Source organism: Enterobacter cloacae complex sp. HYC080_NIDB, assembly GCF_056673325.1.
Genome location: NZ_CP114212.1, coordinates 115,343 through 346,028, shown reverse-complemented (window position 1 = coordinate 346,028; position 230,686 = coordinate 115,343). Strand labels below are relative to the sequence as shown.

Here is a 230,686-nt window from a genome sequence, read left to right as displayed (position 1 = left end):
ACGCTGGCGCGACGCCGCTCAATCACGTCCAGGCTCCCGCCTAATCCTTCTATACCATGATTAAAGCTATGGTTATTGTTAGTCCCATCGCGATTCTCTTCGCCGTTCGCTTCATTGTGTTTCTGATTGAAACAAACGCAGTCGCGCAGCGTAAAACCGTCGTGCGCCGTCACCAGATTAATGGTGGCCGACGGCCGTTTGCCGTCGCGCCTGAAGAGATCGCTGGAGGCGGCAAAGCGCCCGGCGAACTCCCCCAGTGACAGATCGCGCGCCAGCCAGAAGCGGCGCATGGCATCGCGATAATGGTCGTTCCACTCGGCAAACAGCGGCGGGAAATTCCCCACCTGATAGCCGCCCTCACCGATGTCCCACGGCTCGGCGATCAGTTTCACCTGCGAGAGCACCGGGCAATTTTTGATGGCCTCAAACAGAGGAGCCTGCTGGCTGAATACCGGCGTGCGTCCCATGACGGGCGCCAGGTCGAAACGAAAACCGTCGACGTGGAACGTCTCAACCCAGTATTTCAGGCATTCATAAGCAAAATGCGTGACCGCCGGATGGCTGAGGTTGAGGGTGTTACCGCAGCCGGTCCAGTTCTCGTAATCGCCATCCTCTCTGATCCAATAATAGCTACGGTTATCAATTCCGCGCATGGAGAGCGTCGGGCCGTCGAGATCGCTTTCAGCGCTGTGGTTCAGCACCACGTCCAGAATGACCTCAATGCCCGCCGCGTGCAGCGCCTTCACCGCATCACGAAACTCGTCCCGCGCCGTCTCCGGATGGGCGGCGTAGCGGGGTTCAAGGGCAAACATCGCCAGAGGGTTGTAGCCCCAGTAGTTGCTCAGCCCCAGCCGCTGCAGGCGGGGTTCATTGGCGAAATGGGCGACGGGGAGCAGTTCCAGCGCGGTGATACCGAGGTGTTTCAGATAGGCAATCATCGTCGGATGGCCGAGTGCCTGATAGGTGCCGCGCATCGCGTTGGGGATCGACGGGTGCAGCCAGGTCAGCCCTTTGACATGCGCTTCATAAATCACGGTGTTGCCCCACGGCGTGCGCGGCGGAGCATCGTCTTCCCAGTCGTAGAGGTCGTTCACCACCACGCTTTTGGGCACGACCGCCGCGCTGTCGCGGTGGTCGGGCTCACCGTAGCCGACGTGAAACAGCGGGTCGTCTTTAAACTCGCCATCGACGCGGTGCGCGCACGGGTCAATCAACAGCTTCGCCGGGTTAAACCAGTGCCCCTGAGCCGGTTGCCACGGACCGTGTACGCGAAAACCGTAATGCATCCCCGGACGCCCGCCGGACAGGTACCCGTGCCAGATATCCCCTGTGCGAGACGGTAAATCGTAACGGTGCTCGTTACCTTCCCCGTCAAATACACAAAGTTCCACCCGCTCCGCGTGAGCGGAAAAGAGCGTGAAGTTCACGCCCTTACCGTCAAAACGCGCGCCGAGCGGTTCGGGATGACCTGCCGTAAGCTGCGTCATTCACCCTCCCGCATCAGCCAGATGGTGCCAAGCGGCGGCAGCGTCAGGCTCAGGGAGTTTGGCCGCCCGTGGCTTTCGATGGCGTCGCTCTGCACCAGCCCGCCGTTACCGGCGTTGCTGCCGTGGTAGTGCATGGAATCGGTATTCAGAATTTCGCGCCATTTCCCCGGCTGGTTAATGCCAAAGCGGTAGTGTTCGCGCGGTACCGGCGTGAAGTTACTGGCGACGATGATTTCGTTGCCGGCTTTATCACGACGCACAAAGACAAATACCGAACGCTCATGGTCGTCCACTACCAGCCACTCGAAGCCGTAGGGGTCGAAATCCAGCTCGTGGAGGGCTTTGTGATGGCGATAGGTCAGGTTCAGGTCACGCACCAGACGCTGCACGCCGTGGTGCCAGTTGTCGCCGCCTTCCAGCAAATGCCAGTCGAGACTGGAGTCGTGGTTCCACTCGCGCCCCTGGGCAAATTCATTGCCCATAAACAGCAGTTTTTTACCCGGGAAGGCAAACATCCAGCCGTAGTAGGCGCGCAGGTTGGCAAACTTCTGCCACGCATCGCCCGGCATACGGTCGAGAATGGATTTTTTGCCGTGCACCACTTCATCGTGCGACAGCGGCAGCATGAAGTTTTCGGTGTAGTTATAGAGCAAGCCGAAGGTGAGCTTGTCGTGATGGTACTGACGGTACACCGGGTCGAGCTTCATGTAGTCGAGCGTGTCGTGCATCCATCCCAGGTTCCACTTATACCAGAACCCCAGACCGCCTGATGACGGCGGTCGGGAGACGCCTGCAAAGTCCGTCGACTCCTCCGCCATGGTAACCGCACCCTCGACCTGCTCACCAATAATACGGTTAGTGCTGCGCAGGAATTCAATCGCTTCCAGGTTTTCGCGGCCGCCATACTCGTTCGGGATCCACTCGCCCTCTTTGCGGCTGTAGTCGCGGTAGATCATTGACGCCACCGCATCCACGCGCAGGGCATCAATGCCGAAGCGCTCAATCCAGTACAGGGCATTGCCGACCAGATAGTTCGCGACTTCACGGCGACCATAGTTGTAGATCAGCGTGTTCCAGTCCTGGTGATAGCCTTCGCGCGGGTCGCTGTGCTCGTACAGTTTTGTGCCGTCAAACTCTGCCAGCGCAAAGTCATCAGAAGGGAAATGGCCAGGCACCCAGTCGAGGATCACGTTCAGCCCGGCGGCGTGCGCGGCATTAATGAAATAGCGGAAGTCATCGCGCGTGCCGAAGCGGCGTGTTGGGGCATACAGCCCGGTTGGCTGGTAGCCCCAGCTGCCGTCGAACGGGTGCTCGTTAACCGGCAGCAGTTCGAGGTGGGTAAAGCCCATCCATTTAGCGTACGGCACCAGCTGGTCGGCGAGTTCCCGGTAGCTCAGCCAGAAGTTGTTATCGGTGTGGCGGCGCCAGGAGCCGAGATGCACTTCATAGACGGAAATCGGCGCATCAAAGCGGTTGGCCTGTTTACGCTCTTCCGTCTGGACCACCTTCTCCGGCAGGCCGCAAATCAGCGACGCCGTGTCCGGACGCATCTGCGCCTCGAAGGCATACGGGTCGGCTTTAATTCGCAGCTTGCCGTGAGCATCGATCATTTCGAATTTGTAGAGCTGGCCGTTATGCGCCCCCGGGATAAACAGCTCCCAGATGCCCGTCTCCCGGCGCAGGCGCATCGGATGGCGACGACCGTCCCAGTAGTTAAACTGCCCGACAACGGAGACGCGCTGGGCGTTAGGCGCCCACACCGCAAAACGCGTGCCGGTGATGCCGTCCATGGTATCCGCATGAGCACCCAGCGTTTCATAAGGGCGCAGATGCGTACCTTCAGACAGCAGCCAGGCGTCCATCTCTTTTAAGAGCGGACCGAAGCTGTAAGGATCATCAATCAGGTTTTGCTGGCCGTGCCAGATAACGGCGAGTTGATAACGAAAGGGGTTTTTACGACGGGGCATGATGCCCGAGAAGAAGCCACGCGAGTCGAGGCATTCAAGATTGGCCACCTTGCGGCCGGTTTTGGGCTCGATGACCCACACTTCGGTCGCATCCGGTAACAACGCCCGAACTTCCAGCCCGGCCTCTGTACGGTGCATCCCCAGCACGGAAAAGGGGTCTGCAAAATGACCCGCAATAAGCGCATTAATCACGTCTCTATCCACACGATCGGACATGGTATTCATCCTGTTTTTTATGTCGTCCTTTTTTAGCGCCTGGGACGACTTTAATGTGACCTGACGGGCATCCACTCAGTCCCGTCCTAACCTCAGGTAAGAAATGACTCTTCCTTAAAGCATAGCCAACGCTCTACATGACTCCTGATAAAAAATAAGACATACGCGTGTTACTCCATGTAGTACGCAAAAAAAGGGGGTGAAAATCACCCCCGGTCATTAACAAATTATTACGCCAGCTGGCGTAGCATGCGGCGCAGCGGTTCGGCGGCGCCCCACAGGAGCTGGTCACCGACGGTGAACGCGGAGAGGTACTCCGGCCCCATGTTTAGCTTACGCAGACGGCCAACCGGCGTGGTCAGCGTGCCGGTGACGGCAGCCGGGGTCAGCTCACGCATGGTGATATCGCGATCGTTTGGTACCACTTTCGCCCACGGGTTGTGCGCGGCCAGCAGCTCTTCCACGGTCGGAATAGACACATCTTTTTTCAGTTTAATGGTGAAGGCCTGGCTGTGGCAGCGCAGTGCGCCGATACGCACGCACAGACCGTCAACCGGAATGGTGTTCGCGGTATTGAGGATTTTGTTGGTCTCAGCCTGACCTTTCCACTCTTCGCGAGTCTGGCCGTTATCCAGCTGTTTGTCGATCCACGGGATCAGGCCACCGGCCAGCGGTACGCCAAAGTTATCCACCGGCAGCGCGCCGCTGCGGGTTAGATCGGTGACTTTACGCTCGATATCGAGGATCGCGGATGCCGGGTTTGCCAGCTCGGTTGCGACACTGTGGTGCAGCTGGCCCATCTGGGTCAGCAGCTCGCGCATATGACGCGCGCCGCCGCCGGACGCGGCCTGGTAGGTCGCCACGGAAACCCATTCAACCAGATCCTGCGCAAACAGGCCGCCAAGGGACATCAGCATCAGGCTGACGGTGCAGTTACCACCGACAAAGGTTTTCACACCGTTGTTCAGGCCATCGGTGATCACGCCCTGGTTAACCGGGTCGAGAATAATGATGGCATCGTCTTTCATGCGCAGCGAAGAGGCCGCGTCAATCCAGTAGCCCTGCCAGCCGCTTTCACGCAGCTTTGGATAGATTTCGTTGGTATAATCGCCGCCCTGGCAGGTCACAATAATATCAAGTGCCTTCAACGCTTCCAGATCGTAAGCATCCTGCAACGTGCCTGTGGTACCACCAAAGGACGGTGCAGCCTGGCCGAGCTGGGAAGTGGAGAAGAAGACCGGGCGGATAGCGTCGAAATCGCGCTCTTCAACCATGCGTTGCATGAGTACAGAGCCGACCATACCGCGCCAGCCGATGAAACCAACGTTTTTCATAGCATTTTTTTCCTGCTGAGGGTGTGTGCTGATTGTGCAAGCCAGTATTGAACTGGGATATGCTTCACATTACAAAATGCTGCCAAAGTCGCAAGCGAAATTAATCGATGATTGCCCGGCAATCAGAAATACAGCTAATTATCATAATAACCATAGAGATGTTCAGGGATAATTTACATGAGTGAAATCATTTCCGCAGCGGTTTTATTGATCCTGATAATGGATCCACTGGGCAACCTGCCTATCTTCATGTCGGTGCTGAAGCACACTGAGCCGAAGCGCCGCCGGGCGATCATGATCCGCGAGTTGCTCATCGCCCTGCTGGTGATGTTTATCTTCCTGTTTGCGGGAGAAAAGATCCTCGCCTTCCTGAACCTGCGCGCAGAAACGGTCTCCATTTCCGGCGGGATTATTCTGTTCCTGATTGCCATTAAGATGATTTTCCCGAGCGCCGAAGGGAGCAGCAGCGGCCTGCCCGCGGGCGAAGAGCCGTTTATCGTACCGCTGGCGATTCCCCTCGTCGCCGGGCCGACCATTCTGGCCACCCTGATGCTGCTGTCGCATCAGTATCCGAATCAAATGAGCCACCTGGTGATTGCCCTGCTTATCGCCTGGGGCGGGACATTTATCATCCTGCTGCAATCGTCGCTGTTCTTGCGCCTGCTGGGGGAGAAAGGGGTTAACGCGCTGGAGCGCCTGATGGGGCTGATTCTGGTGATGATGGCGACGCAGATGTTCCTGGACGGGATCCGCGCGTGGATGAAAGGCTAGGTAAAAGCAAAATGGCCACTGCGTGGCCATTTTTAGTGTTTGCCCCCTCTCCCCGTGGGAGAGGGCCGGGGTGAGGGCATCAGACCGCAGCGGCGGACCACCTACCCCTTACGAATCAAATACCGGTACGGCAGCGCTTCTGTCTGCTGCGCCACCAGCTCATGCTCCATAAAGGTACAAAACCCGGGAATATCGCGGGTCGTGGCCGGGTCGTCGGCAATAATCAGCAGCGTTTCACCGGGCTGCATGTTACGCACGGTCTTGCGTACCATCATTACCGGCTCCGGGCAGCGAAGGCCCTGAGCATCAAGGGTATGGTCTGGGCTGGAAAACAGGTCGGTCATGGTCTTCTCGGTCTGGTAAAAACGGCTGTAGTTTACGCCCGGTGGCGGACAATGCAAACCAGGTTAACGATTGCGCAAAAATCAACCATTGCAATGTCCAGCCAAAGCAGTATCATGCTGCGGTTTTTATTGGGTTCCCTCACCCCAACGTATAAAAAGGTCACAATATGACGCAGTTCTCTGAATCACAGCGCGTTAAAGCGTTGTTCTGGCTTTCGCTTTTTCATTTACTGGTGATCACGTCCAGTAACTATCTGGTGCAGCTCCCCATCTCCATCTTTGGTTTTCATACCACCTGGGGCGCGTTCAGTTTTCCGTTTATTTTCCTCGCCACGGATTTGACCGTGCGTATTTTTGGCGCACCGCTGGCCCGCCGCATTATTTTTGCGGTCATGCTTCCGGCGCTGTTCATCTCATACGTGGTGTCGTCCCTGTTTTATATGGGAAGCTGGCAGGGCGTTGAGGCGCTGACGCACTTCAACCTGTTTGTCGCCCGTATCGCCGCGGCAAGCTTTATGGCCTACGCGCTGGGGCAGATCCTTGACGTGCACGTGTTTAACCGTCTGCGCCAGAACCATCGCTGGTGGATGGCGCCTACCGCCTCCACGCTATTCGGTAACGTGAGCGATACGCTGGCCTTCTTCTTCATCGCTTTCTGGCGCAGCCCGGATGCCTTTATGGCCGAGCACTGGATGGAAATTGCGCTGGTGGACTACTGCTTCAAGGTCCTCATCAGCATTGTCTTCTTCCTGCCAATGTACGGCGTGCTGCTGAATATGCTGCTGAAAAGGCTGGCAGATAAATCTGAAATCACGGCATTGCAGGCTGGTTAAGGGTTCGCTTTATCAGTTGTGATAAGATGGACGAATGAGCCGTTATGGCCGTTTATCGAAAGGAAGAAGTCAATGCGCAATCTGGTTAAATATTTCGGGATTGGCCTGCTGGTTGTGGGTCTTGCAGCCTGTGATAACAGCGACACGAAAACGCCTGCTCAGGGCGCATCCGCAGAGAGCAACGCGACCGGCCAGCCGGTGAATCTGATGGATGGCAAACTAAGTTTCTCTCTGCCAGCCGATATGACTGACCAGAGCGGCAAGCTGGGTACCCAGGCGAACAACATGCACGTTTACTCCGACGCAACCGGTCAGAAAGCGGTCATTGTGATTGTGGGCGACGACACCAGCGAAGACCTGGCCGTCCTGTCTAAACGTCTGGAAGATCAGCAGCGCGGCCGCGATCCGCAGCTGCAGGTGGTGACCAATAAATCCATCGAGCTGAAAGGCCACACGCTGCAACAGCTGGACAGCATCATCTCTGCCAAAGGCCAGACCGCTTACTCTTCTGTGGTGCTGGGCAAGGTGGATAACAAACTGCTGACCCTGCAGATCACCCTGCCAGCGGAAGATCAGCAGAAAGCGCAGACGGCGGCTGAAAACATCATTAACACCATCGTGATCCAGTAACCTTCACGATGATGACGTGGCCTCCGGTGCTTGCACCGGGGGCCATTTTTTTAGCCGCCACGTCAGTAACAAGGCAATTATCACCAGACCCGCTGCGGCAAGATAAATCACCGGTACCCCTGCCCAGGCCATCACCAGCCCCGCCAGCGGCCCGGTAATGCCTAACGACATATCCATAAATACCGTATAGGTCGCCAGCGCCGCTCCCTGGTTCTGCTGCGGCACCGCTTTCACCGCCACCACGCCCAGCGCCGGGAAGACCAGCGAGAAACCGGCTCCCGCAAGGAAGACGCCCATTTTCGCCATCCAGGGTGCACTGGCGATGCCGGTCAACAACAGCCCGACTATCTCGACCGCAAAGCAGATCATCGCCACATTTAGCCCACCCAGACGGTTGATGCCGTTCGGGAAAAGCAGGCGCGCGCCAACAAACGCCACGCTAAAGAGGGTTAACGCAAAGGCCGCGCCCTCCCAGCCTTTGGCGTCATAGAACAGGGTAATGAAGGTCGCAATGACGCCGAAGCCGGTCGTCGCCAGGGCCAGTGCCATACCGTACGGCCATACGCGGCCCAGCACAGCCCGAAACGGCAGTGGCTTGCCCTTGCTGGCCTTTACTTTCGGGCGCGGCAGGGCAAACAGAATCGCCAGAAGCGCGACCACCATAATGGTGATGGCGAGTCCATAGAGCCCGCCAAAGGCATAACAGGCCACGCCGAGCGGTGCACCGAGCGCCATCGCGCCGTAGGTAACAATTCCGTTCCAGGAGATCACCCGGCCAATGTGTGATGCGCCGGCAACGCCCACGCCCCACAGCGTGGAGCCGGTTCCCGCCAGACTTTGCCCAATACCGAGGATGACGCGGCCCAGGCAGAGGAGCGTCAGACTGACCAGCGGCCAGGCGCTGGTTGTGGCCGCCAGCAGGTAGCTCAGGCCACTGAGGAAACAGCCGCACAACCCCACCACGACGATGCTTTTTGGTCCGAACATGTCCGCGTAGCGCCCGGCATGCGGCCGGCTTAACAGCGTGGCGAAATACTGCAGGCTAATCACCAGCCCCGCCCAGAATGCGCTAAACCCCATTACGTCATGGACATAGCCCGGCAAGACCGCCAGCGGCAGACCAATGGTCAGATAACTGGCAAAGTTGAAAATGACGACGGAAACAATACGCAGATTGAGGCGCAATCCGCTCAGCGCCGGTTCAGCGGCAGGTTCGGGCATGGAGTTAGACCTGAATTTTTTGCAACAGTGTTTCACTATTACCACGACGCCATCAGAAAATCAGCCCCGACTTTCAGATTATCGGTGCCAGACGAAGCGGAAGCCAGGCACTACACTTAATGCGTCATCTTACTAAGGAACGCGCATGATCTCCCCCCAGCCCGATAAAGCAGGACTCCACATTTTATTAAAACTCGCCTGTCTGGTGGTTATCCTCGCGGGTATTCATGCTGCCGCTGACATTATCGTCCAGCTTCTGCTGGCACTCTTTTTTGCCATTGTTCTCAATCCGCTGGTGACCTGGTTTTTACGCCGGGGCGTTAGCCGCCCGGTGGCCATCACTATTGTGGTGATTGTAATGCTGATTGGCCTGACGGCACTCTTCGGCGTACTGGCCGCATCGCTGAGCGAATTCTCCACCATGCTGCCGCAGTACAATAAAGAGCTGACGCGCAAAATCATCGCCCTGCAGGAGATGATGCCCTTTCTTAACCTGCATATCTCGCCAGAACGGATGCTGCGCAGGATGGATTCAGAGAAAGTCATGACCTACGCCACCACGCTGATGACCGGTCTTTCCGGCGCGATGGCCAGCATTTTGCTGCTGGTCATGACGGTGGTGTTCATGCTGTTCGAAGTCCGTCATGTGCCCTACAAGCTGCGTTTTGCATTAAATAACCCGCAAATCCATATTGCCGGTTTACACCGCGCGCTGAAGGGCGTGTCCAAATATCTGGCGCTGAAAACGCTGTTGAGCGTATGGACCGGGATCATTGTCTGGCTGGGGCTGATGCTGATGGGCGTCCAGTTCGCCCTGATGTGGGGGGTGCTGGCATTTCTGCTGAACTACGTTCCCAACATTGGCGCCGTGCTCTCCGCCGTGCCGCCGATGATTCAGGCGTTTCTGTTTAATGGATTTTATGAATGTATGCTGGTCGGCGCGCTGTTCCTCGTTGTGCATATGGTGCTGGGGAATATTCTCGAGCCGCGCATGATGGGGCACCGGCTGGGCATGTCGACGCTGGTGGTATTTTTATCCTTACTGATTTGGGGATGGCTGCTGGGCCCGGTTGGGATGCTGCTGTCGGTTCCGCTGACCAGCGTATGTAAAATCTGGATGGAGACCACCAAAGGGGGCAGCAAGCTGGCGATCCTGCTGGGGCCGGGACGACCCAAAAGCCGGTTGCCGGGCTAAGCCGCTGGTCGGGTTAGCCATTATCGGGGACAATAGATTATAGTAATGGTTTCGCCGCGCAACTTTGCGACTCTCTGTTTGACTGAAGGCCAGACGTTATATGTACCAGGTTTTTCTGGGAAAAATCTCCTCGCTGAGCACCAACCGCTGGGCTGAAGCGCTCTCCCGACACGCGCCCGAAGGCGCCCATCGCGCGCGCTGGCTCGCTGGACGCGGGTTGCTTTCGCGTCTGTTGGCGCCGACGCCACTCCCGGAGATTATCCACAACGAACAGGGGAAACCCCTTTTTGCCGGCGACTATCCGCTGTGGTTCAGCCTCAGCCACTCGGGAGATGAGATTGCGTTAATTATCAGTGACGAAGGTAACGTGGGCTGCTCCCTGGAACGTATTCGCCCGCAGGATAACTGGCGCACGCTCGCTAATGCCGTCTTCAGCGGCGCCGAGCATGAAGAGCTGGAAAAGGAAACGCCAGAGCGCCAGCTTACGGCATTCTGGCGTATCTGGACGCGAAAGGAAGCGATCGTTAAACAGTGCGGCGGTCACGCCTGGCAAATGGTTAGCATTGACAGTACCGCCAGCGCGTTTCATTCAGTCAGCCACTGCCGCATAGACTCGCTGAGTCTTGCGGTCTGTACCGCAACGCCCTTCGAACTCAGCGCCGGCCTGATCCATTCTGCTGACGACGTGCTGGCCTAAAAATCGTTAGTACACCCAGCATAATAAACCCGACGCCCACCAGCCCGTGCCAGGAGAAGTGTTCCCCCCAGCCGGGCAGGACGATTGCCGCGGCCCACACCAGAATATAACTGAGGCTCAGCAAGGCATATGCTTTGCTGAGCGCCATGCGATGCAGCGCCAGATACCAGCAGCCCATAGAGGCCACATACCCCATCAACCCCAGCAGCAGCGCGCCCGTGCCGGATGAGAAGTGCCACAGCGCGGAGATAAGCGCCAGAACATCGCTGACCGGCGGCAGTGCCTGCATGGCATCGCGCAGCAACAGCTGTGCGGCGCTGACTAACAGCACGCTGCATAACGCCCAGAACGCGCCTTTCACAGGCTTCCTCCCAGCACGATAATCCCAATGATGATAAACCCGACCCCCAGCCAGTGGTGCGCAGCAACGTGTTCGCGCCAGAATACTTTTGCCGCCAGCGTTACCCAGACAAAGTTGAGGCTCAGCATAGGATAGGCGACGCCAACGGGCAGGCGTTGCAGCACCACCAGCCAGACCAGCATTCCGCTACCCAGCGCCAGCCCTGCCAGACCCAGCCACAACATAATGTGCGCGCCGCGCCGCCCGGCTTTCGCCGGACGGGTGGCCTGTTTCTGGCATAACTGCCCCGCGCAGCTGAGCAAGCTTGCCAGTACCAGCCAGGTCCAGGTCATCACTTCGGCAGATACTCCAGCAAGGCAAACCGTCCCTGGATATAGAGATTGTCCGGCTGCGGTAAATTCGCCCGTGAGATATCGTCACGTTTTGAAAGCAGAACCACCAGCGACACACGCCCCTGCTGACGATGCGTCGCCAGCCACTGCGCGAAGTCATCTTTGTCGACGTAACGATCTTTCACATCGGGATAATCCAGCCCGTAACGCAGTTCGCCGCTCTGACCAAACAGCGTAATGTCATTACGCTTCAGCTCCCACGCCAGACCCGCGGCCACGCCAACGTTATTGGCCAGCACAAATCGGCTTTCCTGAAGCGGCTCGCGCACGGTATCGACCAGCGACTGCGGCTGTTTGGAATCCACCACCAGGTTAGGAATGGCAAAACCAATCAGCAACGCCAGGCCTGCAGGACACAAGGCTGCCAGCCACCAGCGCTGCTGACTCTGTCTGAACGTAAACCAGCCCACCGCGGCCCAGAGGAGGAACGCCACCACTGCACAGAACACTTTGTACAGTTCGACCGGCGTCCAGACCGGATGCTTAGCCAGCCCCCATGGCGAGACCACCAGCGCCGCAATCACGCCGATCACCCCAAACGCCAGGTTAATCCCACCGTTAATGCGCAACGCTCTCGCACCTTTTTCCGCCGCGAGGCAGGCATAGCGCGCCATCAGGATAGCCAGCGGGGCAAAACAGGGCAGGATGTAGGTCGGCAGTTTGCCTTTGGCGATGCTGAAGAACAGCAGCGGCATCACCACCCAGCCCAGCAGATAGAATCCTCCCCCCGCGCTTTGTCTGTCATTCCAGCCGAGACGAAACGCGCCCGGCAACAGTGCCAGCCACGGCAGACTGCCCGCGAGCAGGAACGGCAGGTAATACCAGAACGGGGCTTTATGCTGGGCGTCGCTCTGGGCAAAACGCTGAATATGTTCAACCCAGAAGAAGTAACGCCAGAAATCAGGCTCCCGATGCGCAATCGCCAGCGCCCACGGCAGGACAATCAGCACGCAGCTCAGGATCGCGAGCCAGCCAAAAATCAGCACCTCTTTCCAGCGCTTCTGGACGATCACCCACGGCAGCACGCCAATCACCGGAACGGCCAGCGCCAGGAAGCCTTTGGTCATCACCCCCATCCCGCAGGCCAGCCCAAGCAGCACATAGCCACCCGCTTTTCCGGCCACGGTTTGGGCCTGCGAGGCCAGCCAGAAGCTGCACAACGCCGCCACCAGCCACAGGGTGATGATAGGATCCAGCACCGCATACGTGCCGATACCGTACACCAGGAACAGGGTCAGGAAGATAAGGCCGGAGAAAATGGCTACTCGCTTATCCCGCCAGAGACGCCAGGCCATCCAGATCACCAGCAGCGCCGTTAACCCGGTGGAGAATATCGCCCCGGCGCGTACGGCAAAGTTGGTGTGCCCGAACAGCAACTGCCCGAGACTGTTGATCCAGTAGCCAGCAATCGGTTTTTCAAAGTAACGCAGCCCCAGAAAATGCGGGACGATCCAGTCACCCGATGCCAGCATTTCGCGGCTGATTTCCGCATAGCGCGTTTCGTCAGGCTGCCACAGCAGGCGGACATCGACAGGAATGAGGTAGTAAACGATAAACAGTGCGAGAAGCGCTAAGCCATAACGGGCTGTTTTCATGGGACCGGACTCACGGTGTGTTGATGGCCAAGCCAGCCTTCCCGGCCAGCCAGTTCATTACGGACAATTTTTCCCACAGGCAGGGTGCTGAGGTCGTCGGGCAGCAGCTCGCTCAACGGGCAGAATTCAATGCCCTCCTGAGCGGCCAGGGTCAGCAACGCATCGAAATCATGCTGATACGCAATCCCCTCTACTTCTGCATGAATGGTATACACCGGCGTACCCGTATCGCGATGCATACGGTCCAGAATATAACGATTAAATTCTTCCGCCTTCACCTCGCGTCCGACCACTTCATCCCAGGTGGGAAGCGTGACCGGAATTTGCACCGTACCGTAGTGATTTTCGCCTAACAGCGGCAAAAACGGCCCGGTTCCGCGGCAATCGCTGTTGTAGCGAAACGCAAAGGCTTCTTTGGCCTTTACGACCCGTTGATCCGCACGCCATCCTGCCACGGCGGAACAGCGCACGGGCTGACCGGTGATGGCCTCCAGCTCCAGCATTCCACGCTCAATTTCACGGGAGAGACGCGGGATATCCCAGACGCCTGCCCACGCCTGCCAGGCGTGGTGATCCCAGGCATGCAGGCCGACCTCATGCTGCTGCGCCGCCTCAAGGATAACCGCTTCGTTACCCGCGCCGATGCGTCTACCGGGCCAGGCGGTGCCGGCCAGCAGAATATCCCAGCCGTAGAGAGATGCTGCGCGTGAGCGCAGCATTTTGAACAGAAATGCCGGTTTAATCAGACGCCATAAATGGCGTCCCATGTTGTCAGGCCCCACGCTGAAGAAGATGCTGGCACGCACACCGTGCTTGCTCAGCAGTTCCAGCAGCCTGGGGACGCCGTCACGCGTTCCCCTGAAGGTGTCGACATCAATGCGTAAACCGACTTTTTTCATGAGACCTGTTCCGACAGCTCCACGGTGCGCAGGAAGAAATCGAGCGTCTCGTCAATGGTTTGCTCCATCTTCACCGTCGGTGTCCAGTTCAGGCAGCGCTTCGCATTGCGAATGCTCGGCTTACGATGCTCAACGTCCTGGTAGCCTTTACCGTAGTAGCTGCTGCTTTCCACTTCACGGAAACCGGCAAACGGTGGGAATTTATCGCGCAGCGGATGGCGCTCAAAGCTGGCCAGCAGCATCTCAGCCAGTTCGCGAATGCTCGCTTCGTTGTCAGGGTTCCCGATGTTGATGATTTGACCGTTGCAGCGGTTATCTTTGTTTTCGATGATGCGGAACAGCGCTTCGATACCGTCGCTGATATCCGTGAAGCAGCGTTTCTGTTTGCCGCCTTCGATAAGCTTAATCGGTGAGCCTTCTACCAGGTTTAGGATCAGCTGGGTGATCGCACGGGAGCTACCGATACGCGCCGCGTTCAGGTTATCCAGACGCGGGCCCATCCAGTTGAACGGACGGAACAGGGTAAAGCGCAGCCCCTCTTTCTCACCGTAGGCCCAAATCACGCGATCCAGCAGCTGTTTGGAGACAGAGTAGATCCAGCGCTGTTTGTTGATCGGCCCGACCACCAGGTTAGAGGTGTCTTCGTCGAAGTTTTTGTCGGTACACATGCCGTACACTTCAGAGGTGGACGGGAAGATGATGCGCTTGTCGTATTTCACGCAGTCGCGAATGATCTTCAGGTTCTCCTCGAAGTCCAGCTCGAACACGCGCAGCGGGTTACGGGTGTACTCGATAGGCGTGGCGATGGCGACCAGCGGCAGTACCACGTCACATTTTTTAATGTGGTATTCAATCCACTCGGAATGGATGCTGATATCCCCTTCCACGAAATGGAAGCGTGGGTTGTCGAGGAAACGACTGATCGCATCCGCGCCAATATCCAGGCCATAGATTTCGTAGTTATCGTCTTTGAGCAGGCGTTCAGTCAGGTGGTTCCCGATAAAGCCGTTCACGCCGAGGATCAGCACGCGGGTGCGGCGTTTAACGGCAACCACCGGGGCGCTTGTGATCAGCGCCCCGGCGACCAGCCCCAGAGACTGGGCCAGCTGCATGCCCTGCACGTAAAGACCGCTGTCGGTTTGCCCGGTAATAATCTCCAGCGCCTCCTCGCCGCAGCTCACAATCAGCGGGGAGACGGAGACAACGGTGCCCGGTTTTGCCGCCGGGATGTCGTCGCGCACGCGGGATTTCCAGACGATAAATTTGCTCACGCCCGCAAAGCTGTATGCCCCCGGCCACGGGTCGGTCACGGCGCGCACCAGGTTATGAAGCTGGCGAGCAGGTTGGTTCCAGTCCAGGCGGCCATCCTCCGGCGTGCGGCGACCGAAGGTACTGGCTTTGCTCTCATCCTGCGCGGTCTCGCTGAAGGTGCCGTTCAGGATAGCTGGCAGCGCGTCGCGCAGCAGGCTTTGTGCCACGGTGCAAAGTTTCTGGTGCAGCTGCAGCGCCGTTTCATCCGCATCGATTGCCACGCGGTGCTGGGCAACGATGGCCCCCGCATCCGCACGGTGGACCATCCGGTGCAGGGTCACGCCCGTTTCCGTTTCGCCGTTCACCAGCACCCAGTTCAGCGGCGCGCGCCCACGGTAGGCTGGCAGCAGTGAGCCGTGAAGGTTAAATGCTCCTTTTGCGGCCAGGCCGAGGATCTCGTCGCAGATCAGGTTGCGATAGTAAAACGAGAAGATGACATCAGGGGCAAGCGCGCGGATGCGCTCCACCCACAGCGGGTGGTTCACGTCGTCCGGGGCATAAACCGGAATCCCCCGCTCGGCGGCGATGCGCGCCACTGAGCTGAAAAAGTGATTTTCGCCCGCCGTGTCCGGATGGGTAAAGATTGCCGCAATGTCATAGCCCGCTTCCAGCAGGGCCAGCGTGCCCGCGCACCCCATATCGTGATAGGCAAATACAACAGCTTTCATGGGTGGATTTCCTCTTGAGATGCTTTGTGTTCCTGACGGACAACACGTTGAATAAAGTAGCGCGGACGTGCGCGGACATCGTTATAAATTCGGCCAATGTATTCACCGAGCAGGCCCATGCCGACAAACTGGGCACCGATGAACATAAACAGCACGGCAAAGAGCATGAAGACCCCTTCCGCCGCCCACTGCGGGCCAAAGACCAGCCGCAGCACCACCAGCAGGACGGAGAGCGCGAACCCCGCCAGCGCGATGATGCTGCCGAAAACGCTCAGCAGACGCAGCGGCGTGGTGGTCAGGCAGGTGATAAGGTCGTACATCAGGTTGATGAGACGCATAAAGCTGTACTTCGATTCCCCGTGCTCACGCTCGGCATGCAGGACCGGGATTTCCGTTGCCTTACGGGCGAACGTGTTAGCGAGGATCGGAATAAACGTGCTGCGCTCGTGGCAATGCAGCATGGCGTCGACAATATGACGGCGGTAGGCGCGCAGCATACAGCCGTAATCGCCCATCGCTTTACCGGTCGTACGCTGGATAAGACGGTTGATAGTGCGTGAGGCCAGCTTGCGGAACAGGCTGTCCTGACGGTTCTGACGCACCGTGCCGACCACGTCATAGCCTTCATCGGCTTTCGCCACCAGGCGTGGGATCTCCTCCGGCGGGTTTTGCAGATCCGCGTCCAGGGTGATGATCAGATCGCCCGTAACGTGGCTAAATCCGGCCATGATAGCCGAGTGCTGGCCGTAGTTACGGTTCAGCAGCACGGCAACAATATGGCTGCCTTTAGCCTGGGCAGCATCGGTCAGCATCATTGCGGAGTCATCGCTACTGCCATCGTCCACCAGCAGAATTTCATACGCTTTGCCCAGCGTCTCGCAGGCGGCCGTCGTGCGGCGAATCAGTTCAGGCAGGCTCTCCTGTTCGTTATAAACAGGAATGACGACGGAAACTTTTTGTACGGGTGGTGCACTGAACATATCAATGTCCTGCAAGCTGATGGAGCGCGGTAATGACGCGGGTTGTGTCGTCATGAGTCATGTCCGGGAAAAGAGGGAGAGAACAAATACGCGCGCTATTCCATTCCGAATTCGGGAGCGATACATCAGGAAAACGCTCGCGGTAGTATTTTTGAGTGTGCGCCGCGCGGAAGTGCAGGCCGGTACCAATGCCCTTCTCCTTCAGCGCCGCCATCAGGTTGTCGCGTGAAATACCGCAGCGGGCTTCATCAACGCGAATAATAAACAGGTGCCAGGCGTGAACGTGCGGCCATGCTGGAATGGTCAGCGGCTGGAACGGCGTATCGGCCAGCTCCCGCAGGTAGCGTTGCGCGATTTCCTCACGGCGTTTGTTGGCCTCTTTTAATTTGCCCAACTGCACCAGCGCCAGCGCGGCGTTAATATCCGCCAGGTTGTATTTATAGCCCGGCGAGATCACTTCAGCCTGCGGTGCACGACCGTGCGTCTGGCGGTCATAGGCATCCACCCCCAGGCCGTGGAATTTCAGACTGCGGATCCGCGCAGCAAGCTGAGCGTTATCCGTGACAACTAAACCGCCTTCTGCACAGGTCATATTTTTAATGGCGTGGAAGGAAAAAATCGCCGTCCCTTTCCAGCCCACATGGCGGTTCTTGTAATAGGTTCCGGCGGCATGGGCAGCATCTTCAATAACGGGAATACCGTGACGTTCGCCAATAGCATGAATCGCGTCGATGTCACACGGTGCGCCAGCATAATGGACGGGGATAATGGCTTTAGTACGCGAGGTTATCGCTGCTTCAACGGCGTCAGGCGTCACCATCAACGTGTCGTTGTCCACATCAATCATCACCGGTGTGGCACCCAGCAACACGATCATATTTAGCGTGGAAACCCAGGTCTGGGAGGGGGTGATCACTTCATCGCCGGGGCCAATATTCAGCGCCATCAGCGTGACATGCATGCCCGCGGTAGCAGAACAGACGGCAATCGCATGCTGATTGCCCGTCAGGTGACAAAATGCCTCTTCAAGCTCCTGATTTTTAGGCCCCGTGGTGATCCAGCCCGACATCAAAACGTCCTGAACCGCCGCCATTTCTTCGGCACCCATTGAGGGTCGCGAAAAGGGCAGAAAATCACTCATTATTAATTTCCTTGCAATAAAAATGGCACGTTTTTGATATTAACCAAATGCCGGTCCGTTTATTTCAACGAACCATAAACTCATATCAAAATAGCTTTCATTTCTTAGGGGAAAATTAAGACAACGTTTATAACGTTATAGAACTACTAGCAGACACTTTAAAAACAACAAGTTAAATTAATATTAAATATTTTATATTGTGATCTTCACAACGTTTTGCCAGGAAATGATTTAAACCAAACATCAACAAACAAAAAAAATCCCGGCCATTTCAAAATAATATGAAATAGCCGGGAACTTTTCTTTTTAGTTAATTGTCGCGCTTATTTTAAGTTTTCTGGAAAGTTTTCAGGTAACTCGCTGGCCGCACAGGCAATCACGCTGTCATCATTTGGACCACAGTCGCGCACAAAGGTGATTGTCGCGAATTCATCAATCACTTCTGTGGGATATGCCGGACCGGCATCGCGATAGCTATTCATCAGCGGAATATGATCGTTCTGGAAACAGACGGTTTTTTCCGGATTGTTCATTACCCAGCGCGGGAAGAAGATGGTGCCGTGGAACAGGTTGTCGCCCAGGTTAACAATCAGGCTCACGTCAGTACCGGTTGGCTCTGTCCAGGAGATTTTATAGATGCTCTCCCCGACGCGAACGATATACGCCTGCTGATCTTTTACCCAACGGTTTCCGACCAGGCCGCTGTGAATACGGTAGTCGAGGGTGTTTTCATTTTTGACGTAAATCTCGTAGTTCCAGCCGTTATCGTAGGTATAAACCAGATGTTTGCCGACGAAGCCGCTTAAGTCATGTTTGTCGAAGTTGCTCATGATGTGTCTCCTTTGTTTTGATGAACGTATCGTACCCCTTCAAAAAATGAATGAATAACGCTATGTTTGAATCAAATTAATTCAAAAATTAGATATGTCATGCATAAAACAACTCTTGAACAGTGGTCACTCCTGGAAAAAGTGGTCGAGGCCGGGAGTTTTGCCAAAGCGGCAGAACAGACACACCGCAGCCAGTCTTCCGTCAGTTACAACCTCTCTTTACTCCAGGAGCGCCTGGGCATTGCGCTGCTGGTGGTGGAAGGGAGACGGGCAGTCCTCACGCCCGCAGGAGAATTATTGCTGAATCAGGTAAAACCGCTGCTGAAAGCGTTCTCTTATGTTGAGACGCGCGCCGCGACGCTGCATAGCGGCATGCGCACCCGAGTCGATCTGATCGTAGACAGTATTTTTCCCCGCCGCAGGCTGTTCGCGATTTTAAGACAATTCCAGCAACGGTATCCGCAAACCCAGGTGCGCCTTACCGAGGTGCTGGAAAATAGCCGCGCGGACACGATAAACGACGAAGCGGACGTAATGGTCCTGACCCGCCGCCAGGACATTACCGGGCTTGGCGAGTGGCTGATGAATATCGACTTTGTCGCCGTGGCGCATTACCAGCATCCGCTCTTTTGTCTTGATGCACCGCTTAATGATGAGATGCTGCGCCCGTGGCCGCTTATCCAGATTGCGGATAGCCAGAACGCCGCGCGGGCTGCCGGCGAGTCGTGGACGTTCTCCACCATTGATGCTGCCATAGAGGCGGTTGTCTCTCAGGTCGGCTACGGCTGGCTGCCAGAGGAACGCATCCAGCCCCTGCTGGAGCAAGGCTTACTGAAAATCCTTCCGCTGAACCACGGTGTCCGCCGGGCCACGCCGCTGCATTTGATCGTGAAACGTACCCTCGCCCCGCTGGATGAGCAGGTTGAAACCCTGCTGCGCCTTTTTAGCCAGGAACCGTCATCACCACCTGCTACGCTTTAAGGTCCGAACGCTAAAACGATAAGGAGCAGAAGATGAAAATCGACTTTGCGGGGAAAGTGGCGCTGGTGACTGCCTCAACCGGCGGTATCGGGTTCGCCATTGCCAGAGGCCTGGCGGAAAGCGGCGCGGAAGTGATCGTGAATGGCCGCAGCATCGACTCGGTGAACAAGGGTATTCAGCAGTTACAGCAGGTTGTACCCGGCGTACAGGTGCGTGCCGCCATTGCCGATCTCAGTACGGCAGAAGGGGTTGAGTCGCTGCTGAAGGTCGCAAGTGATGTCGATATTCTGGTGAACAACGCCGGAATTTACGGCCCGCAGGACTTCTATAGCACCGACGATGAAACCTGGGAGCGTTACTGGCAGACCAACGTGATGTCCGGCGTGCGTCTTTCCCGCGCCCTGCTGCCAGCCATGGTGAAAAAAGGCTGGGGACGGGTGGTGTTTATCTCTTCCGAATCGGCCTGCAATATTCCGGCGGATATGATCCACTACGGGGTGACTAAAACGGCACAGCTCTCGCTCGCTCGCGGGCTGGCGAAGTTCGTAGCAGGAAGCGGCGTGACGGTGAACAGCGTACTGCCGGGGCCCACCCTGTCGGACGGTTTCGCTGAAATGATGAAAGATGAAATCGAGAAAACCGGGAAATCGCTGGAGCAGCTGGCGAAAGAATTTGTCATGGCCAACCGCCCCAGCTCGGTTATCCAGCGTGCGGCCACGGTAGAAGAGGTGGCCAATATGGTGATTTATGTCTGTTCGCCTCAGGCCTCCGCCACCTCGGGCGCAGCGTTGCGCGTCGACGGTGGCGTGGTGGATGACATCATCTGATCCCGTTACGCCGCACTGCCCGTCACGCGGCGGGCCGTGATGTAATGTGCTTGCCAGTAGTCATCGGTCAGGGTTGACACCGTCACCCCCTGGCTGCTGGAGGCGTGAATAAACCGGTTGTCACCGATGTAGACACCGACATGCTTTCGGTTTGGCCCCGTCTGGAAGAAGACCAGGTCGCCGGCCTTAAGACGGTACTGCGCCACCTGCACGCCGCGATGGATTTGCTCGCTGGTCGTGCGCGGCAAATTAAGATTCGCCGCATCGCTGAACAGGTGCTGCATCAGTGCAGAGCAATCCACGCCGCGGTGGCTCGTGCCGCCCCACTGATACTGGGTTCCCTTCCACTTCTGGTATTGATCGAGAATGCGCGAGCGCAGCGGGCCCGTTTCCTGATGAAACAGCGCCGATTTCGCGGGTGATTCCGCAAACGCAGAATTCATCGAGATCATCGATGCGGGCAGTTGAAAACTCATTGCAGAAAACGAAGCAAAACTGAGTGTGAGGATTGAAATAAGCGATCTTAACGTCATATCAAAAATCGTGGCTTAGAGTGAATTTTTCCTTACGCGTGGGGGCCAATGTTCCCCCGAAATATCTTTCGATGTGGCGATAATATAGACAGTTCATTTTTTCACCAACGACTATCGAGGCCAAAAATGGACTCACTTTCAGATCGCAAGATCGTGAAAAAAAGGGTGGAGATGTAAGGACTGTTTAGATAAAGCAGGTAAACTGATCCGCAGAATGTGTATTTCAGCTAAGACGTATTTATGACCAATATGATTGCCGACGAGACGGTGGCTAAATCCAGCGTGCTCTCTGTCTTTGATTTTGATGGGACACTAACGCACCACGATAGCTTTATCCCTTTCCTGCGTTTTGCCTTTGGGAAACGCTACTTCGCAGGCCGCCTGGTGCGCATGGCGTTACCTACGCTGCACTGCGTTCGCCGCAAGCTGACCCGGGATGAGCTAAAGGAAGTGCTGATCAAAACATTCCTGACGGGAGTGGATGAGCACTGGCTGCGCCAGCAGGCGGAAGCATTTTGCGAAAAATACTGGAACAAGCTGATGCGCCCCGAAGGGGTTCTGGCCGTGGCGGCGGAGGTGAATTCCGGTGCGGAGGTGACGATCTGTTCTGCCTCTCCGGCCCTGGTGCTTCAGCCCTGGGCGGATAAGCTCGGTATTAAGCTGATTGGCACCCAGTTGGAAGTGAAAGACGGCAAGCTGACAGGACGCATCACCGGCAATAACTGCCGCTGTGCCCAGAAAGTCGCAAGACTGGAAAAAGTGTATGGCGATCTGAACGCCTATCACCTGCGCGCCTGGGGAGATACCCGCGGCGACCACGAGCTGCTGGCCGCGGCGCAGGATCCTCACTGGCGGCATTTCCACCACCCGCGCAAGCGCCGGAATTCGCCGATTAAGGGTTAGGTGCGGTCTGGTGCCCTCACCCCGGCCCTCTCCCACGGGGAGAGGGAGAAAGGCAAAGCATCAGGCCTCACGTTTCCCAGGGAACATCACGCTCGCAATAATCCCCAGCGCCAGCACGCCTAAAACCACAAACAGGCTCGCCGTCGCGCCAATGCTGTACCCGTGATGCCAGAAGTGATCGGTGGCATTTAACCCCAGCTTGAACGCCACGAAGAACAGCAGCAACACCACGGCTTTCTCAAGGTGGACCAGATACTGCTTCAGCGCTTCCAGCACAAAGTAGAGGGTACGCAGGCCGAGAATGGCGAACATCATGGCGCTATAGATAATCAGCGGCTCGCGGCTCACGGCAATAATGGCCGGTACGGAGTCAAAGGCGAACATCACGTCAGAAAGTTCCACCACCGCCACGCAAAGCAGCAGCGGTGTCGCGTAGCGTTTCGCCTTCTTCACGCGCCCGACCATGACGTCCTGGTTTTCCGGCTTTTCAAGCTCCGCATCCACCTCTTTCTGGGTCAGGATAAAGGCATTGCTGCTGATTTTCGGCCAGACCGGATAGAAGCGCTTCACCAGGCGGTACGCGAGATGGCCGGAGTAATCTTCCACTTCGTCACTCTCTTCATTGCGTTTGAGCATCATCACCGCCGTCCAGCCGACAACCAGCGCAAAAATGACCTCCACGTACGGCCCCAGGCTCAGCAGGCTGGTCCCGATCGCCACGAAAATACCGCGGAAAACAATCGCCCCCAGCACACCCCAGTAGAGCACACGGTGACGGTACTTATCCGGCACACCGAACCAGGCGAAAATCGCCATCATCACAAACAGGTTATCGACGGAAAGCACCTCTTCCAGCGCATAGCCGGTGAGGAACAGGCTCGCCATCTCTGCACCGTGGTGGACATACAGGAACCCGGCGAACGCCATCGCCATCATGACCCAGAAGATGGACCACATCGCCGCGCTGTTCAGCGAGACAGGTTTATCGTGACGGTGCATAAAGAGGTCGATAAACATCGCCCCAACGGCCATCACCACAAAGACAACAACGGTTTCCGTCGGGAAACCGAGATGAGCAGCTGACATACACAACCCTTTTTTGGATACAAAACACCATGCAGACAATAAAAAGCGCGAGCCCGTTAAGGGCACAGCACGCAAAAAAAATAAATATTAACTGTTCTTTTCGGCTGTGTAGAGACATTAAAGTTGTATCCTTTAACCTGAAAAAGACTTTAAAGTTGTAAAGTTTTAAAAAAACACATACAAAACATGATGCTAAGTGTGTATCACACGCTGTTCCAACATTATGCCTTGATGTTCTTGCAGGAACTGCAATTTACAGGAGGAAAAAGGTGTTTTTGTAGTTATCTGGCGTTACGTGACAGTGTTGGTCAGATACTTCCACCTCTTCAGAGTTAAAGTTTGATATATGGGAAAAAAAACGCTCCCGGACGGGAGCGTAAGCCAGTGACTTCGGCGTCAAATGAGGGTCTAACAAGTGGAGCTGCGGGTTAATTCTGGGTGATCTGACTGCGATGCTTATCAGCCTGCTGCTGGTGAACAACGGAAGACTGACCATTATTCGCCTTCTCATGTACAGCTGCGGCCTTCTCATGCTCGCTCATTTCAGAAAATGACTTTGCTGTTTCGTTGGTAGCTCCGGGTTTAGCTTTCATCATTTTTTTATGCATTTCAGCCATGTCCTGGTGGGCAGCAGAATTGCTGTTTTGCATCATGTCATGGGACATTGCGGCCTGATCGTGACTGCTCATATCCATCATTGTCATGCTGTCTCCCTGAATTGCACTTTTTTCAGCAGATGACTGCATCTGGTGGGCAGGTGCCTGTGCATTATTTACCTGGTCATGCATGTTCATTGTCTCTGCAGCCATGGCAGATGAAGCGGCAGCCATAATGGCAACAAATGATACGAGAATCTTTTTCATGGTTGGGTCTCCGGTGTTTACATACCCAAACAATCAATGGCTTATAACAGAGAAAGCAGTTGATCTCAGGGCGGGTTAATCATCACTCCAGGAACCAGGTGATTGTGTTATCACGCTGCTCCTGATTTATGAATAATTATAAAAAACCGCCTCTGTTTATCGCGTGACTGAATGATGACAATTTTGTCACCTTCCAGGTTTCTCCTGAACAACGGGATTAATCCATTAACAGGCGCACTTTGAACACAATTTCACGCCCCTGCTGTTCTGCTGACAGCTCGCCGCCGTGAGCATGAATGATCGACCTTGTAATTGATAATCCCAGCCCCGCGCCTTCCGTGTTGTAGAACCTTGATGAGTCTGCGCGATAGAACCGGTCAAACAAACGTTCCAGATTAGCGGGAACCTGGCCGGACATCGTATTCGTAATCATCACGTTCACACAGTCACTGTCACGCTCAAGGTGTATCGCTGTACAGGTGTTATCGGGAGAATACTTGATTGCATTGGAAAGCAGGTTACTGAAAGCACGTCGGAGCATATCGCTGTCTCCGGCAACAACGCCCTCTCCTTCAACCGTGATTGTCTTTCCTGTTTCGTCTGCCAGGGGCTCGAACAACTCACGTAATTCATTCAGTTCGGCTGCCAGATCCACATCATGTTTATCCAGCCGCAGCAGACCATGCTCTGAACGTGCCAGAAAAAGCATGTCACTGGTCATTCGTGACAACCTTTTCAGTTCTTCCAGGTTAGCGAATAAAATTTCGCGGTAATGCGAAACATCCCTTTCCTTAGCCAGTGCAAACTGCGTCTGCATCATCAGATTACTGACTGGTGTGCGCAGCTCATGCGCGATGTCAGACGAGAAATCTGACAGTTTCCGGAATGCCCCCTCCAGGCGATCAAACATATTATTGAACTCCTGCATGGTCTCAGAGATTTCCGGCGGAGCCAGATCGGGATTTAGACGCTGATCCAGGCTGTGTACGGTCATGGAGGAAGCCAGACTGGTCATTTCCCGTAGCGGTTTCAGACCAATACGTGTGGTCAGCCAGCCCAGAAAAACAGAAATAAAGACCAGACCGATATTGAACCAGAACAGCCAGGTACTGAGTTTGTCCATAAACAGGGTGTGATACCCAGTATCCGTGGCAACCGTAATGATGACATGTTTGCTTTTACCCTGTTCCGGCGTCACGGCAACCCGCCGCGAGATACTGCGGTACACGGTGTTATTTTCTTCCGTCTGGATCATATAGTCGAGAATATCACCCGACTTATTAAGCAAGATCGCTGGAACAACAGAATTTTTGGCATAGAGTTCAACAATTTTTTCATTTTCCATGTTTTTTATAGAAATGAATAAGCCATTGTGCCCCACCATCGCATCGTTTATTTTTTCTGATAATGACTTAATATCCGTTTTGTTCCTGAACGTCTCTGTTTTAAGAAACTCTTCGGTGAGCTGAAGTTTACCTGTCAGAAAATCGCGGTCCTGATTATCGAAATAGCCATTAAGGGTGCTAATCAGGATAAAACTTGATAACCACCATACCGTAAGCATCACCGCAGAAAAAATCAGGCTCAGGCGTGTGGTCAGGGAAATTTTGAACCTCACTCTTCTCTGATCTCCAGGACATATCCGGCACCGCGAACGGTATGGATCAGTTTTGGCTCAAAGTCATCATCAATTTTACTTCTCAGACGTCTCACGGCGACATCAATCACATTCGTATCACTGTCAAAATTCATGTTCCAGACCAGGGACGAGATAAGACTCCTGGGTAACACTTCTCCGGTGCGTTGCAGCAGCAACTCAAGCAGAACGTATTCTTTACCGGTGAGATGGATCTTCTTCCCCGAACGGATCACGGTCCGGCGCACCATATCAACGGTCATATCGGCGATGGTGCAGACTGTTGCGGCCTGCGAGCGTGCCCGGCGCAGTAGGGTTCTTACACGTGCAACCAGCTCCGTAAAATCAAAGGGCTTAATCAGGTAGTCATCTGCGCCAAGCTCCAGTCCTTTCACTTTGTCCAGCACGTTGTCCTTTGCGGTTAAAAACAGGACCGGTTCTTCGTGCCCGGACTCCCTCAGTGCGCTGATGATTTGCCACCCGTCGAGGAAAGGCAGCATCACGTCCAGTATTATCAAATCATACTGTCCCTTCGACGCGGCCCCGAGACCATCGCGGCCATTATTAAAGAGATCGGCCTGATAGCCTTCCTCAACCAGTCCCTGCTGCAGGTAACGACCTGTTTTTTGTTCGTCTTCAACGATTAAAATACGCTGCATGGTCAACTCGCTGATATGAAAGTAAAAATCTCACGCATGAGCTTTGGCTGTCCCCTAGCTGACCTGAGACGGAGCAAGCATTCCGAGCCACGCTACGGCGCCCAGAATGATAATCGCAACAACGAATTCTGTCAGGATGCTGTTTCGCATCAGGGCAACGCTGCGATCATAATTCCCTTCCCTGACCATAACTTCAAGCCGGGGACCCAGGTGAAACCGGTTTGCTGCAGCCAGAAGAAGCATCAGAACAAACAGAGCCGTCTTGGCAAGCAATATCCTCCCCCAGGAACTGTTGAATAAGGGAGTTAAGTTACCCTCAGCAATATACAGATAGTTGACCAGCGCACTCAGGATCAGGGCTACAACAATCACCGTTCCTGCCGTGGCAAATTTTGCCAGGGAGTCAGATATCACAATGACGCTCTGTGCATTATGCTCGTTTCTGCGCATCAGCAGGATAGCAAATGCAACCAGAGCACCTGTCCAGGCACCTGCAGCGCCGAGATGGGTCAGATCGCTCAGTAAATGGAGATAGTAATGCAGACCGTCATGCATAACGGCGTGTCCTCCCCAGGCAAGTGTAGCCAGCGCCACGCCCCCACTCATCGTCATCAGCAGGCAGGACAATACTCTCTTATTAGTGTAAAGGAACAAAGCACCGAGTGTGGTAAACAGGGCACAGAGCCTGACAATCCAGCTAATACCCACATCAGTTTCTTCTATCACCATCTCGATAACATGGATGGATAATTCTCTGAGGTCAGTTACTCCACTCATGGCATTAGATACCAGGAGCATATTAATGCCAGTAAGAATGATGCCTGTAACAACAGCAAAAGTTATAAACGACCTGAAATTAGTCAGGTTATAGGTTTCATGTCTGACACCGCTTATTCCATATATCTGAAAAAATGGCAATCCAAATATTACCATCAAATCCAGATAAAGAAGAAAACGAATAACAATCATAATCAGGTCGTTCATAATATTACTTCACTGTAAAGGTGTAATTACCGGTAATAGGGTGCGTATCTGAAGAAACCGCGCGCCAGTCAACACGATAAGTGCCAGCGGGTAAAGGCTCTCGCGGAATAATGACCATCGATTTAGGGTCAGCGCCTGGCGCCACTTTTGCCGCGACCGGCATCGGAGAATGTGATGACATGCCTTTCATACCCGTCATCGTTAATTTTGCACCTGAGAATTTCACGGTCAGATTTTCCGAGAAATTAAGCTGAATCTTTTCCGGGGCCGCTACGGCTGAATCAGCCTGTGGCACAGAGCTTTTTAATTCCGGATGGGCCATAGCAGAGAAAGCAACGCCCATAACGAGGCCACCTGTAAGAATGGCTTTATTTAAAATCGACATTTTATTTACCTGTTTAGTTGAGTGTTTTATATCAGTGCGTTAAAACCAGATTCTGGCTCCCGCCAGGAATACTACCTGATGGTCTTTCTCACCTTCTCTTTTCGCCATATCGGATGTTTTCCCGTAAAGTTGATTCCAGGAAACGCCTATATAGGGTGCAAACTCACGGCGTATTTCATAGCGCAGCCGGAGCCCCAGCTCTGTGTCAGTCAGTCCCCTGCCGCGACCCCGCGATTCATCATCCTGACTGTAGAAATTCACCTCATAGGATGGCTGGAGTATGAGCCGGTTAGTCAGTAAAACGTCGTATTCTCCTCCCAGACGAAGGGCTGCTTTTCCGCCATTACTGACAAAACCCGTAATTTCAGACTCAAAATTATAGAGTGCCAGCCCCTGAAAACCGACAGCAGCCCAGGTCCGGGCAGAAGCAGGTCTGAAATCCTGCCTGACACCCGCAACCAAATCCCACCATGGGCCAACCGCATGTCCCCAGAGTAACTGCGCTTCAGCCGCCTCCGTTTCCCCATTGCTTCGTTCACCTTCACTCTTTAGCCAAATCCGATCTGTGTCGCCTCCAATCCAGCTGTTAACACTCCAGCTGAAATTGTTGGTGTTATCCGACCGTTGCCATTCCAGTTGATCCAGCAGAACCAGATAATTAATCGCACTGTCGTGAATCGCATGCCCCTGTAAATTGCCGAATGCAGCCTTCCGGTCGGCATCGGTAACAGGCGGAATTGGCGTTCTGCTCTCAGTTACAATGGGCTCCATTGACGTCATCTCAGTGAAATTCTCATCTGCTGGCATCTGCATGGCAGACATGTCGTGCCCGGCGTGGGGATCTGCAGAGACGGAGCCCGCCGCAATAGAAAGCTGTGAGGTAAACAAACCGGCGACCAGAACAGGTATGGCCTTCAAATTTCTCTTCATTCGCATCATTCCTCCACCCGGACTTCACGAAACATTCCCATTTCCATGTGATAGAGCAAATGGCAGTGATACGCCCAGCGGCCAAGCGCATCTGCTGTCACTCTGTAACTGCGTTTTGTACCAGGGGGAACATCTATTGTGTGTTTACGAACCATGAAATTACCGTTTTCATCTTCCAGATCGCTCCACATACCATGCAGGTGAATGGGGTGAGTCATCATGGTATCGTTGATCAGCGTGATCCTGAGCCGCTCACCGTATTTCAGCAGCACCGGTGCGGCATCTGAAAACTTGATTCCGTTAAATGACCAGGCAAACTTTTCCATGTGGCCGGTTAAATGCAGTTCTATGGTACGGCCAGGTTCACGTCCGTCAGGATCCTCAAAGCGGCTTTTCAAATCCGCGTACGTGAGAACCTTTCTTCCGTTATTTCGAAGACCAATACCCGGATCATTTAATTTCGGAGAGACGCTCATCGCCTGCATATCAACCAGTGGGTTATCCGTTTCTGACGCAGGATGACTTTGCATACCCGGCATTCCGGCCATCCGGGAATGATCCATACCGGCCATGCTGCTGTGATCCATGGGCGCGGAGGATGTCCCGCTATCCGGAAGGTCAGCACCGTCCATAGACATCATCTCTCCGCTGTTATCCATGCCTCCCATCTGGCTGTGGTCCATTCCTGCCATATCATGTCCCATTCCCCCCATACCCATATCTTCCATGGTCAACAGAGGACGGGGATCGAGGGGGGGAACGGCAGCACTTAACCCCTCTCTCGTGGCCAGTGTCCCTCGAGCGTAACCGGTCCTGTCCATGGATTGTGCGAAGATGGTATAGGCCTCACCCTGAGGCTCCACAATGACATCATAGGTTTCGGCAACGGCAATCCTGAATTCGTCAACGGTAACCGGGTTTACATACTGGCCATCTGCAGCCACGACCGTCATTTTCAGCCCGGGGATACGGATATCGAAATAGGTCATTGCCGAGCCGTTGATAAACCGTAAGCGTATCTTTTCACCGGGACGGAACAGTCCGGTCCAGTTTTTCAGCGGGGCCTGCCCGTTCATGAGATAGGTGTAGGTGTAGCCACTGACATCCGCGAGGTCAGTCGGATTCATTTTCATTTCAGCCCACATTTTCCGATCGGCAATGGTGGCTGACAGCCCCCTGGTATTCACGTCGCGGAAAAAAGAGCCAACGGTTGGTTTATTGAAATTGTAGTAATCCGACTGTTTTTTTAATTTTTTCAGCAGGCTGTGAGGATTTTCATCGGTCCAGTCAGACAACATGACCACATGCTCACGATCGTAAGTAAACGGTTCTGGCTCCCCGGCATCGATGATAATGGCACCGTATACCCCCTCCTGTTCCTGCAGACCGGAATGGCTGTGGTACCAGTAAGTCCCGTTCTGCTTAACCTTAAAGGTGTAAACGTAGGTATCATCAGGCTCTATGCCCATAAAACTCAGCCCCGGAACACCATCCATATTGGCCGGAAGAATAATGCCGTGCCAGTGAATGGACGTCTGTTCATTAAGACGGTTTTTGACCTTCAGGGTAATGGTGTCACCTTCTTTCCAGCGAAGAACGGGCCCCGGCAGGCCTCCATTGATTGTTTTGGCCTGACGCTCACTGCCCGTGATATTGACGGCCGTTTCACCAATGGTCAGGTCAAACTGAGTACCCTGCAGGGATGCGGCAACTGGCAGGCTCAGACTGGAACGCGCATTGAAACTCCATACGCCAAGACTTCCGGCTACGCCAGAGAGGGTTAACCCCTTCAGGAAAGTTCGTCGAGACGTTTTCAACAGCATGCGCATTCCCTTATTTAAAGTATGGTTACTGACAGAATTCGAGAACCGATTTAAATTAAATTACTGGTTCATCCACTTACAATGAAATGAATCTAGCACACCTTAAGAAACAAATTCATTACAATCGTGTAATGTACATAGCTGTATTACATTTACGTCATCTTCCCCACAGGTTGATTATTTTTATATATGATCATAAGGACATCTTTTATGTACCTCAGAAGGTAATTACACATGAATATATTAATCACGACCACTGCGTTTACAGCTTTATTTTGTGGGGCAGCTTTTGCTCAGTCCAGTGATATTGCCCATGAAGCACATCGATTTGTTAATAATGCCTCAGCCGTCAGTCATGTGAATTCCTCGACGCATGAAAACTTACCGGACAGGGTTAATAAAAACAACACGCCCTCATTCTCTGAAATGAATGAACATGAAAGGGCCATTGTTGCTCATTCATTTATGAACAACAGCGCGTCCTATGCGCATCAGAAAATGATTGAGGAACATAAAAAAATGCTGTCCGGCAGTGATGCAAATTCAAAGACCTCGTCTTCTTCTTTTAACGAACTGAATGCCGGAGAAAAAGCCGCTCTCGTGCATGAGCAGGTCAATAATGCCGGTGCGGAAGCACATCAGACGCAGGCAAGAAAGCTTCGCGGGCTGTATTCGACCAGGTAACTGCAGGCGGGTTAGTGCTTAGCGTCAGGTGCGCAGCAGGGCTTTACTGACGGGTTACGTAGCAGGACATGAGCCCCATATTGCTCTGCCGTAACCTGTTTCAGTCCCGTTAATCATCACCGTCGGGCTGTTCATACAGTTCCCAGAGCTTCAGGAGCAAACGGGAAACAAGATATGTTACAAAAATGACGACCATCAACGGTGCTCCCGATTAACTGACAGATGACACGCCTCCTGAAAACCCCTAGCATACGCCGCAGTGTTCATGCTAACGGCGAATTCCAGTAAATGTATTCTACCGATGTCGTAAAAGAAAATGCCTACCTTTCAGCCACCCGCTCGGGGCTGGAATCGAACGAGATCGCTACTCTTCAGCGCTCCTTGCCTTCCCGGTTTAATCTGCGGCATTTGAAAAAAAATGAATCATTAAAACTCGTACTGCAAAAGAAAGCGGGAAAATCACGTGTCGTGGCCTATAAATTTACGTCCGGTTCATTTAATTACACGGCGTATCGTATATCAGATAAAAAGTTCTATAACCTTTCCGATACTTCCGGGAAAGGCAGTCTCGATTATCCGTTACCGGCCACAGCAAGACTCAGTTCGCCTTTCAATCCTGCAAGACTTAACCCGGTATCGGGAAAAGTGAGTCCCCATAATGGCATTGATTATTCCATGCCCATGAACACGAAAATAGTCAGCGTCATCGACGGAAAAATCACCCGGGCCGAATACAACAGTACCATGGGATATTTTGTTGAAGTAACGGGAAAAGCCGGTGTTAAAACTCGCTATCTCCACCTCAATAAAATACTCGTTACTAAAGGGGCCAGGGTTACACGGGGAGGTGCTATTGCGTTATCCGGTAACAGCGGACGTTCATCCGGTCCTCATCTGCATTACGAGCTGGTCATCAATAACAACCCTGTTAACTCTCTGGCGTTCCGGGCAGCGGCACCCGCTGATAACAAACTCGAACAGCATGCCTTTGCGCATGCCAGAGACTACGAACGATACCTGGACTGATAACGGGACCGCGACGCGGCCCCGTCTGCCGGATTAATTTTTTTTATCGTTTTCACTTCCGTGATGTTGATGATCTCCATGCCCTCCGTGGCCGTGGAAAAGATGCATTAGCGGGCAGACCAGCAATAACAGATATGGCCAGTAACCTGCCACATGTGACCAGTGTTCGCGCAGGAGGGCAAATGCCGCGATCGCGGCGACAGCAATAAGCGCATAGGTGGTACTTTTCATACTGGACTCCTTCTGTTCGTAACTGACCCTTCACTCAGTGTTATTTCCCGAGCCTGACACTTTTCAGACGCAACGCATTCACAATGACGCTGACGGAGGAAAGAGCCATGGCCGCCGCCGCAATAACTGGCGACAGCAGTATTCCATACACAGGATAAAGCAGACCTGCAGCCACAGGCACGCCAAGTGCGTTGTAGATAAATGCAAAAAACAGATTCTGACGGATATTTTTCATGGTGATCTCTGACAGATGACGGGCCCTGTTCAGTATCATCAAGTCGCCTTTGAGAAGGGTGACTCCGGCACTTTCAATTGCCACATCTGTACCCGTTCCCATGGCTATACCCACGTCAGCCGCTGCCAGCGCCGGGGCATCATTCACACCGTCTCCGGCCATCGCAACCACATGGCCAGACTCTTTCAGTCGGGTTATCACTGCTTTTTTGCCATCCGGCAGAATTCCGGCTTCAACCTCATCTATTCCCAGTTTCCGTGCGACTGCTTCAGCAGTAAGCTGGTTATCCCCGGTGAGCATAACGATGCGGATCCCCGCCTGACGCAAAGCTTTAAGCGCATCCGGCGTGGTTGTTTTCACGGGATCCGAGATAGCTATCAGGCCTGCAAGGTCCCCGTCTGTGGCCACATAGATAACGGTAGCGCCTTCCATCCGCAACGTATCCGCAACGGCCTTTTGATTATCAATAACTATACTGTTTTCCTGCATAGCCAGTTCATTACCAATAACAACCCGTTGACCTTCGACATCGCCTGAGACACCTTTACCCGACGGTGCATCGAAATGAGTGACTGCGGGTATTGCGATCCCCTTTTCCTGTGCTGCTTTAACTACTGCCATACCCAGCGGATGCTGCGAGCCTTTTTCCACTGCGGCTGTTACACGCAAAAGAGATGTTTCCCCACCCGGATTGAGACTGATAATCCCTGTCACCGTAGGCGAACCTTCCGTGAGCGTGCCTGTTTTGTCGACAACCAGCGTGTCCACTTTTTCAAGACGCTCAAGGGCTTCGGCATTCCTGATTAACACCCCGGCCTGGGCTCCTTTGCCCACCCCCACCATTATCGACATCGGCGTGGCCAGCCCCAGCGCGCAGGGACAGGCAATAATCAGGACCGACACAGCCGCAATGAGACCGTGCGCCATCCTGGGCTCGGGCCCCCAGACAGACCAGATCACGAAAGCAACAACCGCGATAAGTATCACCAGAGGAACAAACCAGCCTGAAACGCTGTCAGCCATTCTCTGGATGGGGGCACGCGAACGCTGTGCATCAGCGACCATCTGAACAATTCGTGAGAGCATTGTTTCATCACCGACTTTCTCTGCACGGATGATGAGACTCCCTGTCTGATTAATGGTCCCCCCGATGACAGGGTCACCCTCCGTTTTGGTAACCGGCATAGATTCCCCGGTCACCATCGATTCATCAACGGTTGTTTTGCCTTCGATCACGATACCGTCGACCGGAATACTCTCTCCAGGTCTGATGCGGAGCTTATCGCCAGGCAGGACATCTTCCGCATTAATATCCGTTTCATGACCGTCATGATCCAGCCGTCTGGCGGTTTTGGGGGCAAGGTTCAGAAGCGCAGTAATGGCGCCTGAGGTTTGTTCCCGTGCCCGCAGCTCAAGAACCTGTCCCAGCAGAACAAGCACCGTAATAACTGCTGCGGCTTCAAAATAAACGGCCACCAGGCCATCCATGTTTCTGAACGATGCAGGAAACCAGGAGGGGAAGACGGTTGCAATGACGCTGTAAACCCAGGCTACGCCGGTCCCCATTGCAACAAGGGTAAACATATTCATGGAGCGGTTACGTAACGACATTCCGGCCCGGGCGAAGAATGGCCAGCCACACCACAACACGACAGGGGAGGCCAGAAGCAGCTGCAGCCATGTGTTGTACTGTGGCGGTACTGTATTCCTCAACTCGGGAAACAGATGAGATCCCATTTCGAGTACCAGAACCGGAAACGCCAGCAACAACCCCAGCCAGAAGCGTCTTGTCATGTCGTGAAGTTCATCACTCGGCCCCGTGGATGCCGTAGCTACGAGCGGCTCCAGTGCCATTCCACAGACAGGACAGCTTCCGGGACCACTGCGGCGTATCTCCGGGTGCATCGGACATGTCCACACACCTTCAGAATTCTCTTTTTCCGCCTGGTGGTGAGGCTGTTTTATCTGATCAGGGCTGACTTCGTGATGATCGTGGTGATGGTGATGGGAATGTTCACTGGCATCTTCGGTAAGATAACGATCGGGATGGGCTTTAAATTTACTCTCACAGCTGGCGGAGCAGAAATAAAGTTGATGGTCCTGGTATCGAATGCTGCTGTGCGCCCTGTCGGGCAGGATGGCCATCCCGCACACGGGATCTCTCACCTTATGCAATACGTGGCCCTCGTCCGGGGATAATGTCTGCTCAGAAGCAGTCTGGTTGTTGTGTTGCACTGCATTGTCATTTTTCACAGTAACTCTCCTTATGCATACCGAAGCATCTTCTGTCTTCAGGGTATGTCATGGATGCGATTACCACGAATATCGCCGGCACAGGAGTGCCTGCTACCGGCGTCCCGTTATCAGCCGTTCCGCTGACTATTCGATTCGCTGGAAGACTTTTTTACTTCCATCCGGTGAGAATGCGATAACATCGTAAGCCTCTTTTCGGGCTCCCATCTCCATTCCAGGACTTCCTGCTGGCATACCGGGGGTGGCGAGACCGTATATACCTGAACCAGACTGCATTGCCTTATGTATCGTTGTCGCAGGCACATGGCCTTCAATGATCAAATTACCGGCAACCGCGGTATGACAACTTCGCAGTCCTGCAGGAATAGCATGCTTTTCTTTCAGGGCTGACAGCGCCTGATCATTCATGACGTGAGTTCGTACTTCAAACCCGTCTTTTTCCATCGCCTTGCCCCACAGGGAACAACAGCCACAGTTTTCAGATTTGTACATATCAATCACTTTTTCACTCGCCATCGCGGGCAGTGAAAGGCCGAGAGCCAGCGCCATCAGAACCACTTTTTTCATACTCACCTCTGTATATTATCGATTTAAACCCTGACGTCAGGGTGAATCAGTAAAGAAGGACACCCACAGGGGGTGCCCTTTCAGGTTCAGGACACGCTTTTTTTATGTCTGCGCAGCCAGATTAATTTGTAGGCGGCAGGAATAATGAACAGGGACAGCAGCGGAGCCGTGATCATCCCACCAATCATGGGTGCCGCGATACGGCTCATGACTTCTGAACCTGCACCGGTTCCCCAGAGTATTGGCAGCAGACCCGCAATGATCACCGCCACGGTCATGGCTTTCGGCCGGACACGCAGTACGGCACCATGATAGAGGGCTTCATCAAGGCCTTCCGGTGTGAACGTCTCTTTACGGGACAATTCCGGGTGCGCTTCAATGGCATGACGCAGATACATCAGCATGACCACGCCAAACTCTGCTGCCACCCCGGCCAGAGCGATAAACCCCGTTCCGGTTGCGACAGACATATGGAAGCCCTGCCAGTACAGGAACCATATCCCGCCAACCAGGGCGAACGGCAGGCTCATCAGGATCAGCAGGGCTTCATCAACCCGGCGGAATGCCAGATACAACAGGATGAAGATGATCATCACCGTCATCGGCACCATCAGCTTCAGTTTCTTGTTGGCATGCTCAAGCAGTTCAAACTGTCCGGAGAATGACACGCTGGTACCCGGTCTCAGTTTCACTTTCTGACTGATCGCCGTTTTAATGTCATTAACCACCGACACCATATCCCTGCCGCGCGCGTCAATGTAAATCCAGCTGGCTGGACGGGCATTTTCCGTTTTCAGCATAGTCGGCCCGGAAACGACCTTAATATCCGCAACATCGCCCAGCGTGATCTGCTGCTTCATCGGGGTCAGGATCGGCATCTGTTTCAGGGCCTGCGGGCTGTTCCGGTAATCCTGCGGATAGCGGATATTAATCGGGTACCGGGCCACGCCTTCAACCGTTTCCCCTACCGTCGCGCCGCCGATGGCTGATGAGATGAACAGCTGCACATCGCCCACCGTCATTCCGTAGCGGGAGGCTTTTTCCCGGTTGATATCCACATCAATGTAGCGCCCGCCTTCCAGTCGCTCTGCGAGAGCAGACACTACGCCGGGTACGGTTTTGGCGACCGCTTCGATACTCTGCGCCGTTGCATCGATATCGGACAGAACCGTTCCGGACACCTTGATACCTATCGGGCTTTTGATCCCGGTTGAGAGCATATCAATACGGTTACGGATTGGCGGCACCCAGAGGTTTGCCAGCCCCGGTAAACGGACGGTCCTGTCGAGTTCTTCAATAATCTTGTCAATCGTCATGCCTGGACGCCACTGATCCTCAGGTTTGAGCTGGATCGTGGTTTCAACCATTTCGAGCGGTGCGGAATCCGTGGCGGTCTCTGCTTTACCGGTCTTGCCAAATACAGAGGCCACTTCAGGAACGCTTTTGATTAACTTGTCCGTCGTCTGCAGGAGCGCTGCAGCTTCAGCCGGAGAGACACCCGGCAGGGTCGACGGCATATACAACAGGTCGCCCTCGTTAATCTTCGGCAGAAACTCACCGCCCACCTGGCTCAGCGGCCAGATAACGGTGAAAATGGACAAGGCCGCAACCAGCAGGGTTGTTTTTGGCCAGTGGAGAACCCGCAACAGCAATGGATGATACGCTTTGATCAGTACCCGGTTCAGGGGGTTACTGGTCTCTGCAGGAATTTTCCCCCGGATCCAGAATCCCATCAGAATCGGAATGACGATGATGGCCAGCGCGGCCGCGCCCGCCATGGAGTACGTTTTCGTGAATGCCAGCGGGCCAAACAGACGTCCTTCCTGACCTTCCAGGGTAAAGATAGGAATAAAGGACAGGGTGATGATCAGCAGGCTGATAAACAGTGCGGGTCCCACTTCAACGGAGGCATCGGTAATCACCTTCCAGCGGGTGGCGTTGTCAATCTGCTCACCCGGATGCTGATGATCCCACTCCTCAAGCCGCTTATGCGCATTCTCAATCATCACAATGGCGGCATCCACCATCGCACCGACGGCAATCGCTATCCCTCCCAGCGACATGATATTGGCGTTCAGTCCCTGGAAGTGCATGACGATAAAGGCGATACACAGACCAAGCGGCAGAGAGATAATCGCCACCAGGGCAGAACGTACGTGCCACAGGAACAGGGCACAGACGATGGCCACCACGATAAACTCTTCCAGAAGTTTGGAACTGAGGTTATCAATCGCCCGGTCGATGAGCTGGCTGCGATCGTAGGTGGTCACGATTTCAACGCCTTCCGGCAGGCTGGCCTTCAGCGTCTCAAGTTTATCCCTCACTGCCGTGATAACGTCGCGTGCATTTTTACCCGACCGCAGGATCACCACGCCGCCAGCGACTTCGCCCTGGCCGTTCAGCTCGGCAATACCACGCCGCATTTCAGGCCCGGTCTGCACGCGGGCAACATCCCGCAGATAAACCGGCACGCCGTTCTCGCCTGTTTTCAGGACGATGTTATTAAAATCATCAATGCTCTGAAGATAACCGCTGGCACGGACCATATACTCAGCTTCGGCCATTTCAACGGATGAGCCACCGGCCTCCTGGTTAGACGATTCAAGGGCCTGTTTCACTTCGGGCAGGCTGATACCATACTGAGACAATTTTACCGGATTGACCTGAATCTGGTACTGTTTCACCACGCCGCCAACCGAAGCGACCTCAGCCACGTTCGGGATGGTTTTCAGCTCAAATTTCAGGAACCAGTCCTGCAGAGAACGCAGTTCTGAAAGGTCGTGTTTTCCGCTGCGATCGACAAGGGCATATTCAAATATCCAGCCCACCCCCGTGGCGTCCGGACCGATTTCAGAACTCACACCGGCGGGCAGTTTTCCCTGTACCTGGTTCAGGTACTCCAGCACGCGGGAACGGGCCCAGTACAGATCGGTGCCGTCTTCAAAAATGACATACACATACGAATCACCGAACTGTGAAAAACCACGCACGGTTTTTGCGCCAGGCACGGACAGCATGGTGGTGGTAAGTGGATAGGTGACCTGGTTTTCTACAATCTGCGGGGCCTGGCCGGGATAGCTGGTTTTGATAATGACCTGCACATCTGACAGGTCAGGCAAGGCATCGACAGGCGTGTTAATAATCGTCCATGTGCCCCAGATGCTGAGAAACAGGGCCCCCATCATGACCAGGAAACGGTTGGCGACAGAGCGCCGGATAATCCATTCAATCATCGTCGTCTCCTCAGTGCCCTGAATGCATATTTACAGGCTGGTCAGACATTGCTGGCATACTGCTTTCTGTTTTTTCAGGGTGGCGCATACGTTCCAGTGCGCCCGTAATATTGGCTTCAGAGTCAATGAGGAACAGGCCACTGACCACCACGGTATCGCCTTCATTCAGGCCGGAGCCGATGCCGGACTGTTGCTGTGACTCATGCAGAACGTGGATCTGTTTCGGCACAAACTTGCCTTCATCATCAACAGTAATCACGCGCTGTTCTTTGCCGGTATCGATAACGGCCTGGCTTGGTATCAGCAGCATCTCCTGGCTTCTGGTATTCAGTTTCAGATAGGCATTCATGCCCGGCTTGAGAAACTCATCCTTATTAGAAACCTGGAGACGGACCTGAAGCGTACGGGTTGTCTGATCCACGCTGGGAAGAATATTCCATTTTTCGACATGGAATGTTTTATCCGGATAAGCCGGTACCGAAATTTCAAACTGCGACGTATCTTTCAGCAGATAGGCGATAGATTCTGGCACTGCAGCGCTGATCCAGACCGGGTCCATTCCCTGAATCTGAGCCACCACCTTATCTTTCGAAATATTCATGCCGGTGCGCAGGTCAAATGCAGTAATGACACCATCAATAGGTGCTTTAATGGTAAAACGGGTCTGAATGCTCCGGGTAGAACGCAGTCTCTGAATATCCTCTTCCGGCATACCTGCCAGGCGAAGCCGTTCCAGAACGCCTTTAATTTGCGTGGAAGTACCACCGGTGCTGGATAACAGAAGGAATTCACTCTGTGCTTCCACCCAGTCCGGAATGGTAATATCGATAAGTGGCGTCCCCTTCTTCACATGATCGCCAATCGTCATGGGGTAGACTTTTTCGACAAACCCGTCAGAACGCGCCTGCACAATAACAAACTGATACTCGTTATAGCTGACATTAGCCGGGATTGTCTGAGAATAATTCAGCATTCCTCGCGTGACTTTTTGCGTTTTTAATCCCAGATTCTGAACCTGGGTTGGGTCGATACGGATCCCGCCACTGCTTTTATCGCCACTGTCATCAGCATATTTTGGCACCAGGTCCATATCCATAAAGGGCGATTTTCCGGGTTTATCAAATTTGGTATCCGGTTTCATTGGGTCATACCAGAAAAGCACCTTTCGTTCCGGTGCCTTTTGTTCTGTTTTTTCTGTCTTTTGTGCTGAGTTTACATACTGCCAGGCAGTAACCGATATCAGCCCCCCTGCTATGAGGCTGCTGATAATTATTGCAGCATATTTTATCTTTAAAGAAGCCATACAATTTTCCGCTAAAAAATCAAAACACCTGGCATATGCGCCTGACGGTTAACTCACACATATACCTATGTGAATGTACAGGCGCACAGGATGTAATCGCTCCGGACAGCCAATCAGGACTGCGTCACGTTAATGCTTTTGAGTAAGGAGATATTGCCCTGCTGAATAAACGAGAAATCGACATGGTTGCCTGTTTTCAGGGCATTAATAGCATCGTCTGCATTAACAAAAGTAAAGCGCATGGTCATTGCAGGCCAGCCCACCGCTGGAATTGCTTCATGCGAAATGGTGATTTTCTTAGTATTCATATCAATGTCTTTAACGACACCGGTGCCCTTGATAACTTGCTGTACCGAAGCATCACTGGCAGTATTCATATCGCCATGCTGATGTGTTTCAGCATGAAGACCGGCAGAAAACATGACAGAGAAGGCACCAAATAAAACGGCTTTAAGTGAATTACGCATTTTAATTTCCTGATTAATTAAATAAATTTACTCTACCCAACCGCCACCCAGCGCGGTAAACAGATTAATTTCGTTAACCTGCCGGGAATAGGTAAGATCGAGAATGGTTTGCTGGGTAGCGAAGAGGGAACGTTCTGCATCCAGCACTTCGATGTAACTGACAGCACCACTTGCATACAATCCTCTGGCACGCTGGAGAGTTATCTGAAGTGAATCAAGATAACGCTGCTGTGACTCAAGTTGCTGGCTAAGGCTGTCGCGCAGCGCAAGCGTGTCGGAAACATCCTTAAAGGCTGACTGAATTTTTTGTTCGTAATTAACCACCGACTGTTGCTGGCGAATTTCAGCCAGCTTCAGATTGGCTTTATTCCTGCCAGCATTAAATATAGGAATTTCAATTTTAGGGATAAAATTCCACATTCCACTTCCTGACGTAAACAGGCTGGACAGCTCCGTACTGCTTGCGGAAAGACCACTGGTCAGGGTAATTGAGGGGAAAAAGGCCGCTCGCGCTGCGCCAATATTGGCATCAGCCGCTTTCAGCTGATATTCCGCTTCCATAATATCCGGTCGCTGCAGCAAAATTTGTGAAGACAGATTTGGTGGCAATTTTACTGGGGCTATCTCCCCGCCTTTCATCCCTTTTTCTGACGGAAGTGCGCGGTACGTTCCCAGCACCAGTTGCAGGGCATTGTTTGCCTGAGCCAGATCGCCTTCTCGTTTGGCTATTTCGGCGCGGGTACTTTCGATTTGTCCTCGCGCCTGTTCAAGTGCCAGAACGTTCGTACTCCCGGTCACGAGCTGCTGCTCAACGAAAGCATAGGACTGTTGATAATTTTTCAGCGTTTCCCGCGCAATACGAAGTTGTTCGTACGCCAGTTGCTGGCTGAAATAGCTTTGTGAAACGTTGGATACCAGCAGGATGTGTACGGCCCGACGGGCTTCTTCGCTGGCAAAGTAGTTCTGGCGATCAGCATCACTCATGTTCTTAAGTTTGCCGAAAAAATCGAGCTCATAGCTGAGCTCCAGTCTCGCGTCGTACTCCTGTGTGGTCGGCTTGTCACCTTTCAGACCACCGCTGTATGTTATCCCGGATGAGGCATTCAGCTGGGGATAACGATCTGCATCCGTGACGTTGAACTGGGCTCGGGCCTCTTCAACCTTCAGGGCAGCCATTCTCAAATCACGGTTATTAGTCAGAGCTTCACCGATCAACCGGGTAACCTGGGGATCGACAAAAAAGTTACGCCAGCCCGTATCCTGATAGCCATTTACCGCTGGCGTCAGGCTGTTATGGGACAGTGAAAACTGCTGGGGTACCGGTGCTGCGGGCCGCTGATATTCAGGCGCAAGCGACACGCAGCCTGCCAGGATGAATATCGTGCTAATGCTGAGTAATTTTAATTTGAACATAACGCTTCTCGTCCAGGCAGACCTGGTAAATGGTTCAAATGAAGTCCAGAGTATTGATAGGGGTACTTTACCTAACGCTCTCTGTTTGCCGGGTGACAGGATAATGACAATGTTGTCATTTTTGCTGTAATCCGTTGATAACGATCGTGGGCGCAATAGAATGACATTAGCAGCCAGCCGGGGAGCAAGATGAAAATATTGATCGTCGAAGACGAAATTAAAACAGGTGAATATCTCAGCAAAGGGCTTACAGAGGCAGGGTTCGTAGTGGATCACGCTGATAATGGTCTTACCGGATATCATCTCGCCATGACAGCCGAGTATGATTTAGTCATTCTGGATATCATGCTACCTGATGTGAACGGCTGGGATATCATCCGCATGCTGCGCACTGCCGGAAAGGGTATGCCGGTCTTACTGCTGACAGCCCTCGGCACGATCGAACATAGGGTCAAAGGACTGGAACTGGGTGCGGACGATTATCTGGTTAAACCCTTTGCGTTTGCCGAACTGCTCGCCCGGGTGAGAACCCTTCTGAGGCGGGGAAACACGATGATCACGGAAAGCCAGTTTAAGGTGGCTGACCTCTCGATTGATCTCGTATCCAGAAAAGTCAGTCGCGCCGGAAACCGCATTGTGCTCACCAGTAAAGAGTTCAGCCTGCTGGAATTCTTCATTCGCCATCAGGGAGAGGTTCTTCCCCGCTCCCTGATTGCCTCTCAGGTCTGGGACATGAATTTTGACAGCGACACTAATGCGATCGATGTCGCAGTAAAGCGACTCCGCGCTAAAATAGACAACGATTACGAGACAAAGCTGATCCAGACAGTCCGGGGCGTGGGCTACATGCTGGAGGTCCCGGATGCATAGCAAACCTTCCAGACGCCCTTTCTCACTCGCTCTGCGGCTGACCTTTTTTATCAGCCTGTCCACGATACTGGCTTTTATCGCATTCACCTGGTTTATGCTGCATTCTGTTGAAAATCATTTTGCCGAGCAGGATGTCAGCGATCTTCAACAAATCAGCACCACACTGAACCGTATACTGCAGTCCCCGGTGGATCCGGATGATAAAAAAATAAGCAAAATAAAGGAATCAATTGCCAGCTACCGCAACGTTGCCCTTTTGCTCCTCAATCCCAGGGGGGAAGTGCTCTTTAGCTCAGCTCAGGGGGCGGCACTACGCCCGGCAGTGAATTCAGCAGATTTTAGCGAGCACAGCCGCGCACGGGATGTCTTTCTCTGGACGGTGGAGGATCCTGCGGGACCGATGGATACCGGGTCCGAAATGAAGATGGAAACATACAGGATTATCGCCTCCTCTGGTCAGGCGATATTTCAGGGCAAACAGCAGAACTATGTCATGCTGACTGGCCTATCCATTAATTTCCATCTCCATTACCTCGATGCGCTGAAAAAGAACCTGATTGCGATTGCCGTCGTGATAAGCCTGTTGATTGTTCTGATCATTCGAATCGCTGTCCGTCAGGGGCACCTGCCCCTTCGTAATGTCAGCAATGCCATTAAAAACATCACCTCCGAGAATCTTGATGCGCGACTGGAACCGACACGCGTTCCCATTGAGCTGGAGCAACTGGTTATCTCGTTCAATCATATGATTGGAAAGATTGAGGATGTCTTTACCCGCCAGGCCAATTTCTCTGCCGATATCGCGCATGAGATCAGAACGCCCATCACCAATCTGGTGACGCAGACTGAAATCGCACTGAGTCAGGATCGAACACAGAGGGAACTTGAGGATGTCCTCTATTCCAGTCTTGAAGAGTATAACCGGATGACCAAAATGGTCAGCGATATGCTGTTCCTGGCACAGGCAGATAATAATCAGCTGATACCTGACAGGGTCATGTTTGACCTCAGAGCGGAAGTCATGAAAGTCTTCGAGTTTTTCGAAGCCTGGGCCGAAGAACGCAATATCACGCTCAAATTTAACGGGATGCCCTGCCTGGTTGAGGGAGATCCACAAATGTTCAGAAGGGCGATCAATAATCTGTTATCCAATGCCCTGCGTTATACCCCGGAGGGACAGGCAATCACCGTCTCAATAAGAGAGCAGGAGAGCTTTTTTGACCTTGTGATTGAAAATCCGGGGAAACCAATCCCTGAAGAGCATTTATCAAGGTTGTTTGACCGTTTTTATCGGGTGGATCCGTCCAGACAACGAAAAGGAGAAGGCAGCGGCATCGGCCTTGCGATTGTGAAGTCAATCGTGGAAGCACATCACGGAAGAGTGCAGGTGGAATCGGACGTACACTCAACGCGTTTTATCTTATCCGTGCCCAGACTGGAGAAAATGATTCCGGACACCCAGTGCTGGGAATAAAGATTTAAATGACAAAGATGTCATTAGCCTGTCATGCAGCAAACAGAAGCCATTCGATATAATTAGTGCAACTTATCAGGAAGGCTGGATTGCTTTATCAATATCCGGCGTCAGTGGACGCCAGGAAATGAATATCCAGTCCCCTCCCGGAGAAATAAACACTTCCGAACCTGTTTCAGTTATGGAACTGAAAACACCGGTTGTACTCCCCCGGACATCACTAATTAAGAAATGGAGAGTTATCATGAAAAATATCGTATTAGCATCCTTGCTGGGCTTTGGCTTAATTTCTTCGGCCTGGGCCACTGAAACCGTGAATATCCATGAGCGGGTCAACAATGCACAGGCACCTGCTCACCAGATGCAGTCTGCTGCGGCTCCTGTCGGGATCCAGGGGACTGCACCTCGTATGGCCGGTATGGACCAGCATGAACAGGCCATTATTGCTCATGAAACCATGACGAACGGGTCGGCGGATGCGCACCAGAAAATGGTGGAAAGTCATCAGAGGATGATGGGAAGTCAGACCGTTTCCCCTACCGGGCCGTCGAAGTCATTAGCGGCAATGAATGAGCATGAAAGAGCTGCAGTTGCCCATGAATTTATGAATAACGGTCAGTCTGGCCCACATCAGGCCATGGCCGAAGCGCATCGTCGCATGCTCAGTGCAGGCTGACGGCGAGGGAAGTATCTGTGCTGTCCTTATTTCCTTGATAGATTTTTCCGTAACCGGATATATGGCAACATCTTTGCCCCCTACAGGGGGCATTTTTATCAGATTCTGCTACAGTTAACGGGCATCAACGCTAAAAGGATATTTTTTATGAAAGCCAGAAACACTTTATTTGCAGTATTAATGTTATCCCTGCCAGCGATTTCAGCAGAACATTCAGAAATGAAAATGACTGATATGTCTACCTCGGCTTCGTCACAGGAATATATGGCTGGCATGAAAGACATGCATGACAAAATGATGGCTGCCGTAAATGAGTCCGATCCCGACAAGGCTTTTGCGAAAGGCATGGTAGCGCACCATGAAGGGGCAATAGCAATGGCTGAGACCGAGCTCAAATACGGAAAAGATCCGAAAATGAGAAAGCTCGCGCAGGACATCATTAAAGCTCAAAAAGGTGAAATTGAGCAGATGAATAAATGGCTTGATAGTCAAAAGTAAACATTGTAGAAATGTCACGACAAGCGTGATTTTACATCGTTCCTGGGCGCGGGAGTCGGTTAATCTTTATATAATTCAAACCCGATTAATTTCGGGTTTTTACTACTCTGTACTCCGGTCCTTTGTTGAGGACCGGAATATATGCACCTGAGATGCTTATTTAATACATTATCTCGTCATGGATACAATGTCGCTCAGGATCTCAACCAGCTCGCTTCTCTCCTGCGTTCCGTCATGATAGGTTGATCTTGAGATGATTCTTTCTGATGTCATCTGAGGCCAGAATTTATCTAGTACATTATCGGGTTTCATTCCCACAGCCCGGCCGATTATTTTTTTAGCGTCACAGGTGTCCGTAAACGTGACGGCTACACCAGTAATTTCCTCGATAAGATCCGGGCACAGATAGTTTTCTATCTCACGTTTGCGCGTAGCGAAAAATACCTTACCGGCCTCCTCTACTTCTTTTTTACGCTTCTGGATGGACAGAACCTGTGCAGGGTCTCCCCCAATATCGGAGTCCAGAAATACGCACCAGGGAAGCCCCAGATCTTTGGCCAGATTCAATGTAACCCAGTGTTTGACGCTACCACACCCTCCTATGAGGACTGGCACTATTTTCACGTCCTCCAGAGAGGCTGGCAGCGCACCTGACTGTTTTAATGAACTGGCCGCATGCCTCAGGAAAGTAACATCCGACTTTCCCTCTACCAGAACAATCCCCTGCGCCCTTTCCATACCGGTCTCTGGCAGCACCCCCAGGCTTTCAGTGGCTTCCTTCAGCACTGCGTCATCCGGCATTTTTACTACGGGTTCACCCGCCTCATTTCGGGTAACATAACGTACGCCTTCGACAGGGATTAATCCGGCCAGCGCCGGGACATGGGTGGTGACGATAATCTGACGGTGCGGCTGGCCTGCCAGTGCCAGTAACGCTTTCATCAGCATCATCTGATAGTTCGGATGCTGTGACGTTTCAGGCTCCTCTATGGCATAAATCACATTTCTGGGCGTCCCCGCGACATTCTTTTCAGCCTCAGCCCGAAAAAAATTCAACAGGATAAGCCTCCTTATCCCGCTGCCGCGCTTATTGATGGGGATGCCATTTTCCCCGTCCAGGGTGAAATTGAAGGTCCACTTGGGTTTCTCCTTAAATCGTGGAGTCAGTTCACTGGCGAGTTCGGGGGCCATTTCACGTAATTTATCCAGCGTTCTCTGTGCGACATCCAGGACGCTGTCCTGAATCTCATTTTCCAGCGCTGTAATTTTGTCCTGCAGCGCAGCCTGAGCGTCTTTTACGGCCTGCTGTAAGGGGTTTTTAGCTTCGGAATCCCCGTCGCTGCTTTCCCTGTCGGCTTTGAAAATCGCATACGTGGGCAGCAAATCGAGGATCTTACCCCATAATGATTTTGTGTCGGTTCCGAACTCTTTATCGACATCCAGCATAATTTCCGAACAGGTATAGGGGGCTGCGGCTTCCCTGATGGCCTGACGCCATAACGATGCAGTGCGTTTATCCGCCACATTTTTTTCAACTTCTTTTCCCACCGCCTTGAGCTCAGAAATTTTCATGCCCAGTAAATTTCTCAGGGGCTCCTCATCCGGGTGGATGCAGCGGATGCAGGTCTGCTCCGGTTTTCCTGAGGTCGTTGCTTTAAACGTTTTGACGATTTCAAAATTGCCGTCCTCATTCAGCAGATGTTCTGAGGCGAGCGTGGTCTGCACCCTGTCGTCGATCATGATAAAATCGGGCAGGTCATCAAATTCACAGGCTATTTCAAAACGGCCGTCCCCTTCTCTTAGGCTGAAACAGTTCATGTCATTCTTGTCAGCCTTCATTCCTTCTGTTTCAAAAAAAATAGCCAGCGCTTCCAGAAGCGTTGATTTCCCAAAGTCATTACGACCGACAATACCCGTCATGCTTTCATCAATAATGATTTCAGTAGAGTTTCTGTAGCCTCTGAAGTTTTTCAGTTTTAATTTTCTGAGCCGCATATGAAGTCCTGTGTGTAAGAAAGCGTTTTGCTGCAACCTGAATACAAAATATATTTTCAAATGCCTGCCAACAAGCAGGGATAACCGTTATTCAGAATATCTTAACGACATTTCGGGATTATGATCTGGTCGCGCTTTCAGAACTTTACTGCCCCTCAAAACACCGGAAACTAACTTGTGGTTGGTTACATGGCAAAGTTAAAACTCCAGAATCACGGGTAATGATTTCAATGCTTATTATATTTTTTGGAATTGACTCATGAGCTTTATAATTTAAATGATAATAATAACCATTCTTTTATGCGTAATATTTGCTACTGACACTGATGAATTTAAAAGAAGATAGATTTTCATTTACGGATTATTTCCTAAATTCATCGATAATGTGATCGACATAAAATTTTCACTGAAGAATGAAGAGATAATTTAAGGCCGAGCGAAATAGCTCAAAATGGTGTATTTAACATAACAGAAGAAATGAAAGGCTCTATCGCAACCTGATACTTCAGGCCGCTAAGGGGTTAATCTTGTTGAAGAAAAATTAGACCGGGAAGCGCCAGGCGTCACCATTTCTCCCGCCTGGCTGGAAGTGAAGAATAATTGTGCATAGCTCCGTATTCGGGCTTTGCATCTGACAATGGTTCCCTGGATGAAAGTACGATCTCCACTCCAAGGACGCTGAACACCCTAAACAAACGCTCAAAACCCGCACTTGCAGGGTTGGCCTCTAGTCGGGCATAAGTTTGCTGTGTTATACCCAAACGTTCAGAAACATCTTTTTGCGTCAGTCCATTGGCTTTGCGAAAGCCGATTAAAACAGGACGTAACTGATTCAAAGTCTTCAAAGCGTATTGAGTGTTCATAAGTGACCTTCCGTATCGACGAGTTAACAAGCATAACGCAGGGATTTACAGCATATAGGCTGTAATGCTCATTAACAGACTATAGGCTGTAATACGAATCCTGCCAAGATGCGGCATCTTTCAAATACAAGGCCGTATTGGGTAAGCAGTACACCGTTATATAGCACCCCTTGCCCCTTTGCTGGAGAGGGACCCACGTGATCGCAGGTCTTTTAGACGTTGTTGCTAACCGGCATCATACACAGGTGGTATGACCTGCTCCCCGTTGATTAATACACCGTGATGTTAGTAATGTCTTCATAAGCCACATGAGGACATCCCCATGAAGAAGCGTTTTTCCGACGAACAGATCATATGTATTCTCCGCGAGGCCGAAGCCGGCGTTTCTGCCCGTGAGCTCTGCCGTAAGCACGCCATTTCCGACGCCACCTTTTACACATGGCGTAAGAAGTATGGCGGTATGGAGGTGCCTGAGGTTAAGCGCCTGAAGTCGCTTGAGGAAGAGAACGCCAGACTCAAGAAGCTGCTTGCTGAAGCCATGCTGGATAAGGAGGCGCTTCAGGTGGCTCTTGGGCGAAAGTACTGACGACAGACCAGAAGCGGGAAGCCGTGGAAGTCATGTGCGAGGCTAAGGGTCTGTCGCAACGTCGTGCCTGCGGGCTGGCAGGTCTGTCCCTGTCAACCTGCCGATATTCGGCTCAGCGTCCGGCTGCTGACGCGCAGCTGTCTCTACGCATCACAGAGCTGGCACTTGAACGCCGCCGTTTTGGTTACCGGCGTATCTGGCAGCTTCTGCGACGTGAAGGTCTTTGCGTTAACCACAAGCGGGTTTACCGCATCTATCAACTTAATGGCCTGAGTGTAAAACGCAGACGACGTCGTAAAGGGCTGGCAACAGAACGTCTGCCGCTGCTCCGCCCGATGGCGCCCAATCTGACCTGGTCAATGGATTTCGTCATGGACGCACTGGCCACAGGTCGCAGGATCAAGTGCCTGACCTGCGTGGATGATTTCACAAAGGAATGCCTGACGGTCACTGTTGCCTTCGGGATTTCAGGCGTGCAGGTCACGCGTATTCTGGACAGCATTGCGCTGTTTCGCGGCTATCCGGCTACGATAAGAACCGATCAGGGCCCGGAGTTTACCTGCCGCGCACTCGATCAGTGGGCTTTTGAGCATGGTGTGGAGCTGCGACTTATCCAGCCCGGCAAGCCAACGCAGAACGGATTTATTGAGAGTTTTAACGGACGCTTTCGTGATGAATGCCTGAATGAGCACTGGTTCAGCGATATTGTTCACGCCAGGAAGATCATTAATGACTGGCGACTGGATTATAACGAGTGTCGACCACATTCATCACTGAATTACCTGACGCCGGCTGAATTTGCAGCGGGCTGGCGAAACGGGAAATATGAAGAAAAACCAACCGACATTACTAACTGAAGGTTGTATCTAACTCTGGGGGCAGGTCATCGTGTTGAAATCCATAATTTCATTACGACTGATTGGTAGTGCCCAGGCAAAAAGAGGGAGTAAAGTCTGTTCATGCCAGAGCTGATCTGCACTTTCGGATGTATGAAGAGAAATAGCCTTTAATCCTGAATTGAGAATTGGATGGACGTTCATATCAGGTTTGTTGAAAATGATCGTTAACAGAGAAGATGGGGACATACCGTACACGGTAGTTGTCCGACAAAACCGGCTGAACAAGGATTCATCAGGCAAAACAGGCAACATTCTCATTTCCCACACCTCTCTTTGACCGTTACGAACTGTTACCTCATTACAATTTATTAAGTGGATCTATATTTATAAGCCCGCAACGCTGAAGAGCATCGTAGGTATTTTTCTTTTCAGCTGTTCTGTTGATAACAAGATCGTGGTCAAGAGACAGTATTTTCTCGTCGAAATTGCGCAAAACCTCGTCTATTTTTCCTACGAATTCCTTGTGCTGTGGCCTGTCTATATCCCCAGGGATCAAAGACTTTAGGGACTTCTCTGCCATGATTTTAGCCGAAGCATCACCCTCATTAGATGCAGAGAGCCATTTAGCTTCCTCATCTTCAGTCGCGGCCCCCGGGAGTGGAGTATCCTTATATTCCTCCGTATGACTCACGAGTACCGGTACAGAGGCCGACAAGACTGCGCCAGTGATGATTTCATTGCCGCTACCGATAACCTTTAATTGTGCCCCCCGATAAATCATCTGAGCCAATCCAATATTGCCTTTAGATAAAATGAATAATTTTTCGTTTAACTCATCATTTAATGGAGTTTCAACATTTGTCCATTGTAATGGCCATAAATAATGAATAAACGATTGCCAGTCTTGTGAATCGTATCTAACATTCTTAATTTTCATGTAACCACCAGACTCTGCCCGCCTGGCAATTCTCATTTTCTTTGTCAGCGTCTCGTCAAAAGGATGATTTCCACAAAAAACCATAGATACCCCCATGGAATCTACAATTTCATGTAAAAAATCAATCAACTTACTCTCACCCCCGGTTCTTGAAAATTTAAGCCTCTGCATTTCATCAATAACAAGGATACCCAAAAATGATGATTTAATTCTTTGTGCAATCTGGCGAGCCAGAGCACCATTTCTAATCTCAGGTGTAGTTCGTTCAATACCAATTGCATCATCTAATTTTTGTAAAATCTCTTCACAAAGGTCTCTCACACTTGAATTGTATGGACAATTAATCTTTACCCATACAATTTGCTTACTGAAGCCGGGAAAAACTCCTTTATAGCTGCTGTGTTCTATAATCTGAGGGAAATGATCCATGACTTGCTCAATCATGGTAGTTTTTCCAGAACCACTCATTCCAACTATCGTAATAGTTTCAGCCTGGGATTTAAAATATCCACTTTCTGGCTCAATATCAGGACGCTCATTTCCATAGTAATGAAGATATTGAATTGTTCCGCTTTTTAAAGGATTACGAGCTTCATAGCTTTCCCTAAGTGCCCGTAAGATCATCTTATAAGCCTGGATAAGATTGGTTTGAGGGCAACGGAATTTCTTTATACGTTCGACATACTGCTCTCTAACATTCGCCGGGGCAGTCCAGCGGATTTTTTCGTCAATTTCGGGGAAATAACTCATTTCCAGAAGTACTTCATCTTCCGTAAGCGCTTCAGGAAGTGCTTCAATTAAGGGATTGCCACGATACTCAGGTAACTCCTGTTCTTTATATATCGCTGAAACGCGCCGTATAAGATTCATTATTCTGCGTCCTCAGTCTTCTTCTTACCTTTTAACCATCTTTGTTTCTCCTCCTGGCCAGGCAAAAGCAGAACATTACTGGATGAAGGAAGTAGGGGTTCAGATCTTCCATTAGCAACATGAGTTCGCCCTAATGAATCAAGTTCATTTTTCCTGTTCTTTTTAATATCTTTACCATGTACCCGGCGAGATTCGTATATTTCATTTAATCTTTCGTTACCTTTCCTGTTAAATTCATCTTTATTATTGATATTGCTGAGCGAATCCAGAGTAAATAAATTAATTTCTTTTTGAGTATCTACCCAATCAGCCATTACATCTGTATCAAGATGAGCTTTCCCTTTAAATACATCTCTTTTCTTAAGTAGGTAATGTTTTTTGAAAATGCTATTTTTGTCAAATCTTACATATATATAATCTACGCAATTGTCATCTATTCTTGCTTCACAAGTGGTTCTTCCAAATACTCTGACACCAGATGCAATTTCAGGATCACATTCATAAAAAAGATTATTGTACTGAATCCCACCGGCGGTAATGTTAGCGTTCACAGGGATTAACAATCGTGCGATCACTTCGTCGGCCCCAACGGCTCTTGCGCTGAATCTCCCGTGCTTTAAGCTTATCATCCAACTATTTTTTGGTGATATTACGAGATCATTTTCAATCAGTAAGGGATTGATATAAGCCAGTTCCTCATACGTTCTCTGATTATGTGCAAGTATCTCCCGAATCAGTAAAGACGTGACCTCCTGAATCGTTAAACAAGCCCTGGATTGCGGTGTTGGCTCTCCTTTAACAATCTTTCCCCTTCGTGTTGTTCCAATAAGCCTATGAATAACCTCATCATTCAGAATGCCGAAACAGCGTTCAACAATGCTTTTTCTGTCGCCTCTACCGACTGGCGCAAACTCAAGTTTTGTCAGGGGGGTCATCTCTTCCTGAGGTTTAAGACCAATCATCTCCCCGTTGTCACACATCAATGTTAATGGAATGTGAGAACAAGGCCAATCATCATCAGTAATAGAGATTCCAAATAATCTACAATATTCTTTTTTTGGCATAAAGCAATTTGCTAACGCTTGTCGGGCGGCTCGCCATGAAGCATGGTATAAAGAAACATGAAGGCCAACAATCATTCTTGTTGCACGATCCACCACTGTATAAATAGTAGGACGCCCAATGACTTTTCGTCTGTTTAAACTCGAAATAAGATGTACATCAGCGACAGTTGAGTCTATTTCGAAAACATCACCCGGCAAAACAGTTGTATTAGCCACACTACCTAAAAGCGCCCGCATTTTGAGGTCTATTTCTTTTTTCGTGTTCTTCTTATTTATCGAGAAATCTTTAGTGAAGAGTTTTTTATTCCAGTATGAAAATTGTTTTAAAGAAGGAACATATGGAGCTCTATTTTCTAGGTTTGCTGTTTTAATTTCATCCCTAAAATACAAATCAATATGTCTCTCTAATGTTTTCTTTATCGTATCTCCGTTAACTTTATAATGATACGTAATGAGAGATTTTCTAATATTATTTATATCTCTTTCATTAAGAATGAAAACACGTGATCGTTCATTAGGTAATGCTCTGTTTTTTTTGGAATTCCCAAGTTTAATTTCATGTTTGATTCTACTTTTCCCAGCGGCGCCACAGTTCGAGAATGCGGGTAGCAATGCATAAATATCCTGCCCATGTCGCCAATACAACGCCAGAAGCGTTCTGATAGTATATTGTGATATTTTTTTATTTCTTGAGTAATCCATTAAAAGGTGCGACTTTTTATGTAATGCATAGTCGAACAGAAACATTCTGTCATCTACAAGATCTTTAATGATATTGTAATTTTCATCTCGCCTTCCTCTGTCTTTATCTGTTAATTCTTTCTCATCTACTAACATATATGAAGGATATATATAATCTTTACAAGTTATGCTATTTGATTCAATATAATATTTAAACATTGAAAATGAGAAAGGGATTGGCTTACCCGTTCTTTCTGATTTTATTTTAAACAAAATTAACAAATCGACCTTTCTGTCAAAATCCAAAACACGGTAAAGTCCCTCTGCAAGCAAATCAGTGCCTTGAGAGAGCCAGACTGAATTCCTAATAATATCCATTTGCGTTCAGTCCTATATAGTGGTCATTGGAAATTATCTTTATCAGACCGGTTTCGAGTATTGGATATGATAAATCAACATTTATCATTTTTAATCCAATCATTGCCTGCAATAACATCATCGCTTCTTGTGCATCTACCCCAAAGATTGATGAAATCATTGCACGTAGTCCTACTATGGGATAAACATCTGGTTTAAGCTTCCATAGGATTTTATCAAGAGGATATTTATCATAAAATTCAGAACCATCTCTTAATACAGAAGTAGCCCAGCAAATGTTTTTACCGACGACGTTATTGAGTTCCGAGCCAACATAAATTTGAAACTCAACATCAATCAACTGCCAAAACATCCTCTCTATTTCAAGTTTTTGGGCTTCGCGTTCAGGTATGCTCTCGTTATGTTTTACTGCTATAGCTTTGTATCGAAGTCCGCCTTCAGGAGTTCTCAAGGTCAGTAAAAAATCGGTTGTCATAACATTCAGAACTTCGACAGGTACTCCTCTTACTCCCCTCACCATAGGATGTTGAAAATGTAGATGATTTGCTATTTGTTGGGTAAGCCGGAGAGGAAAGAGTGGGAATTGTTCCCGGATATCAATCACCGAGTCATTAAACTCAGCCAGATAGAAAAAGTTACTTTCGACAGAAGAAAGGAGATGATGGTTTCGAAACGTCTTAAGGCCAAAGACTATCGAACGGTTTCCACGGGATTTAACGTCCTGAGCTCTAAGCCAGGGCTGATAACTTTGGCCATAGCCCACTCCTATGCCGTCACCTAGCGCATTTTCATAATCCAAATAGGATTTGAGACGCCTACCCCTAGCCATGATCGTACCCTAAAAACGACATTGATACGTACCTATATGTGCATTTTATAGTCTCCAACCCTATAACCACACATTCAGTAAGCATACAACATTAGCGTCGTTTTTTGAGAATGGTTACAACTTTAGTGCTTTGTGTACAACTTTATTGTCCTCGGACATCGGCCAGCGCCTGCGCACACGCCCAGGCACTTGCCCACGCCCACTGGAAGTTATACCCGCCGAGCCAGCCGGTGACGTCCATCACTTCGCCGATAAAGTAGAGCCCCGGCACGTTGCGGGCTTCCATGGTGCGCGAGGAGAGTTCATTTGTATCAACGCCGCCCAGCGTCACTTCCGCCGTGCGGTACCCCTCGGTGCCGTTTGGCTGAACGCGCCAGTTTGTCAGCGTCTCCACCAGCGTCTCTTGCTCGCGGCTGTTCAATTGCTTAAGCGATACGTCCGGGATCTGCCCCAGCACCTGAAGGCACTCCACCAGACGTTTTGGCAGCTGCATCGCCAGCGTGTTTTTCAGGCTCTGATTCGGGTGCGCCTCGCGCTGCTCGTTGAGGAACGCGTCCAGGTCGCAGTCCGGCACCAGATTCACCGTGACAAATTCACCCGGCTGCCAGTAGCTGGAGATTTGCAGTACCGCCGGGCCAGAGAGCCCCCGATGGGTAAAGAGCAGGTTTTCACGGAATACCGTCCCGTCTTCGGCAGTCATGACGGAAGGAACGGAGACGCCAGAAAGCGTCTGAAGCTGTTCAAGAAGGGGTTTGTGCAGCGTGAAGGGCACCAGACCCGCGCGCATGGGCAGTACCTTAAGACCAAACTGCTCGGCAATCTTATAGCCGAACGGGGACGCGCCCAGACCCGGCATAGAGAGGCCACCGCTGGCGATGACCAGATTATCAGCACTGACGGTTTCACCGTTCAGCTGCAGCGTGTACCCCTGTTCGTCGCGGGCGACCTCCAGCACTTCCGTGCGCAGACGCATCACCACGCCGCCCTTCTCGCACTCGGCGATCAGCATATCGACAATCTGCTGCGCGGAGTCGTCGCAGAACAGCTGTCCCAGCGTCTTTTCATGCCACGCGATGCCGTGCTTGCCCACCAGGTCGATAAAGTCCCACTGGGTGTAACGAGCCAGTGCAGATTTGCAAAAATGACGGTTTTGGCTCAAATACGCCGCGGGTTCGACATAAAGATTGGTGAAGTTACAACGCCCGCCGCCCGACATCAGGATCTTGCGGCCAGGCTTTTTTCCGTTGTCCAGTAACAGCACACGACGACCCGCCTGTCCGGCCATCGCCGCACAAAACATACCCGCCGCACCGGCGCCAATTACCACGGCATCAAACCTTTCCACGTCAAAATCCTCTTCGTTAACTGCCGCGGATTGTAAAGTTTCCTCTGTGGTCACACCAGCGTAAAAAGTTCTTACAAAGCCATTCCATTGAAATTTAACGATTATCCCTTCAAGCACTTTTCTCAAATCAGGTGGTATGTCAAAAAAAGTCTATATTTCACTTTGCCCGTTGCGCATTTGTCCTGGATAATGCGCCGCGTTCATGTCCTCAAAATGGCGTAACGTCCTATGCTACATTTGTTTGCCGGCCTGGATTTACATACCGGGCTTTTATTATTGCTTGCTCTGGTTTTTGTACTGTTTTACGAAGCGATCAACGGCTTCCACGACACTGCAAACGCAGTAGCAACGGTTATCTACACTCGCGCAATGCGATCGCAACTTGCGGTTGTTATGGCGGCGGTATTTAACTTTTTTGGTGTCCTTCTGGGCGGACTGAGCGTGGCGTATGCGATCGTGCATATGTTGCCAACGGATCTGCTGCTTAACGTGAGTTCCGGTCATGGCCTTGCCATGGTGTTCTCAATGCTGCTTGCTGCCATTATCTGGAACCTCGGTACCTGGTATTTTGGCCTGCCTGCATCCAGCTCTCACACTCTCATCGGCGCGATTATCGGTATCGGGTTAACGAACGCCCTGATGACCGGGACATCCGTCGTTGATGCGCTGAACCTGCCTAAAGTACTGGGCATTTTCGGTTCTCTGATCATCTCTCCAATTGTGGGTCTGGTGGTTGCGGGTGGACTGATTTTCATCCTGCGTCGCTACTGGAGCAACACCAAGAAACGTGCGCGCATCCACCTGACGCCAGCAGAGCGTGAGAAGAAAGACGGTAAGAAAAAACCGCCATTCTGGACGCGTATCGCGCTGATCATTTCCGCTATCGGCGTGGCCTTCTCTCATGGCGCGAACGATGGGCAGAAAGGCATTGGTCTGGTGATGCTGGTACTGATCGGTGTCGCACCGGCAGGTTTCGTGGTTAACATGAACGCCTCTGGTTACGAAATCACCCGTACCCGTGATGCCGTCAATAACGTTGAGACCTATTTCCAGCAGCATCCCGATCTGCTGAAAAAAGCGACCGGCGTTGATCAGCTGATCCCATCTCCGGAAGCCGGTGCAACTACCGCGCCGGGCGAATTCCACTGCCATCCGGCAAACGCGATTAACGCGCTGGAACGCGCCAAAGGCATGCTGGGCGATATCGAAAGCTATGACAAACTGGCCGTTGAACAGCGTGGTCAGCTGCGTCGTATCATGCTCTGCATCTCTGACGTGACCGATAAAGTCGCGAAACTGCCAGAGGTGAATGCCGACGACAAACGTCTTCTGAAGAAACTGAAAAGCGATATGCTCAACACCATTGAGTACGCGCCAATCTGGATCATCATGGCCGTCGCGCTGGCACTGGGTATCGGTACAATGATTGGCTGGCGTCGTGTGGCAACCACCATCGGCGAGAAGATCGGTAAGAAAGGCATGACCTATGCGCAGGGGATGTCCGCGCAGATGACGGCGGCGGTTTCTATCGGCCTGGCGAGCTACACCGGGATGCCGGTATCCACCACCCACGTACTCTCCTCGTCCGTGGCAGGTACCATGATTGTTGACGGTGGCGGTCTGCAGCGCAAAACCGTGACCAACATCCTGATGGCCTGGGTGTTCACCCTTCCGGCGTCCATCCTGCTGTCTGGTGGTCTGTACTGGATTTCGCTGAAGCTGATCTAATCAGCTGAAGGCGACAAAAAGCGGGTCAGGAAACTGACCCGCTTTTTTTATGGCTATCGGTTTACTGAAAATCTTACAACCCTAAGAAAAACCTGAACATTTTTTGTACATCACCGCCCGTGGCGAGCCACTATCATTCCGGTCAGGATAAATTCTGCATATCGGAGAGTGTATGGCTTCTGTTCCAACTCCTGGCCCTGGATCAATCGTTATCGCAAACAACATGCGTGAAGCGCGTGAACATGGAATGTCCCGTAATATGGCCACACCATCAACCTATTACTGGTTTTATCAAAAAGTCCGAAACGGTGGTCCTTGGGATTACAAAAAATTCGATCCCTATTTCGCTGCGTTTGGTAATTTCAACTTTGGAGCCGCCGGGACTGCCGCGGGTATCCCTGCAAATATCCTGTTAATGGGCGCAGGATGGGCTCAGGGAAGAGCAGGAACCTCAAAACCCGAATGGGGAAAATGGTATGAAAAACCACCTTACGGTGACGATCCGACAGACCAGCGCAATATCAGAGAAGGGATAAATTATGCCATTCAGAACGGTTATTAAATGGCTTCATCGGCTCACCACACTGGCGCTGCTCATTATGGTCATCGGCTTCGCGTGGCTAAACCATCAGCCCAACCCACGTGAAAGCGATAAACTTCTCCGGACTTACAAGATTTCGAATACCGTCTGGCTCTATATGACCGCGAACGACCAGGGTGGCGCGACCGTACCTACGATTTACCGATATTATTTGTCGCATGCGTTAAAAGGTATGGACGCTGACATTGTCCAGCAGCTTTCGACAAAATCGCCGGTTCTGGAGGGGACAGGCAGCATTTCTGAAGCACGGATAAACGAAAAGGGCGAAGTGGCCATTACCTACAGCGGTAAAGTATTCTCTCTGCATGAGAACGTTTCTAACCTTCGATTCACGATAAAACCGTAACCCCAGAAAAGGCGAGGGCAACCTCGCCTTTTCTGTGCTCAGTGCCAAATCATCAATGCAATCATACTGACCACAACCAGCCCGCACAGGGCGCTGGTCAGAATGAACTGCCGACGCAGACGCTCGCAGCGACGGATAAACTCTTCATCGTGATGATCGCGGTAACGCTGGTAGTAGATGTATCCCACCAGTCGCATCTGTTTGCTGGGCTGTCCATGCGAGGTGAAGAACCCCCCACCGTCCACATACTGATAAAGCAACGGATCGCAACCACGAAGTACCACTAACAGCGCACGTAACGATGAGAAGTAGCGCGCCATATTCACTATGCAAACTACGCATAACGCCCAAAACAATGCGACGGTGCTAATCATACATCCTCCCCGGCGTCCGCCCACGGAGCAAGGCTCCTGAGCTCCCGCACCCCAATGCCCTGACAGACAGTTCAGTGAAAGAATGACCAAAAGTCGATCCGGTTCGCGTTTTAATATCCGAACGGCTCATTAAATAGTGTAGGAGATCCGTTAATTTTTTTGCCACAAGGTTAATCGTTATCAACACCAAAGCTTGAAAAATATGTTTAACTGGGCCGTAATGAAAGTATCAGACGACGGCATTCTCATTTAGTCATCGATAACTTAAGGAAGGAGTAACACTATGGCTTACAAACACATTCTCATCGCGGTAGACCTCTCTCCGGAGAGCAAAGTGCTGGTTGATAAAGCGGTATCCATGGCACGCCCCTACAACGCGAAAGTTTCCCTGATTCACGTTGATGTGAATTACTCCGACCTCTATACCGGTCTGATCGACGTGAATCTCGGCGATATGCAGAAGCGCATCTCCGAAGAGACGCATCACGCCCTGAGCGAACTGTCCACCAACGCGGGCTACCCGATTACCGAGACCCTGAGCGGCAGCGGCGACCTGGGTCAGGTATTGGTTGATGCGATTAAGAAATATGACATGGACCTGGTCGTATGCGGTCACCACCAGGACTTCTGGAGCAAGCTGATGTCGTCCGCGCGCCAGCTGATCAACACCGTTCACGTGGATATGCTGATTGTTCCACTGCGTGACGAAGAAGACGAGTAAGTGTAAAAAGCCCGGTGGCGCTAACGCTTACCGGGCCTACAGGCGGCATTGAACGTAGGCCGGGTAAGGCGAAGCCGCCACCCGGCTTTTTTTATTCCGATGTACCTGAATAGATATCAAACCGGTGCCCTTTCGTGGTCACCGCGTTAGTCGTGGCCACGTCCGCCAGCGGCGGCGCGTAGTCAGGGCGCTTCACCACCACCCGCTTCGTCGCGAGCTGTCGGGCAGGCTCCAGCAGACCATCTGCATCTAAATCCGGCCCCACCAGCGACTGAAACACCCGCATCTCTTTCTTCACCAGCGCGCTTTTCTGCTTATGCGGGAACATCGGGTCGAGATAGACCACCTGCGGGCGCGGGGTGATATCGGTGAGCGCCGTCAGGCTGGAGGCGTGGATCAACTGCAACCGCTCCTGCAGCCACGGGCCGATTTCCGGGTCCGCGTAGCCACGCGTCAGCCCGTCGTCGAGCAATGCGGCGACCACCGGGTTACGCTCCAGCATTCGCACACGACAGCCAACAGACGCCAGCACAAACGCATCGCGACCCAGCCCCGCCGTGGCATCGACCACGTCCGGAAGATAGTTCCCTTTAACCCCCACCGCTTTGGCCACCGCCTCGCCGCGACCGCCGCCGAACTTGCGCCGGTGCGCCATCGCACCGCCGACAAAATCGACAAAAATCCCGCCGAGTTTCGGTTCGTCGCGCTTACGTAATTCAAGATGCTCCGGTGTCATCACCAGCGCCATCAGGTTATCTTCATCGTGCTCCAGCCCCCAGCGGGTCGCCAGAACAGATAAGGCGCCGTCTCCGGCGCCTGTTTCATCCACTAGGCAGATTTTCACGAACTATCAGCCTTTGATCCCGTAATGCTCAAGCATCGCATCCAGCTGCGGCTCGCGGCCACGGAAGCGTTTGAACAGTACCATTGGCTCCTCAGAACCGCCGCGGGTCAGGATGTTATCGAGGAACGACTGGCCGGTTTCACGGTTGAAGATCCCCTCTTCTTCGAAGCGGGAGAAAGCATCCGCTGCCAGCACGTCGGCCCACAGGTAGCTGTAGTAACCTGCCGCATAGCCGCCTGCGAAGATGTGACTGAACGCATGCGGGAAGCGGCCCCAGGTTGGCCCAGGGATCACAGCAACCTGCTTTTTAATCTCGGCCAGCGTTTCGAGGATTTTCGCCCCTTGTTCCGGGCTAAACTCGGCGTGCAGACGGAAATCAAACAGGCCGAACTCCAGTTGACGCAGGATGAACATCGCTGCCTGGTAGTTCTTGGCCGCCAGCATTTTATCCAGCAGCTCTTTCGGCAACGGTTCGCCGGTCTCATAGTGACCAGAGATAAACGCCAGCGCGTCCGGCTCCCAGCACCAGTTTTCCATAAACTGGCTTGGCAGCTCGACCGCATCCCACGGTACCCCGCTGATGCCAGCCACGCCTGCGGTTTCGATGCGGGTCAGCATGTGATGCAGACCGTGACCGAACTCGTGGAACAGGGTGATCACTTCGTCGTGAGTGAACAGCGCAGGTTTGCCATTCACCGGACGGTTAAAGTTACAGGTCAGGTAAGCGACCGGCTTTTGCAGAGAACCGTCGGCTTTACGCATCTGGCCGACGCAGTCATCCATCCACGCTCCGCCACGCTTATTCTCACGCGCGTAGAGATCAAGGTAGAAGCTGCCGCGCAGCTCATTCTTGTCGTCATACAATTCGAAGAAGCGCACGTCCGGATGCCAGACGTCGATATCGGTTCGCTCTTTGGCTGTGATGCCGTAGATGCGCTTCACCACTTCGAACAGGCCGTTAACGGCTTTGTTTTCCGGGAAGTACGGGCGCAGCTGCTCGTCGCTGATGCTGTAAAGATGCTGCTTCTGTTTTTCGCTGTAGTACGCAATATCCCACGGCTGCAGCTCGTCCACGCCGAACTCCGCTTTCGCAAAAGCACGCAGCTGAGCCAGCTCTTTCTCACCCTGAGGACGGGCGCGTTTTGCCAGATCGGTCAGGAAGTCGAGCACCTGCTGTGGGTTCTCCGCCATTTTGGTGGCGAGGGATTTGTCGGCGTAGTTTTCGAAGCCCAGCAGCTGTGCCAGCTCGTGACGCAGGGCGAGGATTTCCGCCATCACCGGGCTGTTGTCCCACTTACCGGCATTCGGCCCCTGATCGGAGGCGCGCGTGCTGTAGGCGCGGTACATCTCTTCACGCAGGGCCTGGTTGTCGCAGTAGGTCATTACCGGCAGGTAGCTTGGGATATCCAGCGTTAACAGATAGCCTTCCTGCTCTTTCGCTTCGGCCTGCGCTTTCGCTGCTGCCAGCGCGCTTTCCGGCATCCCGGCCAGCTCGGATTCATCGGTAATCAGCTTCGTCCAGCCCATGGTGGCGTCGAGGACGTTGTTGCTGTACTGGTTGCCCAGCTCGGACAGGCGCGCGGCGATTTCACCGTAGCGAACCTGCTTCTCTTTTGGCAGACCAATCCCGGACAGCTCGAAATCACGCAGGGCGTTATCGACCGATTTTTTCTGCGCCGTGTTCAGCTCGGCGTAATGGTCGCCGTCACGCAGATCGCGATACGCTTTGTACAGCCCTTCGTGTTGGCCGACCCAGGTGCTGTACTCCGAGAGCAGCGGCAGGGTCTGTTCATAGGCCTCGCGCAGTTCCGGGCTGTTTTTCACCGAGTTCAGGTGGCTTACCGGGGAGAAGATACGCCCCAGCACGTCGTCCACTTCGGCCAGCGGCTGACACAGATTTTCCCAGGTGTACGGTGCGCCCTGCGCCACCACGCTTTCTACCGCCGCGCGGCAGTTGTCCAGCGATTGCGTAACGGCTGGAACCACATGCTCAGGGAGGATTTTAGAAAACGGCGGCAACGAAAAAGGCGTCAGTAATGGATTGGTCATAAACGCTGTCCTGTTGAAATAGGTGAATGAAGCGCGCATCCGGCGCTGTGCATATCATTAATTAATGGGGTTAAGTGTAGAGGATTTCAATGCCGGACGTCGTGGAAAAGCGCCCGGTGGCGCTGCGCTTACCGGGCCTGCGGGTAATCTGTGCCGTTCTGCTGTAAACTGTGGCAAATCGTCAATTCAGCGGAAAATCATTACCCATGCTCAGTTATCGCCACAGCTTCCACGCTGGCAACCATGCCGACGTCCTCAAACACACCGTTCAGAGCCTGATCATTGAATCGCTCAAAGAGAAAGAGAAACCGTTTCTCTATCTGGACACCCACGCGGGCGCGGGCCGTTATCAGCTGAGCGGCGAGCATGCCGAGCGTACCGGTGAATATCTGGAAGGGATCGCCCGCATCTGGCAGCAGGACGACCTGCCAGCCGAACTGGAACCGTACATCGGCGTGGTGAACCACTTCAACCGCAACGGCCAGCTGCGCTACTACCCAGGCTCACCGCTGATTGCCCGCCAGCTGCTGCGCGAGCAGGACAGCATTCAGCTGACCGAACTGCATCCGAGCGATTTCCCGCTGTTGCGCTCTGAATTTCAGAAAGATAATCGCGCCCGCGTGGAGAAAGCCGACGGCTACCAGCAGCTGAAAGCCAAACTGCCGCCCGTTTCCCGCCGCGGCCTGGTGCTGATCGATCCGCCGTACGAAATCAAAACCGACTATCAGGCGGTGGTGACCGGCATCCACGAAGGCTACAAACGTTTTGCCACCGGCACTTACGCCCTGTGGTACCCGGTGGTGCTGCGCGCGCAAATCAAACGCATGATCAAAGATCTGGAAGCGACCGGGATCCGCAAAATCCTCCAGATTGAGCTGGCCGTGCGGCCGGACAGCGACCAGCGCGGCATGACCGCCTCCGGCATGATTGTGATTAACCCGCCGTGGAAGCTCGAAGCGCAGATGAACAACGTACTGCCGTGGCTGCACAAAACGCTGGTGCCAGCGGGTACAGGCCACGCCACCGTCAGTTGGATCGTGCCGGAGTAATCGCAGCCATCGGTGGAAACTATTGATTTCAGGTATACAATCGCGGCAATTCACGATTAAGGATAAAAGCTATGACTAAGCATTATGACTACATCGCAATCGGCGGCGGCAGCGGCGGCATCGCCTCCATCAACCGTGCGGCCATGTATGGCCAGAAATGTGCGCTGATCGAAGCTAAAGCGCTGGGCGGCACCTGCGTGAACGTGGGTTGTGTACCGAAGAAGGTGATGTGGCACGCAGCGCAAATCCGTGAAGCTATCCATATGTACGGCCCGGATTACGGCTTTGACACCACCCTCAATCACTTTGACTGGGACAAGCTAATCGCCAGCCGTACCGCCTACATCGACCGTATTCACACCTCCTACGACAACGTGCTGGGTAAGAACAACGTCGATGTGATCCACGGCTTTGCCCGCTTTGTGGATGCGAAAACGATCGAAGTGAACGGTGAGACGATCACCGCCGATCATATCCTGATCGCCACCGGCGGTCGTCCGAGCCACCCGGACATTCCGGGCGTGGAATACGGCATCGACTCAGACGGTTTCTTTGAACTGCCTGCGCTGCCTAAGCGCGTTGCCGTGGTTGGCGCGGGTTACATTGCGGTAGAGCTGGCGGGCGTGATCAACGGCCTTGGCGCGGAAGCGCACCTGTTTGTGCGTAAACACGCGCCGCTGCGCAGCTTTGACCCGCTGATTGTCGAGACGCTGGTTGAAGTCATGAACGCTGAAGGCCCAACACTCCACACCCACGCGGTGCCGAAAGCGGTAGTGAAAAATGCGGACGGCAGCCTGACGCTGGAGCTGGAAGATGGCCGCAGCCAGACCGTCGACTGCCTGATCTGGGCGATTGGTCGTGAACCGGCGAATGACAACTTTAACCTGGCCGTGACCGGCGTGAAAACCGACGAAAAAGGTTATATCGTCGTCGATAAGTTCCAGAACACCAGCGTACCGGGCATTTACGCAGTCGGCGATAACACCGGTGCCGTAGAGCTGACCCCGGTGGCCGTTGCGGCGGGACGTCGTCTCTCCGAACGTCTGTTTAACAACAAGCCTGACGAGCATCTTGATTACACCAACATCCCGACCGTGGTCTTCAGCCATCCGCCCATCGGCACCGTTGGCTTAACCGAGCCGCAGGCGCGCGAGCAGTATGGCGACGACCAGGTGAAAGTGTATAAATCCGCGTTCACCGCGATGTATACCGCCGTCACCTCTCACCGTCAGCCATGCCGCATGAAGCTGGTCTGCGTGGGCCCGGACGAGAAGATTGTGGGTATCCACGGCATTGGCTTCGGCATGGATGAGATCCTGCAGGGCTTCGCCGTGGCGCTGAAAATGGGCGCGACCAAGAAAGACTTCGACAACACCGTGGCAATCCATCCGACCGCCGCGGAAGAATTTGTTACCATGCGTTAAGGCAGAAGCCCCTCCCCGGAGGGGCTTTTTTTATTCACATTCATAAATCGTTGCAAAACGAATGCTCCGAAAATAGTGATCTACCGCACATTTCCCTCCCCATCTACCGAAGCGAATGTCTACGCTTATAAGACGCCCGGAAAAAAACTGTCTTTAAGTACACACAACCGGAGGTCCCTATCACCATGTTCAACCAGAAACTACAGGCTACCGAGAATATCGAATTCGAGATCGCAGAAGAGCTGCGCTACGAGACCGATCCCTGCGAGTTGAAACTGGATGAAATGATTGAGGCGGAGCCGGAACCCGAAATGATCGAGGGGCTACCCGCCTCCGATGCCCTGACGCCCGCCGATCGCTATCTGGAACTGTTCGAGCATGTTCAGTCAACACGCCTGTTCGCGGACAGCAAAACCTTCCCTGACTGCGCGCCGAAGATGGACCCGCTGGATATCCTGATCCGCTATCGTAAAGTGAAACGTCACCGGGATTTCGACCTGCGCCAGTTTGTAGAGAACCACTTCTGGCTACCGGCCACCTACGGCACGGAATATGTTTCTGACCCCGGTCTGTCGCTAAAAGAGCACATTGACAGCCTGTGGCCGGTGCTGACGCGCGAACCGCAGGACCATATCCCCTGGTCCTCTCTGCTGGTGTTACCGCAGGCCTATATTGTGCCCGGCGGGCGATTCAGTGAGACCTATTACTGGGACTCCTATTTCTCCATGCTGGGGCTGGCGGAGAGCGGACGTAACGACCTGCTGAAGTGTATGGCGGATAACTTCGCGTGGCTGATCGAACGCTACGGGCATATCCCAAACGGTAACCGTACCTATTACCTCAGCCGCTCTCAGCCGCCGGTCTTTGCCCTGATGGTCGAGTTGTTTGAAGAGGACGGGGTACGCGGCGCGAAGCGTTACCTTGAGCACCTCAAGATGGAGCACGCCTTCTGGATGGACGGTGCCGAGTCGCTGCTGCTTAATCAGGCCTATCGCAGCGCGGTACGTATGCCGGATGGATCATTGCTCAACCGCTACTGGGACGACCGCGACACGCCCCGGGACGAATCGTGGATTGAGGACGTAGAAACGGCCCGTCACTCCGGACGTCCGCCAAACGAAGTGTATCGTGACTTGCGCGCGGGTGCAGCCTCAGGCTGGGATTACTCCTCCCGCTGGCTGCGTGAGCCTGGCCGACTGGCCAGCATTCGCACCACGCAGTTTATCCCGATCGATTTGAATGCCTTCCTTTTCAAGCTGGAGAGTACTATCGCCAATATCTCGGCGTCGAAAGGGGATAAAGAGACCGCTGAACTGTTCCATCAGAAGGCCAGCGATCGCCGCGCCGCGATTAACCGCTACCTCTGGGATGAAGAAAGCGGCTGCTATCGCGACTATGACTGGCGCCGCGAAGTGATGGCGCTGTTCTCTGCGGCGAGCATTGTGCCGCTGTACGTCGGTATGGCCACGCATGAACAGGCCGATCGACTGTCGGATGCGGTGAAAACGCGACTGCTGACGCCGGGCGGGATTCTGGCAACCGAGTATGAAACCGGCGAGCAATGGGATAAACCCAACGGCTGGGCCCCGCTGCAGTGGATGGCCATTCAGGGGTTCAAGCAGTATGGCAATGACTCACTGGGCGATGAGATCGCCTGGAGCTGGCTGCAGACGGTGAATCATTTTTATAAGACCCACCACAAGCTGATTGAGAAGTATCATATCGCCAGCAGTACGCCACGCGAGGGTGGCGGGGGTGAGTATCCCCTTCAGGACGGCTTCGGCTGGACCAACGGCGTAGTGCGACGGCTGATAGGGTTGTATGGGGAGCCTTGAGTGGGGTGCGGTCTGGTGCCCTCACCCCGGCCCTTTCCCATAGGGTAAAGGGTTCAGCGAATCACCTCATAAATGGCAGTCTGAATGGACTGCCATTTTTTCGTGGTGGCATCCGGTTGCGACTGCGCACGCCGCGTAGCCATATCCAGATCGTGCTGCTGGCGCTTCACCACGGCGGGCACGGTGCAGAACGCTTTGAGATACGCTTTACGCACTGAGGTCAGGGATTCCCCGTTCGACATCGCGTGGCTGAGCGTGTTGATAAAGCGACGGCATGGCTTCTCTTCCGTCATGTTCCGTCGGTAGCGCAGCATGAGCTCCAGCACGTCGTCATGGCCTGCCGACATCGCCTCTTCGGTCCATGACAGCTTCCAGTCCATCCCGCCCTGCAAAAAGAGCTGCGCGACACGAGTATCGTTGCGGTTAATCGCTGAACGGAAATTATTGTCGTCCCAGGTCACCCCCATGCGGGTCAGCGTCTCGCGCGCAGAAGGGGTTTCGCGCATATCTTTCGGCGGAGCCGCTTGCGCAGTGTGTTCGGCCGACGACTGCGGTTTGCTGCTGGTCACCAGCCAGAAGCCGCCCACCAGGATGGCGATTACCATAACGCCAACCGCGCCCCATAACGCACCGGAGATAAGCTGCTCACGCTGTTCGGGCGTGCGCGGCGCGCGCTGGGTCGGCTTTTCAATCGTGTCACGAACCTCAAACAGATCGCCACCGGTAACACGATCCATTTTCTGCGCCTTTTCCCAGAAAGTGTGCAGTTCACTGGCGTCCACCGCCATCAATCCGGCCGGGTTGACGCGCGTTCTCCCCTCTTCGAATGCACGTTGAACCGGTCGGGATATCTGCATGTAGTAGTTATCCAGCAGCTGAATTTGCGCCGAACTTAACGTTTTCTGAACCGTGATGTTGTTGCGAATTTGCCGAATATCATCAAGGAAGGTTTGCAGCGTTTTACGCGGTTCTACCAGGAGCGTCAGCATGGCAGGATCGTTAAACAGCGAGGCGTAATACCGGCTGAACTCTTTTTTATCCACCAGCATCTGCGCCAGTTCACTGAACATCATCCCACTCAGGATATCGTTGATCTCCCCGAGCTTCAGCCAGCGTCTTACCCGGTCGGCATTAAATAAGGTCTTAAGATGATTATTGAGCCGCACCTGATCGGGCCAGGCCTGCTGAATAAGTCCTTTAATCATCAGCTCAATGGCGCGAACCTGCTTGTGCGCCTGCTGTTGCTGCAGTTCGCTACCCGTTGCCAGCTCCGTGCTGTAAGTCAGCAACGGTTGCTGCAAACGAAGATGTTCCAGCGTGGTCACAAAGCGCATCGCCGCAATCAGCTGGTTTTCGCTGACATCCTGCCCGCTTTCATACTGTGGAACGCGCTGCTGCAGCAGGCGCAGCTGCAGCGTAAATTCCGACATCTCGGCATCATTCAGATTGAGGGTCTTCGCAACGGCTGCCCATCCCCCGAGCGCTAAACGTGCGCTATCCAGTTGTTCCAGGAGCCAGCGTGGATCTTTTCCCTCAGAAACATGTACATTCAGGAGAAGCAAAATTTCAACCGACGCCTGGCGAATGACCGCCAGACAGTGTTCAAACTGTTCGCGAATATGATGTGATGTGCTGAGAGTCATTGTTTTCCTTAAGCGACAACGAAGACATCAGGAATGGGCACTTATGGCCATTTTTCTTTTATTTATACATGCTTAACCATACCTGACTTTCTGTTGAAATAAAGTGACAACCCTAAAATCATTAAAAATGTTTCAGGAGAATCTTAATGCCGGTTTTAATGACTTCACGCCTGAACTGCTCGCCTCTGCAGGAGCATGACTGGCCCTTTTTTCTGGCGTTGCAGCAACATCCTGACGTGATGCGCTTTGTGGCGGAAAACCGTCCCGTTGCCGCGATTCGTGAGGCGTTTGATTCTCGTCTGCCCCTCTGGACGCCGGGCAGCACGCACTGGCTGTGTCTCGTCGTCCGTGATGCCACCTCTCAGGCACCGCTGGGCGTGACCGGGTATATTCATCGTGAGGACGATTGCGCTGAAGTGGGCTTTCTTTTTGCACCCGAGGCGCAGGGGAAAGGTTACGGTTTCGAATCCCTGCAGGCGCTTTGCGATTACGCCTTTCGTGAGGGCGGACTACGTCGGCTCACCGCCACCGTCACGGCGGGAAATGTCGCCTCCAGACGTCTGCTGGAAAAAGCCCACTTTCGTCTGGAGGGGGAGCTTCGCGAGAGCTATTACCTTTCCGGACGCTGGCAAAATGACTGGTTATTGGGTTTATTGCGGCATGAATATCTGAACCATAACGCCTGATCAACAGCCATTTGGCGGATATTTTTCATTGTTCAATTCCTCTACAGTATCGCCATTACGAGGAAATGAATATGAAAGGTCATGCGCTGAATATCTCTTATGCCGCCATTGATTTAATAAAGAAGCATCAGGGGCTTTCACTGGAGAAATATCGTGATGAAAATGGTTTATGGGTGATCGGCTATGGACATGCGATCCATGAAGAGGACAATTTTCACGGAGGCATTACTCCGCTTCAGGCAGAATGTTTGCTTCAGGAAGATATTCAGTTATGTGAGAGGCTGCTGCGGGAAAATATAACACGCCCATTAACCCAACAGCAGCATGATGCATTGGTAGTATTGATATTCAGTTTCGCCGAGACGCCTTCACGTCTGAACGCGCTGTATCAGGCTATCGCCCGGGTATAGTACATGGCCGCCTGGGTCCGGTTTTTCACCTCCAGCCGCCGAAAAAGTGCTTCCAGATGCGCTTTTACCGTGGCCGCGCTGATGTTGAGATTGCGGCCAATCTCTTTATTTGACTCTCCCGCTGCCAGCAGTTTGAGTACCTCGCGCTGACGCTCGCTTAAACAGAGTAACGGCTGTGCTGATGATTGCTGGCTAACCCACTCCCCGGGAAAGCAGACCATCCCTCTCGACACGGAATCCAGCACGGCGGCAAACCGTTCGGGGTTAGCGTTACGGGGGATAATGGCCATCACGTTTCGCTGCATGAGCTGCTCAACCCATCTGGCCTCTTTTCTTGCCAGAACCATAATCACCCGTATCGCCGGGAAGGAATCCATAAGCTCTTCCAGGAAAGCACTCTCCTCTTCCTGGATCAAATTGCCGTCAATCATCACGATAGCAGACGGTGAAGCAGATATTTGCCCCCATAAATCGTCCGCCTGACAAGCGCCCGTTATATTTATTTCAGGAATTAACTCCTGCAGACCGTGTATCGCTCCATGAATAAATATCGACTGCCTGTCAAACATGATTACTCGCATCGTTTTTCTCCCTCTGAGAATAGCGAAGGGGGATTCTACAGAGGCAGTATTTAAGAAAAAACTCAATGAATGGAGAGGTTACAAATCCGCGAGTGGTTTTTATATTTGCCCGTATTTTGACACATCGGCATTAAGGATTTCCTTAAGGGGTTCCCTCCCCTTTACAGCAGGCCTCACAGGAACATACCGCCTGACACCTCAATACGTTGCGCGTTCATCCAGCCCAGCTTATCGCTGAGCAGTGCCGCGATGGCATCGCCGATATCGTCCGGCAACCCCACCCGCCCCAGCGCCGTCTGTGATGCCAGCATCTGATTAAGCTGCGCGTTGTCGCGAACGCGTCCACCGCCAAAGTCGGTTTCTATCGCGCCCGGCGCGATAATATTGACGGAGATACCACGCGCACCCAGCTCCTTCGCCTGATAGCGGGTCAACACCTCCATCGCCCCTTTCATCGCTGCATAGGTACCGGAGCCTGGCTGGGTAAAACGGGCCAGCCCGCTGGAGACGTTGAGGATCCGGCCTCCGTCATTCAGCAGAGGCAGCAGGCGCTGTGTCAGGAAGAAAGGCCCTTTGAAATGAATATTCATCGCCTCATCAAACTGGGCTTCCGTTGTGTCGGTATAGGGTGCATATAAACCCGTCCCGGCATTGTTCAATAAATAATCAAAGGTGTCGCGTTGCCAGACGGTCTTAAGGATTTCCTGAAGCTGCTGAGCAAACTTATCGAAGCTGGCAATATCACCGACGTTGAGCTGTAATGCTGCAGCATTCACGCCTTTTTCCTGAATTTCGCGAACAACCTCCAGCGCGTCCTGCTGATTGCTGTGGTACGTCAGAACAATTCCCGTTCCGTCTGCCGCCAGCTTCAACGCCGCGTTTTTACCCAAACCACGGCTACCACCCGTCACTAATGCGATACGTTCAGTCATCATAAACCTCGTTTTGGCTGTTATGGAGATTGAGAAAGAGCTTATTAGGTGATAGAAGATCAATAAAGATGGTTTAAAACGCTTCACTGTTTCAACAGCAACAACAATGAGCTTCATCTATGGATAAAATTCACGCAATGCAGCTGTTTGTTCGCGTCGCGGAACTGGAAAGTTTTTCCCGTGCTGCAGAAACCTTAACGTTGCCGAAAGGCAGCGTTTCGCGGCAAATTCAGGCCCTTGAAAACCGCCTTGGCACCCAGCTGTTGCACCGGACCACGCGTCGCGTCAGCCTGACGCAGGACGGCATGGTCTATTACGAACGGGCAAAAGATCTGCTGGCAAACCTTGATGAACTGGACGGACTGTTTCAGCACGATCCCTCCACCATAAGCGGAAGGCTGCGCGTGGATATGCCCGTCGGCGTTGCTCGAAATTTAGTCATCCCCAGACTGCCGACTTTTTTGCAGCAGTACCCGGGTATTGAACTGGAACTCAGCAGCAGCGATCGTCTGGTGGATGTGATTCGCGAAGGGTTTGATTGCGTGGTCCGCGTGGGCTCCCTGAAAGATTCAGGGTTAATTGCCCGGCCGCTGGGGAAACTGACGGTAATTAACTGTGCCAGTCCGGATTATCTGGCGCGTTTTGGCTACCCTGAAACGCTGGATGATTTGGGCTCACACGCGGTGATTCACTACGCCGCCATGCTGGGTACCCGTCCGCAGGGCTTTGAATTTTATAACGGCAGTGCAACGCAGTGGATAAAGACGGGCGGTGTATTAACCGTCAACAGCACGGAAACCTATCAGGCGGCCTGCCTTGCCGGGCTGGGCATCATTCAGGTTCCACGTGTTGGGGTACGTGATTTACTGCGGACGAAAAAACTGATTGAGATCCTCCCGCAATATCGCGCGGAACCGATGCCCGTGTCCCTGATTTATCCCCATCGCCGCAACCTCTCCCGTCGGGTACATCTGTTCATGGAGTGGCTGACCGAACTCACAAAAGCTTACGTGGATTAGTCGCAAGCTATAATTCAGTAACATCCAGCCTAACGAAAAGGAAAAGACGCGTGACGCCGGAAAATAACCCGCAACGACCCACCCAACATTTAGATTATGATCCCATCAAGAAGATGGAAACCGGTCCAGAAAAGGCTAAAACCCCAGGGGCGGCCAGCAAGACGCTGGGCACCGTCACCAGCCTGGCAGAAAGAATTCAGCAGTTTCCCATGGTTGCGCATTTGATACGTGCGACCGAGCGCTTTAATGACCGCATGGGGAACCAGTTTGGTGCTGCCATCACCTATTTCTCCTTCCTGTCGATGATCCCCATTCTGATGGTGTCGTTTGCAGCGGCCGGTTTTGTGCTCGCGTCGCACCCGACGCTGCTGCAGGATATTTTCACTAAAATCCTGAATAACGTCAGTGACCCGACCCTCGCCACCACGCTAAAAAGCACGATTAATACCGCTGTTCAGCAACGTACGACCGTTGGGATCGTTGGTTTGCTTATCGCCCTTTACTCCGGGGTAAATTGGATGGGCAACCTCCGCGAGGCCATTCGCGCCCAGTCGCGTGAGGTGTGGGAGCGTAAGCCGCAGGATCAGGAGAAAATATGGGTTAAGTATCTCCGCGACTTTGTTTCGCTGATTGGCCTGCTCATTGCGCTCATCGTTACGCTTTCGATTACCTCCGTGGCGGGCTCCGCACAGCAGATGATTATCTCTGCACTCTATCTGGATTACATCGAATGGCTGAAACCGGCCTGGCGCGGCATTGGGCTGGCGATTTCCATTTTCGCCAACTACCTGCTGTTCTTCTGGATTTTCTGGCGTTTGCCCCGTCATCGTCCGCGCAAGAAGGCCCTGCTCCGCGGAACGCTGATTGCGGCGATAGGCTTTGAAGTGATTAAAATCGTGATGACCTACACCCTGCCGTCGCTGGTGAAATCCCCGTCGGGCGCGGCGTTCGGCTCCGTGCTGGGGTTGATGGCCTTCTTCTACTTCTTCGCCCGCCTGACCCTGTTCTGCGCCGCGTGGATTGCCACCGCCGAGTACAAAGGCGACACACGCATGCCGGGAAAAACACACCGCTAACCCCTCTCTCGGGCTGAAATTTCAGCCCGACTCATCATTTCAGCATATAAATCCAGCCCGTAACTTTTATTTAACCAAAAACCAGTTTTATTCACCAATATTTAAAAACTGTGAAGCATTTCATGGAAGCATTTTCGCTGGCCTGAAAATTATCCGCTTTTTGTTGCTTTTATCACCAGAACGCGACTTTGTTACAGATTGAAATGTCGCTTTTGCTGTGCGTAATATGGCCTTTCGTTCGATAAAAAATAAGAAAATATTATGCAAGCAACAGCCACAACACTCGACTCTGGCGCGGAAAACGTCCCGGTCAACTCGCGCAATAAAGTTGTCGTCGCATCGCTGATTGGCACCGCCATTGAGTTCTTCGACTTTTACATTTACGCCACCGCTGCGGTCATCGTCTTCCCGCATATTTTCTTCCCTCAGGGAGACCCGACGGCGGCGACGCTGCAGTCTCTGGCAACCTTTGCTATCGCGTTTGTTGCACGTCCGATTGGCTCTGCGCTGTTTGGACACTTTGGCGACCGTATTGGTCGTAAGGTCACCCTGGTGGCCTCGCTGCTGACGATGGGGATCTCCACCGTGGCGATCGGCCTGCTGCCGACCTACGAAACCATTGGCATTCTGGCGCCGGTCCTGCTGGCGCTGGCGCGTTTTGGTCAGGGTCTGGGGTTGGGCGGTGAATGGGGTGGCGCGGCGCTGCTGGCGACCGAAAATGCCCCGCCGCGTAAACGCGCGCTGTACGGTTCATTCCCGCAGCTTGGCGCGCCGATTGGCTTCTTCTTTGCCAACGGGACCTTCCTGCTGCTTTCCTGGCTGCTGACGGATGAACAGTTCATGAACTGGGGCTGGCGTATTCCGTTTGTCTTCTCTGCCGTGCTGGTGCTGATTGGCCTGTATGTCCGCGTGTCCCTGCATGAGACGCCGGTGTTCGCTAAAGTGGCCGCGGCGAAAAAACAGGTGAAAGTCCCGCTGGGCACGCTGCTGACCAAACACGTCCGCGTCACCGTGCTGGGCACGTTCATCATGCTGGCAACCTATACGCTGTTCTACATCATGACGGTTTACTCCATGACCTACAGTACCGCCGCCGCGCCGGTTGGGCTGGGTCTGCCGCGTAACGAAGTACTGTGGATGTTGATGATGGCGGTCATCGGGTTTGGTGTGATGGTGCCGATTGCCGGCCTGCTGGCGGATAAATTCGGTCGTCGTGCGAGCATGATTACGATCACCACGCTGATCATTCTGTTTGCCCTGTTCGTCTTCCCGCCGCTGCTGGGTTCGGGTAGCCCGGCACTGGTGATGGCCTACCTGCTGATTGGCCTTAGCCTGATGGGGCTGACCTTCGGCCCAATGGGCGCGCTGCTGCCAGAGCTGTTCCCGACGGAAGTGCGTTATACCGGTGCGTCGTTCTCCTACAACGTCTCTTCCATTCTGGGGGCGTCCGTTGCGCCATACATCGCCACCTGGCTGCAGGCAAATTATGGTCTGTTCTACGTGGGCGTTTACCTGGCGGCCATGGCGGCGCTGACGCTGATTGCGCTGCTGCTGACGCATGAGACTAAGCATCAGGCACTGTAAGCTAATGCCGGGTGGCGGCTACGCCTTACCCGGCCTACGATTCAACATGTAGGCCGGGTAAGCGCAGCGCCACCCGGCAAAAACATCCCGCATCTTACTTCTTCATCTGCGACAAAATTGTCCGACACTGGTTCGCCTCACCTTCTGACGGCGAGATCAATGCCAGCAGCGCGGCGGCTGGGGTGACCAGCGTCGCGAGGGCTGCGGCCACCGCACCACGCGCGATCAGCGGCCCGGGCTTCACGCCTGCCTGCGGATTTTTAAAGGTGCCGCGGACATAAAGCGGCGAGCGCAGGGTAATAATACGGATCCCTTTACTTTCCGGGTCGATCGTCAAATCCAGCTGCTCTGAGGCCATGCTGGCGGTACCGGTCACGTTAATCACCGCGTTTTCCGTGTCGAAGGCAAAAATCTGCGGACGCGCCACGCCGTTAACCAGATCCAGATTGGCCGCGGCGCAGTTCACCCGCACCTCGTCATCCCCGAAAATTTGCCCGATGATAAAGTTGCCCACGTTCAGCCCCAGGATCTCCATCAGGTTGCGGCTGACCAGGCCGTCGTTCATCAGCAGTTTCAGGTTACCATTGCCGCTGCCCAGCAGCGCCGCCACGGAATTCCCTACCCCGCGAATGTCCGCGTCACCGTTCATTTCACCGAGGGTTTTCTGCATCAACTCCACGTTTGGCATCAGCTCTTTCAGCTTCAGCCTGCGGGCCTGAATTTCGGCGCGCCCCTGCATCGGCTTTTTATCGCCCTCGAGGTGAATGTTCGAGGAAATCGTTCCGCCCGCCATACCAAACTTCAGCGGCTGCAGGCGCAGATCGGCGTTTTTAAGAATGACATGCGTCGAGAGATCGCTCAGCGGCAACGTGCTGCCATGCTCAATTTTACGCCCTTTGAAGCGTACATCGGCATCCATCACGTCCCATTTATCAGTTTCGAAGCGATCGTAAGGCAGCACTTTCCCCGCAGGCTGAACGTCCTTTTTGACCTCTTTCGACTTCGTGCCTTTGCCCGAATCCACGCCAATCAACGGGCCCAGATCGGCCAGACGTAGCTGGCGGGACTCCACATCCCCTTCCAGTTTCGGGCGCGGTTTTCCGGTGGTATAGGTTAGCGATCCGTGGATATCGCTGTCACCGATGCGGCCGTTAAAATCCCGGTAATCAAAGACAGACGATTTTTCGGTGTCGATTTTGGCAACCAGATGCCCGTCCGTTTCGAACGGCGGCGTATCGGGCAGCAACACACCGGTCAGTTCATACAGTTCACCCAGCGAATCACCGGCAAATTTCAGCCGCAGATCCACGCCCCCCATGTTCATCGGGTCGTTGACCGTGCCCACGAATGCCACGCGCGTATTCCCTGAACGGAAATCCGCCTGCACCGGGAACGGCGTACCTTCGCTCCTGAGCGCCAGCATGCCGCCCATTTTTCCTTTCCCGCTCAGCGGCTGACCGTTGTAGCGCCCTTTGGCCGTCAGGCCAAACACATAATCTCCCGCTTTGGCGTTATCGCCTTTCGCCTGGTTGCCCGTCACTTCGCTAAACGGTAGCGGTTTACCCAACGGATCGACCAGGATCTCCACATCCGCCTTGCTGACCTTATCGTCGATGGCGATCCGCCCGCGATCGAAAAGAATATTGTCCAGACGGAATGACCATGAAGAGGGCCGGGCATTGGGATCTTTTTCGCCGTCGCTGGCAAGGTTAAACGTCCAGTTGTTGTTCTTTTCAGAAAGGCGGATCAGACGCGCATCGGGCTGCTGGAGTTTAATCCACGGCAGATAGACGGTTTTGGTCAGGAGCGCTAACGGCGCCAGCGTGGCTTCAACGCGTGGCAGATGGACCATGGTGACGTCCGGAATATCCGGCGGGTTGCCGAGAATAATGTCGTCGGCGTGGACGTGCGGCCAGGGGATCCAACTTCGCCAGCCGGTCTCCTGTTTCTGACGTTCCCATACCACGCCCAAATCGCCGCGGATGGCGAAGGGACGGTTCAGCTCAGCTGAGACTTTCTGGTTGATGGTCGGCTTAAGGCGATTCCAGTCAAACGTCGCAATAATGACGACGATAACCACGATCAACAACAAGAAAATCCCTGTAGTCCAGGAGATAACCCTGGTTGTCTTTGTCATTTTTGTCCCCTTTCCTGATGGCCTGTCCTGTAAAACTATAGTCCAGACAAGGGGAAACGGGCGGATCAGAGGTTAGTTATGACGGTATCGAGGGTATCCATAGGAACCGGACGAGAGAGGAAATAACCCTGTGCGGCAGCAGCGGGTGAGTGTTGCACATCGCGCCACTCTTCCAGCGTTTCCACACCTTCGACAATCACCCCTTTGCAATAGCGGTTCATCAACTGCAATAACAGCGTAAACAGGTTTCGCCCTTCCGGGGTCTGACGCAGCATAATAAACAGATCGCGGGCCACTTTGATGTAGTCATAACGCACTTCGCTCAGCGCAGAGAAGTTCGCCATGCCCGTACCAAAGTCATCCAGCCACAGCGGGCCAAATTCACACATCGAGGCAAACGAGGAGTCCTGCGGCAGCCGGACGTGCTCCACCAGTTCAAAACGCATCCACGGCAGAGTGGCGATCAGTTCCTGCAATTTTGCATTCTGACGCAGCGCCAGCAGTGTCGGGCCATCCACGTTAACCGAGGCGAGGATATGGTGCCGCTCGAAAAAGGCCTGTTTGGTCGCCAGCATACGAAGCTGCTCTTCCAGCACGTCAAGGCGCTGGCGAACGGCAACTTCGGCAAAATAGCGATCTGGCGCGATACGCTGTAAAGGGTTTGACGGGTGCGTAACAACGGTCAAAATTTCAATGGCCATCAGTCGACCGTCCGTTCGGTAGATCGGCTGATAGGTATACGCACGCTCACATTGCAGCCAGTAGCGATGCTCCTGCAAGTTCTCAATACTTGCCTCAGGCGTAGTGCTCAGCCGCTGGATAACCTGCTCTGACTTCATTTCAGATGTCCTGTTGTTGGATGGCCTTTCTGGACTCGTCACTGGGTTATCGGCGCGACAATTGAGAACTTTATGTTCAATTCACCGGGAAAATGAAATTAAGATGACAGAAATTTGCCGGAACACGTGCTGGCTCAAATTAAATAATGGAACGTCGTTTTAATATAGTTGACCATCTAATTCACTCAGCGCACACTGCTGATAAATTCTTCTGTTCAGGTTCACGACTATGTCCAAAAAAATTGCCGTGATTGGCGAATGCATGATTGAGCTGTCCCAAAAAGGCGCGGAAGTCAGCCGCGGATTTGGTGGCGACACGTTAAACACTTCCGTCTATATCGCCCGTCAGGTTGCGCCAGAAGCACTCTCCGTGGACTATGTTACCGCCCTCGGCACGGACAGCTTCAGCCAGCAGATGCTGGAAGCCTGGCAGAATGAACATGTGGGCACCGCGCTGATCCAGCGTATGGAAAACCGCCTTCCCGGGCTTTACTACATCGAAACCGACAGCACCGGCGAACGCACGTTTTATTACTGGCGTAACGAAGCCGCGGCGAAGTTCTGGCTGGAGAGCGATGCAGCCCCGGCCATTTGTGAAGCACTGGCAAGCTTTGACTATCTCTATCTGAGTGGGATCAGCCTGGCGATCCTCAGTCCAGTCAGCCGCGAAAAGCTGCTGTCGCTGCTGCATAAATGCCGCGCCAACGGCGGTAAGGTGATTTTTGATAACAATTACCGTCCACGCCTGTGGGCCAGCCGTGAAGAGACGCAGCAGGTTTATCAGCAGATGCTGCAGTGCACGGACATCGCGTTCCTGACGCTCGACGATGAAGACGCCCTGTGGGGTGAGAAGCCCGTAGATGACGTGATTGCACGCACGCAGGCGGCGGGCGTAAGCGAAGTCGTCATTAAACGCGGGGCGGAATCATGCCTGGTCGCGATGGCGGGTGAAGCGGTGGTTGAAGTCCCGGCGGTGAAGCTGGCCAAAGAGAACGTGATTGATACGACAGCGGCAGGGGACTCCTTCAGCGCGGGTTACCTGGCGGTACGTCTGACCGGGGGAACGCCGGAAGCCGCGGCACAGCGCGGACACCTGACGGCCAGCACCGTGATTCAGTATCGCGGGGCGATTATTCCGCGTGAGGCGATGCCTGTTTAACCAAAGTGAGGGCTGATGCCCTCACCCTGGCCCTCTCCCACAGGGAGAGGGCATGTCTACGCATTACTGTCCCTGAGGAATATCCGTCGCGTCCGGGTGTAAATCATCCGCTGCGGTCGCCGGCTGCGGCGCGGTAACCATAATAGAATCCCAGGTCTTCTGAAGTTCCTTCATGTCATATTCCGGCTCGCCTTTCGGCTGCATAAGGATCAATGCCATATCCTGCGACAGCTGCTGACGTAAATCCTGATTTAACATATCCACGGTCAAACCGTTCAGGAAATCCTGACGAAGCTTCTGGTACTGTTCAGGCGCAATGTCGACAACCTGATTCTGCAGGGAGCGGATGCGCTGGCTGATCAGAATATCGGTATCGGCACGCGCGTAGGTCGCAAACAGCTTCTGCAGCTCCAGTTTTTTCTGGGCCACCAGCGCATTGAACTCCTCTTCAGAGAGGCCCTCTTTACGCACTTTTGCCAGCTCTTTGGCGACCACACCCAGATTCGCATTCAGCTTATCGCCCGGCGATTCAACGTTAATGGCACATTGCGCACGCTGGAAAAGCACGCGACAGTCAAAGCCAAGACCAATATTCTTCACGTTATTCTTACTGAGCGTCTGCTGGACGTGCCAGAACAACGCTTCACGCGCCAGGTCGGCACGCCAGTAGCGCAGCAGCGCGGCGGATTCGCGGATAGGCTGCCAGGCGTTATCCCACATCATGGAGAGTCGGTCCTGACGCACGGTGTCCGTCATAATGCTGACAGGTTCGGCGCGCAGCGGAGAGAGTGTCGGAACCGGGGCAGGCGTTTCACGCTTGCCTTTCAAATCGCCAAACGCTTTGTTGATCTGTTCAACCACCGCGCGGCTATCGACATTGCCAACCACAATCAGCGTCATGGCGTCCGGGGTGTACCATTTCTGGTAGAACGATTTCACCTGTTCGGCATCGACCGGCTGCTTCAGCGGCTCCGCCGGATCGTGACCCAGCAACGTTGAACCTTTCAGACGGTAGCGCCACCAGCCCTCTTTGGTATCCGCAGGCCAGGTCGCCACCATGTCGCTGTTGCTCAGCGCATAGTTAACGGTATCCGGCGTAATCGCCAGGTTGCCTGAGGCATCAGCGAGATAGGTCAGCGCTTCTTTGAGCAGATCGTTACGGTTATTTGGCAGGCTCAGGTTAAACATGGTGTAGTCATAGGAGACCACAGCCGGAGGCAGCGGGCGTTTTGGATCGATGGCTTGTTGCCACAGCGAACGCACCTGAACCGCTTGCAGGCTGCCGCTCTGAGTGAGCGCCAGACGGGGAATAAAATGGCTAAAACCGGTTTGCTGAGTACTTTCCGTAAGGGAGCCGGTATTAACGGACAGACGGATTTCAACACGATCGCTCGGACGTTGCGGGGTGGATAAAACCTGCCACTGGAAACCGTTCGCTAACGTGGCTTGTTGCCAGGCCGGGTCTGGCTGGAGCGCATCTGCCTGCACATAACTGGCTGCTGCCATCATCAGCAAACCGCCGGTTAAGAGTCGAATTTTTGTGCCCTGCATGTGAACCCCTGATCAACATTCCTGGTTAAAAAGAGTGTCTCGCGACGCGCTGCACTCTAAAAGATGACGATGAAAACACGTCGATTAGACCGCGCGTTCGGCAAAACGTCACGGTCCGAAGTGAAATATACCCAAAAAAAATCTTGTCGAATTATGACAGGTATGAAGGGTTATTATGCGCAGGAGCCCGCATCCCGACAAGGGAATGCGGGCATTTGTAACAAGATTAGGAGGTTAAACCAGGAGTTTTGCTATCAGACACGCGATTATTCAGCGTATCGTCGAGTTTTTTGTGATCCAGCTCTTTCACCCATTTCGCGACAACGACCGTCGCCACACCGTTACCTACCAGGTTGGTTAATGCGCGCGCCTCGGACATAAAGCGGTCAATACCGAGAATCAGCGCCAGCCCCGCCACCGGCAGATGCCCCACCGCAGAAATGGTAGCCGCCAGCACGATAAAGCCACTGCCCGTTACGCCTGCCGCGCCTTTCGAGGAGAGCAGGAGCACCACCAACAGGGTGATCTGATGGAAAATATCCATATGGCTGTTGGTCGCCTGAGCGATGAACACCGCCGCCATCGTCAGGTATATCGACGTACCATCAAGGTTGAAGGAGTAGCCCGTCGGGATCACCAGCCCGACCACCGACTTACGGCACCCGAGTTTTTCCATCTTGTCGAGCATACGCGGCAACGCCGATTCTGAAGAAGAGGTCCCCAGCACAATCAGCAGCTCTTCACGAATGTAACGGATAAATTTGAAGATGTTGAAACCTGTCGCACGGGCAATGGAGCCCAGCACCACCACCACGAAAAGAATACAGGTGATATAGAAGCAGATAATCAGCTGGCCCAGCTGCACCAGCGTACCGACGCCATACTTACCGATGGTGAAGGCCATCGCACCGAAGGCACCGATTGGCGCCAGGCGCATGATCATATTGATGATGCCAAAGATGACCTGTGAGAAGCTCTCAATCACGTTAAAGATAAGCTGGCCTTTGCTGCCCAGACGGTGCAGGGCAAAGCCAAACATGACGGCAAACAGCAGTACCTGCAGAATGTTTCCGCTGGCAAACGCGCCAATGACGCTGCCGGGTATCACGTCCAGCAGGAAGGCCACCACGCCCTGATCCTTCGCCTGCTCGGCATAGACCGCGACCGCTTTGGCATCGAGCGTTGAGGGGTCAACGTTCATGCCCGCACCAGGCTGGACCACGTTAACGATAATCAGACCAATAATCAGCGCAAGGGTACTGACCACTTCGAAATAGAGCAGCGCCACAGCACCGGTACGGCCTACCGCTTTCATGCTTTCCATGCCAGCGATGCCCGTGACAACCGTACAGAAGATTACCGGGGCGATGACCATTTTGATGAGCTTCACGAACGCGTCGCCAAGCGGTTTCATTTGCGCGCCCAGCTCAGGGTAGTAATGCCCCAGCAAAATACCGATGGCGATGGCTGTCAGGACCTGGAAATAGAGACTTTTGAAGAGTGAGGTTTTCATAAGGTGTCCTTGGGAAGAAAAACCACAGGTTTTGTAAGGTTATGGTTAACCTGCGGCTCTAAAATAACACCCGTATAACAGGACAGAAATAAACTCAGTTCAAATTTGAAACACAAATGTTAAGAACTTTGAGCTGGCTCGCACAAGCCAGCAACAAAATTACACTTTTGCGTGATTGTCAGCACCGGGAAGGTAGCGTTGTTCAAAGACATCCGCAGGAACAGCAGCGGCAAAAAGGAAGCCCTGACCGCTCTCTACGCCCGCCTCTGCCAGCCAGATGCGCTGCGCGTCGGTTTCAATCCCCTCGGCAATCAGATGCAGATTGAGACTGCGCGCCATCTGAATAATGGCCTGCACCATGCTGCTGTCCTCTGGCAACCCTTCGACAAACGCTTTGTCGATTTTCAGCACATCCACCGGCAGGGTTTTCATATGCTGAAGCTGACGCAGCCCGGCGTAGCCCATACCAAAATCGTCCAGCGCGATGCGAATGCCGGCATTGCGCAGCGGCTTCAGAATGGCAACGGCTTCGTTAGGATCGTCAATGCGTCGGCTCTCCGTCACTTCCAGCGTCAGCGTATCAGGCTTGATCCGGTAGCGATTGATCAGCTCCAGCATTTCGGAAACCATCGTCGGATGCATGAGCTGCAATGCAGACAAATTGACCGACAGCGGCAGCGTCACGCCGCGCTCCTGCCAGGCGGCAAGCTGGCGGCAGGACTCCTCCAGCACCCAATAACCGACGGTGACCATCAGGCCACAGGATTCAATGCGTTCAATCAGCCCCTCCGGCAGCTCCCATGAGCCGTCCGGCTGCTGTACACGGAGCAGCGCCTCGGCGCTTTTTACTTCACCCGTCTGTAAATTCACCTGCGGCTGTAGCCAGAGAGCAAACTGACGGTTATCCAGCGCGGTCAGGATGTCGCTCTCTTCCGTCAGGCGCTGCTGCGCCTTTTCCATCTGTTCCGGGTCGAAGAACTGGATCTGATTTTTGCCTTTGCGCCGGGCGGTAAACGCCGCCGAGAACGCGCGGCGATACAGCTGCTCCGCCGTTAAATCACCGTAGTACATGGCGATACCGATACTGGCGCTTGGACGCAGCTGGATCCCCTGAACAGGCAGCCGCTCGTTAATAACAGTGAGCACTTGCTGACCTAATGTGATGGCATGCCACGGCTCTTTCACGCCGTTGGCTATCACCACCAGGTCGTAACCGCTGACCTGCGTCAGCACCATGCGCGGGGCCAGGACAGATTTCACCTTTTCCACCAGCGTCAGCAGCAGCATTTCACGCTGGCTCTCCTTGAGCACGCCCGCCGTATCCTGCAGGGTTTCACAGGCGATCACCATCAGCGCCGTGGTTTGCTGGCGCGCAACCGTCTGCTCCAGCATCGCCATCAGAAACGCCTTATTAGGAAGTTCTGACACCGGGAATCGCGTGGCGCTGTTATTTAACTCATCCTGCTGACGCTGGATGCGCTGCTGGTTGAGGTTATAGCTGCGTACCAGCATCCCGATCTCATCGTCATGATGAAGGCGCGGCAGTTCAAGCTGGTGGCCCATCTGATCCTGCGGCGCAAGCGCATTCAGCTCGCGGGCGATACGGCGCAACGGATGCACAATCAACCGGTTAATACACCAGGTTAACGCCACGCTGAGAATCAGGGTCATAAGTAAGCAAGTGGTCACTAACGTAACCACCCAACTCATGACGAACTTATACATGCGATACGAGTCTGCCTGCAGGACCAGGTAGGCCAGCGGCTGAGGATTGGCAGGACGTTCCAGCGAATAGAGAGGCAGAGAAATTTGCACCGGCAGTTCAAACAGGCGCATGACCATCATCGGGACGGGGCGTTCCGGGATAAAGCTCATCCGCAGCGCCTGGAACTGGTTGGGCAAGACGACATCCGCGCGGCTCACGATGCCAGCAGGCTGAATGCGTTTTAAAATGGTTTCCGCTTCGGGAATATCCCCTTTCAGGATCGAGGTGGAGAGTGGGCCGCGCACCGAGCGGGCGATACTTTCTAACTGCGAAGCCGTGTTATAGCGATTCTGCTGCACGGAATGAAACAGCAAAATGACGCAGAAAAGCAGGACAAACAGCATCGTGACGGCAGACACCATCGCCATCTGTTTGATCGTTAAGGAACGGCTGACACGCAAAATGACTCTCCACAAAACTCGAAGCGCAGGGCGCGCCAGGGTGTAAACCTGGCGCGCCTGAGTATACCCGATTGCTGTGCTATTAAGAGAGACTTACAAATGGATTAAGGAAAATCCGATTACCAGTCCGCGTAAGGAATGAGCGGCTGCGGCGGTAAGTCCATATCGCCCTGCCAGCCTGCGGCAGAGTAACGCACATAAATCAGCGCATGGCTTGGGGTATAGTCTTTCGCTTCCTGAATATCCACGCCCATGCCCACAAACCAGTTGGACGTAACCCGGCGTTCGATAATCGCCCGTGCGGTATAACCCGTGCCGGAGCTGCTGCTGCCGGTTTCCATCGCCCCCCGGTCAGTATAGCGGCCGGGTTCATCGGTCGGGATCAGACTCTGAATTGGGTAGCGCAGTTCATCTTTGGTTTTGGAGTGTGACCAGGAGACAGAGCCGCCCAGCTCCCAGGACCAGTTTTCCGTGCGTTTACGCCAGGTCACCGGCAGTGCGAAGGAGACATACTCCTGCGGGCTGTAATAGCCGCCCTGACCCAGGGTATATCCGCTCAGGTCTTTGTCGTAATGCCAGAGCATATTGGAGACGCCGACCGTCAGGCGCTCGTTGTTTTTATTAATGAGCTTGTAGTAGTAACCCGTCATCCAGCGGACGCGCCAGTTATCTTCCACATTTTTACCCGTCAGCGTTTCTGCGTTCAGGCTTGACCAGACGCCGTTCGCCTCACCTTTGTCATAGCTGATGCTTACGCCACCCCCGGTCGCACGTACGCCGCCCCAGGTGGTGCCGGTATTGGTATCTTTCTGCCCGGCGAAGGCCAGCAGTGAACTGGAGATTGGCCGACGATGGGCGTTGACGGTATAACCGATGGGGCCCAGATCGCTGCTGTAGCTCAGGCCGCCCACCACGTCGACGACGTCAAAGCCCATTGGGGTGGTACCAATATCCATCGACCAGGTTTTATTCTGCCAGCCGACGGCGACGCTGGCGCCATTGTCGGACTGATGGGTGTTGCCGCTACACGGCGTTTCGTAGCAGGTCCCCCATTTAGGATCGTAGGTCCCATTATTGTTATCAAATGAACCGGCGTCCATGTTGACCAGATCGCTTCTGAAGAACATGCGCCCGTCAGACAGCGGAGCATCCACCTGCAGCATGGTGGTGTGCGCTTTCAGGTCGGAATAGCCGCCCGTGCCGCTGGAGCCCCAGTAATCGTGCTGCAGCGTGACGTTAACATCCTGCTGACGGTACAAATCACCGGCGTCACTCCGTACGCCGCGCTTCAGCCAGTCATCTTTTTCATCGTTACGCGTCAGACGGGTGAAACTGTCGTTGTCCACCGGACGGGTCGTCGTGATGCCTGATGACACCATCGCGTCTTTATACGTCTCCAGCGCTTGCTGAGGCTGACCGTTCTGCGCCTGGAAGCGCGCGGCATCACGTAACACCAGCGCATTTTCCATTGAGGCAGGCTGCGATTTGGCCTGCGGAATGATGTTGTTGAAGGTCTGCTCTGCGGCGGCGGAATCGCCCAGCCCCGCCTGCGCCATCGCGATCCGGCGCTGCATATTGAGGGATAACGGTTCGCCATTTTGCGCGGCAGGCAGTTTCGCCAGCTCGGCACGCGCAGCGTCCTTGTTACCTTGCGCGCTATAAATCTCGGTCAGACCGAGGATCGCGTCCTCGTTCTGCGGCTCACGCTGCAGGACGGCGTTGTACGTCGTTTTCGCCGATTCCAAATCGCCACGCTGCTGCGCCCAGTCGGCCAGCGTTAAGTCGATACGGGTAGAGGTCGGCTGCTGACGCAGAAGGTTTTCCGCCTCCTGCTCTTTACCGCTGTCGCGCAGGCGGTTGGCGGTTTCCAGCACCTGGTTACTTTGCAGACGGTCGGCCAGTTCCTGAATGTTGCCATTCCACTGGCTACGCGGCAGCGTATCCAGATGCGCCAGCGCGGCCCGATCCTGATTGTTCCCGGAGAGATAGAGCCCGTTGGCATACACCTGATCCGGGTCAGACGGTTTCTGGCTGGCAAGCTGGCGCATCAGGGTGTCCGCCTGGCTGCGCTGGCCCGCGCTGTAGAGATCGCGCGAGAGACGATACGTTATCCAGACGTCGCCTGGCGAGAGCGCCAGACGGCGGCGCTGTATTTCTGCTGCCTGGGCGTATTTCCCCTGATTCTCCAGCTGTTCGGCCTGGGCAGACAGTTGCTCGTTAGTCAGGCTACGTTCAATATCATCAATGCTCCGGCGCTGGCTGGCAGAAAGCGACTGGATAAACTGCGAGGCTTTCTCCGGTGACTGTGCGCGGTAAATATTGGCCAGACCGCGAACCGCATTGCTGTTACCGCTGTCCATACGCAACGCCTGACGATAATAACGCTCCGCCGCATCGTTATCTTTACGTGCCGCCGCGGCATCACCCAGGCCCAGCACCGCGTAACTGTCGGTATTGTCGATGTTACGTGCCTGCTGATAGTAACGTTCCGCCTGTGACGGGTTATTCGCCTTGAGCGCCGCATCGCCCTGCTGGATCAGCAGCCAGTAGCGGTTGACCTTCAGCAAACTGTCCCATTTACCCCGGTTATCACTCTGCGGGTCGAGGGCTATGGCCTTTTCGAACTGCGCCACCGCGCGGGCACGATCGCCTTTCTGGGAATAAGCCTGTCCCAAAGCACCCACCGCTTCACTGTCAGCATGGTTGGCGCTGACGGCTTTTTGCAGCTCCGCAACCGCCTTACTCCCCTGCCCGGCATCCACTGCCGCCAGACCTTCCGCTTTCGCCCGGAAGGCCGGGTCTGCGAGCTGTTTTTGCTGCGCTTCAAGCTGGGCACGCGCCGCCGCGACGCTATCGCCGTCGCTGAAAACGCTCAGGTATTCTTGCAACGCGCTGACGCTGGCGCTGCTGGCAGGTTGGTCTTTGATCTGCTCATACCACATGTCAGACGCCTGGCTGCGGCCGCCGGTCGATTTAGCCATCTCCCGCAGGACCGCAAAGCCCTCATCGCGGCGCCCGCTCTGGAACAGGAGCAGGGAAAGCGTCGTCTGCAGCTGCGTATTACCGGGGCTGCTGCTGTTAATTTTTTTCAGCTGGTTAATGGCCGCATTGCGGCGGGCAGGATCTTTCGCCACCACATTCCAGTATTCCGTCGCCACGTCGCCACCCGGCGGGTTGCCGTCAAAGAGCTTGTCATAGGCGGCAATCGCCTCCTGAGTGTGCCCTGTCGTGGCGAGCAAGCGCGCCTGCTGTAACTGCTGTCGGCAATCCGGGGTGGAAAGCAGCATCGTATTGCGTGAGGACTGATACGCGCTGGAGCCCGGAGCGATCCCTTTCAGGCGATCCAGCTCTTTTTGCGCACCGCCGGTATCGCCCTGGCGCAGCAGGTAACGAAAACGGGCGGCGATAACATCAGGGTTGTTCGGATCAATCAGTTCAAGACGATAGAGCGACTGACGAACCAAATCCTCACGCTGTGTCGACTCGCCCAGCCGAACCTGCTCCAGCAGCTGTTTCTGCTGCGGAGAGTTAACGGCCTGCGCCAGCGGCATCAGTGCCAGCCCAAGCGATAAAGTGAGTAAATTTACTGTGAACTTGCGCATTCCTGGCCCCAATCCGGTATTAAGTCACCTTTAGCGGTGAAGCGAAAACGATGCTGATCCCATCCCTGACCAAAGAGAGTCAGTACATAGCTGTAATAGGCGTTGTTATCGGGAAAATGGTCTGCAACGCGCTGGCGCTGAACCGCCTGAGCATCGCGCTGTTGTAAAAACGGCAGCATGGCGGCAGAGAACCCGACCGGACCATTGCCGGTGCGTTTACCCGTCGCCACGTCCACTTTTTCCGGCGGCACGCCCTGTTTCATTGTTTTTGCCGCCATCGGCTGGAAGCGCGTCAGCAACCGGGCTTTCTGAGGGTCTTTATCACTCATCATGCCCACCCAAAGATAGACACGAATGGCGTCATAGCCCCCTACCAGCGCTTTATCCTGCTTTAACTGCCAGCCTCTGTTTTTCTGATACTGCACCCAGTCCGGCGAGAACCCCTTTGGCGCGCTTTCCAGCAGCAGTCGCAGGTTCGTTTCACGAAGCGTGGTCCACGGGGCACCAAAGCGGGTGAAATAGCTTGCTAACTGCGGAGGAAGATAGCTGGGGTTAAAGCGCCAGGCGTTTTCATCAGCAAAACCGACTTTACCCGGAAGCAGCATGGCGCCGAGCCCTGGTACTTTCACCAGTTCCTCACCGGCAATGCGTTTCAACAGCGCCTTACCCGTGCGGGTGTAGTCCGGATGTTTCCATAACCGGCCCGCTTCAAGCAGTGACCAGGCGATCCAGACATCGGCATCTGAGGCGGAGTTGGTATCAATCACCGCCCAGTTTTCTTTGTCTTTCTGCCCCCAGAGCCAGGCAGGGAGATGGTCGTTGAGATTGCCGCCGGCAAGGTTATCGCGCGTCCATGTCAGTATTTGCTCAAACGCGCGGCGATCGTTGGCGGCCAGGGCAAAGAACAACGCATAGCTTTGCCCTTCCGACGTCGTAATTTTGCGCGTGTCACTGGGATCAATGACGCGCCCGCCCTCGCTGATGTAATCCTTTTTGAACTGCTCCCAGGCAGGCCAGGTACAGGCGGCGCGAAGAGGAAGCGCCGCCAGCATCAACGCTGCTACTGCACACCAGCGAAAGGCTTTCATCACATCTTACTCATCCGGGTTGAGGCGACGACGGCTGATGATACGCAGCAGACGCCACAGCACCCATGCCAGCAAGACCACGCTGACCGCGGCCAGGATGGCGAGCAGAACCGGATGGTTAGACAGCGCATACCACAGGCGTTCGAACCACGGCAGATGGCCGACGTAGTACACATCACCCACGCGCAGGCTGTTGACGCCAGACTCACGGATCACCGACACAGAGCCAAACATCGCGGCACGTTTACCACTGTCGTTCATCGCCGTATTCAGCAGTTCATAGCCACGCGGGCTGTCCGCCAGAAGCGCCACCACGCTACGCTGATCGTTATAAGGTGACTGGAAGCCCACTACCGCAGCCATCGCCCCCTGAGAGGTGACGGCCGTCTGCGCGCTGGCCTGGCGATCGTTCGCATCCGGCATGATGCTCGGGAAATCGGTCTGGCGCAGCGGGGTGTTAACCCAGGACTCCGTGGCTTTCACCAGCAGATCGATACGCTTATCATCCTTCAGCTTATCCGGAATCGTACCGATGACCATGATGTCAGCGTCTTTGTTCTGGATCTGGCTGCCATCGTCCGTCAACGTGACGTTAATTGCCGGCAATCCCGTCTGGGCCCCAACGGTTGCTATGGTATCAAGCAGGGTTGTCACCTGACCTTCGTTTGGCGCTTTTGGCATCACAACGATGGACTCAGAGAGATCGGCCATGCGGCTGAACGGGAAGCCCGCGTTAGCAAAGGCGCGCAGATCCGGCATCGCCAGGAAGTGATAGTACTTCGAGAAGTCGATGGTCGACTCATCGCCGATGACAACGTGGTTCTGAACCTGCTGGAAGGTGATGCAGTTATCCACCGAACCGCCAGGCATCGGGTTCATGTACTGGAAGTCAAAACGCAGCTGGTTGATTGCCCCAAGCTTCAGTGCCGGAATGGAGACATCCGTTTTACCGTCCAGCAGCCCCTGCAGCACCGGCAGGCGAAGCATCAGTCGGTTAGTGTCCTGGGTACTTTGCAGGCTGAACGATTGCAGGAACTGGTTATTCAGGCTGATATCCATGCGCGAGCTGTCTTTCGTCGCCGGCGCGGTGTAACGGTAGTTAAGATTGATATCGATGCCGTTGGTACGCAGCAGGTACAGATCCGGCGGCAGGTTCAGTGACAGGCTAATTGGCGAGGGTTCAAGCCCGGACGCCTGCAGCTGCTCTTCATAGGTTTTCAGCTCACCAAACGTCACGACACGGTCGGTACGCACCCAGTTTGGCGCATCATAAGGTTTACGCGCCAGCAGCGGCTTGACCTCGTCCACCACGACGCTGTTGCCGCGGAAAAGAACGTTGCCCTGGGCAATCGCTTTTGCCGCCTGGACCAGATCTTTATCGTCACGACCAAAGACCACCAGCAGCTTCACGTACGGGTTATCCGGGTGGCTGACCATCTCAATGGTTGGCGCTTTGACTTCAGGATGATCGCGCAGGAAGGCAGGACGTTTCGCGTTAGTGGCAAATACAATCGCGTTTCTGTCCGGCATTTTGTCATACATCACCGGGAAATTCTGACCGCGCCAGCCGGAACGCGAACCAAACCAGGAAGCCACAATGGTGGCCGCCAGCTGCTCGGTTACGTCCGGGGACGACGCAAACACCATCGGCAGCGTGAGCGGACGGTTATCACGAGGATCGAAGAACGGCACCGGGAAGGCGGAGAGATCGTTCTTCAGCGCCAGGGACTGATAGGTCATCTGCAGCGAGGAGTTACGCCCGATGTCCATCCACAGCGTGTTGCTGGCCGGGTTTTCACAGACATCGCGGTAGTGACCCACAAACTCCAGACGAATGCGGTTAAAGTCGGTAATGAACAGCGGGTTAATCGGCACCTGCGCCTGCGTTTTCTTACCCAGTTGTTCTTTGGTAACCGGCAGTACGTCCATCAGCTCATCGTTCAGGTAAACCTTCAACTGAGACTGGGTCGGCAGCAGGGACGGCGACGGGGTATATTCAAGGTTCAGCACGGCATTCGAGACGACTTCATCGCTGCGCATGCCAAATTCAATGCCGCCATTAGGGTTGATGCCGCGCAACACCATGCTGCCTGGCGGCGGCGCGATTTGCGCGAAGGTCAGCTTGACGTCGCGTGACGGGGCATTTTCCGCGACAACGGGCGCATTCGCCCCCCGAACACCCGGCATCACCTGTCCGATAACCGGGTTCTCGGCGGGTAGAGTGTTCCCCTCCGTTGGCTGGTTCGGAATGACATTTTCTGTTTGACCGGGCGCGGCAGTAATAACCGGATCGGTTGCCTGCGCGACCACAGGCACTGTAGGCGCAGGCGTTGCCGCTGCGTTATCAGGCTCTGCGTTAGCCATTGTTGCGGGGAGCGCACTCATCCCCATTGCCACTGCACATAACCAGGAAAGTTTTGTTTTCATCGCGTTATCATCATTGTTGAGCCATAACCGGGTCCGCCTGCTTCGCCTCATCCCGCTCAGGACGACGAGGAATGAACGATACGACCCAGGAAACCAGCGAAGTAAGTGACCGGAAAATTAATTTCACCGACGACGGGGCAAATTCTGCAAGGTGACGATAGCCACGGAACCCCAGCTTCAGAATATCCAGCAGGCTTTCCAGAGGTTTATCTTCCGGGAAGCTGTCCTGCCAGAGAGCCCATGTATCCGCACGGGCAAACGTACACTGCACAAAATCAATGTGTTGCTTTTTGGTCAACGGCATCAGTTGCAGACCGACTTCATTGCCCGCCACACGCGCTACCTGCGTCGGGAAGACATACTCCTGCTGTCCGCGCTTAAGCAGCAGGTTAACTTTTTGCCCTTCCAGCACTTTCGCCTGGCCGTTGATTTTGATCCCCAGACCACCGTCAGAGAAGTCGTGCACGGTACAGGAGAAGAGGTGACCATCTTCACGGGCAATCGCCGCGGGCATGCAGATTTCAACGCGATGCGCGCGACGAACCTGTTTACTCTCCACCGACACCGCCACCGCGCCGCCAAGAATAATCAGGTTGTAGAAGACCCAGGCCATACTCACAAAGACGGTCAGGATTTCGTTTTCCGGGCCGTAGAAGTAACGCCAGATACCGGCGATGACGCCAACGATGTTCAGCAACACCAGGAAGATATACGGACGAGAGATCACCCAGTCGACGTACTCCTCTTCCACCAGCCCCCCCTTCGCGGTGACGTTGAATTTCCCTTTATGCGGGTTGATCAGCGCCACCATCGTTGGCGGCGCAATGTACCAGGCCAGCACCGTTTCGTAGATTTCACTCCAGAAGGAATGGCGATATTTACCCTGAATCTTCGAGTTCGTCAGGCTCGCGTGGATCATGTGCGGCAGAACAAACAGCGCAATCATCAGCGCCGGGGCGTAGATGATATAGGCGTGAAGGAGCAGGAACGCCAGCGGCGCGGTCAGGAAGATCAGCCGCGGGATGCCGGATAAGAAGTGGAACATCGCGTTGACGTAGCAGAGACGCTGCGCCAGCTTGAGCCCTTTCCCTATCAGTGGATTATCGAGACGGAAAATCTGCACCATGCCGCGCGCCCAGCGAATACGCTGACCAATGTGCGCCGAGAGCGATTCCGTCGCCAGACCGGCGGCCTGAGGAATACGCATATAGGCCGAGGTATAACCCCGACGGTGCAGACGCAACGAGGTGTGCGCATCTTCAGTCACCGTTTCGACGGCAATACCGCCAATTTCATCCAGCGGTTTACGGCGGATAACCGCACAGGAGCCGCAGAAGAACGTGGCGTCCCACATGTCGTTACCGTCCTGCACCAGACCATAGAACAGCGTGCCTTCGTTCGGGGTCTTACGGAAACGGCCAAGGTTGCGCTCAAACGGGTCCGGCGAGAAGAAGTGGTGCGGCGTCTGCATCATCGCCAGCTCTTTCTCTTTCAGGAACCAGCCCATGGTCATCTGCAGGAACGATCGCGTAGGTACGTGGTCGCAGTCAAAGATCGAGACAAACTCCCCGGTGGCATACTTCAGCGCGTTATTGATGTTACCGGCTTTTGCATGTTCGTGCGTCGGACGGGCGATGTATTCGACGCCGACCTCTTCCGCGAACTGGCGGAACGCTGGGCGGTTGCCGTCATCCAGGATCCAGACCTTGAGTTTATCTTTCGGCCAGTCGATGCCGAGCGCAGCATAAATGGTGTTTTTCACCACGCTCAGGTCTTCGTTGTAGGTTGGGACGAAGAGATCGACAGTCGGCCACGTCGTGGTGTCCTTCGGCAGCGGTACGGGCTGGCGATTGAGCGGCCAGATGACCTGGAAATACCCCAACACCAGCACAATCCAGGCATAGGTTTCGGCAAACAGCAGAATCAGACCGCAGACCAGACTCACCGGGTCGTCCCAGTTCAGCGTTGAGGTGTAACGCCACCAGATATAGCGGCAGGAAACGGTCAGCGACAGCACAATCAGCATCAGCGCCGAGAAGCGGCCCGGAATACGACGCACCAGCAACGCCACGCCCCACAGCAGGATCAGGAAGGTGAACTGCGCCAGGGGATTGAAGGGTTGCGTAATACAGACCAGCGCCAGAATCAGTGAGAACACGACAATCACGCCGAGGATAAAACGCCGCAGGCCCGGGTGGAGGTGCCCGAGCTCTTTTTGATTATCCAGATGGCTGGTTTTGTCGGTCACGCTGTCAGGCAATTTATCCAGCCACTGGTGATAGCGCTCGCGCAGCTGTTGAACGCGGGAGAAACTGCGCCAGTGCGGCGTCTGGCGTTCTCGCTGTGACGAGGTGACGACCAGCCAGACGGCCTGAATGAGATAACGCGCCGGATCCAAAGGCCGCGGCCGGTCAGGGTTAATGTGTGGATATAATTCATTATGGTGCGCACGTATGCGCTGCCAGCGCGGATGTTCAAGCGGAATGAACATCCAGGCCATAATCATCCAGAAACAGCCAAGCGCGGCACTGAATGCCGACGCACCATGCCGACGAAAATGTCGGTAGCGTTCGCTCAGACGCGCATTAACCGGCGGGATAAGGAACCAACTGGCGAGTCGACTCATATCGAACTCCCTGCCGGCTCCGCCGCGTTGGCGAAGTTCAGCAGACACCAGTTAGCCAGCGTGAGGATCTCTTCTGCCGCCAGGGAATCGCTGCGGTACTCGCCGAGCGGCTACTTGGAGGCCAGGGATTCTGCCATTCCTTCATCCCGGTGAATCACAATGGGTAGCAGGCGACGCTGACTCTGTAGCCAGACCTGGTAGAGATCGTCCTGGATCTGGCTCCCGATGCGTAAGTCGTTAATCAGGAGGTGCGCATTTTGCGGCAGCCCCTGTTGATGCAGACGAATATGGCAATTTGCATCCACGTTGACGATGGAGAGAACATGATCGCACTGCGCGATAAGCTGCCGGGTTAACGTCCCGGCGCCGTGCGGCAGATCCACCAGGATCCACTGGTAGTGGCCTTTTTCTTTCAGACTTTGCAATGCAAGCGTGAACTGCGAAAACAACCGCTGATAAGCGGCTTCATTCTCACGTTCGGTGGTGGTGAGCTGACCAAAAGGCAGTAAATCAAGCTGAGAGGTATAGCGCAGCCCTGCATCCCGCCAGTCTTTATCATCAAGCAACGCGCGTGCCCAACCCGCTTCACGAGTGAAGTCGACGTTGAACGACATACGCAGCAAATTATCGGCGCAGGCGTCAATCACCAACACCGATTCACCTAAAAGCTGTAATGACCACGCCAGCGCCGCGGTAACGGATGTGGTACCCACACCGCCACGGACACCCTGTAATCCGAGTATGGCCATCAATGGCTCCCTTATTGTTGATGGGCGAATTCAGCTAATAATGGCCAGCGTTTAATAGCCGCGGCCAACTGTTCCCGCTGGGAAATATCGGTGTAATCTATTTCAGGTAAAGAAAAGGCCTGCGTCAGCGCCAGAAAATCGTTTTGGAATGTATAGCCCAGGGTCGAGTCGACTGGGGTTCCGGGTTCGTTATTATCCATTTTTCTGCCATCCCTTTGAGGAAAATCGCACGCTCAGAAGTTGCGGGGCGTCCTGCCCTGACAAATTTCATTTACATGCTAAATCTGATGTTCTTTAATTTCAATGTTAGGTTTATTTCTACGCTTTCGCTAGTAAACTGAGATACAGATAAATTAGACGAAAAGAGGGACACCGTGGACTCCATATTTTCTATTGGCATCCAGTCATTATGGGACGAATTGAGCCACATGCCAGTCGGTGGAGTCTGGTGGATTAATACCGACCGTAATGAAGATGCCATCAGTCTGGTAAACCAGACAATTGCCGCCCAGGATAAGGATTCCCGCGTGGCTGTCATTAGCATGGGCGAAGAGCCGAAGAAAATTATCACGCTGGAAAGTGACGGCGGACCGCAAACCGTGCGCTTATTTTCCATGTCAGCAGAAGTGGATAGTCTATACTTTTTGTCCCGCGACGTTCAGTGCTCCATTGATCCGGATCACTATTTAGTGATTCTTAAATGCGCAAATAACGTCCTGCAAAATATCCCTGCTGAAAAACTGCTGCCGTGGCTGGAAAAAATCAATAAATGGGCAAAATTTCAAAATTGCACGCTATTGGTCGTCAATCCCGGCAGTAATAATGACAAGTTATTTTCACTTTTAATGGGTGAATATCGCTCCCTGTTCGGTCTGGCCAGTCTGCGTGACCAGGTGGGCAGCTATCTCTACGATATTGCTTTCTGGTGTAATGAAAAAGGCGTGAGCGCCAGGCAACAGCTGACCCTGAAACAGAGTGAGGGGAAATGGCACCTGGCACAGCAGGAAGAAACGGTTGTGCAGCCGCGCAGTGATGAAAAACGCATCCTGAGCCATATTGCGGTTTTAGAGGGCGCGCCCGCGCTGTCGGAAAACTGGTCGCTGTTTGAGTCTAACGAAGCGCTTTTTCATGAAGCTCGTACAACCCAGGCGGCAACCCTTGTTTTCTCGTTGATGCAAAATAACCAGATTGAGACGCTGGCGAGACAAATTCATACCTTACGTCGCCAGCGCGGCAGCGCATTAAAAATTGTGGTGCGGGAAAACAATACCAGCCTGCGCGCCACCGATGAGCGTCTGCTGCTTGGCTGCGGAGCAAATATGGTTGTTCCATGGAATGCGCCGCTGTCACGCTGCCTGACGCTAATCGAAAGCGTTCAGGGACAGCAGTTCAGCCGCCATGTGCCGGAAGACATTTCCACCTTGCTCTCCATGACGCAGCCGATGAAGCTGCGCGGATACCAGAAATGGGATAACTTCTGCGACGCCGTCGGCAATATGATGAGCAACACGCTACTTCCTGCGGACGGGAAAGGGGTGATGGTTGCCCTGCGTCCTGTTCCGGGTATCCGCGTTGAACAGGCTCTCACCTTATGTCGTCCGAATCGTACAGGGGACATCATGACCATTGGCGACAATCGCCTGGTGCTATTTTTGTCCTTCTGCCGGGTGAACGATCTTGATACCGCGCTTAACCACATCTTTCCCCTGCCTACCGGGGATATTTTCTCAAACCGTATGATCTGGTTCGAAGATAATGCTATCAGCGCGGAGCTGGTGCAGATGCGCGCACTTCAGCCTGAACAATGGGTTAAACCGCTGGTGATCACCAGCGATGCAAAACCGATTCTCAATGCCAGACATGACGGTCATGTCTGGCGTCGGGTTCCGGAACCCCATCGCTTATTAACCGAGAATGGGGAGAACGTACCATCATGAATATCAGCGATATTATTCAACTGGTCGTATTCTGTGCGCTGATCTTTTTCCCGCTTGGCTACTATGCGCGCCATTCCATACGTCGTATCCGTGATACGGCCAGAGTGATGTTTATAAAACCTCGCTATGTAAAACCAGCCGGAACACTGACACGGGCATCACACGTCAAGGCAGACCGAAAACATGACTAATTCTACCTATACCGCTTCGTCACCCTCGCCGCTCTGGCAATACTGGCGCGGCCTTTCCGGCTGGAACTTTTACTTTCTGGTGAAGTTTGGTTTGCTCTGGGCAGGCTATCTGAATTTCCATCCCCTGCTTAACCTGGTCTTTATGGCCTTCCTGCTGATGCCGTTGCCGAATATCAGGCTGCATCGTTTACGTCACTGGGTAGCCATCCCCGTCGGCTTTGCGCTGTTCTGGCACGATACCTGGCTACCGGGTCCGGACAGCATAATGAGCCAGGGGTCACAGGTCGCGGGCTTCAGTGCAGACTACATGCTTGATCTGGTTGAGCGCTTTATTAACTGGCAGATGATTGGCGCTATCTTTGTCCTGCTGGTGGCCTGGCTGTTCCTGTCGCAGTGGATCCGCGTCACGGTGTTTGTTGTCGCCATTATGATCTGGCTTAACGTGCTGACGCTGGCAGGACCGAACTTCTCCCTGTGGCCTGCCGGTCAACCAACCACCACGGTGACCACCACGGGTGGAAGCGCAGCGGCTACTGTTACCACGGCAGACGATACGCCTGTGGTAGGTGATATTCCAACCCAGACCGCACCGCCGACCTCCACCAACCTGAATGCGTGGCTTTCCAGCTTCTATACCGCAGAAGATAAACGACAGACGAAATTCCCGGATGCACTGCCGGCAGATGCTCAACCGTTTGAGCTGCTGGTGATTAACATCTGTTCCCTCTCCTGGGCCGATGTGGATGCAGCCGGATTAATGTCTCACCCACTGTGGTCTCATTTCGATATCCAGTTTAAAGATTTCAACTCTGCCACCTCATACAGCGGCCCGGCAGCGATTCGCCTGCTGCGTGCAAGCTGCGGTCAGACATCGCATAAAAACCTGTACCAGCCGGCAGGGAATCAGTGTTATCTGTTCGATAACCTCGCGAAGCTGGGCTTTACGCAGCATCTGATGCTGGGACATAACGGCCAGTTCGGTAACTTCCTGAAAGAGGTGCGTGAACAGGGTGGCATGCAGGCGCCGCTGATGGATCAAACCGGGCTTCCCGTTACTCTGCTCGGCTTCGACGGTTCACCTGTTTACGACGATACAGCCGTACTGCAGCGCTGGCTGCAAACCATCGAAAAAGACAGCAACCCGCGCAGTGCGACGTTCTTTAACACCCTGCCGCTTCACGATGGTAACCACTTCCCGGGCGTGAGCAAAACGGCAGATTATAAAGTGCGTGCGCAGAAATTCTTCGACGAGCTGGATGCGTTCTTCACTGAGCTGGAAAAATCAGGCCGTAAAGTGATGGTGGTTGTCGTGCCTGAACACGGTGGCGCGCTGAAAGGCGACAGAATGCAGGTGTCAGGTCTGCGTGATATTCCAAGCCCGTCCATTACCAACGTGCCTGCGGGCATTAAATTCTTTGGTATGAAGGCTCCGCACCAGGGCGCGCCGATTGAGATTACACAGCCAACCAGCTATCTGGCAATTTCAGAACTGGTTGCCCGTGCCGTGGACGGGAAGCTGTTTGTGGAAGATAGCGTGAACTGGAATCAGCTCACCAGCAACCTGCCGCAAACGGCAGAGGTCTCCGAAAACGCGAATGCTGTGGTGATTCAGTACCAGAACAAACCGTACGTTCGTCTGAACGGCGGAGATTGGGTACCGTATCCGCAATAAAGGATTTACCCCTCTCCCCTGTAGGGAGAGGGGATTGTCAGTGCGTTATTATTGCGCTGAAATCCATACCAGCATTTTCAGACTTGCCGAATAGTAGTCGTCGTTAGAGGTGATTTCCGGTTCGCCGGATGGCTGACCCATCGTTAAATCCCTGACCGCCAGCAGACCGCCTTCCATCATATAGGGCGCGTATTCGTTGGTCGTGACGTTAACCCAGGCGGGTGTATGTTCCCGTGGGAACTGGCCAAACCAGGCTTTCCAGGGCGTCAGCAGCGGGCTTTGTTTATCAGACCAGGCTATGTACAGCGGAATACGAATCGCATCGTAGCTCATTCGCGGTGGCCAGCCTTTGGCCGGCGTCAGCTTGCCCGCGGATGCCAGCGAAACCCAGTCTGTCGGTAGATTCGCTTTACCCGATCCCATTTTTCCCAGCAGACGTTTCCCGTCCTTTATCAATTCACGCCAGACCGGCAAATGACTGCGTCCGGCAAAGGCCTGCCAGGCCGGAAACACAAAATAGGAAGGATTAAGGACCACTTCACCCTCAAGCTTAAATCCCTGTACGCCGGGCAGCATCACGCGGTAACCCGCATAGCGGATTACGTTGTGGTCAACCAGTGCTTTCGTAATCGCATCCGATGCGGCGCTGTAGCGTTTGTCATGCCAGCGCGCATCGGCTTTTAACAACGCCCATGCAATCAGGACATCGCCATCTGTGGCGTTGTTTTTATCAGCGACCGGATTAGACTCCGCGGGGTTATAACGCCAGTAAAACAGACCATTTTCGTTGTTCTTTAGCGTCCTGTTGGTCCATTGCCAGAGCTTATCGAACGTGGCTTTATCGTCGTTAGCCACCGCCATTAACATGGCGAAACCTTGACCTTCCGTATGCGAAACGTCGTCGTTGCCGGTATCAACAATGCGGCCTTCCGGTTTGAAAAAGCGCGCCTTGTAACTCTCCCAGGCCTGACCCGCCTGCGAGAGAGGAGAGAACAGCAAGCTCATCATCACAGCCAGGGTCGCGCAGACGGGTTTTCGCATCATTCACCCCATTCGGTTATTCGGCACTTCGCAGTGAAATCTCACCGCCCATCCAGGGCTTGATCACGCCATCCTGTTCCAGGAGCAACGCGCCCTGGGCGTCAATCCCGCGGGAAATGCCGTAGATCTCTTTATCACCAATCAGTAATTTCACCGGGCGATTGATAAAGTTGTCCAGTTTTTCCCAACGAGACAGGAACGTTGCGAGTCCTTCCTGTTCAAAAAGCGTCAGTGAACTGCGCAACTCTTTAATCATACGCACGGCAAGGATGTTACGATCGATGACGATCCCCGCCTCCTGGAGATTCGTCCAGGCCTGGTTGACCACATCGTTTTGTACGTTACGCATCACCATATTGAGGCCCGCGCCAATCACGATTTGCGCCGCATCGCCCGTTTTTCCCGTCAGTTCGACCAGAATACCGGCAAGTTTACGATCGTTCAGGTAAAGATCGTTAGGCCATTTAACACGCACCCGATCGGCGCCCAGATCGTGTAGCACCTCTGCCATGACAATCCCGATGACCAGACTCAGGCCAATCGCTGCGGCAGGGCCTTGATCGAGTCGCCAGTACATGGACAGGTAGAGGTTGGCACCAAAGGGCGAGAACCATTTTCGCCCTCGGCGACCACGCCCGGCCTGCTGATACTCTGCAACGCAGGCATCGCCGGATTTCAGTTCAGGCAGACGCTCCAGAAGATACTGGTTCGTTGAGTCAATCACCGGCAGCACCGCAACATTGCCGTGCCCAATCTGGCTACGAATCACGTCTTCATTCAGCAATTGAATGGGTTCCGGCAGGCTGTACCCTTTTCCAGGAACGGTAAAGACATCGACACCCCAGTCGCGGAGGGTCTGGATATGCTTATTAATGCCTGCACGGCTCATGCCCAGCTGCTCACCCAGCTGCTCGCCAGAGTGAAACTCCCCATCCGCGAGGATGCTAATCAGGGTTAACGGGATGGTATTGTCTTTCACGCGATGGTCTCCACGGCATTCACTTCACCTGTGCGGCCAATGAAGCGGACTTCTGGCTCCAGCCAGACGTTAAACTTTTCACCCACACGTTCACGAACATAATGAGCCAGTTTGACCACGTCATCACTGCTCGCATCATGTTGATTGATCAGTACCAGAGCCTGCTGCTGATGAACGGCAGCGCCTCCGACTGAAGTGCCTTTAAGCTGGCATTGATCGATAAGCCATCCCGCAGCCAGCTTCACGCTGCCATCTGCCTGAGGGTAATGTGGTGCTGCGGGCCATCCTTCAAGGAAGACCTTTGCCTTTTCGCTGTCGATCACCGGGTTTTTGAAGAAACTTCCGGCATTTCCATTTACTTTCGGGTCGGGAAGCTTGGTCATGCGCATATGACAAACCGAGTCAAACACATCGCGGGGGGTGGCGGTAGCCGGATCGAGACGCGTTAAATCACCGTAGGTCAGTACGGGCTGCCAGTTCTTCGACAGGCGCAGGCCCACGGCGACAATCACGTAGCGATCCTGATATTCATGTTTGAAGATACTGTCACGGTAGCCAAAACGGCACTGTTCTGCGGTTAAACGCTTAGCCGTTCCAGTCGCCAGTTCGATGCAGTCGACGTATTCACAGACATGTTTCAGCTCGATGCCATAGGCACCGATGTTTTGAATCGGTGATGATCCCGCGCAGCCCGGAATAAGCGCAAGGTTTTCCAGGCCTGGCATCCCTTTTTCAAGGGTAAATTGCACCAGGTGATGCCAGTTTTCTCCGGCCCCCACGTGCAAGTGCCAGCTATCGGCGCGCTCTTCCACATCAATTCCCATGATGCGGTTAACGATCACTGTTCCCGCAAAATCGTCGAGAAACAGGACATTACTTCCTTCGCCCAGAATCAGTACGGGTTCGTTTTTTTCGGTTGCGCTTTGCCATGCATTCAGCAACTGCTGTGCAGTATCGGCACGGACAATGTGATTAGCATTGCGTTGAATACCAAAGGTATTCCAGGGCTTAAGGGAGTGGTTCATAGACGCTATCCTGATGCAAAAACGCAGGTAGTTTACCGTATAAGCAGGGCGTTGGGGGATTAGTTTGTATAGCGCAGAAACGCAAAAAGGCCATCCTTACGGATGGCCTTTTCACTTATTTGATGCCTGGCAGTTCCCTACTCTCACATGGGGAGACCCCACACTACCATCGGCGCTACGGCGTTTCACTTCTGAGTTCGGCATGGGGTCAGGTGGGACCACCGCGCTAAAGCCGCCAGGCAAATTCTGTTATCTGTATCAGGCTGAAAATCGTCTCTCTCACGCCAAAACAGCTTCGGCGTTGTAAGGTTAAGCCTCACGGTTCATTAGTATCGGTTAGCTCAACGCATCGCTGCGCTTACACACCCGACCTATCAACGTCATAGTCTTTAACGTTCCTTCAGGAGACTTAAAGTCTCAGGGAGAACTCATCTCGGGGCAAGTTTCGTGCTTAGATGCTTTCAGCACTTATCTCTTCCGCATTTAGCTACCGGGCAGTGCCATTGGCATGACAACCCGAACACCAGTGATGCGTCCACTCCGGTCCTCTCGTACTAGGAGCAGCCCCCCTCAATTCTCCAGCGCCCACGGCAGATAGGGACCGAACTGTCTCACGACGTTCTAAACCCAGCTCGCGTACCACTTTAAATGGCGAACAGCCATACCCTTGGGACCTACTTCAGCCCCAGGATGTGATGAGCCGACATCGAGGTGCCAAACACCGCCGTCGATATGAACTCTTGGGCGGTATCAGCCTGTTATCCCCGGAGTACCTTTTATCCGTTGAGCGATGGCCCTTCCATTCAGAACCACCGGATCACTATGACCTGCTTTCGCACCTGCTCGAGCCGTCACTCTCGCAGTCAAGCTAGCTTATGCCATTGCACTAACCTCCTGATGTCCGACCAGGATTAGCTAACCTTCGTGCTCCTCCGTTACTCTTTGGGAGGAGACCGCCCCAGTCAAACTACCCACCAGACACTGTCCGCAACCCGGATTACGGGTCTACGTTAGAACACCAGCCATTAAAGGGTGGTATTTCAAGGTCGGCTCCACGCAGACTGGCGTCCACGCTTCAAAGCCTCCCACCTATCCTACACATCAAGGACCAGTGTTCAGTGTCAAGCTATAGTAAAGGTTCACGGGGTCTTTCCGTCTTGCCGCGGGTACACTGCATCTTCACAGCGAGTTCAATTTCACTGAGTCTCGGGTGGAGACAGCCTGGCCATCATTACGCCATTCGTGCAGGTCGGAACTTACCCGACAAGGAATTTCGCTACCTTAGGACCGTTATAGTTACGGCCGCCGTTTACCGGGGCTTCGATCAAGAGCTTCGCGTTGCCGCTAACCCCATCAATTAACCTTCCGGCACCGGGCAGGCGTCACACCGTATACGTCCACTTTCGTGTTTGCACAGTGCTGTGTTTTTAATAAACAGTTGCAGCCAGCTGGTATCTTCGACTGATTTCAGCTCCACCCGCAGGGGCTTCACCTACATATCAGCGTGCCTTCTCCCGAAGTTACGGCACCATTTTGCCTAGTTCCTTCACCCGAGTTCTCTCAAGCGCCTTGGTATTCTCTACCTGACCACCTGTGTCGGTTTGGGGTACGATTTCGTGTTACCTGATGCTTAGAGGCTTTTCCTGGAAGCAGGGCATTTGTTACTTCAGCACCGTAGTGCCTCGTCATCACACCTCAGCGTTAAAAAGGTACCGGATTTACCTGGAACCTCCGCCTACATGCTTAAACCGGGACAACCGTCGCCCGGCTAACATAGCCTTCTCCGTCCCCCCTTCGCAGTAACACCAAGTACAGGAATATTAACCTGTTTCCCATCGACTACGCCTTTCGGCCTCGCCTTAGGGGTCGACTCACCCTGCCCCGATTAACGTTGGACAGGAACCCTTGGTCTTCCGGCGAGCGGGCTTTTCACCCGCTTTATCGTTACTTATGTCAGCATTCGCACTTCTGATACCTCCAGCAACCCTCACAGGCCACCTTCAACGGCTTACAGAACGCTCCCCTACCCAACAACACATAGTGTCGCTGCCGCAGCTTCGGTGCATGGTTTAGCCCCGTTACATCTTCCGCGCAGGCCGACTCGACCAGTGAGCTATTACGCTTTCTTTAAATGATGGCTGCTTCTAAGCCAACATCCTGGCTGTCTGTGCCTTCCCACATCGTTTCCCACTTAACCATGACTTTGGGACCTTAGCTGGCGGTCTGGGTTGTTTCCCTCTTCACGACGGACGTTAGCACCCGCCGTGTGTCTCCCGTGATAACATTCTTCGGTATTCGTAGTTTGCATCGGGTTGGTAAGCCGGGATGGCCCCCTAGCCGAAACAGTGCTCTACCCCCGAAGATGAGTTCACGAGGCGCTACCTAAATAGCTTTCGGGGAGAACCAGCTATCTCCCGGTTTGATTGGCCTTTCACCCCCAGCCACAGGTCATCCGCTAATTTTTCAACATTAGTCGGTTCGGTCCTCCAGTTAGTGTTACCCAACCTTCAACCTGCCCATGGCTAGATCACCGGGTTTCGGGTCTATACCCTGCAACTTAACGCCCAGTTAAGACTCGGTTTCCCTTCGGCTCCCCTATTCGGTTAACCTTGCTACAGAATATAAGTCGCTGACCCATTATACAAAAGGTACGCAGTCACCTAACAAGTAGGCTCCCACTGCTTGTACGTACACGGTTTCAGGTTCTTTTTCACTCCCCTCGCCGGGGTTCTTTTCGCCTTTCCCTCACGGTACTGGTTCACTATCGGTCAGTCAGGAGTATTTAGCCTTGGAGGATGGTCCCCCCATATTCAGACAGGATACCACGTGTCCCGCCCTACTCTTCGAGTTCACAACCTGTGCATTTTCGTGTACGGGACTATCACCCTGTACCGTCGGACTTTCCAGACCGTTCCACTAACACACAAGCTGATTCAGACTCCGGGCTGCTCCCCGTTCGCTCGCCGCTACTGGGGGAATCTCGGTTGATTTCTTTTCCTCGGGGTACTTAGATGTTTCAGTTCCCCCGGTTCGCCTCGTTAACCTATGTATTCAGTTAACGATAGTGTGTCGAAACACACTGGGTTTCCCCATTCGGACATCGCCGGGTCAAAGGTTCATATCACCTCGCCGGCGCTTTTCGCAGATTAGCACGTCCTTCATCGCCTCTGACTGCCAGGGCATCCACCGTGTACGCTTAGTCGCTTAACCTCACAACCCGAAGATGTTTCTTTCGATTCATCATCGGTTTGCGAAAATTTGAGAGACTCGAACACACATAATATGTGTGTCGTTTCAATTTTCAGCTTGATCCAGATTTTTAAAGAGCAAAACTTCGCAGTGCACCTTTTCAGGTTCACTCTGAAGTTTTCTTGTGTTCGCAGTAAAAGATGGTGGAGCTATGCGGGATCGAACCGCAGACCTCCTGCGTGCAAAGCAGGCGCTCTCCCAGCTGAGCTATAGCCCCATCGTTTTGCCAACCTCTGTACCGGTAATTTTTGTTGAGGCAACGCGTGGTGACACGAAGCATACTTAAGTATGTGAGTGTCGCCGCAACGCAGCATCAGCAAAAATTTGGTAGGCCTGAGTGGACTTGAACCACCGACCTCACCCTTATCAGGGGTGCGCTCTAACCACCTGAGCTACAAGCCTGCAGAGATTTTTACTGCTGTTTTTTCATCAGACAATCTGTGTGAGCACTGCAAAGGCAGGTTCTTTAAGGTAAGGAGGTGATCCAACCGCAGGTTCCCCTACGGTTACCTTGTTACGACTTCACCCCAGTCATGAATCACAAAGTGGTAAGCGCCCTCCCGAAGGTTAAGCTACCTACTTCTTTTGCAACCCACTCCCATGGTGTGACGGGCGGTGTGTACAAGGCCCGGGAACGTATTCACCGTAGCATTCTGATCTACGATTACTAGCGATTCCGACTTCATGGAGTCGAGTTGCAGACTCCAATCCGGACTACGACGCACTTTATGAGGTCCGCTTGCTCTCGCGAGGTCGCTTCTCTTTGTATGCGCCATTGTAGCACGTGTGTAGCCCTACTCGTAAGGGCCATGATGACTTGACGTCATCCCCACCTTCCTCCAGTTTATCACTGGCAGTCTCCTTTGAGTTCCCGGCCGGACCGCTGGCAACAAAGGATAAGGGTTGCGCTCGTTGCGGGACTTAACCCAACATTTCACAACACGAGCTGACGACAGCCATGCAGCACCTGTCTCAGAGTTCCCGAAGGCACCAATCCATCTCTGGAAAGTTCTCTGGATGTCAAGAGTAGGTAAGGTTCTTCGCGTTGCATCGAATTAAACCACATGCTCCACCGCTTGTGCGGGCCCCCGTCAATTCATTTGAGTTTTAACCTTGCGGCCGTACTCCCCAGGCGGTCGACTTAACGCGTTAGCTCCGGAAGCCACGCCTCAAGGGCACAACCTCCAAGTCGACATCGTTTACGGCGTGGACTACCAGGGTATCTAATCCTGTTTGCTCCCCACGCTTTCGCACCTGAGCGTCAGTCTTTGTCCAGGGGGCCGCCTTCGCCACCGGTATTCCTCCAGATCTCTACGCATTTCACCGCTACACCTGGAATTCTACCCCCCTCTACAAGACTCTAGCCTGCCAGTTTCGAATGCAGTTCCCAGGTTGAGCCCGGGGATTTCACATCCGACTTGACAGACCGCCTGCGTGCGCTTTACGCCCAGTAATTCCGATTAACGCTTGCACCCTCCGTATTACCGCGGCTGCTGGCACGGAGTTAGCCGGTGCTTCTTCTGCGGGTAACGTCAATTGCTGTGGTTATTAACCACAACACCTTCCTCCCCGCTGAAAGTACTTTACAACCCGAAGGCCTTCTTCATACACGCGGCATGGCTGCATCAGGCTTGCGCCCATTGTGCAATATTCCCCACTGCTGCCTCCCGTAGGAGTCTGGACCGTGTCTCAGTTCCAGTGTGGCTGGTCATCCTCTCAGACCAGCTAGGGATCGTCGCCTAGGTGAGCCGTTACCCCACCTACTAGCTAATCCCATCTGGGCACATCTGATGGCAAGAGGCCCGAAGGTCCCCCTCTTTGGTCTTGCGACGTTACGCGGTATTAGCTACCGTTTCCAGTAGTTATCCCCCTCCATCAGGCAGTTTCCCAGACATTACTCACCCGTCCGCCACTCGTCACCCGAGAGCAAGCTCTCTGTGCTACCGTTCGACTTGCATGTGTTAGGCCTGCCGCCAGCGTTCAATCTGAGCCATGATCAAACTCTTCAATTTAAGTTTGATGCTCGTGAATTAAACTTCGTAATGAATTACGTATGTTCACTCAGAGACTTGGTATTCATTTTTCGTCTTGCGACGTTAAGAATCCATGTCACTTTGAGTGCCCACACAGATTGTCTGATAAATTGTTAAAGAGCAGTGCCGCTTCGTTTTCGCTGCGGCGCGGGGTGTGCATATTACGCTTTCCCGCTTCAGAGTCAAGCGTTTATTTTGCTTTTCTCTGCTGGCCCGGCGGCGTGTGTGCCGTTGTTCCGTGTCAGTGGAGGCGCATTATAGGGAGTTATTTCACAGTGACAAGCACAAAATACAAAAAACTTTTCGTTCGCTCACTTTTCAAACTTAACGCTTATTTAAGTCGCGAATCGTCCGTTAAATGTGCGATTTCCCGCGCAAAACTGGCCACCTGCGACCAGTCGGTATAAACCACTTCTTTACGGGTATCGGTTTCACCACCGGTCATTTTCATAATCAGGCGGATCATGAAACGGTCATACCAACGGTATCGAGGGTAACGCAGCGCACCAGCAAAAACCGCGCACAGGTCTGGCTGCCACGGTGAGCTGAGTAAAAACTTGCGCGTATAGCTGTTGGTCTGCGGCGTACGCTTCTCGGCTTTACGCGCAACCAGATTGACCGAGTAAAACGCGCCGGGCAATTTGTTGAGCACCGCCGTGTGCTTTTTCACAAAGCGATCCAGCGCTGGATGGAAATGCCCGTAACGAATAGAGGCGCCAATCACCACGCGATCGTACTCCTGCCAGGTGATCTGCTCCGCGCGATTCAGGTTCACCACATCCGAGTAAATACCCAGTTCTTTTAATTCCGACGCCAGATACGCGGCAATCTCACGTGTTTGTCCGTCTCGCGTAGAGAAAAGAATCAGTGTTTTCATCAACGGCTCCTTATTCGCGCCAGAATGTTGGGGTGAAGAGCACCAGCAGCGTAAAGACCTCAAGACGGCCAAACAGCATATTAGCAATGAGGATCCATTTCGCGACCGGGTTCATACTGGCAAAGTTATCCGCCACGACCCCCAGGCCTGGCCCGAGGTTATTCAATGTTGCGACGACGGACGCAAAGGCGGAGAAATCATCCACCCCCGTCGCGATGATCGCCAGCATACTGACGATAAAGACCAGCGCATACGCCGAGAAAAAGCCCCATACGGCTTCGAGAATACGTTCCGGCAGCGCGCGGTTCCCCAGTTTTATGCTGTAGACCGCGTTCGGGTGGACCAGTCGTTTCAGCTCACGGTTGCCCTGCTTGAACAGCAGCAGAATACGAATCACCTTCAGACCACCGCCCGTCGACCCGGCGCAGCCGCCAATAAACGCAGAGCACAGCAGGAGTACCGGCAGGAACAGCGGCCAGCGCGCAATACTGTCCGTGGTAAATCCGGCGGTCGTCGCCATTGATACCACCTGGAAGAACGCCTGGTTTAGGGTTGTCAGCGCGGAGTTGTAAACATCATGGAACCACAGCACCAGGGTACAGATGACGACCAGCGTAAGCTGGACACCAATGAACATGCGGAACTCAGGGTCGCGCCAGTACACCTTCAGGCTTCGCCCGCTCAGTAAAGAGAAGTGCAGGCCATAGTTACAGCCAGAAATCAGCAGGAAAATCGCAATGATGGTGTTGATCGTTGGGCTATCGAAGTAGCCTACGCTGGCATCGTGGGTGGAGAACCCGCCGATAGCGATTGTCGCAAAGCTGTGTCCGATGGCATCAAAAGCAGGCATCCCGGCAAACCAGAGCGCCAGCGCACAGGCCACCGTCAGCAGGACATAAATCAGCCACAGGGTTTTCGCCGTCTCGGCAATACGCGGGCGCATCTTGTTATCTTTCAGCGGCCCGGGCATTTCAGCCCTGTACAACTGCATCCCACCGACGCCCAGAATGGGCAGAATAGCTACCGCCAGGACGATGATCCCCATACCGCCGAACCACTGCAGCATCTGGCGATAAAAGAGGATGGCGTGGGGTAATGAATCCAGACCCACCAGCGTCGTCGCCCCGGTGGTCGTTAACCCCGAGAACGATTCAAAAAAGGCATCCGTGATGCTCAGGTTAGGTTGCTCGGAGAAGATAAAGGGCAGCGAACCCACGCTCCCCAGCACCGTCCAGAACAGCACCACGATCAGAAAGCCTTCGCGGGATTTCAGCTCACCTTTCTGACGACGATTCGGCCACCACAGCAGCGAGCCAATCGCCAGTGCGACAAAAAAGGTCTGGGTAAATGCCCGCCCCGCGCCGTCCCGGTAGATAAGCGCCACCAGTCCTGGGAGAATCATCGTCCCGGAAAAAAGTATGACCAGCAGTCCAACGATTCGGGTTATGGCACGAAAATGCATCTCTGCCGCTTCCTTTGGTATTCAAAAAAGTAAGGTGGGGATTATTCTTCAATCGGCAGTAATTGCAACGAACCGCGACTAAAATCTGCCAGTTTTGCTGAAAAAGCAGCCAGCTCCGCCTGAGGAAGCGCCACGCGTAATTGCACCATCGCCTGAAAGTCACTGTGCGCGATAACGCCGTTAAACTGTTTCAGCAACGCTTCGATGCCGGATAATTGGGCGTAATCGCACAATAGAGTATATTCGGTGAGCGGCGTTTTGCGGGTGGTCGTCAATATATTCAGTGCCTGCTGAACGCCACCGCCATAGGCTTTCACCAGCCCGCCCGTGCCTAACAAGATGCCGCCGTAGTAACGCACCACCACGGCGGTAATTTCACCCACGCCGCTGCCCATCAGCTGCGAGAGCATGGGTTTACCGGCGGTTCCCGCGGGTTCACCGTCATCGGAAAAGCCAAGCTGTTGCGAATCGTCCGGGGGCCCTGCCACCCACGCCACACAGTGGTGACGTGCGTCAGGATGCTCAGCCCGGACAGACTCAACAAATGCCTTTGCCGCTTCAACGCCGTCGGTGTGTGCCAGCAGCGTAATAAAGCGGCTTTTCTTGATTTCCTCAACAAAGGTGACCGGTTCAGCCGGTATCAGCCAGCTTTCCATCAGGCCAGCTTCAGGTCTCGCGTCATATTCTCGATACCGTTCTCGTGAATCACCACGTTATCTTCGATACGAATACCGCCAAACGGTTTCAGTGCGTCAATTTTTTCCCAGTTGAAGTGTTTGCTGAACTGACCTTCACGCCATGGCGCCAGCAGGGATTCAATAAAGTAGATCCCCGGTTCAATCGTCAACACCATACGCGGCTCAAGAATACGGGTGCAGCGCAGGTAAGGATATTTAGACGGTGCCGCAAGATGCGTACCGGTATCATCCTGCATAAAGCCAGCGACGTCATGAACCTGCAGGCCCAGCGGGTGACCAATACCGTGCGGCATGAATGGCCCGGTGAGATCGTTCTCGACCATTGCCTCTTCGCTCATGTCTTTCACAATCTGATGCTTACGCAGCAGCTTCGCGATGCGCTGATGGAACTGAACGTGATAATCCACGTAGCTGGTACCGGCTTTCATGGTACCAATAAGCGCCAGTTGCTCATCGTTCACGTCTTTAATCAGCTGCGCGAAATCGGTGTCAGCATTAGCCGCCCAGGTACGGGTCAGGTCAGCCGCATAACCGTTGTACTCAGCGCCGGCATCAAGCAGGAAGCTGCGCATTTCCGACGGAACCTGATGGTCCAGTTTGGTGTAGTGAAGAACAGAAGCATGCTCATTCAGCGCGACAATATTGCTGTATGGCACGTCGGTATCACGGTGGCCGGTCGCGGTCAGGTACGCCTGGTTGATATCGAATTCGCTCATGCCGGACTGGAACGCCTCGTGTGCGGCACGATGGCCATTCACCGCCGTTTTTTGCGCTTCACGCATGCAGTAAAGTTCGTAATCGGTTTTGTACGCACGGTAGTAATGCAGGAAGTCCAGCACCCCTTTCGGGTTGAGTTTGTCCGCGGGAATATCCAGACCCAATGCACGCTCCGGAACCGGGCCAATATAGGCGATATTGCCGCGTGCAGCAGGTAGCTGGCTGCCAATGCCGTCCGCTTTTGGCAGCGCAATCACGTCAATTTCTTCCGTCCAGAAAGAGGTCGGCAGCGGTTCCACGTTGTGCCAGTAATCGACCGGCAGGTAGAACCACAGTTTCGGCTTGTTCACGCCATCCACCAGCAACCAGCAGTTAGGAACCTGAGTAACAGGCACCCAGGCTTTAAACTGCGGGTTAACCTTGAACGGATAGGCATGGTCATCAAGAAATGTGTTTATCAGCTCGCCGGAATGGATAAGCAGGGCATCCAGTTTGAAGCGGGCCAGTACATCGCGGGTACGTTCCTGTAGGGTAACGATATGATTTTTATAAAGCGAAGCCAGTGAGTCCATCATTCTTCCTTTCGTTTTTTTGACCTCAAGTCATCGCATCTTAGCACACCTCACTCCGGCTGCGTGATTTCCACCGACCGTGATCAATGCAGCAATTTCTTAATGAGTAATTTGCATTTTATTAACATAAATCCCACACTCCGTTTCATCTGGTATGACCAGATCCAATTGCTGGATTCAGGAGACTGACATGCTCTACAAAGGCGACACCCTGTACCTCAACTGGCTGGAAGATGGCATTGCCGAACTGGTGTTCGATGCCCCCGGCTCAGTGAACAAGCTTGATACCGCGACCGTGGCCAGTCTTGGCCAGGCGTTGGAAGTACTTGAAAAGCAAACTGAATTAAAAGGGCTGCTGCTGCGCTCAAACAAAGCAGCCTTTATTGTCGGTGCCGATATCACCGAATTCCTTTCCCTGTTCCAGGTTCCTGAAGAACAGTTGAGCCAGTGGCTGCACTTTGCTAACAGCGTCTTTAACCGTCTGGAAGACCTGCCTGTTCCGACTATTTCCGCCGTTAATGGTTACGCATTAGGCGGTGGCTGCGAATGCGTGCTGGCAACCGACTACCGTCTGGCCACGCCGGATCTGCGTATCGGCCTGCCGGAAACCAAACTGGGGATCATGCCTGGCTTTGGCGGATCCGTCCGTATGCCGCGCATGCTGGGTGCTGACAGCGCGCTGGAGATCATCGCCGCCGGTAAAGATGTCGGCGCGGAACAGGCGCAGAAAATCGGCCTGGTGGACGGCGTGGTTAAGCCAGAAAAACTGGTTGAAGGCGCTCTGGCTATTCTGCGTCAGGCCATTAATGGCGATCTCGACTGGAAAGCCAAACGCCAGCCGAAGCTTGAGCCGTTAAAACTCAGCAAGATAGAAGCCACCATGAGCTTCACCATCGCCAAAGGCATGGTGATGCAGACGGCGGGTAAACACTACCCGGCGCCGATCACGGCAGTGAAAACCATTGAAGCGGCCGCCCGTCTGGGCCGTGACGAAGCCCTGAAACTGGAAAATCAGAGCTTCGTCCCGCTGGCGCACACCAACGAAGCCCGCGCGCTGGTTGGCATCTTCCTGAACGATCAGTTCGTGAAAGGCAAAGCTAAACAGCTGACCAAAAACGTTGAGACCCCAAAACACGCGGCGGTACTCGGGGCGGGCATTATGGGTGGCGGCATCGCCTACCAGTCAGCCTGGAAAGGCGTGCCGGTAGTGATGAAAGACATTAACGAGAAATCCCTGACGCTGGGCATGACCGAAGCGGCCAAGTTGCTGAATAAACAGCTGGAGCGCGGCAAAATTGACGGGCTGAAGCTCGCGGGCGTGATCTCTACCATTCAGCCTGTGCTGGAATACAGCGGTTTTGATCGTGTGGACGTGGTCGTTGAGGCGGTCGTAGAGAACCCGAAAGTCAAAAAAGCGGTGCTGGCGGAAACGGAAGACAAAGTTCGTCCGGATACCGTACTGGCCTCTAATACCTCGACTATTCCGATTAGCGAACTGGCGAGCGTACTGAAGCGTCCGGAAAACTTCTGCGGAATGCACTTCTTCAACCCGGTACACCGTATGCCGCTGGTCGAAGTGATCCGAGGGGAAAAAACCTCTGACGAAACCATCGCCAAAGTGGTGGCGTGGGCAAGCAAGATGGGCAAAACGCCGATCGTTGTTAACGACTGCCCGGGCTTCTTCGTCAACCGCGTACTGTTCCCTTACTTCGCCGGTTTCAGCCAGCTGCTGCGAGATGGGGCAGACTTCCGCAAAATCGACAAAGTGATGGAAAAACAGTTCGGCTGGCCGATGGGCCCGGCGTATCTGCTGGACGTGGTCGGTATTGATACCGCCCATCACGCCCAGGCGGTGATGGCGGCAGGCTTCCCGCAGCGCATGCAGAAAGATTATCGCGACGCGATTGACGCCCTGTTCGACGCTAACCGCTTCGGTCAGAAAAACGGCCTGGGCTTCTGGCGCTATAAAGAAGACAGCAAAGGCAAACCGAAGAAAGAAGAGGATGCGGCGGTGGATGGCCTGCTGGCCGACGTATGCCAGCCAAAACGCGACTTCACCGACGATGAGATCATCGCCCGCATGATGATCCCGATGATCAACGAAGTGGTGCGTTGCCTGGAAGAAGGCATTATCGCCAGCCCGGCCGAAGCGGATATGGCGCTGGTATACGGCCTGGGCTTCCCTCCGTTCCACGGCGGCGCGTTCCGCTGGCTGGACACCATCGGCAGCGCCCGCTATCTCGATATGGCTCAGCAGTATCAGCACCTCGGCCCGCTCTATGAAGTGCCTGAAGGGCTGCGCAACAAAGCGCGCCATAACGAACCCTATTACCCAGTAGTTGAGCCAGCCCGTCCGGTTGGCGAGCTGAAAACGGCTTAAGGAGTCACAATGGAAAAGGTTGTCATTGTTGATGCGATTCGCACCCCGATGGGCCGTTCAAAAGGCGGCGCATTCCGTAACGTGCGCGCGGAAGACCTCTCCGCACACCTGATGCGTAGCCTGCTGGCGCGTAATCCGGCGTTGGACCCCGCCGCGCTCGACGATATCTACTGGGGCTGCGTGCAGCAGACCCTGGAGCAGGGCTTCAATATCGCGCGTAATGCGTCACTGCTGGCGGAGATCCCGCATTCGGTTCCGGCCGTCACCGTTAACCGTCTGTGCGGTTCGTCCATGCAGGCGCTGCACGATGCGGCACGTATGATCATGACCGGCGATGCTCAGGCCTGCCTGGTGGGCGGTGTGGAGCATATGGGGCACGTCCCGATGAGCCACGGCGTCGATTTCCATCCGGGGATGAGCCGTAACGTGGCAAAAGCTGCGGGAATGATGGGTCTCACCGCGGAGATGCTCTCCCGCCTGCACGGCATTAGCCGTGAAATGCAGGATGCGTTTGCCGCACGTTCCCATGCCCGCGCCTGGGCTGCCACGCAGTCCGGCGCATTTAAAAACGAGATCATCCCTACCGGCGGTCACGATGCGGACGGCGTTCTGAAGCAGTTCAGCTACGACGAAGTGATCCGCCCGGAAACAACGGTGGAAGCACTTTCTACGTTGCGTCCGGCATTTGATCCGGTCACCGGTACGGTCACGGCAGGTACCTCGTCGGCGCTGTCCGACGGAGCAGCGGCGATGCTGGTGATGAGCGAAAGCCGCGCCCGTGAGCTGGGGTTAACCCCACGCGCTCGGGTACGTTCGATGGCTGTCGTGGGCTGCGATCCTTCAATCATGGGTTACGGCCCGGTTCCGGCCTCGAAGCTGGCGCTGAAAAAAGCGGGACTAACCGCCAGCGACATCGATCTGTTCGAGATGAACGAAGCCTTCGCCGCGCAGATCCTGCCGTGCATTAAAGATCTGGGGCTGATGGAACAGATCGACGAGAAAATTAACCTCAACGGCGGCGCGATCGCCCTCGGCCACCCACTCGGTTGCTCCGGGGCGCGTATCAGCACGACGCTGATTAATCTGATGGAGCGCAAAGATGCCCAGTTCGGACTGGCAACAATGTGCATCGGGTTGGGTCAGGGTATCGCGACGGTGTTTGAGAGAGTGTAAGGCTATAACGTAGGCCCGATAAGCATTGCGCCATCGGGCTTTTGCCGGGAGGCGCTGCGCTTTCCCGGCCTACGAGAGATAACTCATCGCCACTGGCGTCATTGGCGAAGAGAGAGAGTTTAGTTGCCGTTCTTCCCGCCTGTCAGGGGCGGGTTTTTTATTTAGATGAAGGCAAACGCATCACCAAACAGGCGATCTTCACGCGCGTCACGTTCGTTACAGAACAGGTCCCGGGCGATTTTCGCCATCTCGAAACGACCTGCGATATAGATATCGTGTCCTGCCAGCGTGCCGTGATCCTGCAATACCGCCGTCAGCACGGTACCGCTACGCCCACGCCAGCCCTCTTCCGGCTGCTCAACCACCGGCTCAATGCGCAGGTTAGGATGGGTTACGCTCAGCGCTTCCAGCTCAGACAGGTCATACAGATGTTTCTCTTCGCGGCCACCCCAGTAAATGGTGATGTCACGGTCCGGGTTACGTGCCAGAGCGGTCAACAGAATAGAGCGCACATAAGAGAATCCCGTACCGCCAGCGATCAGGATCAGCGGACGATCTTCGTCATCGCGCAGCCACGCTTCGCCGTGAGGGATGTCGACCACAATCTCACGTTCTTTCAGGATGCGGTCCATAACGGCCATCGCGTACAGGTTAAGCTCAGACGCACCAATATGCAGCTCAATAAATTCTTTCTCTGCTGGCGTAGAGGCCATAGAGAAAGGACGCTTATCACGCTCATCCATCACTACCATTAAGTACTGACCAGCGCGGAAAGAGAATGCCGCTTCTGGCACTAAACGGACGCGATATACGGTGTCGGTGATGGCATCTACCGAGGTCACTTTACAGCTTAAGGTTGTCATTCGCTCTCTCTGTCGTGAAGTCTATAGGGCTTAACGGCCTGTTTCAGGTTTACCGTTATTCATTATGGCCAGTTCATCCCAGATCGCGTCAATACGCGCGGTCACGGCAGGATCTTTTTTGATCGGGCGACCCCATTCACGGTCGGTTTCGCCAGGCCATTTATTTGTGGCATCCAGTCCCATTTTTGAGCCAAGACCGGAAACCGGCGAGGCAAAGTCCAGGTAATCTATCGGCGTGTTCTCGACTAACACCGTATCACGCGCCGGGTCCATTCGCGTGGTAATCGCCCAAATGACGTCATTCCAGTCGCGAGCGTTAACGTCATCATCGCAGACAATAACAAATTTGGTATACATAAACTGGCGCAGGAAAGACCAGACGCCCATCATTACGCGTTTCGCATGACCGGGATACTGCTTCTTCATCGTCACTACCGCCAGGCGATACGAGCACCCTTCAGGGGGCAGGTAAAAATCAACGATTTCCGGGAACTGCTTTTGCAGGATCGGCACAAACACTTCATTCAGCGCCACCCCCAGTACTGCGGGTTCATCCGGTGGACGACCGGTGTAGGTAGAGTGATAAATCGCATCTTCACGCTGCGTAATGTGCGTAACGGTAAACACCGGGAAGTTATCCACTTCGTTGTAATAACCGGTGTGGTCGCCGTAAGGGCCTTCCGGTGCCAGTTCGCCCTGCTCAAGGTAACCTTCCAGCACAATTTCCGCACTGGCCGGAACTTCGAGATCGTTCGAAATACACTTCACAACTTCGGTTTTTGTCCCGCGCAGCAGGCCGGCAAACGCATATTCAGAGAGCGTATCCGGCACGGGTGTGACGGCTCCCAGAATAGTGGCCGGGTCAGCGCCTAAGGCGACAGAGACCGGGAAACGTTCACCCGGATGCGCAGCGCACCACTCCTGGAAATCCAGCGCGCCGCCGCGATGCGACAGCCAGCGCATGATGAGCTTATTCTTACCAATCAACTGCTGGCGGTAAATACCCAGATTTTGCCGTTCTTTATGCGGACCGCGCGTGACGGTCAAACCCCAGGTGATCAGCGGCGCAGCATCTTCAGGCCAGCACTGCATAATGGGAATTTTGGTCAAATCAACCGCATCGCCTTCCAGCACTTTTTGCTGGCACGGCGCTCCGCGCAGGCGTTTGGTTGGCATGTTCAGCACCTGCTTAAACTGCGGCAGCTTGTCGAACAGATCGCGGAAGCCTTTCGGTGGCTCTGGCTCTTTCAGAAATGCCAGCAGCTTACCCACTTCACGCAACGCGGTAACGTCTTCCTGCCCCATCCCCAATGCGACACGACGCGGTGTACCAAACAGGTTGCACAGCACCGGCATGGAGTAACCTTTCGGATTTTCAAAGAGTAACGCGGGGCCACCGGCACGCAGGGTGCGGTCAGCAATTTCTGTCATTTCCAGATAAGGATCAACAGGAAGTGTAATGCGTTTGAGTTCGCCCTGCTTTTCCAGCAGCGTCAGGAAGTCGCGGAGATCGTGGTATTTCATGCAGTTAGTCATGGCCTCTCTGTAAGCGCTTCATTATACGGCGTAAGCCTGCTTGATGCTGTAATTTTGTTAAATTAGCGTGAACTTATGCGTTCTGTTCCAGGTTGACCCATTATAATCAACTTAGCGATCCCTCCAGGGTTTTGATATGCTTGCGCCCCGAACTAAGGGAAAGAGTGATTATGCAGGCCTGGTATTTACTGTATTGCAAACGCGGGCAACTTCAGCGCGCGCAGGAACATCTTGAACGTCAGTCTGTAAATTGTCTGACACCCGTGATCACGCTTGAAAAAATGCAGCGCGGGAAGCGCACAACCGTCAGTGAGCCGTTATTCCCGAACTACCTGTTCGTGGAGTTCGACCCTGAGGTGATCCACACCACCACCATCAGCGCAACGCGCGGCGTCAGCCACTTCGTTCGTTTTGGCGCCCACCCGGCCACCGTTCCGTCGACGGTCATTCATCAGCTTTCGGTGTATCAACAGCCCGAAGGGATCACCGACCCGGAAACCCCTTACGCGGGTGATAACGTCGTCATTACGGAAGGTGCATTCGAAGGCCTGCAGGCAATTTTCGCCGAGCCGGACGGTGAAGCACGCTCCATGTTGTTGCTCAACCTGCTGAACAAGCAGGTGTTGCAGAGCGTCAAAAATACCGACTTCCGTAAAGTTTAAAAACTGATCCTGAAGAGATGGCGCACGTTGTCATCCGTCTGCGCAGAAAGCCAGTGCGGATCGTCTCCACGCCATCGCGCCACGCACTCAACAATGTGCCCCAGGTATGCAGGCTCATTTCGCCGCGATGACGGTTTGGGCGTCATATCTCTCGGCAGCAGATAAGGCGCATCGGTCTCAATAAGCAAACGGTCGGCCGGAATCAACGGTAACAGCTCGCGTAGCTCAAGCCCGCGGCGCTCATCACAAACCCAGCCGGTAATGCCGAGAAATAGCCCGCGCGCCAGGCACTCCTGCGCCTCCTGCCTTGAACCGGTGAAGCAGTGCAGCACCGCGCCAGGGAGTTTATCCAGCCAGGGATCCAGAAGCGCGAGAAAACGTTCGTGCGCGTCGCGGCAATGCATAAAGACGGGCATTTCAAGCTCTGCCGCCAGAGCAAGCTGGGCAGTGAATGCCTTTTCCTGTTCGTCAGGCGTGGAGAAGTTGCGGTTAAAATCGAGCCCACACTCACCAATGGCCACCACCTCAGCGGTTTTCGCCAGCCTGTAAAGGATTTGTGCGCTCTCCTCGGTCCACTGGCTACTGTCATGAGGGTGGATGCCTGCGGTTGACCAGCAGTGTTGATAACGTTGCGCCAGAAGCTGCGCCTGCTCGCTCTCATGAAGGTTAGTTCCGGTCAGCAGGAGTCCTTTAACGCCGGCGTCAAAAGCACGCGCAACAACGTCATCGCGATCTTTTGCAAACTGCGAGCTGGTCAGGTTGAGTCCGATATCAAACATGCGAATCCCCATATAACAACCGCCCTGACGGGCGGCTGGTTTTACTCTTCAGTGGTCTTTTCAGACGCATCGTCTTCATCGTCCGATCGGCGTCCTTTACCCACGTAGAAACGCGAGAAGAATACGCCAACCTCAAAGAGGCAATACATCGGTATGGCCAGTAACGTCTGCGAGAAAACATCCGGCGGCGTGAGCAGCATGCCGACCACAAATGCACCTACCAGGATATACGGACGCTTTTTACGCAGGTCTTCAGGGGTGGTTACCCCAACCCAGCAAAGCAGCACAATGGCGACCGGCACTTCAAATGCCACGCCAAACGCCATAAACAGCGCCATGACGAAGCTGAGATAGCTGGCGATATCTGTCGACACCTGCACCCCTTCCGGCGCGGTATGCGTCAGGAAGCCAAAGGCCAGCGGGAAGACAACGAAGTAGGCAAACGCCATACCGATATAGAACAGCAACGAGCTGGAGACCAGCAGCGGGATCACCAGTTTACGTTCGTGTTTATACAGCGCTGGCGCCACAAACGCCCATACCTGATAAAGGATGACGGGTGCAGACGCAATCAACGACACCCAAAAGGTGAGCTTAATAGGGGTAAAGAACGGTGAGGCAACATCTGTTGCAATCATCGTTGCCCCCAGCGGCATCTGCTTAATCAGCGGTGCAGAGACCACCTGATAGATATCGTTGGCGAAATAGACCAGGCACAGGAATATCACCAGAACCGCAATAATGCAGTTTAACAGGCGCTTACGCAGCTCAATAAGGTGCGTAATAAGCGGTTGAGTATCATCTACTGCCATGGTTACGCTTTATCACTCGACGAGGGGGATGATTCGGAAACAGGCGCGACGGGTTTCGCTTCCGCCACTTTTATCGTGGGGTCTTTCGGCTGCGCCTGTTTTTTCACTTCGGTTTCCTGCGGCGTCTGTTCTGGCGCGGCGGCCTGGTGCTCAGCACTCGCTGGCGTCACGCCCTCACGTTGCGCTTCGCTGTCCTTCACCACCGGGTTATGAATGGTGTTCGCTTCATCGCTCGCTTTTTCAGGATCGTTAACGCTGTAAGAGCGCTTCATGGATTCCGCCGCTTCGCGCAGTTCATCCATTGAGGCTTTCAGTTCCGGCGTCAGGTTATCCATGCTCGCCTTCTCGACCTTTTTCAGGCTTTCCTGAAACTCCTGGAGCTTAAGTTCCTGTGCCAGCTCATTCTGAACGGTCGATGCCAGCGATCTCAGCGCACGCACCCAGCCCACAACGGTTTTCACCGCCACGGGCAGACGCTGCGGGCCCAGCACGATCAGGCCAATCACAAAGACCAGCAGCAGCTCACTAAAACCAATGTCGAACACGACTTACACCTGCTCTTTATCGTGGCTTTTGGCGTCTTCTTTTTTGGCTTCTTCTTGCTTATCGGAGATGGATTTCGCAGTAAAATCAGCATCCTGGCTGGCTTTATCCTGCTTGTTCTCATCATCGCTCATTGCTTTCTTGAAGCCTTTGATAGACGCGCCCAGATCGGAACCGATAGAACCGAGCTTTTTAGTGCCAAACAGCAGCACGACGATGACGGCAATAATGACTAATTGCCAGATACTGATACCACCCATACAAATTCCTCAGGAATAGATGATTAATTGGTCAAGTCGCATTATACGTATGCGACCCGTCGATGGCGACGCAAACTCAGCGCGTTTTTCTCCATCCGGCTAGCCAGACAACAACCCCGCCAGCCATCAGCCAGGCGGGCATCATCTGCCAGTCCGGACGATTGATTAGCAGCAACGTACCGCTCAACAGCAGCGTTGCACCAATCCCAAAGAGATAGCGTGATTGTCCCTGGCGCACGCGACTGGACTGAAGCTCGCGGGCGATTTTATCCATGCTGTGCTGAAGGTTCTTGCTCTGACGCAAACTGTCGTAAACCAGTTCAGGAATTTCGGGCATTTTTTCAATCCAGAACGGGCCTTTCTCTTTCAATGAGCGCACCAGCGCTGGAAAACCTACCTGATCCTTAATCCAGGATTCCAGGAACGGTTTAGCCGTCTTCCACAAGTCTAACTGAGGATAGAGTTGGCGACCTACACCCTCAACGTAAAGTAATGTTTTCTGAAGTAAAACTAATTGCGGCTGAACTTCCATATTAAAGCGGCGAGCCGTATTAAACAGGTTTAACAGCACGTGCCCGAAGGAGATTTCTGCCAGCGGCTTTTCAAAAATCGGCTCGCAGACGGTACGAATAGCAAACTCAAACTCTTCGACGTTGGTGTCCGGCGGAACCCAGCCGGAGTCAACGTGCAGCTCAGCCACCTTACGGTAGTCACGGTTGAAGAACGCGATAAAGTTCTCGGCCAGATAACGCTTATCTTCTTTATTCAGCGACCCCACAATCCCGCAGTCGATACCGATATACTTCGGATCCTCAGGATGCTCGTAGCTCACAAAAATATTGCCCGGGTGCATATCCGCATGGAAAAAGCTGTCGCGGAACACCTGAGTAAAGAAGACCTGAACGCCACGTTCGGCCAGCAGCTTCATGTTCGTTCCCTGCTTCTCCAGCGCCGCCACATCCGAAACCGGAATACCGTAGATGCGCTCCATGACCATCATGTTCTGACTGCAGTAGTCTGAATAGACCTCAGGCACATAAAGCATCGGGCTGTTTTCAAAATTACGACGCAGCTGAATGGCGTTTGCCGACTCGCGCAGCAGGTTAAGCTCATCAATCAGCGTTTTTTCGTATTCCCGCACCACTTCCATCGGACGCAGACGACGGCCATCAGGTAACAAACGTGGCACCCAGCGCGCCAGACGATAAATCAGCTTCATGTCAGCTTTGATGACCGGCAGGATATCCGGGCGGATCACCTTGATCACCACCTCTTTGCCGTTCTCTTTCAGACGCGCGGTATGCACCTGAGCAATAGACGCCGACGCCAGCGGGGCTATTTCGAAATCGTCAAACCAGGTTTCAACGGGAAGATTACCCATTGCCTCTTCGATCTGTTTCTTCGCCCTCACCCCGTCAAACGGGGCGACACGGTCCTGCAGCATTGCCAGTTCATCGGCAATATGAGGCGGGAAGAGATCGCGGCGGGTTGAGAGCATCTGTCCGAACTTAATCCATACCGGGCCAAGCTCCTGCAGCGCCAGACGCAGACGTTCACCCAGCGGCTGACCTTTATGACGATTAGGCATCCAGAACAACATCCGCCGCCAGATTCTAAGCGGCAGCGTGATACGCATTTTGGGGATAAGCTCATCGAGCCCGTAACTCAAAAAGGTGTGGACGATAAAATAGAGGCGCCGAATTTCACCAGGCGTCATTTGCCCTCCAGTTTTTCCAGCCGTTTGGTTAATGCATCAACCGCACGTTCAACAGCAGCGGTTTCTTCCGCAAACCATGCCACTTCCAGCGGACCGGGGGCCATGCGCCACTCTTCAGTCAGGACTTCTGCGGCATAGCGCTGCTGCCGTTGCAGATTTTTGCGCAAGAACGCCGTGCCGCCATGAATAGCTTTCCCGATCCCTTCAGCGGCGATGTCACCAATAAAAGGCGCGAGCAGTTCTGCCGGGTCAAACTCCGCCAGATCGCTGAGCGCAACGAAGTTTTGTACGACCTGGATGTCGCCCTCCACTTCCAGCTCACCGCTGCGGATAAGCGCCGTCAGTTGCTGGCGATCGCGCAGTTTTGGCAGCACGCTCATATGGGTAATGACCGAGCAATCCGCCTCGCCTTCCCACTCACCCAGAACATCGAGCTGGCGTTCACTGAAGACCAGCACGAGCGGCGTTGAGAACTCTTTTAATACAATGCGCAGGACCTTCCCGTTAAGTCGCTGACGTGCAGCTTTTAGCGCCGGCGCGCGATACAGGAAGGCATTGAGCACATTCTCGATGCCTGCGGTGACTAAGGGTTTAAAGGGCACGGGACACCTCCACTCAGAATTTGTAACCGCGATGCAGCGCAACGACACCCGCCGTCATGTTGAAGTATTCAACGTTCTCAAATTCCGCATCCTGCATCATGGCTTTTAGGGTGTCCTGATCCGGGTGCATGCGAATGGACTCCGCCAGATAGCGGTAGCTCTCCGCGTCGTTCGCCACCAGTTCACCGATACGCGGCAGCACGTGGAAGGAATAGGCGTCGTAGGCTTTGCTCAGCGGCTCAATGATCGGTTTAGAGAACTCGAGCACCAGCAGACGTCCACCCGGCTTCAGTACACGGTACATGGAGCGCAGCGCTTTTTCTTTGTCGGTGACGTTACGCAGGCCGAAGGAGATCGTGATGCAGTCAAAGGTATTATCCGGGAATGGCAGCGCTTCGGCGTTTGCCTGCACGTATTCCACATTGCCCACCACGCCGATGTTACGCAACTTTTCGCGTCCCATTTTCAGCATGGAGTCATTGATATCGGCCAGAACAACGCGGCCAGTTTCACCCACCAGACGGGAAAACTTCGCCGTCAGATCGCCTGTTCCACCGGCTAAATCCAGCACGGTTTGTCCACGGCGCACACCGCTGCAGTCAATGGTGAAGCGTTTCCACAAGCGATGAATGCCGAACGACATCAAGTCATTCATCACATCGTACTTCGCCGCCACGGAATGAAATACGTGGGCCACCATGTCAGCTTTCTGCGCTTTGGCGACAGTCTGAAAGCCAAAGTGCGTCGTGTCTTGTGAATCGTCAACCATCTCAGAGCCTGCTAATCAGTCAAATGTTCGTGAAGTGTAACAGATTGGGCGCGTTTGCCCTACGATTCAACCGCCGTGATAGAAACGTGTCGGCGGCTCGTCAGACGATAAATCCGTCGTTAACTCGTTGTCTTCGCTGGGGGTCTTTTGCTCATCTGCGCCTTCACGCAGACGGAACTCTTCGTCTTGCGCCGTGGCCTGCTCCACCAGTTCCGGATTAATCTCGCGTTTGACCTCCACCCCCAAGCCGCGGAATGCTTCAGCCTGAGCAAGCAGGTTGCCCCGCCCGGAGGCGAGTTTTTTCATCGCCTGACGGTAGTTATCCTGCGCACGGTCCAGGCTTTGCCCGACCGAGGACATATCGTCCACGAAGAGGCGCATTTTGTCATACAGCTTGCTGGCACGCTCGGCAATCTTCTGTGCATTGCGGCTCTGGTGCTCATAGCGCCACAGGTTAGCAATGGTACGTAATGCCACCAGCAGGGTGGTGGGGCTCACCAGCATAATATTATTTTTGAGCGCTTCGGTGATCAGTTCGGGCTGTCTGTCGAGGGCCAGCAGGAACGCCGGTTCGACCGGAATAAACATCAGCACATAGTCCAGCGAGCGCAGCCCCGGAAGCTGCTGATAATCTTTTCTGCCCAGCAGTCGGATATGGTTACGCACGGAGGCAATATGCTCCTGCAGCGCCGACTCGCGCGTGTAGTCGTCTTCCGCATTAAAGTAACGCTCATACGCCACCAGCGTCATTTTGGCGTCGATCACCACATCTTTCCCCTGCGGCAGACGCACAATGACGTCTGGCTGCATCCGCGAGCGGGCATCGTTTTCGATACTTACCTGCGTTTCGTATTCATACCCCTCGCGCAGGCCAGAGGCCTCCAGCACGCGGGTGAGCACCACTTCTCCCCAGTTACCCTGGGTTTTGTTATCCCCTTTTAGCGCCCGAGTGAGGTTGACCGCCTCCTGCGCCATTTGCGCATTCAACTGCTGAAGATTACGAATCTCGTGCGCCAGCGTGTGCCGCTCGCGGGCTTCCTGTCCAAAGCTGTCCTGCACCTGACGGCGAAAACCGTCCAGCTGTTCACGCAGCGGCGTCAGCAGGCTGTTCAGACTCTGGCGATTCTGTTCGTCAACGCGGCGGTTGCTGTGTTCGAAAATGCGGTTGGCGAGATTCTCAAACTGCTCGCTGAGGCGCTGCTCGCTGTTAATCATCTGACGGATTTTGTCTTCCGCATGCAGCTGCGTGGATTCGAGGCGGGTAGTCACTTCGCGGAGATCGGCCTCCAGCGACGTGTTGATATCACGCAGGTTGCGCAGTTCGTTATTGAGCAGCTCGCACTCGTCGCGCCAGTGGTCACTTAGCGCAAGCTGTTGCTTTACCGCGCTGAGCTCGGCGACGATCTCTTCGCGCTCCGCCAGCTGATCGGCCTTCTGCTGCGCATGCTGGTAGCTGGAAATCAGCCAGCCTATCGCAACGCCCGCCAGCGCAATCACCGCATAAATCAGGATTGAGATATCCACAATGCCCCCTGCATCAACGTATTACCCGCACAAAATAGAATTGTGCTGTATAAACGTCCAGTTTGAAAGGGTTTTCCTGCGAGGCGCTACGCAAAAAATAAAGGCCGAACGCGTCGGCCTTTGATTTGAGAAGAGAGGGCTAGATCAGGCGACGAGCCGCTTCCACCACAATTTTCACCGCATGACTTTCGGTCTGCTTCATGGTTTCGGCGTTCGGGATCTCCTGCTGAGTACGGTTGACGATAACGCCCGCCACCATACCGGCACGCAGACCCTGGCTTGCACACATGGTCAGCAGCGTCGCGGATTCCATTTCGTAGTTCATTACGCCCATGGACTGCCACTCTTCCATTGAGCCTTTGAAACGGCTCACAACGCGGCCAGAGAAGGTGTCGTAGCGCTCCTGGCCCGGGTAGAAGGTGTCGGAAGAGGCGGTTACGCCAACGTGGGTGGTCGCGCCCACGGACTTCGCGGCTTCAACCAGCGCCGTGGTGCATTCGAAGTCAGCCACTGCCGGGAATTCCATAGGCGCAAAGTGCAGGCTTGCCCCGTCCAGACGAACGGATGCCGTCGTCACCAGTACGTCGCCCACGTTGATGTGCGGCTGAATCGCGCCGGTCGTGCCGATACGCAGGAAAGTACGAATGCCCAGCTGCGCCAGCTCTTCAACAGCAATAGAGGTAGACGGACCGCCGATACCGGTGGAGCACACAATCACCGCTTTGCCATCCAGCTCTGCACGCCAGGTGGTGAATTCACGATGGGCAGCCAGTTTGACCGGCTTATCCATCAGCGCGGCGATCTTTTCCACACGCTCAGGGTCGCCAGGGACGATAGCGAGCGTAGCCCCTTGTAAATCATTTTTAGTGAGGCCGAGATGAAAAACATCAGACTTAGACATAGGTGACTCCTCTGTGGGTCGGTTAGTCAGAAGAAGTAAAACGGTACTTTACAGAAGCAGTAAGCATAATTTCGTGATGCATCTCACCATGAATGAAAATGATTGCAGTGAATTTCCAACAAAAAGTGATTCACATCACATTAACAAGTTATATCGTCAGGTGCTGCACAAAAGATAGACCGTTTAAGGCACTGTGAGTTGTTAACCTGGTGTCTATATTTACCTTTGCGCTAACTCATTGGTACGGAGAATGCCATGACTGAAAAAACCGGTTTTGCACCTGCTGCGGCACCGCTTGCTTCAACCATCGTTTCAACCTCAGAAGAGGCCATTACGGCGGGAGAGACCTCCATTCCCTCTCAGGGGGAGAATATGCCTGCCTGGCACGCACGACCAAAATCGGCAGACGGTCCGCTGCCCATCGTGATTGTGGTTCAGGAGATTTTTGGGGTTCACGAACATATTCGAGACCTCTGCCGTCGCCTGGCACTTGAAGGATATCTGGCCGTTGCGCCAGAACTCTACTTCCGTCAGGGCGATCCGAACGACTATAGCGATATTCCAACGCTGTTCAGCAATCTGGTCAGCAAAGTCCCGGACGCGCAGGTGCTGGCCGATCTCGACCACGTTGCCAGCTGGGCGGCGCGTAACGGCGGCGACCCGCACCGTCTGATGGTCACCGGCTTCTGCTGGGGCGGACGCATTAGCTGGCTGTATGCCGCACACAATCCGCAGCTCAAAGCGGCTGTCGCCTGGTATGGCAAACTGGTGGGCGAGAAAACGCTGAATTCGCCAAAACATCCGGTGGACATCGCCACTGAGCTCAATGCCCCGGTGCTGGGTCTGTATGGCGGCCAGGACACCGGTATTTCGCTTGATTCGGTAGAAACCATGCGCCATGCGCTACGGGCAGCCAATGCCAATGCGGAGATTGTGGTGTATCCGGATGCCGGACATGCGTTTAACGCAGATTACCGTCCGAGTTATCACGCGGAATCGGCGAAAGATGGCTGGCAGAGAATGCTGGCGTGGTTTAGCCAGTACGGCGGGAAGAAATAAACACTTCGCAGCCCCGGCGAAAGTCGGGGCTGCGTCAGGGCTTACTCCAGGCCCAGATGTTTCCACAGCTCGTCCATCGGCAGCGTGGCCAGGGCGATACGCTCATCCGCCGCACCATACCAGATATGCAACGTGTCATTACGCACCAGCGCCCCGCAGGTAAAGACGACGTTACCGAAAAAGCCTTCACGCTCATAGGGCGCGCTCGGCTCCAGCAGCGGTACGGAAGATTTGGCGATGAGGGTGAGCGGATCCTCAAGATCCAGAAGCAGAGCGCCCAGGCAATAACGCTGGCTAGCGTCAACGCCGTGATAAATCTCCAGCCAGCCGCGCGCGGTCTTGATCAGCGGCGCGCCGCCACCCGACTTCAGCGCATCCCATTCGTCTCCCGAGCGTCCCAGCAGATGCCGGTGGTTTCCCCAGTGCAGCATATCGGGCGATTCGCAGATCCAGATTTCCGGGTGGCCGAAATGGCTGGGCGCGGGCCGGGTAAGCGCCCGGAAGGATCCGCCAACCTTCTCCGGGAAGAAACAGACGTCGCGGTTATCAGGGCAGAAAATCAGCCCTTTCTTGTCGAAGGAGATAAAATCAACGGTGGTCGCCAGCGCGGTGGAGATACCCAGCGATGACACGGCGGAGTAATTGATGTACCAGACATCGTCAATCAGGGTGATACGCGCATCTTCACAGCCAAATTCCTCATAGCGGCTGTCGGCGGTAATAAACGGCTGTTGATCGATGGTGAAATTTACACCGTCCTGGCTTCGCGCCAGGCGCAGGTGGGACATTGACGTCAGCCAGACCTGAGCCGGGTCGCTTTTCAGCACAATGGTACGCGGGTCGCTAAAATCATAGCGCGGGTCGTTGCGTTCGAACGTTTTTGTTGCCGCCTGCCAGCCGCCGGACTGCTGCACCAGAAGCGGAACGACGATCTTCTGTGGGTCATCATTTATCACGCTCTCGGCAACCCGAAGCAGCAGGATAATCTCCCCATGATACTCCGTTACCCCGGCGTTAAAGACGCACTCCACTTTCCGTCCTGGCAGAGAAGGCACCACGCCGCTCGGGGTGATCAACGGATTCTTACCGTGTCTGTTCATATACACTCCTTTTTATCAGAATTTGATTTTTATCCAGCTGCTGCGCGTTTTGGCCGTACAGGACATCCGCTTCAATGGCCCACAATGGGTTTTGTACCGGCTGGCCAAAATTCACGGCCACCCAGACCTGTTCCTGCGCCGTTGTTCGGGTAAACCAGACGCACGCCTTATGGCGCTTCAGTAGGCTGCACTCCCCATGCTGTAGCGCCCCGATGGCGGCCCGAAGCGCAATGAAGGTCTGGTACTGACGCCACAACGAGCCGGGCGTCGATATCTGATGTTCGGCATTGAGCAAGGGATAGTCCTGGCTGACGGGCATCCACGGCGTGGAGGTGGAAAAGCCCGCAAACGGTGCGTCGCACCAGAGGAAGGGGGCACGGGACCCATCCCGTGAATGTTCAATGGCCTGCGCCAGCGCGTCGGCGGCACTGCACCCCTGCCGCATGGCCGTGTCGTAGAAGGTTTTTCCCTGAATATCAAAAATCTGCCCGACCGTCTGAGGCACATAGTCGGGCATCCCCAACTCGTCACCCTGAAAAATAAACGGTACGCCGCGCACGGTCAGCTGTAGCGCCAGAACGGCCAACGCCCGGGCGGCGTCATGCGGGCCTTCACCAAAGCGGCTAATCATGCGCGGCATATCGTGGCTGGAAAAGAATAGCGTCGGCAGGCCAGACTGCAGCGTCAGCGTGGCGTTAATCTCGTCGCACAGGCGTGCCGCATCGAAGGTTTTCTGGCTGCCAATATTGAAGTTAAAGACCACGTCCATCAGCGACGGGGCCTGATAACGGGCCAGGGTCTCCCTCTCCTCGCTGCCGATTTCGCCGATCAGGAAAACATCCCCTTGCTGCCTGGCATGTTGGCATACGCGCTGCAGCGTGCCGATGAGCCCCGGCTGGTTCACGTCATGCTCATGCTGCTGTACTCCCGCTTTCTCCGGATTGTCAGGCCCGATGCCGCGCGTGCTGAGGAAATTAATCACGTCGAAGCGGAAGCCATCCACGCCCTGAGCCTGCCAGAAATCAATGACCTGAAGCATTTCCTGCTCTACCGCGGGGTTCGCCCAGTTAAGATCGACCTGCTCAGGCGCGAATTTATGGTAGTAAAACTCGCCGGTGTCCGGCTCCGGGCTCCAGGCGCTGCCGGAAAAAAATGACTCCCAGTTGTTAGGGTGCGCGCTGAAAAGAAAATAGTCCCGATAGCGGCTTGCGGGATTATTCCAGGCATCCTGAAACCACGGATGCAGCGAAGAGACATGATTAAGCACCAGATCGATAATGACCCGGATCCCCTTTTCATGGCAGCGATGAACGACGTCGCGAAAATCGGTCAGCGTGCCGAATCGTGGGTCGACGGCGCAGTAATCACTAATGTCATACCCGTTATCCACCAGAGGAGAGGGGTAAAACGGCGTGATCCAGATGGCACCGATGCCTAACGCGCTCAGGTAATCCACTTTTGAGAGCAGGCCGGGGAAATCACCCAGCCCGTCACCGTTACCATCGCAAAACGACGGCAGATAAATTTGGTAACAGGTACAGGCCTGCCACCAGGGTTGTTTGTTCACCGTACATTCCTTATTTCAGTGATAACGACATGCCCTGCAGGAAATATTTCCGGAACAGGATAAACAACACGATGACCGGCAGCATTTGCACCACGGCTCCCGCCATCACTGGCCCCAGATAAACGCCGTAGGATTTACTGAAGGTGGCCAGCAGCACCGAAAACGGCATTTTGTCGGCATCGCGCATGACAATCAGCGGCCAGAGGAAGTTGTCCCACGAGCTTGAGAAGGTAAATAGCGCCACGATCGCCAGAATGGACTTGTTCAGCGGCATCATGACGTGCCGCAGAATGGCCCACAGGCTGGCATGATCCAGACGCGCGGCGTACAGGTAATCGTTGGGCGTACCCTTGAAGCTCTGAGACACCATAAAGATCCCCCAGGCACTCATTGCATAAGGCAGGATCATGGCGCTGTAACGGTTGATCAGCCCGAGCTCACGCATCAGCACAAACTGTGGAATGATGAACATGAAAACCGGGAAAACCATCTGCACAATCAACAGATTACGGAAAGCGTTTTTGCCCCAGAATTCCGTTTTTGCCAGCGCATACCCCACCAGCATGGAGGTGACGGTCACGCTCGCGGTCACGGTGACAGAGACGAAAAGCGAGTTAAACAGCGTGCGCAGAAACGGCTTATCGGCCCGGTTGCTGTTATCGAAAAGGAAAGTGTAATTTTCGAGCGTCAGCGTGCCCGAAAAGAGATCCGTGGTATAAATCTGTGCTGTAGGCTTCAGGGATGACACGACCATCCAGACAAACGGATAGAGCCAGCTTAACGCCAGAATAAACATCAGCGCATGAATTAGCAGGCTCAGGGGCGTGAGTTTTTTCATTCATACAATCTCAATGTGTTTTTCGAATAACCGACGAAATAGCCAGATCATCAGGAAACTGCAGGCAGCGACGATAATCGACATGGCAGCAGCCCAGGTAGGTTTCATATTTTGAAACGCGGCTTCGTACATGACCACCATGGGACTGGTAGTACTGTTTAGTGGCCCCCCACCGGTAATTAAATAGGGCTCTGTAAAAATACTGAATGCCACCGTAATAGCCAGCACCATCACCATCACAATTTGCGGATTCATCATCGGCAGCGTTATTGCCCAACCTTTCTGAAAACGCCCGGTTTTATCGAGAATAGCCGCACTATAAATATCCGATGGAATAGCCTGCATGCCGGAATAGAGAATTAATCCGTAATAACCGACAAATTTCCAGGTCACGATAAGCGCAATGGATAGCATGGCGCAGTCAGGGTTGGTAAACCACGGCACGGAAATCCCAAACCACGCAGACAATAAGCGGTTAACCGGGCCATACTCATTAAAAAGACGGGAAAAGACAATTGAGTACGCCACCCCTGACGAGATATTTGCCAGTAAAAAGCTTAAGGCGATAAACCCCCGGCCATAGTTAATCCTGCGTAATCCGGCAGCAAAAAGCAGCGCGGTAATAAACACGATCGGGACATACCACATTAAAAAGCGGCAAATGTTCCACATGGATGTCCAGAATAATGCATCGTGCAGTACGCCAATAATATTCTGCAAACCGGTAAATTGCGGTGCGCCGATAAACTGCCAGCGGGTCACGCTCAGCACCACCAGCCAGGCAAGGGGGTAGAACCAGAATAGCAGCGAATAGCCAATCCAGGTGGAGGCCAGCAGGCCTCCGGTTCGGGATTCATATCCAGCCATCATGCCCCCTACTGGCCCGTGAGGGCGCTGATTTCCTGCTGAGATTGTTTCAGCGCGTCGGCAGGCGTACTGGTTTTGAATATCACGCGCTCAAGCATCTGCGTCATGCTGCGCTGTATTTCTGTCGTCTGGTTTGTTGCTGCAGGAGGAAGCGCGACGTCCACCCACGAGGCGATCTGTTTCTCTAGCGGATTTTGTTTGAAGTAACTGACAAAGATCGGATTACTCATTAAATCCGCGCGGGCGGGCGGCATCCCTGTCAACTCAAGCCACAGCCGGTCATGTTCAGGGTTACTGAAGACCCACTGCATAAACTGCCAGGCCTGCGCCTTTCGCTTACTGGAACTGAAGATCACCAGACCTTTGCTGTCGCCGAACGTATAGGGGTGTTCAATGCCCGTCTCGGTCAGCATCGGACCGATCTGAATCGTTTTTAATATGTCCGGATACTGCTTGCGATAGCGGGCTAAATCCCACGGTCCGCGCGCTGAGGCGATAACCTGCCCCGTTGCGAGCGGATCCTCGGCAGAGGTGAAGTCGTAGCTGCTCCACTTATTGTTAAAAACGTTGCCCATGAAGGTCAGCACGGCCTCGCCAGCAGGCGTGGTCAGCGCAGGTTTTTTGTCGACCAGATACGGCTTGCCGTGGCTCTGGGCGTAGAACAGCGGAATGAAGTCGAACCAGCGTTCCCACCAGTTTTTACCTGCCGTAAGCTGTATCACATAGCCGTGATTATCCGCCGCCCGACGCTTCGCCAGCGCGTAAAGTTCATCGTAGCTAACCGGTACCCGATCAAAACCGTATTGCTTCAGTAAATCACCGCGCCACCACCAGACAATTGGGTTGATATATACCGGCAGTACCGTTTGTTTGCCGTTTAATTCCCAGGCTGACAGCAGAGAAGCCATTTGCCGTTTCTGAATCGTTTCCTGAAAACCCGGCATTCTGGAGAGATCTTCTATCTGCCCGACATCAACAAGCTGGCTGGCAAAACCAATAAATATATTGGTTGAAATATCCGGTTCAGTCCCTGATGCCAGCGCGTTCATTATCGCTTCTTCTGAACTGTTTGCGGCAGGAATAGCGGTAAATTCGACGGGCATATGGGCAGGGTCTTTATTCCATTCCGCCACTATTTTACTCCAGAAAGCTTCTTCATTGACGGTGGGTGTGACCCACATTTTGATTGTTTCACGCGCCCCGGATTGTGTCTCTTTTTTATCATCAGGCCCGCAACCGGTAAGAAAAAAGAGGAATATTACCGATGCTATTAATTTTGCTGCTTCTGCAACTCTCACGTTATATCTCCCTGATGTCGATAAGTGTTAATAGCTCACTGCTGCACTCTGTGAATGGTGCGTAAGCTAACACCCCTTTTTTATGTTTAACGTTAAACAAATCACAAAACTATTTATTTTTAACGATAAACTCAGCCGCTATTATTTATTTAATTACGCCTCATAAATAATTTACGTGAATATAAAATGCCTAATTCATTTAGCAAAAGAAAGAATAAAAACGTGACGATTAAATCGCTGGCAGCGGAGATGGGTATTTCACATACCACGGTATCTAACGCGTGGAATAATCCCGAAAAGCTGTCTGCTGAATTACGTGAAAAGATACTTGGGTACGCCCGTCAGGTTGGATTTCAGGGGCCGGATAAACTCGCCCGGGCTTTACGCACCGGAAAATCCGGGGCCATAGGCGTCATTTTTAACGATGCCATGAGCTATGTTTTTATCGATCCGCATGACGTCAGCCTGATGCGCGGCGTCGCGACCCGCTGCGAAGACCGTAATATTAATCTGGTGCTGATACCGCTTCAAAAAGGGCCTTCATCGCTCACTACCCTGGTGGACGGGTATATTCTCAACGCCACGCATAACAGCGCCGCCATTATTCAACAAACCCTGGCCCGCAATCTGCCTGTGGTGACGCTCGATTTTCAGCTTCCGCAGTTCAGCAGCGTGTCGGTGGATAACACACGCGCCATGCGTGATATCACCCACTACCTGATACAAAAGGGTCATCGCCATTTCGGCATTATTGCCTTCCCGTCTCACCCGAACGCGCGCGGGATGCGGCCTCTGACGCACCGCGTGACGGGGGATAACCAACTCATGCTGACCCGCGTGAATGCCTGCCGCGACGCGTTTCAAGAGCACGGTATTAGGCTCAGTGACTGCTGGCTGTGTGAAACCCATCACGATGAGCCACACGGCGAACGGGCAGCGGAAGCATTGCTGACGGCACACCCTGAGATCACGGCGCTGATCTGCTTATCCGATCGTTTTGCCATCGGCGCGGTGAATTATTGCCAGCGACAGCATCTTGCTATACCTGGCCGGGTCGCCATTACCGGATTCGACAATACCGCCCGGCAGTATAACGGGCCTGGACTTACCACCATCGCGCAGGATGCCGAACGTAAAGGTGAAATCGCGGTTGATCTGCTTCTGAACAATAGCCCCGTCACCCACGTTGCGCTGGAACACCGGCTTATCGAGCGTGATACGGCATGAGATTACCCTGCTTAAGATAAGAGTGAACTATGGATGAACTAACGTGTTTTAAAACCTATGACATTCGTGGCGAAGTTGACGTCAATCTCACCCCTGACATTGCGCGTCGCATCGGAAGGGCGTACGCCGTCTGGCTGCATCCCCGGCGCGTGGTAGTAGGCGCTGATGTCCGCCTCAGCTCGGGGGCGCTAAAAACGGCCCTGATCGACGGGCTTACCGCAGGCGGCGTCGATGTTATCGACCTGGGCATGACCGGTACGGAAGAGGTCTATTTCGCCACCCGGGAATTGCGGGCAGACGGAGGGATCCAGGTGACGGCGAGCCACAATCCCGCCCATTACAACGGCTTTAAGCTGGTTGGCCTTGAGGCGCGCCCGATCAGTAATGACAACGGTCTGCTGGAGATCAAAGCGCTGGCAGAACAGAACCGCTTTCCACCCTGCGTGCGTCGTGGGGGCATTTTTCCCTTCGACAATCGCCCGGCCTGGGTGAACGCTCTGCTGCGATTCATCACTACGTCCCCAACGCGAACGTTACGCCTGGTGGTCAACGCCGGGCACGGCACCGCAGGTCCGGCGCTAGATGCGCTTGATGAGGGCTTAAAGCGTGCCGGTGTACCGGTCGAGTTTATCCGTATTCACCACCAGCCAGATGGCCGCTTTCCCGCTGGCGTACCTAACCCGATGCTGCCTGAAAACCGGCAAAGCACCCGACTGGCCGTCATCGAACATCACGCCGATGCTGGCATCGCCTGGGATGGCGATTTCGATCGTTGCTTTTTCTTCGACGAGCGCGGGGATTACGTTGAGAACTATTATCTCGTGGGGCTGTTTGCCGAACATTTTCTGCGACGCTATCCCGGCAGCCGCATCATTCTTGATCCCCGCTTAATCTGGAACACGCTCGACACGGTCGCCCGTTGCGGCGGTAGCGCAATCGTGAGTAAAACCGGGCATGCCTTCCTGAAAGCCCGGATGCGAAGGGAAAATGCCATTTACGGCGGCGAGATGAGTGGCCATCACTATTTTCGCGATTTTGGCTACTGCGATAGCGGCATGATCCCGCTGATCCTGATGCTCCAGATCCTGGGCGCAGACGCGCAGCCGCTCTCTCATCTTATGCGTCACGCACAGGCCCGCTATCCGGTGTCTGGTGAAATCAACCTGACGGTCAACGAGCCCGCCGCACTCCTCAATGACGTCGCCGCGCACTATGCCCCGGTCGCATGCGAACGCGACAACTGCGACGGCCTGAGCCTGTCCTTCACAGACTGGCGTTTTAACCTCCGCGCCTCAAACACCGAGCCGCTGGTTCGCCTTAATGTTGAAGCGCGGGGAGATACCGCTCTGCTTGTCCATAAAACTCATGAAGTGCTGATGCTGATTTCTGCCCTGCAAGGGGCTCAGGAGACATTATGACCGCCCTTTCATTACGACATATTCATAAAAAGTACGATAAAAACGTCATCGTGGCGGATCTGTCACTGGAGATAGCATCAGGAGAATTTATCGTTCTTGTGGGCCCCTCCGGGTGCGGGAAATCGACGCTGCTGCGCATGATCGCGGGATTAGAGGCGCCAGACAGTGGCATGCTGATGATGGGCAATGAGGATGTCACCCACCTGGCGGCGGGCAAGCGGAGCTTGTCGATGGTTTTCCAGTCCTATGCACTTTATCCGCATATGACCGTACGGGAGAACCTCGCCTTTGGCTTACGCAATATCCGCACCCCGGAGGCCGACATTGCGCAGCGCATCACCCATGCCGCCAACATGCTCAGGCTGGACGAGCTGCTCGACAGGCTTCCGCAACACCTCTCCGGCGGCCAGCGCCAGCGCGTGGCGATAGGTCGTTCTATTGTCCAGCAGCCCGCGCTGTTCCTGTTTGACGAACCCCTTTCCAACCTTGACGCCGCTCTGCGGGTTGAAATGCGCCAGGAGATCCAGCAACTCCATAATACCCTGAAAAACACCATGATTTACGTCACGCACGATCAGGTCGAGGCGATGACGCTGGCCGACCGTATCGTGGTGATGTGTAAAGGCAATATTGAGCAAACGGGTACGCCGCTTGAACTGTACAACACCCCGGCGAACCGCTTCGTGGCCGAATTCATCGGTACGCCAAAAATCAATATGTTACCCGCCGTCTGGCAGCAGGGGGCATTGCATATCGACCCTGATACCGTCTTCCCGCTTTCGCGTCAGCCCGCAGACATTCAGGAGGGGGAATCGGTATTTGTCGCGATCCGCCCTGAACACCTGGGTTATCAGCAGCCGGGGGATTTTAGCCTGAGCGGGAAAACGCGGTTATGCGAACTGCAGGGAGATTCAACCCTGGTGTGGCTGGACGTGGCAGGGCATGCCGTGTGCCTGAAATCCTTCCAGCAACTGAGTCTGCCTGCGCAGCAACGTATCACGCTGACCGTGCAGGAGGCTCATCTGCATCTCTTTGACGCGGCAGGCAAGCGGATTGCAATGACGGAAAATGCCGCCTGAGAAGAGTATCAGGCGGCGGGAAATGCGCAGACTTACCCCTGACGCAAATTCTGCGCTGCCTTCACCATGTTGGCGAGCGCTGCGCGGGTTTCCGGCCAGCCGCGGGTTTTCAGGCCGCAGTCCGGGTTCACCCACAGGCGCTCTGCCGGAATACGCTGAGCGGCTTTTTTCAGCAGGGCTTCAATCCACTCCACGCTCGGCACGTTCGGGGAGTGAATGTCGTACACCCCCGGTCCGATTTCGTTTGGATAGTCGAACTCTTCAAACGACTCGAGCAGCTCCATATCTGAACGCGAGGTCTCGATGGTGATCACGTCGGCATCCAGCGCGGCAATGGAATCCATAATGTCGTTAAATTCGCAGTAACACATATGGGTGTGGATCTGCGTGTCGTCCTTCGCCACCGCCGCATTGATGCGGAAGGCTTCCACGCCCCACTTCAGATAGTCATCCCAGTCGCTGCGGCGCAGCGGCAAACCTTCTCGTAACGCCGGTTCGTCAATCTGGATGATGCCAATGCCAGCGGCTTCCAGATCCGCCACCTCATCACGCAGCGCCAGCGCGATTTGCTTCGCAATGGTTTCACGGGTCACGTCTTCACGCGGGAACGACCAGCACAGAATGGTCACCGGCCCGGTCAGCATGCCTTTTACCGGCTTGTCGGTCAGAGACTGAGCATACTTCGCCCACGCCACCGTGATCGCTTCCGGGCGGCTGACGTCACCGATCACCACCGGTGGCTTCACGCAGCGGGAACCGTAGCTCTGCACCCAGCCATTCTGGGTAAACACGAAGCCGTCCAGGTGTTCACCGAAGTATTCCACCATGTCGTTACGCTCGGCTTCACCGTGCACCAGCACGTCCAGACCTAAACGCTCCTGCTCGATGATCGCCTGCCTGATGTGTTCAGCAATGCCGGTACGGTAGTGATTCGCATCCAGATTGCCCTTTTTGAAGTCGAGACGCAGGCCGCGGATCTCGGTCGTTTGTGGGAATGAACCGATCGTCGTGGTTGGCCATGCGGGCAGGTTGAAGCGGGCGCGCTGGGCTTCGGCACGGACTTCATACGGACTCTGGCGCTGGCTGTCCTGAGCGGTGATGGCCGCCAGACGTTTTTCCACTGTCGGATTATGCACGCGTGCCGAATGACGGCGCGCCTGAATCGGGGCGCTCCATTCGGTAATCGCCGCCGTGTCACCGCTGTTCAGCGCGTCGCGCAGCAGCGCCAGTTCTTCACATTTTTGCAGGGCGAAGGCAAACCAGCTTTTCACTTCCGGGTCGAGACGGGTCTCCACGCTCAGATCGATCGGGCTGTGCAGCAGTGAACATGATGAGGCCACCCACAGCTCACGTTTACCAACAATGTCTTTAATTTGAGCATATTTTTCGGTGAGATCGGCACGCCAGACGTTACGACCGTTTACCAGCCCCGCTGAGAGTAGCCAGTCTGCGGGCAGACGTTTGTGCAGGTCCTTCACGTCATCTTTGCCGTGAACCAGGTCAACATGCAGGCCCTGAACCGGCAGCGCGGCAATCGTGCTCAGGTTAGGCGTCACGCCCTCGAAATAGGTGGTCAGCAACAGCTTCACCTGCCCGGTAAGCGCGTCATACGCCGGTTTGAAGGCATCGAGCCAAACCTGGGGCAGCTCAAGCACCAAAGCAGGTTCGTCGATTTGCACCCACTGAATGCCGCGTTTACCCAGCTCAATCAGTACCTGTTTGTAGACGGGCAGAATGTCCTTCAGCAGGCTGAGGCGGTCAAACGGCTCGCCTTTGACTTTGCCCAGCCACAGGTAGGTTACCGGTCCGAGCAGCACCGGTTTCACCTGGTGGCCCAGCGCCAGCGCTTCGTCGACTTCGTCCAGAAGCTGTGTCCAGGTCAGTTTGAACTGCTGACCTTTTACGAACTCCGGCACCATATAGTGATAATTGGTGTTAAACCACTTGGTCATTTCCGCCGCTGCCGCGGGTTCACCCGTTGGCGCACGACCACGGCCGATGCGGAACAGGGTATCGATATCTACCGATCCATCTTTGTTCTGATGACGAGCCGGCACGTTGCCCAGCAGCAGGCTGGTCGTCAGAACATGGTCGTACCAGGCGAAATCACCCACCGGCAGCAGGTCAATGCCCGCCTGCTTTTGCTGATCCCAGTGACGGGCGCGCAGCTCGCGCCCCACGGTCAGCAGTTCTTCACGGGTAGCGTTCCCCGCCCAGTAGCTTTCTTGCGCTTTTTTCAGCTCGCGACGCAGGCCAACGCGAGGGAAACCGAGAGTGTGATTGCGGATTGTCATGTTATGCCCCTTGTGAATTTTGCTATTTAGACGTCCAGATGTTTACACATCTATAATTGGCAGGTACTGTATATTCCTCAAGCGCAAAATGTTCATGGCGAAGTGAAGGACTTTCATGATCGAGATAAAACACCTGAAAACGCTGCAAGCGTTGCGGAACTGCGGATCGCTCGCGGCGGCGGCAGCCACGCTGCACCAGACCCAGTCTGCCCTTTCTCACCAGTTCAGCGATCTGGAACAACGCCTCGGATTTCGTCTTTTTGTGCGTAAGAGCCAACCTCTGCGCTTTACGCCGCAGGGTGAAATTCTTCTTCAACTGGCGAATCAGGTCCTGCCGCAGATCGCCAGCGCGCTACAGTCCTGTAACGAGCCGCAGCAGACAAAACTGCGCATCGCCATTGAGTGCCACAGCTGTATTCAATGGCTGACCCCTGCGCTTGAGAACTTCCGCCAGAAGTGGCCGCAGGTGGAGATGGATTTTAAATCCGGTGTGACGTTCGACCCGCAACCCTCGCTGCAGCAGGGTGAGTTGGATCTGGTGATGACCTCCGACATTCTGCCGCGCAGCGGCCTGCACTATTCGCCGATGTTTGATTTTGAAGTGCGCCTGGTGCTGGCACCGGATCATCCGCTGGCGGCTAAAACGCGCATCACGCCGGAAGACCTGGCAACAGAAACGCTGCTGATTTATCCGGTTCAGCGCAGTCGCCTGGATATCTGGCGTCATTTCCTGCAGCCGGCAGGCATTAGCCCGCAGCTGAAAAGCGTGGATAACACCCTGCTGTTGATTCAGATGGTTGCCGCCAATATGGGCATCGCGGCGCTGCCGCACTGGGTGGTGGAGAGTTTTGAACGCCAGGGCCTGGTGGTGACCAAAACCCTGGGTGAAGGACTGTGGAGCCGTCTGTACGCTGCCGTGCGCGATGGCGAGCAGCGTCAGCCGGTGACAGAAGCGTTTATTCGCTCAGCGCGGAACCACGCGTGCGACCATCTTCCGTTTGTGCGGAGCGCGGAGCGACCCAGCGGCGATGGACCCACAGTGAAGCCAGGATCACCGCTCCCCCAATAAGGAAACTCGGCCAGTGCGGTTGCTGCTGCCAGATGGCGAGGTTGACCAGCAGCCCCGCCGGGACGTGCACGTTGTTCATTATCCCGAGCGTTCCGGCGTCGACCTGCGTCGCGCCGTAGTTCCACATGAAGTAACCCAGCCCTGACGCCACCACGCCCAGCCAGACCAGAACGCCCCACTGCACCGACGTGGTCGGCAGCTTTTGCGGGTTACCGAGCAGAAACCACGCCGACACCGCGACAATCGCCGCGCCCATATAGAACCACGCAAATGCATTGTGCTGCGGCATCGGACGGGTTTCCATCAGGCGTTTGTAACCCACCATGCCGATGGCGAAACTGATGTTGGCGAGCTGGACGAACATCAACCCGGTCCAGAAGTGATCGCTGACTTTGTCATAGCGAATAATCGCCGCGCCAATCACCGCCAGCGCCGCGCTCAGCAGGTATCCCCAGCGCAGACGACGCCTGCTGAGCAGGTCGTAAATCAACGTAATATAGAGCGGCGTCAACACGGTAAAGAGCAGGAATTCAGAGACGGACAAATAGACGTAAGCCCGGAAGCTGAACAGATACATGATGCCCAACTGCATCGCGCCCACCAGCATGTACAGCACAATCGTTTTCAGCGATTGACCACGCGTGCGCAGAAACGGCAGGAATACCAGCGCCGCCAGCCCCACGCGCATCAGCACCGAGAAGTAGCTGTCGACCGAACCGGCAAGGTACTCGCCAATCAGGCTAAAGGAGAAGGCCCACAGGATAGTGGTGATAATGAGTAGCGCCACAATGCTTGTCTCTCAGAAAGAAGGACAGGCATTGTAGCGGACTCTTCAGTTGACATCTGGTGAACAAACAACCGAATGAAGATTATTCAAGGAACAGCTTGCGCAGGTATTTCGGTACCGCGTTATCAGCGTTGGAACCAATCACTTCCAGTTCCGGGTGCAGATCTTTCAAACGCTGATGCGCGTTCTGCATGATGCAGCCCTTGCCTGCCATGGAGAGCATTTCAGCGTCGTTCATGCCGTCACCAAAAGCGATGCAGTCTTTCAGCGCGAAACCCAGACGTTTCGCGACCGCTTCCAGCGCGTGACCTTTGGAGACGCCCCCCGCCATCACTTCCAGACAGGTCAGGGTTGAGAAGCTCACGTTGACCCGATCGCCCCAGCGCGCGTTGATAGCCTGCTCCAGAGGGAGCAGTTCTTCATGGCTTTCGCAGGTGAAGAACACCTTACTGATCCCTTCTGGATCCAGCAGGCCCGGCTCGTACAGGGAGTAGTTAAATACCGCTTCCTTGAAGAACCGCATTTCATCCGGGCGGTGGCGGTTCATAAACCATTCGTCGTCGCGGTAAACGTTGGTGACGATAGCCGGGTTGTTATGCACCACGCCGAAGAGATCGGCGGCAATATCGCGATCCAGGTTATGGGTAAAGATCAGGTTACCGTCAGTATCATGCACGCGCGCACCGTTGGAGGTGATCATGTACGATTTGATCTCAAGATTATCGCGGATCTGCCCCACGTCTACGTGGTGGCGGCCGGTGGCAAACACAAAGTTCACGCCACGGGCAGTCAGAAGCTTTAAGGTCTCTTTCGCGTAAGGCGACAGGGTGTGGTCAGGGGAAAGCAGCGTGCCATCTAAATCAGATGCAACAACCTGGTACATAGGGATTTCAACCTCTGGTGGAAAACAATAATCAGTTATGCCTGTTGAAAAATTCAACAATGGCGTTGAGCGCGACTGAGCGCATAGCGTCCTTTTCGAAAAGGATCTCATGGTAAGCGCCGTTGATGACCAGCGGTTTTCCCCCTTCACAAGGGTGACCGGCGGCGGCGCGCAGTTCACAATAACGGTCATGCATGCGGTTATCGACCACACGCTCTTCTTCAGCCTGAATCAGGAGTGTTGGCGTGTCATCCTCGCCTACCCCCGCCAGCACCTGTTCACCGGCCAGAATCCCCTCCCGCACCCAGTGCCAGGTCGGGCCACCGACGCGTAAGCGCGGTTCATCGGCATAAAAGCGCAGGTTGCGGCGATAACGCTGCCGACTGTGGGTTAAGACGTTGATGGCAAACGGCAGCGCACGCCAGCGTCCGGTCCCGATGGCATAGCCTTCACGAATGCGCTGATGGCCCTCAGCCCAGTCGAGAAGATGACGCACCATCCAGTCGGGGAAACGTATGACGATACCGTACATCGGCGCGGTTAGCGCAATGGCATCACACGAGTGTTGATACCGCTGCAAAAACAGCGTCGAAATAGCGCCACCCATGGAGTGCGCAAGGATATAGCGCTTACGCCAGGGGCCGGGCTGCACTTCCTGCTGCCAGAACGCGGCAAAATCGTCGACGTAATCGCTGAAGCGATCGACATGCCCACGGTGCGTGTCCTGTAGCATACGTCCGGACAGCCCCTGTCCACGATGGTCGATGATGAGCACATCGAACCCCATATGGACCAGATCGTAGGCCAGTTCGGCGTATTTAACGTAGCTTTCAATGCGCCCCGGGCAAACCACGATTACCCGGTCATTTTTCTCATCACGGAAACGAACGAAGCGTACCGGGATGCCCCCGACGCCCGTAAACTCATCTTCCTCACGCTGCCGCCAGAAATCGGTCAGCGGCCCCATAGAGAAAGCAGCAAATGCGTTTTCTCGTGTTTCCCAGTCCTTTTTCTGCTGAAACATTGGGTTTCCACTCACGTAATCCAGGGAATATCGTTTTTTTTCGTAACCGGTCACAAAATGACTCATCAATAGCGTATTGTGGCATAAAAACAGACGATTCGGGAGTTTCAAATGACCTTCGAGTGGTGGTTCGCCTACCTGCTGACATCCATCATCCTGAGCCTTTCACCGGGTTCGGGTGCGATTAACACCATGACTACCTCCATCAACCACGGCTATCGCGGGGCGGCGGCGTCGATTGCTGGTTTGCAAACCGGGCTGGGCATTCACATCGTCCTGGTCGGGATTGGCCTGGGAACGCTGTTCTCCCGCTCGGTGCTGGCGTTTGAAGTGCTGAAATGGGCCGGTGCGGCATATCTTATCTGGCTGGGTATTCAGCAATGGCGCGCGGCTGGCGCCATTAACCTGAATACGCTCGCGCAGACGCAAAACCGTGGTCATCTGTTTAAGCGGGCAGTATTCGTCAACCTGACCAACCCGAAAAGCATTGTGTTCCTCGCCGCGCTGTTCCCACAGTTTATCGTGCCGCACCAGCCTCAGGTGATGCAGTACGTGGTGCTGGGTGCGACCACAATTATTGTCGATATTATCGTGATGATTGGTTACGCGACGCTGGCACAGCGGATTGCCGGATGGATAAAAGGGCCTAAGCAGATGAAGGCCCTGAACAAAGTGTTTGGCTCGCTGTTTATGCTGGTTGGCGCGCTGCTTGCGTCAGCGCGTCATGCTTAGCGAGAAATGATGAGATGAATGCCGAAGCCGGCGAACAGCGCGCCGGCGAAGCCATCGATCCACTTCGCGATACGCTGGTAGCCACGGCGCATCGCCGGTAAGGCAAACAGGCTTGCCACGATAGTGAACCACGCGAAGGTCTCCACGACGATAAGCAGGAAAATGCCCCAACGTGCGCCCGCGCCAACGCTGTCGCCCACAAACAGCGAGAACACCGAGCCGAAATAGATAATCGCTTTCGGATTCGCCAGGTTGGTCAGTAGCCCTTTTACAAAGCTCCGTCCACCCGTTGCCAGCTCCACCTTAGGCTCTTGCGTTTTTTTCTCTTCTTTTTTCAGCGCCCCGCGCAGCATCTGGTAGCCCATCCAGCACAGGTACAGGCCACCGCCAACCATAATGATGTTATGCAGCCAGGCCATCTTCGCCAGGATAAGGTTCAGACCGAGCAGCGCAACGGCCGCCCAGACCATGACGCCCATGGTAATACCGAGCACGCCCATCATCGCCTCTTTACGGGAACGACTGACCGCTGTTTGCGATACGAAGAAAAAGTCAGGGCCCGGGCTCATCAGCGCAACGATGTGCACTAACGCCACGGTGAGAAATAGCATTAACATAATTGGCTCGCAGGGAAATAATTCAGTGAGTCATCATACTGGCACTTTTTTGGCCGGCTGACTACTCCTCATCATCACCGTCAACGTGAGAACGGATAAGCGCCATAAACTCTTTACCGAAGCGCTCCAGCTTGCGCGTCCCTACACCGTTGACGCTGAGCATTTCGCTGGCGCTGAGCGGCATCTGTTCCGCCATCTCAATCAGCGTCGCGTCGTTGAACACCACGTAAGGCGGATGTTCTCTTCATCAGCAATGGCTTTACGCAGCTTACGCAGTTTGGCAAACAGCTTGCGGTCATAGTTACCGCCGTAGGATTTCTGCATCACGCGTGGTTTGAGGGCGACCACGCGCGGTACGGCGAGCTTCAGTTCAACGTCACCGCGCAACACCGGACGCGCGGCTTCGGTCAGCTGTAGCGCCGAGTGCTGAGCGATGTTCTGCGTGGCAAATCCGAGGTGAATCAGCTGACGAATAATGCTAACCCAGTGCTCGTGGCTCTGATCTTTACCGATCCCGTATACCGGCAGTTTGTCGTGGCCCATGTCGCGGATACGCTGGTTATTGGCGCCGCGCAACACTTCCACCACGTAACCCATCCCGAAGCGTTGATTCACACGGTAAATGGTCGAAAGCGCCTTACGCGCGTCCATCAGGCCATCGTACTGCTTCGGCGGATCCAGGCAGATATCGCAGTTGCCGCACGGCTCCTGTCGCCCTTCACCAAAATAGTTGAGCAGCACCAGACGGCGGCAGGTTTGCGCTTCGGCAAACGCCCCCATCGCGTTGAGCTTATGGCGTTCGATATCCTGCAGCTGTCCCTGCGGTTTCTCTTCCAGACAGCGGCGCAGCCACGCCATATCGGCTGGATCGTAAAACAGCATCGCTTCCGCAGGCAGACCATCACGCCCGGCGCGGCCGGTTTCCTGATAGTAGGATTCGATATTACGCGGGATGTCGAAATGCACCACAAAACGCACGTTGGGCTTGTTAATCCCCATTCCGAACGCCACCGTCGCGACCACAATCTGCAGGTCGTCACGCTGGAATTTCTCCTGCACATCCGCGCGGATGTGGTTCTCCAGCCCGGCATGATACGCCGCGGCGCTAAAGCCACGGTTTTGCAGACGCGCGGCGGTGTCTTCCACCTTCGCCCGACTGTTGCAGTAGATAATGCCCGACTTGCCGCGCTGTTCCTGGACATAGCGCAGGAGCTGATCCAGCGGCTTGAATTTTTCCATCAGCATGTAGCGGATGTTAGGGCGGTCGAAACTGCTGACCTGAATATAGGGATCATTCAGCCCCAGCAGGCGAACGATATCCAGACGCGTCGTATCATCTGCCGTGGCGGTAAGCGCCATAAACGGCAGTTCCGGGAAGCGCTGACGGAGCTGGCCGAGGGCGGCATATTCCGGGCGGAAATCGTGCCCCCACTGCGAGATACAGTGCGCTTCATCCACCGCCAGCAGAACCGGGTTCCAGTGCGCGAGATGGTCGAGGAAGTTGTCCAGCATCAGGCGTTCCGGTGCGATATACAGCAGACGAACCTGCCCGGTGCGACACCCGGCCATCACCTCTTGCTGCTGCTCCCGGGTTTGCGTGGAATTAAGACAGGCCGCCGCCACGCCGTTGGCGAGCAGTTGATCAACCTGGTCTTTCATCAGAGAAATAAGGGGCGATACCACGACCGTCAGGCCGTTAAGCACCAGCGCGGGCACCTGATAACAGAGTGATTTCCCGCCGCCGGTCGGCATAACGACCAGACAATCACGGCCTTCCAGCACGGTTTCAATGATGGTTTCCTGGCCAGGGCGGAACTGCTGGTAGCCAAAGGTTTCATGCAAAACCTGTTTAGCCAGCGACTCCTGATTCAATACTTCCGCCTGCGCCACGTTAACCCCATATGCCAGAAATGAAACAGGCGCTATTTTCAGCGCCTGAGAGAGAAACTTCAACGTTTAACGCAAAAACATTCGAGCAGCTTAGAGAATATCGTTCAGCATTACGCCCACACCCACGCGGGTCTGGTTGAAGTTATAGTCGATCAGCGACTCGCCGTAACCGCTGTACACCTGCGTATAGAGGCGCACGTGCTTCGTTACCGGATAGCTCAGGCCCACTTCAGCACCACCGTAGCCGGTATTCCAGTTGTACTGGCCTTTCGCGCTCAGCACGGCATCGCCTAACTGGTAGCCGACCTTGAGCTGGTAGTACCCCATATATTTGGTGATATCCGGGTTATCGTCGGTGCTCCCCACCACATACCACGGCTTCACTTCCACCATCCAGTTGCCGTTCTGCGCCATCAGGCGCGTATAGGCACGGTTCCAGCTACGAGACGTGGGGTCGGAACGGCCGTTAGAATCGTGATTAAAGCCGACTTCGACGTCACGCAACGTCCATCCGGCAAATTCATAATCCGTTGCAAAGCCAAGGAACAGCTGCGGCTCATAGTTGGTTTCACGGAACGGCGAAGATTCGCCGCTGTTGGAAAGCTGCCACCAGGATTTCTGCGTGTAAGAGGCACCGAGTACCGAGTTCGGCCCCAGAATACCGCGCCAGAACGGGAAGGCGAGGCTCAACTGGAACTTCACCTCATCTTTACGCGCATTATCAGACCAGTTATAGGAGCTTATCGCTTCTTTGTTCAGATCGCTGGTCTGGGTGTAAATCACGTAGTTGGTGTCATACGGGTAAAGCGTGAACGGATTGTCATGCTCCTGAAGCATGTTAGCAATGATGCTACCGTGTACGGATGGCGCATCGTGCACTTCTTTAACTGTCGCTTCCTGCGCATATGCTGTGAGGGGCAGCGCAACCGCCGCCAGTAACCAACCCAGATACGTCCGCATCGGTGGTGTTCTCCTGAAATAGTGACGTGTAATGAATAATTTTATCCGGGCATTCTACAGACTTCTGCGCCAACTTCCGCCTCCTCGTTTCTGAAAGTGGAAATCCGTATTGTTGAGGCATAAAATCAACATTTCATTAACAATAGGGATGTGAAATCTCATGTCAGCCATGCTTACCTCTGAAGAAGTGTTAAAGCTCGTGGGCGAGATTTTTGTTTACCATATGCCATTTAACCGTGCGCTGGGTCTGGAGCTGGAGCGTTACGAGAAAGAGTTTGCCCAGTTGAGCTTCAACAACCAGCCGATGATGGTGGGCAACTGGGCGCAAAGTATTTTGCACGGCGGGGTGATTGCTTCCGCGCTGGACGTGGCGGCTGGTCTGGTCTGCGTGGGCAGTACGCTGACGCGTCATGACACCATCAATGAAGACGAACTCCGTCAGCGTCTGGCACGCATGGGCACCATTGATTTACGCGTCGATTATCTTCGCCCCGGACGCGGCAATCGTTTTACCTGCTCCAGCAGCCTGCTGCGTGCGGGGAATAAAGTTGCGGTGGCGCGCGTAGAATTACACAACGAAGAACAGGTTTATATCGCCAGCGCAACCGCCACTTATATGGTGGGTTGAAGCGGCAAAATCGGGTAAAATTAATTCACTTTTTTGTAACGGATTTTCCCGATGGATGCTAAACAGACGCGGCAGGGCGTTTTACTCGCCCTTGCCGCTTATTTTATTTGGGGTATTGCACCGGCGTACTTCAAATTTATCGCTTATGTACCGGCCGACGAGATCCTCACTCACCGCGTCATCTGGTCCTTTTTCTTTATGATCGCGCTAATGAGCCTCAGCCGTCAGTGGTCCGGCGTCAAGACGCTGCTCAAAACGCCTAAGAAAGTTTTCCTGCTGGCACTCTCGGCGGTGCTCATTGGCGGAAACTGGCTGCTGTTTATCTGGGCGGTGAATAACCACCACATGCTCGAAGCCAGTCTTGGCTACTTTATTAACCCGCTGGTAAACATCGTACTGGGGATGCTTTTCCTCGGCGAACGTTTCCGCCGTATGCAGTGGCTGGCGGTGTTTCTGGCCTTCTGCGGCGTGCTGGTACAGCTCTGGACGTTCGGCTCGCTGCCGATTATTGCCCTCGGCCTGGCGTTCAGCTTTGCGTTCTACGGTCTGGTACGTAAGAAGATTGCGGTGGAAGCACAAACGGGGATGCTGTTTGAAACCCTGTGGCTGCTGCCGGTGGCGGCGATCTACCTCTTCGGTATCGCCGACAGCGCCACCAGTCATATGGGCAGCAACCCGTGGTCGCTGAATCTGATGCTGATGGCGGCAGGCGTGGTGACCACCATTCCTCTGCTGTGCTTCACCGGTGCGGCAACGCGTCTGCGTCTCTCCACGCTGGGCTTCTTCCAGTACATCGGTCCGACGCTGATGTTTCTGCTGGCGGTGGTGTTTTACGGCGAAGTGCCGGGCGCAGATAAGATGGTGACGTTCGCCTTTATCTGGGTAGCGCTGGCGATTTTTGTCGCCGATGCGATTTACACCCAGCGCAGAGTGCGCAAAGGGCTGTAGTGCCTTTTTGCCGGATGGCGGCTGCGCCTTATCCGGCCTACACGTTCTGTAGGCCCGGTAAGCGTAGCGCCACCGGGCGGATTCTCAAAGCCAGTTACGACGCTTAAAGTACAGATACGGCGCCAGCCCGGCGAGGATCATAAAGATAATCGCCCCCGGGTAACCAAAGCTCCACTTCAGCTCCGGCATAAACTCGAAGTTCATCCCATAGCTGGAGGCCACCAGCGTCGGCGGCAGGAACACCACGGATACCACCGAGAAAATCTTGATGATGCGGTTCTGCTCGATGTTAATAAAGCCCATCGCCGCCTGCATCAGGAAGTTCACCTTCTGGAACAGGGATTCGTTGTGCGGCAGCAGGGACTCGATATCGCGCAGGATCTCACGCGCCTGCTCCAGCTGACCACCCGGCAGACGCGCCTTGCGCACGAGGAAGTTCAGCGCGCGCTGGGTATCCATCAGACACAAACGCACCTTCCAGCCGATATCTTCCAGCTCGGCCAGCGTGGAGAGCGCTTCGTCGTATTCATCGCCCTGATGGCCTTCCATGATCACGCGGCTTAGCTTTTCCAGATCGCTGTAGATGTTTTCAATCTCATCCGCCAGCTGTTCGATTTTGGTCTCAAACAGATCGAGCAGCAGTTCGTAAGCGTTGCCGTCCACCATTGCCTGGCTGCGGGCGCGCATGCGGTAGAGACGAAACGCGGGCAGTTCACGCTCGCGCAGGGTAAACAGGCGACCGTCGCGAATGGTAAAGGCCACGGTGGAGTTGCCCGCATGGTCTTCCGCATCTTCAAAGAAGAAGAAGGAGTGAATGTGCAGGCCATCTTCATCTTCAAAAAAACGCGCAGAAGCTTCGATGTCTTCCAGTTCAGGACGGGTTGCCAGGCTTTGCCCCAGCTCAGATTGTACGCGAAGGCGCTCATCGTCGTCCGGCTCGACCAGATCCACCCATACGGCATCAATGAGGGGCTGTGACTCTTCGGCTTCAAGCCGAGTCAGTCGGTTATTTTCGAGTTGAAATGCGCTCAACATGACCGGGACTCCCAATGCAAAAAATATCGGACAGTTCGGTGGGCACACAGAAACAAATTGGGTTTCAGACCATTAAACAGCCTGACTCAGCGCGACGGGAATAATGCAGTCGCTGACAACCACTAAGGCCATCAGCAAGGGGAGATAGCCTTAGGAGTTGTTCCTGGATGACAGGGAATTGAGCCAGTATCTACTGGGTGTGTCCAAGGCGAATGTCCTCTTAGCGTAATCGTGCGCGCATGTTACGCCAGCAGTAACTGTGGCGTCAACACGCAACGGAACGCTGAAGGGCATTAATTGACCTTCAACGTATAAGGCTAGCAGATTATTACAAAATAATGATATTTTTCTGAATGTTACACTGTTTCCAGCTTAGCGTAAGCGGCCACCAGCCATTTGATCCCCTGCCCCTGGAACGCCACCTGCAGGCGGCTGTGCTCGCCGCTGCCTTCCAGATTTACAATGGTGCCTTCGCCAAACTTCGAATGGCGCACGCGCTGACCCAGCTTGTAGCCGGTGTCCGTTTCAGAGATCGGTGACCCCATACGCGGATGGCTGACAGGGCGGCTGATGCTGGCACGCAGGCGCACTTCCTCCACGCACTCCTCCGGCAGTTCGCCAATAAAGCGAGACGGACGGTGGTAGACCTCTTTCCCGTACAGGCGGCGGGTTTCCGCATAGGTTAGCGTCAGCTTTTGCATCGCGCGCGTCACGCCCACATAGGCCAGTCGACGCTCCTCTTCCAGCCGTCCGCCTTCATCGAGCGACATCTGGCTCGGGAACATCCCCTCTTCCATCCCGACGATAAAGACCTGCGGGAACTCCAGACCTTTGGCGGAGTGCAGGGTCATCAGTTGCACCGCATCCTGCCAGGTGTCCGCCTGCCCTTCACCCGCCTCCAGCGCGGCGTGGGAAAGGAACGCCTGCAGCGGCATCAGGTCTTCGTCTTCTTCGTTGTAGCTGAACTGGCGCGTTGCCGTGACCAGTTCCTCTAAGTTCTCAATACGGGTCTGACCCTTCTCGCCTTTTTCCTGCTCGTACATGGTGCGCAGGCCGGAGTCTTTGATTACCCGGTCAGTCTGCACGTGCAGCGGCATATCGGCGGTTTCCTGCGCCAGGGCGTCAATCAGCTCAAGGAAGCGCTGCAATGCGCTGGCCGCACGACCGGCAAGGGCTTTCTCCTGCAGCAGCTCGCGGCACGCCTGCCACAGCGTCAGCTGACGGTCGCGCGAGGCCTGACGCACCACGTCCAGCGTGCGGTCGCCAATGCCACGGGTTGGGGTGTTGACCACGCGCTCAAACGCCGCGTCATCATTACGGTTCGCAATCAGACGCAGATACGAGAGCGCATCTTTGATTTCCTGACGTTCGAAGAAGCGCATACCGCCATAAATGCGGTACGGCATACCAACCTGCAGCAGCGCCTCTTCCAGCACGCGTGACTGGGCGTTACTGCGGTAGAGAATGGCGCACTGCTCTAACGCGCCGCCGTTATCCTGCCAGGTTTTAATACGGTTCACCACGAAGCGGGCTTCGTCGAGCTCGTTGAAGGCGCAGTAAATTGAAATCGGCTCGCCGTCGACGCCGTCGGTCCACAGCTTTTTACCCAGACGCCCGTTGTTGTTTTCAATCAGGGCGTTGGCTGCGCTCAGAATGTTGCTGGTGGAGCGATAGTTCTGCTCCAGACGGATGGTTTGTGCGCCGGGGAAGTCATTGAGGAAGCGCTGGATGTTTTCCACCTGCGCCCCGCGCCAGCCGTAGATCGACTGGTCATCATCCCCCACGATCATCACCTTACCGGTATCGCCCGCCAGCAGGCGGATCCATGCGTACTGGATGTTGTTGGTATCCTGGAATTCGTCCACCAGGATATTGGTAAAGCGTTCACGGTAGTGCTGAAGGATATGTGGTTTGTTGAGCCACAGTTCGTGGGCGCGCAGCAGCAGCTCGGCGAAATCCACCAGACCGGCGCGATCGCACGCTTCCTGGTAGGCTTTGTAGACGTTTTGCCAGGTCTGCTCCACCGGGTTGCCGAAGCTCTGAATATGGTGCGGGCGCAACCCTTCGTCTTTCTGACCGTTGATGTACCACATCGCCTGACGCGGCGGCCACTGTTTCTCGTCAAGGTTCATCGCCTTGATCAGACGCTTCAGCAGACGGAGCTGGTCTTCGCTGTCGAGGATCTGAAAATCCTGCGGCAGGTTGGCGTCCATATGATGCGCGCGCAGCAGGCGGTGCGCCAGGCCGTGGAAGGTGCCAACCCACATGCCGCCCTGGCTGGTACCCATTAACTGGGCGATACGGTGACGCATCTCCGCCGCCGCCTTATTGGTAAACGTGACGGCCATGATTGAGTACGGCGAGCAGTTTTCCACGCTCTGCAGCCACGCGATACGGTGAACCAGCACGCGCGTCTTACCACTGCCCGCCCCAGCCAGCACCAGCATGTTGGTGCGCGAGGCCGCTACGGCTTCACGCTGTTTGTCATTAAGGCTGTCGAGCAGGTAAGAAACGTCCATTGGCACCGTCACATAGTATTCAGGAACAGAGCAAAACGCCCGGTGGCGCTTCGCTTACCGGGCCTACAACTGCAAAACCCTGGTAATTTATACAATATTACTGGTGATTATATCAGCGTCGTGAGGGATGCCAACCGTGAAATTTCCACGTGCGGCAGAAGACGGCTATCCAGCGTGGTCATCAGGTCGGCGTTCTCTGGCTTGATCCAGCAGGCCTGCATGCCGCAGCGGATAGCCCCGGCCACGTCTGTAGTCAGGTCATCACCCACGTGCAGGATCTGGCCGAGCGGTAGATTCAGCTTTTCGGCCGCCAGGTGGTACATATCGCTAAACGGCTTGGCGCGACCGTGCGGGCCTGCGCGCAGCACGAATTCAAAGTAATCGCTGAGGCCAAACAGCTCGGGCTGGGCATTGCCGTTGGTGATGGCCACCAGCGGCCACTTTTCGGCGAGCTTCGCCAGCGTGTCGTGGGTCTCCTGCGGTACGTCGATACGGCTGCGCCATTTGGCAAAGTTTTCCATCGCTGCCTCAGCACCGATGGCCGCATCCCGTGCGTTGAGTCCTGCGTTGAGCATCGCCTGCTCAACCGCGCGACGACGCCATTCGGTCACGTCGTGGTAAATGTCCGGCTCGGTCTCCCGCAGGGACTGACGCAGCGTCTGGAAGTCCTTGTTCTGCATCGCTTTCAGCGCCGGATGGTAATTCTGTACAAACGCCAGCGATTCCTGCTCGGTACGCAGAATCACCTCGCGGTTGTCATAAAGGGTGTCATCAAGGTCAAACGTCAGGGCTGAGATCTGGCCGAGTGGGCGGTAAAAACGCATTATTTCCCCCGTTTGGCGCGTGGATGCGCCGCGTCATACACCGAGGCAAGGTGTTGGAAGTCTAAGTGGGTGTAGATTTGAGTGGTCGACAGATTCGCATGGCCGAGGAGCTCCTGCACGCCGCGCAGATCGCCGCTCGACTCAAGCATGTGTGTCGCAAAGGAGTGTCGCAGCTTATGCGGGTGAACATGACTGTTCAGCCCCTGCTTAATACCCCACTCCGCAAAGCGCTTCTGTACGTTACGCGCCGAGATCCGCTTGCCGAGTTTCGACAGGAACAGCGCATCTTCTTCCGCGCCAAACAGCCCGCGCAGGTCAAGCCAGTGCTCAATCCAGGCGACGGCATTGCGGCCAATGGGCAGGCGGCGCTCTTTGCTGCCCTTGCCCATCACCCACACTTCGCCGGTGTCCAGGTCGAGGTGTTTTAAATCGAGGTTCACCAGTTCAGACAGACGCAGGCCTGCGCCGTACATCACTTCCAGCATCGCGCGGTCACGCACCGCCAACGGATCGTTCAGATCAATATCCAGCAGACGGTTTACGTCGTCGACGTCGATATTTTTCGGCAGATGGCGCGGGGCTTTCGGCGTGGCGATCCCTTTTGCCGGGTTGGCTTTTATGCCGCCCTGGCTGACCAGCCAGTCAAAGAAACTGCGTAGCGCGGAGAGCCTGAGGGCCAGGCTCGCCGGGCTGAGGTTTTTTTTACGGCTACGCACAACGAACCCGCGTACCGTGGCAGCGTCACATTGTTGCCAGCTTTTCAGGCCGATCTCGTCGGCAATCTGCATGATGGCATCAAGCTGACGCTGGTAGTTAAGCAGCGTAATGGGGCTGAGCTGACGTTCCACCCCCAGATAGCGCAGAAAGCGCGCGACGTCAGTGGAAAGCGGTCCGTCCGTCATACGCGTTCAATCCAGCGCTCCAGCAGTTCGGGCAGCATCAGGGCGATCTCCTGCAGCAGGTGCGTGGCCTGGCCTTGCTCGTAGTGGTGCGCGTCGCGGCTGGTAAATAACATGATGCCCAGATCGCCATCGCGTCCCATCAGCGACATCGCCACCGAGCCAATCGCCTTCGCTTCCGGTAATACCACCAGCAGTTCAGGCCCGTTCAGCGGCCCCAGATAGTGATGCGCATGGCCCAGACGCTGAATGCGCAGCGGTTCAAACGCCTGACGACTGAGCGCCAGATGGGTAAACCCGGACGGTGCGCCAATGCGCCAGCGGTCAGGAAAAAGACGAATCGTTGCACCCGCCAGCCCAAGCTCACGCGCCCAGCGGTGGAAGCGGCTAAGGAACTCATCAAGGCTGTGCGCCGAGGCCAGACGCGCCTGCAAATGCAGCAAACGATAGAACAGGCTTTCGTTGGTACTGGCCTGTTCCATCAGCAGCGTCATGTTCTCTTCAAGCTGATTGATGTGGTTGCGCGAGCGCGCCATGTGCCATTCGACCAGCGACACGGTCCCGCGAACCGGATGCGGCACGCGCATCTCTTCGACGACGCGTGCATTGCGAATAAAAAACTCAGGATTGCGCAGCAGATAATCCACAACAGCTCTGTCGTCCAGTTCCGTCACTGTTTCCTGCAGTTCTTCCCCTGGTTGTTTCATAGATGGATAAACCCGTCATAGACATGTGCCGCCGGGCCAGTCATATACAGTGGATGACCCGGTCCTTTCCAGGCGATATCAAGCCGACCGCCCGGTAACTCGACGCGAACCTCTTCGGCGAGTAGCCCCTGTGAGATGCCGACCGCCACGGCCGCACACGCACCGCTACCGCAGGCCTGGGTTTCGCCCGCGCCGCGCTCGTAAACCCGCAGGCGGATGTGCTCACGCTTCACCACCTGCATGAAACCGATGTTCGCCCGCTCCGGAAAACGCTCGTGGCCTTCCAGCACCGGACCGAGCGTTTCAACCGCGGCGGTTTCCACATCATCCACCTGAATCACGCAGTGCGGATTACCCATCGAGACGACGCCGCACAATACTGTCTGCTCGGCCGCACGCATAATATAGGTCTTTTCCGCTTTATTTGCGCGAAACGGCACGGCAGAGGGTTCGAAGTTAGGCTCGCCCATGTTCACGCGCACCAGTTCGTCATCGGTGACGCTGAGCACCATACGGCCGTTGGCCGTACTGACGCGAATATCGCGCTTGTTGGTCAGCCCTTTCAGGCGGACAAAGCGGGCAAAACAACGCGCACCGTTGCCGCACTGGTTAACCTCGCTGCCGTCCGCGTTAAAAATACGGTAGTGGAAATCGAGGTCGGGATCGTATGGCGGCTCAACCACCAGCAGTTGATCAAACCCCACGCCCAGATGCCGATCCGCCAGGCGACGGATCAGTTCCGGGGAGAAAAACACATTCTGCGTTACCGCGTCGACGACCATAAAATCGTTGCCAAGGCCATGCATTTTAGAGAACTGCATCATTTGCTCCATTGCGCGGGTACAGAACGTTGTCGTCAGAGATTAACCTGAGTCGGGCCACCGTTGTCGCCACGATCGTTAGTATTTGGCGTGGTAGACTCAATGCCGCTTTGGACGGGTTTCGTCGGCGGCGGCGCGGTTTTATCCGCAGGTGGGAAGTAGAGTGGTCCCTTCAGTCCGCAGCCCGTCAGGCTAAACAGGGTGATGAGAACGGCAAGCGTTCGGAAAGCGTTTTTCATTATAAAGTTGCCCGTAAGTTCAAATCTGTTTCTATCATCGCAGGAGAAGACACAAAAGCAAGAGTTTGCCGCTTTCCTGCAACGGGAATTATTTAGCGTTATACTGCCGGCATCACGAAAAACAGGAACAAAACCATGAACGACAGTGAATTCCATCGCCTTGCAGACACCCTGTGGATGACCATCGAAGAACGTCTCGACGACTGGGACGGCGACAGCGATATCGATTGTGAAATCAACGGCGGCATTCTGACCCTGAGCTTCGAAAACGGCAGCAAAATTATTATTAACCGCCAGGAACCGCTTCACCAGGTCTGGCTGGCCGCAAAACAGGGCGGATATCATTTCGATCTGAAAGACGGGGAATGGATTTGCGACCGCAGCGGCGAAACGTTCTGGGATTTGCTGGAGCAGGCAGCGACGGCGCAGGCGGGTGAGACCGTCAGTTTCAGGTAGTTTTGTTGCCGGGTGGCGCTGCGCTTACCCGGCCTACGGGTTCGGGCTGTTGTAGGCCCGGTAAGGCTTAGCCGCCACCGGGCTCACGAAATCAGGAGAAATACTGCTGCAACAGCGGTGCGGTATCCTGGTTTGCTGGCACCGCAGGGGTAATTGCCTGCGTACGGAACGGGATCACCTGCGCTCGCCCATCAACGTTCACAATCTGATAGAACTGCGGCAGGTTGAAGTTGATAAAGCTGGAGCCATAGGTGAAGCGGTCATGTGAAGAAGAGTAGAAACGGCTGACGTCGCGCACCAGCTCCTCTTTGCTACCTTCACAATGGTGATACACCTCGGCGCGGTTGGTCTCATCCAGAATGTAAATGTTAAACCCGGCATCGTCGCCCGACTCTTCGAAGAAGAACTGAATAATCCCTTCACTCGCAAAGCCGTCCACCACCTGTGGCAGTTTGACGTGGTTGGTTTCCACCTGGACCGACAGTCCATGCAGCTTGTTATGTGAAATCGCCCCGTAAAACTCAATGGCGTTTTCCAGCTTCTGTACCGATACATTCAGACGTTCGAAGAACAGCCCCCAGGTCTGGCCGGAGACGCGCAGCGCTTTAAAACGCCCGGTTTCCTGACGGGTACTGGAGAGACGCAGCTCGATGCACTCGGAGACCAGCTGCTGCACGCGGGTACGAATCAAACCGCGCAGGTGCTGGCTGTAGCAGAACACTTCGACGCTGTCCGGCGGCGCGGCGTCCTGATGCATTTTGCCCAGAATAGTTTTCAGCGCTTCGATCATCGCCTGCTCGCCGTTGAAATGCAGAGTACGCACTTCATTCCACGAGTTGCGGTACAGCAGATCCACGCTGCCCACCAGACAGTTTTGCTGTTCGCCAAAGCTGAAGACGTCCAGTTTGCGGAAGTCAAAATGGACTACCTGATTACGGAAAGCTGCCGTCGGGTCGTATTCCAGGTTGACGATAATCGCCAGATGGCGAATTTCACAGGGGCTGTAGAGCGCTTTCGGCGTTGGCGCAGGCAGACGCAGTGGGAAGTGGTGCGAAACATCAGCCACCATCTCCTGCAGCTTGGCTAAATCGACGACCTCGTTGCCCTTGATAAACAGGCGGGTGCGTGAAGTCAGCAGACCGTTAAACCACGCCCAGGCCACCAGTTTGTTCAGGTAGCGGTTATATTCCAGCGGCTGATGGCTGATGATCGAGTCCATGCTAGGCGCACGGTTGTACAGATACCACCCGGTGCGGTTTGCGCGGCCCGGCGGTACATAGATAAAGGTCAGGTTCGGTTCTGACAGATCAGGCGAAATCTGCGGGTTCACCAGGGTGACTTTGCCCGGCAGCGCTTCAAACGCGGCATAGAGCTTACGGGTCAGTACGCCAATGTCCTGCGGGCTGGCGGAGACGCTAAGGTTGTTGCGGCGCGCAAAGCGGATCAGGTTACGGTAGCTTTGCATCATCGCATCGAGCAGTTCGTTATGCGCTTCACGCACCTGATCGATTTTCCAGTTAGCGCGGTTGTCGAGCATGGACAGACGCGCTTCGTCCCATCCCCACTCTTTCACTAACTGGCTGACCACTTCACGACGCCAGCCCACACAGGCGCGCTCGCGGCTCAGTTTTTCACAAACTTTGAGATAAAAACATCGACGCACCAGGTCAAGACGCGTCGAGTCATCAATGGCTTTCAGGTATTCGGTAACGCGTTCCAGCATCATGCAGTAGGCATCAAGCCCGTAGGAGACAATCTCACCATCGTGCAGGCGCTGCTTGATATCTTTCGCCAGCAGACGCGGCGTGGGGTATTCCCAGGAGTAGGCTTCAAGCAACAGCGTTTTCAACACCGCTTTGTACGGTGAATCAATGCTCTTATAGAGCTGCCAGAGGCTAGCGCCGAAGTACTCTTCTGCGGACAGGGAGCTAAGGCCGCCCAGATCCAGCCACTCGTTTGGCGTCAGAACGCCCTGCGAATAAAGCGACATGACGTAGTCGTCATAATTCTCTTCTTCATCGCACGGCACCATATTCCACAGAATACGCTTCCCGGCCAGACGCACAGCAGTACGATAAAATTCATCCAGCAATAAGATGTGCTGAGTCGAGCCGCAGTCTTCACCACCCAGACTGCCGCTTTCGTTATGGCGGAAACGGTTTTCATCAATCAGGAAGAAGCTCACTTCCACGCCAAGCGACGCGGCCCAGCTCTCCAGCAGGCTGCATTTACGCTGCAGCAGCTGCCGCTCTTCGTTATCGAGCCAGGATTGATGGCAGACCCAGATATCCAGGTCTGAAGAACAGCTTTGCCCTACCGATGAGGTACTCCCCATCGTGTAAACGCCGGTAATCGGCAATTCACCTGTCGGTGATTCCTGCGGCGGCATGCCGCGGTAGAGTTCCAGCTCGTTCAGATAATGCTGTTGGGTTTCATCAGGCGTGAAAAGACATATGCCTCTGGGAACGTTACCGTCAAGGTACCCAGGCATCAGCGGATGGTGATAGTGCAATAATGTCGGCAGCAGACTGTATACCTGCTGGAAAGCAGGGCCCATGGCAGCAAGCGCGCGATCCACGCGCAATTGATTTATGGCATCCAGTCTCTGTTTCAGAGTCTCAATATAGAGGTACAAGACGTATCGCCTGATGTTTCCGGGTGTCGTAAGCCATTCAAAACACGAATAACCGCGAGCCCGCAGTATTTCAAAAAGATAACCGTTACCCTTTTTTCGCCCTTATCATTATGGTGGTACCGACGAAAAAATGGTCTAAAACGTGATCAATTTAACACCTTGCCGGTTGACCGTAAAGAAAGATGCGCTACATACAAGTGTAGCACCGTTCTGTACGTGTAAATTCCTGAATACGGCTATGGCTGGCCAATACGCCACCGTGTCCCTCTCGCGCTTCATCAACCGTAAAACTGCCATCCCAGAGTCAACAATGTTAGGATGGTTAGCGATTGATAATGACGGTAACAAGCATGTTAGACAATGTTTTGAGAATTGCCACACGCCAAAGCCCTCTCGCGCTCTGGCAGGCACATTATGTTAAGCAGCGCCTTGAAGCCTGCCACAATGGATTGCGCGTCGAGCTGGTGCCGATGGTCACGCGCGGTGACGTGATCCTGGATACGCCACTGGCGAAGGTGGGCGGCAAGGGCCTGTTTGTCAAAGAACTGGAACTGGCATTGCTTGAGAACCGCGCCGATATCGCCGTGCACTCCATGAAAGATGTGCCCGTCGAGTTCCCGGAAGGGCTGGGGCTGGTGACCATCTGCGAGCGCGAAGATCCGCGTGATGCGTTTGTCTCTAACCGCTATGACTCGCTTGATGCGTTGCCCGAAGGTAGCGTAGTTGGCACCTCCAGTTTACGCCGTCAGTGTCAGCTGGCGGAGCGTCGCCCTGACCTGATCATCCGCTCGCTGCGCGGCAACGTCGGCACACGCCTGGGCAAACTGGATAACGGTGAATACGATGCCATTATTCTTGCCGTCGCTGGACTGAAGCGTCTGGGGCTGGAGGAACGCATTAGCGTGGCGCTACCACCAGAACTGTCGCTGCCGGCCGTGGGCCAGGGTGCCGTCGGCATCGAGTGCCGTCTGGACGATGTGCGTACCCGCCAACTGCTCGCGCCGCTGAACCATGACGAGACCGCTATCCGCGTAAAAGCCGAGCGGGCGATGAATACCCGCCTCGAAGGCGGATGCCAGGTGCCGATTGGCAGCTATGCTGAATTAACCGAAGGGAAACTCTGGCTGCGCGCGCTGGTGGGTGCCCCGGACGGTTCACAGATGGTACGCGGCGAACGTCGTGGCAATCCGCAAGATGCCGAACAGCTTGGCGTGTCGCTGGCGGAAGAGCTGCTGAATAACGGCGCGCGTGAAATCCTGGCTGAGGTCTATAACGGAGAACCCCCTGCATGAGTATTCTTGTCACCCGCCCTTCTCCCGCAGGAGAGCAGTTAGTGAGCCGTCTGCGCACACTGGGGCAGGTGGCCTGGAGTTTTCCGCTGATTGAATTCTCCCCCGGTCGCGAGCTCTCTGCGCTCGCCGATCGGATAAATACCCTGCAGGAAGGCGATCTGCTGTTTGCGTTGTCGCAACATGCCGTGGAATTCGCCAACGCCCAGCTGCAACAGCAAAGTTTGTCCTGGACAACTGCCCCACGCTATTTCGCCATTGGTCGCTCAACGGCGCTGGCGCTGCATACCGTAAGCGGCGCTGATGTTCGCTACCCGTTAGATCGGGAAATTAGCGAAGTCTTGCTACAATTACCTGAATTACAAACTATTGCCGGAAAGCGCGCGCTCATTTTGCGCGGCAATGGTGGCCGCGAGCTGCTGGGCGAAACGCTGCGTGAACGGGGTGCCGACGTGACGTTCGTTGAGTGCTATCAGCGTTGCGCAAAGCACTACGATGGCGCGGAAGAAGCGATGCGCTGGCACGCGCGCGGCATTAATACGCTGGTGGTCACCAGCGGTGAAATGTTACAACAGCTTTGGTCGCTGATACCGCATTGGTATCGCGAAAACTGGTTACTCCGCTGTCGGCTTCTGGTCGTCAGTGAGCGTCTGGCGAACCTCGCCCGGGAACTGGGCTGGCAGGATATTCGGATCGCTGATAACGCCGACAACGATGCGCTGCTGCGCGCATTACAATAACTCTCAAATGGGAAGCCATAATGACGGAACACGAAAAATCCTCCGCCGTGGTTGAAGAGACCAGGGAGACTGTGGACACCACGCCACAGCCAGAGACGACTGAGAAAACCGCTGAGAAGAAAAACGGCAGCAACAAAACCAGCCTCGCGCTGAGCGCAATTGCCATCGCCATTGCACTGGCGGCAGGTGTTGGCCTGTACGGCCTTGTGAAGCAACAGGGCGCTAACCAGACGGCCACCAGCGATACGCTGGTCAATCAGCTTACCTCCCTGCAAAAAGCGCAGGAAACGCAGAAAACCGAGCTGGAAGCGGTGATTAAGCAGCAGGCTGCCGCGCTGGCCGAGGCAAACAACAAACAGCAAGAGCTGACCAAACAACTGGACGAAGTACAGCAGAAAGTCGCCACGATTTCCGGTACCGATGCCAAAACCTGGCTGCTCTCTCAGGCCGATTTCCTCGTAAAACTCGCCGGGCGTAAGCTCTGGAGCGACCAGGACGTTACCACCGCCGCCGCACTGCTGAAAAGCGCCGATGCAAGCCTTGCAGACATGAACGATCCCAGTCTCATTACCGCACGTCGCGCGATCACCGAAGATATCGCGAGTCTTTCCGCCGTTTCGCAGGTGGATTACGACGGCATTATCCTCAAGGTGAACCAGCTTTCGAATCAGATTGATAACCTGCAGCTGGCGGATAACAACGACGACGACTCCCCCATGGATTCCGACGGTACCGAGCTTTCCAGCTCTCTGAGCGAATGGCGCATTAACCTGCAGAAAAGCTGGCAGAACTTTATGGACAGCTTTATCACCATCCGTCGCCGCGATGAAACCGCTGTACCGCTGTTAGCGCCGAATCAGGATATCTATCTGCGCGAAAACATCCGTTCCCGCCTGCTGGTGGCGGCTCAGGCTGTGCCGCGTCATCAGGAAGAGACCTACAAACAGGCGCTGGATAACGTCTCGACGTGGGTGCGTGCGTATTACAATACCGATGACGCAACGACCACCGCTTTCCTCGAAGACATCGACAAGCTGAGCCAGCAGAACATCACGATGAACGTACCGGATAAGCTGGCCAGCCAGCCGATACTGGAGAAACTGATGCAGACGCGCGTGCGTAACCTGCTGGCACAGCCGGGCGTTCCGGCAGAGCAAACAGGCGGAGCGGCACCAGCGCCAGCGCCTGAAAGCGCGCCACAAGGAGAGTAATGATGCTAAAAGTTCTCTTACTCTTCATCTTGTTGATCGCCGGGATCGTCCTGGGACCGATGCTTGCCGGTCATCAGGGATACGTTCTGATCCAGACCGATAATTACAACATCGAAACCAGCGTAACGGGTCTGGTGATTATTCTGATCCTCGGCGTCGTAGTACTGCTGGCAGTCGAATGGATCCTGCGCCGTATTTTCCGTACCGGCGCGCATACGCGCGGCTGGTTCGTTGGCCGCAAGCGTCGTCGTGCGCGTAAGCAAACCGAGCAGGCGCTGCTTAAGCTCGCCGAAGGCGATTATCAGCAGGTTGAAAAGCTGATGTCGAAAAATGCCGACCATGCAGAACAGCCGGTGGTGAACTATCTTCTGGCTGCCGAAGCAGCGCAGCAGCGCGGTGATGAAGCCCGTGCGAATCAGCATCTGGAACGTGCGTCAGAACTGGCTTCCGGTGACCCGATTCCGGTTGAGATCACCCGCGTTCGTCTGCAGCTGGCACGCAATGAGAACCATGCGGCGCGCCATGGCATTGACCGCCTGCTGGAAATAGCTCCCCGCCATCCTGAAGTCCTGCGTCTTGCCGAACAGGCTTATATTCGTACCGGTGCGTGGGGCTCGCTGCTGGACATCATTCCGTCAATGGCGAAGGCCGAAGTGGGTGATGACGAGCATCGTGACGAGCTTCAGCGTCTGGCATGGATTGGCCTGATGGATCAGGCACGCGCCGACCTGGGTAGCGACGGCCTGAAGACCTGGTGGAAAAATCAGAGCCGGAAAACGCGTCAGCAGGTTCCTCTGCAGGTGGCGATGGCGGAACATCTTATTGAATGTGACGATCATGACACCGCCCAGGAGATCCTCCTCGACGGTCTCAAGCGCCAGTACGACGATCGTCTGGTCATGGTGATCCCGCGCCTGAAAACCAATAACCCAGAGCAAGTCGAGAAAGTGCTGCGTCAGCAGATCAAAACCGTCGGCGACCGCCCGCTGCTGTGGAGCACGCTGGGCCAGTCGCTGATGAAGCACGGCGAATGGCAGGAGGCGAGCCTCGCCTTCCGTGCGGCACTGAAACAGCGTCCGGACGCCTATGACTACGCGTGGCTTGCCGATACGCTCGACAAACAGCATAAGCCAGAAGAGGCTGCTGCCATGCGGCGAGATGGGTTGCTGTTGACGTTGCAGAACAACGGCACGCAGCAGTAATTAACAGGGAGGCCAGACGGCCTCCTTTTTTTATCGCTTTTCTCCTGCTACATTCTTTACACCTCAAGCCACAAACGAACCCGCCAATGTAACGATGCCTTTTCATTAACTTTTTTTCGCACATGCGCGAATTGCGCGTGGACTAAATCGTTTCTGAAAGGAAATCGTCATGAACTCGCTTTTGTATGCGCTTATTGAAGCGCTGCGCTGCCATCGCTGGCTGCGCCTGCTTGCCTGTGCTTTTATCTTCTCTTCACTGGGAAATGGGTTAACCCAGGTTGTAGTCTTCGGGCTGCTGTTAGCGTGGTCAGCCCCGCCAGCCCTGCTTACCCTCGCCTTTCTTTTCGCCACGGTACCAGGGTTTTTCGGCAGCATGCTCGGTGAAAGGCTATGCTCGCGCTATTCTCCGATATCCCTGCTGATATTGACCGAAGGACTCGGCTTACTTGCCCTGCTCTTTCCCCTGCTTGGCGTGGGTTATCATAGCGTTGTCGCGTTACTCGCCGTGCAATCCACCGAAGCGCTACTCAGCGGGATGAGCTGGCCCGCCCTGACGTTGCTCTTCAAGCGCGGCCTCAGCGAAACGGAACTGCCTGCCGCCACCTGTCTGGAAAATGTTATTTTTGCGTCTCAGGTGCTATTAGGTACCGGGCTGGGCGTGGTGCTTTTTCAGAAGATGCCCGTGCTCGCCTTGCTGACCATTGATGCCATCAGTTTCCTCGGGTCGCTGGTCATGTTATGGCTGGCGGAACGCCTGTTTTCACCAGCTCCACACGCCGCCCCTGAAGAAAAGGGGGTTTCTACGAAATTGCGCTGGCAGACATTGACCGTTCGGCAGAAACGCAGCTTGCTCATTTTGCCTGCGCTGGCCGCTGTCGGGTCACCCGCTATGGCACTTCTTCCGGCACTGGCCCAGCAGCTACGCCCTCAGGATGCGGCTGGCCTTGCTCTGCCCCTGCTTTTTGCGAGGAGCATGGGGCAGCTTTGCGGCCCTTTGCTGCTTAAAAGAGACAGTCTGGCGCGTTTTGCGGCTCGTACGCCGCGATTATTACTTTGCCTTGGCATCTTTCTGGCCGCTTATGGAATGCTGCCGTTTATGGCCAACTGGGCAGGTTATGCGCCTGGGATGATCTTTGTCGCACATCTGGCGTCAAACGTGCTTTTTGCAGCGGGTACGTTTGGCATGCTCAGCCATTTTCAGGCCAGGCAAATCGCTGTTGCCAGCGGTAAAGCCTGGCGCTGGCAAACGCTCAGCGCCTCACTTTTCACTGGCATTGCAGCTGTGGTGGCTTCCGGGGTTGGCTCAGTACAGGCGCTATATATGGTTTCGTCAGCGGCTCTGCTGATAGTTGCTCTCATCATGCGCTTTTATCAGGAATAAGGCATAAAAAAACGCCTGCTATAAAAGCAGGCGTTAAAACAGGTCTGTAAGACAACATATTTGGTGCTTCACTCAACGTTATGTCCATGGTGTCTGATGAGGCCGAAGCGACATCTGTCAGTGGACGATAAGCACCGTAAATGGCTCTGCGTCATTCCTGAGTTTATGAGGCACTAAGGCGAACATAAGAGATGGAATGAGCATCTACACGTATATTATTGCACGTAACGTGCCAGAGTTACACGCAAAACGTTTACATGACGCAACATTTTAAGATAAAAGGAAATTATGCTGTTAAGCACTGTCTGAAGCTTCATAACGTATCGCTAAATGCAGAAATATGTCGTCAGAAAGAGACAGTAAAGCCCCTAAATAAATATTTCTAATACTTTCAACGGATTACATGTCACTGAATCGCGACACTGAAAAAGGGCGCTGTCGGGGAATCACTACAGGAAAGAAACATCACAGAAAACAAAAAACCCCGCCGAAGCGGGGTTCAAAATTGGTCGGCGAGAGAGGATTCGAACCTCCGACCCACTGGTCCCAAACCAGTTGCGCTACCAAGCTGCGCTACTCGCCGATGTACTGCTTTTTGAATTTTTAGTTCAATTCATTTAAAAAGTCGTGGTGCGAGGGGGGGGACTCGAACCCCCACATCCTAAGGACACTAACACCTGAAGCTAGCGCGTCTACCAATTCCGCCACCTTCGCAATTCACAACTCTTTCAATAATGGGGTGGCTAATGGGATTCGAACCCACGACAACTGGAATCACAATCCAGGGCTCTACCAACTGAGCTATAGCCACCACTGTATTCTTTCACGCGGTACTGACTACTTCTCAGACCACCGCAGCTCTAGCGCCGGGACTAAAATGGCGCGCCCGACAGGATTCGAACCTGAGACCTCTGCCTCCGGAGGGCAGCGCTCTATCCAGCTGAGCTACGGGCGCTTAGCGCCGTTGCGGGGCTGGATATTACGTACCTCCGTCCCCGCTGTCTAGTGCTTTTTTGAAAAAAATGCGCGTTTGGTTATGGTTTGCACATTTTGCCGCTTATTCCTCCACTTTGTGCGTGGTGCCGCGGCGACCCAGGCCAAAAAGCTTATACGCGGCCGTCACTGCCGCCAGGAAGATTAGCCCGACAAACAGCGACATGCGGGTATCTTCATTAAAGTACATTCCAATTAATACGCAAATCAGGAACGCCATCGTTAAATAGTTCGCATACGGGAACAGGATCGAGCGGAACGGATGGCTGGCGATCGCTTTTTTATGTGCATGACGGAAACGCAGCTGGCTGATGAGAATGACAAACCACGGCACCATACCCGGCAGCACGCTGGCACTGTAGACGTAAACAAACACACGCTGCGGATTAGGAATGATGTAATTCAGGCATGAGCCAATCAGCAGAATCACAATGGATACCGCGACCCCCGCAACCGGCACACCCGCACGTGATACTTTACTCATCGCCGCAGGTAGCTGGTTATTTTTCGAGAGAGCGTAGAGCATACGGCCACAGCTGTACATCCCGCTGTTACAGCCAGAGAGTGCCGCTGTCAAAACCACAAAGTTGATGATGCCTGCTGCTGCGGTAATACCAATCTTCGCAAAGGTTAAAACGAACGGGCTTCCGGTCATGCCAATTTCATTCCACGGGAAGATGGTCACGATAACGAAGATCGCGCCTACATAGAAAATCAGGATGCGCCACAACACTTTGCCCACCGCGCTGCGCAGCGTGACCTGCGGGTTTTTCGCTTCACCAGCAGTAATACCGATCAGCTCCACACCCTGATATGAAGCCACCACGATACACAGCGCTGTCAGGAAGCCCTTCCAGCCGCCAGCGAAGAAGCCGCCGTGTTCAGTCAGGTTGCCAAAGCCGATGGCGTGCCCACCGTTGCCAAAGCCAAAGAAAATCACGCCCAGACCAATCACAATCATCACGATGATGGTGGTCACTTTGATCATCGCAAACCAGAACTCGATTTCACCGTACAGGCGCACCGCGGCCAGGTTTGCCAGCGCCACCAGCCCCACGGCAATCAGCGCCGGTATCCACTGGACCATGTCCGGGAACCAGAACTGGACATAGACCCCTATCGCGGTGATTTCAGAGATGCCCACCGCCATCCACATAAACCAGTAGGACCAGGCTGTCAGGTAGCCGAAGAACGGGCTCATATAACGGTGCGCGTAAACGGCAAAAGATCCGGTTACGGGTTCCAGAAAGAGCATTTCGCCCATTGAGCGCATGATGAAGAAAACAAACAGCCCGGCGATGATATACGCCAGTAATACGGAAGGGCCTGCCCATTTAAGGGTGCTTGCGGAGCCCATAAACAGGCCCACGCCGATAGTGCCGCCCAGCGCGATCAGTTCGATATGACGAGCTTCCAGCCCACGCTGTAGCTCCGGTTGTTTCTCTGCCATAGATCCTCGATTGTGTTTGCTGTTTCCCGGCTTAATACCGGGTATTGTTTTTTAGGGGGACTAAAATACAGAGCGAATGGTTTCTTAAAATTGACCAAATGGCAAACGATGCATAAAAAAAATGAATGCATTGCACAAATTATCAGCAGTTTTGCAGGCGAGTTGCAGCGCGAACAGCATATCGCGCTACATTTTGATTACATTTTCCCGGTGTAGTGCCAGGCGAGGTAGCGAAGCAGACGAATCTGTCGTTTAATGCGGGTGGGTTGTGAAAGCAGGCGGTAGAGCCATTCCAGCCCCATATTTTGCCAGACCGTCGGTGCACGCTTAACGTGGCCGGTAAAGACGTCGTAGGTGCCTCCTACGCCCATATACAGGGCATCTGGGCTGACCAGCCGACAGTCGCGCATCAGGATTTCCTGTCGCGGGGAACCCATCGCCACGGTGACAATTTTTGCCCCGCTGTCGCGAACGCGTGCAAACAAGGCCTGCCGATCTTCAGGCTTAAAGTAACCATCCTGACTGCCGACAATATTAACATTCCAATGACGACGCAGCTTCTCTTCGGTCTGTGCCAGCACTTCGGGCTTACCGCCAATCAGGAAGACTGGCGTCCCCTCCGCGCCCGCGCGGGCCATAAGATGCTCCCAGAGATCGGCCCCCGCCACGCGGGAAACATTAGCGCCAGGAAACTTTTTACGGATAGATCGGACCACGCTAATCCCGTCCGCGTATTTAAATTCAGCCGCTTCAATCAGGCTTTTGACTTCGGCGTTATCTTCCACCGCCAGCATCTTTTCTGCATTGATGGCAACCAGCGTACCGGATTTCATCTGACCATCGGCAAAAAGAAAATCCAGCGCGTGCTGCATATCGCGCCAGCCAATAAGCTGCAAACCACGAAGCGCATAACGCGGTGCAGAAGTTTTATCCGTCATGACTATCCTTTCTTAAACTTGCGACAGCGTTGTGCTGCCCTGTTGCCCGCGCTTGTGAACAAGCCCTGCACTGTCAAACAGCCAGTACAGCAATTTGGCCAGTAACAGGCTGATGCCGAAAACGACCATGAAGAACACCACGCGCGAAACGAATGAATCCAGACCTTCACGCGCCAGAACGATCATATTGAAAATGGCACCAAAGCAGAAACTGTGCAAAATGGCCGCTTTGTAGCGGTTCGTCTCTTCAATACCGCGCAGGTAAAGCCAGTCGAACCATTTAATAATCAGCCCTACGACAACCGCACCAGGCAGGATAAACCAGCCGCCGCCCATCACCACCAGGGAGCCGATCAGCGTTGGCGAGATCGCCAGACCCGAATGATTGTTTAACACTTCCCAGGTAAAATAGTTCGCGGTATTGAGCACCACGCCAGGGCGCTCCGGCCATAGCCAGCTCGGGATAAAGACATAGAAGTCGCGAACAATCGGCGCAAGCCCCTGGAAATCAATCTTGTCGTAGTTTTGCAGCAGCAAGGCCAGGTTTTCCCACGGCGAGAAGGTATCGCGCGTCAGGTAGAGGAACGTGTAAAACGCCTCATCGCCCGCCACGTTCATCCCGTAGCGCTTCAGCGCCAGCCAGAACATCCCCACAATGCCAAACACCCCTGCCGCCACCAGCATCCACAGCGAGATCCAGCCGCGGATGATGCCAATAAACAAGAAGATAGCGAAAGCAATGATGATATTGGCGCGCGTACCGCCCACAATCATGTAGGTCAGGATACCGAACGCGACGGTACTGACCAGGAAGAACAGCCACGCTTTACTGTCCTGTCGCAGGAAGAAAATCACCAGCATCGCCGGGATAAAGAAGTAGAAGAATCGCTTTAACGCCACGCCCGAAACTTCAGCCGAAAAAATCTGGCTGTAGGAGTTGAGCTTAAACAGCAGGAAGCCGTTATGCATAAAGAAGATCCCGACACTGACCAGGGCGATAGCCATCAATATCACCCATGTCAGGTGGGTCTCCACCCGATTCATGGTAAAGAGCGCCCGGCGTGATGCAGTGGCCCTGGCTGAACGCAGCCGCGTTTTGTAGGTGACGTAGTAAACCGCATAGAAACAGGTCGCCGCCAGAAGCGCCTGGAGCAAGATTTCCGGCGGCGCGACGCTCACGTCAAACCGGAAGACCAGAATGCTGGTCAGCGGAAAGCCGAAAAAGAAGGTCAGCAGAAACAGTAACGAGAAGAATACGTTAAAGTTGAAGCGCACCCGGCGGAATTCAAACCAGGTGAGGGTGGCGATAAACAGCGTGCTCAGAAGCCAGACAACCAGTAAGCCGCTGAATTGCAACTGACTCATGCTTTCTCTCCTGACGCGATACGCAGCGCACGGTGCCACGGCGTGAGATAGTTCGGGCTGAAAAAGTCGATACTGTTTTTATCCACCAGCGTGAGCTGGCGTTGTGCTTCCCGTACCACCTCGACATTCAGCGTATCGGAGGTAAACAGCACCGGAATATGCTGTTCAACCATATCCTGCCAGAATGGGTTGTCACGGTTGAGCACGCACGGCACCCCCGCCTGGATCAGCAGACACAACGTACCTATCCCCTGCTGACGCGCAAAGATAAAATAGCCGAGATCGCATTTTCTTAGCAGCATAAGGTATTCATCAAACGCCAGCTTTTCACTGAGGATTTGAAGATTCTCAGGGCTAAAAAGCGTAAGACCCTGCTGGCGAACCTCGTTGATGTAGGCGTCGTTATTGGCCGGATAACCCATCGGCACGACCACGTTCACCGTGTCGCCAAACTGCTGGTGTACCGCCCGCAGCGCGGCAACATGCTCGTTACTGCGGTCGCCTGAATTTCCCACCAGAATCGTCAGCTTGCCTTCACGAACCGTGTCATTCGCCAGGGTATTTAGCGCCGGATCCATGCGGGTTGGGAAATAGATTAGCTCACCGCGCACGTTCGGATGCTGTTTCGCAAAATAGTTGAGATCGCCACGGGTGGCAAAAACGCAGCCCACCCTGCCCTGTGCCATCCGGCGAAGGGGATAGAAAAGGCGGAATTTCCAGCCGCGTGAGACTTCGTAGAGATCCGCCCCCCAGATATGCCAGCTGCACTGGGAAGGTTTGATTCCCCCGCTGAGCAGGGCCAGCCACAGGCCGGTATTGAACTGCCCGTGGAAAAAGAAACGTTGCTGGCGATTCGCTTTGGCTTTGGCAATGACCGCCTTCGCCAGCGCGGCCTTGTCCGGCCAGAAGCGAAGAGTCAGCGCCGGAAATGCCTCGCTCAGGCCCTTATCCTGACCTGCAACCATAAACTCACGTGCATCAGGGTTACCCGGTGCCAGTTCATCGTTAAAGAACCGCAAAACGGTCTGGTTATGGTGTGGGATATCCGATCCCAGGATGTGAATCAGTGCAGTCATGCGCGTTTACGCCACAATAAAAATACGCCGCAACAGGCAGCGAAATAAACGATATAGGTTGCCATATAGGCCTGAGCCGCCCCCAGCGCACCATGCGAAGGTATCAGCCAGTGTGAAAATGCCGTCAGTAACCCAAACTGGCTTATCTCCGCCAGGATATACAGCCGCAGCGAGGCTTTCGCAATCACCAGGTAGCCGAAAACGTAAGCCCCCACTTTCAGCACATCACCCACCAGTTGCCAGGCAAACAGATCGCGCATGGCGGTAAACTTCGCTGAGAAAAGCAGCCAGATGGCGACATCGCGCAATAGCCAGACGGTAAAACTGGCCGCCGCCACGGCGGGAAGCACAAAGCGCAGCGAGCGGAAAATCTCACGGGTAATATCCTGCCTGGACGTCAGACGCGATAAGGTTGGCAGCAAATAAACGCTAAAGGAAGCCGTAATAAACTGTAGGTAGGCGTCGGAAATACTGCTTACGCCCTGCCAGATCCCTACCTCATCCCAGCTATAATGCGCCGCCAGCAGGTTTCGCATCATCACGTAAGCCACCGGTAGCGTGACGGAAGTGATGAGCGCCATCAGGGTAAATTTACCCAACTGGCTGGCAAGCACTTTGTCCCATTGCGGTTTGAGGTAGCTCAGAGGGATAACGCCCCGACGCATCAGCATAAACGCGGCAGGAACGACAACCAGCGCCGGAACCAGCGCCAGCCCGAGCAGTGCCCCTTCATAGCCACCCAGGCGGTAGCAGAAGTAATAGGCAATCACGCCGATGACGCTCCCCAGGATTAACGCAAGCGCGTTCCCGGCAGCATCACGAAAGCCTTTCATCAATGCCAGCAGCAGGTTTGCCCAGGCAATACCCATCTGAACCAATGCGACCAGACGCACCAGCCCCTCATACTGGGTGTGCCCAAATAATCCCTGACTGATGGGGGCCGCCGCGAGCAAAAATACGATAGCCAGCAGGGTCGAAAACCCGGTAACCATCGCCGACGCGGTGCCGACGACCCTGCGAAGCTGTGCCGCATCATCATGATACTGAGCAACGTATTTGGTCACACCGTTGAAGATACCGGCCCCGGCCAGCACGCCAAGGACGGTCACCAGCTGGCGGAAGTTCCCCGCCAGCCCAACGCCTGAAGGACCGAATGAGACGGCCAGCAGCTTGACGACCAGCAGTCCGGCGCCAATCTTTACAAGCGTGGACGCGGCGGTCCACACCGATGCTTTTGCCAGAGACATATCAGCCGAAATAACTCAGAAGGGTATTAATCACCGTACGCTGGTTAACTGGCGCGAGGTTGTAGAACAGTGGCAAGCGAAGCAAACGCTCACTTTCTTTTGTAGTGTAACGGTCTTCACCGGCGAACACCCCGAACGCCTCGCCTGCCGGGCTCGAATGTAGCGGAATGTAGTGGAAGACAGCCATAATTTCGGCTTCTTTCAGCCAGGCGATGAGCTGGCTGCGATCGTCGTTATCCCGAAGCTTGATGTAGAACATGTGGGCATTGTGAACGCAATCAGCCGGAATAGTTGGCAGCTCGATACGCCCGGCTTTTGCCAGCGGTTCAAGTGCATCGTAATAGGTTTGCCACAGGGACAGGCGCTGAAGGTTAATCCGCTCCGCCGCTTCCAGCTGTGCCCACAGATATGCCGCCTGCAGATCCGCCATCAGATAGCTTGAGCCAATATCGCGCCAGGTGTATTTATCCACCTGCCCGCGGAAGAACTGGCTGCGGTTGGTGCCTTTTTCACGGATCACTTCCGCACGCTCCACGAGCGCCGGGTCGTTGATCAGCGTCGCGCCACCTTCTCCACCCGCCGTGTAGTTTTTCGTTTCGTGGAAGCTAAAGCAGCCAATATGGCCGATAGTGCCCAGCGCGCGTCCCTTGTAGGTGGACATCACACCCTGAGCGGCATCTTCCACCACAAACAGGTTATGTTTTTTGGCGATCGCCATGATGGTGTCCATTTCACAGGCTACGCCCGCGTAGTGAACCGGCACGATCGCCCGCGTTTTGTCGGTGATCGCCGCGTCAATCAGCGTCTCATCAATGTTCATGGTATCCGGACGGATATCCACAAAGACGATTTTTGCTCCGCGCAGGACAAACGCATTTGCTGTGGAGACAAAGGTATAGCTCGGCATGATCACTTCATCGCCGGGCTGGATATCCAGCAGCAGTGCCGCCATTTCCAGCGATGCCGTACAGGACGGGGTCAGCAGCACTTTAGCGCTGCGAAAACGCTGCTCCATCCACTGCTGGCAGCGACGGGTGAAACCGCCATCACCGCAAAGTTTGCCGCTGCCCATGGCAGACTGCATATAGTCGAGTTCCGTACCGACGACGGGGGGGGCGTTAAATGGAATCATCTTGTCACCTGTATAACCAGTAGGCGGTGGCGTCGATGTTGGCACCACTCGCAATATAACGTTTAAGCGCGGCAGTGTTGCCCATTTGGGTAGCCACCCGCAGCGTCACACTCTGCTGCTGCTGCGCCCAGTGCAGCGCCGCCTGCATGAGTTTTGCCCCCATACCGCGTCCGGCTAATAAGCCAATACGCGCCTCGCGCTCGTTGAGCTTACGCAGCGAAACGAATCCCTGGATCTGACCGTCCGCGGCACGACATACCAGACAGACGTGGTCAAAGGTGCCTTTGACAGCATTCTCAATCCACTGGGCATAGAAGCGTCCGCTGTCATCAGGTGCATACCAGGGCGCACGAAAGCGGCTCTGAGCAAATGCCTTAGCCGCCATCTGGCGTAATACAGGGATATCCTGTTCCGTTGCAAGTTCCGCCCCGCACGCATCGTGTCGGGTAAGGGCAATAGACAGGTCTGCCTCACCTTCAACCAGCTGAAAACCGTGTTGCTGGAGCGCATCAAGCCAATCGGCGCGGTCCGCCGGGATCTTAGCCTGCACGCGCTGCCAGGCGCTGAAGTCAGCTTCCTGCAGAGCAGGCGCATCCTCACGCAAGCGCACTATCGCCGAGGGGAGTGCAAAAAAAGTGCTTTCCCATTCAAGGGATTCAAGCACGCCGTGGAGTTCACTCAACGCCAGACGCCTTTGGTATCAACGACATACTGTTGATGCACGGTATCACCAGACGTCGCTTTAAACTCTTTATGATCCACCAGCAGCACCAGCACATCCGCCGTTGCCAGCGCGTCATCAAGGGTCGTCAACGTGCAGTGCCCCGCCAGTTTAGCCGGCAGTTCATGGATATTCGGCTCAACCACCACCGTGTCGCCCTTGTGCCATCCGGCGATCATCTCGGCAATTTCCATTGCCGGGCTTTCGCGCAAATCGTCAATATTGGGTTTAAACGCCAGGCCAAAGCAGGCAATTTTCAGCTCGCTGGCACGCTTGCCGCTCTCTGCCAGACAATCGGCGACCGTGGCTTTGACCTGGTTGAGCACCCAGTGAGGTTTGCTGTCGTTCACTTCGCGCGCGGTACGGATCAGACGCGCCTGCGCCGGATTCTGCGCCACGATAAACCACGGATCGACGGCGATACAGTGTCCACCCACCCCCGGGCCCGGCTGAAGAATGTTCACGCGCGGATGGCGATTCGCCAGGCGAATCAATTCCCAGACGTTAATCCCCTGATCGGCACAGATCAGCGACAGCTCATTCGCAAAGGCGATATTCACGTCACGGAAGCTGTTTTCCGTCAGCTTGCACATTTCAGCGGTGCGGGAGTTGGTCACTACGCATTCGCCTTCGAGGAAAATTTTGTACAGGGCGCTGGCACGTTCCGAGCAGACGGGGGTCATACCGCCAATAACGCGATCGTTTTTAATCAGCTCAACCATGACCTGGCCCGGCAGCACTCGCTCCGGACAGTAGGCGATGTTGATATCCGCCTGCTCTCCCGCCTGTTGCGGGAAGCTTAAATCGGGACGCGCGTCGGCCAGCCACTGCGCCATCTGCTCGGTGGCGCCCACTGGCGAGGTCGATTCCAGGATCACCAGCGCCCCTTTCGTCAGCACAGGGGCAATGGATTTCGCTGCCGCCTCGACGTAGACCATATCGGGCTCGTGCTCGCCTTTAAAAGGCGTCGGGACGGCGATCAGGTACGCATCCGCTTCCACTGGCGTCGTGCTGGCACGCAGGAAGCCGCCGTCAACGGCCTCTTTCACCACGCGGTCCAGATCGGGCTCAACAATATGAATTTCGCCGCGGTTAATGGTTTCCACCGCCCGGGCATTGATATCCACACCGACAACCTGTTTCTGACGAGAGGCAAACGCCGCCGCGGTGGGCAGGCCAATGTAGCCAAGACCAATGACAGAGATGGTAGTAAAACTCATAGCGATACCCGATTGTGTTTAAGTGCATGCAAAATACGACCACAAGCCTGGCCATCTCCGTACGGATTATGGGCCCGGCTCATTGTCTGATATGCGTCATCATCATGCAGAAGTCGCGTCACCTCTTCGACGATGAGCTGCGCGTCAGTACCGACCAGACGCACGGTACCCGCTTTAACCGCTTCCGGGCGTTCAGTCGTTTCACGCATCACAAGCACCGGCTTGCCGAGGGACGGTGCTTCCTCCTGAATGCCGCCGGAATCGGTGAGGATCAGCCAGGCATGGTTCATCAGCCAGACAAACGGCAGGTAGTCCTGCGGTTCAATCAGCAGGACGTTTTCAACATGGCCAAGGATGCGGTTGACCGGCTCGCTGACGTTAGGATTGAGGTGGACCGGATAGACAATCTGTACATCGACGTTCTGCGCCGCAATTTCAGCCAGCGCGTGACAGATTTGCTCAAAACCCCGGCCAAAGCTTTCGCGACGATGGCCTGTGACCAGAATGGTTTTTTTGCCGTTATTCAGGAATGGATAGCGGGCTGCGAGCGCTTTCTGCAGATCGCTGTTTGCCAGGACGCGATCGCGTACCCAAATCAACGCATCAATGACCGTATTGCCGGTCACAAAAATTTTGTTGTCGGCGATATTTTCGCGCAGCAGGTTCTGACGCGAATTCTCGGTAGGGGCAAAATGGTACATCGCCAGATGGCCGGTAAGCGTACGGTTGGCCTCTTCTGGCCACGGCGAATAAAGGTTGCCGGTACGTAGGCCCGCCTCAACATGGCCGACGGGAATACGCTGGTAAAAAGCGGCCAGGCTTGTTGCCATCGTCGTCGTGGTATCGCCATGTACCAGAACAACGTCGGGCTGGAATGACTCCAGGATCGGCTTGAGACCTTGCAGTATGCGGCAGGTTATTTCCGTCAATCCTTGTCCCGGCTTCATAATATTGAGATCGTAATCCGGGACGATGGAAAAGAGCGTTAAGACCTGGTCGAGCATCTCACGGTGCTGGGCCGTAACGCAGACTTTCGCTTCAATATCAGGGTCGCTGGCCAGCGCATGTACCAGAGGCGCCATCTTAATGGCCTCCGGCCTGGTGCCAAATACGGTAAGTACTTTCACATCGATTCTCTTCGATTAGACGATGAAGGCCCTGGCCTTCATCGTAAACGGCGTTCTTAGTTTGCGCGACGACGCGTTAACGCAACACCAGCACCAGCGAGTGCACCCACAATCCCCCACATGATCATCAGGAATGCACGGCGCGGACTATCGCGTTTTACAGGTTCTTCAGGTGTTCTCAAATAACGATAGGTCTGAAAACGCGGGTCCATCGTGGGACCGACATTAAGCGTGTTCAGCATCGCGCGATTTTGATCGTAGTCGAGGTCAAAATCAGGGCCAACGGCCTGCAGATTTTCCAGACGCGCCTGCAACATTGGGCGACCAAGCAGGAACATTTCAGAGTCAGGCAATTCATCTGCCGGGACATCCGTCTCAGAGCGGGAAATATTGTGCTGCTCCGCAATTTTCAACGCCTGTTCAATGTTATGTATGCGTCGGGCGAAAATGGCATTTGCCACTTCCTCCTGGCGTTTGACCTGCGCCTTCATCTGGATTGTGCGGGCTGCCCATGCGCCTTTCAGCTCTTCATTAAGATGGCTTGCGGCACGCTGGCTGGCAAACGCGACGTACTGACGCAACAGATTGTTGGCGTCCGGCGCGGTTTCTGCAATCAGCTTGACGCTGTCGTTGACGTTACGCAGCGCATCACCCGGCATAAATTGAACATTGTTAATCAGATCGTCCAGCAGCGCGGCATCGGCTTTGGTGTTATCAACCCGACGCTGCTTGTAGTAATCCGTCTGGGACCAGAAATCGCGGCGTGTATCCCACGAGGCCAGTTGCATCACAAACTCTTTATAGGCTTCATCCATAACGGAAGCCTGGTCCGGCGTCGCGAGATTGGCTTTAATATCCAGGTTTCGCAGGAATTGCTGCTGGGAATAGTACCCCCCGAGCATGTTAACCGTTGGTCTGTCTGTGATTGCCGTGGCGCTCCACTCCTGTTTTGCAAAGAATGTGTAGGCCAGCGCTAACAGTGCAAACCCCAGCGCGATCCCCGCAATCCAAAGTTTGCCTGCCCATAACACGCGAAACAAACCCCGAATATCCAGTTCATTCTCAGTTACCACTGATTTCGCTCCCGCCAACGGTTGAGTCATCATAGTCCCGGTTTTACTTAGTTAATGTTGTGTTTTTGCCACTGTTACGACGCATCCTGCGCTTAAGACGTTTAATGAATCGCGCGACTTTCCATGCGCGCTTAATGCAGTAGCCATAGAGAGAAAAAGCTAGCAAGAACAATACCAACATAGCCCACTCAGGCACAAAATGTGTATATTCCGCCGTCACACCAATCCCCGCTAGAATAGCAGCCGCCAGTGTAATTAGCACAAATGCCTGCCGGGAAGTGAATCCGGCTCGCATGATCAAATGATGAATGTGCTGACGGTCAGCAGAGAAAGGGCTCATCCCTTTACGAAGCCGGCGATACATAATCGCGACCATATCCATTAACGGGATGGCAATAATCCACAATGCCGTTACAGGACTAATGGGATGCACGTCACCCTGAGTGGTTTCCAGCAAGATCCAAATGATAGTAAAGCCGATGAACGTGCTACCCGCATCGCCCATGAATACTTTGTAGCGTCGACCCAGTGCGCCAAGATTTAACATGATATATGGCAGGATCGCCGCAATCATGGCAAAACACCACATAGCCAGGCTGTATTGCCCGTCGAACCATAAAATGAAACCTATTGCGGCAAATGAGACGCAGGACAGTCCTCCCAGCAATCCATCAATACCGTCAACCATGTTAAATGCGTTAATCGCAACCCACACAGCAAAAAGCGTCAGGAAATAACCGAATGGGCCGAGCTCCATCTCCCAGAGGCCAAAAATATAACCCAGGCTACTCAGGTGCAACTTTGCGAATGTCATCATGGTGATGGCTACAGCAGCCTGAACGAAGGCACGGATCTTGACGCTAATGTCATAACGATCGTCAAGAGCGCCGACCACGACGAGAACGGTTGCACATGCCAGGTACAACCGGGCGTGGGGAATGTAATAATCAGCTATTGCAAAAGTGAAGCAGATACCTGCAAAAACAGAAATTCCCCCAACCAGAGGGATCATGCCTTGATGCCGCTTACGGAAGTTAGGTTTATCCACTAATCCCAGGTATTTTGCCACCTTACGAGCCAGAAACAAAAAGCAGGTGGTAAATAAGAAAATACTGGTTAGTTCAGTAAACGTATCAAGTAGGTTCACAATGGATGTTCTCAACAAATGTTAGTCAAGGAAGTATAACCATCAAGGCGCTGAGCCTGAAGTTATAAAGCAAACCTCTTACAATTCCATTTGCTTATTATTCAAGCTATTAATGTTTTTACTGTGCGAATTATCTTATTGTCGCACTGACCGGTCAAAATTGGGAGTAGATGGTACTAGCGTATAATCCATAAAAGAAAAACGCCACGTAAAAACGTGGCGTTTACAGGCTTTATTTACGTTACGAGCGCTTCATCATATCGAAGAAATCGTCGTTCGTTTTGGTCATCGCCAGTTTGTTAATGAGGAATTCCATTGCGTCGATTTCACCCATTGGATGGATGATTTTGCGCAGGATCCACATTTTCTGCAGCTCTTCCTGGGTAGTGAGCAGCTCTTCTTTACGGGTACCGGAACGGTTGTAGTCGATTGCCGGGAAGACGCGTTTTTCAGCGATCTTACGAGAAAGGTGCAGTTCCATGTTACCTGTACCTTTAAATTCTTCGTAAATCACTTCGTCCATTTTGGAGCCGGTATCGATCAGCGCCGTTGCGATGATGGTCAGGCTGCCGCCCTCTTCGACGTTACGTGCCGCACCGAAGAAGCGTTTCGGACGGTGCAGGGCGTTGGCGTCCACACCACCGGTCAGTACTTTACCGGAAGCCGGAACCACGGTGTTGTAAGCACGTGCCAGACGGGTAATGGAGTCGAGCAGGATGATCACGTCTTTCTTGTGCTCAACCAGGCGTTTCGCCTTCTCGATAACCATTTCCGCGACCTGAACGTGACGAGAGGCGGGTTCGTCAAAGGTAGAAGCAACCACTTCACCTTTAACCAGACGCTGCATCTCGGTCACTTCTTCCGGACGTTCGTCAATCAGCAGTACCATTAGCACGCAGTCTGGGTGGTTATAGGCGATGCTCTGCGCGATATTCTGCAGCAGCATCGTTTTACCCGCTTTTGGCGGTGCCACGATCAGACCACGTTGGCCGCGACCAATTGGCGATGCCAAATCCAGAACACGCGCGGTTAAGTCTTCCGTTGAACCATTACCACGCTCCATGCGCAGGCGAGAGTTCGCGTGCAGAGGCGTTAAGTTCTCAAAGAGGATCTTGTTACGTGAGTTTTCTGGCTTGTCAAAGTTAACTTCATTGACTTTCAACAGCGCAAAGTAGCGTTCACCCTCTTTAGGAGGACGAATCTTACCTGAAATGGTGTCACCAGTGCGGAGGTTGAAACGGCGGATTTGGCTGGGGGATACGTAGATGTCGTCAGGGCCGGCGAGGTAGGAGCTGTCTGCAGAGCGGAGGAAACCAAATCCGTCTTGCAATATCTCCAACACACCGTCGCCAAAGATATCTTCGCCACTCTTAGCATGCTGCTTCAGGATGGCGAAAATGATGTCCTGCTTGCGCATACGAGCCTGGTTTTCCAGCCCCATATTTTCGCCGAGAGTGATCAGCTCAGAAACCGGCGTATTCTTTAATTCGGTAAGATTCATAATGGTGTGGGTTCTTAAACTCGGGGTGATTCTCGAACTTAATGTTGTGAATGGTATGGCAGGGTCATCCATGCCTGTTTAGCGGCCATCATCTCATGTCTGTTCGCTGTCTGGTCACAGGGAAAGAACGCAGAACTGAAACGACAAGACGGATTGAGTGACAAGCCCGGAATTTAGCCACTTCTCGCACTGTTGATGTCAACAAGGGGAAGTATCGGGTAAAACAAGATTCAAACAACAGATATGTTTAAAACGAAGTCATAGCTAACTTAGCACGACTTAAGCCGGGCGTCCAGAGTTCCACATCATTTAGCCGGGTGCTCTGGACGCGCAGCGGAGAAACCTTACGCCAGGTTAGCGTCCAGGAACTCTTTCAGTTGACCTTTGGACAGCGCGCCCACTTTGGTCGCCGCCACTTCGCCGTTTTTGAACAGCAGCAGGGTCGGGATGCCACGGATACCGTATTTTGGTGCGGTGCCCGGGTTCTGGTCGATGTTCAGTTTGGCAACGGTCAGTTTGCCCTGATATTCGTCAGCGATTTCATCCAGAATCGGAGCGATCATTTTGCAAGGACCACACCATTCAGCCCAGAAATCGACGAGGATCAGCCCGTCAGCCTTAAGTACGTCCGTGTCAAAACTATCGTCAGTCAGGTGAATAATTTTATCGCTCATATATAACTCCACAGGAATAAGCCTGGTACGTTGGTTTTGTCTACACCAACGACGTGTTGATGTCGCATTAACCAACTAAAGGTTGACTTTATTTCACCGGATACGCTTTCGTAAAGCAATAGTAAGCTGATATTCTACCACACTATGAGCAAAACACATTTAACAGAACAGAAGTTTTCCGACTTCGCCCTGCACCCAAAAGTGATTGAAGCCCTTGAAACTAAAGGGTTTCATAACTGCACGCCCATTCAGGCTCTCGCACTGCCGCTGACGCTGGCCGGTCGCGATGTTGCAGGGCAGGCGCAAACCGGTACCGGCAAAACGATGGCGTTTTTAACGTCAACGTTTCATTATTTACTTTCTCACCCAGCGATTGCAGACCGCAAAGTTAACCAGCCGCGCGCGCTCATTATGGCCCCGACGCGAGAACTGGCGGTACAGATCCACGCAGACGCTGAACCCCTGGCACAGGCTACCGGTCTGAAGCTTGGCCTGGCCTATGGCGGTGACGGCTACGATAAGCAGCTGAAAGTGCTGGAAAGCGGCGTGGATATCCTGATTGGTACCACTGGCCGTCTTATCGACTACGCCAAACAGAACCACATCAACCTCGGCGCAATCCAGGTTGTGGTGCTTGATGAAGCCGACCGTATGTACGATCTGGGCTTCATTAAAGATATCCGCTGGCTGTTCCGCCGCATGCCGCCGGCCAATCAGCGTCTGAACATGCTGTTCTCTGCCACCCTCTCTTACCGTGTGCGTGAACTGGCGTTTGAACAGATGAACAACGCCGAATACGTGGAAGTCGAGCCTGAGCAGAAAACAGGTCATCGCATTAAAGAAGAGCTCTTCTATCCTTCTAATGAAGAGAAAATGCGTCTGCTGCAAACGCTGATCGAAGAAGAGTGGCCGGACCGCGCCATTATCTTCGCAAACACCAAACACCGCTGTGAAGACATCTGGGGCCATCTGGCTGCAGACGGTCACCGTGTGGGCCTGCTCACTGGCGACGTTGCACAGAAAAAACGCCTGCGTATCCTCGACGAATTTACCCGTGGCGATCTCGATATTCTGGTCGCAACCGACGTGGCAGCGCGTGGCTTGCACATTCCTGCCGTTACGCACGTCTTTAACTATGATCTGCCGGATGACTGCGAAGACTATGTACACCGTATCGGTCGTACCGGTCGCGCGGGTGCGAGCGGCCACTCAATCAGCCTTGCGTGTGAAGAGTATGCGCTGAATCTTCCAGCCATTGAGACGTACATCGGTCACTCGATTCCGCAGAGCAAATACAATCCGGAAGCGCTGTTAAGCGAACTGCCGCCGCCTAAGCGTCTTACACGCCCACGCTCCGGCAATGGCCCGCGTCGTTCAGGCGCGCCGCGTAATCGTCGTCGTTCAGGTTAAGAAAATATGCTCAGCTCCACCTCGCTTTATGCAGCAATCGATCTCGGTTCGAATAGTTTTCATATGCTGGTTGTGCGCGAGGTGGCAGGGAGCATACAAACGCTGACGCGCATTAAGCGCAAGGTCCGCCTCGCGGCGGGCCTGAGCAGCGATAATGTCCTCTCTCCCGAAGCCATGGAACGTGGCTGGCAGTGTTTGCGACTCTTTGCAGAGCGTCTGCAGGATATCCCGCATGCCCAAATCACCGTGGTCGCCACCGCGACGCTCCGCCTGGCGGTTAACGCCGTGGATTTTATTGCCAAAGCGCAGGAAATCCTGGGGTGCCCGGTTCAGGTTATCAGCGGCGAAGAAGAAGCTCGCCTGATCTATCAGGGAGTTGCGCATACGACAGGCGGGGACGATCGCCGTCTGGTGGTGGATATCGGCGGTGCCAGTACCGAGCTTGTGACCGGTACCGGCGCGCAGGCGACCTCGCTGTTCAGCCTGTCGATGGGCTGCGTAACCTGGCTTGAGCGTTACTTCGCTGACCGCAATCTGGGTAAAGAGAATTTCGACGAGGCAGAAAATGCCGCGCGCGAAGTGTTACGTCCGGTGATGGACGAACTGCGCTACCACGGCTGGAAAGTGTGTGTCGGTGCGTCAGGTACCGTTCAGGCCCTGCAGGAAATCATGATGGCGCAGGGAATGGACGAGCGCATTACGCTTGCCAAGCTTCAGCAGCTTAAGCAGCGCGCTATTCAGTGCGGACGCCTGGAAGAGCTGGAAATTGAAGGCCTGACGCTGGAACGTGCCCTGGTCTTCCCGAGCGGGCTCGCCATTCTGATCGCCATTTTCACCGAGCTGAACATCCAGTGTATGACCCTTGCCGGCGGCGCGCTGCGCGAAGGTCTGGTCTACGGGATGCTGCATCTTTCAGTGGATCAGGACATCCGCAACCGTACTTTGCGCAACGTGCAGCGTCGTTTTCTGGTTGATATCGATCAGGCTGGCCGCGTATCGCAGCTGGCCTCTCGCTTTGCCGATCAGGTCGCTAATGCCTGGGATCTTGACCCTCTGAGCCGCGATTTATTGCTGAGCGCTTGTGCTCTGCATGAAGTGGGGCTGAGCATCGACTTTAAGCAGGCCCCGGCTCATGCAGCCTACCTTGTGCGTAACCTTGACTTACCGGGCTACACGCCCGCACAGAAAAAGCTGCTGGCAACGCTGCTGCTGAACCAGACCAACGCCGTTGATCTCTCCTCTCTTCATCAGCAAAACGCTGTACCGCCGCGCGTGGCCGAGCATCTGTGCCGCCTGCTGCGTCTGGCGATTCTGTTTGCCAGCCGTCGTCGTGATGATTTGCTGCCTGCGATTAATCTGGTGGCCGATGATGAGAAGCTGACGCTGACGCTGCCGGAAAACTGGATTGATCATCACCCGCTCGGCGCAGAGATGATTGAGCAGGAGTGCCAGTGGCAAAGCTATGTGCACTGGGCACTGGAAGTAAAATAAGAGAGTAGAATATGCCGGGTGGCGCTGCGCTTACCCGGCCTGCAAGCCCTTCAAACTCATCCCTTCTCTTTGGCTTTTGCCAGCATGGCGCGAATGTTTGCCACGTTCGCCTGGCCTTTGTGCATCCGCTCTTCAGCGGTAATCACCTTGCGCTCTTGTTCCCAAATCAGATCGTCCTGCGGCAGTTCCAGCAGAAAACGGCTTGGCTCCGGGCGGACAAGCTCACCATACTGGCGGCGCTCTTTACACAGCGTGAACGTCAGCTCTTTCTGCGCACGGGTGATCCCCACATAGGCCAGACGCCGCTCCTCGTCGACGTTGTCTTCATCAATACTGCTCTGATGGGGCAGCAACCCCTCTTCCATGCCGACCAGATACACATACGGAAACTCCAGCCCTTTTGACGCATGCAGCGTCATCAGCTGAACCTGATCAGCCTCTTCTTCGCTCTCGCCGCGCTCCATCATGTCGCGCAGGGTAAAGCGGGTGACCACCTGGGTCAGGGTCATCGGCTCATCGATTTCCGAGCCTTCCAGCATTTCGGTCATCCAGCTGAAGAGCTGATTAACGTTTTTCATGCGCATCTCAGCCGCTTTCGGGCTGGCGGAGGTTTCGTACAGCCAGGATTCGTAATCAATACCGTGAATCAGATCGCGCACCGCCACCACCGGCTCGCGCTCTGCAAGACGCTGCACTTCGCCAAGCCAGTGGGTGAATCGCGTTAACGAGTCGTAACCGCGCCCGGTCAGCGTCTGGCTTAGTCCCATATCGAAGCTGGCCGTAAACAGGCTTTTATTGCGGGTCATCGCCCATTCACCCAGCTTTTGCAGCGTCGCCGGACCGATTTCGCGCTTCGGCGTATTCACGATGCGCAGAAACGCGCTGTCGTCATCCGGGTTAGTGAGCACACGCAGATAGGCCAGCAGATCTTTAATTTCAGGCCGTGAGAAGAACGAGGTGCCGCCCGAGATTTTGTACGGTATGCGGTTCTGCATCAGCATCTTTTCAAAGACGCGCGACTGGTGATTACCGCGATAAAGGATCGCGTAATCTTTATATTCGGTTTTGTTGACGAAGTGGTGGGCAATCAGTTCGCCCGTCACGCGCTCCGCTTCATGTTCTTCATTGTTGGCGCTGAGCACTTTCAACTCTGTGCCGTAGCCCAGCTCGGAGAACAGGCGCTTTTCAAATACGTGCGGGTTATTGGCAATCAGGATGTTTGCCGCCTTCAGGATCCGTCCGGAGGAGCGGTAGTTTTGCTCCAGCTTAATCACCTGCAGCGCGGGGAAGTCTTTACTCAGCAGCACCAGGTTTTGCGGACGCGCGCCGCGCCAGGAGTAGATCGACTGGTCGTCGTCGCCTACCACGGTGAAACGGGCACGCTGGCCCACCAGCAGCTTTACCAGCTCGTACTGGCTGGTGTTGGTGTCCTGATATTCATCCACCAGCAGGTAGCGGATTTTATTCTGCCAGCGCTCGCGCACCTCTTCATTTCGCTGTAAAAGCAGCGTCGGCAGCAGGATCAGGTCGTCGAAGTCCAGCACATTACACGCTTTCATGTGCGCATCGTACAGACCATAACAGTGGGCGAAGATCCGATCCCGTTCGCCTTTGGCGATCGCCGCAGCCTGGGCCGGGGTCATTAGATCGTTTTTCCAGTTAGAGATCGTCGAGATCAGCTGCTGCAACAGCACCTTGTCATCTTCGATCAGCCCTTCAGTGAGCTCTTTGAGTAATGCCACCTGGTCGGTGTCATCGAAAAGCGAAAAGTTGGATTTCATCCCCAGCGCGGCATACTCACGTTTGATGATATCCAGCCCCAGCGTGTGGAACGTGGAGATCATCAGCCCGCGCGCCTCTTTGCGCCCCAGCGTCTGGCCGACACGTTCTTTCATTTCGCGTGCCGCTTTGTTGGTAAAGGTGACCGCCGCAATGTGACGGGCCTGATAACCACAGCCACGGATCAGGTGCGCAATCTTATTGGTGATGACGCGCGTTTTACCGGATCCTGCTCCCGCCAGCACCAGACAGGGTCCGGTGACAAATTCGACGGCTTGTTGTTGTCCGGGGTTTAGACGCATAAATGATCACTCAATGAAAGTCAGGAGGGGAGAATAACAGCGTGGTAGTATAGCGAGCCTAATCCATACCACTCAAGGCACGATCATGGCAAAAACAGCAGCAGCACTGCATATTCTTGTTAAAGAAGAGAAACTGGCTCTGGATCTTCTGGAGCAGATCAAAAACGGCGCCGACTTCGGCAAGCTGGCTAAGAAGCACTCAATTTGTCCGTCAGGCAAACGTGGCGGCGATTTAGGTGAATTCCGTCAGGGTCAGATGGTGCCGGCGTTCGATAAAGTGGTCTTCTCCTGCCCGGTGCTGGAGCCGACGGGTCCGCTGCACACGCAGTTTGGCTACCACGTCATTAAAGTGTTATATCGCAAATAAAAAGCCGGGTGGCGGCTGCGCCTTACCCGGCCTACATTTTACGTGTTTGTAGGTCGGGTAAGCGAAGCGCCACCCGACGAGGTTGTTAACCCGCTACCGCGATACGCTTCATATCGGTCATGTAGCCACGCAGTTTGTGACCCACTTTCTCGATCTGGTGGCTGCGAATCGCTTCATTCACATCGCGCAGCTGCGCGTTGTCTACCGCACCTTCCGCAATCGCTTTGCCCAGATCGCCCGGTTGCAGGGTGGTCATGAACTCTTTCAGCAGCGGTACGCAGGCGTAAGAGAACAGGTAGTTACCGTATTCAGCGGTATCAGAGATAACCACGTTCATTTCGTACAGACGCTTACGGGCGATGGTGTTCGCGATCAGCGGCAGTTCGTGCAGAGATTCGTAGTAGGCAGACTCTTCGATGATGCCTGACTCCACCATGGTTTCGAACGCCAGCTCAACACCCGCCTTCACCATGGCGATCATCAGTACGCCTTTATCAAAGTACTCCTGCTCGCCAATTTTACCTTCAAACTGTGGCGCCGTTTCGAACGCGGTTTTACCGGTCTCTTCACGCCAGGTCAACAGTTTCTTATCGTCGTTCGCCCAGTCCGCCATCATGCCGGAAGAGAATTCGCCGGAGATGATGTCGTCCATATGTTTCTGGAACAGCGGTGCCATGATGGTTTTCAGCTGTTCAGACAGCGCGTAAGCACGCAGTTTTGCCGGGTTGGACAGACGGTCCATCATCAGCGTAATACCGCCCTGCTTCAGCGCTTCGGTGATGGTTTCCCAGCCGAACTGGATCAGTTTTTCCGCGTAGGCCGGGTCGGTGCCTTCTTCCACCAGCTTGTCGAAGCACAGCAGAGAACCGGCCTGCAGCATACCGCACAGAATGGTCTGCTCGCCCATCAGGTCAGATTTCACTTCGGCAACGAAGGACGATTCCAGAACGCCCGCACGGTGGCCGCCGGTCGCCGCTGCCCATGCTTTGGCAATCGCCATGCCTTCGCCTTTCGGATCGTTTTCCGGGTGAACCGCGATCAGGGTCGGTACGCCGAAGCCACGTTTGTACTCTTCGCGTACTTCCGTACCCGGGCACTTCGGTGCCACCATCACTACGGTGATGTCTTTGCGGATCTGCTCGCCCACTTCAACGATGTTGAAGCCGTGGGAGTAACCCAGCGCGGCACCGTCTTTCATCAGCGGCTGCACGGAACGCACCACGTCAGAGTGCTGTTTGTCCGGGGTCAGGTTAACCACCAGATCCGCCTGCGGGATCAGCTCTTCGTAGCTCCCCACTTTGAAGCCGTTTTCGGTCGCTTTGCGCCAGGAAGCACGCTTTTCAGCAATCGCTTCTTTACGCAGGGCATAAGAGATATCCAGACCGGAGTCACGCATGTTCAGGCCCTGGTTCAGACCCTGTGCGCCACAGCCGACGATGACCACTTTTTTACCCTGAAGGTAGCTCGCGCCATCGGCAAATTCATCGCGCGCCATGAAGCGGCATTTGCCCAGCTGCGCCAGCTGCTGGCGCAAGTTCAGTGTATTAAAGTAGTTAGCCATGGGTGATACCTCGTGATGTTGTGTGTCTTATTGTTCGGTTCGCGTTTCAGCGAGAATAGAACCACATTACAACAGGAAATTTATTGCGGAAATTGATATATTCACAACGTCATATTGCAATTTTTGCAATATAAAAAGAGGGAGTGGAATCGATGGATTTACGCGATCTGAAAATGTTTCTGCATCTGGCGGAAAGCCGTCACTTTGGCCGCAGCGCACGGGCGATGCACGTCAGCCCCTCCACGCTCTCGCGCCAGATACAGCGCCTTGAGGAAGACCTCGGCCAGCCGCTGTTTGTGCGCGATAACCGCACCGTCACGCTCACGGAAGCGGGTGAAGAACTGCGCCTTTTTGCCCAGCAGACGTTGCTGCAGTATCAGCAGCTACGGCACGCCATTGACCAGCAGGGGCCGTCGCTGTCCGGCGAGCTGCATATTTTCTGCTCCGTCACCGCCGCCTACAGCCATCTGCCGCCCATTCTTGATCGCTTCCGCGCGGCACATCCATCGGTTGAAATTAAGCTGACCACGGGCGACGCCGCCGACGCGATGGAAAAAGTGGTGACGGGCGAAGCGGATCTCGCCATTGCAGGGAAACCCGAAACGCTCCCGGGTGCGGTAGCGTTTTCAATGCTCGAAAATCTGGCGGTGGTACTGATTGCCCCGGCGCTGCCCTGCCCGGTGCGAAACCAGGTATCGGTAGAAAAACCGGACTGGTCCACGGTGCCGTTTATCATGGCCGACCAGGGGCCAGTGCGCCGACGCATTGAGCTGTGGTTCCGCCGACAAAAAATCAGTAACCCGTTGATTTACGCCACGGTCAGCGGTCATGAGGCGATGGTGTCGATGGTGGCGCTCGGCTGCGGCGTGGCGCTATTGCCGGAAGTGGTGCTGGAAAATAGCCCGGAACCGGTGCGCAATCGCGTGATGATTCTGGATCGCAGCGATGAGAAAACGCCGTTTGAGCTTGGCGTGTGCGCACAAAAAAAGCGGCTGCATGAGCCGCTTATTGATGCGTTCTGGAAGATATTGCCCAACCATTGAAGTCGGGTTGCGCTCCGCTTATCCTGCCAGGAAGAAACGGAAGGCGGGGTTGTGGGTTTCGTCGTGACACTCATAGCCCAGTTCGTTCAGCCGTGTTTCAAAATCCGGCTCGTGCTCACCCAGTTCAAACGCCGCCAGCACGCGGCCGTAGTCGGTGCCGTGGCTACGGTAATGGAACAGGGAGATGTTCCAGTGCGTGCCCAGCGTGTGCAGGAATTTGAGCAACGCGCCCGGTGATTCCGGGAATTCGAAGCTGAACAGGCGTTCCCTGAGCGGCTTCGAGGGACGCCCGCCGACCATATAGCGCACGTGCAGCTTCGCCATTTCGTCGTCTGAAAGGTCCACCACGCTGTAACCACCGTCATGCAGGAGGTTAAGGATCTCTTTACGCTCCTCGACGCCACGGCTCAGACGCACGCCGACGAAAATGCAGGCATCTTTGGCATCGGCGAAACGGTAGTTGAACTCCGTCACCGAACGACCGCCCAGCAGCTGGCAGAACTTCAGGAAGCTCCCCTTCTCTTCCGGAATAGTCACCGCCAGCAATGCTTCACGCTGTTCACCCAGCTCGCAGCGCTCGGACACGTAGCGCAGGCCGTGGAAGTTCACGTTGGCGCCGGAAAGCACATGCGCCAGGCGCTCGCCGCGGATGTTGTGCTGCGCGATGTATTTTTTCATCCCCGCCAGGGCCAGCGCGCCGGACGGCTCCGCGACCGCACGCACATCCTCAAACAGATCTTTCATTGCCGCGCAGATAGCATCGCTATCAACCGTGACGATATCGTCGAGGTATTCCTGGCAGAGACGGAAGGTTTCATCGCCAATGCGTTTTACCGCCACGCCCTCGGCAAACAGACCAACGCGCGGCAGATCCACCGGATGCCCGGCATCCAGCGCCGCTTTCAGGCAGGCAGAGTCCTCCGCTTCAACAGCGATGACTTTGATCTGCGGCATCAGCTGTTTGATCAGCACGGCCACACCCGCCGCTAACCCGCCGCCGCCCACCGGGACGAAGACGCGGTCGAGATGGGCATCCTGCTGCAGCAGTTCAAGCGCCAGCGTGCCTTGTCCGGCAATGACCATCGGGTGATCGAACGGCGGCACCCAGGTGAAGCCCTGCTGCTGTGCCAGCTCAATGGCTTTGGCTTTGGCTTCATCAAAATTGGCGCCGTGGAGCAGCACTTCCCCGCCGAAACCGCGTACCGCGTCGACTTTGATGTCAGCGGTAGCAACCGGCATCACGATTAGCGCTTTCAACCCTAGACGAGCAGACGAGAACGCCACGCCCTGCGCATGGTTGCCCGCCGAGGCGGTAATGACGCCGCGCGCTTTTTGCTCATCGGTCAGTCCGGCCATCATCGCGTAGGCGCCGCGCAGCTTGAAGCTGTGCACCGGCTGGCGGTCTTCGCGCTTCACCAGGATCACATTGTCGAGGCGCGAAGAGAGTTTTTCCATTTTCTGAAGCGGCGTGACCTGCACGGCTTCATAGACCGGTGCGCGTAGCACCGCTCTCAGATATTCCGCCCCCTCGGGGGCGGCGGATAAGGGTTGTGACTCGGCCATCATTAGCCCCCAAGTTTCGATTTATCGCGCACCGCGCCTTTATCTGCACTGGTGGCAAGGCTCGCGTATGCGCGCAGGGCGAAGGAGACTTCACGCTGACGATCTTTCGGCGTCCAGGCTTTATCGCCGCGCGCTTCTTGTGCCTCACGACGGGCCGCAATTTCCTGGTCGCTCAGCTTCAGTTGAATGCCGCGATTCGGGATATCGATTTCGATCAGGTCACCGTCTTCAATGATGGCGATGTTGCCGCCGCTTGCCGCTTCCGGTGAAACGTGGCCGATGGAGAGCCCGGACGTACCGCCGGAGAAACGGCCGTCGGTGATCAGCGCACAGGCTTTGCCGAGACCCATGGATTTCAGGAAGGTGGTTGGGTAGAGCATTTCCTGCATGCCCGGCCCGCCTTTCGGCCCTTCATAGCGAATAACAACCACGTCGCCTTCTACCACTTTGCCACCGAGGATGGCGTCCACCGCTTCATCCTGGCTTTCGTACACTTTCGCCGGGCCGGTGAATTTCAGGATGCTGTCGTCCACGCCTGCCGTTTTCACGATGCAGCCGTTTTCCGCAAAGTTACCGTACAGCACGGCCAGACCGCCGTCCTTGCTGTAGGCGTGCTCCAGCGAACGGATGCAGCCTTCGGCGCGATCGTCATCCAGGGAATCCCAGCGGCAATCCTGCGAGAACGCCTGCGTGGTACGGATCCCGGCGGGACCGGCGCGGAACATCGTTTTCACCGCGTCGTCTTTGGTCAGCATCACGTCGTATTGGTCCAGCGACTCCGGCAGCGTCAGGCCGAGCACGTTTTTCACGTCGCGGTTCAGCAGCCCGGCGCGATCCAGCTCGCCCAGAATACCGATTACACCACCGGCACGGTGAACATCTTCCATATGGTATTTCTGGGTGCTTGGCGCAACTTTACACAGCTGCGGCACTTTACGGGACAGCTTGTCGATATCACTCATGGTGAAGTCGATTTCGGCTTCCTGCGCGGCGGCCAGCAGGTGCAGAACGGTATTGGTGGAACCGCCCATGGCGATATCCAGCGTCATCGCATTTTCAAACGCCGCTTTGCTGGCGATGTTACGCGGCAGTGCACTCGCATCATCCTGCTCGTAGTAGCGTTTGGTGAGCTCAACGATGCGTTTACCGGCGTTGAGGAACAGCTGTTTACGATCGGCGTGGGTCGCCAGCAGCGAGCCGTTACCCGGCTGCGACAGGCCCAGCGCTTCGGTCAGACAGTTCATGGAGTTGGCGGTGAACATCCCGGAACAGGAGCCGCAGGTCGGACACGCGGAGCGTTCAACCTGGTCGCTCTGCTCGTCAGACACTTTCGGATCCGCGCCCTGGATCATCGCATCGACCAGGTCGAGCTTGATGATTTTGTCGGACAGCTTGGTTTTACCGGCTTCCATTGGGCCGCCGGAGACGAAGATCACCGGAATGTTCAGGCGCAGGGAGGCCATCAGCATCCCCGGGGTGATTTTATCGCAGTTGGAGATACAGACCATTGCATCGGCGCAGTGGGCGTTGACCATGTACTCAACCGAGTCGGCGATCAGCTCACGCGACGGCAGTGAATAGAGCATGCCCCCGTGACCCATTGCGATACCGTCATCCACCGCGATGGTGTTGAACTCTTTCGCCACACCGCCGGAAGCTTCGATTTGCTCGGCAACCAGTTTACCGAGGTCGCGCAGATGCACATGGCCTGGCACAAACTGGGTGAAGGAGTTCACCACGGCGATAATTGGCTTGCCGAAATCGGCGTCGGTCATCCCGGTGGCGCGCCACAGTGCGCGGGCACCCGCCATGTTACGGCCGTGGGTGGTGGTGGCTGAACGATACTTAGGCATGCTTTATTTACTCCCGTCTGACTATTCAATGGGACGGTGCGTGCCGTCCCAAATTTATATTTAGTGATTAACCTGATCCAACCAGCCGTATTTATCTTCTGTTTCGCCAGTAAAGAGGCCAAAGAAGGCTTGCTGGATGCGTTTGGTGACCGGGCCACAGCGGCCTTCGCCGACCTGAATACCGTCTACGCTACGAACCGGCGTGATTTCAGCCGCCGTACCGGACATGAACACTTCATCCGCCAGATACAGGGATTCGCGGGACAGCACCTGCTCGCGCACTTCGATACCCAGGTCTTTCGCCAGCTTGATGATAGCGTCACGGGTAATACCCGGCAGCGCGGAAGATGTGAATGGCGGCGTGAACAGGATGCCATCTTTCACTTCAAACAGGTTTTCACCTGCGCCTTCCGAGATGTAGCCATTCACGTCCAGCGCGATACCTTCCTGATAGCCGTGACGGCGCGCTTCGCTACCGACCAGCAGAGAGGAAAGGTAGTTACCGCCCGCTTTAGCAGCGGTCGGGATGGTGTTTGGCGCCACGCGGTTCCAGGAAGAAACCATTGCGTCGATCCCCTGCTCCAGGGCTTCTGCTCCGAGGTAAGCCCCCCACGGGAACGCGGCAATGATCACATCGGTGTTGTAACCGGCTGGCGGGTTCACGCCCATACCGACATCACCCACGAAGACCAGTGGACGAATGTAGGCGCTGGTCAGGTTATTCTTGCGAATGACTTCGCGGCAGGCTTCCATCAGCTCATCAACGCTCTGTGAAACCGGGAAACGATAAATTTTGGCTGAATCATGCAGACGCTGCATGTGTTCGCGATGGCGGAACACCACTGGCCCTTTGTGAGAATCGTAGCAACGGATACCTTCAAAGACGGAGGTGCCGTAGTGCAGCGCGTGGGACATGACGTGGACCTTCGCGTCCTCCCAGCGAACCATCTCACCATTGAACCAAATGTAATCAGCTTTTTTTGTCGTCATTTTTTCGTCCTGTCACGCTTAAGCGCGGATTTGTTGTGATGTGGTTGTGCTCTGGCAGATGGCAACATGGGCAACGTCTACCAGTTTTGATAACTGACTAAACAGTAAGTCGACCGGCCGCGGGCTGGCAACGGTTAATTCGATACTGATGTTCTGCGCGTCGGTGGCCGTCTCCATATTCATAGAGCAAATCTGAAAACCACGATGACGGACCACACGCAAAACGCGTTCTAAGGTTTCCGGGTTGAAGCGAGCCTGCACGGCGACCTGATGTTGCATCATGATAATTTCTCCAGCATTTGTGAGTTACTGGCACCGGGCGGTACCAACGGCCAGACGTTCTCAAGCTCGTCGATTGAGACATGAAGCAGGTACGGCCCTTCGCTTGACAGCATGGTGTCGAGTGCCGCTTCAACCTGGTCTTTACGGGTGATGTGCTGGCCAGGAATGCCGAAGGCGCTGGCCAGGGTGAGGAAATCGGGGTTATCGGTCAGGGTGGTTTCGCTGTAACGCTCCTGGAAGAACAGCTGTTGCCACTGGCGAACCATCCCTAAACGCTGATTATCCAGCAACACGATTTTCAGCGGCAACTGCTTGCGCTTAACGGTTCCCAGCTCCTGAACGTTCATCATGAAGGAGCCGTCACCGGAGATACAGATAACCGTATCGTTCGGGCGAGCCACCTGCGCACCCACGGCGGCAGGCAGGCCAAAGCCCATGGTGCCTAAGCCGCTGGAGGTGATGAAGTTTTCCGGACGGGTGTAGGTCATGTGCTGGGCTGACCACATCTGGTGCTGGCCTACGTCGGTGGTGACGACGCTATCAGCCGGTTTACGGTCAGACAACTGTTTCAGCAGCAGCGGTGCGTAGATGGCATCGCCAGGATGGTCGTAACGCCAGGCGTGTTCGGCGCGCATCTCTGCGGCGTGCTGGCGCCACGCGCTGATATCCAGTGGCTGCGCCAGTGCCGGTAACAGCGTATTGAGATCGCCCTGCAGCGCGACGTGCGCCTGACGCAGTTTGTTCATCTCCGCCGGGTCGATATCCATATGGATAACTTTGGCATTTGGCGCGAAGGTATTCAGTTTGCCAGTAACGCGGTCGTCAAAACGCGCACCCACGGCGATGAGCAGATCGCACTCTTGCACCGCCAGGTTTGCGGCTTTAGTGCCGTGCATCCCCAGCATGCCGAGATAGTATGGGTAGTCTGCATCAACCGCACCAAGACCTTTCAACGTGCAGGTGGCAGGCATTTGCGTTACCGCGATAAATTCACGCAGGGCAGGCACGGCCTGCGCCATGCCGACACCCCCGCCGACGTACAGCATCGGCTGTTTCGCCTGCGCCAACATCTGGCGCGCCTCTTCAACCTCTGCATGCGGGAACGCATCGTCGCTTTCCACGGTGGAGAAGTGCGGTTCCAGTTCGCCGAGTGCAACCTGGATATCTTTCGGGATATCCACCAGAACGGGGCCAGGGCGGCCCGAGCTCGCCACTTCGAACGCTTCGGCCATTACGCGCGGCAGCTCATCCAGAGACTGGACAAGGAAGCTGTGCTTGGTGCAGGCCAGCGATAAACCAAGTACGTCCACTTCCTGGAAAGCATCGGTACCGATGAACGGGGAAGCCACCTGACCGGTGATCGCCACGACGGGCACGGAATCGAGCAGCGCATCAGCCAGGCCGGTAATCAGGTTCGTTGCGCCCGGACCTGACGTTGCCATGCACACGCCAGTTTTACCCGTCGCGCGGGCATAGCCGATAGCGGCCATTGCTGCCCCCTGCTCGTGTCGGCACAAGAGATGTTCCACGCCGCCGTCATACAGTGCATCGTAAATCGGCATGATCGCGCCACCCGGATAACCGAATACGGTCTCGACTCCCTGCGCGCGCAACGCATGTACAACCCATTGTGCCCCATTCATAGTTAGTTCCCCGTCATAAATCTGGATAAACAGAATTTTATGCTAGTCGTCATATCCTGCTCCTCGTTTACGTTTTTTAGTCATAAAAAAACCCCCGGACCTTTCGGTGCGGGGGTCTTAGTTCGTTAAGGCTTGATTTCTAAGCCTTTCCTCGTCCAAGTGCAGCCCCGCACGGTGGGATAATAATCACCACCACGCTAATCACGACCAGGCTAATCACTCGTAGAAGGGCTGTCATTTTCAGTTCTTTTTGCATCTTGTTCGAAGGAATACCTAAAGAGGTATCACAGTTTTTAAATCAAACACAAGATTTATTTATGACGCATTTGGTTAGGCCGCGAATCATATTTCTTAAAATCGTTGTTTTATATGGGGAAATTGAAGAATGAATATTTTTCATATTTTTACGACGGCGCTAACCATCAAAACGGCGCTTTTTACCTTCTGCGAGAAGTCTTCCACAGGTATGTAATGATTTCAGTGTGCACTTAAAATCTCTGAATAAGAGCCGTAAATACGCAAAATGACGCTAAACAGACAAAAGAGGCACTGGCATAGTCGTACCAGGAGGTAGTGCAAATGTCACTGTCAGTTGTTTATACGCGTGCGGCTCTCGGGGTGAAGGCACCGCTTATTTCTGTAGAGGTTCATCTGAGTAATGGGCTACCCGGGCTCACGCTCGTCGGGCTACCTGAAACGACGGTTAAAGAAGCCCGGGATCGCGTTCGCAGCGCAATAATAAATAGCGGTTATACCTTCCCCGCGAAGAAGATCACCATCAACCTGGCTCCCGCCGATCTGCCCAAAGAGGGAGGACGATATGATTTACCTATCGCGATTGCGCTTCTCGCAGCCTCTGAGCAGCTTAATACGACCAGGCTAGGCTCGTACGAGTTTGTGGGAGAACTCGCGCTCACAGGCGCGTTAAGGGGCGTTCCCGGTGCGATATCGGGCGCGCTGGAAGCTATACGTGCAGGACGGCAAATCATTGTCGCGAATGAAAATGCATCAGAAGTGAGTCTTATCGCCGAGAAGGGGTGTCTTGTCGCAGGGCATTTACAGGAAGTTTGCGCCTGGCTGGAAGGGCGCCATGAACTGTCCGAGCCGGAAGAGTGTGACAATGTTATAGCCGATACCCCAGAGGATCTCAGCGAGATTATGGGACAGGAGCAAGGGAAACGGGCGCTGGAGATTACGGCCGCAGGTGGACACAATCTTCTGTTGATTGGCCCGCCTGGTACGGGTAAAACGATGCTGGCAAGCAGGCTGAGTGGCTTGCTGCCACCGCTCAATAATCATGAAGCGCTGGAAAGTGCCGCCATTTATAGCCTTATCAGTTCTACCTCCTTGCAAAAACAGTGGCGCCGTCGCCCTTTTCGTTCACCTCATCATAGCGCTTCACTGACGGCGATGGTCGGCGGTGGGTCTATTCCCGGGCCGGGTGAAATCTCACTGGCGCACAATGGCATTCTGTTTCTCGACGAGCTGCCTGAGTTTGAGCGCCGCGTCCTGGATGCCCTGAGAGAACCCATTGAATCTGGAGAGATACACATCTCACGCACGCGAGCCAAAATAAGCTATCCCGCGCAGTTTCAGCTGGTCGCTGCGATGAATCCCAGCCCTACGGGTCATTATCAGGGCAATCATAACCGCTGTACGCCAGAGCAGACGTTGCGCTATCTGGGAAAGTTATCCGGCCCGTTTCTCGACCGTTTCGATTTATCCCTCGAAATCCCCCTTCCCCCGCCGGGCCTGCTCAGGCAAAAAGGCATCACGGGTGAAAGCTCAGCAGATGTACGCGAGCGGGTCATTGCTGCCCAGACGCGACAATATGCCCGTCAGAACAGGCTGAATGCGCGGCTGGATAATGCCGGGATCCGGCAGTTTTGTTCTCTTAACATGGAGGATGCGGTTTGGCTGGAGGAAACCTTGACGCGTTTTGGTCTTTCTATACGCGCGTGGCAGCGTTTGCTGAAAGTGGCCAGAACCATTGCTGACGTGGAGGGTTGTAGTGACATTCAGAGGAAACACTTGCAGGAGGCGCTGAGCTACCGCGCTATCGATCGTTTGCTGCTCCATCTGCAGAAGTTGCTGGCGTAAAAAAGGGGCCGTAGCCCCTTCTCATCATCTTAGTCATCAGACTCAGTGTAGTCTTCTGCGCCTTCCATCTGCGGCTTACCGCCGGAGAGCGTATGGAAGCGTTTTGGACGCTTAATGCGCGCCATGTACTTGATCCATACACGTTCTGCTTCAGACTGTGGCTCACGCTCGCCACGGCACACTAAGACAAACTGCTTTTCATCTTCAGTTGCGGGCTCACGCTTACCCAGATCCAGCTCGTTGAAGGCATAACCATGACGCTCAAGCAGCTGCGCCTCTTTGATGGTGAAATCGCCGTGACGAGAGAACCCGCGCGGATAATGTTTATTGTCGAAAAAACGATTAGTCGTCGTAAAGCTTTCCGCCATCCTACACGCTCCTAATTCTTTGGCCGAGCTATTTATGGCGCGGAGTATTAGTTACGCTTGACAGAGTGTAAAACAAAACATTTAAATCATAACGACAAATTATTTTGCGGAGAAAGATGTGGATACGGAATTGCTAAAAACTTTCCTCGAAGTGAGCAGAACCCGCCACTTTGGGCGAGCAGCTGAAGCCCTTTACCTGACGCAGTCAGCGGTCAGTTTTCGTATTCGACAGCTGGAAAATCAACTGGGTGTGAATCTTTTTACCCGCCACCGCAACAACATACGTTTAACGCCTGCAGGTGAGAAACTGCTCCCCTATGCGGAAACGTTGATGAATACCTGGCAGGCAGCACGTAAAGAGGTTGCCCATACGTCGAGGCACAATGAGTTCTCGATAGGGGCCAGCGCGTCCCTGTGGGAATGTATGCTAAGTCAGTGGCTTACCCGGCTATATCGTTCTCATGAACATTTGCAATTTGAAGCCAGAATTGCGCAACGCCAGTCCCTGGTTAAGCAACTTCATGAGCGCCAGCTTGATCTTCTTATCACGACCGAAGCCCCCAAGATGGACGAATTTAGCAGCCAGATCGTAGGGCAGTTTGGTCTGGCACTTTATGCTTCTGAACCTTCAATGATGAAAGCCGATCTGACCTATTTGCGCCTGGAGTGGGGTCCTGATTTTCAGCAGCATGAGGCGGGATTGATAGCCCCAGATGATGTTCCACAGTTAACCACCAGTTCTGCCGAGATTGCCTGTCAGCAACTTCCCTTGTTGAAGGGTTGCACCTGGTTACCCGCCCGTTGGGCAGATACTAAAGCGGGGCTACATACCGTGATAGATTCCACCACCATTTCGCGCCCGCTGTATGCGATTTGGCTGCAAAACAGCGATAAGCAGTCGCAGATAAAAGATCTCTTAAAAATCAATATTATGGAATGATGCATCAGCCAGCAGGGAAGCTGGCTGAAAATTCAGGTGTGCCGTTGTATTTCACGCAAAAAAAAATCCTTTGCCGAAGCAAAGGATTCGATATGGCAGGGGCGGAGAGACTCGAACTCGCGACACCCGGTTTTGGAGACCGGTGCTCTACCAACTGAGCTACGCCCCTAAAGTTTTTTGCCATTAAGCCTGCCAGTGAGGCAGGCTTAATGTCTTAATAAGTGGCGGAACGGACGGGACTCGAACCCGCGACCCCCTGCGTGACAGGCAGGTATTCTAACCGACTGAACTACCGCTCCACCGAAGACTGCTTGTAACCACCGGATTTATGCACCGGCTTACTACTTAATTTGATGCCTGGCAGTTCCCTACTCTCACATGGGGAGACCCCACACTACCATCGGCGCTACGGCGTTTCACTTCTGAGTTCGGCATGGGGTCAGGTGGGACCACCGCGCTAAAGCCGCCAGGCAAATTCTGTTATCTGTATCAGGCTGAAAATCGTCTCTCTCACGCCAAAACAGCTTCGGCGTTGTAAGGTTAAGCCTCACGGTTCATTAGTATCGGTTAGCTCAACGCATCGCTGCGCTTACACACCCGACCTATCAACGTCATAGTCTTTAACGTTCCTTCAGGAGACTTAAAGTCTCAGGGAGAACTCATCTCGGGGCAAGTTTCGTGCTTAGATGCTTTCAGCACTTATCTCTTCCGCATTTAGCTACCGGGCAGTGCCATTGGCATGACAACCCGAACACCAGTGATGCGTCCACTCCGGTCCTCTCGTACTAGGAGCAGCCCCCCTCAATTCTCCAGCGCCCACGGCAGATAGGGACCGAACTGTCTCACGACGTTCTAAACCCAGCTCGCGTACCACTTTAAATGGCGAACAGCCATACCCTTGGGACCTACTTCAGCCCCAGGATGTGATGAGCCGACATCGAGGTGCCAAACACCGCCGTCGATATGAACTCTTGGGCGGTATCAGCCTGTTATCCCCGGAGTACCTTTTATCCGTTGAGCGATGGCCCTTCCATTCAGAACCACCGGATCACTATGACCTGCTTTCGCACCTGCTCGAGCCGTCACTCTCGCAGTCAAGCTAGCTTATGCCATTGCACTAACCTCCTGATGTCCGACCAGGATTAGCTAACCTTCGTGCTCCTCCGTTACTCTTTGGGAGGAGACCGCCCCAGTCAAACTACCCACCAGACACTGTCCGCAACCCGGATTACGGGTCTACGTTAGAACACCAGCCATTAAAGGGTGGTATTTCAAGGTCGGCTCCACGCAGACTGGCGTCCACGCTTCAAAGCCTCCCACCTATCCTACACATCAAGGACCAGTGTTCAGTGTCAAGCTATAGTAAAGGTTCACGGGGTCTTTCCGTCTTGCCGCGGGTACACTGCATCTTCACAGCGAGTTCAATTTCACTGAGTCTCGGGTGGAGACAGCCTGGCCATCATTACGCCATTCGTGCAGGTCGGAACTTACCCGACAAGGAATTTCGCTACCTTAGGACCGTTATAGTTACGGCCGCCGTTTACCGGGGCTTCGATCAAGAGCTTCGCGTTGCCGCTAACCCCATCAATTAACCTTCCGGCACCGGGCAGGCGTCACACCGTATACGTCCACTTTCGTGTTTGCACAGTGCTGTGTTTTTAATAAACAGTTGCAGCCAGCTGGTATCTTCGACTGATTTCAGCTCCACCCGCAGGGGCTTCACCTACATATCAGCGTGCCTTCTCCCGAAGTTACGGCACCATTTTGCCTAGTTCCTTCACCCGAGTTCTCTCAAGCGCCTTGGTATTCTCTACCTGACCACCTGTGTCGGTTTGGGGTACGATTTCGTGTTACCTGATGCTTAGAGGCTTTTCCTGGAAGCAGGGCATTTGTTACTTCAGCACCGTAGTGCCTCGTCATCACACCTCAGCGTTAAAAGGTACCGGATTTACCTGGAACCTCCGCCTACATGCTTAAACCGGGACAACCGTCGCCCGGCTAACATAGCCTTCTCCGTCCCCCCTTCGCAGTAACACCAAGTACAGGAATATTAACCTGTTTCCCATCGACTACGCCTTTCGGCCTCGCCTTAGGGGTCGACTCACCCTGCCCCGATTAACGTTGGACAGGAACCCTTGGTCTTCCGGCGAGCGGGCTTTTCACCCGCTTTATCGTTACTTATGTCAGCATTCGCACTTCTGATACCTCCAGCAACCCTCACAGGCCACCTTCAACGGCTTACAGAACGCTCCCCTACCCAACAACACATAGTGTCGCTGCCGCAGCTTCGGTGCATGGTTTAGCCCCGTTACATCTTCCGCGCAGGCCGACTCGACCAGTGAGCTATTACGCTTTCTTTAAATGATGGCTGCTTCTAAGCCAACATCCTGGCTGTCTGTGCCTTCCCACATCGTTTCCCACTTAACCATGACTTTGGGACCTTAGCTGGCGGTCTGGGTTGTTTCCCTCTTCACGACGGACGTTAGCACCCGCCGTGTGTCTCCCGTGATAACATTCTTCGGTATTCGTAGTTTGCATCGGGTTGGTAAGCCGGGATGGCCCCCTAGCCGAAACAGTGCTCTACCCCCGAAGATGAGTTCACGAGGCGCTACCTAAATAGCTTTCGGGGAGAACCAGCTATCTCCCGGTTTGATTGGCCTTTCACCCCCAGCCACAGGTCATCCGCTAATTTTTCAACATTAGTCGGTTCGGTCCTCCAGTTAGTGTTACCCAACCTTCAACCTGCCCATGGCTAGATCACCGGGTTTCGGGTCTATACCCTGCAACTTAACGCCCAGTTAAGACTCGGTTTCCCTTCGGCTCCCCTATTCGGTTAACCTTGCTACAGAATATAAGTCGCTGACCCATTATACAAAAGGTACGCAGTCACCTAACAAGTAGGCTCCCACTGCTTGTACGTACACGGTTTCAGGTTCTTTTTCACTCCCCTCGCCGGGGTTCTTTTCGCCTTTCCCTCACGGTACTGGTTCACTATCGGTCAGTCAGGAGTATTTAGCCTTGGAGGATGGTCCCCCCATATTCAGACAGGATACCACGTGTCCCGCCCTACTCTTCGAGTTCACAACCTGTGCATTTTCGTGTACGGGACTATCACCCTGTACCGTCGGACTTTCCAGACCGTTCCACTAACACACAAGCTGATTCAGACTCCGGGCTGCTCCCCGTTCGCTCGCCGCTACTGGGGGAATCTCGGTTGATTTCTTTTCCTCGGGGTACTTAGATGTTTCAGTTCCCCCGGTTCGCCTCGTTAACCTATGTATTCAGTTAACGATAGTGTGACGAATCACACTGGGTTTCCCCATTCGGACATCGCCGGGTCAAAGGTTCATATCACCTCGCCGGCGCTTTTCGCAGATTAGCACGTCCTTCATCGCCTCTGACTGCCAGGGCATCCACCGTGTACGCTTAGTCGCTTAACCTCACAACCCGAAGATGTTTCTTTCGATTCATCATCGGTTTGCGAAAATTTGAGAGACTCGAACACACATAATATGTGTGTCGTTTCAATTTTCAGCTTGATCCAGATTTTTAAAGAGCAAAACTTCGCAGTGCACCTTTTCAGGTTCACTCTGAAGTTTTCTTGTGTTCGCAGTAAAAGATGGTGGAGCTATGCGGGATCGAACCGCAGACCTCCTGCGTGCAAAGCAGGCGCTCTCCCAGCTGAGCTATAGCCCCATCGTTTTGCCAACCTCTGTACCGGTAATTTTTGTTGAGGCAACGCGTGGTGACACGAAGCATACTTAAGTATGTGAGTGTCGCCGCAACGCAGCATCAGCAAAAATTTGGTAGGCCTGAGTGGACTTGAACCACCGACCTCACCCTTATCAGGGGTGCGCTCTAACCACCTGAGCTACAAGCCTGCAGAGATTTTTACTGCTGTTTTTTCATCAGACAATCTGTGTGAGCACTGCAAAGGCAGGTTCTTTAAGGTAAGGAGGTGATCCAACCGCAGGTTCCCCTACGGTTACCTTGTTACGACTTCACCCCAGTCATGAATCACAAAGTGGTAAGCGCCCTCCCGAAGGTTAAGCTACCTACTTCTTTTGCAACCCACTCCCATGGTGTGACGGGCGGTGTGTACAAGGCCCGGGAACGTATTCACCGTAGCATTCTGATCTACGATTACTAGCGATTCCGACTTCATGGAGTCGAGTTGCAGACTCCAATCCGGACTACGACGCACTTTATGAGGTCCGCTTGCTCTCGCGAGGTCGCTTCTCTTTGTATGCGCCATTGTAGCACGTGTGTAGCCCTACTCGTAAGGGCCATGATGACTTGACGTCATCCCCACCTTCCTCCAGTTTATCACTGGCAGTCTCCTTTGAGTTCCCGGCCGGACCGCTGGCAACAAAGGATAAGGGTTGCGCTCGTTGCGGGACTTAACCCAACATTTCACAACACGAGCTGACGACAGCCATGCAGCACCTGTCTCAGAGTTCCCGAAGGCACCAATCCATCTCTGGAAAGTTCTCTGGATGTCAAGAGTAGGTAAGGTTCTTCGCGTTGCATCGAATTAAACCACATGCTCCACCGCTTGTGCGGGCCCCCGTCAATTCATTTGAGTTTTAACCTTGCGGCCGTACTCCCCAGGCGGTCGACTTAACGCGTTAGCTCCGGAAGCCACGCCTCAAGGGCACAACCTCCAAGTCGACATCGTTTACGGCGTGGACTACCAGGGTATCTAATCCTGTTTGCTCCCCACGCTTTCGCACCTGAGCGTCAGTCTTTGTCCAGGGGGCCGCCTTCGCCACCGGTATTCCTCCAGATCTCTACGCATTTCACCGCTACACCTGGAATTCTACCCCCCTCTACAAGACTCTAGCCTGCCAGTTTCGAATGCAGTTCCCAGGTTGAGCCCGGGGATTTCACATCCGACTTGACAGACCGCCTGCGTGCGCTTTACGCCCAGTAATTCCGATTAACGCTTGCACCCTCCGTATTACCGCGGCTGCTGGCACGGAGTTAGCCGGTGCTTCTTCTGCGGGTAACGTCAATTGCTGTGGTTATTAACCACAACACCTTCCTCCCCGCTGAAAGTACTTTACAACCCGAAGGCCTTCTTCATACACGCGGCATGGCTGCATCAGGCTTGCGCCCATTGTGCAATATTCCCCACTGCTGCCTCCCGTAGGAGTCTGGACCGTGTCTCAGTTCCAGTGTGGCTGGTCATCCTCTCAGACCAGCTAGGGATCGTCGCCTAGGTGAGCCGTTACCCCACCTACTAGCTAATCCCATCTGGGCACATCTGATGGCAAGAGGCCCGAAGGTCCCCCTCTTTGGTCTTGCGACGTTACGCGGTATTAGCTACCGTTTCCAGTAGTTATCCCCCTCCATCAGGCAGTTTCCCAGACATTACTCACCCGTCCGCCACTCGTCACCCGAGAGCAAGCTCTCTGTGCTACCGTTCGACTTGCATGTGTTAGGCCTGCCGCCAGCGTTCAATCTGAGCCATGATCAAACTCTTCAATTTAAGTTTGATGCTCGTGAATTAAACTTCGTAATGAATTACGTATGTTCACTCAGAGACTTGGTATTCATTTTTCGTCTTGCGACGTTAAGAATCCATGTCACTTTGAGTGCCCACACAGATTGTCTGATAAATTGTTAAAGAGCAGTTGCAACGCGGCTTTCGCTCACCGTTGCGAGGTCCCGTATATTACGTTTTCCTCATTCAGAGTCAAGCGATTATTTTTGCTTTTCTCTGTTGGCGTTCATCTCTGAACCCCGCTAACCCGGCGGCCTGTAAGCCGTTGTTCCGTGTCAGTGGAGGCGCATTATAGGGAGTTCTCAGACGTTGACAACCCCTCTTTTAAAAAAAACTTTCAACCGTCTCTTTTTTGCTCAAAACCGTGCTATAGCGCCAGTTTTTCGAGCGTTTGAAAGCCATAACGGCGTAAAACGGGTAAAAGTTGCTCAGTCTCTTTCGTAATTGCCATACAAAAAGCAATATTCGCATCGGCTGATTTCGCATCAGGCGCTTCATGTTCCAGCAGCCAGGCCGTACGACGCGCGATAGCCGCACCGGAATCCACCAGCCGAGTTCCCTCCGGTAGTACCTCTAACAGCTCTTCCTGTAGTAACGGGAAGTGGGTGCAGCCGAGCACAACCGTATCCGGGGGTTCAGGCATCCGCAACCATGGACGAAGAATACGACGCAGCTCGTCGAGTGATACCGCCTGTCCATGCAATTTCGCTTCGGCCATCTCCACCAGCTCTGCCGAACCGAGCATCGCAATCTGGCATTCGTTAGCAAAACGCTCGATCAGCTCGCGGGTATAAGGACGCTTTACCGTACCTCGCGTGGCCAGCAATCCCACAATGCCGTTCGCCGTCAAACGTGCCGCAGGCTTGATTGCAGGCACGACGCCCACAACCGGGAACGGGAATTTTTCACGCAGGGCGGGAAGGGAAACGGTGCTCGCCGTATTACAGGCGATGACGGCCAGTGCAAGGGGATAGCGCTTTTGCACTGCGGTGACGATTTCAACCACGCGCTCGACGATAAAGTCCTCACTCTTTTCCCCGTACGGGAACGCGACATTATCGAAAGCGTAAATGTAATGGAGATCCGGCAGGAGATGCCGAATCTCATCATAGACCGAAAGTCCACCGACGCCGGAATCAAATACCAGCACGGTGGGACGCGGATTAGAAGGTGTAGCTGCCAGACAAGGTGTATTCCCGTCCTGCAGTTTGGTAGCCATAAACTGTCTCGTAATCTTTATCGAACAGGTTGGCTATTTTACCACGAACTGTGAGGTGTGAGGTGACAGGATACGAAACTGCGACATCCCACAGGCTGACACCACCCATTTTTACACGTTCTGTAGAATAGGTATTCGGATCGACCGCAACGTCATAGCGTGTACCCAAATAACGATAGGAAACATTCCAGTCGAGATCCCATACCTGCCAGTCAAGCTGGTACTTAACCTGCTGCTTAGAACGGCGCGCCAGAACTTCATTGGTTTTAGTATTACGTGGGTCAACATAGTCATAGGAAATTTGGTGCCCTACCGGACCGGTATCAAACTGCGCGGTGGCTTCAATCCCTTTGATACGGGCTTCGTCCACATTGTAGTACCGGTAGTTTGCGTCGTAGCCAATTAGGTTATCAATGTCGTTACGATAACCCGTTACGCGCCAGTTAACCGGCCCCGTCAGACCTTCAAAGCCTCCTTCCCACTGTTTACTCTCTTCAGGCTTAAGGTCAGGATTGCCATATTTCTCACTGTGAATCTGGCTCATCGTCGGTGCTTTATAAGCCGTGCCATATGAACCAATAATCCGGTAACCATCGATAAACTCCCACGCAGCACTGGTTTGCCACGTAGCATGATTGCCAAAATTCGAGTTATCATCGTTACGTGCCGCAGCTTCTAACGTGATGCTGTCAAATTGCTGCATCGCCGAGAGGAAGACGCCCGTATTGCGCTGCTCATAGCCGTTATCCATAGTGCTAGAACCAGCCTGAGTTTTTTGTTTCTGCCAGTCCAGGCCCGCACCAATATTACCATGACCTACTTCAAGGGAATTTAACCACTGTGTGGTGTACTGCTTCACATCGTCCGTCGTTGCGGAATCTGAATAACGCCCTTTCTTCGGGTCATAATTCTGATCTTTGCTGCGACCATAACCTATGGCCAACTGCGATTTAAATATCCCCTGACTGTAGCGCAGGCCAGTATCCCAATTTTGACTGTAGAGTTGGCGCGTATCCGGTCGTCCATCAACAACAAAATTAGCATCGTAATGGTCATAGCCGTCATACGCAGTGCGATTGTCGTAACCAAAGCCGCGGAAAAAACCACTTATGCTATCGGTAATTTGCTGTTCCACAGAACCGTAAAGTGACTTACTCATAAAACCGTCACGATCCGGCTGACGCGGAGCATCTTTCGCACCGATATCGAAACCACGGGTATAAGTGTAATTACCCGCCATGGTGATTTTGGTTTTATCCAGAACCTGCTGGAAAGAACCGTCATAAGTTTGATAACCCTTAGAACCCACTCCGGCAGAAATTTCCGCGCCCGGTTTATCGCGCCCGGTGATAATGTTGATCACACCGCCAATCGCGTCGGAGCCATACAGCGCAGAACGCGGGCCGCGGATGTACTCAATGCGCTGAATCAGCGAGGTGGGGATTTGGCTAAGATCGGGAACGTTGCTGATCCCGGCATTGTTCAGCGGTACACCGTCAATCAGAACCAGAACGTGACGGGACTCAGTACCACGAATAAAAGTAGAAGAGGTCGCACCCAGGCCACCACTTTGCGCGATGTCCACTCCCGGCAAACGCGACATGATTTCCACAACGCTCTTTGCCTGCCAGCGTTCAATATCTTCTCGCGTCACAACGGACGTCGGCGCCAGAACGGTTTTTGCCGGTTGTTCAAAACGATTTGCCGTCACCACCAACGAGTCGGCGCTATCCTGCGCCCAGCCCGAAAATGCCGTGACGGACAGCGCCGTCAACAGCGATACTTTTTTAATCATTGTTAAAGCATCCACAATATAAGAAGGATGCCGCAGGCCCCATCGATAGCACGCGATGATGAAACCAAATGCGACGTGATCCCGGCAGGTCTTCGGGCTAGGTGGCGTTATACGGATGAAGACTTCCCATTTTCACAGTGTCTACAACGTTCATCCCGCCAGTCTTTACCGCTGCGCGTCAGCTCCAGAATTACACTGGATTCCCTTTTCACTCTCAGGAGACCGGAAACAGAATGCTACAATTAGACACGTATAGATGTCCAGACAGCTATGAGCCATTAAATCTGGACATCCCCTGCACAATGCCTACAATCCCCGCGTAATTCTTTATCACTCAGGACGCATCATGACCCCAGAACACCTCCCGACAGAACAGTACGACGCGCAGCTGGCAGAGAAAGTCGTCCGCCTGCAAAGTATGATGACGCCGTTCAACGCGCCCGTTCCCGAGGTGTTCCGCTCTCCCGTCAGCCACTACCGCATGCGCGCCGAGTTCCGCATCTGGCACGACGGAGATGACCTGTACCACATCATTTTCGATCAGCAGACGAAATCCCGCATTCGCGTGGACAGCTTCCCGGCGGCGAGTGAGCTCATCAACCAGCTGATGACCCTGATCATTGACGGTGTACGCGATAATCCGGTGTTGCGTCATAAGCTGTTCCAGATTGACTATCTGACCACGCAAAGCAATCAGGCGATTGTCTCTCTGCTCTACCACAAAGCGCTGACCGACGAATGGCGCGAACAGGCAGAAGCCCTGCGCGATGCGCTGCGTGCGCAGAACATCAATGTCCACCTGATTGGCCGCGCGACCAAAACCAAAATCATGCTGGATCAGGATTACGTCAATGAGCGTTTGCCGGTGGCGGGTAAAGAGATGATTTATCGTCAGGTCGAGAACAGCTTCACTCAGCCGAACGCCGCGATGAACGTGCAGATGCTGGAGTGGGCGCTCACGGCGACGGAAGGATCTAAAGGCGACCTGCTTGAGCTGTACTGCGGTAATGGCAACTTCTCCCTGGCCCTGGCACGTAACTTTGATCGCGTTCTGGCAACCGAAATTGCCAAGCCGTCAGTTGCCGCCGCGCAGTACAACATTGCCGCTAACCATATCGACAACGTGCAGATCATTCGTATGGCCGCAGAAGAGTTCACGCAGGCCATGAACGGCGTGCGGGCGTTTAACCGCCTGGAAGGGATCGACCTGAAGAGCTACCAGTGTGAGACGATTTTTGTCGACCCGCCGCGCAGTGGCCTGGACAGCGAAACCGAAAAGATGGTGCAGGCGTACCCGCGCATTTTGTACATCTCCTGTAACCCGGAGACGCTGTGCAAGAACCTCGAAACATTAAGCCAGACGCACAACGTTGAACGTCTGGCGCTGTTCGATCAGTTCCCGTATACGCACCATATGGAGTGCGGCGTTTTACTTACCGCACGGTAATCTGTAGGCCGTTTTTGGCAGGTGGCGCTTCGCTTACCTGCCCTACAAATAATTCATTACTCTGGTAACTGGCTCTTACGGCTACGCATGCGCGAGCCAATCCAGAATACCAGCGCCACAGACAGTACCGCAGGGAAGAAGTTAGATCCGATATCCGGGTACTCCGCACGCACCACGGTGCTATACAGCAAAACGCCGAGAATAAAGCAGGCAGCGGCCAGCCCCGGTAACCCCACCGGCATGGTGCGGTTCAGGTAACGTTGATGCAGGCAGTACACCGTCAGCACCAGCGCAATAAGCGGGAAAATCGAAAACGGAACAATTGAGCTAAAAATAGCGGCAAACGTCCCATTAATGGATAAGCCAGCGATCAATGCCAGCAACAGCGTCCCTTTATCCTGACCTGACTGTTTCATTACTCACCTTCACTCTTCGGTTTGATGTGCCAGTTTCTCTTGTTCACGGCGATACCAGTAGTACGCGCCTTTGGAGATCATCCTGAGCTGTAATACCAGTCGCTCTTCGAGCTGTTTGCGTTGTTCAATGCTGACATCCAGCGCTTCGGCACCCGCGCTGAAAACAATCGTCACCATCGCCTCAGCCTGTGCTTCAGTAAACGCACGCGGCATATGGTTTTCGAGTTCAAGATAGTCGGCAAGTTCCGCGATGAAGTGCTGAATTTCACGCGCGACGGCGGCACGAAACGCCGCCGATGTGCCCGAACGCTCGCGCAAAAGCAGACGAAACGCATTGGGGTTATTGCCAATAAATTCCATGAAGGTCGACACGGAGGTGCGTATCACGCTACCCCCTTTGGCGATACGCTGACGTGCCTGGCGCATCAGCTGGCGCAGCATCAGACCGCTTTCATCGACCATGGTCAGGCCCAGTTCATCCACATCACGGAAATGACGATAGAAGGACGTTGGCGCAATCCCGGCCTCGCGTGCGACTTCGCGCAGGCTCAAACTGGCAAAACTCCGCTCGGCACTCAGTTGACTGAATGCGGCTTCCACCAGCGAACGCCGGGTTTTCTCTTTTTGTTGTGCTCTTACGCCCATCACGATAGTTGAATCCTTCCAAAGGCCTGCTGGCACTATACCAGAGAATAAAATTAATCTGTTTGCCTGGCTTTGTGAATGATTGTTTACGTGCGGTTTGTGCTCCACTGCCGGAAAAAAGCACAACGATAATTGGGTTACCCTGGCAATGATGTTATGATTCTGTTGCTTTTATGTATAAGAACAGGTAAGCCTTACCATGCCACATTCCTACGATTACGACGCAATAGTTATTGGTTCCGGCCCCGGCGGCGAAGGCGCTGCTATGGGTCTGGTGAAACAGGGAGCCAGAGTAGCGGTCATTGAGCGCTACCATAATGTCGGCGGCGGTTGCACCCACTGGGGCACCATCCCTTCAAAAGCCCTCCGCCACGCCGTTAGCCGCATTATCGAATTTAACCAGAACCCTCTTTACAGCGACCACTCCCGACTTCTTCGTTCCTCCTTTGCCGACATCCTGAATCATGCGGATACCGTAATTAACCAGCAGACGCGCATGCGCCAGGGGTTTTATGAGCGTAACCACTGTGAGATTTTGCAGGGCAACGCGCATTTTGTGGATGAACACACCCTGGCACTTGAATGCCACGACGGTTCGGTGGAGACCCTCACCGCCGAAAAATTTGTGATTGCCTGCGGATCGCGCCCTTACCACCCGGCCGACGTCGACTTCTCGCACCCGCGCGTTTACGACAGCGACTCGATTCTTAGCCTGCACCATGAACCCCGCCACGTCATTATCTATGGCGCAGGGGTCATTGGCTGCGAATATGCGTCGATCTTCCGCGGAATGGATGTCAAAGTTGATCTCATCAACACGCGCGACCGCCTGCTGGCATTCCTCGATCAGGAGATGTCAGACTCTCTCTCCTACCACTTCTGGAACAGCGGCGTGGTGATTCGCCACAACGAAGAATACGAGAAGATTGAAGGTTGCGACGACGGTGTGATCATGCACCTCAAGTCCGGTAAGAAGCTGAAAGCGGACTGCCTGCTGTACGCCAACGGTCGTACCGGCAACACCGATTCCCTGCAGCTGGAGAATATCGGACTTGAGACCGACAGCCGCGGTCAGCTGAAGGTCAACAGTATGTACCAGACTGCCCTGCCGCACGTTTACGCGGTCGGCGACGTGATTGGTTACCCAAGCCTGGCCTCTGCCGCTTATGACCAGGGCCGTATTGCCGCACAGGCGCTGGTGAAAGGTGAAGCGACGGCGCATCTGATCGAAGATATCCCGACCGGCATCTATACCATTCCGGAAATCAGTTCCGTAGGGAAAACCGAGCAGCAGCTGACGTCAATGAAAGTGCCATATGAGGTGGGTCGCGCGCAGTTTAAACATCTGGCGCGGGCGCAAATTGTCGGAATGAGCGTGGGGACGCTGAAAATCCTGTTCCATCGCGAGACGAAAGAGATCCTCGGCATTCACTGCTTTGGTGAGCGCGCGGCGGAAATCATTCACATCGGCCAGGCGATTATGGAGCAAAAAGGCGGCGGTAACACCATTGAGTACTTCGTTAACACCACCTTTAACTACCCGACTATGGCGGAAGCCTATCGGGTCGCCGCGCTGAACGGCTTAAACCGCCTGTTTTAACGCGTTATCGAAATGGCCATCCATCGCACCGCGGATGGCCTCTGCCAGCTGCTCATAGCGGCTGCGCAGCGGTGACCCCGGACGATAAACAAGGCCGATCGTGCGACGCGGTTCCGGCTTAATGCACGGCAGATAAACCACGCCGTCACGCTTACGCTCGCGCGGCACGGCCAGCGCAGGCAGCAGCGTAATCCCGCTTCCCGCCGCCACCATATTACGCAGCGTTTCCAGGCTGGTTGCGCGGAAATGGGTATCTTCGTCGGCACCCGCTTCAAAGCAAAAGCCCATTGCCTGATCGCGCAGACAGTGGCCATCTTCCAGCATCAGCAGCTTTTCACCGGCCAGATCGGCCATCGGCACGCGATCGCGGTTCGCCCACGGGTGATCTTCATAGATCGCCAGCATCATTGGCTCATCGAACAGCGGCACTTCAATAAACGCTTCGCTCTCTTTCACCAGCGCCAGAATAGCGCAGTCAAGCTTGCCGCTATCTAACTGCGCCAGCAGTTGATGGGTTTGCGCTTCATGCAGGTACATTTCGAGTTTTGGGAAAGTCTGGTGCAACATTGGAATAATGTGCGGCAAAAGATACGGGCCAACGGTTGGGATCAGGCCAATATGCAGTGGGCCGGACATCGCTTCCCCCTGCTGGCTTGCCATTTCCTTGAGCACTTTGACCTCGCGCAGCACGGTGCGCGCCTGATCCACCAGCAACAAACCGGCCTGGGTGAACAGTACCTTACGACTGGTGCGCTCCAGCAGCATCACGCCCAGCTCATCTTCCAGCTTGCGGATCTGACCGCTCAGCGTCGGCTGGCTGACGTGGCAGGAATCTGCAGCACGGCGAAAATGGCGGTGCTCGGCTAGCGCTACCAGGTATTCAAGATCACGAATATTCATTATTCATCCTCCGTCGCCACGATAGTTCATGGCGATAGATAGCATAGCAACGAACGATTATCCCTATCAAGTTTTCTGTTGAATAATACACCACATAGACGAGGCGGCACGTGTTTGACCCTTGACGTCCCCGCACCGTCATCGAGTTTCTCTCAAAACTCGAACAACTAAAGCCAACGTGAACTTTTGCGGACCCCGTGGTCCGCTTTTTTTTGCGTAAAAAAGCCCGAGGTAAACGCAAAATGGCAACCGAAGTTGCCATTTTTAGTGTTTGCTCCCTCTCCCTGTGGGAGAGGGCCGGAGTGAGGGCACCCACCCGCACCGATCAAACCAACCGGTTTTTCGCATCCATAATCGCCTGCGCGACCTGCTTCGGCGACACGCCGCCTTTCGCGGCACGCTTATCCAGGCAGGATTGCAGCGCCAGAATCGGATAGACATCCTCCCCGATAACCGCACTGAACTTCTGCAGGTCAGCAAGCGCCAGGTCTTCCAGCGGTTTACCCTGACGAATCGCCTCCACCACCGCTTCGCCCACAATATGGTGCGCTTCACGGAACGGTACGCCCTTCGCGACCAGGTAATCCGCCAGCTCGGTGGAGTTGGCATACCCCTGCTGCGCCGCTTCCTGGCAGCGCGGACGTTTCACCTGAATGCCATCCAGCACCAGCGCCCCCATATGCAGACAATCCAGCCAGGTGTCGAGCGCGTCGAACAGCCCTTCTTTGTCTTCCTGCATATCTTTGTTGTACGCCAGTGGCAACCCTTTCAGGGTCATCATCATACCGGTCAGTGCGCCCTGCACACGGCCACACTTGCCGCGAATCAGCTCCAGCGCGTCCGGGTTTTTCTTCTGCGGCATCAGGGAAGATCCGGACGTCACGCGGTCGGACAGCTCCACAAAACCGGCTTCACCGGAGTTAAAGAAGATCAGGTCTTCGGCAAAGCGCGACAGATGCACCATCCCGATAGACGCATTGGAGAGCAGCTCCAGTACATGGTCACGGTCAGAGACGCTGTCCAGGCTGTTACGGGTGGCGGAGGCAAAGCCCAGCCAGCCTGCGAGCTGTTCACGGTCGATTTCATACGCGGTACCGGCCAGCGCGCCGCTGCCCAGTGGGCTGACATCCAGACGTTTCAGGGTGTCCTGCAGACGGCTTTCGTCACGCGCCAGCATCTCAACATAGGCCAGACACCAGTGGGCAAAGGTCACCGGCTGCGCGCGCTGCAGGTGGGTATAGCCCGGCATCACGGCGTCCTGGTTGTTCTGCGCGGTCTCTACCAGCGCGCTCTGCAGCTGACGGTTAGCTGCCAGCAGCTCGCCAACGGTCTCTTTACACCACAGCTTCAGGTCGGTCGCAACCTGGTCGTTACGGCTACGGCCGGTGTGTAGCTTTTTACCCAACTGACCGACTTTGTCGATAAGTTTGCCTTCCACCCAGCTGTGAATATCCTCGGCATCGCTCTGCAGGATTTGCTGCGGATCCAGACGCACCTCTTCCAGAAGGTTATTCAGCGCCTCTTCCAGTTGTAGCTGCTCCTCTGCGGTCAGCACGCCAACGGTCACCAGCGCTTTGGACCAGGCCACAGAGCCGACAATATCCTGTTCGGCCAGGCGGTAGTCGAAGCGCAAAGAGTCATTGAACTGTTTGAACCGCTGATCCGCTGCCTGTGTAAAACGCCCACCCCAAAGTGCCATAACATGCTTCCTTAATATCTTTGAATTTCACTGCCCGGTGACGCTGCGCTTACCGGGCCTACAAAACATTAAATCGATTACGCTAAAATACGCGTGCCAATCGGCGTGCCGTTAAACAGCGCCGGCAGTTGTTCCGCGTGACGCCAGGAGGCGATATCCACCGGGCGACCCAGCGTGCGAGCGGCATCCAGCGCGGCGTTCACTTTGACGATCATGCCGTCAGTAATGATGCCCTGCGCGATCAGCTGTTCGGCTTTGGCCGCGGTCATTTCCGCGATGCGCTGGCCTTTGCCGTCCAGAATGCCGCTCACGTCGGAAAGCAGGATCAGGTCTGCGCCCAGCGTAGCCGCCAGAGCCGTTGCCGCCTGATCCGCGTTAACGTTCATCAGCTCGCCCTCTTCGGTCACGCCGATAGAGCTCACCACTGGCAGGAAACCACCTTCCAGCAGCGTGTTAATCAGCTTAGGCGAACCCGGCTGCGCCAGTCCAACGTGGCCCAGTTCTTCATCGAGCTGGGTCACTTTTACGCTGTCGCCATCCCCCAGACAGAGACCAACGGAGGCGATATGATGTTTCTTCGCCCATGCCAGCAGCGTTTTGTTCGCCGTTCCCGCCAGCGCGCCGGTAATGATGTCAATCTGGTCAGCGGGCGTGACGCGCAGGCCGTTTTTCTTTTTCACCGGCAGGTTGAGCCCTTTCATCAGCTCATCTACCACGCAGCCGCCGCCGTGCACAATCACCAGCGGACGTTGGTGTGATTCACGATAGTTCACCAGCGCGGTAAACAGACGCTCCAGCGCTTCTTCGCTGTCCAGCAGTACACCACCGAGTTTGATAATTAATGGGTTCATCATCACACCTTAAATAAGAGCCTGCGTTTCAGGGAAGCCGAAACGAATATTTGCACACTGCATTGCCTGTGCGGCAGCGCCTTTGAGTAAGTTATCTTCTGCAGCGACCACAATCAGGTGCTCGCCCTGTACGGCAAAGCCGATGTCGCAGAACGGCAGCCCGACCACGTTTTTCAGCGCCGGCACGCCTTTGTCATACAGACGCACCAGCGGTTTATCCGCATACGCCTGCGTGAAGATCTCGCTCACCTGCTCTTTGGTCACGCCCGGTTTCAGGCGGCAGGTGATGGTTTCGAGGATGCCGCGCGGGAAGCTGCCCAGATGCGGCGTGAAAATGACGTCCGTACCCAGATGCGTCGTGATTTCAGGGTGATGGCGGTGATTAAACACGCCATACGGCTGAAGGCTCACTTCGCAGAAGCTATTCGAGATCGCTGCTTTGCGCCCTGCTCCGCTCACGCCGCTGGTGGCGTTGATCACCGGCCACTGGTTCAGATCCAGCAGACCTGCGTCGATCAACGGTTTCAGGGAAAGTTGCGCCGCCGTCGGGTAGCAGCCCGGCACGGCAATCAGATCCGCTTCTTTGAGTTTGTCTGTGCTCCACTCCGCCAGGCCGTAAACCGCTTTTTCAAGCAGATCGGGGTGCTGATGGGTGAAACCGTAATATTTTTCGTAGAACGCGCCGTCGTTAACGCGGAACGCGCCGGAGAGATCGAACACCACGCAGCCGGCTGCCAGGAACTGCGGTGCCAGGTCATGACTGACTTCGTGCGCAGTGGCTAAAAACACCACGTCAACGCCGTCGGTGAACTCACTGATGTCAGACATCGGCTGCAGCGGCAGATCGACAATGCCCTTAAGCCACGGATGCAAATCGGAAATTAACTTTCCTGCATCATTGCTTTGCGCTGACACGGTCAAAGCGGTTATGGTCATATGTGGATGGCGATTCACGTAGCTTACAAGCTCTGCGCCCGCATAACCGCTAGCGCCTACAATCAGCGTATTCAACATCGGGTTCCTTTATGCTCAACGTTAATGTATTTTTATTCACATTTATTGCATGAATATTGATACTATCACGACCTAAGGTGTGTCAACAATGAAAATGAACTTACCGCCATTTATCGAGATCTACCGCGCCCTGATTGCCACACCGTCCATCAGTGCAACGGAAGAAGCGCTGGATCAAAGCAATGAGTCTTTAATCAATCTGCTGGCGGGTTGGTTTAGCGATCTTGGGTTTAACGTTGAGGTACAGCCCGTCCCCGGAACCCGTCATAAATTTAACCTGCTGGCCAGCACCGGAACCGGTGCGGGCGGCCTGCTGCTTGCCGGTCATACCGACACCGTGCCGTTTGACGATGGCCGCTGGACCCGCGATCCGTTCACCCTGACCGAGCACGACAACAAACTCTATGGTCTCGGCACCGCCGACATGAAAGGCTTCTTCGCCTTTATCCTCGACGCGCTGCGTGACGTGGACGTGACAAAACTGAAAAAGCCGCTCTACATTCTGGCGACCGCCGACGAAGAGACCAGCATGGCGGGCGCGCGCTACTTCTCTGAAAACACGTCGATTCGCCCGGATTGCGCCATTATCGGCGAGCCGACGTCACTGCAACCGATTCGCGCGCACAAAGGTCATATCTCGACGGCCGTGCGCGTGCTGGGCCAGTCCGGTCATTCCAGCGATCCGGCGCGCGGCGTAAATGCGATTGAGCTGATGCATGACGCCATCGGGCGCATCATGACCCTGCGCGACTCGCTGAAAGAACGTTATCACTATGACGCATTCACCGTGCCGTATCCGACCCTAAACCTCGGCAGCCTGCACGGCGGCGATGCCTCCAACCGTATCTGCGCCTGCTGCGAATTGCATATGGATATCCGCCCGCTGCCGGGTATGACGCTGAGCGATCTCGACGGCTTGCTGAATGAAGCACTGGCCCCGGTGAGCGAGCGCTGGCCGGGCCGCCTGACGGTCTCCGAACTGCATCCGCCGATCCCGGGTTATGAGTGCCCTCCGGATCACCAGCTGGTTGAAGTGGTGGAAAAACTGCTTGGTGAAAAAACCGACGTGGTGAACTACTGCACCGAAGCGCCGTTCATTCAGACGCTGTGTCCGACGCTGGTCCTTGGCCCTGGCTCCATTAACCAGGCGCACCAGCCGGATGAGTATCTGGAAACCCGCTTCATCAAGCCCACTCGCGAGTTGATTACCCAGGTTGTGCACCACTTCTGCTGGCATTAAAACCGCACCGACTCTAACCCTCTCCCGGTGGGAGAGGGTTAGAGTGAGGGCAACAAATCGCATGATCTCCGTCACATTCCCATAAGCATCTCTTATCTGACGCAATGCGAATTAAATTTCGTAAATTGCCCGCATTTATTCGTTTGCTGAACCGTTTTCGCAGCAATTGACGACGGGGGTTTTACGTGGCTTTATAAAGGGAGATGACAAAATATTGTCCAGCAGATTTTCGCATGGGCATAAACAAAAATGATGGGGTGACTGGGTTTTTATGAACGAACAATATTCCGCGTTGCGTAGTAATGTCAGTATGCTCGGCAAAGTGCTTGGAGATACCATCAAAGATGCGTTGGGGGAAAACATCCTCGAACGCGTTGAAACCATCCGCAAGCTGTCTAAATCTTCCCGTGCCGGTAACGAGGCCAGCCGTCAGGAACTGCTCACCACCTTGCAGAACCTCTCCAACGATGAGCTGCTGCCCGTTGCCCGTGCCTTCAGCCAGTTCCTGAACCTGGCCAACACCGCTGAGCAATACCACAGCATTTCGCCTAATGGCGAAGCTGCCAGCAACCCGGAAGTGATTGCCCGTACGCTGCGTAAACTGAAAGACCAGCCCGATCTCACCGAAGCCACCATCAAAAAGGCGGTGGAGTCTCTCTCGCTGGAGCTGGTTCTGACCGCTCACCCAACCGAGATCACCCGTCGTACCCTGATCCACAAAATGGTGGAAGTGAACAACTGCCTCAAGCAGCTGGATAACAAAGACATCGCCGACTATGAACGCAACCAGCTGATGCGCCGTCTGCGCCAGCTGATTGCTCAGTCCTGGCATACCGACGAAATTCGTAAGCAACGCCCCAGCCCGGTCGACGAAGCCAAATGGGGCTTTGCGGTGGTGGAAAACAGCCTGTGGGAAGGGGTGCCGAACTACCTGCGCGAGCTGAACGAACAGCTGGAAGAGAACCTCGGCTACCGCCTGCCGGTCGACTTTGTGCCGGTACGCTTCACCTCCTGGATGGGCGGTGACCGCGACGGCAACCCGAACGTCACTGCGGAAATCACCCGTCACGTTCTGTTGCTGAGCCGCTGGAAAGCGACCGATTTGTTCCTGAAAGATATTCAGGTGCTGATTTCCGAACTGTCGATGGTCGAAGCGACGCCGGAACTGCGCGCGCTGGCCGGTGAAGAAGGCGCCAGCGAGCCGTACCGTTTCCTGATGAAAAAACTGCGCGGTCAGCTGATGGCGACTCAGGCCTGGCTGGAAGCGCGCCTGAAAGGCCAGCGTCTGCCGAAGCCGGAAGGCCTGCTCAGCCAGAACGAACAGCTCTGGGAACCGCTGTACGCCTGTTATAAATCACTACAGGCCTGTGGGATGGGCATCATCGCTAACGGCGAACTGCTCGACACCCTGCGCCGCGTGAAATGTTTCGGCGTGCCGCTGGTGCGTATCGACGTACGTCAGGAAAGTACCCGCCATACCGAAGCGCTGGGTGAACTGACCCGCTATCTCGGCATCGGCGACTATGAAAGCTGGTCCGAAGCCGACAAACAGGCATTCCTGATCCGCGAACTGAACTCCAAGCGCCCTCTGTTGCCGCGCAACTGGGAGCCAAGCAACGAAACCCGCGAGGTGCTCAACACCTGTAAAGCGATCGTGGACGCACCGAAAGGATCGGTGGCCGCCTATGTGATCTCCATGGCGAAGACCCCGTCCGACGTGCTGGCCGTTCATCTGCTTCTGAAAGAAGCGGGCATCGACTATGCCCTGCCGGTGGCGCCGCTGTTTGAAACCCTCGATGACCTGAACAACGCCAATGACGTGATGACCCAGTTGCTGAACATCGACTGGTATCGCGGCTTTATTCAGGGCAAGCAGATGGTGATGATTGGCTATTCCGACTCCGCCAAAGATGCGGGCGTGATGGCGGCATCCTGGGCGCAGTATCAGGCGCAGGATGCACTGATTAAAACCTGCGAGAAAGCCGGTATTGAGCTGACGCTGTTCCACGGACGCGGTGGCTCAATCGGCCGAGGCGGCGCACCTGCACACGCGGCACTGCTGTCGCAGCCGCCAGGCAGCCTGAAAGGCGGCCTGCGCGTGACCGAGCAAGGTGAGATGATCCGCTTCAAATACGGCCTGCCGGAAGTGACCATCAGCAGTCTGTCGCTTTATACCAGCGCCATTCTGGAAGCAAACCTGCTGCCACCGCCGGAGCCGAAAGCGTCCTGGTGCCATATCATGGACGAACTGTCGGCGATCTCCTGCGATCTTTACCGTGGCTACGTGCGTGAAAACAAAGATTTTGTGCCTTACTTCCGCTCGGCAACACCTGAGCAGGAACTGGGTAAACTGCCGCTGGGCTCGCGTCCGGCGAAGCGTCGCCCGACCGGCGGCGTAGAGTCACTGCGCGCGATTCCATGGATTTTCGCCTGGACGCAGAACCGTTTGATGCTGCCTGCCTGGCTGGGTGCCGGTGCCGCGCTGCAGAAAGTGGTGGAAGACGGTAAACAGAACGAACTGGAAACCATGTGCCGCGACTGGCCATTCTTCTCTACCCGTCTGGGTATGCTGGAGATGGTCTTCTCGAAAGCTGACCTGTGGCTGGCGGAATACTACGATCAGCGTCTGGTTAAGCCTGAGCTGTGGGCGCTGGGTAAAGAGCTGCGCGAACTGCTGGAAGGCGACATCAAAGTGGTGCTGGATATCGCCAACGACTCACACCTGATGGCGGACCTGCCGTGGATCGCCGAGTCTATCCAGCTGCGTAACATCTACACCGACCCGCTGAACGTCCTGCAGGCAGAGCTGCTGCACCGTTCTCGTCTGGCGGAAGAAGAAGGTAAAGAGCCGGATCCACGCGTTGAGCAGGCGCTGATGGTGACGATTGCGGGCGTTGCGGCGGGTATGCGTAACACGGGCTAATCCGCTATGCCGGGGGGGTGCTTGCGCCCACCCGGCAATACCCCGGTATCCAAAACATGTTCCACGATATTACGCACATCCTCACGGCTCTGATTAAAGGCGCATTCCCCCTGGATCAAGTGCACTTTGTCGCGCCTGCCGAGAATAACCGCACATCACCTTATCTCTCAGTTATCCTGGAAACCCGCTGCGAAGCCTTCTTTTCCGCATCCGGGAACGTCCCGCTGCATTCTTCAAACTCGCTCAGAATAAGCTTCGGCAAACAGCAGCTGACGCTTCAGCTCTACCGGGGCAACGCTCTTATACAACAGCAGCAGATTGCCAGAAGAGGGCCCCGGACGGGCGCGTTTCTCCTGCAAACGCTCAATGAGCTGCAGATGCAGCCAACTGAGCAGGACACGGCCAGGCTGGTGATATTAAGTCTGCTCAGCCACTGCCGCGATCTGCTTGGCAGTGATATCCACACTGATAGCCGCAGTCGCGCATTATTCGAAGCCGTTCGTCGCTTTATTGACGAAAAGCATGCCTCGGCGCTGACCCGGGATTCCGTTGCCGGGGAATTTTATATTTCCCCTAACTATCTCTCTCACCTTTTTCAGAAGACCGGGAACGTCGGGTTCAATGAATACCTGACGCAGACCCGTCTGGAACACGCCCGCCAGCTGCTGAAAGGCTATGACCTCAAAATTAAAGATATCGCCGCACGCTGCGGATTTACCGACAGCAACTACTTTTGCCGTCTCTTTCGTAAGCACACCGAGCGCTCCCCTTCCGAATATCGTCGTCAGTATCACAGCCAGCTGATTGCCAAAAAATAGCATTGTGATCGTTCTCTCACTTCACTAAGGACATTACATTTGTCCAGTATTTGGCAAAATTGACCTGTATCCGCCGTACTCTGCCGCGCCTTATCCTTTATTCAACCTTTCTGACTTAAGGAAAAATAATGGAACTGTACCTGGACACCGCCAACGTGGCGGAAGTTGAGCGTCTGGCGCGGGTATTCCCGATCGCGGGTGTGACCACTAACCCGAGCATTATTGCCGCCAGCCGGGAGTCCATCTGGAGCGTGCTGCCGCGCCTGCAAAAAGCCATCGGTCCCCGGGGCACTCTGTTTGCCCAGACCATGAGCCGTGACGCCGGGGGAATGGTGGCGGAAGCCAAACGTCTCAGTAATGCCCTGCCGGATATCGTGGTGAAAATCCCGGTAACGGCAGAAGGACTTGTAGCGATTAAGGCATTGAAAAACGAGGGGATCACTACACTCGGGACGGCCGTATACAGTGCCGCACAGGGTCTGCTGGCTGCACTGGCGGGCGCGTCGTATGTCGCACCGTATGTGAACCGCGTCGATGCCCAGGGCGGTGATGGTATCCGCATGGTCCAGGAGCTGCAATCTCTTCTGGAAATGCATGCCCCTGAGAGCAAGGTGCTGGCCGCCAGCTTCAAAACGCCACGTCAGGCGCTGGACTGCCTGCTGGCCGGATGCGACGCAATCACGCTTCCTTTAGATGTAGCGCAACAAATGCTCGGCACGCCGGCGGTAGAGTCAGCCATAGAGAAGTTCGAGCAGGACTGGAAAAACGCGTTTGGTAACCTCAACCTCTAAGGGAGAAATGTTATGGACCGTATCATTCAATCGCCCGGAAAATATATCCAGGGCGCTGATGTGCTTACCCGTCTCGGCGACTACCTGAAACCGCTGGCAACGCGTTGGCTGGTTGTCGGCGATAAATTTGTGCTGGGTTTTGCTGAAGAAACCTTGCGCCAGAGCTTTAAAAACGCAGAGCTGCATGCAGAAATCGCACCGTTTGGTGGCGAATGTTCACAAAATGAAATCGATCGTCTGAAAAAACTGGCCGATAGCGCCGACTGTCTGGCCGTGCTGGGTATCGGCGGCGGGAAGACGCTGGACACCGCCAAAGCGCTGGCACACTTTATGGACGTGCCGGTTGCGATTGCCCCGACCATTGCCTCCACCGATGCACCGTGCAGCGCACTTTCCGTAATCTATACCGACAGCGGCGAGTTCGATCGCTACCTGATGCTGCCGCACAACCCGAACATGGTGATTGTGGATACCAAAGTCGTCGCGGGTGCACCGGCTCGTCTGCTTGCCGCGGGGATTGGCGATGCGCTGGCGACCTGGTTTGAAGCGCGCGCCTGCTCGCGTAGCGGTGCCACGACGATGGCGGGCGGTAAATGCACGCAGGCGGCACTCGCGCTGGCGGAGCTGTGCTATAACACGCTGCTTGAAGAGGGTGAGAAAGCCATGCTGGCGGCGGAACAGCATGTCGTAACGCCTGCGCTGGAACGCATTATCGAAGCCAACACCTATCTCAGCGGCGTAGGTTTTGAAAGCGGTGGACTGGCTGCGGCACATGCGATTCACAACGGTATGACGGCGGTGCCGGATGCGCATCACTTCTATCACGGTGAAAAAGTAGCGTTTGGTACGCTGACGCAGCTGGTGCTCGAAAATGCGCCGGTAGAAGAAATAGAGACCGTCGCGGCGCTTTGCCACAGCGTGGGACTGCCGATCACGCTGGCGCAGCTGAATATTAAAGAGGATATTCCGGCCAAAATGCGGCTGATCGCAGAAGCGTCCTGTGCAGAAGGGGAAACTATTCACAACATGCCGGGCGGAGTAACGCCAGATCAGGTGTATGCGGCGCTGCTGGTGGCTGACCAGTATGGACAGCGGTTCCTGCAGGAGTGGGAGTAATAAAAAAAGCCGGGTGGCGCTACGCTTACCCGGCCTACGAATGACATGCTTTTGCAAGCCGGGTAAGGCGTAGCCGCCACCCGGCACACTGGTTACTTCACGTCAAACCGATCCAAATCCATCACTCTCGCCCAGGCGGCAACAAAATCACGCACAAACTTCTCGTGTGCATCGCTGCTGGCGTAGACTTCAGCCAGCGCGCGCAGGACGGCGTTTGAACCAAACACCAGGTCCGCGCGGGTCGCGGTGTATTTCACTTCGCCACTGGCGCGATCGCTACCGGCAAACAGCTCGTTTGAGTCGTCGGTCGCCTTCCACTGGGTATTCATATCCAGCAAGTTCACGAAGAAGTCATTGCTCAGCACGCCCTCACGGTCGGTGAACACGCCATTCTTGCTGCCATCGAAGTTTGCCCCGAGTACGCGCAGACCGCCGACCAAAACCGTCAGTTCGGGTGCGGTCAGCGTCAGCTGCTGCGCTTTGTCGATCAGCAGTGATTCGGTGGTTGACGTATCCACCTGCGCACGGTAGTTGCGGAAGCCATCGGCAATCGGCTCGAGCAGGTTAAACATCTCGATATCCGTCTGGTCCTGGCGCGCATCCACGCGGCCCGGCGTAAACGGTACGGTAACGTAAACGCCTGCCGCTTTCGCCGCCTGCTCAACGCCTACCACGCCCGCCAGCACGATGATATCGGCCAGGGAGGCTTTATTGGTGGTGCGCTGGATGGCTTCCAGAGCCGGTAATGCACGTACGGCAGCGGCGTTCACATCCCAGTCGCGCTGAGGCGCCAGCGCCAGACGCGCACCGTTGGCGCCGCCACGCTTGTCGCCACCGCGGAAGGTCGATGCAGACGCCCAGGCAACGGAAACCAGCTCACTCACGGAGAGACCCGAGGCAATGATTTCCGCTTTCAGGCTTTCAATGTCTTCTTTCGAAGGATTGAACACCGGCTGAGGCAGCGGATCCTGCCAGATCAGATCTTCTTTCGGCACTTCCGGACCAATGTACCGCGCTTTTGGGCCCATATCGCGGTGAGTCAGTTTGAACCACGCGCGCGCAAAGGCTTCGTTGAAAGCTTGCGGATCGTTCAGGAAGCGGCGAGAAATTTTCTCGAATTCCGGATCAAAACGCAGCGTCAGGTCGGTGACCAGCATCGTTGGTTTGCGTTTTTTCGACGGGTCGAACGGGTCCGGCATAATTTCTGGCGCATCCACGGCTTCAAACTGAATGGCACCTGCCGGGCTGCGGGTCTGGACCCACTCATATTTGAACAGGTTCTCGAAGAAGTAGTTGCTCCACTGGGTCGGAGTTTGTGACCAGATAACTTCCAGACCGGACGTAATGGCATCTGCACCAACGCCTGTACCGTGCGTACTCGCCCAGCCCAGGCCCTGCGCTTCAATCGGTGAGGCTTCAGGGTCGGTGCCCACATGTGTGGCTTCACCTGCGCCATGGGTTTTACCGAGCGTATGACCACCGGCGATCAGCGCCACGGTCTCTTCGTCGTTCATGCCCATATTGCCAAAGGTCGCGCGGATGGCTGCCGCCGCGGACAGTGGTTCACCACTGGCGTTTGGCCCTTCCGGGTTAACGTAGATCAGGCCCATTTCGGTTGCGGCCAGAGGACGCTTCGCCAGCGCTTCCGGGTCACGGTGGGTCAGCCAAGCTTTTTCATCGCCCCAGTTCACGTCCAGATCCGGTTCCCAGACGTCTTCACGACCCGCACCGAAACCAAAGGTGCGGAAACCGGAGTTTTCCAGCGCCACGTTCCCCGCCAGGATGAACAGGTCAGCCCAGGAAATTTTTTGCCCGTATTTTTGCTTGATGGGCCACAGCAGACGACGCGCTTTATCCAGACTGACGTTATCGGGCCAGGAGTTCAGCGGTGCAAAACGCTGTTGGCCGCGTCCTGCCCCGCCGCGTCCATCAACGGAGCGATAAGTACCCGCGCCGTGCCACGCCATGCGAATAAACAGGCCAGCATAGCTGCCCCAGTCAGCAGGCCACCACGGCTGAGAGTCGGTTAAAAGCGCCTTGAGATCGCCTTTGAGGGCAGAGTAGTCGAGTTTGCTAAACTCTTTGCGGTAGTTGAAGTCTTCACCCAGCGGGTTAGAACGGTTGGAATGTTGGTTAAGAAGGTCAATGCGGAGTTGCTTTGGCCACCAGTCACGGCTGCTTGTACCTGCTCCCGCGCTGTGATCGGCGCCGCCGTGATGGAACGGGCATTTGCCGGCTGATGCTGCGTTATTGGTCTCGTCTGACGTGCTCATCGCTATGCTCCCTTGTACAGTGTTACCGTTACGATATACACCACTAGCAATAAGATATAGTTGAAATAATCCACAGATTCGATAGTTAATACCTTTTAACTATCTGTTTGATTAAAAAGCCCTCATTTTATAAGGGCTTTCTATTTTTTTATGCCGGACGAACGCCCAGGGTGTGACAGATGGCATAGCTCATTTCCGCGCGGTTGAGCGTGTAGAAGTGGAAATCCTTCACCCCTTCGCGGCTTAAGATCTTCACCATGTCCATCGCGATGTTAGCGCCCACCAGCTTGCGGGTCTCCGGGTCATCGTCCAGCCCTTCATACATTTTGGACATCCACAGCGGAATGCGCACGTTGGTCATATCAGCAAATTTCTTCGCCTGTTTGAAGTTAGAGACCGGCAGGATCCCCGGGATAATTTCAACGTCGATGCTCGCGGAAACGCAGCGGTCACGGAAACGCAGGTAGCTCTCCACATCAAAGAAGAACTGGGTAATCGCGCGATTGGCACCCGCATCCACTTTACGCTTCAGGTTGAGCAGGTCCGCCTGGGCGCTTTTCGCTTCCGGATGAACTTCAGGATACGCGGCGACGGAGATATCAAAGTCGGCCACGTCTTTCAGCAACGCGACCAGGTCGGCGGCATACATTTCCGGCTTGCCGCTTCCCGGCGGCAGATCGCCGCGCAGGGCGACAATATGACGGATACCGTTGTTCCAGTAGTCCTGGGCAATGGCACGTAACTCGTCACGGGTGGCGTCGATACAGGTGAGGTGCGGCGCAGCTTCCAGACCGGTACGGTCTTTAATGCCTTTGATGATGCTGTGCGTGCGGTCGCGCTCGCCGGAGTTCGCACCGTAGGTCACGGAGACAAACTTTGGCTTCAGGCTGCTCAGGCGATCGATAGAGCTCCACAGGGTTTGCTCCATTTCACTGGTGCGCGGCGGGAAAAATTCAAAAGAGACGTTAATCTGGCCGTTTACTTCGGCCAGGCTCTGATTCAGTGCTTCCCGCTGGTTGGCGTGAAAAAAGCTCATACCTTACCTCTATCTGTCGCGTGTCATTGTTTGTTGTATTGTGAACTTCTATACGTTTAGACGTCCAGATGTAAAAATGACGGAAAAGCGGAGGGACGTCAACATAAATAATCAACAATAACGGTGAGGTTTGCTCAGGGAAGATGAAGGAAATTCATGATGGGGTGAGCGCGGTCCGATGCCCTCACCCTGGCCCTCTCCCACAGGGAGAGGGAAATGTAGACGTTACAGCAGCTTAGCCAGACGGTTGATGTCGGACTGGATCGCTCCGGCGGTGACATCGCGCCCCGCGCCCGGGCCACGGATCACCAGCGGGTTATCGCGGTACCAGCGGCTTTCGATCGCGAAGACATTATCGCACGGCAGCAGCGCCGCCAGCGGATGGTCAGGTCGCACCGCCTCGACGCCGACACGGGCTTTACCATTGGCCTCAAAACGCGCCACATAGCGCAGCACCAGCCCCATCTCGTTCGCCGCTTCCAGACGCTGCACCATCTGCTCGTTAAGCTCTTCACCATTTTCAAAGAAATGGTCCACAGACCCTTCTTCACAGCCAGCAGGCACCAGGGACTCGACGCGGACGGCATCCGGCTCGATGTCGTAACCCGCTTCGCGCGCCAGAATCACCAGCTTACGCATCACGTCTTTACCGGAGAGGTCAACACGCGGGTCAGGCTCGGTTAAGCCCTGCTGCCACGCCTGATCCACCAGGTCGGTAAACGGTACGGTGCCGTCAAACTGCAGGAACAGCCAGGAGAGCGTGCCGGAGAAGATCCCGCTCAGCGCCAGAATGCTGTCGCCGCTTTCAATCAGGTCACGCACGGTGTGGTTAACCGGCAGGCCCGCGCCAACGGTGGCGTTATACAGCCAGTGGCGGCCTGTTTTTTCAAACGCGTCGTGGATCTGACGGTATTTATCCGTGCTGCTCGCCCCCGCCAGCTTGTTGGCGCTAATGACGTGGAAACCGTGGCTGGCGAAATCCAGATACTGATCCGCAAGCTGTTCGCTGGCGGTGACGTCCAGCACCACCAGATCGTCATACGGGTGCGCGCGCATCCACAGGAACAGCGACTCTTCATCCTGCTCGACGGCCTCATCGTTAAAGAAGGCCAGCGCCCGGCTGGCGTCCAGCCCTTCGTAATTCAGCAGGCTGCGGCGGCTGTCCACCACGCCTGCGAGAATGAATTCAAACCCGGTACGTGCCGAAAGCGTCACCTGCTCACGGGCGAACAGCTCCAGCCAGCGGGAACCGATGTTGCCTTTACCAAACAGCACCAGGCCGATGCGTTTTTCCGCGCGGAACAGGGAGGTGTGCAGACCCTGAATCAGGCTTTCGGTTGGCCCTTTACGCAGCACGGCGACCAGGCTGATGCCCTCTTCTGACTGCCAGGTAAATTCAACCGGCTGGCCTTTCAGCTGCTGCCAGAAGCGGTGGCAATGCAGCGGGTTACGGGTGACGCCCGCCCCCACCATCGCCACCAGCGCCAGCCCCTGACGCAGGCGAAGCTCGCCCGGCAGGCCCGCTTCATCCAGAATCTTCAGGGCACTGTCCGCCACTTCAGCGGTATAGCAGAACTGCAGCAGCTGGCGGTCGTTATGCACGCCAACGGCCAGCGGACGCACCTGGGCACGCTTTAACACCAGGTCGATATCTTTATGCGCCAGCTTGAAATCCTGGCCCGCGGGCACCTGGAACTCAATCAGACAGATGTCGTCGTGGCTGGTGACAATACGCGCGCCCGTACCGGACGCCAGCACGCGCTCGATACGCGTAGAGCCTTGATCCGGGGTATAGCTACAGCGCAGCTGCAGGTCGATATCGCTGCCGGACACCGGCTGCAACGTGCGGGCGTGCAGCACGGGCGCGGCCAGGCGAGCGAGCTCGCTGGCTTCGTCCAGACGCAGCAATGGCAGCAGGCAGGCATCTTTCACCTTGCGCGGGTCCGCGCTGTAAACGCCGGCCACATCGCTCCAGATGGTCACGCGGGACACGCCCGCCAGCGCACCGATTTGCGTTGCCGAATAGTCAGAACCGTTACGGCCCAGCAGCACGGTTTCGCCCGCGTTGCTGCGGCTGATAAAGCCGGTGACAACAATACGTTTGCCGGGATGCTGCACCAGGAGCTGTTGCAGCAGCGGATAGGATAACCCTTCATCCACCTGCGGCTGTGCGGCGCGTTCGGCGCGGAGGAAATCACGGGCGTCGAGCCAGGCGGCATCCACACCCAGATGTTGCAGCACGGCAGCCATCAGACGTGCAGACCACACTTCACCGTGGCCCACCACTTCGGCATACACCGCGTCGGTGATCCCGCTGTCCAGCAGGGCCGCCAGACGTTCAAGATCGTGCGTAAAAGCGCTGATCAGCCCGTCGGCAACGTCCGCTGGCAGCAGGCCAGCAATCAGTTCGCTCTGATAGCGGCGTAAGGACTGTTGCACCTGATGCGCAGAAAGGCGATCGGTCTGGCTCAGTTTCAGCCAGCTAATCAACTGGTTGGTGGTGCTGCCCGCCGCGGAGACAACCATCATGTCACCCGGCTGTGAATACTCCGTCATGATCCCTGCAACGCGCAGATAACATTTCACATCAGCAAGACTACTACCACCAAACTTGTGCAGCTGACGACCCTTCGCCCCTGCCTGCGCTATCACACTCATGATTACCCCTTGGCTGCGACCCGGAAGCCATTTTCCAGATCGGCAATTAAATCTTCAGAATCTTCAATACCGGTCGAGATACGCAGCAGCGTCTCGGAAATCCCGGCGGCGGCACGTGCTTCCGGTGCCATACCGGCGTGCGTCATGGTTGCGGCGTGGGAGATCAAGCTTTCAACCCCACCTAATGATTCCGCCAGCGTAAACAATGACAGCCCGCTCAGGAAGCGACGCAGCGTTTGCTCGTCGCCGTCCAGTTCAAAACTTAACATCGCGCCAAACCCTTTCTGCTGGCGCGCGGCAATCTCGTGCCCCTGGTTTTCCGGCAGCGACGGGTGATAAAGCTTCTTCACCAGCGGCTGGGTTTTCAGGAAATCGACAATGGCCTGGGCATTGCGCTGCGCCACTTCCATACGCGGAGAAAGCGTACGGATGCCGCGCAACAGCAGGTAGCTGTCGAACGCCCCGGCGGTGACGCCAATGTTATTGGCCCACCATGCCAGTTCCGTGACAACGTCGGGATCTTTTGCAATCACCACGCCCGCTACCACGTCAGAGTGGCCGTTCAGATATTTAGTGCATGAATGCAATACCAGATCAGCACCCAGTGCGAGTGGGTTCTGAAGGGCCGGACTGAGGAATGTATTATCCACTACACTTATCGCTCCCGCATCCCTTGCGAGCTGACAAATTTTCGCAATATCGACAACGCGCAACAATGGATTGCTTGGACTTTCCACCAGAACGAGCTTTGGTTTCTCTGCCAGCGCCTGTTTCAGCGCCTGTTCGTCGTTTTGATCGACAAACAGCACGCGATAGCAGCCGCGTTTCGCCAGGCTATCAAACAGGCGATAGCTGCCGCCATAGCAGTCGTGCGGGGCCACCAGCAGGTCGCCCGGCTTCAGAAATACCGTCGTCACCAGGTGAATCGCAGACATCCCGGTGTTGGTCAATACGGCCCCTGCGCCCCCTTCCAGCTCGGCCAGCGCACGCTGGGTCACATCACGCGTAGGGTTGCCACGACGCGAGTAGTCGTGCGCGCGGGGTTCATTAAATCCGGTGAAATTGTAGGTACTGGAAAGATGAATCGGCGGGACAACGCAGCCGTACTGCTCGTCATCATTTAATCCGCTACGCACTGCAATAGTGGCCTGTTTACGCGTCATGGTGAGGGCTTCCTGGCGAATGAGGTGAAAAGTCAGGCACCAGAGTAAACATTCAAATTATGGACGTCAATACATCTGGACATCTAAACTTCTTTGCGTATAGATTGAGCAATGCGCAAATAGCCGTTAAAATTATATGCTTTAGTGCACGCTGCAGCGGCAATATCCGTGCCACGGTATCGTGTCTACGGTAAACTACGCAAGATTACGGTTCAAAACGGGCAGTGACCGGTTTGCACCTTTAGATTAATGACTGAGAGGATTAAAGGTATCTCATGGCTGAATGGAGCGGCGAATATATCAGCCCATACGCTGAGCACGGTAAGAAGAGTGAGCAAGTAAAGAAAATTACGGTTTCCATTCCTCTGAAGGTGTTGAAGATCCTCACCGATGAACGTACGCGTCGTCAGGTGAACAACCTGCGTCACGCGACCAATAGCGAACTGCTGTGCGAAGCGTTCCTGCATGCGTTTACCGGTCAACCGTTGCCAAACGATGACGATCTGCGCAAAGAGCGTAGCGACGAAATCCCGGAAGAGGCGAAGGTGATCATGCGTGAACTGGGTATTGACCCGGATACGTGGGAATACTGAGAAGCGGATACAAAAAAGGCACCTTGCGGTGCCTTTTTTTCGGGAAACTTATTTAGCGCCCGGGATGCTGAAACGCTTGTTGAAGCGGTCAACACGGCCACCGGTTGCAACATCACGCTGCTTACCAGTGTAGAACGGGTGGCATTTGCCGCACACGTCCAGGTTCAGATCGTGACCCACGGTGGAGCGGATCTGGATAGAGTTACCGCAAGAACAGTTTGCAGTAATCATTTCGTATTTCGGGTGAATATCTTTTTTCATGGGAGAACCTCAGTTAAGGCCGCGTCGCTCTTCCAGCCCTAACGCCAGACACCACGCGATGTTGAATGTAAGTTCTTTGGCGTAAAGTACACCAAAGGCGGCGAATCATACAGAATTTGACCAACGTATGCAAACTGATCCGCACGCCGCTTTCACTAATGTGTATACTAACGCGCCACTTTTCAAGTCAGGAAGATTCGATGCCCGTCGCTCACGTTGCCCTGCCCGTTCCGCTTCCCCGCACCTTTGACTACCTGCTGCCCGACAGCATGAGCGCCAAAGCGGGCTGTCGCGTGACCGTGCCGTTTGGCAAACAACAGCGTGTGGGGATCGTTGTTTCCGTCAGCGATAAAAGCGAACTCCCCCTTAATGAGCTGAAATCGGTCATTGAGGTACTGGACAGCGAACCGGTTTACTCCACCAGCACCTGGCGACTGCTACTGTGGGCGGCTGATTACTACCATCATCCGATTGGGGATGTCCTGTTCCACGCCCTGCCCATCCTGCTGCGCCAGGGTAAGAGCGCCAGCCATGCGCCGATGTGGTACTGGTTTGCCACCGAGCAAGGGCAAGCCGTAGACATTAATAGCCTCAAACGATCGCAGAAACAGCAGCAGGCGCTGGCCGCTCTGCGCCAGGGTAACATCTGGCGGCATCAGGTCGACGAACTTGAGGTGAGCGAAGCCGCTTTACAGGCCCTGAGAAAGAAAGGTCTGAGCGAGCTGGCAAGCCAGGCCCCAGCCCTTCACGACTGGCGCGACGGCTTCTCCGTTTCAGGGGATCGTCTGCGCCTGAATACCGAACAGGCCACCGCGGTCGGCGCCATTCACAGCGCCTCGGACAATTTTTCTGCCTGGCTGCTGGCGGGCGTCACCGGTTCCGGTAAGACCGAAGTGTATCTGAGCGTGCTGGAAAACGTGCTCGCGCAGGGCAAACAGGCGCTGGTCATGGTGCCGGAAATTGGCTTAACCCCTCAAACCATCGCTCGATTCCGCGAGCGCTTTAACGCGCCGGTTGAGGTCCTGCACTCCGGTCTGAACGACAGCGAACGCCTCAGCGCCTGGCTGAAAGCGAAAAATGGCGAAGCGGCGATTGTGATCGGCACCCGCTCGTCGCTGTTTACGCCGTTTAAAAATCTTGGCGTGATCGTGATCGACGAAGAGCACGACAGCTCCTATAAGCAACAGGAAGGCTGGCGCTACCATGCCCGCGATCTGGCAGTTTATCGCGCCCACAGCGAGCAAATTCCGATCATTCTCGGCTCCGCCACCCCTGCGCTCGAAACCCTGCACAACGTGCGCCAGCGCAAATATCATATGCTGCGTCTGACGCGCCGTGCCGGGAATGCCCGTCCGGCCATTCAGCACGTGCTCGATCTAAAAGGTCAGCAGGTTCAGGCCGGGCTAGCACCCGCATTGATTACCCGCATGCGTCAGCATTTGCAGGCGGGCAACCAGGTAATTCTGTTCCTCAACCGCCGCGGATTTGCCCCCGCCCTGCTGTGCCACGACTGCGGCTGGATTGCGGAATGCCCACGCTGTGACCACTACTACACCTTCCATCAGGCACAGCGCCACCTGCGTTGTCACCA

General features: G+C 54.6%; 187 protein-coding genes, 10 tRNA genes, 6 rRNA genes, 3 pseudogenes and 1 riboswitch (2 of these 207 cut by a window edge). Of the genes and pseudogenes, 63 read left to right on the top strand and 143 right to left on the bottom strand.

Annotated features, from left to right (window positions below; all coding sequences use genetic code 11):
• The 3 genes from glgX to asd form a co-directional block, all read right to left on the bottom strand.
• On the bottom strand, positions 1 to 1,487 hold the 5' portion of the coding sequence (glgX, locus tag O1723_RS01550; protein ID WP_023337915.1) for a glycogen debranching protein GlgX. 487 nt of this gene lie to the left of the window's left edge; 1,487 of the gene's 1,974 nt are visible here — the first part of the coding sequence; its start codon is at positions 1,485 to 1,487; the stop codon falls past the left edge of the window.
• On the bottom strand, positions 1,484 to 3,670 hold the full coding sequence (gene glgB, locus O1723_RS01545) for a 1,4-alpha-glucan branching enzyme (protein ID WP_014885558.1): 2,187 nt from the start codon (positions 3,668 to 3,670) through the stop codon (positions 1,484 to 1,486). Before glgB ends, glgX begins: the two co-directional genes overlap by 4 nt.
• Positions 3,671 to 3,900: 230 nt before the next feature.
• Positions 3,901 to 5,004: an aspartate-semialdehyde dehydrogenase gene (gene asd / locus O1723_RS01540; protein ID WP_023331502.1), complete on the bottom strand. Its 1,104-nt coding sequence runs from the start codon at positions 5,002 to 5,004 to the stop codon at positions 3,901 to 3,903.
• Positions 5,005 to 5,181: 177 nt separating this feature from the next.
• Between asd and yhgN the strand changes: the two genes are divergently transcribed.
• Entirely contained in the window at positions 5,182 to 5,775 is a 594-nt protein-coding gene (gene yhgN, locus O1723_RS01535; RefSeq protein WP_003861574.1) for an NAAT family transporter YhgN, read from the top strand.
• A 101-nt stretch (positions 5,776 to 5,876) separates the two neighbouring features.
• Here the strand turns inward: yhgN and tusA are convergent, their stop codons facing one another.
• Complete coding sequence (tusA, locus tag O1723_RS01530; RefSeq protein WP_014885560.1) at positions 5,877 to 6,119, bottom strand: sulfurtransferase TusA; 243 nt, start codon at positions 6,117 to 6,119, stop codon at positions 5,877 to 5,879.
• 167 nt (positions 6,120 to 6,286) lie between these two features.
• Between tusA and O1723_RS01525 the strand changes: the two genes are divergently transcribed.
• Together O1723_RS01525 and O1723_RS01520 are read left to right on the top strand one after the other, a co-directional pair.
• On the top strand, positions 6,287 to 6,952 hold the full coding sequence (locus O1723_RS01525; protein WP_014885561.1) for a 7-cyano-7-deazaguanine/7-aminomethyl-7-deazaguanine transporter: 666 nt from the start codon (positions 6,287 to 6,289) through the stop codon (positions 6,950 to 6,952).
• Positions 6,953 to 7,024: 72 nt separating this feature from the next.
• A complete protein-coding gene (locus O1723_RS01520; protein WP_014885562.1) occupies positions 7,025 to 7,582 on the top strand; it encodes a DcrB family lipoprotein in 558 nt (185 codons plus the stop codon).
• A gap of 3 nt (positions 7,583 to 7,585) precedes the next feature.
• Here the strand turns inward: O1723_RS01520 and O1723_RS01515 are convergent, their stop codons facing one another.
• A complete protein-coding gene (locus tag O1723_RS01515; RefSeq protein WP_014885563.1) occupies positions 7,586 to 8,803 on the bottom strand; it encodes an MFS transporter in 1,218 nt (405 codons plus the stop codon).
• 145 nt (positions 8,804 to 8,948) lie between these two features.
• Here O1723_RS01515 and O1723_RS01510 point away from each other — a divergent pair, with 145 nt between their 5' ends.
• Together O1723_RS01510 and acpT are read left to right on the top strand one after the other, a co-directional pair.
• On the top strand, positions 8,949 to 9,998 hold the full coding sequence (locus tag O1723_RS01510) for an AI-2E family transporter (RefSeq protein ID WP_014885564.1): 1,050 nt from the start codon (positions 8,949 to 8,951) through the stop codon (positions 9,996 to 9,998).
• A 100-nt stretch (positions 9,999 to 10,098) separates the two neighbouring features.
• On the top strand, positions 10,099 to 10,695 hold the full coding sequence (gene acpT, locus O1723_RS01505; protein ID WP_014885565.1) for a 4'-phosphopantetheinyl transferase AcpT: 597 nt from the start codon (positions 10,099 to 10,101) through the stop codon (positions 10,693 to 10,695).
• Here acpT and arnF read toward each other — a convergent pair.
• The 8 genes from arnF to O1723_RS01465 all read right to left on the bottom strand — a co-directional run bounded on the left by arnF (position 10,652) and on the right by O1723_RS01465 (position 18,872).
• Positions 10,652 to 11,056 carry a 4-amino-4-deoxy-L-arabinose-phosphoundecaprenol flippase subunit ArnF gene (gene arnF / locus O1723_RS01500; protein WP_014885566.1) on the bottom strand — a complete coding sequence of 135 codons (405 nt, stop codon included), beginning with the start codon at positions 11,054 to 11,056 and terminating at the stop codon, positions 10,652 to 10,654. The two genes, acpT and arnF, sit on opposite strands and share 44 nt — an antisense overlap.
• Positions 11,053 to 11,388 carry a 4-amino-4-deoxy-L-arabinose-phosphoundecaprenol flippase subunit ArnE gene (gene arnE, locus O1723_RS01495; RefSeq protein ID WP_014885567.1) on the bottom strand — a complete coding sequence of 112 codons (336 nt, stop codon included), beginning with the start codon at positions 11,386 to 11,388 and terminating at the stop codon, positions 11,053 to 11,055. Before arnE ends, arnF begins: the two co-directional genes overlap by 4 nt.
• Positions 11,388 to 13,043 (bottom strand): lipid IV(A) 4-amino-4-deoxy-L-arabinosyltransferase, encoded by a 1,656-nt coding sequence (gene arnT, locus O1723_RS01490; RefSeq protein ID WP_248191078.1) that lies wholly within the window; start codon positions 13,041 to 13,043, stop codon positions 11,388 to 11,390. Before arnT ends, arnE begins: the two co-directional genes overlap by 1 nt.
• Positions 13,040 to 13,942, bottom strand: coding sequence for a 4-deoxy-4-formamido-L-arabinose-phosphoundecaprenol deformylase (gene arnD / locus O1723_RS01485; RefSeq protein ID WP_014885569.1), 903 nt, complete (start codon positions 13,940 to 13,942; stop codon positions 13,040 to 13,042). Before arnD ends, arnT begins: the two co-directional genes overlap by 4 nt.
• Complete coding sequence (gene arnA / locus O1723_RS01480) at positions 13,939 to 15,921, bottom strand: bifunctional UDP-4-amino-4-deoxy-L-arabinose formyltransferase/UDP-glucuronic acid oxidase ArnA (protein WP_023337918.1); 1,983 nt, start codon at positions 15,919 to 15,921, stop codon at positions 13,939 to 13,941. The genes arnD and arnA overlap by 4 nt, the downstream gene beginning before the upstream one ends.
• Entirely contained in the window at positions 15,918 to 16,901 is a 984-nt protein-coding gene (arnC, locus tag O1723_RS01475) for an undecaprenyl-phosphate 4-deoxy-4-formamido-L-arabinose transferase (protein WP_014885571.1), read from the bottom strand. Before arnC ends, arnA begins: the two co-directional genes overlap by 4 nt.
• Position 16,902: 1 nt before the next feature.
• Complete coding sequence (gene arnB, locus O1723_RS01470; RefSeq protein ID WP_023331508.1) at positions 16,903 to 18,042, bottom strand: UDP-4-amino-4-deoxy-L-arabinose aminotransferase; 1,140 nt, start codon at positions 18,040 to 18,042, stop codon at positions 16,903 to 16,905.
• Positions 18,043 to 18,365: 323 nt separating this feature from the next.
• The gene (locus O1723_RS01465; RefSeq protein WP_014885573.1) at positions 18,366 to 18,872 is read right to left on the bottom strand and encodes a phenolic acid decarboxylase; all 507 of its coding nucleotides are present in this window, start codon (positions 18,870 to 18,872) and stop codon (positions 18,366 to 18,368) included.
• 99 nt (positions 18,873 to 18,971) lie between these two features.
• Between O1723_RS01465 and O1723_RS01460 the strand changes: the two genes are divergently transcribed.
• On the top strand, positions 18,972 to 19,853 hold the full coding sequence (locus O1723_RS01460) for a LysR family transcriptional regulator (RefSeq protein ID WP_014885574.1): 882 nt from the start codon (positions 18,972 to 18,974) through the stop codon (positions 19,851 to 19,853).
• Between the two features lie 32 nt (positions 19,854 to 19,885).
• On the top strand, positions 19,886 to 20,680 hold the full coding sequence (locus tag O1723_RS01455) for an SDR family NAD(P)-dependent oxidoreductase (protein ID WP_014885575.1): 795 nt from the start codon (positions 19,886 to 19,888) through the stop codon (positions 20,678 to 20,680).
• A gap of 5 nt (positions 20,681 to 20,685) precedes the next feature.
• Here the strand turns inward: O1723_RS01455 and O1723_RS01450 are convergent, their stop codons facing one another.
• A complete protein-coding gene (locus O1723_RS01450; protein WP_014885576.1) occupies positions 20,686 to 21,132 on the bottom strand; it encodes an NlpC/P60 family protein in 447 nt (148 codons plus the stop codon).
• Positions 21,133 to 21,453: 321 nt separating this feature from the next.
• On the opposite strand from O1723_RS01450, the gene O1723_RS01445 reads away from it, so the two are divergent.
• Positions 21,454 to 22,116 (top strand): HAD family hydrolase, encoded by a 663-nt coding sequence (locus O1723_RS01445; RefSeq protein ID WP_014885577.1) that lies wholly within the window; start codon positions 21,454 to 21,456, stop codon positions 22,114 to 22,116.
• 60 nt (positions 22,117 to 22,176) lie between these two features.
• On the opposite strand, the gene O1723_RS01440 is transcribed toward O1723_RS01445, so the two are convergent.
• The 8 genes from O1723_RS01440 to pcoA all read right to left on the bottom strand — a co-directional run bounded on the left by O1723_RS01440 (position 22,177) and on the right by pcoA (position 30,482).
• Positions 22,177 to 23,202 carry a TerC/Alx family metal homeostasis membrane protein gene (locus tag O1723_RS01440; RefSeq protein WP_248191076.1) on the bottom strand — a complete coding sequence of 342 codons (1,026 nt, stop codon included), beginning with the start codon at positions 23,200 to 23,202 and terminating at the stop codon, positions 22,177 to 22,179.
• A 428-nt stretch (positions 23,203 to 23,630) separates the two neighbouring features.
• Positions 23,631 to 24,065, bottom strand: a complete 435-nt coding sequence (gene pcoE, locus O1723_RS01435) for a copper resistance system metallochaperone PcoE (protein ID WP_000723069.1) — start codon at positions 24,063 to 24,065, stop codon at positions 23,631 to 23,633.
• 217 nt (positions 24,066 to 24,282) lie between these two features.
• Entirely contained in the window at positions 24,283 to 25,683 is a 1,401-nt protein-coding gene (pcoS, locus tag O1723_RS01430) for a copper resistance membrane spanning protein PcoS (protein ID WP_001211179.1), read from the bottom strand.
• Positions 25,680 to 26,360: a copper response regulator transcription factor PcoR gene (pcoR, locus tag O1723_RS01425; protein ID WP_180256137.1), complete on the bottom strand. Its 681-nt coding sequence runs from the start codon at positions 26,358 to 26,360 to the stop codon at positions 25,680 to 25,682. Before pcoR ends, pcoS begins: the two co-directional genes overlap by 4 nt.
• Positions 26,361 to 26,414: 54 nt before the next feature.
• Positions 26,415 to 27,293, bottom strand: a complete 879-nt coding sequence (gene pcoD / locus O1723_RS01420) for a copper resistance inner membrane protein PcoD (protein ID WP_229692861.1) — start codon at positions 27,291 to 27,293, stop codon at positions 26,415 to 26,417.
• A gap of 55 nt (positions 27,294 to 27,348) precedes the next feature.
• Complete coding sequence (gene pcoC / locus O1723_RS01415; RefSeq protein WP_000025662.1) at positions 27,349 to 27,729, bottom strand: copper resistance system metallochaperone PcoC; 381 nt, start codon at positions 27,727 to 27,729, stop codon at positions 27,349 to 27,351.
• A 39-nt stretch (positions 27,730 to 27,768) separates the two neighbouring features.
• Positions 27,769 to 28,659 carry a copper resistance outer membrane transporter PcoB gene (gene pcoB, locus O1723_RS01410; RefSeq protein WP_001378118.1) on the bottom strand — a complete coding sequence of 297 codons (891 nt, stop codon included), beginning with the start codon at positions 28,657 to 28,659 and terminating at the stop codon, positions 27,769 to 27,771.
• Between the two features lie 5 nt (positions 28,660 to 28,664).
• Positions 28,665 to 30,482 carry a multicopper oxidase PcoA gene (gene pcoA, locus O1723_RS01405; RefSeq protein WP_000925240.1) on the bottom strand — a complete coding sequence of 606 codons (1,818 nt, stop codon included), beginning with the start codon at positions 30,480 to 30,482 and terminating at the stop codon, positions 28,665 to 28,667.
• A 234-nt stretch (positions 30,483 to 30,716) separates the two neighbouring features.
• Between pcoA and O1723_RS01400 the strand changes: the two genes are divergently transcribed.
• Positions 30,717 to 31,166 (top strand): copper resistance protein, encoded by a 450-nt coding sequence (locus O1723_RS01400; protein ID WP_001023257.1) that lies wholly within the window; start codon positions 30,717 to 30,719, stop codon positions 31,164 to 31,166.
• 288 nt (positions 31,167 to 31,454) lie between these two features.
• A complete protein-coding gene (locus O1723_RS01395) occupies positions 31,455 to 32,192 on the top strand; it encodes a peptidoglycan DD-metalloendopeptidase family protein (RefSeq protein WP_000287501.1) in 738 nt (245 codons plus the stop codon).
• A 33-nt stretch (positions 32,193 to 32,225) separates the two neighbouring features.
• On the opposite strand, the gene O1723_RS01390 is transcribed toward O1723_RS01395, so the two are convergent.
• From O1723_RS01390 to silC, 7 genes are all read right to left on the bottom strand, one after another.
• Positions 32,226 to 32,423, bottom strand: a complete 198-nt coding sequence (locus O1723_RS01390) for a DUF2933 domain-containing protein (protein WP_000843494.1) — start codon at positions 32,421 to 32,423, stop codon at positions 32,226 to 32,228.
• Between the two features lie 40 nt (positions 32,424 to 32,463).
• The gene (gene silP, locus O1723_RS01385) at positions 32,464 to 34,911 is read right to left on the bottom strand and encodes a heavy metal translocating P-type ATPase (protein ID WP_248191422.1); all 2,448 of its coding nucleotides are present in this window, start codon (positions 34,909 to 34,911) and stop codon (positions 32,464 to 32,466) included.
• 126 nt (positions 34,912 to 35,037) lie between these two features.
• A complete protein-coding gene (locus O1723_RS01380; protein ID WP_000758228.1) occupies positions 35,038 to 35,478 on the bottom strand; it encodes a DUF411 domain-containing protein in 441 nt (146 codons plus the stop codon).
• A gap of 86 nt (positions 35,479 to 35,564) precedes the next feature.
• Complete coding sequence (gene silA, locus O1723_RS01375) at positions 35,565 to 38,711, bottom strand: Cu(+)/Ag(+) efflux RND transporter permease subunit SilA (RefSeq protein ID WP_000574029.1); 3,147 nt, start codon at positions 38,709 to 38,711, stop codon at positions 35,565 to 35,567.
• A gap of 10 nt (positions 38,712 to 38,721) precedes the next feature.
• On the bottom strand, positions 38,722 to 40,014 hold the full coding sequence (gene silB / locus O1723_RS01370) for a Cu(+)/Ag(+) efflux RND transporter periplasmic adaptor subunit SilB (protein WP_000157620.1): 1,293 nt from the start codon (positions 40,012 to 40,014) through the stop codon (positions 38,722 to 38,724).
• Positions 40,015 to 40,127: 113 nt separating this feature from the next.
• Positions 40,128 to 40,481: a cation efflux system protein CusF gene (cusF, locus tag O1723_RS01365; RefSeq protein WP_001246155.1), complete on the bottom strand. Its 354-nt coding sequence runs from the start codon at positions 40,479 to 40,481 to the stop codon at positions 40,128 to 40,130.
• A gap of 27 nt (positions 40,482 to 40,508) precedes the next feature.
• Positions 40,509 to 41,894, bottom strand: a complete 1,386-nt coding sequence (silC, locus tag O1723_RS01360; protein ID WP_000475506.1) for a Cu(+)/Ag(+) efflux RND transporter outer membrane channel SilC — start codon at positions 41,892 to 41,894, stop codon at positions 40,509 to 40,511.
• Positions 41,895 to 42,083: 189 nt separating this feature from the next.
• Here silC and silR point away from each other — a divergent pair, with 189 nt between their 5' ends.
• The 4 genes from silR (at position 42,084) to copM (ending at position 45,412) form a co-directional block, all read left to right on the top strand.
• Positions 42,084 to 42,764, top strand: a complete 681-nt coding sequence (silR, locus tag O1723_RS01355) for a copper/silver response regulator transcription factor SilR (protein WP_000697968.1) — start codon at positions 42,084 to 42,086, stop codon at positions 42,762 to 42,764.
• Positions 42,757 to 44,238, top strand: coding sequence for a copper/silver sensor histidine kinase SilS (gene silS / locus O1723_RS01350; protein WP_000555736.1), 1,482 nt, complete (start codon positions 42,757 to 42,759; stop codon positions 44,236 to 44,238). The genes silR and silS overlap by 8 nt, the downstream gene beginning before the upstream one ends.
• A gap of 244 nt (positions 44,239 to 44,482) precedes the next feature.
• Entirely contained in the window at positions 44,483 to 44,914 is a 432-nt protein-coding gene (silE, locus tag O1723_RS01345; protein ID WP_000790485.1) for a silver-binding protein SilE, read from the top strand.
• Between the two features lie 147 nt (positions 44,915 to 45,061).
• On the top strand, positions 45,062 to 45,412 hold the full coding sequence (copM, locus tag O1723_RS01340) for a CopM family metallochaperone (RefSeq protein WP_000647571.1): 351 nt from the start codon (positions 45,062 to 45,064) through the stop codon (positions 45,410 to 45,412).
• 168 nt (positions 45,413 to 45,580) lie between these two features.
• On the opposite strand, the gene O1723_RS01335 is transcribed toward copM, so the two are convergent.
• Complete coding sequence (locus O1723_RS01335; protein WP_001239419.1) at positions 45,581 to 47,407, bottom strand: AAA family ATPase; 1,827 nt, start codon at positions 47,405 to 47,407, stop codon at positions 45,581 to 45,583.
• 563 nt (positions 47,408 to 47,970) lie between these two features.
• Positions 47,971 to 48,270, bottom strand: coding sequence for a helix-turn-helix domain-containing protein (locus O1723_RS01330; RefSeq protein ID WP_001097216.1), 300 nt, complete (start codon positions 48,268 to 48,270; stop codon positions 47,971 to 47,973).
• Positions 48,271 to 48,592: 322 nt separating this feature from the next.
• On the opposite strand from O1723_RS01330, the gene O1723_RS01325 reads away from it, so the two are divergent.
• A protein-coding gene (locus O1723_RS01325) for an IS3-like element ISKpn34 family transposase (protein WP_100245182.1) occupies positions 48,593 to 49,713 on the top strand; the annotation gives its coding sequence in 2 pieces (ribosomal slippage) (positions 48,593 to 48,851 and positions 48,851 to 49,713; 1,122 coding nt in all).
• Between the two features lie 30 nt (positions 49,714 to 49,743).
• On the opposite strand, the pseudogene O1723_RS01320 reads toward O1723_RS01325, so the two are convergent.
• The 5 genes and pseudogenes from O1723_RS01320 to O1723_RS01300 all read right to left on the bottom strand — a co-directional run.
• A pseudogene (locus tag O1723_RS01320) lies at positions 49,744 to 50,013 on the bottom strand (TniQ family protein); the annotation flags it as partial.
• A 40-nt stretch (positions 50,014 to 50,053) separates the two neighbouring features.
• Positions 50,054 to 51,502, bottom strand: a complete 1,449-nt coding sequence (locus O1723_RS01315; protein ID WP_248191325.1) for an ATP-binding protein — start codon at positions 51,500 to 51,502, stop codon at positions 50,054 to 50,056.
• Positions 51,502 to 53,625 (bottom strand): transposase, encoded by a 2,124-nt coding sequence (locus O1723_RS01310; RefSeq protein WP_248191323.1) that lies wholly within the window; start codon positions 53,623 to 53,625, stop codon positions 51,502 to 51,504. Before O1723_RS01310 ends, O1723_RS01315 begins: the two co-directional genes overlap by 1 nt.
• Positions 53,612 to 54,454 (bottom strand): TnsA endonuclease N-terminal domain-containing protein, encoded by an 843-nt coding sequence (locus O1723_RS01305; RefSeq protein ID WP_000090707.1) that lies wholly within the window; start codon positions 54,452 to 54,454, stop codon positions 53,612 to 53,614. Before O1723_RS01305 ends, O1723_RS01310 begins: the two co-directional genes overlap by 14 nt.
• A 142-nt stretch (positions 54,455 to 54,596) precedes the next feature.
• Positions 54,597 to 55,799, bottom strand: coding sequence for a BaiN/RdsA family NAD(P)/FAD-dependent oxidoreductase (locus O1723_RS01300; RefSeq protein ID WP_023337921.1), 1,203 nt, complete (start codon positions 55,797 to 55,799; stop codon positions 54,597 to 54,599).
• A 228-nt stretch (positions 55,800 to 56,027) separates the two neighbouring features.
• Between O1723_RS01300 and pitA the strand changes: the two genes are divergently transcribed.
• From pitA to O1723_RS01285, 3 genes are all read left to right on the top strand, one after another.
• Positions 56,028 to 57,527 (top strand): inorganic phosphate transporter PitA, encoded by a 1,500-nt coding sequence (pitA, locus tag O1723_RS01295; protein ID WP_023337922.1) that lies wholly within the window; start codon positions 56,028 to 56,030, stop codon positions 57,525 to 57,527.
• A 172-nt stretch (positions 57,528 to 57,699) separates the two neighbouring features.
• Entirely contained in the window at positions 57,700 to 58,089 is a 390-nt protein-coding gene (locus O1723_RS01290) for a polymorphic toxin type 44 domain-containing protein (protein ID WP_023337923.1), read from the top strand.
• Positions 58,067 to 58,474: a hypothetical protein gene (locus O1723_RS01285; protein WP_038421001.1), complete on the top strand. Its 408-nt coding sequence runs from the start codon at positions 58,067 to 58,069 to the stop codon at positions 58,472 to 58,474. The genes O1723_RS01290 and O1723_RS01285 overlap by 23 nt, the downstream gene beginning before the upstream one ends.
• 38 nt (positions 58,475 to 58,512) lie before the next feature.
• On the opposite strand, the gene uspB is transcribed toward O1723_RS01285, so the two are convergent.
• Positions 58,513 to 58,848 carry a universal stress protein UspB gene (gene uspB / locus O1723_RS01280; RefSeq protein WP_003861224.1) on the bottom strand — a complete coding sequence of 112 codons (336 nt, stop codon included), beginning with the start codon at positions 58,846 to 58,848 and terminating at the stop codon, positions 58,513 to 58,515.
• Between the two features lie 283 nt (positions 58,849 to 59,131).
• On the opposite strand from uspB, the gene uspA reads away from it, so the two are divergent.
• Positions 59,132 to 59,569 (top strand): universal stress protein UspA, encoded by a 438-nt coding sequence (gene uspA / locus O1723_RS01275; RefSeq protein WP_003861223.1) that lies wholly within the window; start codon positions 59,132 to 59,134, stop codon positions 59,567 to 59,569.
• Between the two features lie 91 nt (positions 59,570 to 59,660).
• Here the strand turns inward: uspA and rsmJ are convergent, their stop codons facing one another.
• Together rsmJ and prlC are read right to left on the bottom strand one after the other, a co-directional pair.
• Positions 59,661 to 60,413, bottom strand: coding sequence for a 16S rRNA (guanine(1516)-N(2))-methyltransferase RsmJ (rsmJ, locus tag O1723_RS01270; RefSeq protein WP_023337925.1), 753 nt, complete (start codon positions 60,411 to 60,413; stop codon positions 59,661 to 59,663).
• 6 nt (positions 60,414 to 60,419) lie between these two features.
• Positions 60,420 to 62,462, bottom strand: coding sequence for an oligopeptidase A (gene prlC / locus O1723_RS01265; protein ID WP_023331525.1), 2,043 nt, complete (start codon positions 62,460 to 62,462; stop codon positions 60,420 to 60,422).
• Between the two features lie 206 nt (positions 62,463 to 62,668).
• Between prlC and O1723_RS01260 the strand changes: the two genes are divergently transcribed.
• The 3 genes from O1723_RS01260 to O1723_RS01250 all read left to right on the top strand — a co-directional run bounded on the left by O1723_RS01260 (position 62,669) and on the right by O1723_RS01250 (position 66,770).
• Complete coding sequence (locus tag O1723_RS01260) at positions 62,669 to 63,511, top strand: 23S rRNA (adenine(2030)-N(6))-methyltransferase RlmJ (protein ID WP_014885583.1); 843 nt, start codon at positions 62,669 to 62,671, stop codon at positions 63,509 to 63,511.
• 71 nt (positions 63,512 to 63,582) lie between these two features.
• Positions 63,583 to 64,935, top strand: coding sequence for a glutathione-disulfide reductase (gene gorA, locus O1723_RS01255; RefSeq protein WP_023331526.1), 1,353 nt, complete (start codon positions 63,583 to 63,585; stop codon positions 64,933 to 64,935).
• A 185-nt stretch (positions 64,936 to 65,120) separates the two neighbouring features.
• Positions 65,121 to 66,770, top strand: a complete 1,650-nt coding sequence (locus tag O1723_RS01250; RefSeq protein ID WP_014885585.1) for an alpha,alpha-trehalase — start codon at positions 65,121 to 65,123, stop codon at positions 66,768 to 66,770.
• A gap of 53 nt (positions 66,771 to 66,823) precedes the next feature.
• Here the strand turns inward: O1723_RS01250 and O1723_RS01245 are convergent, their stop codons facing one another.
• Positions 66,824 to 68,413 (bottom strand): STY4199 family HEPN domain-containing protein, encoded by a 1,590-nt coding sequence (locus O1723_RS01245; protein ID WP_014885586.1) that lies wholly within the window; start codon positions 68,411 to 68,413, stop codon positions 66,824 to 66,826.
• A gap of 146 nt (positions 68,414 to 68,559) precedes the next feature.
• Here O1723_RS01245 and O1723_RS01240 point away from each other — a divergent pair, with 146 nt between their 5' ends.
• Positions 68,560 to 69,099 carry a GNAT family N-acetyltransferase gene (locus O1723_RS01240; RefSeq protein ID WP_023337926.1) on the top strand — a complete coding sequence of 180 codons (540 nt, stop codon included), beginning with the start codon at positions 68,560 to 68,562 and terminating at the stop codon, positions 69,097 to 69,099.
• Positions 69,100 to 69,170: 71 nt separating this feature from the next.
• Positions 69,171 to 69,509 carry a lysozyme gene (locus O1723_RS01235; protein ID WP_014885588.1) on the top strand — a complete coding sequence of 113 codons (339 nt, stop codon included), beginning with the start codon at positions 69,171 to 69,173 and terminating at the stop codon, positions 69,507 to 69,509.
• On the opposite strand, the gene O1723_RS01230 is transcribed toward O1723_RS01235, so the two are convergent.
• Together O1723_RS01230 and O1723_RS01225 are read right to left on the bottom strand one after the other, a co-directional pair.
• Positions 69,488 to 70,090, bottom strand: coding sequence for a response regulator transcription factor (locus tag O1723_RS01230; protein ID WP_014885589.1), 603 nt, complete (start codon positions 70,088 to 70,090; stop codon positions 69,488 to 69,490). The two genes, O1723_RS01235 and O1723_RS01230, sit on opposite strands and share 22 nt — an antisense overlap.
• A 173-nt stretch (positions 70,091 to 70,263) precedes the next feature.
• Positions 70,264 to 71,022 (bottom strand): SDR family NAD(P)-dependent oxidoreductase, encoded by a 759-nt coding sequence (locus O1723_RS01225; RefSeq protein ID WP_023331529.1) that lies wholly within the window; start codon positions 71,020 to 71,022, stop codon positions 70,264 to 70,266.
• Positions 71,023 to 71,141: 119 nt separating this feature from the next.
• On the opposite strand from O1723_RS01225, the gene O1723_RS01220 reads away from it, so the two are divergent.
• The 3 genes from O1723_RS01220 to O1723_RS01210 all read left to right on the top strand — a co-directional run bounded on the left by O1723_RS01220 (position 71,142) and on the right by O1723_RS01210 (position 74,701).
• Positions 71,142 to 72,041, top strand: coding sequence for a LysR family transcriptional regulator (locus O1723_RS01220; protein ID WP_023337927.1), 900 nt, complete (start codon positions 71,142 to 71,144; stop codon positions 72,039 to 72,041).
• Between the two features lie 50 nt (positions 72,042 to 72,091).
• Positions 72,092 to 73,117 carry an inner membrane protein YhjD gene (yhjD, locus tag O1723_RS01215; protein WP_023337928.1) on the top strand — a complete coding sequence of 342 codons (1,026 nt, stop codon included), beginning with the start codon at positions 72,092 to 72,094 and terminating at the stop codon, positions 73,115 to 73,117.
• A 261-nt stretch (positions 73,118 to 73,378) separates the two neighbouring features.
• Complete coding sequence (locus O1723_RS01210) at positions 73,379 to 74,701, top strand: MFS transporter (RefSeq protein ID WP_014885593.1); 1,323 nt, start codon at positions 73,379 to 73,381, stop codon at positions 74,699 to 74,701.
• Between the two features lie 94 nt (positions 74,702 to 74,795).
• Here O1723_RS01210 and O1723_RS01205 read toward each other — a convergent pair whose 3' ends face one another.
• Together O1723_RS01205 and pdeH are read right to left on the bottom strand one after the other, a co-directional pair.
• A complete protein-coding gene (locus O1723_RS01205) occupies positions 74,796 to 76,838 on the bottom strand; it encodes an AsmA family protein (protein WP_023331531.1) in 2,043 nt (680 codons plus the stop codon).
• Between the two features lie 65 nt (positions 76,839 to 76,903).
• A complete protein-coding gene (gene pdeH, locus O1723_RS01200; protein ID WP_023337929.1) occupies positions 76,904 to 77,677 on the bottom strand; it encodes a cyclic-guanylate-specific phosphodiesterase in 774 nt (257 codons plus the stop codon).
• A gap of 229 nt (positions 77,678 to 77,906) precedes the next feature.
• Here pdeH and kdgK point away from each other — a divergent pair, with 229 nt between their 5' ends.
• Complete coding sequence (kdgK, locus tag O1723_RS01195) at positions 77,907 to 78,836, top strand: 2-dehydro-3-deoxygluconokinase (protein ID WP_014885596.1); 930 nt, start codon at positions 77,907 to 77,909, stop codon at positions 78,834 to 78,836.
• Between the two features lie 63 nt (positions 78,837 to 78,899).
• On the opposite strand, the gene O1723_RS01190 is transcribed toward kdgK, so the two are convergent.
• From O1723_RS01190 to bcsR, 9 genes and pseudogenes are all read right to left on the bottom strand, one after another.
• Entirely contained in the window at positions 78,900 to 80,387 is a 1,488-nt protein-coding gene (locus O1723_RS01190; RefSeq protein WP_248191321.1) for a M16 family metallopeptidase, read from the bottom strand.
• Between the two features lie 226 nt (positions 80,388 to 80,613).
• On the bottom strand, positions 80,614 to 81,900 hold the full coding sequence (locus O1723_RS01185) for a dicarboxylate/amino acid:cation symporter (protein WP_014885598.1): 1,287 nt from the start codon (positions 81,898 to 81,900) through the stop codon (positions 80,614 to 80,616).
• A 159-nt stretch (positions 81,901 to 82,059) separates the two neighbouring features.
• Positions 82,060 to 84,066, bottom strand: a complete 2,007-nt coding sequence (gene hmsP, locus O1723_RS01180) for a biofilm formation regulator HmsP (protein WP_479983855.1) — start codon at positions 84,064 to 84,066, stop codon at positions 82,060 to 82,062.
• A 119-nt stretch (positions 84,067 to 84,185) separates the two neighbouring features.
• The gene (gene bcsC, locus O1723_RS01175; protein WP_248191320.1) at positions 84,186 to 87,668 is read right to left on the bottom strand and encodes a cellulose synthase complex outer membrane protein BcsC; all 3,483 of its coding nucleotides are present in this window, start codon (positions 87,666 to 87,668) and stop codon (positions 84,186 to 84,188) included.
• Entirely contained in the window at positions 87,650 to 88,756 is a 1,107-nt protein-coding gene (bcsZ, locus tag O1723_RS01170) for a cellulose synthase complex periplasmic endoglucanase BcsZ (protein ID WP_023337932.1), read from the bottom strand. Before bcsZ ends, bcsC begins: the two co-directional genes overlap by 19 nt.
• A 6-nt stretch (positions 88,757 to 88,762) precedes the next feature.
• Complete coding sequence (gene bcsB, locus O1723_RS01165) at positions 88,763 to 91,183, bottom strand: cellulose biosynthesis cyclic di-GMP-binding regulatory protein BcsB (RefSeq protein WP_045135437.1); 2,421 nt, start codon at positions 91,181 to 91,183, stop codon at positions 88,763 to 88,765.
• 10 nt (positions 91,184 to 91,193) lie between these two features.
• Complete coding sequence (gene bcsA, locus O1723_RS01160; RefSeq protein ID WP_014885602.1) at positions 91,194 to 93,809, bottom strand: UDP-forming cellulose synthase catalytic subunit; 2,616 nt, start codon at positions 93,807 to 93,809, stop codon at positions 91,194 to 91,196.
• Positions 93,806 to 94,558, bottom strand: a pseudogene (gene bcsQ, locus O1723_RS01155) (cellulose biosynthesis protein BcsQ). Before bcsQ ends, bcsA begins: the two are co-directional and overlap by 4 nt.
• Positions 94,559 to 94,569: 11 nt before the next feature.
• Entirely contained in the window at positions 94,570 to 94,758 is a 189-nt protein-coding gene (bcsR, locus tag O1723_RS01150) for a cellulose biosynthesis protein BcsR (RefSeq protein WP_008503237.1), read from the bottom strand.
• A 174-nt stretch (positions 94,759 to 94,932) separates the two neighbouring features.
• On the opposite strand from bcsR, the gene bcsE reads away from it, so the two are divergent.
• From bcsE to bcsG, 3 genes are read left to right on the top strand one after another with little or no spacing between them, the layout of a single operon-like run.
• Positions 94,933 to 96,495: a cellulose biosynthesis c-di-GMP-binding protein BcsE gene (bcsE, locus tag O1723_RS01145; RefSeq protein ID WP_023337935.1), complete on the top strand. Its 1,563-nt coding sequence runs from the start codon at positions 94,933 to 94,935 to the stop codon at positions 96,493 to 96,495.
• On the top strand, positions 96,492 to 96,686 hold the full coding sequence (gene bcsF, locus O1723_RS01140; protein ID WP_014885605.1) for a cellulose biosynthesis protein BcsF: 195 nt from the start codon (positions 96,492 to 96,494) through the stop codon (positions 96,684 to 96,686). The genes bcsE and bcsF overlap by 4 nt, the downstream gene beginning before the upstream one ends.
• The gene (gene bcsG, locus O1723_RS01135) at positions 96,679 to 98,358 is read left to right on the top strand and encodes a cellulose biosynthesis protein BcsG (protein ID WP_248191319.1); all 1,680 of its coding nucleotides are present in this window, start codon (positions 96,679 to 96,681) and stop codon (positions 98,356 to 98,358) included. The genes bcsF and bcsG overlap by 8 nt, the downstream gene beginning before the upstream one ends.
• Before the next feature lie 48 nt (positions 98,359 to 98,406).
• Here bcsG and O1723_RS01130 read toward each other — a convergent pair whose 3' ends face one another.
• The 12 genes from O1723_RS01130 to pepQ all read right to left on the bottom strand — a co-directional run bounded on the left by O1723_RS01130 (position 98,407) and on the right by pepQ (position 111,011).
• On the bottom strand, positions 98,407 to 99,399 hold the full coding sequence (locus O1723_RS01130; protein ID WP_032645328.1) for a family 8 glycosyl hydrolase: 993 nt from the start codon (positions 99,397 to 99,399) through the stop codon (positions 98,407 to 98,409).
• Positions 99,400 to 99,415: 16 nt separating this feature from the next.
• Positions 99,416 to 100,378: a bifunctional biotin--[acetyl-CoA-carboxylase] ligase/biotin operon repressor BirA gene (gene birA, locus O1723_RS01125; protein ID WP_014885608.1), complete on the bottom strand. Its 963-nt coding sequence runs from the start codon at positions 100,376 to 100,378 to the stop codon at positions 99,416 to 99,418.
• The gene (murB, locus tag O1723_RS01120) at positions 100,375 to 101,403 is read right to left on the bottom strand and encodes a UDP-N-acetylmuramate dehydrogenase (RefSeq protein ID WP_023331542.1); all 1,029 of its coding nucleotides are present in this window, start codon (positions 101,401 to 101,403) and stop codon (positions 100,375 to 100,377) included. The genes birA and murB overlap by 4 nt, the downstream gene beginning before the upstream one ends.
• Positions 101,404 to 101,527: 124 nt before the next feature.
• Positions 101,528 to 101,643, bottom strand: a 5S ribosomal RNA gene (gene rrf, locus O1723_RS01115).
• Between the two features lie 65 nt (positions 101,644 to 101,708).
• Positions 101,709 to 104,613, bottom strand: a 23S ribosomal RNA gene (locus O1723_RS01110).
• A 180-nt stretch (positions 104,614 to 104,793) separates the two neighbouring features.
• A tRNA-Ala gene (locus O1723_RS01105) sits at positions 104,794 to 104,869 on the bottom strand.
• Between the two features lie 108 nt (positions 104,870 to 104,977).
• Positions 104,978 to 105,054, bottom strand: a tRNA-Ile gene (locus O1723_RS01100).
• Between the two features lie 70 nt (positions 105,055 to 105,124).
• A 16S ribosomal RNA gene (locus O1723_RS01095) occupies positions 105,125 to 106,664 on the bottom strand.
• The 16S, 23S and 5S rRNA genes sit together here with 2 tRNA genes alongside, the layout of an rRNA operon.
• Before the next feature lie 352 nt (positions 106,665 to 107,016).
• On the bottom strand, positions 107,017 to 107,562 hold the full coding sequence (hemG, locus tag O1723_RS01090) for a menaquinone-dependent protoporphyrinogen IX dehydrogenase (RefSeq protein ID WP_014885610.1): 546 nt from the start codon (positions 107,560 to 107,562) through the stop codon (positions 107,017 to 107,019).
• A gap of 10 nt (positions 107,563 to 107,572) precedes the next feature.
• Complete coding sequence (gene trkH / locus O1723_RS01085; RefSeq protein ID WP_013099227.1) at positions 107,573 to 109,024, bottom strand: Trk system potassium transporter TrkH; 1,452 nt, start codon at positions 109,022 to 109,024, stop codon at positions 107,573 to 107,575.
• A 41-nt stretch (positions 109,025 to 109,065) separates the two neighbouring features.
• On the bottom strand, positions 109,066 to 109,680 hold the full coding sequence (locus tag O1723_RS01080) for an IMPACT family protein (protein WP_014885611.1): 615 nt from the start codon (positions 109,678 to 109,680) through the stop codon (positions 109,066 to 109,068).
• Entirely contained in the window at positions 109,680 to 111,011 is a 1,332-nt protein-coding gene (gene pepQ / locus O1723_RS01075; RefSeq protein ID WP_014885612.1) for a Xaa-Pro dipeptidase, read from the bottom strand. Before pepQ ends, O1723_RS01080 begins: the two co-directional genes overlap by 1 nt.
• A gap of 190 nt (positions 111,012 to 111,201) precedes the next feature.
• Between pepQ and fadB the strand changes: the two genes are divergently transcribed.
• A complete protein-coding gene (gene fadB, locus O1723_RS01070) occupies positions 111,202 to 113,391 on the top strand; it encodes a fatty acid oxidation complex subunit alpha FadB (protein ID WP_014885613.1) in 2,190 nt (729 codons plus the stop codon).
• Between the two features lie 9 nt (positions 113,392 to 113,400).
• Positions 113,401 to 114,564 (top strand): acetyl-CoA C-acyltransferase FadA, encoded by a 1,164-nt coding sequence (fadA, locus tag O1723_RS01065; protein ID WP_008501515.1) that lies wholly within the window; start codon positions 113,401 to 113,403, stop codon positions 114,562 to 114,564.
• Positions 114,565 to 114,725: 161 nt separating this feature from the next.
• On the opposite strand, the gene fre is transcribed toward fadA, so the two are convergent.
• Positions 114,726 to 115,427, bottom strand: coding sequence for an NAD(P)H-flavin reductase (gene fre, locus O1723_RS01060; protein ID WP_014885614.1), 702 nt, complete (start codon positions 115,425 to 115,427; stop codon positions 114,726 to 114,728).
• Positions 115,428 to 115,457: 30 nt separating this feature from the next.
• On the bottom strand, positions 115,458 to 116,963 hold the full coding sequence (gene ubiD / locus O1723_RS01055) for a 4-hydroxy-3-polyprenylbenzoate decarboxylase (protein ID WP_023331547.1): 1,506 nt from the start codon (positions 116,961 to 116,963) through the stop codon (positions 115,458 to 115,460).
• Between the two features lie 170 nt (positions 116,964 to 117,133).
• Between ubiD and rfaH the strand changes: the two genes are divergently transcribed.
• The gene (rfaH, locus tag O1723_RS01050; protein WP_014885616.1) at positions 117,134 to 117,625 is read left to right on the top strand and encodes a transcription/translation regulatory transformer protein RfaH; all 492 of its coding nucleotides are present in this window, start codon (positions 117,134 to 117,136) and stop codon (positions 117,623 to 117,625) included.
• Here the strand turns inward: rfaH and tatD are convergent.
• The 9 genes from tatD to udp form a co-directional block, all read right to left on the bottom strand.
• A complete protein-coding gene (tatD, locus tag O1723_RS01045) occupies positions 117,622 to 118,404 on the bottom strand; it encodes a 3'-5' ssDNA/RNA exonuclease TatD (RefSeq protein WP_014885617.1) in 783 nt (260 codons plus the stop codon). The two genes, rfaH and tatD, sit on opposite strands and share 4 nt — an antisense overlap.
• Before the next feature lie 41 nt (positions 118,405 to 118,445).
• Complete coding sequence (gene tatC / locus O1723_RS01040; RefSeq protein WP_014885618.1) at positions 118,446 to 119,216, bottom strand: Sec-independent protein translocase subunit TatC; 771 nt, start codon at positions 119,214 to 119,216, stop codon at positions 118,446 to 118,448.
• A 2-nt stretch (positions 119,217 to 119,218) separates the two neighbouring features.
• Positions 119,219 to 119,761, bottom strand: coding sequence for a Sec-independent protein translocase protein TatB (gene tatB / locus O1723_RS01035; RefSeq protein ID WP_014885619.1), 543 nt, complete (start codon positions 119,759 to 119,761; stop codon positions 119,219 to 119,221).
• A 3-nt stretch (positions 119,762 to 119,764) separates the two neighbouring features.
• Positions 119,765 to 120,019 (bottom strand): Sec-independent protein translocase subunit TatA, encoded by a 255-nt coding sequence (gene tatA, locus O1723_RS01030; protein ID WP_014885620.1) that lies wholly within the window; start codon positions 120,017 to 120,019, stop codon positions 119,765 to 119,767.
• 76 nt (positions 120,020 to 120,095) lie between these two features.
• On the bottom strand, positions 120,096 to 121,736 hold the full coding sequence (gene ubiB, locus O1723_RS01025) for a ubiquinone biosynthesis regulatory protein kinase UbiB (RefSeq protein WP_014885621.1): 1,641 nt from the start codon (positions 121,734 to 121,736) through the stop codon (positions 120,096 to 120,098).
• Positions 121,733 to 122,338, bottom strand: a complete 606-nt coding sequence (gene ubiJ / locus O1723_RS01020; protein WP_014885622.1) for a ubiquinone biosynthesis protein UbiJ — start codon at positions 122,336 to 122,338, stop codon at positions 121,733 to 121,735. The genes ubiB and ubiJ overlap by 4 nt, the downstream gene beginning before the upstream one ends.
• Positions 122,339 to 122,351: 13 nt before the next feature.
• Positions 122,352 to 123,107 (bottom strand): bifunctional demethylmenaquinone methyltransferase/2-methoxy-6-polyprenyl-1,4-benzoquinol methylase UbiE, encoded by a 756-nt coding sequence (gene ubiE / locus O1723_RS01015; protein WP_014885623.1) that lies wholly within the window; start codon positions 123,105 to 123,107, stop codon positions 122,352 to 122,354.
• Between the two features lie 66 nt (positions 123,108 to 123,173).
• Complete coding sequence (gene rmuC, locus O1723_RS01010; RefSeq protein ID WP_014885624.1) at positions 123,174 to 124,631, bottom strand: DNA recombination protein RmuC; 1,458 nt, start codon at positions 124,629 to 124,631, stop codon at positions 123,174 to 123,176.
• Positions 124,632 to 124,770: 139 nt separating this feature from the next.
• The gene (gene udp, locus O1723_RS01005) at positions 124,771 to 125,532 is read right to left on the bottom strand and encodes a uridine phosphorylase (protein ID WP_003860792.1); all 762 of its coding nucleotides are present in this window, start codon (positions 125,530 to 125,532) and stop codon (positions 124,771 to 124,773) included.
• Between the two features lie 255 nt (positions 125,533 to 125,787).
• Here udp and O1723_RS01000 point away from each other — a divergent pair, with 255 nt between their 5' ends.
• Positions 125,788 to 126,591: a dienelactone hydrolase family protein gene (locus O1723_RS01000; RefSeq protein WP_014885625.1), complete on the top strand. Its 804-nt coding sequence runs from the start codon at positions 125,788 to 125,790 to the stop codon at positions 126,589 to 126,591.
• 41 nt (positions 126,592 to 126,632) lie between these two features.
• Here the strand turns inward: O1723_RS01000 and O1723_RS00995 are convergent, their stop codons facing one another.
• The 5 genes from O1723_RS00995 to O1723_RS00975 are packed head-to-tail and all read right to left on the bottom strand — an operon-like array spanning position 126,633 to position 132,261.
• Complete coding sequence (locus O1723_RS00995; RefSeq protein WP_248191373.1) at positions 126,633 to 127,691, bottom strand: glycoside hydrolase family 130 protein; 1,059 nt, start codon at positions 127,689 to 127,691, stop codon at positions 126,633 to 126,635.
• Positions 127,675 to 129,258 carry an alpha-amylase family glycosyl hydrolase gene (locus tag O1723_RS00990; RefSeq protein WP_014885627.1) on the bottom strand — a complete coding sequence of 528 codons (1,584 nt, stop codon included), beginning with the start codon at positions 129,256 to 129,258 and terminating at the stop codon, positions 127,675 to 127,677. The genes O1723_RS00995 and O1723_RS00990 overlap by 17 nt, the downstream gene beginning before the upstream one ends.
• Positions 129,259 to 129,268: 10 nt before the next feature.
• Positions 129,269 to 130,096 (bottom strand): carbohydrate ABC transporter permease, encoded by an 828-nt coding sequence (locus O1723_RS00985; protein ID WP_014885628.1) that lies wholly within the window; start codon positions 130,094 to 130,096, stop codon positions 129,269 to 129,271.
• Positions 130,097 to 130,963 (bottom strand): carbohydrate ABC transporter permease, encoded by an 867-nt coding sequence (locus O1723_RS00980; RefSeq protein WP_080297796.1) that lies wholly within the window; start codon positions 130,961 to 130,963, stop codon positions 130,097 to 130,099.
• An 8-nt stretch (positions 130,964 to 130,971) separates the two neighbouring features.
• The gene (locus O1723_RS00975; RefSeq protein WP_023337940.1) at positions 130,972 to 132,261 is read right to left on the bottom strand and encodes an ABC transporter substrate-binding protein; all 1,290 of its coding nucleotides are present in this window, start codon (positions 132,259 to 132,261) and stop codon (positions 130,972 to 130,974) included.
• Positions 132,262 to 132,447: 186 nt separating this feature from the next.
• Between O1723_RS00975 and O1723_RS00970 the strand changes: the two genes are divergently transcribed.
• Genes O1723_RS00970 through O1723_RS00960 form a run of 3 tightly spaced genes read left to right on the top strand, consistent with a single transcriptional unit; the run spans position 132,448 to position 135,985 of the window.
• The gene (locus tag O1723_RS00970) at positions 132,448 to 133,488 is read left to right on the top strand and encodes a LacI family DNA-binding transcriptional regulator (RefSeq protein ID WP_023337941.1); all 1,041 of its coding nucleotides are present in this window, start codon (positions 132,448 to 132,450) and stop codon (positions 133,486 to 133,488) included.
• A 29-nt stretch (positions 133,489 to 133,517) separates the two neighbouring features.
• Complete coding sequence (locus tag O1723_RS00965) at positions 133,518 to 134,906, top strand: phosphohexomutase domain-containing protein (protein WP_014885632.1); 1,389 nt, start codon at positions 133,518 to 133,520, stop codon at positions 134,904 to 134,906.
• Positions 134,903 to 135,985, top strand: a complete 1,083-nt coding sequence (locus tag O1723_RS00960; RefSeq protein WP_014885633.1) for an ABC transporter ATP-binding protein — start codon at positions 134,903 to 134,905, stop codon at positions 135,983 to 135,985. Before O1723_RS00965 ends, O1723_RS00960 begins: the two co-directional genes overlap by 4 nt.
• A 32-nt stretch (positions 135,986 to 136,017) precedes the next feature.
• Here the strand turns inward: O1723_RS00960 and metE are convergent, their stop codons facing one another.
• The gene (gene metE / locus O1723_RS00955) at positions 136,018 to 138,279 is read right to left on the bottom strand and encodes a 5-methyltetrahydropteroyltriglutamate--homocysteine S-methyltransferase (protein ID WP_014885634.1); all 2,262 of its coding nucleotides are present in this window, start codon (positions 138,277 to 138,279) and stop codon (positions 136,018 to 136,020) included.
• 115 nt (positions 138,280 to 138,394) lie between these two features.
• On the opposite strand from metE, the gene metR reads away from it, so the two are divergent.
• Positions 138,395 to 139,348 carry an HTH-type transcriptional regulator MetR gene (metR, locus tag O1723_RS00950; RefSeq protein ID WP_023331563.1) on the top strand — a complete coding sequence of 318 codons (954 nt, stop codon included), beginning with the start codon at positions 138,395 to 138,397 and terminating at the stop codon, positions 139,346 to 139,348.
• Here the strand turns inward: metR and O1723_RS00945 are convergent.
• From O1723_RS00945 to pldB, 3 genes are all read right to left on the bottom strand, one after another.
• Positions 139,236 to 140,135, bottom strand: a complete 900-nt coding sequence (locus O1723_RS00945) for a carboxylate/amino acid/amine transporter (RefSeq protein WP_014885636.1) — start codon at positions 140,133 to 140,135, stop codon at positions 139,236 to 139,238. The two genes, metR and O1723_RS00945, sit on opposite strands and share 113 nt — an antisense overlap.
• An 82-nt stretch (positions 140,136 to 140,217) precedes the next feature.
• Positions 140,218 to 141,018: a sugar/pyridoxal phosphate phosphatase YigL gene (gene yigL, locus O1723_RS00940; protein WP_014885637.1), complete on the bottom strand. Its 801-nt coding sequence runs from the start codon at positions 141,016 to 141,018 to the stop codon at positions 140,218 to 140,220.
• A 31-nt stretch (positions 141,019 to 141,049) separates the two neighbouring features.
• A complete protein-coding gene (gene pldB / locus O1723_RS00935) occupies positions 141,050 to 142,042 on the bottom strand; it encodes a lysophospholipase L2 (protein ID WP_014885638.1) in 993 nt (330 codons plus the stop codon).
• A 111-nt stretch (positions 142,043 to 142,153) separates the two neighbouring features.
• Between pldB and rhtB the strand changes: the two genes are divergently transcribed.
• Entirely contained in the window at positions 142,154 to 142,774 is a 621-nt protein-coding gene (gene rhtB, locus O1723_RS00930) for a homoserine/homoserine lactone efflux protein (protein ID WP_014885639.1), read from the top strand.
• Here rhtB and rhtC read toward each other — a convergent pair.
• From rhtC to pldA, 3 genes and pseudogenes are all read right to left on the bottom strand, one after another.
• Positions 142,771 to 143,391, bottom strand: coding sequence for a threonine export protein RhtC (gene rhtC / locus O1723_RS00925; protein WP_014885640.1), 621 nt, complete (start codon positions 143,389 to 143,391; stop codon positions 142,771 to 142,773). The two genes, rhtB and rhtC, sit on opposite strands and share 4 nt — an antisense overlap.
• Before the next feature lie 61 nt (positions 143,392 to 143,452).
• Positions 143,453 to 145,281 (bottom strand): annotated as a pseudogene (recQ, locus tag O1723_RS00920) (ATP-dependent DNA helicase RecQ).
• Between the two features lie 90 nt (positions 145,282 to 145,371).
• Positions 145,372 to 146,241 carry a phospholipase A gene (gene pldA / locus O1723_RS00915; RefSeq protein ID WP_014885642.1) on the bottom strand — a complete coding sequence of 290 codons (870 nt, stop codon included), beginning with the start codon at positions 146,239 to 146,241 and terminating at the stop codon, positions 145,372 to 145,374.
• A gap of 160 nt (positions 146,242 to 146,401) precedes the next feature.
• Between pldA and yigI the strand changes: the two genes are divergently transcribed.
• Both yigI and rarD read left to right on the top strand, forming a co-directional pair.
• Entirely contained in the window at positions 146,402 to 146,869 is a 468-nt protein-coding gene (yigI, locus tag O1723_RS00910) for an acyl-CoA thioesterase YigI (protein ID WP_014885643.1), read from the top strand.
• A gap of 51 nt (positions 146,870 to 146,920) precedes the next feature.
• Positions 146,921 to 147,817, top strand: a complete 897-nt coding sequence (rarD, locus tag O1723_RS00905; RefSeq protein WP_014885644.1) for an EamA family transporter RarD — start codon at positions 146,921 to 146,923, stop codon at positions 147,815 to 147,817.
• Positions 147,818 to 147,901: 84 nt separating this feature from the next.
• Here the strand turns inward: rarD and corA are convergent, their stop codons facing one another.
• The 8 genes from corA to lptM form a co-directional block, all read right to left on the bottom strand.
• Positions 147,902 to 148,852 (bottom strand): magnesium/cobalt transporter CorA, encoded by a 951-nt coding sequence (corA, locus tag O1723_RS00900; protein ID WP_008501540.1) that lies wholly within the window; start codon positions 148,850 to 148,852, stop codon positions 147,902 to 147,904.
• Positions 148,853 to 149,002: 150 nt separating this feature from the next.
• Entirely contained in the window at positions 149,003 to 149,059 is a 57-nt protein-coding gene (gene ysgD, locus O1723_RS00895) for a YsgD/CorL family protein (protein WP_212743980.1), read from the bottom strand.
• A 149-nt stretch (positions 149,060 to 149,208) separates the two neighbouring features.
• Positions 149,209 to 151,371 carry a DNA helicase II gene (gene uvrD / locus O1723_RS00890; RefSeq protein ID WP_014885645.1) on the bottom strand — a complete coding sequence of 721 codons (2,163 nt, stop codon included), beginning with the start codon at positions 151,369 to 151,371 and terminating at the stop codon, positions 149,209 to 149,211.
• Positions 151,372 to 151,478: 107 nt separating this feature from the next.
• A complete protein-coding gene (gene yigB / locus O1723_RS00885; protein WP_014885646.1) occupies positions 151,479 to 152,195 on the bottom strand; it encodes a 5-amino-6-(5-phospho-D-ribitylamino)uracil phosphatase YigB in 717 nt (238 codons plus the stop codon).
• The gene (gene xerC / locus O1723_RS00880; protein ID WP_014885647.1) at positions 152,195 to 153,097 is read right to left on the bottom strand and encodes a tyrosine recombinase XerC; all 903 of its coding nucleotides are present in this window, start codon (positions 153,095 to 153,097) and stop codon (positions 152,195 to 152,197) included. Before xerC ends, yigB begins: the two co-directional genes overlap by 1 nt.
• Complete coding sequence (locus O1723_RS00875; protein WP_014885648.1) at positions 153,094 to 153,801, bottom strand: DUF484 domain-containing protein; 708 nt, start codon at positions 153,799 to 153,801, stop codon at positions 153,094 to 153,096. The genes xerC and O1723_RS00875 overlap by 4 nt, the downstream gene beginning before the upstream one ends.
• Positions 153,798 to 154,622 (bottom strand): diaminopimelate epimerase, encoded by an 825-nt coding sequence (gene dapF / locus O1723_RS00870; RefSeq protein WP_014885649.1) that lies wholly within the window; start codon positions 154,620 to 154,622, stop codon positions 153,798 to 153,800. Before dapF ends, O1723_RS00875 begins: the two co-directional genes overlap by 4 nt.
• 35 nt (positions 154,623 to 154,657) lie before the next feature.
• Positions 154,658 to 154,861: an LPS translocon maturation chaperone LptM gene (gene lptM, locus O1723_RS00865; RefSeq protein WP_014885650.1), complete on the bottom strand. Its 204-nt coding sequence runs from the start codon at positions 154,859 to 154,861 to the stop codon at positions 154,658 to 154,660.
• A 135-nt stretch (positions 154,862 to 154,996) separates the two neighbouring features.
• On the opposite strand from lptM, the gene cyaY reads away from it, so the two are divergent.
• A complete protein-coding gene (cyaY, locus tag O1723_RS00860; RefSeq protein WP_014885651.1) occupies positions 154,997 to 155,317 on the top strand; it encodes an iron donor protein CyaY in 321 nt (106 codons plus the stop codon).
• A gap of 91 nt (positions 155,318 to 155,408) precedes the next feature.
• Here the strand turns inward: cyaY and cyaA are convergent, their stop codons facing one another.
• Positions 155,409 to 157,952 (bottom strand): class I adenylate cyclase, encoded by a 2,544-nt coding sequence (cyaA, locus tag O1723_RS00855; RefSeq protein ID WP_014885652.1) that lies wholly within the window; start codon positions 157,950 to 157,952, stop codon positions 155,409 to 155,411.
• Between the two features lie 350 nt (positions 157,953 to 158,302).
• On the opposite strand from cyaA, the gene hemC reads away from it, so the two are divergent.
• The 5 genes from hemC to O1723_RS00830 all read left to right on the top strand — a co-directional run bounded on the left by hemC (position 158,303) and on the right by O1723_RS00830 (position 163,775).
• Entirely contained in the window at positions 158,303 to 159,244 is a 942-nt protein-coding gene (hemC, locus tag O1723_RS00850; protein ID WP_014885653.1) for a hydroxymethylbilane synthase, read from the top strand.
• On the top strand, positions 159,241 to 159,981 hold the full coding sequence (gene hemD / locus O1723_RS00845) for a uroporphyrinogen-III synthase (protein ID WP_014885654.1): 741 nt from the start codon (positions 159,241 to 159,243) through the stop codon (positions 159,979 to 159,981). Before hemC ends, hemD begins: the two co-directional genes overlap by 4 nt.
• 20 nt (positions 159,982 to 160,001) lie before the next feature.
• Positions 160,002 to 161,192 (top strand): uroporphyrinogen-III C-methyltransferase, encoded by a 1,191-nt coding sequence (gene hemX, locus O1723_RS00840; RefSeq protein WP_014885655.1) that lies wholly within the window; start codon positions 160,002 to 160,004, stop codon positions 161,190 to 161,192.
• Positions 161,193 to 161,194: 2 nt separating this feature from the next.
• Positions 161,195 to 162,394 (top strand): protoheme IX biogenesis protein HemY, encoded by a 1,200-nt coding sequence (gene hemY, locus O1723_RS00835; protein ID WP_014885656.1) that lies wholly within the window; start codon positions 161,195 to 161,197, stop codon positions 162,392 to 162,394.
• 169 nt (positions 162,395 to 162,563) lie between these two features.
• Positions 162,564 to 163,775, top strand: coding sequence for an MFS transporter (locus O1723_RS00830; protein WP_014885657.1), 1,212 nt, complete (start codon positions 162,564 to 162,566; stop codon positions 163,773 to 163,775).
• Between the two features lie 506 nt (positions 163,776 to 164,281).
• Here the strand turns inward: O1723_RS00830 and O1723_RS00825 are convergent.
• From O1723_RS00825 to trxA, 17 genes are all read right to left on the bottom strand, one after another.
• A tRNA-Pro gene (locus O1723_RS00825) sits at positions 164,282 to 164,358 on the bottom strand.
• Between the two features lie 45 nt (positions 164,359 to 164,403).
• Positions 164,404 to 164,489: transfer RNA gene (locus O1723_RS00820), tRNA-Leu, on the bottom strand.
• Positions 164,490 to 164,510: 21 nt separating this feature from the next.
• Positions 164,511 to 164,586, bottom strand: a tRNA-His gene (locus tag O1723_RS00815).
• Positions 164,587 to 164,653: 67 nt separating this feature from the next.
• Positions 164,654 to 164,730: transfer RNA gene (locus O1723_RS00810), tRNA-Arg, on the bottom strand.
• A 102-nt stretch (positions 164,731 to 164,832) separates the two neighbouring features.
• Entirely contained in the window at positions 164,833 to 166,218 is a 1,386-nt protein-coding gene (gene thrP / locus O1723_RS00805) for a bifunctional threonine/serine APC transporter ThrP (RefSeq protein ID WP_014885658.1), read from the bottom strand.
• A gap of 197 nt (positions 166,219 to 166,415) precedes the next feature.
• Entirely contained in the window at positions 166,416 to 167,156 is a 741-nt protein-coding gene (gene wecG / locus O1723_RS00800; protein WP_014885660.1) for a lipopolysaccharide N-acetylmannosaminouronosyltransferase, read from the bottom strand.
• Positions 167,157 to 167,168: 12 nt separating this feature from the next.
• Entirely contained in the window at positions 167,169 to 168,521 is a 1,353-nt protein-coding gene (gene wzyE, locus O1723_RS00795) for an ECA oligosaccharide polymerase (RefSeq protein ID WP_014885661.1), read from the bottom strand.
• Entirely contained in the window at positions 168,518 to 169,597 is a 1,080-nt protein-coding gene (locus O1723_RS00790) for a TDP-N-acetylfucosamine:lipid II N-acetylfucosaminyltransferase (RefSeq protein WP_014885662.1), read from the bottom strand. Before O1723_RS00790 ends, wzyE begins: the two co-directional genes overlap by 4 nt.
• Complete coding sequence (wzxE, locus tag O1723_RS00785) at positions 169,594 to 170,844, bottom strand: lipid III flippase WzxE (protein WP_014885663.1); 1,251 nt, start codon at positions 170,842 to 170,844, stop codon at positions 169,594 to 169,596. Before wzxE ends, O1723_RS00790 begins: the two co-directional genes overlap by 4 nt.
• Before the next feature lies 1 nt (position 170,845).
• On the bottom strand, positions 170,846 to 171,976 hold the full coding sequence (rffA, locus tag O1723_RS00780) for a dTDP-4-amino-4,6-dideoxygalactose transaminase (RefSeq protein ID WP_014885664.1): 1,131 nt from the start codon (positions 171,974 to 171,976) through the stop codon (positions 170,846 to 170,848).
• Positions 171,977 to 171,980: 4 nt separating this feature from the next.
• On the bottom strand, positions 171,981 to 172,658 hold the full coding sequence (gene rffC, locus O1723_RS00775) for a dTDP-4-amino-4,6-dideoxy-D-galactose acyltransferase (RefSeq protein WP_023337944.1): 678 nt from the start codon (positions 172,656 to 172,658) through the stop codon (positions 171,981 to 171,983).
• Entirely contained in the window at positions 172,655 to 173,917 is a 1,263-nt protein-coding gene (gene wecC, locus O1723_RS00770; RefSeq protein WP_014885666.1) for a UDP-N-acetyl-D-mannosamine dehydrogenase, read from the bottom strand. Before wecC ends, rffC begins: the two co-directional genes overlap by 4 nt.
• Positions 173,914 to 175,044 (bottom strand): non-hydrolyzing UDP-N-acetylglucosamine 2-epimerase, encoded by a 1,131-nt coding sequence (wecB, locus tag O1723_RS00765; RefSeq protein WP_014885667.1) that lies wholly within the window; start codon positions 175,042 to 175,044, stop codon positions 173,914 to 173,916. Before wecB ends, wecC begins: the two co-directional genes overlap by 4 nt.
• A gap of 56 nt (positions 175,045 to 175,100) precedes the next feature.
• Positions 175,101 to 176,147: an ECA polysaccharide chain length modulation protein gene (wzzE, locus tag O1723_RS00760; RefSeq protein ID WP_014885668.1), complete on the bottom strand. Its 1,047-nt coding sequence runs from the start codon at positions 176,145 to 176,147 to the stop codon at positions 175,101 to 175,103.
• A 13-nt stretch (positions 176,148 to 176,160) separates the two neighbouring features.
• A complete protein-coding gene (gene wecA, locus O1723_RS00755) occupies positions 176,161 to 177,264 on the bottom strand; it encodes a UDP-N-acetylglucosamine--undecaprenyl-phosphate N-acetylglucosaminephosphotransferase (RefSeq protein ID WP_014885669.1) in 1,104 nt (367 codons plus the stop codon).
• Positions 177,265 to 177,505: 241 nt separating this feature from the next.
• Positions 177,506 to 178,765, bottom strand: a complete 1,260-nt coding sequence (gene rho / locus O1723_RS00750; RefSeq protein ID WP_008501566.1) for a transcription termination factor Rho — start codon at positions 178,763 to 178,765, stop codon at positions 177,506 to 177,508.
• 344 nt (positions 178,766 to 179,109) lie between these two features.
• Positions 179,110 to 179,439: a thioredoxin TrxA gene (gene trxA, locus O1723_RS00745; protein WP_006179218.1), complete on the bottom strand. Its 330-nt coding sequence runs from the start codon at positions 179,437 to 179,439 to the stop codon at positions 179,110 to 179,112.
• A 144-nt stretch (positions 179,440 to 179,583) separates the two neighbouring features.
• On the opposite strand from trxA, the gene rhlB reads away from it, so the two are divergent.
• Together rhlB and gppA are read left to right on the top strand one after the other, a co-directional pair.
• On the top strand, positions 179,584 to 180,849 hold the full coding sequence (gene rhlB, locus O1723_RS00740; RefSeq protein WP_014885670.1) for an ATP-dependent RNA helicase RhlB: 1,266 nt from the start codon (positions 179,584 to 179,586) through the stop codon (positions 180,847 to 180,849).
• A 6-nt stretch (positions 180,850 to 180,855) separates the two neighbouring features.
• A complete protein-coding gene (gene gppA / locus O1723_RS00735; RefSeq protein ID WP_014885671.1) occupies positions 180,856 to 182,340 on the top strand; it encodes a guanosine-5'-triphosphate,3'-diphosphate diphosphatase in 1,485 nt (494 codons plus the stop codon).
• 56 nt (positions 182,341 to 182,396) lie between these two features.
• Here gppA and rep read toward each other — a convergent pair whose 3' ends face one another.
• The gene (gene rep / locus O1723_RS00730; RefSeq protein ID WP_014885672.1) at positions 182,397 to 184,421 is read right to left on the bottom strand and encodes a DNA helicase Rep; all 2,025 of its coding nucleotides are present in this window, start codon (positions 184,419 to 184,421) and stop codon (positions 182,397 to 182,399) included.
• Between the two features lie 85 nt (positions 184,422 to 184,506).
• Here rep and ppiC point away from each other — a divergent pair, with 85 nt between their 5' ends.
• The gene (ppiC, locus tag O1723_RS00725; RefSeq protein WP_008501570.1) at positions 184,507 to 184,788 is read left to right on the top strand and encodes a peptidylprolyl isomerase PpiC; all 282 of its coding nucleotides are present in this window, start codon (positions 184,507 to 184,509) and stop codon (positions 184,786 to 184,788) included.
• 85 nt (positions 184,789 to 184,873) lie between these two features.
• On the opposite strand, the gene ilvC is transcribed toward ppiC, so the two are convergent.
• A complete protein-coding gene (gene ilvC / locus O1723_RS00720; protein ID WP_014885673.1) occupies positions 184,874 to 186,349 on the bottom strand; it encodes a ketol-acid reductoisomerase in 1,476 nt (491 codons plus the stop codon).
• A 152-nt stretch (positions 186,350 to 186,501) separates the two neighbouring features.
• Here ilvC and ilvY point away from each other — a divergent pair, with 152 nt between their 5' ends.
• A complete protein-coding gene (gene ilvY, locus O1723_RS00715) occupies positions 186,502 to 187,392 on the top strand; it encodes an HTH-type transcriptional activator IlvY (RefSeq protein ID WP_014885674.1) in 891 nt (296 codons plus the stop codon).
• A gap of 18 nt (positions 187,393 to 187,410) precedes the next feature.
• Here the strand turns inward: ilvY and ilvA are convergent, their stop codons facing one another.
• From ilvA to ilvL, 6 genes are all read right to left on the bottom strand, one after another.
• Positions 187,411 to 188,955: a threonine ammonia-lyase, biosynthetic gene (gene ilvA, locus O1723_RS00710; RefSeq protein WP_014885675.1), complete on the bottom strand. Its 1,545-nt coding sequence runs from the start codon at positions 188,953 to 188,955 to the stop codon at positions 187,411 to 187,413.
• Positions 188,956 to 188,957: 2 nt separating this feature from the next.
• Complete coding sequence (ilvD, locus tag O1723_RS00705) at positions 188,958 to 190,808, bottom strand: dihydroxy-acid dehydratase (RefSeq protein WP_014885676.1); 1,851 nt, start codon at positions 190,806 to 190,808, stop codon at positions 188,958 to 188,960.
• Between the two features lie 60 nt (positions 190,809 to 190,868).
• Positions 190,869 to 191,798, bottom strand: a complete 930-nt coding sequence (gene ilvE / locus O1723_RS00700) for a branched-chain-amino-acid transaminase (protein WP_014885677.1) — start codon at positions 191,796 to 191,798, stop codon at positions 190,869 to 190,871.
• A gap of 18 nt (positions 191,799 to 191,816) precedes the next feature.
• A complete protein-coding gene (gene ilvM / locus O1723_RS00695) occupies positions 191,817 to 192,080 on the bottom strand; it encodes an acetolactate synthase 2 small subunit (RefSeq protein ID WP_003860184.1) in 264 nt (87 codons plus the stop codon).
• The gene (gene ilvG / locus O1723_RS00690) at positions 192,077 to 193,723 is read right to left on the bottom strand and encodes an acetolactate synthase 2 catalytic subunit (protein ID WP_014885678.1); all 1,647 of its coding nucleotides are present in this window, start codon (positions 193,721 to 193,723) and stop codon (positions 192,077 to 192,079) included. Before ilvG ends, ilvM begins: the two co-directional genes overlap by 4 nt.
• A 139-nt stretch (positions 193,724 to 193,862) precedes the next feature.
• A complete protein-coding gene (gene ilvL, locus O1723_RS00685) occupies positions 193,863 to 193,961 on the bottom strand; it encodes an ilv operon leader peptide (protein WP_001311244.1) in 99 nt (32 codons plus the stop codon).
• A gap of 341 nt (positions 193,962 to 194,302) precedes the next feature.
• Between ilvL and O1723_RS00680 the strand changes: the two genes are divergently transcribed.
• Positions 194,303 to 195,823, top strand: coding sequence for a YifB family Mg chelatase-like AAA ATPase (locus O1723_RS00680; protein ID WP_023331589.1), 1,521 nt, complete (start codon positions 194,303 to 194,305; stop codon positions 195,821 to 195,823).
• A 29-nt stretch (positions 195,824 to 195,852) separates the two neighbouring features.
• Here O1723_RS00680 and O1723_RS00675 read toward each other — a convergent pair whose 3' ends face one another.
• Positions 195,853 to 196,191, bottom strand: a complete 339-nt coding sequence (locus tag O1723_RS00675) for a MaoP family protein (RefSeq protein WP_014885680.1) — start codon at positions 196,189 to 196,191, stop codon at positions 195,853 to 195,855.
• Positions 196,192 to 196,309: 118 nt separating this feature from the next.
• Between O1723_RS00675 and hdfR the strand changes: the two genes are divergently transcribed.
• Positions 196,310 to 197,131 (top strand): HTH-type transcriptional regulator HdfR, encoded by an 822-nt coding sequence (gene hdfR, locus O1723_RS00670; RefSeq protein ID WP_014885681.1) that lies wholly within the window; start codon positions 196,310 to 196,312, stop codon positions 197,129 to 197,131.
• Positions 197,132 to 197,224: 93 nt separating this feature from the next.
• Here hdfR and O1723_RS00665 read toward each other — a convergent pair.
• The 9 genes from O1723_RS00665 to btuB all read right to left on the bottom strand — a co-directional run bounded on the left by O1723_RS00665 (position 197,225) and on the right by btuB (position 205,651).
• Positions 197,225 to 197,300 (bottom strand) — tRNA-Trp (locus O1723_RS00665).
• Positions 197,301 to 197,353: 53 nt separating this feature from the next.
• A tRNA-Asp gene (locus O1723_RS00660) sits at positions 197,354 to 197,430 on the bottom strand.
• Between the two features lie 56 nt (positions 197,431 to 197,486).
• Positions 197,487 to 197,602: ribosomal RNA gene (gene rrf, locus O1723_RS00655) — 5S ribosomal RNA — on the bottom strand.
• A 65-nt stretch (positions 197,603 to 197,667) separates the two neighbouring features.
• A 23S ribosomal RNA gene (locus O1723_RS00650) occupies positions 197,668 to 200,571 on the bottom strand.
• A 180-nt stretch (positions 200,572 to 200,751) separates the two neighbouring features.
• Positions 200,752 to 200,827: transfer RNA gene (locus tag O1723_RS00645), tRNA-Ala, on the bottom strand.
• A 108-nt stretch (positions 200,828 to 200,935) separates the two neighbouring features.
• Positions 200,936 to 201,012 (bottom strand) — tRNA-Ile (locus O1723_RS00640).
• A 70-nt stretch (positions 201,013 to 201,082) separates the two neighbouring features.
• Positions 201,083 to 202,622 (bottom strand): 16S ribosomal RNA (locus O1723_RS00635).
• A gap of 382 nt (positions 202,623 to 203,004) precedes the next feature.
• Entirely contained in the window at positions 203,005 to 203,856 is an 852-nt protein-coding gene (gene murI / locus O1723_RS00630) for a glutamate racemase (RefSeq protein WP_014885682.1), read from the bottom strand.
• On the bottom strand, positions 203,801 to 205,651 hold the full coding sequence (gene btuB, locus O1723_RS00625; RefSeq protein WP_014885683.1) for a TonB-dependent vitamin B12 receptor BtuB: 1,851 nt from the start codon (positions 205,649 to 205,651) through the stop codon (positions 203,801 to 203,803). The genes murI and btuB overlap by 56 nt, the downstream gene beginning before the upstream one ends.
• 66 nt (positions 205,652 to 205,717) lie before the next feature.
• Positions 205,718 to 205,893, bottom strand: a riboswitch (cobalamin riboswitch).
• A gap of 104 nt (positions 205,894 to 205,997) precedes the next feature.
• On the opposite strand from btuB, the gene trmA reads away from it, so the two are divergent.
• The gene (gene trmA, locus O1723_RS00620; RefSeq protein WP_023336462.1) at positions 205,998 to 207,098 is read left to right on the top strand and encodes a tRNA (uridine(54)-C5)-methyltransferase TrmA; all 1,101 of its coding nucleotides are present in this window, start codon (positions 205,998 to 206,000) and stop codon (positions 207,096 to 207,098) included.
• Between the two features lie 56 nt (positions 207,099 to 207,154).
• On the opposite strand, the gene O1723_RS00615 is transcribed toward trmA, so the two are convergent.
• A complete protein-coding gene (locus O1723_RS00615; RefSeq protein WP_008501783.1) occupies positions 207,155 to 207,514 on the bottom strand; it encodes a YijD family membrane protein in 360 nt (119 codons plus the stop codon).
• A gap of 9 nt (positions 207,515 to 207,523) precedes the next feature.
• Positions 207,524 to 208,162 (bottom strand): HTH-type transcriptional repressor FabR, encoded by a 639-nt coding sequence (gene fabR / locus O1723_RS00610; protein WP_008501784.1) that lies wholly within the window; start codon positions 208,160 to 208,162, stop codon positions 207,524 to 207,526.
• 196 nt (positions 208,163 to 208,358) lie between these two features.
• On the opposite strand from fabR, the gene sthA reads away from it, so the two are divergent.
• Positions 208,359 to 209,759: a Si-specific NAD(P)(+) transhydrogenase gene (sthA, locus tag O1723_RS00605; protein ID WP_014885685.1), complete on the top strand. Its 1,401-nt coding sequence runs from the start codon at positions 208,359 to 208,361 to the stop codon at positions 209,757 to 209,759.
• On the opposite strand, the gene oxyR is transcribed toward sthA, so the two are convergent.
• The 4 genes from oxyR to argC all read right to left on the bottom strand — a co-directional run bounded on the left by oxyR (position 209,742) and on the right by argC (position 214,223).
• The gene (gene oxyR, locus O1723_RS00600) at positions 209,742 to 210,659 is read right to left on the bottom strand and encodes a DNA-binding transcriptional regulator OxyR (protein ID WP_014885686.1); all 918 of its coding nucleotides are present in this window, start codon (positions 210,657 to 210,659) and stop codon (positions 209,742 to 209,744) included. The two genes, sthA and oxyR, sit on opposite strands and share 18 nt — an antisense overlap.
• A gap of 325 nt (positions 210,660 to 210,984) precedes the next feature.
• Positions 210,985 to 212,358: an argininosuccinate lyase gene (gene argH, locus O1723_RS00595; protein WP_023336463.1), complete on the bottom strand. Its 1,374-nt coding sequence runs from the start codon at positions 212,356 to 212,358 to the stop codon at positions 210,985 to 210,987.
• A 77-nt stretch (positions 212,359 to 212,435) separates the two neighbouring features.
• Positions 212,436 to 213,212 carry an acetylglutamate kinase gene (gene argB, locus O1723_RS00590; protein ID WP_086527814.1) on the bottom strand — a complete coding sequence of 259 codons (777 nt, stop codon included), beginning with the start codon at positions 213,210 to 213,212 and terminating at the stop codon, positions 212,436 to 212,438.
• 6 nt (positions 213,213 to 213,218) lie between these two features.
• On the bottom strand, positions 213,219 to 214,223 hold the full coding sequence (argC, locus tag O1723_RS00585; RefSeq protein WP_023336464.1) for an N-acetyl-gamma-glutamyl-phosphate reductase: 1,005 nt from the start codon (positions 214,221 to 214,223) through the stop codon (positions 213,219 to 213,221).
• A gap of 88 nt (positions 214,224 to 214,311) precedes the next feature.
• On the opposite strand from argC, the gene argE reads away from it, so the two are divergent.
• The 5 genes from argE to gldA all read left to right on the top strand — a co-directional run bounded on the left by argE (position 214,312) and on the right by gldA (position 221,111).
• The gene (argE, locus tag O1723_RS00580) at positions 214,312 to 215,463 is read left to right on the top strand and encodes an acetylornithine deacetylase (RefSeq protein WP_014885690.1); all 1,152 of its coding nucleotides are present in this window, start codon (positions 214,312 to 214,314) and stop codon (positions 215,461 to 215,463) included.
• Between the two features lie 271 nt (positions 215,464 to 215,734).
• Positions 215,735 to 218,386 (top strand): phosphoenolpyruvate carboxylase, encoded by a 2,652-nt coding sequence (gene ppc / locus O1723_RS00575; protein WP_014885691.1) that lies wholly within the window; start codon positions 215,735 to 215,737, stop codon positions 218,384 to 218,386.
• A 56-nt stretch (positions 218,387 to 218,442) separates the two neighbouring features.
• Positions 218,443 to 219,204: an AraC family transcriptional regulator gene (locus O1723_RS00570; protein WP_014885692.1), complete on the top strand. Its 762-nt coding sequence runs from the start codon at positions 218,443 to 218,445 to the stop codon at positions 219,202 to 219,204.
• Positions 219,205 to 219,332: 128 nt separating this feature from the next.
• Entirely contained in the window at positions 219,333 to 219,995 is a 663-nt protein-coding gene (gene fsa / locus O1723_RS00565) for a fructose-6-phosphate aldolase (RefSeq protein WP_014885693.1), read from the top strand.
• 12 nt (positions 219,996 to 220,007) lie between these two features.
• Entirely contained in the window at positions 220,008 to 221,111 is a 1,104-nt protein-coding gene (gene gldA / locus O1723_RS00560) for a bifunctional L-1,2-propanediol dehydrogenase/glycerol dehydrogenase (RefSeq protein ID WP_014885694.1), read from the top strand.
• 92 nt (positions 221,112 to 221,203) lie between these two features.
• Here the strand turns inward: gldA and katG are convergent, their stop codons facing one another.
• From katG to metB, 4 genes are all read right to left on the bottom strand, one after another.
• The gene (katG, locus tag O1723_RS00555) at positions 221,204 to 223,384 is read right to left on the bottom strand and encodes a catalase/peroxidase HPI (RefSeq protein WP_014885695.1); all 2,181 of its coding nucleotides are present in this window, start codon (positions 223,382 to 223,384) and stop codon (positions 221,204 to 221,206) included.
• 148 nt (positions 223,385 to 223,532) lie between these two features.
• On the bottom strand, positions 223,533 to 224,420 hold the full coding sequence (gene metF, locus O1723_RS00550) for a methylenetetrahydrofolate reductase (protein WP_014885696.1): 888 nt from the start codon (positions 224,418 to 224,420) through the stop codon (positions 223,533 to 223,535).
• 225 nt (positions 224,421 to 224,645) lie between these two features.
• Positions 224,646 to 227,078: a bifunctional aspartate kinase/homoserine dehydrogenase II gene (locus tag O1723_RS00545; RefSeq protein ID WP_023338878.1), complete on the bottom strand. Its 2,433-nt coding sequence runs from the start codon at positions 227,076 to 227,078 to the stop codon at positions 224,646 to 224,648.
• Positions 227,079 to 227,080: 2 nt separating this feature from the next.
• Positions 227,081 to 228,241 carry a cystathionine gamma-synthase gene (gene metB / locus O1723_RS00540; protein WP_014885697.1) on the bottom strand — a complete coding sequence of 387 codons (1,161 nt, stop codon included), beginning with the start codon at positions 228,239 to 228,241 and terminating at the stop codon, positions 227,081 to 227,083.
• 275 nt (positions 228,242 to 228,516) lie between these two features.
• Here metB and metJ point away from each other — a divergent pair, with 275 nt between their 5' ends.
• The gene (gene metJ / locus O1723_RS00535; RefSeq protein ID WP_006179183.1) at positions 228,517 to 228,834 is read left to right on the top strand and encodes a met regulon transcriptional regulator MetJ; all 318 of its coding nucleotides are present in this window, start codon (positions 228,517 to 228,519) and stop codon (positions 228,832 to 228,834) included.
• Between the two features lie 48 nt (positions 228,835 to 228,882).
• Here the strand turns inward: metJ and rpmE are convergent, their stop codons facing one another.
• Positions 228,883 to 229,095: a 50S ribosomal protein L31 gene (rpmE, locus tag O1723_RS00530; protein WP_003862040.1), complete on the bottom strand. Its 213-nt coding sequence runs from the start codon at positions 229,093 to 229,095 to the stop codon at positions 228,883 to 228,885.
• A gap of 200 nt (positions 229,096 to 229,295) precedes the next feature.
• Here rpmE and priA point away from each other — a divergent pair, with 200 nt between their 5' ends.
• Positions 229,296 to 230,686, top strand: partial view of a primosomal protein N' gene (gene priA / locus O1723_RS00525; RefSeq protein WP_014885698.1) — the 5' portion only. Its footprint extends 805 nt past the window's final position; 1,391 of the gene's 2,196 nt are visible here — the first part of the coding sequence; it begins with the start codon at positions 229,296 to 229,298; the stop codon falls past the right edge of the window.

Excerpts from the sequence above, each read along its gene's own strand:
- kdgK (WP_014885596.1), top strand. The coding sequence starts at position 77,907 with ATGTCCAAAAAAATTGCCGTGATTGGCGAATGCATGATTGAGCTGTCC.
- pldA (WP_014885642.1), bottom strand. The coding sequence starts at position 146,241 with ATGCGGACGTATCTGGGTTGGTTACTGGCGGCGGTTGCGCTGCCCCTC.
- rfaH (WP_014885616.1), top strand. The coding sequence starts at position 117,134 with ATGCAGGCCTGGTATTTACTGTATTGCAAACGCGGGCAACTTCAGCGC.
- O1723_RS00985 (WP_014885628.1), bottom strand. The coding sequence starts at position 130,096 with ATGAAAAAACTCACGCCCCTGAGCCTGCTAATTCATGCGCTGATGTTT.
- ilvA (WP_014885675.1), bottom strand. The coding sequence starts at position 188,955 with ATGGCCGAGTCACAACCCTTATCCGCCGCCCCCGAGGGGGCGGAATAT.
- ilvE (WP_014885677.1), bottom strand. The coding sequence starts at position 191,798 with ATGACGACAAAAAAAGCTGATTACATTTGGTTCAATGGTGAGATGGTT.
- silR (WP_000697968.1), top strand. The coding sequence starts at position 42,084 with ATGAAAATATTGATCGTCGAAGACGAAATTAAAACAGGTGAATATCTC.
- wecC (WP_014885666.1), bottom strand. The coding sequence starts at position 173,917 with ATGAGTTTTACTACCATCTCTGTCATTGGTCTTGGCTACATTGGCCTG.
- trkH (WP_013099227.1), bottom strand. The coding sequence starts at position 109,024 with ATGCATTTTCGTGCCATAACCCGAATCGTTGGACTGCTGGTCATACTT.
- O1723_RS00875 (WP_014885648.1), bottom strand. The coding sequence starts at position 153,801 with ATGAAACAACCAGGGGAAGAACTGCAGGAAACAGTGACGGAACTGGAC.
- yhgN (WP_003861574.1), top strand. The coding sequence starts at position 5,182 with ATGAGTGAAATCATTTCCGCAGCGGTTTTATTGATCCTGATAATGGAT.
- hemG (WP_014885610.1), bottom strand. The coding sequence starts at position 107,562 with ATGAAAACACTGATTCTTTTCTCTACGCGAGACGGACAAACACGTGAG.
- pldB (WP_014885638.1), bottom strand. The coding sequence starts at position 142,042 with ATGTTTCAGCAGAAAAAGGACTGGGAAACACGAGAAAACGCATTTGCT.
- silB (WP_000157620.1), bottom strand. The coding sequence starts at position 40,014 with ATGGCTTCTTTAAAGATAAAATATGCTGCAATAATTATCAGCAGCCTC.
- gppA (WP_014885671.1), top strand. The coding sequence starts at position 180,856 with ATGCTCAGCTCCACCTCGCTTTATGCAGCAATCGATCTCGGTTCGAAT.
- fre (WP_014885614.1), bottom strand. The coding sequence starts at position 115,427 with ATGACAACCTTAAGCTGTAAAGTGACCTCGGTAGATGCCATCACCGAC.
- tatD (WP_014885617.1), bottom strand. The coding sequence starts at position 118,404 with ATGTTTGATATCGGACTCAACCTGACCAGCTCGCAGTTTGCAAAAGAT.
- O1723_RS01390 (WP_000843494.1), bottom strand. The coding sequence starts at position 32,423 with ATGAAAAGTACCACCTATGCGCTTATTGCTGTCGCCGCGATCGCGGCA.
- rhlB (WP_014885670.1), top strand. The coding sequence starts at position 179,584 with ATGAGCAAAACACATTTAACAGAACAGAAGTTTTCCGACTTCGCCCTG.
- btuB (WP_014885683.1), bottom strand. The coding sequence starts at position 205,651 with ATGATTAAAAAAGTATCGCTGTTGACGGCGCTGTCCGTCACGGCATTT.
- pcoB (WP_001378118.1), bottom strand. The coding sequence starts at position 28,659 with ATGAAGAGAAATTTGAAGGCCATACCTGTTCTGGTCGCCGGTTTGTTT.
- bcsF (WP_014885605.1), top strand. The coding sequence starts at position 96,492 with ATGAATATCAGCGATATTATTCAACTGGTCGTATTCTGTGCGCTGATC.
- ubiD (WP_023331547.1), bottom strand. The coding sequence starts at position 116,963 with ATGACTAACTGCATGAAATACCACGATCTCCGCGACTTCCTGACGCTG.
- murB (WP_023331542.1), bottom strand. The coding sequence starts at position 101,403 with ATGAACCACTCCCTTAAGCCCTGGAATACCTTTGGTATTCAACGCAAT.
- metE (WP_014885634.1), bottom strand. The coding sequence starts at position 138,279 with ATGACAATCCGCAATCACACTCTCGGTTTCCCTCGCGTTGGCCTGCGT.
- arnB (WP_023331508.1), bottom strand. The coding sequence starts at position 18,042 with ATGAGTGATTTTCTGCCCTTTTCGCGACCCTCAATGGGTGCCGAAGAA.
- asd (WP_023331502.1), bottom strand. The coding sequence starts at position 5,004 with ATGAAAAACGTTGGTTTCATCGGCTGGCGCGGTATGGTCGGCTCTGTA.
- yigI (WP_014885643.1), top strand. The coding sequence starts at position 146,402 with ATGTCAGCCATGCTTACCTCTGAAGAAGTGTTAAAGCTCGTGGGCGAG.
- O1723_RS01290 (WP_023337923.1), top strand. The coding sequence starts at position 57,700 with ATGGCTTCTGTTCCAACTCCTGGCCCTGGATCAATCGTTATCGCAAAC.
- O1723_RS01450 (WP_014885576.1), bottom strand. The coding sequence starts at position 21,132 with ATGATCTCGATGAATTCTGCGTTTGCGGAATCACCCGCGAAATCGGCG.
- O1723_RS00995 (WP_248191373.1), bottom strand. The coding sequence starts at position 127,691 with ATGAACAGACACGGTAAGAATCCGTTGATCACCCCGAGCGGCGTGGTG.
- ubiE (WP_014885623.1), bottom strand. The coding sequence starts at position 123,107 with ATGGTTGACGATTCACAAGACACGACGCACTTTGGCTTTCAGACTGTC.
- uspB (WP_003861224.1), bottom strand. The coding sequence starts at position 58,848 with ATGATTAGCACCGTCGCATTGTTTTGGGCGTTATGCGTAGTTTGCATA.
- trmA (WP_023336462.1), top strand. The coding sequence starts at position 205,998 with ATGACCCCAGAACACCTCCCGACAGAACAGTACGACGCGCAGCTGGCA.
- copM (WP_000647571.1), top strand. The coding sequence starts at position 45,062 with ATGAAAGCCAGAAACACTTTATTTGCAGTATTAATGTTATCCCTGCCA.
- O1723_RS00965 (WP_014885632.1), top strand. The coding sequence starts at position 133,518 with ATGGATGAACTAACGTGTTTTAAAACCTATGACATTCGTGGCGAAGTT.
- O1723_RS01250 (WP_014885585.1), top strand. The coding sequence starts at position 65,121 with ATGTTCAACCAGAAACTACAGGCTACCGAGAATATCGAATTCGAGATC.
- rpmE (WP_003862040.1), bottom strand. The coding sequence starts at position 229,095 with ATGAAAAAAGATATTCACCCGAAATACGAAATGATTACTGCAAACTGT.
- silC (WP_000475506.1), bottom strand. The coding sequence starts at position 41,894 with ATGTTCAAATTAAAATTACTCAGCATTAGCACGATATTCATCCTGGCA.
- pcoR (WP_180256137.1), bottom strand. The coding sequence starts at position 26,360 with ATGCAGCGTATTTTAATCGTTGAAGACGAACAAAAAACAGGTCGTTAC.
- ilvD (WP_014885676.1), bottom strand. The coding sequence starts at position 190,808 with ATGCCTAAGTATCGTTCAGCCACCACCACCCACGGCCGTAACATGGCG.
- hemY (WP_014885656.1), top strand. The coding sequence starts at position 161,195 with ATGCTAAAAGTTCTCTTACTCTTCATCTTGTTGATCGCCGGGATCGTC.
- O1723_RS01400 (WP_001023257.1), top strand. The coding sequence starts at position 30,717 with ATGAATATATTAATCACGACCACTGCGTTTACAGCTTTATTTTGTGGG.
- metJ (WP_006179183.1), top strand. The coding sequence starts at position 228,517 with ATGGCTGAATGGAGCGGCGAATATATCAGCCCATACGCTGAGCACGGT.
- pcoA (WP_000925240.1), bottom strand. The coding sequence starts at position 30,482 with ATGCTGTTGAAAACGTCTCGACGAACTTTCCTGAAGGGGTTAACCCTC.
- O1723_RS01130 (WP_032645328.1), bottom strand. The coding sequence starts at position 99,399 with ATGCGAAAACCCGTCTGCGCGACCCTGGCTGTGATGATGAGCTTGCTG.
- O1723_RS01225 (WP_023331529.1), bottom strand. The coding sequence starts at position 71,022 with ATGACTGAACGTATCGCATTAGTGACGGGTGGTAGCCGTGGTTTGGGT.
- argC (WP_023336464.1), bottom strand. The coding sequence starts at position 214,223 with ATGTTGAATACGCTGATTGTAGGCGCTAGCGGTTATGCGGGCGCAGAG.
- O1723_RS01185 (WP_014885598.1), bottom strand. The coding sequence starts at position 81,900 with ATGAAAACCTCACTCTTCAAAAGTCTCTATTTCCAGGTCCTGACAGCC.
- O1723_RS00680 (WP_023331589.1), top strand. The coding sequence starts at position 194,303 with ATGTCACTGTCAGTTGTTTATACGCGTGCGGCTCTCGGGGTGAAGGCA.
- O1723_RS01240 (WP_023337926.1), top strand. The coding sequence starts at position 68,560 with ATGCCGGTTTTAATGACTTCACGCCTGAACTGCTCGCCTCTGCAGGAG.
- argB (WP_086527814.1), bottom strand. The coding sequence starts at position 213,212 with ATGATGAACCCATTAATTATCAAACTCGGTGGTGTACTGCTGGACAGC.
- fsa (WP_014885693.1), top strand. The coding sequence starts at position 219,333 with ATGGAACTGTACCTGGACACCGCCAACGTGGCGGAAGTTGAGCGTCTG.
- bcsC (WP_248191320.1), bottom strand. The coding sequence starts at position 87,668 with ATGCGCAAGTTCACAGTAAATTTACTCACTTTATCGCTTGGGCTGGCA.
- wzxE (WP_014885663.1), bottom strand. The coding sequence starts at position 170,844 with ATGTCTCTGGCAAAAGCATCGGTGTGGACCGCCGCGTCCACGCTTGTA.
- oxyR (WP_014885686.1), bottom strand. The coding sequence starts at position 210,659 with ATGAATATTCGTGATCTTGAATACCTGGTAGCGCTAGCCGAGCACCGC.
- pcoD (WP_229692861.1), bottom strand. The coding sequence starts at position 27,293 with ATGGTAATATTTGGATTGCCATTTTTTCAGATATATGGAATAAGCGGT.
- O1723_RS01210 (WP_014885593.1), top strand. The coding sequence starts at position 73,379 with ATGCAAGCAACAGCCACAACACTCGACTCTGGCGCGGAAAACGTCCCG.
- O1723_RS01380 (WP_000758228.1), bottom strand. The coding sequence starts at position 35,478 with ATGAAAAAAGTGGTTCTGATGGCGCTGGCTCTCGGCCTTTCACTGCCC.
- fadA (WP_008501515.1), top strand. The coding sequence starts at position 113,401 with ATGGAAAAGGTTGTCATTGTTGATGCGATTCGCACCCCGATGGGCCGT.
- bcsA (WP_014885602.1), bottom strand. The coding sequence starts at position 93,809 with ATGAGTCGACTCGCCAGTTGGTTCCTTATCCCGCCGGTTAATGCGCGT.
- pdeH (WP_023337929.1), bottom strand. The coding sequence starts at position 77,677 with ATGAAGTCAGAGCAGGTTATCCAGCGGCTGAGCACTACGCCTGAGGCA.
- O1723_RS01515 (WP_014885563.1), bottom strand. The coding sequence starts at position 8,803 with ATGCCCGAACCTGCCGCTGAACCGGCGCTGAGCGGATTGCGCCTCAAT.
- O1723_RS01445 (WP_014885577.1), top strand. The coding sequence starts at position 21,454 with ATGACCAATATGATTGCCGACGAGACGGTGGCTAAATCCAGCGTGCTC.
- O1723_RS01235 (WP_014885588.1), top strand. The coding sequence starts at position 69,171 with ATGAAAGGTCATGCGCTGAATATCTCTTATGCCGCCATTGATTTAATA.
- cusF (WP_001246155.1), bottom strand. The coding sequence starts at position 40,481 with ATGCGTAATTCACTTAAAGCCGTTTTATTTGGTGCCTTCTCTGTCATG.
- O1723_RS01315 (WP_248191325.1), bottom strand. The coding sequence starts at position 51,502 with ATGAATCTTATACGGCGCGTTTCAGCGATATATAAAGAACAGGAGTTA.
- O1723_RS00615 (WP_008501783.1), bottom strand. The coding sequence starts at position 207,514 with ATGAAACAGTCAGGTCAGGATAAAGGGACGCTGTTGCTGGCATTGATC.
- hemX (WP_014885655.1), top strand. The coding sequence starts at position 160,002 with ATGACGGAACACGAAAAATCCTCCGCCGTGGTTGAAGAGACCAGGGAG.
- arnD (WP_014885569.1), bottom strand. The coding sequence starts at position 13,942 with ATGAAAAAAGTCGGTTTACGCATTGATGTCGACACCTTCAGGGGAACG.
- fadB (WP_014885613.1), top strand. The coding sequence starts at position 111,202 with ATGCTCTACAAAGGCGACACCCTGTACCTCAACTGGCTGGAAGATGGC.
- ilvC (WP_014885673.1), bottom strand. The coding sequence starts at position 186,349 with ATGGCTAACTACTTTAATACACTGAACTTGCGCCAGCAGCTGGCGCAG.
- pitA (WP_023337922.1), top strand. The coding sequence starts at position 56,028 with ATGCTACATTTGTTTGCCGGCCTGGATTTACATACCGGGCTTTTATTA.
- rho (WP_008501566.1), bottom strand. The coding sequence starts at position 178,765 with ATGAATCTTACCGAATTAAAGAATACGCCGGTTTCTGAGCTGATCACT.
- O1723_RS01510 (WP_014885564.1), top strand. The coding sequence starts at position 8,949 with ATGATCTCCCCCCAGCCCGATAAAGCAGGACTCCACATTTTATTAAAA.
- O1723_RS01395 (WP_000287501.1), top strand. The coding sequence starts at position 31,455 with ATGTATTCTACCGATGTCGTAAAAGAAAATGCCTACCTTTCAGCCACC.
- O1723_RS01335 (WP_001239419.1), bottom strand. The coding sequence starts at position 47,407 with ATGCGGCTCAGAAAATTAAAACTGAAAAACTTCAGAGGCTACAGAAAC.
- ilvY (WP_014885674.1), top strand. The coding sequence starts at position 186,502 with ATGGATTTACGCGATCTGAAAATGTTTCTGCATCTGGCGGAAAGCCGT.
- ilvM (WP_003860184.1), bottom strand. The coding sequence starts at position 192,080 with ATGATGCAACATCAGGTCGCCGTGCAGGCTCGCTTCAACCCGGAAACC.
- O1723_RS01440 (WP_248191076.1), bottom strand. The coding sequence starts at position 23,202 with ATGTCAGCTGCTCATCTCGGTTTCCCGACGGAAACCGTTGTTGTCTTT.
- hemC (WP_014885653.1), top strand. The coding sequence starts at position 158,303 with ATGTTAGACAATGTTTTGAGAATTGCCACACGCCAAAGCCCTCTCGCG.
- gorA (WP_023331526.1), top strand. The coding sequence starts at position 63,583 with ATGACTAAGCATTATGACTACATCGCAATCGGCGGCGGCAGCGGCGGC.
- xerC (WP_014885647.1), bottom strand. The coding sequence starts at position 153,097 with ATGACGGACGGACCGCTTTCCACTGACGTCGCGCGCTTTCTGCGCTAT.
- O1723_RS01520 (WP_014885562.1), top strand. The coding sequence starts at position 7,025 with ATGCGCAATCTGGTTAAATATTTCGGGATTGGCCTGCTGGTTGTGGGT.
- bcsZ (WP_023337932.1), bottom strand. The coding sequence starts at position 88,756 with ATGAAAGCCTTTCGCTGGTGTGCAGTAGCAGCGTTGATGCTGGCGGCG.
- uspA (WP_003861223.1), top strand. The coding sequence starts at position 59,132 with ATGGCTTACAAACACATTCTCATCGCGGTAGACCTCTCTCCGGAGAGC.
- bcsG (WP_248191319.1), top strand. The coding sequence starts at position 96,679 with ATGACTAATTCTACCTATACCGCTTCGTCACCCTCGCCGCTCTGGCAA.
- O1723_RS01080 (WP_014885611.1), bottom strand. The coding sequence starts at position 109,680 with ATGGAAAGCTGGCTGATACCGGCTGAACCGGTCACCTTTGTTGAGGAA.
- cyaY (WP_014885651.1), top strand. The coding sequence starts at position 154,997 with ATGAACGACAGTGAATTCCATCGCCTTGCAGACACCCTGTGGATGACC.
- O1723_RS00675 (WP_014885680.1), bottom strand. The coding sequence starts at position 196,191 with ATGGCGGAAAGCTTTACGACGACTAATCGTTTTTTCGACAATAAACAT.
- wzyE (WP_014885661.1), bottom strand. The coding sequence starts at position 168,521 with ATGAGTCAGTTGCAATTCAGCGGCTTACTGGTTGTCTGGCTTCTGAGC.
- wzzE (WP_014885668.1), bottom strand. The coding sequence starts at position 176,147 with ATGACTCAACCGTTGGCGGGAGCGAAATCAGTGGTAACTGAGAATGAA.
- silE (WP_000790485.1), top strand. The coding sequence starts at position 44,483 with ATGAAAAATATCGTATTAGCATCCTTGCTGGGCTTTGGCTTAATTTCT.
- argH (WP_023336463.1), bottom strand. The coding sequence starts at position 212,358 with ATGGCACTTTGGGGTGGGCGTTTTACACAGGCAGCGGATCAGCGGTTC.
- rarD (WP_014885644.1), top strand. The coding sequence starts at position 146,921 with ATGGATGCTAAACAGACGCGGCAGGGCGTTTTACTCGCCCTTGCCGCT.
- ilvG (WP_014885678.1), bottom strand. The coding sequence starts at position 193,723 with ATGAATGGGGCACAATGGGTTGTACATGCGTTGCGCGCGCAGGGAGTC.
- ilvL (WP_001311244.1), bottom strand. The coding sequence starts at position 193,961 with ATGACAGCCCTTCTACGAGTGATTAGCCTGGTCGTGATTAGCGTGGTG.
- murI (WP_014885682.1), bottom strand. The coding sequence starts at position 203,856 with ATGGCTACCAAACTGCAGGACGGGAATACACCTTGTCTGGCAGCTACA.
- arnT (WP_248191078.1), bottom strand. The coding sequence starts at position 13,043 with ATGAAAACAGCCCGTTATGGCTTAGCGCTTCTCGCACTGTTTATCGTT.
- O1723_RS01305 (WP_000090707.1), bottom strand. The coding sequence starts at position 54,454 with ATGGCTAGGGGTAGGCGTCTCAAATCCTATTTGGATTATGAAAATGCG.
- wecG (WP_014885660.1), bottom strand. The coding sequence starts at position 167,156 with ATGACGGATAAAACTTCTGCACCGCGTTATGCGCTTCGTGGTTTGCAG.
- O1723_RS01455 (WP_014885575.1), top strand. The coding sequence starts at position 19,886 with ATGAAAATCGACTTTGCGGGGAAAGTGGCGCTGGTGACTGCCTCAACC.
- rffA (WP_014885664.1), bottom strand. The coding sequence starts at position 171,976 with ATGATTCCATTTAACGCCCCCCCCGTCGTCGGTACGGAACTCGACTAT.
- ubiB (WP_014885621.1), bottom strand. The coding sequence starts at position 121,736 with ATGACGCCTGGTGAAATTCGGCGCCTCTATTTTATCGTCCACACCTTT.
- bcsB (WP_045135437.1), bottom strand. The coding sequence starts at position 91,183 with ATGAAAACAAAACTTTCCTGGTTATGTGCAGTGGCAATGGGGATGAGT.
- O1723_RS01000 (WP_014885625.1), top strand. The coding sequence starts at position 125,788 with ATGACTGAAAAAACCGGTTTTGCACCTGCTGCGGCACCGCTTGCTTCA.
- O1723_RS00960 (WP_014885633.1), top strand. The coding sequence starts at position 134,903 with ATGACCGCCCTTTCATTACGACATATTCATAAAAAGTACGATAAAAAC.
- ppiC (WP_008501570.1), top strand. The coding sequence starts at position 184,507 with ATGGCAAAAACAGCAGCAGCACTGCATATTCTTGTTAAAGAAGAGAAA.
- trxA (WP_006179218.1), bottom strand. The coding sequence starts at position 179,439 with ATGAGCGATAAAATTATTCACCTGACTGACGATAGTTTTGACACGGAC.
- O1723_RS01205 (WP_023331531.1), bottom strand. The coding sequence starts at position 76,838 with ATGACAAAGACAACCAGGGTTATCTCCTGGACTACAGGGATTTTCTTG.
- metB (WP_014885697.1), bottom strand. The coding sequence starts at position 228,241 with ATGACGCGTAAACAGGCCACTATTGCAGTGCGTAGCGGATTAAATGAT.
- O1723_RS01525 (WP_014885561.1), top strand. The coding sequence starts at position 6,287 with ATGACGCAGTTCTCTGAATCACAGCGCGTTAAAGCGTTGTTCTGGCTT.
- prlC (WP_023331525.1), bottom strand. The coding sequence starts at position 62,462 with ATGACCAATCCATTACTGACGCCTTTTTCGTTGCCGCCGTTTTCTAAA.
- hemD (WP_014885654.1), top strand. The coding sequence starts at position 159,241 with ATGAGTATTCTTGTCACCCGCCCTTCTCCCGCAGGAGAGCAGTTAGTG.
- O1723_RS01465 (WP_014885573.1), bottom strand. The coding sequence starts at position 18,872 with ATGAGCAACTTCGACAAACATGACTTAAGCGGCTTCGTCGGCAAACAT.
- O1723_RS00570 (WP_014885692.1), top strand. The coding sequence starts at position 218,443 with ATGTTCCACGATATTACGCACATCCTCACGGCTCTGATTAAAGGCGCA.
- O1723_RS01220 (WP_023337927.1), top strand. The coding sequence starts at position 71,142 with ATGGATAAAATTCACGCAATGCAGCTGTTTGTTCGCGTCGCGGAACTG.
- O1723_RS00970 (WP_023337941.1), top strand. The coding sequence starts at position 132,448 with ATGCCTAATTCATTTAGCAAAAGAAAGAATAAAAACGTGACGATTAAA.
- corA (WP_008501540.1), bottom strand. The coding sequence starts at position 148,852 with ATGTTGAGCGCATTTCAACTCGAAAATAACCGACTGACTCGGCTTGAA.
- pcoC (WP_000025662.1), bottom strand. The coding sequence starts at position 27,729 with ATGTCGATTTTAAATAAAGCCATTCTTACAGGTGGCCTCGTTATGGGC.
- dapF (WP_014885649.1), bottom strand. The coding sequence starts at position 154,622 with ATGCAGTTCTCTAAAATGCATGGCCTTGGCAACGATTTTATGGTCGTC.
- silS (WP_000555736.1), top strand. The coding sequence starts at position 42,757 with ATGCATAGCAAACCTTCCAGACGCCCTTTCTCACTCGCTCTGCGGCTG.
- argE (WP_014885690.1), top strand. The coding sequence starts at position 214,312 with ATGAAAATGAACTTACCGCCATTTATCGAGATCTACCGCGCCCTGATT.
- O1723_RS01230 (WP_014885589.1), bottom strand. The coding sequence starts at position 70,090 with ATGCGAGTAATCATGTTTGACAGGCAGTCGATATTTATTCATGGAGCG.
- metF (WP_014885696.1), bottom strand. The coding sequence starts at position 224,420 with ATGAGCTTTTTTCACGCCAACCAGCGGGAAGCACTGAATCAGAGCCTG.
- tatA (WP_014885620.1), bottom strand. The coding sequence starts at position 120,019 with ATGGGTGGTATCAGTATCTGGCAATTAGTCATTATTGCCGTCATCGTC.
- O1723_RS01460 (WP_014885574.1), top strand. The coding sequence starts at position 18,972 with ATGCATAAAACAACTCTTGAACAGTGGTCACTCCTGGAAAAAGTGGTC.
- arnA (WP_023337918.1), bottom strand. The coding sequence starts at position 15,921 with ATGAAAGCTGTTGTATTTGCCTATCACGATATGGGGTGCGCGGGCACG.
- yigB (WP_014885646.1), bottom strand. The coding sequence starts at position 152,195 with ATGCGTTTTTACCGCCCACTCGGCCAGATCTCAGCCCTGACGTTTGAC.
- lptM (WP_014885650.1), bottom strand. The coding sequence starts at position 154,861 with ATGAAAAACGCTTTCCGAACGCTTGCCGTTCTCATCACCCTGTTTAGC.
- O1723_RS01245 (WP_014885586.1), bottom strand. The coding sequence starts at position 68,413 with ATGACTCTCAGCACATCACATCATATTCGCGAACAGTTTGAACACTGT.
- acpT (WP_014885565.1), top strand. The coding sequence starts at position 10,099 with ATGTACCAGGTTTTTCTGGGAAAAATCTCCTCGCTGAGCACCAACCGC.
- udp (WP_003860792.1), bottom strand. The coding sequence starts at position 125,532 with ATGTCTAAGTCTGATGTTTTTCATCTCGGCCTCACTAAAAATGATTTA.
- sthA (WP_014885685.1), top strand. The coding sequence starts at position 208,359 with ATGCCACATTCCTACGATTACGACGCAATAGTTATTGGTTCCGGCCCC.
- gldA (WP_014885694.1), top strand. The coding sequence starts at position 220,008 with ATGGACCGTATCATTCAATCGCCCGGAAAATATATCCAGGGCGCTGAT.
- rhtB (WP_014885639.1), top strand. The coding sequence starts at position 142,154 with ATGACCTTCGAGTGGTGGTTCGCCTACCTGCTGACATCCATCATCCTG.
- pcoE (WP_000723069.1), bottom strand. The coding sequence starts at position 24,065 with ATGAAAAAGATTCTCGTATCATTTGTTGCCATTATGGCTGCCGCTTCA.
- O1723_RS01310 (WP_248191323.1), bottom strand. The coding sequence starts at position 53,625 with ATGGATATTATTAGGAATTCAGTCTGGCTCTCTCAAGGCACTGATTTG.
- tatC (WP_014885618.1), bottom strand. The coding sequence starts at position 119,216 with ATGGCAGTAGATGATACTCAACCGCTTATTACGCACCTTATTGAGCTG.
- tusA (WP_014885560.1), bottom strand. The coding sequence starts at position 6,119 with ATGACCGACCTGTTTTCCAGCCCAGACCATACCCTTGATGCTCAGGGC.
- silA (WP_000574029.1), bottom strand. The coding sequence starts at position 38,711 with ATGATTGAATGGATTATCCGGCGCTCTGTCGCCAACCGTTTCCTGGTC.
- O1723_RS01260 (WP_014885583.1), top strand. The coding sequence starts at position 62,669 with ATGCTCAGTTATCGCCACAGCTTCCACGCTGGCAACCATGCCGACGTC.
- O1723_RS00545 (WP_023338878.1), bottom strand. The coding sequence starts at position 227,078 with ATGAGTGTGATAGCGCAGGCAGGGGCGAAGGGTCGTCAGCTGCACAAG.
- thrP (WP_014885658.1), bottom strand. The coding sequence starts at position 166,218 with ATGGCAGAGAAACAACCGGAGCTACAGCGTGGGCTGGAAGCTCGTCAT.
- arnE (WP_014885567.1), bottom strand. The coding sequence starts at position 11,388 with ATGACCTGGACCTGGCTGGTACTGGCAAGCTTGCTCAGCTGCGCGGGG.
- arnC (WP_014885571.1), bottom strand. The coding sequence starts at position 16,901 with ATGTTCAGTGCACCACCCGTACAAAAAGTTTCCGTCGTCATTCCTGTT.
- yigL (WP_014885637.1), bottom strand. The coding sequence starts at position 141,018 with ATGTACCAGGTTGTTGCATCTGATTTAGATGGCACGCTGCTTTCCCCT.
- rhtC (WP_014885640.1), bottom strand. The coding sequence starts at position 143,391 with ATGTTAATGCTATTTCTCACCGTGGCGTTAGTGCACATCGTTGCGCTG.
- bcsR (WP_008503237.1), bottom strand. The coding sequence starts at position 94,758 with ATGGATAATAACGAACCCGGAACCCCAGTCGACTCGACCCTGGGCTAT.
- katG (WP_014885695.1), bottom strand. The coding sequence starts at position 223,384 with ATGAGCACGTCAGACGAGACCAATAACGCAGCATCAGCCGGCAAATGC.
- O1723_RS00830 (WP_014885657.1), top strand. The coding sequence starts at position 162,564 with ATGAACTCGCTTTTGTATGCGCTTATTGAAGCGCTGCGCTGCCATCGC.
- O1723_RS00980 (WP_080297796.1), bottom strand. The coding sequence starts at position 130,963 with ATGGCTGGATATGAATCCCGAACCGGAGGCCTGCTGGCCTCCACCTGG.
- ppc (WP_014885691.1), top strand. The coding sequence starts at position 215,735 with ATGAACGAACAATATTCCGCGTTGCGTAGTAATGTCAGTATGCTCGGC.
- O1723_RS00790 (WP_014885662.1), bottom strand. The coding sequence starts at position 169,597 with ATGACTGCACTGATTCACATCCTGGGATCGGATATCCCACACCATAAC.
- rep (WP_014885672.1), bottom strand. The coding sequence starts at position 184,421 with ATGCGTCTAAACCCCGGACAACAACAAGCCGTCGAATTTGTCACCGGA.
- pepQ (WP_014885612.1), bottom strand. The coding sequence starts at position 111,011 with ATGGACTCACTGGCTTCGCTTTATAAAAATCATATCGTTACCCTACAG.
- uvrD (WP_014885645.1), bottom strand. The coding sequence starts at position 151,371 with ATGGACGTTTCTTACCTGCTCGACAGCCTTAATGACAAACAGCGTGAA.
- glgB (WP_014885558.1), bottom strand. The coding sequence starts at position 3,670 with ATGTCCGATCGTGTGGATAGAGACGTGATTAATGCGCTTATTGCGGGT.
- O1723_RS01190 (WP_248191321.1), bottom strand. The coding sequence starts at position 80,387 with ATGCAGGGCACAAAAATTCGACTCTTAACCGGCGGTTTGCTGATGATG.
- O1723_RS01285 (WP_038421001.1), top strand. The coding sequence starts at position 58,067 with ATGCCATTCAGAACGGTTATTAAATGGCTTCATCGGCTCACCACACTG.
- O1723_RS01330 (WP_001097216.1), bottom strand. The coding sequence starts at position 48,270 with ATGAACACTCAATACGCTTTGAAGACTTTGAATCAGTTACGTCCTGTT.
- metR (WP_023331563.1), top strand. The coding sequence starts at position 138,395 with ATGATCGAGATAAAACACCTGAAAACGCTGCAAGCGTTGCGGAACTGC.